The following is a 230,686-nucleotide window of genomic DNA, read 5'->3' on the forward strand; positions in this document are numbered from 1 at the left end:
AATTTCATGTCTCCAGGAAGCAGGTTGTTTGTTAACGCGCTGTAATTAATCGTATTAGCTTTAATTTCCGCGGCGTCCCTAAATACCCCTGCATACTCATAAATCAAATCCGTACCTGTTGGCATCCCTGTAGATTGCTGCCACGAAGGTGCACCTGGTGTTTCATCCCAGAAAATGATCTTGTTTTTAGAATATCCCCCATTTACACTTACGCCATAGTTCAATTCGCCAACATGGTCATTGTAACTCAATTTAAATTCAAAACCTTTGTTGTTTACCTTTCCCAGATTCACAGGAGGCAGTTTATCAGTAATCCCAGAACTCCCTGGAATAGAACTTCCCCTGCTAATCAGGATTTTAGTTCTTTTATTATAAAAATAATCGAATTCAAAACTCAGTTTGTTATTTAAAAACGAAGCATCCAGACCCAGATTCGCATTGTTGGCTACTTCCCAGCCGAAATCCAGATTAGGTACGCGGTTCTCTACTAAAGTCTGGCTGTATTGATTGTTAACGATGTAATTTCCAAAGCCCATGGTATTGAGATATTGATATTCAGCCAAAGCATCGCCGAAATAAGCCTCAGCACCCATCTGGCCATAAGAAGCCCTGATTTTCAGGTTATTGATAAACTTCACATGGTCTTTAAAGAAAGATTCTTCCGACACTCTCCATCCAGCTGAAACTCCCGGAAAAAATCCAAATCTCTTGTTTTCAGGGAAGATATAAGAGCCATCTACTCTCCATAAAAACTCTGCCAGATACTTTTCTTTATAATTATAACCGGCTCTTCCAAAATAACTTAAGCGTGCTCTGTTGAATAAATTATTTGGGGCATCTGTAGGATTGCCAACGGTTTGCTCTTTATCACTTCCAGCTACTAATTGCTGCAAGGCCGTAGACAGGAAATATCTGCGTGCTGCACTGAAACCATCATTGTTGACTTTCTCCCTGGTTACCCCTGCCATCAGGTTAAAAGTATGGTCTCCTATTTTCTTATCATAAGTAGCCATTCCCATTAAATTGATGGCAAGTTGTGCGCCTGCTGTCTCATTTAAGCTTGCATCGGTACGTTCCGAACGCACAGATCCTTTCAACAATGGTGTAACACCATCGGCCTCAAAAGATTTTTTATCCCAGTAATATAATGTCCAGGGCGTTTGCCATCTTTTTTGTCTGCCCGCAAACTTATCAATAGAAGCGGTACCAGTAATTTTCAGGCCTTCTACACCTGGTACTTTAATATCAATTTTACCGGTAGACTGAAAGTAATCACGCTGATCCCTGTTGTAACCTGTCTGATCTGTAGTAATCACATAAGGATTATAGCCGAATTCGATATCCGGTCCTGGTAATCCATTTGGCCAGACTTCCTGTTCAGTAGGTTTACCACGCATCAGCATCCTGAAAATATCACCAGCACCAACAGTTGGATAATTACGGGCCTCTTCCCTGCCTGTAATCCCTAAAGTTAAAGTCACATATTTGCTTACTGCAGCTTCCAGATTAATCCTTAAATCATATTGCTTATAACCAGTAGCTGATTTTTTGTAATAGCCATCCTGATCCAAATAACCTAATGATACCAGGTATTTGATATTTTCTGCACCACCTGTTAACTGCAAATTGTGTCTTTGCTGAGGTGACCAGTTCTTTAAAGTAGTTTTGAACCAGTCTGTATTCGGGTAACGCAAAGGATCAGAACCGTCACTTAATTTCTGCATTTCACCGGGCCGGTAAACAGCCGACAATATATTCCCATTATCAGTTCTTTTATAAGAACCTGTAGCTTTAAATGCTTGCGATGCCGCATTCCACTGGTCTACAGGTAAATCTGCACCAAAAATATTCAGCTCATTTAAAATCTCGGCGTATTGAGTTGAATTGGTCATTTTAGGTGTTCTGGTAGGTTGTTGCAAACCATAGCTAAAATCATAAGAAAGCTGTGGTTTACCAGATTTACCCTGTTTAGTGGTGATCAGAATTACACCGTTTGCCGCCCGTGACCCATAAATTGCTGCCGAAGCATCTTTCAGTACCGACACGCTTTCTACATCATTAGGATTGATCCTTTCTAAACCACCCGCGCGGTTTGGCACCCCGTCAATAACAATCAGGGCATCATTATTTCCTAATGAATTTACCCCCCGGATTCTGATGGTAGATCCATCAGCTCCCGGCTCTCCGCTTGATTGTAAAGCAGTTACTCCTGGTAAGCGCCCGGCTAAAGAGTTGGACAAGTTAACGTTTGGCGTTTTGGCCAGCTCTGTACCTTTTACAGAAGTTACAGCGCCAGAAACTACTGCCTTTTTCTGCGTGCCATAGCCAACAACTACGATTTCTGTTAATGCCTGGCTATTTTCCTGTAACCTGACATTAATTACAGGGCGGTTATTGACCGGAACTTCCTGTGTATTATAGCCCAGGTAAGAGAAAATCAGTACGCCATTGTCAGGAACTTTAATACTGTATTTACCAGAGCCATCAGTGGTTGCTGCTGCAGCGGTTTCTTTCAGTTTAATGCTGACTCCCGGAATACCACCACCCTTTTCATCAGTTACTATCCCTCTGACAATGATATCAGCAGCAGCGCCATTTTTAGGCCGGATCACGATCAGGTCATCTTCCATTGGCTGAAATTTCAAGCCAGTACCTTTCAAAAGAAAACTCAGTGCATCAAAGACAAGGATGTCCTTTTGCATCAGGGTAATATCTTTATTCAGCGGGAGATCTTCTTCGCTGTACAGCAAACGAAAGTTCCCTTTACGCTCCAGAATAACCAAAGCATCCTTTAGCTTTATTTGCTGAAGGTTTAAATCAATCTTTTTGTTTTGAGAATAGCTGCTGGCAGCTACCTGAAAACAAAAGAGAAAAGACAAAACAAAGATCCAGTTTAGCATTAATAATAATTTATTTTGGGAAAAGTAGACGCATAGAACTTTATTGCACAGTCCTTTTTTTTTCATAGATTTGTGAATTTCAAAGTTAAAAATCTGATAAACCGTTTGTTATACTACGGATTTGAAGGTTGAAAAGGGAGGGAATGTTGGCGCATTTACTCCCTTTTTTTAGTAGATGGTCACGTCATGTGCGGTAAGATTAAAGGTGAAGGATTTGATTAACTGCATGGCCGTCAGGGCCTCTTTAATATTTTCATTTTTAAAGACTCCGGTAAAGCGATAAGATTTTGCTCTTGATGAACCCAGGTGGATTCTGATGTTAAACCAGCGTTCCAGCCTTGGCTTTAAATCCTGAAATGACTCATTGTGAAATACCAGGGTATTATTTTTCCAGGAGACCTCCTCAATATATTCATTGCCCCCAATATGAATGGGTACAATGTGTTCAATCATTAAGGTAATATCATGATCATCCATTTTCAGTACCCCCTGCTGACCAGCTTGCAGCACAAATTTTTCTGAAGGATTTAAAATAATTTTTTGCTGAGGCCTTTCATTGACAGATAGTTCAATGGAACCACGTAATAGCGTAGCTACAGACTTCTGATCTACTGGATAGGCCTTCACATTAAATGCGGTTCCCAATACTTTAATTGCAATCTTATCTGTACGTACTATAAATGGTTGAGACTTATGATGGGCTACATCGAAAAAAGCTTCACCAGTTAAATGTACTATACGTACCTTTTTTTTATCAATAGCTGAATGGTAGGCTAATTTACTGTCTGAATTAAGCCAGACTAAAGTACCGTCCGGCAGTTTTACCTTTTTGCGTACTCCTTTTCCTGCAATGAGCAGTGTGTTGAAAGTATCCTGTTTATTGCTATGGATATAAAATAAGCCGGCAAAGAAAATCAGGCACAGGGAAAGGACGGTAATCGCTAAATTTTTATATTGAAGAAGGAGCGGTATCGGTTCTTCTGCTGCAGGCGTAGTCAATTCATCATAAAACCTTAGCCTGTGACATTGGTAAATACGGTCAACGTCAGGAATGTGCAGCTCCCCCTCTTCACTATTGAGCCAGATTTGTTTAAGTACTTCTTCATAATAAACAGAATCAGGATAGCTATCAATAAGCCTGTTCAGCTCCTCCAATTCATATGGGGTCGCCTCACCAGCCATTTTACGAGCTAATAATTCTATAATTCTGCTTCTTTTCATAAAGACCGCCGCAAGAGTTTGATATTGGTTAGTGTAGATAAGACAATATATATCAGGAAACTCCCTAGTCCGGAATGAAAAATAAATAAATAAATTTACATCAGGTTAAATTCGACTTTAAGAACGGCGGTAAGTTTCTTTACGGCAGTGACCAGGTGGGCATCCACAGTCTTGATAGAGATATTCAGGATCGCAGCTGTTTCTTTATAACTCATTCCATCTTCTTTGACCAGCTTAAAAACAAGTTTACATTTGTTTGGCAATGCTTCGGTTGCTTGTTCCAGTTTCTTCTTCAGCTCATCGTTGATCAGGATCTGTTCTGGATTCAAGCTATCCAATACGATTTGTATATCAATATCCTCCAAAAAGATCAGTTCTCTTTTGGCATGTTTATTTAAAATATTTAAGCAAAGATTACGCGCAATAACAAAGCTATAAACTTTAATATTTTGTATTTCAGGAAGTTTTTTTCTGTTTTTCCAAAGCGTGATCATCACGTCATTTGCCACCTCTTCTGCCAGTTCTCTTGATTTTAAAAGATAATAACAGAAGCGATACAATGCAGGAAAAAGACTTTTAAAAAGCTTTTCATAGGCATTTTCACTATCATATAAAGCTATATCACAGATCAGATGAGATAAGTCTGCAGCAGGTTTAAGCATCGGGATATATTTGGTTAACTCAAATTTAACAATTTAACCATACCATCCAAATCTCTTCTGCTCCACAAGAAAAAGTTTGTGTTTATACTTCGTTGAAATTAGTTGTAACAGGGCTCGTTAAATGTACTCAGGCTGGGATGTGAATTTTTTCGCAGCTGTATACTTTCAAAATAATAGAAAAACATAGCTTTAACATCTTGACTCATAGGCTGAAGACCTTCAATCCAGGAAGTCAGGCTTAACCTGTCCACGCCTGTATCACGGAGAATATCTTTCAGTGTGATCCCCATATTCAGCATTTTATCACTGATCCAAAGCGGTTCAACCTCATCTACTACAGCAGGTGTATAAGCTATAGGATGAACTGTTACTGGTATATTCTCTATAAACCTTTCAAAAAGATCCTGAGTAATGGAGATGAGTTTTGGGATTTCTACAGGATGGCCGGATTTGCATTTCCACTGCCGGGTTTTTACTTTTAATGCAGAAGATCTGGCATTGATAATTTCAAAACTGATATTAAATTGATTCAAATATTGTTTAGCGGCTTCTTCCAGTCTTAACAGATCTATATGCCTGACAATTCCTACTAATTTATAAATGTCTTTAATAATTTCCATTTTACTAATTCACAAAGGGATTCTCAATTCCTTATCCCACCATTAAAGTTATAGTTTAGGTTAAATTGCTTGAGCCTGGTTAATAAACCTATCTGCAATCTCTTTGCGCCAAACTACTCTAATTTTATGATTCTGGCAAACAAAAAAGCCTGATGTTAAGGTTAACAAACTACAAGCCTTTTTGTTATGAATTATTTTAAAACGTTTTACTTTACAGGTTGATTATTCCTGCAGATGGTGTTTTTCTCTGGCAAAAGATAGAGAAAAAAGCTAACCAATACCAAGAGGACTACATTGACGATAGTGGCCATTTGATAAGCGGACAGATAAGCCTGCAACGTTCCGGACTTTCCTGATACATAAAAGAAAATCCCTCCTACTATACCAATTCCCAAAGCAATTGCCGTTTGCTGAAAAGTAGAGAAAGTCCCTGAGGCAGCACCAGCAAATTTTGGTGGGATACTTTTCAGTGCCATAGTTAGTAAAGAAGGTAATACAGCGCCACAGCCTATGCCATAAATAAAAAATACGGGCAAAAAGATCATCCGGCTCACAGCTGCCGATTTAAAAAACAGGATATGCAGCACCAGGGCTGTTACCATGATCAGGACACCACACTGCAAGACCTTTTTTCCATAAACTGGGATCAACTTTATGGCGATAACCGAGGCAAGCACATATCCTATCCCTTGAAAAACAAAGAAAATACCTGTTTCTGAAGAACTGATCCCAAATCCGGTTTGTAAAAGGACCGCATTGATCAGGAAATAAGAATCCTGCGCCATGAAATAAAATAAGACTGCACAAAGGCCTATATTGAAATCCTTATAACCAAATAGCCTGACATTGATCAGCGGTTCTTTTCTTTGGAGAAGTTTTCTCTTTTGATCATACAAAAAGACAAACAACAGGACAATTGAGGCACCTATCAGGACTATACTCCACCAGGGCCAGCCTAGTTCCGCTCCACGGATTAAAGGATAGATCAAGCTAACCAGGGCTACAGTCAGTAGAATTACACCCGTATAATCAAATTTACCCGTTTTTGTTACCGTATTATCTTTCAATAGCTTTGCAGCCAGCAGGGCTGAAATAATGCCCAGTGGAAGGTTAATCAGGAAAATTAAGCGCCAGCCCGCAATAAAGAAATGAGTGTCCGGTAATACGCCGCCTAGAAACTGACCAATCACGGATGCGGCCCCCGCTATACTTCCATAGATCCCCAACGCTTTAATACGTTCTTCGGGAGAAGGAAAGATCAGCTGAATATAAGCAATACCCTGTGGTACCATAAAAGCAGCACTGATTCCCTGAAAGAAACGGGCTGTATTTAATTGAAAAGCTGTTTGAGAGATTCCGCAGAGCAGCGAAGCGAAAGTAAAAGATAGCATCGCAATGATAAATACTTTCTTTTTACCAAAGTAATCTCCTGCCCTGCCACCGGTAATTAAAAATGCAGCATAACCCAGCAGATATAAAGCAATAACGAGTTGTATATCACCATCTGTGCCATGAATTCCCCTTTTGATAGAGGGTATAGCCACATTGACGATAAAAATATCAATGACAGATAAAAAGACCGAAGAAGAAAGGATAAGAAGTACTATCCATTTAGAAGGTTGCTTGCTCATTGCTATTTTAATGTGTTTTTTATGGGTATGCGCGTTCGATTATGGTTAACTTTACCGCGCAAAGATGGAAGCTCAATTGAAGTTAAACAAGTAGTTTGCCGGACAATACTAAGTATGGAAAACAGTACTAATGATGACCCTCAGCCGGTTATAAAACAAGAAAATTACGGGCAGCCGGAAGATAACTGTTCGATGACAAACGCATGGAAAGTTATTGGCGGGAAATGGAAACTCCTTTTACTAAATGCAATCCGCCAGGAATGTCCTGCAAGGTTTGGAGCGCTCCGGAAAAAGATGCAGGATATTACACAAACTACCCTGACTGCACAATTACGTGAACTGGAACGTGATGGCATTATTTCCAGAAAAGCTTATGCAGAATCACCACCTAAAGTAGAATATCAGCTTACTGAACTGGGGCAAACACTGATCCCGGTGATGCAGGTCTTGTCAGATTGGGGCGATAATTATTGCCAGGTCATTAAATTTAATCCTTAGCGGCCCTCCGTGCTTTATTCAGGCATACACTAAACTTCAATCCTTCCTAAAACTTTAAACTTACTATGGATCATACCAACAAATCGTCTGCTACAAAATATTACGTGATTGCCTGGGTTTTCGGCCTTCTTTTTTATTTCCTGGATTATGTGATCAGGGCTGCTCCGGCAGTGATGATCCCTCAATTATCAGCAGTATTCAATGTTTCTACTCTGGGCCTGGTATCCATTATAGGCACTTATTATTATACGTATTCCACTTGCAGTTTGATTGCAGGGATCGCGCTCGACAGGTTTGGCGCAAAATATTCTTTGTTTGCTGGTGCAGTGATTCTGGGAATTGGCGCTTTACTCTTTGTTATTTCCAGCGAATTTGCCGGGAATACTGGTCGTTTATTGCAGGGAGCCGGTTGTGCATTTGCTTTTCCGGGCTGTGTTTACCTGGCTACCAAAGGATTTTCTGCCAAATCGTTAGCTACAGCTATTGGTTTTACGCAGTGTATAGGGATGCTGGGCGGCTCTGCCGGACAATTCGTAGTTGGCCCTTTAATAGAAAAAGGAGTTGATCAGAAAATATTCTGGATTGGTGCAGGTGTTTTTACGATTATCGTTGCTTTCGGATTATTACTGGTCATTCCAAAAGCTAAAGAAGAACAGAAATCGACTAAACAATTGCACTCAAAAGGATTTTTAAGTCCTTATAAAGTGGTATTCTCTAATGCTCAGTCCTGGCTTTGCGGAGTTATCTCAGGGCTTTTATTTGCACCAACTACTATTTTTGCGATGACCTGGGGTGTAGCTTTTTTCCAGCAAGACAGAGCTTTCAGTTTCCATGATGCCACAATTGCTTGTGCAATGGTGCCTATGGGCTGGGTATTTGGTTGTCCGCTTCTGGGTTACCTGACTGATAAAATTGGCCAGCGTAAACCTGTATTAATTGGTGGTGCAGCGCTGATGATTTTAAGCCTGTTACAGTTATTGTTTTTGCCAGACCTGGTACCAGCTTATGTGAGTACGTTTATGTTAGGTGTAGCTTCAGGAGCAGCAATGATCCCCTATTCGATTATCAAAGAATCTAATCCCGATCATGTGAAAGGAAGCGCTACCGGAGCAATCAATTTCATCACTTTTAGTGTAACGACATTAGTAAGCCCATTGTTTAGCCACTACTTTGGTAAAACATTAACTGGTGCAACAGCTAAAGCCAGTCATTTTCAGTCTGCCGGGTTATTCTGGGTTGCGGGAATTGCGATCGCCATTGTGGTGAGTTTGTTGCTGAAGGAAACCGGAACAAATAAAGCGGAGAAAGTATCAGTAATAGTATAGATTTTTTACTGGATTCCGGGTATTTGTGGCTGGGTACTGTAGGGGTTGTGTTGTAGGTTGAACTAGGGTTGAAGTAGCATTCAACTACCCTTGAAGTACCTCAGGCTACTTCAATCCTACTTCAACCCTAGTTCAATACTACTTCAATGTGTACCACAACCCCTACAGTACTAGGCCACAACCCCTGCAAAAATGGTTTTTCCAGCTCAATAAATCCAGAGGTGTCCGCGTACCCATAGTTGTGATTTCTTTATCAGTAATTTTTGTTTTCATATCAATTGATATATTTTTAATTAAATAACACTTAAATAATATAACTTTAATATTACATGAGTCTCTTTACCTAAATATTAATCAACCTATGAAATTCAGAAATCTACTTTTCGCCAGCTGCTTGTCACTGGCATTTGCATCGTGCTCGAAAAACACTACGCAAGACCTTAGTCCATCAAACCCATCTGGCCAAAGCGCTTCAAATCAAGCTACCGCTACTGTCATCACTGAAGACTTCGAATCAGGAAGCAAAAGTTCTTATGCTACCGGAGATGTGACGCTAACTACTGGTTCATGGAAGCTGAATGATGCACTGATCGGTTCAACAGCAGCCGATAACAAAGCAGGTACAAAATCTGTACGTATCCGTAACAATGGTATTCTGGGGATGAATTTTAAAGTGAGCAGTCCAGCTTCAGTATCCGTTAAACATGCTTTATATGGAACTGATAACTCTTCTACATGGCAATTATGGGTGTCAGGTGATAACGGCAGCACTTATTCACAAGTGGGCGCTACCATCACGACTTCGTCAAGCCAATTGGCCACTGCTACTTTTGCAATCACTAAAACTGGTAACCTGACTTTCGAAATCCGTAAAGTGTCGGGTGGTACTGCGCGTATTAACATCGATGATGTCAGTTTTAGTACAGGTGGCGGCACTCCTCCTACCGATCCGGGTACTGATCCGGGTACAGGTACACCGGGTAATGCTGCTGACAATAACAATTTATTGCTGGGAAACCCAACCAATGCACAACCAAGTATCAATTCAACAGCGAATTACCTGATGGACCAGACTTATTTCACGGAGTCTTATAACAGAGATAAAGGTACGCCTAACTGGGTATCATGGCATATTAGCAGTACTGATCTGGGCAGTACTTCCCGTTCTGATAACTTCAGAGCAGATATTAACCTGCCTTCTGGCTGGTATGGTGTAAGCAATACAAGCTATTCTGGTTCTGGTTTTGACCGCGGGCATAACTGTCCTTCAGGTGACCGGACTTCAAGCAGCGCTGCAAACTCAGCTACGTTTTTAATGACGAATATGATCCCGCAAGCGCCTAAAAACAATCAGCAAACCTGGGCAACTCTTGAAAATTACGTACGTTCTTTAGTGACTGCTGGCAATGAAGTTTATGTGGTTATGGGTTCTTATGGATCTGGTGGTACAGGTTCAAACGGCTTTCAGACTACGATTGATGGTGGAAAAGTAAATGTACCTTCCCGTGTTTGGAAAGTTATTGTTGTAATCCCGAATGGCAACAATGACCTTTCACGCATTACGACTGCAACACGCGTGATTGCTGTAGATACACCAAACGATCAAAATACAGTTAATCCAGACTGGAAGCAATACCTGACTACTGTGAAATCTATTGAAACAGCTGCAGGCGTTAACATTATGTCTAATGTAAGTCAAAGCATACAGACGGTTCTTGAAAACCGTACTGATTCGGGCACTTAACCAAAGCAGCGATTTAAAAAAGGGGAAGGAGACTGTATAAGTTTCATTCCCCTTTTTTAATTTATCACCAGATGTAATTACTAATATATTTAGTAAAATATTGGTTATAACGACTATTTTTAGCATACATTTGTGTAAAAATAAATCGTTTTATGGCAGAGAAACACATCATACATATGGATCAGGACTCTTTTTTCGTCTCTGTCGAAGTCCGGAAAGATTCAAAACTAGCTGGTCTGCCGGTTATTATCGGTGGTATTTCTGATCGTGGTGTGGTGGCCTCCTGTAGTTATGAAGCCCGCAAATTTGGCGTCCATTCTGCCATGTCTTCCCGTATGGCAAAAATGCTTTGCCCTCATGCTATTTTTATTAAGGGGAACATGGATGCTTATTCTGAAGCTTCACAAGAAATTACTGAAATCTTAAGGTCCCGTGTTCCGTTGATTGAAAAAGCAAGTATTGATGAACATTATATAGATATGACCGGAATGGACCGTTTCCATGGTACACTGCAGTATGCCCATGAATTGCGTCAAACGGTAATCAGGGAAACAGGTCTGCCTATCTCCTTCGGTTTATCCGTCAACAAGACCGTTTCCAAAATGGCAACCAATGAATGCAAACCGAATGGAGAGCTTGATGTCATGCAAAATGAAGTACAGCCATTTCTCAACCCATTATCGATTAGAAAGATCCCCGGACTAGGTGAAAAAACCTTTATGAAACTCAGTGATATGGGAATAAAAAAGATTCTCACCCTATCACAGATTCATCCGGATCAAATGGTCAGTCTGCTCGGTAAAAATGGACTTTCTTTGTTGCAAAAATCGAAAGGTATTGATCAGTCTGAAGTTATCCCCTACCAGGAGCAAAAAAGTATAGGTACACAATGTACTTTTAAGGCCGATACGATTGATGTGGAAACTATCAATAACCTGATTACCTCTATGGTGATGGACTTGGGGTTTGAATTGCGGCAGAAACAGAAAATTGCAGCTTGTATTACAGTAACCCTTCGCTATTCCAATTTTGAAGACGTGACTAAACAGGCAACGATTTCTTATACTTCAATGGACGCGGTGCTGATCTGTAAAGCCAAAGAGTTATTCAAACAATTGTATCAGAAACGTATGCTGATTCGCCTGGTTGGTGTACGCCTTTCTAACCTGGTGAATGGTTTTGAGCAGATTGATCTGTATGAGAATTCGCAGGAGCAATATAATTTATGCCAGGCTATGGATAAAATACGTCAGCGTTTTGGCGGAAAAGCGATAACCATGGCTTCTGTACTGGACTTGAAAATCTAAGCTGATGTACTTGAATGTCCACTCTCATTATAGCCTCCGTTATGGCACAATCGCGGTCCCTAAACTGATCGAAGCAGCCGCGGCTAAAGGGATTACTCAAATGGTACTGACCGATCTGAACAATTCTACCGGGGTAATGGAATTTTGGAGGGCTTGTAATGCAGCTGGAATTAAACCAATTGGCGGATTAGAATTCCGCAGGAATAAAAAATTGCTGTACATCGGTATTGCCAGAAATAAGGAAGGTATGAAGGAATTGAACGATTTCCTGACCTTTCATAACCTCAAGCAGCAAGAATTGCCGGATCAGCCTCCTGTATTTAAAAACTGTTTTATCATTTACCCTTATGTGTATGGGAAAATACTCAGAGAAAATGAGTTTATGGGGATTCGTTTTGATGAATTACACCAGCTTTATGAAAAAGAGATCAAGGATTTCGCGGCTAAACTTGTCATTTTACAACCGGTCGTTTTTCTGGATAAAATAGGATACCGTTTACATGAATATTTGCGGAGTGTTGACCTGAATACACTTTTAACTAAAACAAGCACGGCCGATAAATGCAGTCCTTCGGATACTTTCCTGCCGCCTGGAGAATTGGAAACCCGCTTTAGCAAGTATCCTTTTATCCTGGAAAATACCCGGCAGTTGCTGGATGGTTGTGTGATGGATTATGAGCAGGGTAAGCAGAAACTTAACCGGAAAACCTTTACCGGAAGTATGTCCAGAGACAAAGAATTGCTCGAAGAACTGGCTATGAAAGGTTTAGCAGAACGTTATGGAGAAGGCCATGAAAAAGCATTGGAGAAGGTGAAATATGAACTTAAAATCATTCATGACCTGAATTTTTGCGCTTATTTTCTCATCACCTGGGACATTATTCAGTACTCGGTAAGCCAGGGTTATTATCATGTGGGGCGTGGTTCAGGGGCAAATAGTACAGTAGCTTACTGTTTGAGAATCACTGATGTTGACCCTTTGGAGCTGGACCTTTACTTTGATCGGTTTCTCAATGCGCAGCGAACTTCTCCCCCCGATTTTGATATCGATTATTCGTGGGATGAAAGGGAAAATGTACAGCAGTATATTTTTGAGAAGTATGGTGCAGCACATACGGCTTTATTAGGTACGATGTCTACTTTCAAAGATCGTTCTGTGATCCGGGAAATTGGTAAGGTCATGGGTTTGCCCAAGGCAGAGATTGATAGCTTTACAGACCGTACTCAGGATCTGGCTAATCAGGGTAATCCTACCTTTAAAAAAATCATGGCTGTTGCAGAATTGATGAACAGTATGCCTAACCAGCGCAGTATTCATGCTGGTGGAGTCTTGATTTCTGAAGAACCCATCACTTATTATACAGCGCTGGACCTGCCTCCTAAAGGAATGGCTACCGTACAATGGGATATGTACGAAGCAGAACTGATTGGTTATGACAAATATGATATTTTAAGTCAGCGCGGTATTGGTCACATTAAAGAAGCCGTAAGACTGGTGGAGCAGAATCTGGGTTTGAAAATAGATGTGCACCAGGTTAAGAAGTTCATGAAAGACCCGGCGCTGAATGCCAGACTGCAATCCGGGAATACAATTGGTTGTTTTTATATTGAATCACCAGCAATGCGTCAGCTGCTGGCCAAACTCAAATGCGACAATTACCTTACACTGGTTGCTGCAAGTTCTATCATCCGGCCTGGTGTGGCACAATCGGGTATGATGAAGACTTACATTCAGAATCACCATCAACCAGAAACCGTGAACTACCTGCACCCGGTCATGAAAGAACAGATGCAGGAAACCTATGGGGTGATGGTGTATCAGGAAGACGTGATTAAAGTCTGTATCCACTATGCCGGGATGAATAGCAGTGATGCCGATATATTACGCAGAGGAATGAGCGGAAAATACCGTTCCCGTATGGAGTTTGATAAGTTAATTGATAAATTCTTTGCAGGTGCCAGTAAACTGGGACGTGAAGAAGTAACCACTAAAGAAGTGTGGCGACAAGTTTCTTCATTTGCAGGTTATAGCTTCTCTAAAGCACATTCTGCAAGTTTTGCAGTAGAAAGTTACCAGAGCCTGTTTCTGAAAACTTATTATCCGATAGAGTTTATGGTGGCTGTACTGAATAATTACGGCGGTTTTTATTCCCGCTGGTTATATGTACACGAACTGCGTAAGGCTGGTGCACGCGTACATCTGCCTTGCGTGAATAAGAGTACTCCGGTAGTCTCCTTAAGTGGAGCTGATGCCTACCTGGGCTTTATTGGGATACTGGGACTGACGTTAAAATTGATGGAACAGATTCCTGAAGAACGGCACAGAAATGGAGATTACCTTGATTTAACTGATTTTGTAAAACGTACAGCAATTAGCCTGGATCAGGCAATTATACTGATTCGTACCGGAGCTTTACGTTTCACCGGGCGCAGCAAAAAGGAATTGCTTTGGGATGTACATTCTTTACTTGGCTCTAAAGTGAAAGTGCAGAATCATGCACAGTTATTTGAAGCAGAACACAAACATTATCAGCTGCCCGAATTCGTGAATACAACATTGGAAGATGCGTACCACGAGCTTGAATTACTTGGTTTTCCACTTAGTCTTTCTTCTTTTGATTTGCTGCAAACTGATTACCGCGGACATCCGCAGACCAATGACCTGTTTAGTTATGTGGGGCAGATTGTTAAAATGGTTGGTCTTTATGTTTGTGAAAAGACGGTGCATACCAAGAACAATAAAAAGATGTGGTTTGGTACTTTCCTGGATGCAGAAGGCAATTTCTTTGATACCACTCATTTTTCAAGCAGTACTCCATCTTATCCGTTTCGTGGAGCAGGTTGTTACCTGATTTTAGGTAAAGTAGTGGAAGACTTTGGTTATCCGAGTGTAGAAGTGATCAAATTTGCCAAGTTACCGATTGTCGGTAATCCTGTATTGGAATAATACTATTCATTGATAATCAGCTGTGCATGATTTACATCAATTGTGATCTTTCTTCCGATCCAGCTAAGTGAAACGATACCATCATAAATCAGCCCTTCCACAAAAGAAGCTTTTTGGTTTTCCAGTTTTGCTGAAGGAAGGTCTTTAAGGGCTATGGATTGCAGGTTAGTTGTGTAAATTTTGGTTAATACAGCAGGGTTAAAATCACTTGGTTTAGTGGTCACTTTCACGTTTACAGTATCTGTACTGTCGATTCCCAGCACAGGCATATATTTAGAGTTGATGCGGTAAACGTTATTTCCTGAACCACTATCTATAGAAAATTGCAGGTTTAGTTTATCGTTGATATTAAAATAAGCAAACATATCCAATGATTTATCTCTGGATATTTCCAGTTGTAAGGCAACCGTTTTGCCGTTGGTCTTCAGCGCATCAAAGCTTTTTGGCGTTTCAAAAATCAGTTGTTTATTGGCATAATCCAGGGTCACTACTTGCTTTTTGAAGCTCATTAAAGAAATCAGTCCGTCTATCGGGCCAAAGTCCACATCGAAAATTGTCAGCACCGGATGTGTTTCAGTAAAACTTCCTATAGTCAAAGAAGTGGCATCATAAAGATCGGCATCCAGCTTTTCTCCGGTCGCTCTGAAGGCCGTGTAACCTCCATCCTGCTTGTTTAATCCTTTGATTTTAGCTGCGAATTTTTTGGTGACCAGCGTTAAGCCAGCACCGGTATCGAATACAAAATTGCCTTCAACACCATTAATTTTTGCTTTGACCATCACGTGTCCCTGGTTGGTTATGGTAATCGGAACAGTGGTCTGTGCTTGTAATGTCTCGCTGGTTAATGCGATAAAAATCAGGAATAATAAGGATTTTAGATAGTAGGACATTGATTCTGGCATGAAAAATGGAAAGTGGAAGATACAAAAAGAGGATTAAAAAAACTCTACCTTTAAAAAATATTATATAACGATCATTCTACCTTTTAAATGCAAAATAAAGCGCTCAGATACTTGATATTACTTTTAACGCTATGTTGTTTTTCTTCTTGTTTTCAAATCATTGAAGAGATTAATATGGCTAATGATGGCTCAGGAACAGTGAACCTAACGGTTAATCTAAGTGCGAGCAGAGCTAAAGTAGCCTCTATTATGCTTTTAGACAGTGTCAATGGGTATAAAGTACCGACCAAACAAACTATTCAGAAAGAAATGGACGAAATAGTTGCCTATTTGAAAAAATCCAAAGGGATTAGTAACGTTAAAAAGAAAGTAGATTTCGATAATTATATCGTGAGCTTAAGCTTCGCTTTTGAACAGGTTTCTAATATTAACAACATCAACCAGAGCGTTCTTAAAAAGTTAAAGATTAATGCTGTAAACAATTCTTCGTACAGTTATAATCTAGCATCGAGCACTTTTCAACGCAATTATACCCATACTAAAGAAGCAGTTATACAATATAACAAGCTGAAGCCAGCAGTGAAAAATGTGTTTAAAGAAGCGACTTATACCAGCATTTACAGGTTTGAAAAACCGGTGGTCAGTTCCACTAATCCGCTAGCTAAAGTCTCTAAATCTAAAAAAGCAATTTTGCTGAATACGGGCATTCTGGGCCTGATTAACGGTAAAACCAATATCTCTAATCAAATTATCCTGTCTAAATAATATTTTATAATATATCATTCTCATGAATCATTTTTCTAAATGTGCCGTTACTGCTATTTTTTCTATAGTTGCGCTGGGTGCAAATGCACAAAACCTGGTCCATAAAATCCCGGCAGATGCCAAAGCTGTGGTTACCCTTAAAGGGGACAACCTGATCGAACTGATGTCCGTAAAAGAGTTCAATACTACTTTTCTGGGCAAAAAAATGCTGGGAAAAATGCCTGAATCTGTGAAAGGCCAGACTAAAACTATCGAAGATTTTGGGATTAACCTGTCTTCGGTTTTTTATTATTATAACCAGAGTAATGATAGTGTAAGTTATAACTGTGTCCTTGCCCCTGTTAAAAATTCAGGACAGATAGACGATTTATTCAAACAGTCTGACAAGAAATTCACGGTAAATGCTCAATTGAGATCTTTTTATAACCATGATTCTACAGAAGTGGTGGTATGGAATGATGAAATGCTACTCTTTGTAAAGAGCAGCGGAAAAGAGTCTTATTTTTCCAGACCAGAAGTGAGCAAAAGATTAGGTTTACCAGATTATAGTTTAATAACAGATACTGCGGCTACTGCGACTGATTCTGTCTATGTCGGGAATGATTATACAACAACTGCAGATGCTGCGATGACAGCCGCAGAACCGTATCCGGAAGCGCCAGTGGTCAGGAAAAAGAAAACTGCTGTTCGCAAACATAAGAAAGCTGCTGTTCGTCAACATAAATCCGGGCACCATAGTCTTCCAAAGCATAAAACGTCAAAGAAATATCCGAAAAGAAAAAAGATAAAGAAAGCGATCAGTATTGATGAGCAACCTTTTAAGGATGAGAGTTATGCAATAGTTGACACCGCTAATTCGGATAGTATTATGGATGAAAATGTTCCGGTTTCTGCTTATGCACAGGATATCGAAATTGATACCGCTACAATAAATGCAAATAAACGGATCGCAGCCATTAAGAATAAAGAAGTAGCCAGCTGGACAAAAAAGATGGTATCTGGTTTCTTTTTGAAGGATAAACGTAATTCTATCTTAAGCAATAAAGATTTTGTTAAAAGTATAGATGAAAAAGCAGAAGTTACCGCATGGATTGCGAATACTGAAAAAGCGGTACTGGATTTTATGCCAACAGCAATTTTTAAAGGAATCAATGTGCTGAACGGTTATGGAAGCGCGAATGTGAAACTTTACCTGGAAAAGGATGCCATCAGAATTGGTTCATCGATTACTTTAAGTAACGAAATGGCAGAAGCCTTTATCAAAATCAATAACAGAAAGGTAAACAAGAAGTTTCTGAACTATGTGAACGAGGATAAACTTACCGGTTATATGGCTTATGCGTTGGATACTAAGGCTTATTTGCAGGAATATCCTAAGTTAATCAACAGAATGTACGGTTCAATCTATAAGGATGAAGCTGATATGGCGACCGATTTATTTTCACTGTTACTGGATGAGGAAGCGGTTAGTAAAGTAATTAAGGGTGATGCGCTGTTCATTTTCAATGGCTTAAAGCAAAATGAGGTTACTTATAAAACTTATGAGTACAATGAAGATAATTTTGAGAAAGACACGGTCACCAAAACTAAAAAAGAAACTTCTCCTGATTTCCTGCTCCTGGTTTCTACGGAGGATACCAGGTTATTAAATAAATTGATTGCTTATGGAGTTAAGAAAAATGTAGTTAAGGATCAGCATAGTTATTATGAGATCTCTACACTAAAAACACCCATGCCTCTTTATTTTGCAATTCATGATGGGATTATCTTTGTCGGAACAAACGTAGATGAGATGAAACAGATTGTTAATAATCAATACCAGGCTAAGGTTTCTGCTAAACATAGGGATGCAATTCTGAAAAGTAACTTCTCTGCTTATTTCAGTGCTAAAAGGCTGGCTGGAAAGATTCCTGCCAATGGAGTGACCAATCCTCAACAGTTGATCAAAACGAACACACTCCTAAACTCTTTAGGAGATATTTATCTGAAATCTAACCAGATGAAGGGAAATGTGTTTTCTGGTGAAATTAGCATGGATATCCCGGCAAAGCAGGAAAATGCGCTAAAATATTTATTCTCTATTGCTGAAGATGTAGAAAAATAAGGATGAAGAAGATATTTATAACAGCAACAGGTATAGTTTTACTGTTGCTGTTAGCTGTTTACGGCTTACTTCAATATAGACAGTACAGTTCTTATCAGAACAGGATTCATCAGCATGCTGCGCTGATTTTTAAAATCAATGTAGATCATCTGGTGAAAAAGAGAGGTTTGGGCAACTTAAAAAGTGACTCTCGTGGATTTGGTGTACCTGCTAATATCTTTGTTTATACAGTTAGCAATAAATCAGCATTGACATTTTTCTGTTCTCTCCCGGTAACCGATACCGTCGAATTAAAGGCTTATCTTAAAAAAGTATTTAAGATGAATCATTTTATAGTGGATGCGCAGGGATCAGTCTGGGGAAATAGCCAGGATCAAAGTATAAAAATAGCTTATGATGACAAGAACGTAGTGCTGTGTTATTCTTTATTAAAGGAAAATGTAAATGATATTATGGGAGAACTGCTGGCGGGGAAAAGCTTTTTAGCAGATACCGCTGATCAGGTTGTCAGGCTGAAAAAGGAGGACGCTCCTATTGTTTATGATTTCAAAAATTACTCCGGACAGGCAAGCTTTGCTGATCACCGTATTTTATTAAATGGGACATTTCCTGTGGAGGACTTTGGAGTAACAGGTACTTTGAACCGTCCAGTTGCTTTAGCTAAAGGATTAAGTATTAATGCGTGGGTAAATGGGGATTTAAGCAGGTTATTCACTAAGGATATCAGGTTCAGAGATTATGTACTGGAAAGGGATTCCCTGTTAAAGTACTACAAAGGATACGCGGCTATTGAAGTTGGAAATCCTGTAAACCAGTCTCAATCTGTAATCAGCTATACTTACAATGATGAATTTGAGAAGGTTGAACAGGTGGTTCAGAAAAAGGTTAAGGTTCCGGAAATTACTTTATCCTTAAAAGGAAATATAGCATCATTGGTTCATTACTTGCAAAAGAAAAAGGTTATTGCATCTGAAAATCAGCTGAATAAAGAATTGTTTCCTTTGTATGAAGTGTATGGTCAGTATGATAACCGGATGTTACAATTGAGTACGAATAAAGGCAGGCCAATGCGTTCTGCAGTTGTAACTACTCCTTATTTTCTCTTTGCGGAACTGGATTTTGATCAAATCAGAAAGCAGAACCAATTTCCTGTGTTTAATAGCTATATCAAAGATCTGAGTTCGTTGAAGGTGAAGGCGATCAAACAAAATCATCAGGTCGGAAAAGTTGAAATTGAACTGAAGTTTACGAAAGAGATCAGTTTTTAGCAACAGTAATTCTCCTTTCAAAAGCTTAAGGTGTGTCTTAATTATTTAAAGTTTCGCTGCATCTTATCCTTTAAATCCTGGCTGCATCTTATTGTTTAAACCTTGGTTGCATCTTATTCTTTAAAGCTGCGTTGCATCACTAAAAAGGAACCAGGCAATAATTAAGGTGATGAAAATGTTAAACAGTTGTGCTAATAAAAATGCGTACAATGGCTTCTTATTCTCATTCTTAAAAAGATCTTTAAAGTTAGTTTCCAGACCGATACTGGTGAAAGCAAGTGTAAACCATGCATTTTGAAGGTTTTTAAGGCTATCCTTTACCGGAGCTGCTGTAGTTGGCGATAAAAAGAAGGAGAAAACTACTGAAGCACCTATAAAAGCGAGTACAAATTTAGGAAACCGCTCCCAGATTACTTTTAAAGTAGGTTTTTCTACGACATCGCTGCCCTTCGCAGTTTTATGATAAGACCAGTAAATGCTGATGGCAAAAGCTGCAATTCCGAGCAGCACATTCTGTGAAAATTTAACAATGGTACTGATTTTTAACGCTTCCTCTCCTACTAAAGTCCCTGAAGCGACTACCGCTCCCGTCGTATCAATACTACCACCCAGCCATGCACCGGTTACTTGTTGCGGGAAAGAGAAATAAGCCGCGATATAAGGCATGAAAATCATCATAGGGATTGCAGTGATGAGCACCATAGAAATCACGTAAGAAAGTTTTTTAGGATCACCTTTAATGGCTCCTGAAGTAGCAATCGCAGCAGAAACGCCGCAAATAGAGACTGCACTGGAGATCATCATGGTCAATTCATCATCTACTTTCAGTTTTTTACAAAGCCAAAATGCAAAGTACCATACAGAGAGCACTACAATTAATGCCTGTATTAGTCCTAGTGAGCCTGCTTTAAGGATATCTGAGAAGATAACTGTGGTTCCTAGTAAAACAAGCCCGATTTTAACAAAAAGCTCTGTAGACAGCGTGTCTTTGAACCATTGGGGAAGTTTAAAAAGGTTACCGATAATCAGGCCGATGGCCAGACTAAAGATCACCGCTTCGAGGTTAATTGATTTGATAAATGAATTACCGGCTACAATGAGGGCAAAAATGGTGAGCAGGTATACTGCCGGAAAACTGATTAGAAAATTCCTGACTGGTTTGCCGGTGAACATTGCGCCAATTGCACCAACTATCAGTACAAAAATAAACTGAATGAAGATTGTCGTTAGGTTACCTGTATTAAAAATGGCCGTTCCAAGTTCAGCAGGACTACTCCATTTATAGACTGGTACTGGTATTATATAAAAAACAAGGGAAAAGAGAATAACAAGAGATCCCAGGATAACTACTGTCCAATCTTCATGGAGAGGTTTGATTTTATCAGTCATTGGTCACAATTAAGGTCAAGCTTACAGTTGGTTAAGCACTCTAATATATTAAAATTTAATACATAAGAAGTGTAAGACTACTTGATATTCAAACTCCAATCCGTTAGTGGATATTTATTTTGACTTTATTATTTATAATTTTTATTGCCCCCTAAGTGTGAGCTGGCAAACCTGCAAAGTAGCTATTGCTAATCCGATAAAGGCACTTAAATATGGCTGGAAGCAGGTTTAAATAATCAAACCGTAAAACTACTTCAATTAAAAATTGCGTATTTCTACGTTGTGAGTTCTATATTTTTCTACTCTATATTTGGATCATCAAACCCCAAATATTCGAAAGATGAAAGATCTACAAACGCTCAAATTTTATTGTTTAAGGTATGAAGTTAGTGCTATTGAAGAGTTAATTGACAGCTCTGATGGAATAGATAACTTTGTATTTTCTTACTATTATCCGGCAGCTGATCAGGCAGGTAAACCGCTGCAATTAGTAGCTTATGCGCACATGGTGAATTCTGCTTATCCTGATGGTATTTATAGTACTTATTATGATACCTTATCAATTGATGACAACAAAATCGAGGAAATCTGCGGTCCTGTAATACTGAGTAATAATATCCTCTCACTAGCTCAAATGCTGGAATTAATTGATTATCCTGAAAAACCTGATTATTTAATCCTTGTTCCGAATGTAAATTCAGACAGACATATATATTACAGCGTAGAAGCGCATTACAATAATGCTTCAGTTGCTGGCAATACTGCACAGAAAACGGCTTTATTTGGTCCCCCACCTAAAAATACGAATCCATCCCCTCCTGCTACTTAAAATCAGGAAAATGCTACATTATATATTACATATACTACAAGTTATCCTGGATTGGTCAGAAGTTTGGGCATTATTGATTCCAGCTGCCATTTCAGTCTATAGAAAACAACCGGTCATTCATCGACCGGTTGTTTTTTATATATGGATTGCACTGCTCATCAATAGCTGTATAGATATTGTCTGGAAGTTTAGAACCCTGCTTCCCCTGAGCTTCAGTTCAAACAATTGGCTGTATAATTTACACTCAGTGGTAACGTTCTTTTTATTCAGTTCATTTTTTATTGGCCTTGAACAACCATTTTTAGTAAGAATAAAAAAAATAGTTCTAATTGCCTTTATCGTTTTTCTAGTAATCAATTTTATGTTTTATGAAAACTTTTTTGATTACTGGAGATTGAGTAGCAGATTATTGTCAGTTGAGGCAATTTTATTGTTGTTTTACTCACTCAGCTATTTTTTATTTAAGGTTCACGAAAACGTTAATGTGAATATATTCACGAGTGACTTCTGGATCGCAACCGGACTTGGTTTGTATGTAGCTGTTAATTTTTTTATTTTTCTTTTATACAATGAACTAACTGTGCACATGATAAATTTTGCGATCAATTTATGGAATGTCCATAATATCTCTTACATCTTTTTTAACTTCTTTATTGCTAAAGGTTTTTATGACTCTGGTAGACATTGATATCAGACTTTTTCTTGCAGTGGGTATTGCAGCAATGCTATTGTTGTTTATTAGCTTTTTGTTGATTTTTATATTTACGCAACGCAAGAAATTACAGTATCAGAATTCTCTTCAGGCTTTAAGTGAGCAGCAGAGGAATCAACTGATAGAAGCGGCTATCAAAAGCGAAGAAGCCGAAAGGCATCGTATAGCCGAAGAATTGCATGATGAAGTAGGTGCAATTCTCGCCTCTTCAAAGTTACATTTCAATAGTATCAAATTAGGTGCAGGAGAATACAATCAGGAGATCTACAATAAAGCCAGAGAATTACTTGAAGATGGAATTAAAAAAGTAAGAAATATATCACATAGCCTTCATTCTGCAATTCTGCAGGAGTTCGGTTTAAATGAAGCCATTAGTCATTTTGCCTTAAAAATCACACATGAATCCCTGATTGTGGTTACCGTTGAGCTTGATCATGTCAATCATTACCCGATGAAAAATGATATCAGCGTTTACCGTATCATTCAGGAATTGCTCAATAATATTATTACCCATGCACATGCGACTAAAATCCATCTCATTTCTGAGTATACGAACCAGGAATTAAACATGAGAATTTTACACAATGGTATGGGCCTGACTCAACAGCGTTTTGAAGAACTAAGGTTTGAAAAAAATGGACTGGGTCTTAAGAACATACAAAACAGAGCCATTTTCCTCCGTGGAGAACTTATATTTTCTCAACAGGATATGGGTTATCAAATTGATATTCACATTCCAATTAACTAGATAATACATGAGCACAATAAAAATAGCAATCGCAGATGATTATGCCATATTCAGGGATGGTCTAAAAGTAGGTTTAAATCAGGATAAGGCTATGGAGGTAGTTCTGGAAGCCGGAAATGGTACTGAGCTGCTTGATGGGTTAGCGCAGCAGAAGGTAGATGTCATTTTGATGGATTTAAGGATGCCGGGGATGGATGGTATGGAAGCTACTAAACAAATCAAAAAACACTATGAGCATATCAGGATCATTGCGGTCACCTTACATGATGAGGATAGTTTTGTAATCCATCTGATGGAGATTGGTGCACATGCTTATTTATTAAAGGATGCTAATCCTGTCGAAATCAGGGAGGCAATTTATGCGGTACATTTAAATGGTTATTATTTTAATGACCTGGTGAACAAGGCATTGTTGAAAAAGATCATTACCAAGGGGAATTTCAAACCAACCTTTAAGCATAAGATTGAATTATCGGAGCGCGAACTGGAAGTCCTGCAATTAATTTGTGATGAGAAGACGGCTATCGAGATTGGTACGGAAATCTTTTTAAGTCCTCGGTCTGTAGAGGGGATCAAACAACGCCTGATTGATAAGATTGGTGTCCGCAATACTGCAGGCCTGGTTTTGTTTGCTGTAAAAAACGGGCTGATTTAACCCTCCGGCTAAGTAGAATTACTTGTTATTTTCTTTGCGTAGATCTACTATGGCTATTTTCCTGTGATCTTCCGTCCTTTATATTGTGCAATGAAGCTTCAAATTAACGCACCTAAAAAAAACTATTTTATTTAAAAAGATTAAATTATGGCAAAGTTAAAATTAACTCACGCAGAATTAGCTGCACTTGATGCCCTTATTGCAGAGATGCAAGGTGGCCACGAAGGGATCGAAGCGGAAATCGGAGATGTTAAAGCATTCATTACCGCAGTTGTAAAAGTAACCGCTAAGGCTACCAGAGTTGCAGTAAAAGCAACTCCTTATGTGACTGACATCGTAGAAGTAGCAACTGCTATTTTAGGTAAAGAAACTCATGATGAAGCAAGCAAATCATTAGAACAACATGCTAAAGCTGGTATCAATGTTCAGCAACTAATAGAACTTCGTAAAAAGTTTAATTAATTACTGTTTTAAGGGCGGGCGTGATTGCACCCGCCTTTAAAATCTAATCCTCTTCAATATGGCCACAGATATCAATATTATTTATGAAGCTATAGTCGCAAGTTTTCTTGCCATATGGTTTTTGCTCACCGTTTTATGCCAGTTCAGAAGTACTAAATTTTCTAATTATATCAGGCACACGATTGATATTTTCGGTTTGGTTCCCTTATGGACATTCTTTGCACCTAATCCTGGAAAAAGTGATTATCATTTATTATACAGAGATAAAATTGATGAAGAGAATAACAGTGAATGGGAAGAAATGGATATCACTGAAGAGCGTTCTTTGTGGTCCTGGTGCTGGAATCCAGATAAAAGGGATAAAAAAATATTATCAGATGTAATTCAAAGTTTGATTTCTAGTATTCCTCATTATAAAAGCGCTAATGGATATGATTTACTCATGTTTTCCATGCCATATTTAATTGTATTGCATGCGGTAAGTAATTGTGAATGTCAAAATGGGACTGCCCACAGACAGTTTATGCTTGCCGAAACCTCAGGATATTTGAAAGAGAACCCCCCTTCTGTTATCTTATTATCTGTATTTCACGAAATATAAATTTGAATTATGATATCACTTATAGAAACCAATCAGCTTGTTCTGCTCATTTTAAGTATTGGATTGTTTATTTCCACTATGGAGTATATTAAAAAAATTGAAATCTTCTCTTCTAAAGGTTTACTATCCTGGAATGTAATGCAGTTGCGTTGGGAGACGAAAGATCAACACTCGTTCTTTAGCCCGCTGTTCAAGTTGTTTAATGAGAAAGGGCTAATTGTTATTTTTGGGTTGAGATGCCTGATTATTTTTGCACTGCTATTTTTTCCTCTGGAAAGTATCTATGGATGGATTTTAGTTGGGTTACTAGGTGGCAGTCTGTTAGCAAGTTCCATGATCACGTTTTATGGAAGTGATGGTTCGGATCAGATGAATATGCTGATTATTATCACGCTTTTTCTTTGTCATTTCCCTTTGGGGACTGGTTCCCGTTTAGAAACAATAGGGCTTTGGTTTATAGCGTTACAAACTTGTCTTTCTTATACGGTAGCAGGTATTGCTAAGCTTGCTTCTGCAGAGTGGCGTGCTTCTACGGCGATTAAGGATGTCTTTTCTACTAAAACTTATGGTTCACAATGGGCTGCGCTATTGATGAAAAAATATCCGGGGCTCAATGTCTTTTTGTGCTGGAATGTGATGATTATGGAAACCTTATTTCCGCTATGCTTGATTTTACCTTTTAATTATGCACTGATTTTTATCATCTGGGGTTTCCTGTTTCATTTATTTACAGCGATCATTATGGGTTTAAATTCATTCTTCTGGGCTTTTATGGCTGCATATCCCGCATTGTTTTTTGTCAATCATCAGATTCAATCTTATTTGTATTAATCAGAAAATAGCAATGTTATCAGCTTTAAACGGAAAAAAAGACATTATACTATTTGATGGAATTTGTAATTTCTGTAATAGTTATATCAATTACGTCATTAGCCATGATCAGCATAACCGGTTCGTTTTTGCTTCTTTGCAAAGTGAGGTCGCAAAAGAGTTATCGGCCATCCACCATATCGACTTGCAGGATCTGAATAGTATAGTGGTCATTCACAATAAAAGGATCTTTACCCGTTCTGATGGGATTATTCACATTGCCAAACACTTAAAAAGCAGGTGGTCATGGTTGTTGTTGTGCGTTGAGTTTATTCCGCGTTCTATCCGGAATTATGGTTATACTTTATTCGCCAATCGCCGGTATTCATGGTTTGGGCAGATGAATAGCTGTGTAGTTCCGACCCAGGAAATGAGAGAGAAGTTCCTGACCTGAGCCTGAATGGTCGTGTTTTAATACTTACCAGCTCATGATATCCATCACTCTTTTAAATTCTTCTTGTACAGTGGCTTTCAAATGGATATCTTCTTTGGTGACTGGGTGTTTGAAGCTAAGTTCTGAGGCATGTAATAGCATTGTCGTCATTTCCCACTGTTCTTTAAAGAATCTGTTTTGTTTGTTACACCCATGTTTCCGGTCACCTATAATTGGGTAAAAGATATGTGCAAAGTGTTTACGGAGCTGGTGCATACGTCCGGTTGTAGGGGTTGCTTCTACTAAAGAGTATCTTGAAGTAGGGTGCTGACCCAAAGCAATATCGAGTTCTGCTCTTTTTAAGGTAATAAACGAAGTAAAAGCTTCTTGAATTGCACCATTTTCTTTTACTAATGGGTAATCTATATCCTGGCTGTCAGGAGCATAGCCTCTAACAATTGCAAGGTATTTCTTTTGTATTTCTCCATTTTGAAACTGCTGATGCAATGCAATTTCAACATCTTTCTCGAAAGCAAATAGTAATAAACCACCTGTTTTTCTGTCTAAACGATGTACAGGACTTACGCGTCTGTTCACTTGATCTCTTAAGAGCTGCAAGGCAAATTCTTTCGCATCGGTTGCAATGGAGGAACGATGTACAAGTAGTCCGTGTGGTTTATTGATCGCAATGATATGATCATCCTGGTATACGATTTCAAGCATTAATTTTTTTCGCGAATATAGCTTTTTATAAATTCTCCGGGAGATGAAAGTTCTGATTTGCTGTAATCATATCGAATACTTCTTTGCTCAGACGGTCTTTTTGGAAGCTATAGGCAGCAAATTTTTGGGGATAATTTAGTCCGGAAGAATAATAACTAACAAGTTCACCATTTTCAAAAGACATGATTGATTGATTTACCTCTCCTATTTCTGTATATATAAATTCCGAACGGTCGAAATATAAAAAATACGTAGCTATGTTTTTAAAACTCTCATTGAAGTTAATTCTGATATTGCTTCCTGATATATTCATGCCATTTTGTTGTACGATACGAAGAGTGACCCTTTTCATGGATTGTTCAAAGTTGTCCAGAAACAAAACAATTAAAGAAGTATGGTATCCAGAATTTCGGGCATGATCAACTAAATCCTTAAATGATCTGTCATTAAATACAGTTTCAATTACAATGTTCTTTCGCTGTGCAATTGCTGCTGTGGCGAGCTCTTTCGTCCTTTCTTTATAAACATCGGTCATTAAGATTTCAAACCCTTCTAATTCATTAAGACGGGTACGAATAAAAGTAGATTTTCCTGAGGCATTACATCCGGAAACAAAGATCAGTTCAGGTTGAATCATTAGCGATCAAGTTTTTTAATCATAGTATCTTTTATTTGTACCGGCATATCAAACTCATCAATTATGACTTCTACTTCTACAAGATACTTATCACCATTTGGCATCTCTTTGCGCCAGTATTCACCATCTTCTTTGAATCGGGCATAAAACGGATTTCCTAATTCAAAAGCACGCTGCTTACCCAATTCATGCATGTTACCCATGTTCTTTAATAGACGGTCAACTATTGAAACTTTTTTCATATGGATCCGAGGTAAAACTTAGCCAAATATACAAAAAAGCCAAAATATCTTTTAAACAGATTCTTATATTGCCCCATCATGAAATTAGATCAGGGCATCATCAAGAAAAGTAAGTGGATGTGGGAAAATTGTTTGCCTCATATCTCTGTAGACAGCGTAGTATTCGGGTTTCATGAAAACCAGCTTAAAGTATTATTACTCAAAATGAATGTTGCCAAGAAATGGTTATTACCAGGTGGTTATATTCTTAAAAATGAAAGCTTACAAGATGCAGCGAAACGTGTTTTGTTTGAACGTACAGGTGCGGAACGTGTCTATTTACAAGAATTTGGTGTATTTGGGGCAATAAACCGTTCTGAAGGATTCTTTGATGGCTACGAGGATGATTTGTGGTACAAACAACGTTTTATCTCTGCCGGGTTCTACGCACTGGTAGATTACACCGAAGTAAATGTGAGCGCAGATGAATATAGTGAGACTTGTGAGTGGAGAAGTATTGATGATTTGCCGGAATTGGCAATGGACCATCAGTTGATCTATACGAATGCTTTAACTCTATTAAGACAACAATTAAGTTATAAACCGATTGGACTGAATTTACTTCCGGAGAAGTTTACACTGCCAGAGTTGCAAAAGCTTTATGAAACTATATTGGGGAAACCATTAAACAGAGGTAATTTTTATCGCCGTATGATGCGTTTTGATATCCTGATCAAACAAGAAGACCTGCGTAAAGGTGGGGCACATAAGGCACCCTACCTTTACAGCTTTGATCCTCTGAAATATCATGAGTCCCTGCAAGGACTCGATTGGTAACCACTATTTCCAGCCACCACCCAATGCACGGTAAAGATTAACCACAGCTTGCATTTTTTGCAAATGATCACTTACACCGCTTAATTGCGCTGCTAATAAACTTTGTTCTGATGTTAATACATCAGTGTAGTTTGTAGCGGAGCTAAAGCGTAGTAAATCTTGTGTGTAATCAACGGCTTTAACCAGTGCTGCAACTTGTTTAATCCTTGAATCTTCTTTTTCTACCGCAGTCTGATAGGCATAAAGTGCGTTTGAAACTTCTTGTCCTGCTACCAGTAAACTTTGCTGGAAATTATTTAATGCTTGTATTTGCAGTGACTGCGCAGTCTTTAAACGTGCTTTATTTAATCCCTGGTTGAAAATTGGCTGGGTCAACCCTCCTACTAAATTGTAGAAGACAGAATGGTCAAAGAAGTCTTTCAGGGTCAGGTTTGAAAAACCAGCTGAAGCTGTTAAAGTCAAACTTGGATAGAAATAGGTTCTGGCCAGGTTTGTGTTTTCAAAAGCGCCTCTAAAAGCAAGCTCAGCCTGCTGAACATCAGGACGATTCTGCAATAACTGCGCAGGAACACCAGTCGCTAATGCTGATGGAACAGCTTGCGCTTCCATAGTGCTTCTGTCAATAGATCCTGGATTTTCAGCTAATAATATACTAATTGCGTTTTCTGTTTCACGGATACTTCTTTTCAAGTCTGGTATAGAAACTTCGGTAGCATAACGGCTCGCCTCACTTTGAACTACGGCTGCACCATTTACTACTGCCCCTTCTTTCAGGGCTTTCATCGTTTCTACATTCGCAATCCTGCTTTCCAGTGTTTTTTGCGTAATAGCCAATTGCTGATCTAAAGCCAGTAATCCATAATAGTTATTTGCAATATCAGCAATCAATTGGGTCTGTACAGCTTTCTTCGCAGCATCTGTTTCCAGGTATTTTGCTAAAGCTGCACGTTTACTGCTGCTTAATTTGCCCCAGATATCTGCTTCCCACGAAGTACTCATGGATAATTTATAAGTGTTGGTCAGCGTATTGATATTAATCCCGGGAGGAAAGTTTAAACCCGCACTAGACTGTTTACTTCTTGTGGCATTTGCATCTGCACTCAAAGTTGGCAGGAAAGCCAGTTTTGCCTGCTGCAAAGAAGCCTGAGCCTGTAAAATGTTTTGGATTGCATTTTTCAGGTTCACATTCTGATCAAGGCCTTTTTGGATCAGTACTTTTAGTTTTTCATCCGTAAACAGCGTCTGCCATGGCTGTGAGGCCATAGTTGCAGAGTCTGTTACATTTTGTCCGCGATACAATCCATCAGTTTTCACCTGGGGTGTATCGTAGGTTTTCGTTACCGAACACGCACTAAAAAAGGTAGCGGCGACCAGTAAAGCAAAAACCTGTTTGTTATATTTATGAGTCATCTTATGCTATTCTAAAATTTAAAATCAACTAAGCAGTTGGTGGTTCAAGAAGCTTGTGTTCTTCGGCACCTTCTATTCCTTTAGTCTCTTGTTCTTCTTCCTCTTCGTCATCGTCATAGCTTTTTCTCGCTGGCCCGCTGATTTTTTCTTGTAAACTCTGGAATATGATAAACAATACGGGGATCACAAATACGCCCAGAATAGTTCCGATAAGCATTCCTCCTACTGCACCTGTACCAATTGACTTGTTACCAACTGCACCTGCACCTGTAGAAAACATCAGGGGTACTAAACCAAAAATAAAGGCAAAGGAAGTCATCAGAATTGGTCTTAAACGTGCAACTGCACCTTCAACTGCTGCCTGAACAATCGGCATCCCGTTTCTTCTCCGGTCCAATGCAAATTCTACAATCAGAATACCATTCTTAGCAAGTAATCCGATCAGCATGATCAGGGAAATCTGGAGATAAATATTACTGTTCAGTTTGAAGATAATAGAAAACAGATAAGCACCTGCTAATCCAAAAGGAATGGATAACAATACAGCGAATGGAAGAATATAACTTTCATACTGTGCGCTTAACAGAAAGTATACAAAGATCAGACATAAAACAAAGATAAATACTGTTTCACTACCTGAAGCCAGCTCTTCTCTGGTCAAACCTGAAAAGTCAAATCCATATCCCGCAGGTAATGTTGAAGCTGCTACTTCCTGAATCGCTTTAATCGCATCACCTGAACTAAAGCCTGCGTTAGGTGCGCCTGTGATTGATATAGAGCTAAACAAGTTAAACCTTGAAATAGATTCCGGGCCATATACCCTGGTCATTTTCACAAATTCTGTGATTGGTGCCATATTACCAGCACTATTTCTCACAAAGATTTTGTTCAATCCTTCTGGATTTGCACGGAATTCGGCTGCTGCCTGGACCATCACTCTGTATTGCTTACCAAACTTGTTAAAGTTAGAGGCATATAATCCACCATAATAACCTTGCATCGTCTGTAAAACTGTATTTACAGTGACGCCGGCATCTTTACATTTCTCCAGATTTACATCCATCAGATATTGTGGGAAACCAGGGTTAAAAGGTGTCGTCGCATATTGAATCTCAGGACGCTTTGATAGCGCAGCAAGAAACGTATTGTTTACCTTAAAGAATTCATCAGTAGTATGTCCACCTTTATCTTGCAATTGGAACTCAAATCCACCACTCTGACCAAAGCCCTGGATGGTTGGAGGCGAAATAAAGAAGATACTTGCTTCTCTGATCCCGGATGTTTTGGCAAAAAGCTGACCGATTACCTGATCAACGCTCAGTTTACGATCATCCCAGGTTTTTAACTTCAAAATAACCATACTGTATGCACTACCAGCACCCGCGGTGAAATTCTGCCCTACAATACGTAAGGTGTTTTGAACTCCAGGAATCGTATGTGCAATACTATCAACCTGTTTAGCGATCGCTGTTGAGCGCTCCATAGAAGAAGACGGTGGTAAACTGATATTTGCAAATATTGTTCCCTGATCTTCTGCCGGTACAAACGCCGAAGGTGTAGTTTTCATCATGTAAAACAAAGCTGCACCTGCAATTGCAATACTTCCCAGGACAATCCATTTTTTAACAGAAAGAAATTGTACAGAACGCTTGTATTTATTGGTTAAATTATCAAATGCAACATTAAAAGCAGTATAGAACCTCTGTACAAAACTTTGATGCTTATGGTCATCTGCATGTGGTTTCAATAATAAAGCACAAAGCGCAGGGCTCAAAGTTAAAGCGTTAATCGCTGATAAGATAATCGCTACTGCCAGTGTAATACCAAATTGCTTGTAAAATACACCTGTAGATCCTGTGATAAAGGTTACCGGAATAAATACTGCCGCCATCACGAGCGTAATCGAAATAATCGCACCCGATATTTCACTCATTGCATCAATGGTAGCTTTCTTGGCTGATTTATAACCGTTGTCGAGTTTGGCGTGGACCGCTTCGACGACTACAATCGCATCATCGACCACAATCCCAATGGCCAGTACTAAAGCAAAAAGCGTTAATAAGTTGATCGTGAAGCCGAATAAGTTCAGGAAAAAGAAAGTACCAATAATTGCTACCGGTACTGCAATTGCAGGGACTAAAGTAGACCTTAAATCCTGAAGGAAAATAAATACAACGATAAATACCAGGATAAAGGCTTCAACCAGTGTGTGGATTACTTTGTCAATTGAAGCATCAAGATTCTCATTGACATCGACAAGCGTAGTATATTTGACCCCTTTTGGGAAAGTTTTAGCAGCTTCTTCAATGATCTTTTTTGAATTGTTGATGACGTCTCTTGCATTGGAGCCAGGGGTCTGACTAATTGCCACACCTACTGATTCTTTACCATTGGTTTCAATGGTAGCGGTATAACTTAATGCACCCAATTCAACTTTAGCAACGTCTTTTAAACGTAATAACTGACCGTTACCAGCAGATTTAATAATGATATTCTCAAATTCTGTGGGTGTTGTTAAACGGCCTTTATATTTAATTACGTATTGAAAAGCCTGGTTGCCATTTTCACCAAACTTACCTGGTGCGGCTTCAATATTCTGTTCTGCCAATGCAGCGGAAATATCGCTTGGTATCAAACTATATTGTTGCATCATATCTGGTTTTAACCAGATACGCATCGAATAATCCTTAGAACCGAATACAGTTGCGTCCCCTACTCCGGTAACACGCTGGATTTGTGGTACCAGATTGATCTTTGCATAGTTTTGCAGGAATGTCTGATCATAAGTTTTATCGTCACTATATAAAGCAAAAATTAACAAGTTACTACTTTGACTTTTCGTTACTGTTACCCCTGCCTGAGTTACCTCTGCTGGCAATAAACTGGTTGCTCTGGATACCCTGTTCTGTACGTTTACAGCTGCCAAATCGGGATCTGTTCCTACTTTAAAGTAAATTTTAATACTAGCTGCACCGTCATTGGTAGCTGTAGAAGTCATGTAAGTCATGTTCTCTACCCCATTGATCTGCTCTTCGAGCGGAATAACAATACTTTTTAACACCACATCAGCATTCGCGCCACTATAATTGGCAGAAACGTTGACTGTGGGTGGTGCAATATCTGGATACTGCGCAATCGGCAGTGAAGTGAGGCCAAGTATCCCCAGAATAACAATAATCACAGAGATTACTGTAGAGAGTACTGGTCTTTGTATGAATATTTTAAACATTTGCTCTTATTTTAAGTCTGCGTAGACAGTTTCCGGGTTTTCAGCATTCGCTTTGATCTGCGTGCCGTCTTTTAGGGTTGCTACTCCTTCTAATACAATTTGATCTCCTGCTTTTAAGCCGCTTTCGACCACGAAGAAATTACCTGCTGTATTTTCCATCACTGTTACTGCAACATTTTTGGTCTTGCCATCTTGTCCTACTACAACTACAAAGCGTTTATCCTGTAACTCGAAAGTTGCGCTTTGAGGAACCAGAATTGCATCTTTCACAGCATTGGGAATTCTTACTGTTGCACTGCTTCCGCTACGGATAATACCTTTGGGATTTGGAAAACGCGCTCTGATATTTGCTGAACCTGTAGCTGTATTGATTAATCCGTTGACTGTTTCTATGCGTCCTTCTTCTGTATAAGGTGATCCGTCAGAAAGTAATAAAGAAACTTTAGGTAGTTTGGCTAGTTTTTGTGCGAAAGAACCACTACCATCTTTAGTAAAGTCTAACAATAACTTTTCATTCAGCGCAAAATAAGCGTATACGTTTCCTATACTCGACACTGTAGTTAAAGGATCAGCAGTGGTGCTGCTTACCAGACTTCCCAGACGAAATGGAATAGAACCGACTACCCCATTGACAGGACTGGTTACTGTAGTGAAGCCTAAATTCGTTTTAGCGTTGACTAAACTAGCTTTCGCAGTCGCTACTGCTGCCTGCGCAGATTCATAAGTATATTGTGCTGATTCCAGCTCATATTTACTTACAATATCTTTTTCTACCAGCGGCTTTACTTTATTGATTGCCAACTTTGCAGCATTCAGTTGTGCCATTGCATTTGCGATACTGGCATTAGCTGTTCTTACTTCCTGCTCGTATTGTGGTGCGCTGATTTTGAATAATGGCTGACCAATCTTTACAACAGCACCTTCATCTACAAATATTTTGTCGATATATCCGTCCACTCTTGGCCTGATTTCGATATTCTGCTGTCCTTGTATACTTGCAGGATAATCTGTATTTAATGTGGCAGATCTGGGTTCCAGTTTCAGGACTTTGTATTCCTTAACCTGCCCAGCTGCGGCTGCGGCCTGTGCGGCCTTGTTTTTATCGTTGCCACATGAGGCTAGGGTTAATCCTGTAAGGAACAGGAGCCCAATCTGTATTGATGTTTTCATATTTACTTTTTCTTGCTGATTGGTTTCTATGGTGAATTAATATTGAATACGATTTATTTTGTGGGATAGATCATCTCAAAAATGAGCTGCTTTCTTTGGTTCATTAGTTTATGATATTCCAAATCACTTATTTTCAGGAAACTTTTATTCAGATTAGCTGATAGCAAAGGATAAGCCATTAAAGCAAACAAGTTCATTATATAATGACGGGGATCCATGGTCTGAATATTTCCTTTGTCCATTTCCTCTTTGATCTCTGCCAGAAACGGTTTAGTATGTGTATCGTGAACCCCGTCTGCGTGCGCTTGATTATACCGGTTAGTTTCAGTAATCAGAAACAATTCCCGGTAAGGATAAGCCATGGTCTGATCCATGAAAACATTGATCAGTTTCTTTAATTTTTCTTTAAAGGTCAGCTTTCCTGTAAACGCATCTGACATCATTTGACGCAGTTCATTCATGGCCTCTTCTGTAACCTGCTCAAATAATAGTTTTCTGGACCTGAAATAATAGTGGACAAGGGTTCTGTTTACGCCTGCTGCGTCAGCAATATCTTGTGTTGTGGCATGCAGTTTCCCGTCTGCAAAAAATATCTTCTTGGCGGTGTCTTTAATAAGTTGCTCTGTTCCTTTATCTTTTACTGACATCGTTACTTCTTTTTAATATTAATGTTTGACATTTTTGTTAAACAAAGATATTAGCGAATACCCAGCTTTTTATCACATGAATGCAATCAAAGCTGAGTTTTAAATACAGTTATTATTTTGTTAACAATCGACTATAAGGCCAAAATAGTCAAATAAGGAATGCTGGATAGCAGAAATTGACCAACAGCTGAAACATACCGACGAACAACTGGTTCTACAGGATAGAATGAATTATGAGTTTTGTTTAGTTTTTAGTCATTTACTGACCTGACTTTGGTCAATTAGTCCAAATTCTGCTACAATTTGCTTCAAACTGTAGTGTCCGCTTGTTATTCTTTTTTGGAAGGACCAGGTTAAATTATGCGGAAAGGTGAGCTTGCACAGCTGGCGTTTAAAGATAAAACGACATTAATCGATACTGACTATCGCTAAACAGGCAGATGATCCTTAATTTATCGGGCTAAGGATCATCTTTTTGTCTTTATTTTTTTAATAAATAGGGTATTAATAATTTATTCCAGATTGCATATCCGGTTGCGTTCATATGCAACATATCTTCTTTAAATAATTTAGGTTGCATCTTTCCTTTTTGATCAAACATTGGTTTATAGATATTAAGAAATACGGTGTTTTTCTCTCCTTTTAAAAACTGTTGTACCAATTGATTGGCTTTGATGCCTTTTGCTAAGTACTGAACTCTGGATGGGCTTGCTTTGATAGCGATATAAACAATGGGAACAACTGGTAATTTCGCTCTTATATTGGTATAAAGCTTTTTAAACGAAGCAAATACTTCATCTCCGGAAGTGGCATTAATTAAATCATTTTCACCTACATAGATGATTAATTGTTTAGGGTGATATGGAAAAACAATATCTTCAAGGTAACGATCTACGTCAGCAGTAACTGCACCGCCAATACCTCTGTTCAATACGGTATAATCTTTAAATGTTTTAGTAAAGTCAACCCATAACCGGATCGAAGAGCTTCCAATAAATAGTATTGGATTCTTAGGGGGGGCATAAATCCTATCATATTGTTTGATGGCTTGTATATCATCCCAGAACGCAGGCTTTGCTTGTGAAAAGGAATTGAAATTAAATAAGGTCAGGAATGCAGCGCTTAACGCGATAGCTTTAAAAATTTTCAACATTCCCAAAAATATCTATAATAAAAGGATCAAGCAAGCATTTCCAGTAAATAAGGTAATGCAGGGTTATCGTTGATTTTCTTCCATACTGCATACAATTCAGTTTGCTGTGGAATATTTTTTAACTCAATAAATTTAACACCAGGATTTTCTGAAGTAGCCAGTGAAGTAGGAATAATGGAAAGTCCCATCCCATTTTCTACGAGTTTGAAGATTGTAGGCGCATGGATAGAGCGGTGCGACAACTTGGGTGTAAAGCCCTGATCGGCACATAAATTAATGATTTGCTGGTAATAGAGCTGACTCTGGTCATTGGGGAAAAGGATAAAATATTCATCTTTTAACTCCCCTATGTGATTGAAAGCTGCCGCAGACATGGGGTGAGCTGCCGGCAGAACCAGCGTAAAAGTTTCTTTATACACACTTTTAATCATCATCTCCTGTCCCACTTGATTAGAACGCATAAATCCAAGATCAATATCGCCCTTCTCCAGTGCTAACAATTGCTCTTTATTGGTTAATTCTTCTAAATGGAACTCAATATTCGGACAATCACGGTTAAATTGTTTAAGCAAAACAGGCAAAATAGACTGCATGGCCGAAGCTACAAAGCTAATTCCAAGCTGTCCGGTATTCCCTTTTTGAAGGAGCTGTACATTATTAATTGCTATTTGCATTTTTTGAATCACTTGAACAGCATCTTTATAGAAGAGCTTTCCAGCCTCATTTAAAACCACTCGTTTATTATTTCTGTCGAATAAAGAATGCCCAAGGTATTGTTCCAATTGTTTAATCTGCTGGCTCAAAGCTGATTGTGATATAAATAGCTTTTCTGCTGCTTTCCGGTAATGCAGTTCTTCGGCCAGTAGCTTAAAATAATTTAAATGTCTTAGTTCTATTTGATTAGTAATGCTTATCATAGTTTAAGTAATCAGAATTATTACTAATGGTAAAACTAATGATATTTGAGATTGTAAACCAAAATAAACTTAACAATGATCAATAAAATTTTAAGCCTGGGCCTTGGCAAGGTAGGTACGCTGGTAGCAACATTGCTGAGTGACCAGTTCGAAGTTACTGGAATGGACAAACAAGCTCCGCACTATGATTATGAGCTTCCATTTAGTATCACCACGGGTGATGTAGCTGATTTGGTTTTAATGGAAAAGATGATAGGTCAGTTTGATGCGGTGGTTTCTGCCCTGCCGTTTTTCTTAAACAGTCCGATTGCAAGAATCGCACACAAATTAGGAAAACATTATTTTGATTTAACGGAGGACGTTCCTACAACCAATGAAATCAGAAAACTGAGTGAAACGGCTACGGCTGTAATGGCTCCGCAATGTGGTTTGGCACCAGGTTTAATCGGTATTATTGGTGCGCATTTGGGAAATGATTTTGAAAAACTAAGGTCAATTGATATGCGGGTTGGTGCTTTACCTAAGTATCCGAACGGTGCAATGGGCTATGCATTTAATTGGTCTGCAGCAGGTGTAGTTAATGAGTATATTAATGATGCTGAAGCTATTCATCATGGTCAGCGGAAATTGGTACCTTCTTTACAGGGCAAAGAAACTATCCAGATCAATGGCGCACAATATGAAGCTTTTTATACATCGGGTGGTTTAGGAACTATGTGTGAGACTTATGCAGGTAAACTGGACAGACTGGATTATAAGACCATTCGTTATCCAGGTCATTGTGATCTGATGAACTTCCTGATTAATGAATTACAGATGAAGGAAGATAAGCAACAATTGGAAGATATCCTTAAAAATGCCAAACCTCCTGTTGATGAAGATGTTGTTATTATCTATGCAGCTGCCGAAGGATGGAAAAATAATGAATTGAAACGTAACGAATTCTGTAAATCTTATGGCCCTATCGAACTGAATGGCAATTCATGGAGAGCAATTTCATGGACTACAGCAGCAAGTATTGTAGCTGTTGTAGAAATGGTTGCTAATGGATCATTGCCTTCCAAAGGCTTTATCAAACAGGAGGAAATCTCGTTTGAAGCGCTTTTAAATACAAAATGCGGAAGTCTCTTTAAATAAGTAAATATGAATTTTAACACGAATAGTCCACTGGATATTTTTCTGACTGAACTTTTTAACCGCTACCGCGAAGCTGTGCCAGAAGTTAATCAAATTACAGCTGCTTTATTGAAAAACGGTGTGATTGGTTCTCAGGATGAAATTGTAAATGACCATATCGCTTTCAGAACGCTTGGGGTCCCGAATCTTGGCATTAAATCATTTGAGAAGATCTTTCTGTTTCACGGTTATCAAAAGAGAGATCATTATTATTTTGAAGAGAAAAAGCTGGATGCGTATTGGTACGCCCCTCCTGCTCCGGAATATCCGCGTATCTTTTTAAGTGAGCTCAAAGTAGGGATGCTGAGTCAGAATGCGCAGAAGATTATCAAAAAATATACAGGTGATATCAAATCAGATCCGGTCGATGCACTGGACTTGAATGATGGGGATGCTATTGCCGCATTTCTGCACCATCCTTTATGGAAACTACCCGATTTAAAAGATTATACAGCACTACTGGAAGAAAGTGAATATGCTGCCTGGGTAATTTACAACCGGTATTACCTGAATCATTATACAATCAGTGTCCATGCGCTGCCTGAAGATTACCGTTTTCTCCCTGATTTTAATAAATTTGTGGAAGGTCTGGGCATTAAACTAAATGATGCCGGAGGAAAAATTAAAACCAGCGCTGATGGTTTATTAAGTCAGAGCAGTACCGTGGCTGGTTTGCATGAAGTTGAGTTTGCTGATGGCGCAAAAACACAAATTGCAGGGAGTTATGTAGAGTTTGCAGAACGTTCAGTTTTGCCGGCTTATAGTCACCTTAAACCTGAAGAAATTCAGTCGATACATAGAAGAGAAGGTTTTGAGACCAGCAATGCTGATAAAATCTTCGAAAGTACTTATACCGGACAAGTAAAGTCCTGAAATTATTAAAAGATATATTATTAAAGATATGGATATCAAAAAAGTATTAAATCAATTAGGAATTACTGAAAATAATAGTGGTACTTCTACCGGACAGCAATGGATGGAATCGGATGCTAAAGTGATTACTTCTTCATCTCCCGTAGATGGTAAAGAAATTGCCAAAGTAAGTACAACCAGCGCTGAAGATTATGAAAAAGTAATCAGCACGAGTGCCGGGGCATTTTTGTTCTGGCGTAATGTACCTGCACCAAAAAGAGGCGAAATAGTAAGACAACTAGGTGAAGCACTCCGGTTGAATAAAGAGAATCTGGGTATCCTGGTTTCTTATGAAATGGGGAAAAGTTTACAGGAAGGGCTTGGTGAGGTTCAGGAGATGATTGATATCTGCGATTTTGCAGTTGGATTATCCAGACAGCTGTATGGTTTGACTATGCATTCAGAAAGACCAGACCACAGAATGTATGAGCAATGGCATCCAATGGGTATTGTCGGCGTAATTTCTGCCTTCAATTTTCCGGTAGCTGTCTGGAGCTGGAACACTGCATTAGCACTGGTTTGCGGAAATGTTTGTGTTTGGAAACCTTCTTCTAAAACCCCACTTTGTGCAGTTGCCTGTCAGCACATTATTGCTTCAGTTTTAAAAGCGAATGATATGCCAGAAGGAATCAGCGCATTGATTACAGGAAATCCTGTTGGAGATCTGATCAACAATGATCCAAGAATTCCATTGGTTTCCTTTACCGGGTCAACAAGGGTTGGCCGTTTGGTTTCATCAGCTGTAGCAGGTCGTTTCGGAAGAACAATCCTTGAACTTGGCGGTAACAATGCTATTATTGTTTCTAAAGACGCAGATTTGGATATTGCTATCATTGGCGCTGCATTCGGTGCGGTAGGAACTGCAGGACAGCGCTGTACTTCGACCAGACGTTTAATTATTCAGGAAGATATCTATGAAGATTTTAAAAACAAACTGGTTAAGGCTTATGGACAGCTTCGTATTGGTGACCCTTTAGATCAGCATAATCATGTTGGGCCGCTAATTGACAAGGCTGCTGTAGCAGTTTATTTAGAGGCCATTGAAAAAGGCAAGGCTCAGGGAGCTAACTTTATTGTTGAAGGTGGTGTTCTTGAAGGTGGGGCTTATGGTTCTGGTTGTTATGTAAAACCTTGTATTGCTGAAGTGAAAAATCATTATCAAATTGTACAGGAGGAAACTTTTGCACCTATATTATATGTAATGAGTTATAAAACTCTGGAAGAAGCAATAGCACTTCAAAATGGTGTTCCCCAGGGTCTTTCTTCTGCAATTATGACTTTAAACCTTAGAGAGGCTGAACTTTTCTTATCTACAAATGGTTCTGACTGTGGTATCGCCAATGTGAACATCGGTACTTCTGGTGCTGAGATCGGCGGAGCTTTCGGTGGAGAAAAAGAAACTGGCGGTGGAAGAGAAAGTGGGTCTGATGCCTGGAAAGGATATATGCGAAGACAAACCAATACGATCAATTACGCTAATAAATTACCACTGGCACAGGGAATTAAATTCGATCTTTAGATTGATATGAGGATCAGCAATGAAAAAATGAAATCCCTGTCCGATTCACTGGACGGGGATTTTTTTACTGACAACCAGACCCGTATACTCTATGCTACAGACGCTTCCGCTTATCGGGAAATGCCATTGGCAGTGGCTATACCAAAGTCTGTTGCAGACCTTGAAAAACTGATCCTGTTTGCAGGAAAAGAAGGGATATCGCTGATTCCGCGAACTGCCGGTACCTCACTTGCAGGACAAGTTGTGGGCAAAGGTATTGTTGTTGATGTTTCTAAATATTTTAACAGGATATTGGAACTCAATATAGAAGAAAAGTGGGTCAAGGTACAGCCCGGAGTAGTTCGCGATGAGCTTAATCTGTACCTCAAGCCTTTTGGATTATATTTTGGGCCTGAAACTTCAACCGCTAACAGAGCGATGATCGGCGGCATGGTCGGAAATAATTCTTGTGGTTCAAACAGCCTGATTTATGGAAGTACCCGGGAACATACCCTGGAGGTCAAAGCCTTATTATCCGACGGTTCTACGGCTGATTTTAAGGCGCTTGAATTTAAAGAATTCATCAAAAAATGTGAAGGCGATTCTTTAGAAAATGAGTTGTACAGAAATATCAGGGCTTTATTAAGCAACTATGAAAATCAATGCAGCATCCGTGAGCAATTTCCTGCTAAAAGCATCCACAGAAGAAATACGGGTTATGCAATTGATATTTTACTGGACTCCTCTCCTTTTACTGCAGCAACTGCCGACTTTAATTTCTGTAAGCTCATTGCTGGTTCTGAGGGCACACTTGCATTCATTACAGAGATAAAACTTAATCTTGAGCCCATTTTAAGAGAAGAAACTGCGTTACTGTGCATCCATTTTAATAGTATTGATGAGGCATTGATGGCCAATCTGATCGCCTTAAAATATGAACCAAGAGTAAGCGAACTGATAGATCATCTTATTCTCGAATGTACGAAAGAAAATATGGAGCAGTCAAAAAACCGCTTTTTTGTTTCGGGTGATCCTGCTGCTATTCTTGTTGTAGAGTATTCGGGTAAGGATAAACAGGAAATTACAGCAAAGGCAGCTAATGTTGAGGCCGAGATGAGGACCAATGGACTGGGATATCATTTTCCTCTAGTATTTGGTCCAGATATGTCCAGGATATGGTCTTTAAGAAAAGCTGGTTTAGGCCTGTTAAGTAATCTTCCCGGAGATGAAAAAGCTGTAGCGGTAATTGAAGATACGGCTGTTGATGTGAAGGATTTACCTGCTTACATCCGTGATTTCAATGAAATCCTTAAGAAGCATGGATTATTCTCTGTCCACTATGCGCATGCCGGTTCAGGAGAAATACATTTGCGGCCTATATTAAATCTGAAAACTGTAGAAGGTAACCGCTTATTCAGGGTAATCGCAGAAGAAATAGCCAAACTGGTCAAACAATATAATGGTTCGCTAAGTGGTGAACATGGTGATGGCAGACTGCGTGGTGAGTTTATTGAACAGATGATTGGTCCACGCAATTATAAAATGCTCCGGGAAATTAAATTAACCTGGGATCCGAAAAATATCTTTAATCCTGGAAAGATTACCGATACACCTGCTATGGATACCATGCTCAGATATGAGCCTGGTCAGCAGACTCCTGAAATCAAGACTGTATTCCGGTATCAGAATCAGAATATTTTACAGCATGCTGAACAATGTAATGGTTCGGGCGACTGCCGGAAATCTCATTTAGCAGGTGGTACGATGTGCCCTTCGTTCATGGCTACCCGGAATGAGAAAGATACGACAAGAGCCAGGGCCAATATGCTGCGCGAAATGCTGACTCACTCGACTAAGATCAATCGTTTTGATCATCAGGAGCTTAAAGATGTAATGGATTTATGTCTGAGCTGTAAAGGTTGTAAGTCAGAATGTCCTTCGAATGTAGATATGGCTAAGCTTAAAGCTGAATTTTTACAGGGTTATTATGATGCGAATGGCGTTCCATTCCAGGTAAGAATTGTAGCTGGTTTTAATCAGATTAATCGGCTTGCCTCTTTATCTCCAGGTCTGTACAATTGGAGTATTGGTCATCAAACTACAAATGCCATTATAAAAAAGATTAGTGGTTTCGCTCAGGCACGTTCCCTCCCGCTCCTGTATAAAACAACTTTAAAAAAATGGTTTGCTGCGCATCAAAAAGTTGCTGCATCATTGGCTACGACAGCTACCACAGTAAAACAGAAGACCGTTTACTTTTTCTGTGATGAATTCACAAATTATCTGGATACAGAAATTGGTATTAAAGCTGTTCTTTTATTGGAAAAACTAGGTTATCAGGTAATAATCCCAAAACATCTGGAGAGTGGAAGAACGTGGATTTCCAAAGGTTTGCTCCGCAAAGCTAAAAAGATTGCACAGCATAATGTATTCCATCTGAGTAAAATTATTACAGACCAAACACCTCTGATTGGTATTGAACCTTCTGCAATATTGACTTTCAGAGATGAGTACGTTGACCTTGTAGATTTGCCTCAGTTGGAAATGGCTCAGGAATTAGCTAAAAACAGTTTGTTAATAGATGAATTTATCGCCAGAGAGATTGCAAATGGAAACATTTCCCAGTCCAGTTTCAGTAAGGAAAATAAATTGATCCAATTACATGGTCATTGCCAGCAAAAGGCATGGGCTGCTATGGGCGCTTCTAAACAAATCCTCTCTTTTCCTGAAAACTATAAAGTAGAAGTTATTCCCAGTGGTTGTTGTGGTATGGCTGGATCATTTGGTTATGAAAAAAAACATTATGAATTATCTATGCAAATTGGAGAACTCGTCCTTTTCCCTGCAGTCAGAAAGCAACCGGAGCACGTGATCATCGCTGCAACTGGAACGAGTTGCCGGCATCAGATTAAAGATGGCACGAGCAAAAAGGCCTTACATCCAATAGAAGTACTTTACGAGGCTTTGGTTTAAAATTATATTTAAGCCTGTATTCGTTGATAGTCAATTTATAATAATGTTACACAAGCTTGTGACCATTCCGGAAAAACCAAGTCTATGCTCTTTAAAAGGCCTGTTTTTTAGATACTGGTGTTTAAACAAACGCATCATTGTTTTGTCATTTTAATGTAACCCAACTTGTGAATAATGGCTGATGTATTACATTTGACCAAAATGCAGCCATAGTCAGCATAAAACCAAAACAATTTTGCGCTTTTAATGCTTACCTATAAATAGAAAGAATAAAACCCTGATTTAAATTATATTTGGCTGCACAAACCTAAAGAATGGATCCTAACACAGAAAATCCGAACATCAAGCCTCGCAAATATGTCATTTCTAAAAAACTTGACAGCATGTTTTTCGGTATATATCACGCTTATCAGTTTGTACTTCGCTTTTTTAGAGAAGTCTTTGTACCGCCTTACGAGTTTAAAGAAATCATACATCAATGTTATGAAGTGGGTTATAAATCCCTGCCTCTGATCTCACTTACTGGTTTTATTACCGGGGTTGTATTTACCAATCAGTCGAGGCCCTCATTGGCTAATTTTGGGGCGACTTCCTGGTTACCTTCATTAATCTCTATTGCAATCATCCGCGCATTAGCTCCTTTAGTTACTGCATTAATTGCCGCTGGTAAAGTTGGTTCTAATATGGGTGCTGAGCTTGGATCAATGAAAGTTACAGAACAGATTGATGCGATGGAAGTATCAGCAACAAATCCTTTTAAATATCTGGTAGTTAGTAGAATACTGGCCACTACCTTTATGATCCCTATACTGGTCATGTATACCGCTTGTGTAGCTTTAATGGGTGCTTTTCTAAGTGTTCACAGCAATGAACAAACCAGTTTTTCGATGTTCTTTTCACAAGTATTTGATACGATCAGCTTTTTAGATATATTTTCAACTACCTTTAAATCAACTGTGTTTGGTTTTACAATTGGTGTGGTTGGTTGTTATCATGGTTACAATTCATCAAAAGGTACTGAAGGAGTTGGAAAAGCAGCAAATTCTGCAGTAGTTGCTGCGATGTTCCTGATCTTTGTAGAAGAGATCATTATTGTTCAAATTGTAAATGCTTTCCGTTAATATGGTAAGAGAGCAGAAAGCAATCGACAGAAATAATGCAGTTATTTCTATCAAAGGTTTAAAGAAAGCTTTTGGTGACCTTGAAGTATTGAGGGGTGTTGACCTGGAGGTTTATCAGGGAGAAAATCTGGTTGTACTGGGCCGTTCGGGTACTGGTAAATCGGTATTGATCAAAGTAATTTCTGGTTTACTCCTTCCCGATGCAGGAGATGTAGATGTACTGGGGCAAAGCGTAGAACATTTAAGTACCAGAGAATTGATGGCGTTAAGGCTTAAAGTAGGCTTTTCATTTCAGAACAGCGCTTTATATGATAGTATGACCGTGCGTCAGAATCTCGAATTCCCTTTAGTGAGAAATTCAAGAAATCTGAGACGTAAAGAAATCAATCGTGAAGTGGAAGATGTACTGGATGCGGTTGGTCTGTCACAAACGATCGAACAAATGCCTTCAGAGCTTTCCGGTGGGCAGCGTAAAAGGATTGGTATTGCCCGTACATTAATCCTGAGGCCAGAAATTATGCTTTATGATGAACCAACAGCCGGCCTTGACCCTATTACTTGTATAGAAATTAATAACCTGATCAACGAAGTTCAGGAAAAATATAAAACAACCTCTATTATTATTACACACGATTTAACCTGTGCCAAAGAAACTGGCGACAGAATTGCTATGCTTTTGGATGGTCAGTTTGCTATACAGGGAACATTTGATGAAGTCTTTGCAAGTAAAGACGAACGTGTTCAATCTTTTTACAATTATAATTTTACACAATAAATGAGCGCTACAGAAAACAAAAGATCAATAGTTGTAGGAATTTTCATCTTTATCGGACTTGCTATTTTCATCGCCGCTGTACTTACTTTAGGTGGGAAGCAAAAACGATTTGTAAGTAGTATTACTTTAAAAGCAGTTTTCAATAACGTAAACGGTATACAGGCTGGTAATAATATCTTCTTTTCGGGCGTAAAAATCGGAACAGTAAGCAAAATCAACTTTTACGGGAATGCACAAGTAGAAGTTACGATGCACATCGAAGAAGCTGCACAAAAATATATACACAAGAATTCTGTTGCCAAACAAGGTTCTGAAGGCTTTATCGGAAATAAAATGATTGAGATCCTGCCTGGTCAGGGTGATGCCCCACAAGTAGAAGACGGAGACAGAATTAATGTAGCTACTGCTTTAGGCCCGGAAGATATCATGAAGACTTTACAGGCGAACAACAAAAATATCCTGGTTATTACGGAAGACTTTAAAAAGGTAACGACCGATATGCTGCAAGGAAAAGGAACATTAGGAACTTTATTAGCAGATACTGTTATGGCAGGCCGCTTACGTCAAATGACGATTAACCTGGAAAATGCGTCGGCAAGTACTGCAAGAGTAACTTCGGCAGTTGCACAGTATACTTCTAAACTAAATACTAAAGGTACTTTGACTAATGAATTGCTAACAGATACAACGGTGTTTGCCAGCTTAAAAACAGCAGTTAAAAGTTTGCAGAATACAGCAGCATCAGCTTCTGAAATGACGAATAACCTGAAGGTAACCAGCAATAAGCTTAATTCGGATAAAAATGCTGTAGGTGTTTTACTGAATGATGAACAAACTGCTGCTAAATTGAAAAATACAGTTTCTAATCTGGAGTCAAGTACTAAAAAACTAGATGAAAATATGGAAGCTTTACAACATAACTTCCTGTTAAGAGGATTCTTTAAAAAGAAAGCTAAAGCTGAAGCAGCTGCGAAAGAAAAATCAACACAAGATCCTAAATAATATAGCTTATCAGCTTAATCAAACCGGCCTTATTTAATTATAAGACCGGTTTTTTGTTTTTTTTCCTGATCAAATTGTGATTTTACGAAGAATGTCTACCGCACGTTGCATTTCACTTTCCTTTAAGGAAGCAAAACCGAAACGCATCCCGTTATGTTTTTGAGCTGCTCCTTCATAATAGGTAGCCCCAGTAAATAACAGACCGGATGTACGCGCTTTTGCGATAACTTCTCCAAGTGGGTATGTTGCTTTAAATTTCAGCCACAGCGCTAAGCCTCCTTGTGGTTTTGTGAAATCTACGGCATGAGCGAGCCGATCAGCTATCATCAGTGAGGCCTGGTCACAACGCTCATTGTATACTTTTTTGGATTTTTTGATATGCCTGTCTAACTCTCCACTATCTATAATGACTGACAGCGCTTCTTCCATCATCGTATCCCCTCTCAGGTCAATTAATCTTTTCAGGTTAGTAGCCTGAGTAATAAAATTAGCAGGGCCTATCAGGTAACCAATTCTACACGAAGGTGCTAAAAGCTTTGTAAAAGAACCTATGTAGAGTACGTTACTGTCATGAGCTGAACTTGCCAGCGGAAGAACGGGACTATTGCTATAATGAAAATCATAGTCGTAATCATCTTCTATGACAGGTAATTGATAGGATCTTATCAATTCAAGTAACAGGATTCTACGCTGTTGACTCATCGTTACCGTTGTAGGATGATGGTGATGAGGAATAATATAAAGTAAACTGATCTTTGTGCTTTTTAAAGCATTCTCCACCTCTTCAATATCCATACCATGCTCATCAACCGGTATACGGATAAGATTGGCTCCCATCTGTCTGAAAACTTCATCAGCAATATAATAGCTCGGATCACTAACCAATACATGATCACCAGGTTTAAGAATCATACCAGCGGCAAGATAGATAGCCATTTGTGCACCTCTTGTAATCAAAAGATTTTCAGTTGATATGTTTAAACCACGGGAATCATTCAGAAAATTAACCGTAGAATTTTTCAATGCTTTTGTACCTCCAAAGTCTTTAAGAGACATTAATACTTTAAGACTGGAACCCTGCATTAGTTTCCTGTATTCTCTGAGCATGCTATCGAACGGAGCAAGATCTGCATCAGGAAAACCATCATTCACAATTATTGATGTACGTTTTAACTGGAAATTCTGCTCTTCAGGACCAGGAATATGTTTAAAATTGAATTTTGCAGGGCTGGAATAGGTTTGATTTTTTCCACCTTCCTGAAAAGATCTGGGTTTGATTAATGGTAAATGTATGGAAACCCTGATCCCTACTCTGGGTAGCGTCTCGATCCAGTCTTGGGTAATCAGGTCTTCGTAAGCAGCAACGATTGTATTGCGATGTTTATCAAGCAGGGCAGCCATCTCCCTGGTACTCGGTAAAAATGTTCCAGGTTGTATAACTCCGTCTGTAATCAAAACAATAAGACAATCAGCAATTTGCCTGTATACAGCTATAGTACTGCTTTCGTCAATTGTGATCAGGGTTTTAAAAGGAAGCATTTATTTTAAGCTGTAAATTTATTATAAGAACCTGCTGATAAGCATGAATTTAACATGACTTATCCGATTCAACATGGCTCAGCCGATTTTAAAGATACAAATTTCTTTATCCCAGTAAAGCAGTATGATGAATCGCCCTATTATTCTGGACTATTCAATCAGGCAGAACTGGTACATGAATCTCTTAAGATTGCAGGCTAATTTTAAAGGATCAAATCAATAGCAAATGAAAAACGAATTTTCAATTCCACAATTATTATTACGCCTGGCGCTAGGTCTGGGTTTTATACTTCCTGTTTTAGATCGTCTGGGAATTCTTGGGCCTGCGGGTACAACTAATGTAGCTTGGGGGAACTGGGGAAATTTTGTCGGCTACACCAATACACTTATGCCATTCTTAGGCAGATCTGCTGCTGGATTTATGGGAATGATTGCGACCCTGGCAGAAGTAGTTTTTGCAGTATTATTAATCACAGGCTATAAAACCAGATCAGCGGCGCAAGGTAGCTTTTTACTTACCCTAAGCTTTGGACTTTGTATGGCCATTTTTTTGGGGATAAGGGCACCATTTAATTATTCAGTATTTGCAGACAGCGCAGCAAGTCTTTTACTGGCCAGTATCCCTGTATACAAATGGAGTTTGGACAATTATTTTTCCAAAGAAACATTGTAAACTACGAAAAACAACTTAAAACATGGAAATATTAAGATTAAAACCAACAGATGAGCTTTCCAGATTCTGGAATGTGCTGAGTACTTTCCGGACCAATCTGACTGAAGATACTTATCAACAGGAATTATCAGAAATGATTAAAGATGGTTTTCATTTAATCTACATTATAGCTAATGAGGAAATTGCAGGTTTTGCCGGATACCGGTACATCCAGAAGCTTTTTACAGGAAAAACCATCTATATCGATGATCTGTTTACCCTGCCTCAATACCGTGGCAAAGGTTACGCCGCTTCTTTACTAGCATATATTCATGAAGAAGCAGAAGCAGCAGGTATGAATAAAGTAGAACTGGATAGCGGCCCTACCAGAAATGATGCACACCGGTTATATTTAAATCATTAATATATCATTACCAGCATGCATTTTTCGCGTCCGTTTTCTTCCTGAGGAGTTAACCTTTATTATTATTTACCTAAACCATCAGGTACAAAGTCAAGAGATACAGAGTTCATACAGAAACGTTTATGTGTTGGTGCTGGCCCGTCATCAAAGATATGTCCAAGGTGAGAACCACAGCGTGCGCAAAGCACTTCGGTCCTTTCCATACCTAAAGAGTTATCTGCTTTGTAGATTGTGCTTTTAGTTCTTATTGGTTCAAAAAAGCTCGGCCATCCGCAGGTACTGGCAAACTTTGCATCAGATTTAAATAATGCGTTTCCACAAACAGCGCAATAATACATTCCTCTGCGTTCAGAATTCCAAAGACTTCCTGTAAAAGCTTGTTGGGTTGCACCTGTTCTTGCTACTGCGTAAAGCTCAGCAGGAAGTATTTTTTTCCATACTGTGTTATTCACTTTTAATACGGTAGTGTCCGTTCTTGAATAATAAGGGTTTTTTGTGGTTTTACTTTGGCCATAGCCAGTGTAAAAGAACAATAACAGCATTGCGGAACTTAATAGAGGTTTCATAATCTTCTTTTTATCATTTAGTCTGTTAAATACAGAAAACCTTAAAAGTAATAATCAGAAAAGCCTCTTAATTGTTTAGAGGCTTTTCTGCTATAAATGTAACTAAATCTATTTTGGCATTAATACACTATTTACAACATGTATTACACCATTTTTCTGGTAAACATCTGCAATAGTCACTGTACTCATTCCACCTTTTTCATCTTTCATTACCAACTTTTTACCCTCCATCCAGGCCCAAAGTTTTCCACCTTCAACAGTAGTTAGTTCAGCTTTTCCTTTTCCTTTTTTGATTGCAGCTGCAATGGCTTTACTATCCATTTTACCAGCAATAACATGATAGGTAAGGATTTTAGTTAATGCTGCTTTATTTTCAGGTTTAACTAAAGTAGCTACGGTACCTTTTGGTAACTTATTAAAAGCCTCATTAGTTGGCGCAAATACAGTAAACGGACCGGCTCCTTTTAAAGTTTCCACTAAACCTGCAGCTTTAACAGCGGCAACCAATGTTGTGTGATCCTTAGAGTTCACTGCATTATCAATAATATCTTTTGTAGGGTACATTGCTGCGCCACCAACCATTTTAGTACCACCAGACATACTCATTTTTGATTGTGCCTGAACTTGTGTTTGTGAAGCAAATGCGATAGCTACTAAAGCAAATGCTGATATAAATGTTTTTTTCATCTGAGTTTTGATATTTAACCACATCTACGACAGATGATATACTATTGGTTTTCAAAAGATCAAAACATTACCACAACTAGTAGATTAATAACTATTTAAAAATAAAAAATATAATATTTATTGCTCCTGAAATACAGATTCGTGCTTGAATATCCGTTCCAGTACAGGAAGGTAACCAATATCGTATTGGTAATGTTAATTTATAGAATTTAGTTAGTATTTTACTTTTCTTATTTTATTTGTATCATAAAATAAGAAACATGTCGTTTAAAAACATACACACTTAAATAAAATTAAACTTATGCAAGAAATAGATTACAATAAAATACAAGAAGAATTGCTGGCTTTCACAAAAACTGAAGTGAGCAATTTTTTAACGGAACACCCAAATGAAGTTTTTTATGCATTTGCATTTGATTGTAATGCAGAATATGCGGAAGTAAACTTATGTTTTAATACAGAAAGTGCTTTTTCATCACTCCTGGATGAATCTCAGAGTGGAAAGTATAAAGCTTCTTATCAAAGCGAAGAACAAATTAATGAATTGAAATACAATACTGGCGATTGGGAATATCAATCTTTTTCAACTCATTATGCGCTTTCTGAGGATGAATTATTTGGTGATGAAGATGATCATGATGAAGATGGAGATGATGAAAATGAAGATGGAGAACTAAACAATATAATAACGGAGAATCTTTTGTTGCATTTTTCTAAAACATTAGTAGAATTTACCAGGTCAGAAGAATTTCAAAAAATACCTAAGACTCCGGATTTTAAAGTATTCTGCATAGATCATGATGAAGATTTGGATGAAGCAGAATTAAGACTCAGTAGTTTAACCTGATTCTGGATATTATTAAAGGAAAAGCCCTTTTGCAATTGAAATCAATCAATAGCAAAAGGGCTCTTTTATAGTTACAATCTTTGCCCTGATCTTACAATAAATGAAAAATCTGCCACTAATTGAACCAAAAGCGATGCTTTACCATTCTATATAGAACATGCAAATATCAAATAACTTCTGCAGATTCTCTTAAATACGCTATTGTGAGTGGTTCTTTAGTGAATGCTGATAACAGTAAACACATTTAAGCATTACTTTCAGGACATAAAAAAACCGGTTATCGTGATGATAACCGGTTTTTTTATGTCTTTAATTCAGACTATGCTTCGCTGTCATAAACAATGCCACCAACATGTTTGTCGATCTGCCATCTGCCGGTTCCTTCTTCTCCGATAACGTCGAATAATTCAAGGGCACGTCTTGCTTTGTATTCTTCTTCACGTTGTTCTTTGAAGAACCAGTTTAAGAATTCAACAGTGATGTAATCTTGTTCTTTATGGCAGTTAGCTGCAATATTTTTCAAAGATTGAGTTACACTGATTTCCTGATCTAAAGCTTCTTCGAAAACTTCTCTGAAAGAGTTATACTCAATTTTGATATTTGATACTTCAGGAGAAATAGCAGTACCGCCCATATCTAAAACATATTTATAGATTTTAAGCTGGTGTTGTCTTTCTTCATCCGACTGTTTGAAAAAATAGTCAGAAGAGAAATCGTAGCCATGCTGATTACACCAGGATGCCATTGCTAAATATGCGGATGAAGATTGAGCTTCTTTTTTTATCTGTTGATTTAAGAGTCTTTCTACTTCTGTAGAAAGCAAACACTTAACGCGGATGATATCTTTCATATGATTGATTTTAATTACTACCTATATCGTATACAAAAGTAGTGCTATAAATCAATTTCATAGCATTTAAAAGAAATATGGAAAGATTCTAAGTCTAAAGAAGCTTAAGCTATTAGACTATATACCCTATCGTGAAGGATACGATTAAGTTCTAACATTACAAATGTACCTTCGATTAATTCTTTGAAGGCGATAATTTCTAATAAAGTTAATACATAGCAGTGATCACAAGCACAGATAAAAACAATTTCCACATCAGGAGCTTTATCAGAACTTAGTAGTAAAGCTTCGATATCGATACCATAAATGGCTTTTCTAAGCTTCATGATCGAACGGTAGTCGAAACGATTATGATGACCTGCGAAATTTACGTACCAGCATTTTTGAGAATCCGACTGAGATACAGATCCATTCCTGGTTTGGAATACTTCTAATAATTCAACTGAAGGTGCTACGGCTACGTTTTGCATTAACATTTATGATTATAACACAAAGATTCACATTATTTAGACTTGATACAAATAAATTGATAAAATAATTTGTAATATTTTTAAATATTCCTGTTTTGTAGACGATAATTGCAAATATTCCTATATTGTTACCACCTAAAACTCAAGCTATATTTATTGGGATTTACCCCATTAAACAATTTGAAAAACACGAATTAAATCCTTATCCCTATGTACCGTAGTATTGAAGATTTCGAAAATGATTGGAAAAATGAAGAACATAGTACGCTTCAAATATTCCGCAACATTACGGATGAAACTAAATCCATCAAAATCCACGAGAATGTAAGAGCATTAGACAGATTAGCCTGGCACATTACCCAGACTATTCCTGAAATGGGACTACATGCTGGCTTGATGACAGAAAATTTGCTGGATGGACGACCAGTACCAGAAAGCTTTGAAGAAATTATTAAAGTTTACCAGGAATACAATGCCCTGTTGCTCAAAAGAGTGAAGTCAAAATGGACAGATTCTACTTTAGGAGATAAGGTAGAGATGTACGGCGAGGTTTGGACTAAAGGACAGATACTCTCTGTATTTGTTGCACATCAGACGCATCACCGTGCTCAAATGACGGTCGTGATGCGTATGGTAGGTTTGCCAGTTCCAGGTGTATACGGCCCTGCTAAAGAGGAATGGGCACAAATGGGTGTACCTGCTATGGATTAAGCCATTATTTAATTGATTTAAAAAGCCTGAACATTTAATATATTCAGGCTTTTTGCCTTTTTTCTATTTTAGAATTGTTAAAATCAAACATTTCTAAAATGCCCCGGAGTAAAGGCAGTTTGTTTTTTAAAGAAATTATTAAAATGTGCTGCTTCTTCAAAACCAAGGCAGTAGCCAATTTCAGAGATATTCCAATCCGTGTGTTTTAATAAAGACTTTGCTTCTGTTAACACACGTTCAGAAATCAGGTCTGTAGTTGTTTTACCAGTAGTCACCTTAATAGACCTGTTTAAATGATTTACATGGACTGCCAGCTTCTCAGCGAAATCTTTGGCCGAGCGAAGAGCAAATCTCTGAGAAGGCGTTTCAATTGGAAACTGACGCTCTAATAACTCTGTAAATACAGCAGTGATCCTGGACTGCGCATTTGGATGTTGGTACAGACTCTCAGAAGGCTCAGATTTTAATGCGTAATGCGTTAGTTCTGTCACGTAATTACGCAGCAGATCATATTTAAATACATAATCTGAATTTATTTCTTCCAGCATTTTCTCAAAGATGCCAGCAACGAATTGTTCTTGCGTATCATTTAAAAAATAAGCAGGTTTCCCTCCTATACTAAACATTGGCAATTCATTCAGGCTCCCGCGGATTTTCTCCGTAAAGAAAGATTCTGTAAAGATGCAGAAGTAACCGGTAGTACTTTCAGAAAGTGCTTGTACAGTATAAGGGACATTAGGATTGAAAAACATTAAGGTCGTACCTTTTACCACTAAACTTTTATCTGCATAGTGATACAAGTACTCTCCACGTACCAGGCTGACTTTATAGAAATCCCTGCGGCTATAGGTAACAGGCGTAGCATTTGGGCCGTTACAATCTTCAATACGGAAAACATTAAAATGCCCTACACCGTTCTGTAAAGTCTGAGGAACACTATTAAACTTTTGCTGATAAAAGTGTTCTAACGTTTGTGTCTTGTCCATCCTATGAATTTAAGCAATTTTCTGTACAAATATAGCTGTACCTGGCTTTAAGGAAATTGCGCTATTCAAACTGTTAATTGCAAAATTCAAACAATTCAATGGCAGATTAAATTGTAAAGATTAAATTCAGAAGCCTTTAAATTCATCAAAATTAGCTTTTTAAAGCGCTAATTGCATTTTTTATAATTCATAATGAGGTTGTTAAACGATTAACCTAAGCCGTTGTTTGCAGAAATGAACATTATTTGTACTTTTGTCGCGGAGAGTTGGCAGAGTGGTCGATTGCGGCAGTCTTGAAAACTGTTGACTTGTCAAAGGGTCCGCGGGTTCGAATCCCCCACTCTCCGCCAAACAAAAATGCTGCCCGCAGGGTGGCATTTTTTGTTTTAAAGCAAGTTCTGCGCGTCTTCGCGCAAGGCTTGATTAAAAACAAAAATTGCCATTGAGCGCAGCGAAAAGCATTTTTGATTGAAGCCTCCCCCAAAAGGGATCAGCGAGAGTAACGAGCTAATCCATGTTGGAGGATAGACCTTTGGAAACCTCCCATCCTGCAAATCTTAAATTAGAGTTCTTTTGTTTAATTCAAATCATAATTACTCAGGAATAAAGCATAAATTTTGACACGCTCAACAGAAAGTCTTTGCTGTCACGTATGCTCTTATGCCACTGGAAGTTGCGCTGAAAGCTTTCAATTTGCATGGGAATGACTCAACCGAAACAAGGCCGGGCTGTTCGTAAATAAATTCAAAATAGCTAAATAATAAATCTATATCGTCCGGGTACTGCCTGAGTACTGGTCGGGTACTCGTTAGGGTAAGAGCAGTGCTAAAGTAACGCGAGAGCATGGCAAGTCCAAGTCAAAACAACTAGTTGAAATGACTTAGACTTGCCATAGTTAAAGCCCGTTTACAACCTGGTGTCACCCCGACCACCACTCAGGCACAATCAAACGATAACTAGTTGAAGATTAATGAAATTATAATTTTCCCTTGGGCTAACCCATGGACAACTGCAGACAACTGCGGACAATTACGGACAATTTTTACGCATCAGGATAATCTTTAACGCGAATAGCTTACATTGGTGGAAAAGCAATTATTTATTATGGGAAGTTTAACGGGTAAATTTTCAAGGGGAATCCTGGACGATTTCATTTTTAAAGCAGCAGTTTGGCGTACAAGTTGTTTCAAAAGTTCTGTACTGGGCAAAAGGAAACAAACAATGGAAACTCAAAGGCATCAGAGAACTTTCGTCAAAGTAGCAAGCCTGGAAAAATCAGGATCTTTCCTCCCCTAAGAATTCCGCTGGAGCGTTAACCGATCTCTTATCAAAGTAATCAGGAGCGTTTAATACTGATCAATTGAACTAGAAAATCAGGAAGTAATTAGCTTATTGAAGAATCGTAACCATCTGCTTTGAACTCAAAAAATATCAAACCCAAAACTTGAAATTTAATCCCTGATCCACAAGTTTATGACTTGATCCGTATAAGGGGGTCGATTGAAGCCCCCAAGGTCAGCGAGCGTAACTAGCTAATCCACATTGGAGGATAGCCCATAGTAATACCTATTTTGCAATGTATTAAAGTCGTCGCAATGAATATATTAAACTCGCCGCAATGTAAGCCTGCATGAACAGCTTTCTATAAAAAAAAGCAAACTTGAGATATATACTTTTTTAATTCTCACTCCTGGACACTATATTCTCTAGTGCTTTTTTTGGAATTAACGGAAGTCTGAAATGGAAAGTTGATCCTTTTCCAAGCTCACTCTCTATTCCGACTTCACCATTATGTCGTTTTAAGATTTCAGAAGAAATAAATAAACCAAGGCCTAAACCTTCAAACCGCATAGCTGTACTATCTACCCGGAAATAACGATCAAATAGTTTATTGATATTTGAAGGAGCTATACCAATACCAAAATCTTTGATAGAAACTAAAACATGGTCATGCGCTAAACTACTATTAACCAGTACAAATTTTCCATCAGGAGAATATTTCACTGCATTGGTCAGAAAATTATTGATTACCTGTTCCAGCCTGAACTGATCCCCTGTAAATTCAAAATCACAACAATTTTCCAGTATAATCTGATGAGAAGGAAATATATGCTGAGCACTCTCTATAGTATCAGTTAATAGTTTTTTAAAACTAAACGGAGCCATATTATACTCAATCTTTCCCGCGTTTAATTTAGTTACATCAAGCAAATCAGCAATCAGTTTCTCAAGTCTGACAATATTATCGGAACACTTAATCACAAACGCATTTAACTTATTCTGATCTTTAGTCTTAACAATCAACTGATTGAAAGCCTTTATACTCGTTAATGGAGTTTTTAACTCATGGCTGGCAATTGAGATAAATTCGTCTTTCAACTGCTCATTAGTTTTTTGAAGATGAATATCTGTATTTGTGCCAATCCATAAAGTTATGCTGCCATTCTCTATCAAAGGAAGTGCTCTTGCCAGATGCCACCTATAAGTTCCATCATTAAATAACAAACGGAATTCGACTAAATACTCTTTACCATTTTTTAATGCATCTGCCCAATTAGTCAAAGCCGCCGGCAAATCATCAGCATGAATGAATTTTTGCCATCCATGACCAATTATCTCGTCATTTTCATAACCAAAATCACTGCACACTCTTTCATTCAAATAATTAAGGGCACCATCATGTGTAGCTGTCCAGACTTGCTGTGGGATAGAATTCAATAGAAATTTAAAGCGGTTTTCACTCGCTCTGATCTTTAAAACCATCTTTTCCAACTCATCCTGCGTAGTTAACAATTCTTCATTAGTACTCAGTACTTCTTCATGTGAAGCTGCTATTTCTTCGCTGGTTGCGGCTAATTCTTCCATTGATGCCTGAAGTTCCTCATTTGTTGCAGCTAGCTCTTCTGATGAGGCCTGAAGCTCTTCATTTGTTGCGGCAAGTTCCTCTAATGAAGTCTGAAGTTTAACTTCACTCCTTTCCAGCAATTGCCTTGCCGTCACTGTGGCAGTAATATCAATAACTGTAGCTAAAATTGATTCCACCTGACCATCCTTATTCTTCAGCGGGTCGTAAGAAAAGTTAACATAAATTTCCTTAACAGATTCATCTGAAAGTACAATTTTTACAGGCACCTCAGGCATAGCCACTCGAATCCCTGAATCAAATACATTCATCAACAATTGAGGAAACTGCTGCCCTTCCAATTCCGGAAATACTTCAATCAGGCTTTTACCTAATACCTCTTCTTTTTGACGGTGCCAGGTATCGGTGACCATAGCATGATTTGCCTGTTCAATAATTAAATCTTTACCATTTAATAGCGCCATAGCGACAGGTGTGATCATGATCATTTCATGAAGCCTATGTTTGCTTTCTTCAATAACAATTCTGGACTTCACCTTCTCAGTAACGTCTTTTGCAATGATGATTATCTTTTCAATTTCACCAGATTCGGCTACTAAAGGCTTAAAATTAAAGTTTGTATAAATCTCTTCTGTTTTGTCGCCATACTTTTTTAATCCTTTAACTTCATCACCCACATAAGGATTACCAACTGATAAATTTTCAGCAAGTGATGATGAAAAAGATAAACCATAAAGCTCATTGATAATGTCGTAAAGCGTTTCTCCTATAATTTCATTTGACTTTCCCCAGGTATTGAGTAAGTATTCATTAGCAGACTCGATGATAAAGCTGGTCCCATTTAATACTCCGATAGCTACAGGAGCATCATTGATCAGATAACGAAGATTGTGCTCACTTTTAGCCAGACTTTTTGTCCTTTCAATCACACGGTCTTCTAAAACAGAATTCAGCTTATACAGCTCCTGCTGGCTATTATTTAATTCTTCATTAATGGTATGTAACTCTTCATACGCTGCAGATACCTTTTCATTTGCAGCAGTCAATTCTTCATTTAAAACCTGTTCATTTTCTAAATTAACAATCAGCTGCTTCTCATTCTCCATGGCCTTTAATCCTAAAATACGCTCTGTTACATCAGTTGCATGGTGTAAGATACAATAGCTTTCCCCCCTGTCATTTTTTACAGCCTTATATTCGTAATCATAATAAGTTGTTTTCAAAACACCATCCGATTCCAATACTGCGGGTACACCTTTTCCAATATTGGTTACACCTGTTTTTAAGACGGTTCTTAGCAGATCAATAAAAGGTTGTCCTTGTAATTCCGGAACTGCCTGAGCTAATGGCATACCGATAATGGATCTGTCTTTTCCCCAAAAACGAATCATAGCATCAGTTGCTGCTTCGATAATTAAATTGTCGGTGGTGTATATTGCAGTGGCAATATGCGATGTAGAAAATATATCAAGAAGTTGACCACAGCTCAACAAGGTTGTTTTATTCATCACAATTAAAAAGAAGCGCTAAAATAGATTTATTTTTAGAAACATGTAAATTTAGTTACTTCACCTATTAAAACATAGCAGTAAAGATTTATTTCAGAAATACACAAGCATTATTCACTCCATTTGAATCAAGGTTATTACAGCAAACGTTTTGAGAAATAATTTTTCATAATCTTTAAACCAAAGTACTTTCACTTTGTTCTGTACTACAAAATAAGATATATGAAAAACGAACTGAGCACTCAAATCATCGACAAATTATCAGCTTTTGGCCTTCAGCCGACAGGAAAAGAAAACATCGACCGGGGCGAAAGAATCGTTTCGCTGATCGCCGGAACATGGCTGGTCTATAAAAGCATAAAGAAAATCGGAAAATACCCAATTATGGGAATTCAGGGTGCAGCAGCAGGCGGACTGATGCTTTATCGCGGAGCTACTGGATTTTGCCCTGTTTATAAGAAACTTGATAAAGATACTACTGATCCACAGGCAATTAGTATTACTGAAAATCTTACCGTCAACGCACCAAAAGATAAAGTATATGCCTTTTGGCGTGAACTTTCAAATCTGCCAAAATTTATGAAACACCTCAAAAATGTGGAAGAAATAAGTGATGATGTATCCTTGTGGGAGGCCAATACGCCAGGTGGGCTGCTGGATCTCACCTGGAACGCAGAAATCACCCGTGAAGAAGAAGGCCTATATCTGGGCTGGCAATCTCTCGAAGGATCTACGATTGACAACGCAGGTAAAATAGAATTTAAAGACTCTTTAAACGGTACAGGTACTGAGATGCAAATTGAGATCGATTACTTCCCTCCTGCGGGTAGTGTAGGCAGAAGCATTACTTCTTTGTTTAATGGAATATTCGAACGTATGATCCGTCAGGACATTCAAAGCTTCAAAGCCTATGCAGAGGCTGCCGACTTCAGAGCGTATGCAGGGATTTCGGAACATAACGGCTAAATAACAAACATAATTTAAAGTAAAAGGTCTCCCCATAACGGAGACCTTTTACTTTAAAACAAGAAACCTTAAAAGATCACATTTAATAACCTCAGAGAAATAACGCCCCATGAGAACAACTCTCTAGAAACGGAACTTAAGGTCTTGCTTCATACAAAATCAACTGCTTTTATCGTCCTGTTATCAAACAATCCAAAACAGAAATGATAAAATTAGACCTCAATAAACTAATCAATCAGGCAAAAATTCACAGAGCAGATTATCATAAAAATTTTACAACAATAATTCAATCCTCAAAAAGCCATGGCTGATTAAATTATACTGTGGGTATAACGGTTTTCAAACCCTAATAATTGAATGTGTTATAATTTTTTAATTAGCTGCAAAATAACTATTTTACATTAACTATGAACATTATAGGCAACTAGCCAATAATCTAAAAACGGGTGTATGAATATAAACAGTAAAACTAGAAAACTATGGCATTAGATTACACTCCCCCCGGTGTATACATAGAGGAGAAAAATGCCTTTCCCGGATCCGCAGTTGCTGTAGAAACCGCAATACCAGTTTTTATAGGTTACACAGCAAAAGCAGAGCGAAATGGAAAATCGCTGGTTTATAAACCTGCACGTGTTACGTCTCTTGCAGTATTCGCAGAATATTTTGGTAAGGGCTTCAATTCTCAATTTACCATTGCAGATGCACCTACTCCGGCTGTCGCGAGAGAAGAAACCCTTAAAGTTAATGGTGCTGATAAAGTGATACAAATTAATCCAAATCATGTGTTCTTACTTTATAACGCGATCAGGCTATTTTATTACAATGGCGGAAGTGTATGCTATATCCTTTCTGTGGGCACTTACGGAGATAAACCTGACGGTTTTGAAATTGACAGTAAAAACTTTACAAACGGTCCGGAGAATCAGGATGTTTTCACTATTCTAGAAAAGGAATATGAGCCTACACTGGTTGTATTGCCAGATGTAATAGCAAAAGATGAAAAGACCGCTTATAACCTTTATACTTTAGTTTTACAGCATTGCGTCAAAATACAAAGCCGATTTGGAATATTTGATGTTTATAATAAACCTGGAAACACAATTGAAGGAGATAGTGAGGCATTTCGCGATGGTATAGGTACAGAGTCTCTGAACTATGGTGCAGCCTACTACCCCTATCTTAAAACTTCTGTAGTACAGCCTGGCGAGGTTGATTACCGGAACCTTGATCCTGCAGTAAAACTGGAAGTTTTGTTACCTGAAGATAAGGTTAAAGACATTGTTGCTGCATTTGAATTATTAACAGGTGACAAATTAACACCTGCAGCAAAAACAAATTATCATCAATCACTGAAAGCTGCAAGCCCTACTTATGTTGCCATCATCGAAGAGATCAGATCTAAGCAGAACCTGCTTCCTCCAAGTTCTGCTATTGCAGGTATTTATACTTTTGTAGATACTGCAAGGGGTGTTTGGAAATCACCAGCGAACGTCTCTTTAACGATGGTCAACGAACCAGCTATTGACGTTTCTCATGAGGAACAGCAAAAGCTTAATGTAGATATTGTGGCGGGAAAATCTATCAACGTAATCCGCCAATTTCCAGGCATCGGTACCTTGGTTTGGGGCGGACGTACTTTAGACGGCAATAGCCAGGACTGGAGATATATTAACGTTAGGCGCACATTGATTATGATAGAGCAGTCTTTAAAACTGGCCACCAGATCTTATGTTTTTGAAGCTAATGACGCAAACACCTGGATTACAATCAGTAGTATGATTAATAATTTCCTCTATAATTTATGGAAACAAGGCGCCCTTGCAGGTGCAGCTCCAGAACAAGCTTATAACGTTCAAATTGGACTAGGCTCTACTATGACACCCAATGACATACTTGATGGAATTATTCGTATTACGGTCATGTTAGCTATTGTAAGTCCTTCTGAATTTATCATACTGACATTCCAGCAACAACAACAATCTTAGTTTACTTACTAACCACATATAAAAACATTTTTCATGTCAGATAATGCAGCCTCTCGGGCAGCCAAAACGTAGCCGTTAGATAACTTTACGGCCTGAAAGCATTATTGAGAAAACGATAGCGGAACATAGGCAATTAACCAACTATAGCAGCAAGCAGAACAAACTGACATTATACTTGGATCTGAGCATGCCAGATACAAATGGAATTGCATTCATTAAACTAGTCAAGGAAAGATTCCCTGATTATTGATTAAAAAACAACATTTTACTGGACAGGAAGTGTAATAGTAAAAAGATACCCTTTACCAATCTGGCTGTAAATTAGTATTTTGCCATGATGTCTGCTGATAATATAATGTGCTAAGAAAACTAAAAATATTATCAATTGATAAACCTGATTTATTTTACCTTTGCAGCGTGAAAAGCGAAAATAGCAGTCAAATGACGAATCATCAAACAGCAGTCCGGGCAACATATTTCAGTATTGTAAGTAATGCTGTCCTTGCGATTCTAAAGGGGATAGCAGGTGTTTTCGGAAATTCTTATGCTTTAATAGCTGATGCGATAGAATCGACTGCTGATATCTTCTCTTCACTACTTGTACTTTTTGGGCTTAAATATGCCAGCAGGCCAGCAGATGAAAATCACCCTTACGGTCATGGAAGAGCAGAACCATTAGTGACCTTCCTGGTTGTTGGTTTTTTGATTACCTCTGCTACCATTATAGCTTATGAAAGCATTCAGAATATCGGAACACCACACGCTTTACCAAAACCATGGACGTTAATTTTATTGGCTGCTCTTATTGTATGGAAAGAAATCTCTTTCCGAAAGGTGATGAAAAAAGCAATACAAACAAACAGTTCTTCTTTAAAAGCAGATGCCTGGCACCACCGCAGCGATGCAATTACATCAGTTGCTGCATTTATAGGAATATCAGTTGCATTAATATTAGGTAAAGGTTACGAATCAGCAGATGATATTGCAGCCCTTTTCGCTGCTGCTTTTATCCTCTATAACAGCTATAAAATTTTCAGGCCAGCTTTAGGGGAAATTATGGATGAACACCTATATGATGACCTTGTGGTCAACATCAGACAGGTATCCTTAACTGTTAAAGGTGTTATCGATACCGAGAAATGTTACGTGCGTAAAGCAGGCATGCAGTACCATATTGACTTGCATGCCATTGTAGATGGAAATATTTCAGTAAGAGAAGGACACGACATCTCACATCGTCTGCAAGATACACTTCGCGCTAAACTTCCGGAATTAGCAAATGTCCTGATCCATATTGAGCCTAACTGATAAATTATAACCTTTTCAGAAACGGCAGGAAAGAAACCGAGAAAGTAAGGTATGGGGCAGAACCAGTCTTTGCTTTAAAAAAGTAATCCTCCGGTTTATTGTTGCGGTCAAACATTCTGGCTGCTGTGGCACTATACAGTCCGCCATTTACACCCAGGATCAACCTCTTTGTCACCAGATACTCAAACGTTAATCCCGTACGGACTTCCGCATTGGTATAAATATTATTTTGCGGTAATAATGGTTTATCCAGGTTAAAAAACAATAAACTCCCTCCCAGTTCAGATCCGGCAGTTGCCCAGCTCCTTTTAGAGAACTGTTTTCTCAAAACAATTCTTGAAGGAAAATCAACAAATAATTCAACATTAGAAGCCTTGTATTTATGCCAGTAACTCACGATCGGGATCGCTGGAACAATAGCAGACGGATCTAGAATCACAACCAGACCTATGGTTAAAGAAGAATTCTGATCCCTTTTAACCGGCATTGATATAGAACCGATATAATTGAGTCTTTTGATAGAAGAAAGTTCATCGGTAACGCCAGAAATACCCAGTCCATAAAATATGAGCTTGTTAAAAACCGAATCCGAGCGGCCAAAAGTAGCCGATAAACTGATAGTAGATTTTGTTGTACTAAGGTCTGCATTGGAAAAACGAGGATCATAACTTGTAATTTCAGTTGTTTTCAATTGCTGCTGCTGATACCCTATTGAACCGGTAACCACATTTTTGCCCCAATTTGAAATAGGAACATTGAAATTAGACCTGATCCTGGTGATATTCATTTTACCCTCATACAGATCTTTTCCGTTTAACTCACCTTTAACGTTTGCTTTGCCAATGATATCAGTTGCGAAAAAGACCTGTCTCAATTGTGGATATCGCATAGCATAAGCCGACAATCCCTCCATGGTCAAAGAGTCTGTCATCCTTTTGATTGCTGCGGCTTTCCGCGCTGTTTGCGCATTTACTGTAGAACAGGCTGCGATTAAAATATGGAAATAGAAAAGAGTTTTGTACTTCATGTGCTATTAATTATGAGTTTCCAGTAATAACTGGTCTTCTGTGGTTTTCTTCTTTTTAAATTTCAACATCAGATTTTCAATGATGAGGTACATGGACGGCACTACAAACAGCGTCAGGATCATCGAGCTGGTCAATCCGCCAATAATTACCCAGGCCATCCCATTTTTGATTTCTGCACCAGCACCACTGGCCAATGCAATAGGCAGCATCCCAAACACCATGGCTAATGTGGTCATCAGGATTGGCCTTAATCTTTCCTTACCCGCTTCTATTAAAGCCTTTTCCACAGTATATCCTTCAGCCTTCAGCTGATTCGTAAAATCCACAATCAGAATTGCATTTTTAGAGACCAGGCCAAGCAGCATGATCATTCCAATCAGAGAGAAGATATTTAGTGTTTCCATGGTCAGTGCCAGAGCCAGCAAGGCACCAACCAGTGCTACAGGAATAGAGAACAGCACAACAAAAGGATAAATTGCATTTTCGTATAAAGCGACCATGATCAGGTAAACCAGGACAATAGCAACCCCTAAAGCAAAAAATAAGCTGCCAAAGGCATCACCCTGGCTTTTGGCATCACCCAGAAATTCGACTGATACTCCTTCAGGTAATTTCACCTGGCTTATTTTCTTTTTGATATCCGTATTAACTGACCCCACAGGTCTGCCCGCTACATTTGAATTTACACTAATAGATCCTAACCGGTCGCTTCTTGACAATACACTTTCGCCCAAACCTTCTCTCACCTCAGCAAACTGGCTCATTACAAAAGACTGACCATCACTATTTGTAAAAGACAGATTTCTAACATTATCAATATTAGAACGATCATACCTATCCAAACTAACCAGGATATCATATTCGTTCCCGCCCTGCTTAAATTTACTCTTCTTATTACCGCTGAATGAATTTTGCAAAGCTGCACCGACCTGGCTTGCATCAATCCCCAGCAACGTCATCTTTTCACGGTTCAGCTTAACCTCTACTTGCTGTTTCTGATTTTTAACAGAAAGTTCAACAAATTTGGTACCCGGCACAGTGGCGATAAGCTTTTTATATTCCTCTGCAACTTTGCGGATCGCTTTAAGATCAAGACCCTTAATCCCAATTTGAATAGGTGCCTGATTAGCGCCCCCGCCCACAGACGTAGGCACTGAGGTAATTTTTGCTCCAGGAATCACTGCACTTAATTTCTGCTGAAGCTGAATACCGAAATCTTCAGCGGATATGTTCCTGTCATTCTTATCCACCATAGAAACCGTAATTTCTGCCAGATTACTGTTATTTGTAGTTCCTGCAACACTGCCACTCGTAAAACCAATACTAGAAAAGACATTGGTTACGACCTTTTCCTGCATAATCAATTTTTCTGCCTGTTGCGTAACCATGTTTGTTTGATACAGCGTGGTAGATGGTGCCAACTCAAGATTAATCAGCAACTCCCCCTGATCTGCAGACGGAATGAACGCGGCGCCTATAAAACCAAATGGGACTAAAGAAATACTTCCGATGATCAATAAAATAACTCCTGATAACAACCATCTTTTTTTATGGATCACAATGGTCAGCAACTTTCCATAATCCTCTTTAAGCCCATCTAGCAATTGCTCAAAGCCCAGGTTCAGTTTCCCCCACAAAGTATTCTCATTTAATTTTTCAATCTTACCAAACCTGCTGGCCAGCATTGGGGTGACCGTAAAGGAAACGAATAAACTCATTAACGTAGAGAAAACAACTACTAATGAAAATTCCTGAAGTAATGCCCCGATGATACCACCTGCAAAAGCAATAGGCAGAAATACAACTACATCCACCGCGGTAATCGCCAATGCAGTAAAACCAATCTCGCTTCTCCCCTCCAGAGCAGCTGTCCTTTTATCCGAGCCCATTTCCAGGTGACGGTATATATTTTCCAATACCACGATAGAATCATCCACCAGAATTCCTACCACTAAAGACATCGCCATCAACGTCATCAGGTTGAGTGAAAAACCAAAAAAGTACATCGCAATAAACGTTGGAATAATAGAAGACGGAAGCGCTACAAGCACAAACATAGCGCTGCGGAAACTATGTAAAAAGGCGAGCATAATTGCACCTACGATAACAACTGCAAGCCCAAGATCTTCCATAACCCCATCAGCAGAACGCAGGGTATAAATACTCTGATCAGAAGATATACTAAACTTTAAAGCCTGGTCTTTATAAGCAGCCTGTATTTCTTCAAATTTCTTTTTAACCTGTTTACTTACATCAACCGCGTTAGCATCACTCTGTTTAATAATCTGTACACCAATAGACGGAATACCGTTAATGTGATTGATCGCTGTTGTTTTAGCAGTCGCATCTACTACTTCTGCCACATCCTTTAAATAGATACTGCCCGCGCCCGGCCTTTGCTGAACAACCAATCCTCTGATTTGCGCAAGGGAAACAACACTGGCGTCAAAATGTATGGACAACTGCTGGTCACGTGTTTCTATACTTCCGGCAGGGAAAGACTGGTTCGCTTTACTCAGCACATCAGAGATCTGACCAATTCCCAAACCATAAGACTTCAGCTTGTTCTGATCTATATTAACCTGTATCTGACGTTCATCACCACCAACTATCGTTACCCGTCCCACACCTTTTACATTCTGCAAAATGGGAAGCAACTGTTTATCGACGAAATCATATAGTTCACGAGGAGATTTTGTAGACGTTACCCCCGCCTTAATAACAGGTACCTCTTCTAAATTGATCTTATTCACCACAGGTTTATCTGCATTATCAGGCAAATCATTCTGAACCTGATCAGCTTTCCGCTGGATATTCCGCTCCGCCTGATCAATATCAGTTCCGCTTTTCAGCTGTATGACAACACTCGACACCCCTTCCTGCGAAGTGGATATAATTTTATCGAGGCCTTCCACAGCAGAAAAAGCATCTTCCAGCTTTTTGGTTACTGAAGTTTCTACTTCAGCCGCTGCAGCTCCGGGATAAACGGTACTTACAGAAACTGTAGGTATTTCAATCTTTGGAAGCAGGTTATAATTTAAACTAAAATAGGACCTTGCACCAAAAATAAACAGCACGGTAAACACTACAATAATTAATAAGGGCCGCTTAACGGCAATTTCGGTTATTGACATGATGATGTTTTATTTTGAGACATTAACTGGTGAACCATCTTTTAAATTGATTTGTCCTGAAGTAACCACAACCTCACCAGCATTCAGGCCACTGGTCACCTGGATCAGGTTATTCATTTCTATACCGGTTTTGATTGGCTTTTGGTGAACAACATCGTTCCGGACAACATAAACAAAGGCATCTTTGATACTTTCTGTCAATGCCTCCCTTGGGATGAGCAAGATATTTTGCTTCGTTTTGCGGGAGAAGTCAGCATAAACAAAAGTACCAGAGCGCAGCAAAGACCCCTCTTTATTATCAGCGATGATCTCAACCAGGTAATTATGTGTTTCATCTGCCTGGGGGCTGATAAAAGTGATTTTACCATTAAAAACCTGCCCTTGATAAACATCTGTTGTGATCTTGATCAGCTGACCCACCTTTGCTTGGTAAACCTCATTCTCGGTGAGTTTTAGCTGAACTTTAACCTGCGAAAGATTGACGATCGTTCCAAGCTCTGCTCCCGCATTGGCAAACACACCCTGCTCTAGCATTTTTGCTGAAACTGTACCACTTGTAGGCGCTTTGACAGCCGCATCAGCTATCTGTTTTTTAAGCTGACTGACCTGATTTTCAGCATCTGTATAGTTTTGACGTATTTCATTTACCTTCTCCCGGGTCGCTGCCTGTCCTTCCAGTAATTCTGTGTACGTCTGTAGATCGTGGCGTAGTTTGGTTGCATTAGACTGTGCTTTTTGCAGATCAAGCTGTATCAACTTGGTATCCATAACTGCAAGGATCTGTCCTTCATTTACATAATCACCCAGATTGAACCTAAGCTGTATCATTGTTCCGCCAACAGTTGAAAGCACTTTAGCCTCCTTAAATGGTGCAAGACTTCCTGTTTTTATCAAGTTGATTTCCTGTAGTTGTTCCTTAACCGTAGCAACTTTTACAGGTATCTTTACTACAGCATTATCCTCCTTTGGATTTTCCTTTGCATTGAGCTTGCTTTTATTTGCAGCGAGCTTAAAAATAATAAGTCCGATACTGACCACGACGATCAGAATTATGATATGTTTACGTTTCATCTAGTTATCTATTGTTTTTTTTTTGTAAGATGGAGCCTTTGGTGGTTAAAAGAATTATTGGCCCTGCGTGCTTAAAGTGAGGTGTAAAATGTTTTAAGACTACCTGCCGCTTTTTCCAGGTCTAATCTGGCCTGCAGGAAACTATAAAGAGAATTGAGGTAATTATTTTGCGCTTCTTTAATTGAGTTTTGTGTATTTAGCCACTCCGTTAAATTTTCAACACCTTTTTTATATTGCAAATCAGTTATCTTGAATACAGATTGTACCAGATCAATATTCCTCCGGTCACTTTCCAGACTGCTCTTAGCCTTAAACATTTTAGTCTTGGCATTCTGATATTCCATTTCATATTTACCTTCGTCTAATTTCATATTTTCTACAGCATTCAGGCTTTTATACTTCGCCTGATTGTACTGCGCATTGCGCTTAAAGAAATCGAACAACGGAATGCTTAGTTTAATCCCGATAACAGCATATGGACTTAAATCTTTAAAGGCCGGGCCGATCGTATTACCAAATCCAACTGCACCATACCTGGCATATCCACTAAGTTTAGGAAGCGCTCCTGCCTTGATCCTCTTTTGGTCTATCTCCAAAAGTTTAGCATTCACCTGGGAAAGCTGATAATCTGTCCTTTTGTCCGCTAAAAAGCCTTTACTGTCCAAATCCGGACGTACTACAGCACTCAGGCCTTCTACGGAAGGGTTTTCCACCTGTAACTGATCCGTCATCGGATAGCCCATTTCGTACTTAAGCTGATTTTCGGCAAGGGTCAGGTTACTTTCTGCCACGCGGATCTGAGAAACTGCGTTATTATAATCAACGGTAACCTTATCCAGATCTTTTTTAAGGGTCACCCCCTTTTTTACCTGTAATGCAGAAATATCGATCTGCTTTTGGTAAGTCTCTAAATTTTCACGCAGCAACCGCAATTGCTCCCTGTATACAATGATTTGATAATAGGCATTACCAATATTATAAATGATAGTTTCCTGGCTCCTGACGATATTCAGACCCGCTTGTTCTTTCGCATACTGATTAGCTTTTAAGCCATTTAACAGCGACTGATCATAAATTGTCTGATCGAGCTGGGCCAGACCATTGCTATTGAATTTCTGACTAAAAGCTACACGAATATCCGTTGGGCCGAATACACCGGCTGGAATAACAGATTCCTGAACCTTTAGATTGTCTTCTAAAGTTGCTGAGACGCTAATTTTAGGTAAATAATCGGAAAGCGCCTCTTTGGCTTTCGCATCAGCAGCTTTCTTTTCGTTCTCATAAACAGCAGTATTGCGGTTATGCTCCAGCCCATAATCGATGCATTCTTTCAGGTCCCATTTCTGTTGTGCAAATACATGGAGATGCAGCAAGCACATCACTGCCAATATTATTTTTTTTTTCATATCCTGCTTAAAAGCGCTTTTACCTAACCTAAAAGGGCTTGGCGGACGCTATTTTTATGCAAAGCTATACGGATTTAGTGTCCGTATTTTGATCTTTGACCATGAAACGGACAAAATGAACAGTGAAATGAACAAAATGGAAAACAGGGCAAACCATACAACTTTGTTATATAGATATCATAACTCATGGAAATCCTTTAGATAACGGATACTTCAGCAAGAACTACAACATAAAGCTTTCACCTGGTTATTTAAGTAACCTGTTAAAAGTGGAAAGCGGAGAAACCGCATTAGAACACATTCATATTACCTGGTTTCCGAAGCAAAAAACCTGTTGATTAGTAAAAATGAAAACATATCTGAAATTGCTTATGCCCTGGGTTTTGAAAATTTATCTTATTTTTCAAGATTATTTAAAAAAGAAGCTGGCGTTAGTCCAAATAGCTTTAAAAAACAAATGACCAATTAGATGACAGGAACAGATTTCGCCAACAGATTACTGAATAATATACAAACATCTTTAGCCTTAAGATCCCGCATACCTTATCTTGATATGTTAAGAGAACTAAAACAAGGTGGGATGTCCATATCTGCTGATACTTTAAATACATCCTCAAACTTTGGAAGTTTTGACCGCGCCTTAAAAGAAGTCCTGACTCTACTCCATAGCAGTCACAGTGATTTAATAGCACCACCTGATGTTTTACCCTTACCCCTGACACAAATCCATCAGAACCTGGCTGATCACCTCAACCTGTTAAGTGAAATACTTCAGAACTTTATAGCGGATAAAGAATCAGATTCCTGGCTTCTTTTTGATAAATTAGAAACGATTAACCTCGCGTCAGTTTAACAACCACGGACAATCATACCACAAAAAGACATGATTTAAAGCAAAGCTGCTTTGGAATAGCTACCATTAACCAGCATTCCAAAGCAGTTCCATTCATTCCATATTACGAACGGCCATACAGCTGAACTAAATCACGTAAATAAACACCTATAGCATCATTTAACTCTTTTGATTTAACACGCCATACCCAATTTCGCTTAATCGATGCAGGAACATTCATCCTTGCTTTTGCCCCTTTGTTCAAAATATCCTGCAGGGGAACAATTACTACCTTAGCTGTTGATGCATAAGCTAACCTGATCAATACCTGTGCGATGTTTCTTTTAGAAACCTTTATACCTGTATAACTGTCAATTCTTGACCTGTCACCGTGACTAATATCTTTCGCATACCAGTTTCTGGTGGTATTGTTATCATGAGTTCCCGTATAAACCAGGCAATTTACCGAAGTAAAATTATGAGGTGCATGAACGGACGCCGGACTATCTTCTCCAAAAGCAAACTGTAAGACCTTCATACCAGGCAGCTGATAGTGATCACGAAGCGCTGTTACTTCAGCATCAATTTCTCCCAAATCCTCTGCAATAAATGGGATAGTTCCGAAATGGGCTTCTAAAACATCGAAAACCTGGCTTCCCGGCCCCTGTTTCCAGTTGCCAAACTTTGCAGAACTACTGTCTGCAGGAACTTCCCAATAAGATGAAAAAGCGCGGAAATGATCCAAACGGATTAAATCATATAACTCAATATTTCTTTTTATTCGTTGAACCCACCATTCATAATTGGATTTTTTCATCGCTTTCCAATTGTAAACCGGCATTCCCCAAAGCTGTCCATCAGCATTAAAATAATCTGGCGGAACTCCTGCAATTGCCTTCATCTCTCCTGAAGGACTGATTTCAAATAGCTCCTGGTTTGCCCATACATCACAAGAATCCAGTGCAGCATAAAACGGCAGGTCGCCAATCAACTTTATATTCAGGTTAACCGCTTGCGCCTTCAACTCATTCCACTGCTTGAAAAATATAAATTGATACCATTTAACCTCATTTATTGCATCTTCATGCTGTTCTCTAACTTTCGATAAGGCCGTCAATTCCCTGTCCTTCAGTTCTTTTTGCCATTCATACCACGGCTTGTTATCATTTAAAGTCTTTAAGACTTCATACAATGCATAATCTTCCAGCCAGTAAGCCTCATTGGAAGAAAAGTCTGAAAATGCCTGATCCTTCCCATTGGATTTTTGTTTGAACCGTTGATAAGCCAAGCTTAACATAAGCTTTTTTTCCTGAACAGCCGAAGTAAAATTGACTTTTCTTTTCACCTTTCGATGTTTGGCTTTTATAACGTCAGGCTCCAGAAACCCATCTTTGATCAAAAGTTCAGGACTAATTAAAACAGGGTTCGCAGCCATGACCGAACCGGATGCATATGGAGAATAAGCTTGTGTATCCAAAAGAGGGTTTAAAGGTAATATCTGCCAGTATTTTTGACCCGAGGAAGCCAGAAAATCCATAAAATTAAAAGCTTCAGGCCCCATGTCACCTATCCCAAATGCAGAAGGAAGAGATGTAATATGCATCAAAATCCCAGCTCCCCTTTCCTGATGTTCAACTTTTTGATGCAGCACTCCAAACGGTACCGATTTAAAAATATCCTGTAATACAAGTACACTATTCTCCGCTTTACAAGACTGATTTTCAATTAAATCCAGGTAAACTGAAGGAGCCCCTGCAGGTAAAACAACCTGAGTATCCCCTAACTCGAAATGTAAATTATTCTGCGCATTCAAAAGCGCTGCAACATTTACAGGTACCACAAATATTGCCCAATCTGTTTTATACCTGCGGGCAAAAGCTATAAAATCAGCTGCATGCAGGCCAGTAACTTTTAGCGGGATATATAATCCAATCCTGAATAATTCAGCATATGCTGCCCTGAACTTTAACAGTTTCTGCAAAATCAGCAATTTAATTTCTCCTGCCGAGCTTTCCTGCCACAATAATTTGATATGGAATGATTTCTTCAAAAAGTCATCCATATACTGCACACGTAATGCATAATCTACAGGCCTTCGGTTATCAGGATCTACCATACTAAAATCCCAAAGCTCAGTTCCCTGATAAGTATCAGGAATCCCTGGAACCCCATGTTTAAGAATTAAAGAGGACAGCGATTTTACCATACCCAGATGTGCCAGCCTTCGGAAAAAATCGCTGAAGACAGTCCAGAATTCACGTTTAGTATCCAATATCCTTTTCACAAAAGCGCTGGTTGCAGCTTCATAATCCATGTCCGGATTTTCCCACCCGGACTTCTCTTTAGCCTCCCGCAATGCTTTTTCAATATAGTCAAGGAATCTCTTTTGATAAACCTCACTATCTTCGCGCTCATCATAAGTCGACACTAAGGTCTGATAAATAAAATAAGTATCATTTTCATCAGGAGAAGCTCCATCCGTGGCATTTAATACGTTCCACTCTTTCACCTGTTGTAACCATTCTCCTTTGAGATCAGTCAGGATACTCAGCCTGGCCCTCGCATCTTCGCCACGTTTGGTATCATGTGTAGCCGTCGAATTCATAGTTAACGGCCAATTTTCACCCCTGTTCAAAATAGCCTCATGGAAATCAGAGGCCTTTAGTCCGAAAACTGCCGGAGAATCTCCAACTTCATTATTTCCGATATGCCTGTTATAAGTATACATTAAAGTATCTTCCACACCTTTTGCCATTAACGGCCCGGAGAACTGCATCAACCTTTGATAAAAAGATATATGCTCATAAAGCAATGCTTTTTTTATGAATTGGACCGGCTTTACTAGTTCTTTATCTTTTTCTAATGCTGCAAACAACTTTTCCATAGCCTCCATTTCTTGTGGAGGCAGCGGATAAGCATTTCCATAAAACCGGTAAACCGGGCATAGAATTAAAAGCTCGGAGATAATGTGCTTAAATACCCCAAAATCGCCAATGGCCATCCGTTCTGGTCCTTCAGGTATAATATTCAGCAAAAGCTGGTAGAGATTTTCAAGCTCCCCCTGCATAGCAGTACTTAGAATTTTACGTTTTTTTTCCAGGATCTGTTCTTCAACAGACTGATGGTCATCGGTCAGGTTTTCATAAAAATTGTTAAACTTCTTTTCCGACTGCTCATTGGTATACAGCTGATTGGCTAACCCGAGATAATCGTATCCTGTAGTTCCTTGTATTGGCCATTCCGCAGGTAAAATCTCTCCAGGTTCTAAAATTTTCTCCGCAACGATATAAACATCCTTCCCACAAAGCGCTCTTAAATTTTCCAGGTATTGCTTGGGATCAAAAAGCCCGTCAATGTGGTCAATTCTCAATCCCTGAAATATTTTCTGGTCTACAAGTTCCTTAATCAGCACATGGAAATCGTCAAAAGTAATCTTCGACTGCATATTCAGACAAATCAAACTATTTACCGTAAAAAAGCGGCGATAGTTCATTCGTTCATTACTTTCCTGATAAGAACACAACCGGTAAAACTGCTGCCCGGTTATCTCCAGGATCGAACCTTTCAGGTCGGTCCCCTTTCTCAATGGCCAGTAACTCTCGTGATATTTTAAAAACCATTCCCCTTTTTGCGCTACGAGTGAAAGATTTTTATTGGCAATCTCTTCCTCCAGTGCAGCGCCCAGGAAAGGAGCCATTAATGGTTCTTTTGCTAAATCCTGTGAGATGATATCAAAATGATTTCTATATTTTGATTTCTCCCCTTTCTTTAACACATCCATTAGCCACGGATTCCGAAAATCATAAGCCATATGATTGGGTACAATATCTTGTATCCAGCCCATTTTTACAGCAGCCAGCTCTTTAGCGATCAATTTAAGTTCAGCTAAGGAACCAATCTCCGGGTTAATCTGTATTGGATTTAAACCATCATAACCATGCATGCTACCAGGAACAGCAGTAAAAATTGGCGAAGCATAAATTGTCTTTACACCTAATTGATGTACATAAGGGATCAATTTACGAAAATCATTAAAAGTAAAATCCGCATGAAATTGAATGCGGTAAGTCGAGATCGGATTAAACATATTTAGCGGAATAAGCTATAAAAGATTCTGATTGTACACTAATTTGCCCGGTAAGACCAGTTGTGGAAGGTTCGCCTGGACCATGCCATATTGAGGATGCAGAGTTGACCAGCTCTGTTGAAATACTGAGATGAGCTGGAATATCCAGCACTAGCTGTTCAGTTGAAAAATTAAGCACACACCAAATGAGCTGTGTTGGATCAGCGCATTTTCTTTCCAGCAACAAAGAATTTTGTGCCTCCAGAATACTGACCCCAGGAGCTTCATGCGAAGTAAAGCTGAAGTATTTTTTACGCAGCGCAATCAACTGCTGATAATAGCGGAAAATACAGGCATGCTGATGCTCGCCAATCAATTCCCAGTTTAACCGGGATTGATTAAAAGTTGCCTCATCTTGTGGATCAGGTGTTTTTCCCTGATCAAACATCGCTGCAAACTCCTTTGCTCTGCCATTCCTGACCTGCATGATCAGCGCTGGATCTGAATGGTCAACGAAATAAAGAAATGGATTAGTCTCTCCCCATTCCTCCCCCATGAATAATAAAGGTAAAAACGGAGAAAACAGTACAGCACCGGCCATTAGTTTACACATTTCAAAGCTAAACAGCTTACTGGTACGTTCCCCCAGCATCCTGTTACCAATCTGATCATGGTTCTGAGAAAAGACCACAAACTGATCATTAGTCTTCCCAAATGCCTTACGTCCAAATGTTTTTTCACGCACCACGGAGTACATACCAGTATAAACATAAGCGTCTTTATAAGACTTGGCAAGCTGTTGTATACCAGAAAAGTCTTCGTAATATCCCCTGGCAGGTTCACCAGCAGTTACCCGTAAAGCATGATGAAATTCATCCACCCACTGTGCATCCATTCCCAATCCATTCTCACCAATCGCAGTAATATACCGGGGATCATTCAAATCACATTCAGCGATCAGGTAATGTTTGCGCCCGGTCTTCTCCAGCAATAAACTTGTATGGCATCTGATTTCTTCCAGAATATGCAGCGCACCAAAATCTTTAATGGCATGAACGGCATCAAGCCTGACAGCATCAATGTGAAAATCACGAAACCACATCAGTACATTTTCTATAAAGTAATTCCTGACACCATCACTCCCCTGGTCATCAAAATTGATGGCATTGCCCCAGGGTGTTTTATATTTATCCGTAAAATACGGCCCGAAAGCACTTAGATAATTTCCTTCAGGGCCTATATGGTTATAAACCACATCTAAAACAACTGCAAGCCCTTTCTGATGACATATATTGACCAATTCCTGCAAACCGGCTGCACCTCCATAAGACTCCTGCACTGAAAAAGGGAAAACACCATCATATCCCCAATTCCGCTTTCCCGGAAATGAAGCGACAGGCATCAGCTCAATCGCTGTAATTCCCAGTGCTATTAAGTGATCCAGACGGTTTATTATTCCTTTGAAAGTACCCTCATGACTAAAAGCAGCAGTATGTATTTCATAAAAAATATAGTCGTGTAAAGGGATGTTTTCCCAGGAAGAGTCTGACCAGTTATAAGCCGTATTTATGGCCTGAGAACCACCATGTACGCCATCAGGCTGGGCTAAAGATGCAGGATCAGCCAAACGTTGTTCTTTATCTATTATAAACCAGTATACATCGCCAGGCTGGATCAATGCTGTACAAAGTGACCAGTATCCAGCCAGGTCAGGTTTAAGCTCCAGCACCAATGTTCCGGTAGCTATGGAAACCTGAGTTGCATCAGGTGCCCAAACATTAACTACTGCCTCATTATGCGCATTGAAATTTACACCGATGCCTCTTTTTAATATATCCATAAACAGTTAATTTCCCTATTTTAATTAATTTAAGAACACCATGTCCTAAAAAGAGTTTTAAGATTTTAATGCAGATTTTGCTAATAGGTTTAATTGATGGAGCCCGTATCTGCCCGGCTCCCGGACGATTTCGCCAGCGTGCCAGTTTTCCCCTTTCATAAACCTGGCGTTTAGGTAGATTTAGGTAGTAATAAAAAATTAAACCATGAATAAACCCCTTTATAAACGAAAAACAGTACGTGTATCAGCTGTTCTGCTCCTCTGTTTTGGTATCCTGCAACTTTACAGGCCTGAATTAAAAAAACAACCTGTAACCGCAGATTTTAACGGGCCCGAAAATGTAAAGGCGATCTTAAAAGCAGCTTGTTATGACTGTCATTCCAATGAACCTGATTTGAAATGGTTTGATCATCTTCAACCGGCTTATAGTATTGCGCTTGCGGATAGCGAAGAGGGTAAAGCGGGTCTTAACTTTTCCGAATGGGGCAACATGGCACCAGGTGACCAGAAAGCCAAGCTATTTGAAATTCTTAACCAGATCACTACCGGAAGCATGCCATTGAAAAGCTACCAGGTGTTGCATCGTTCAGCCAACCTGAATCCAGCTGAGATAGCCATCGTCAAAAACTATGTTGCAGGTATGATTAAAGACCATCCCGCAGACACCGCCCTGGTCAATGCAGCCACTAAACAATTCAACAATTGGAATGCGCAAAACCTTAAAGCAGATAAATTACCAGAAACCTTAACAGGTGTTCCCTATCTGCCCGACTATAAAAACTGGCAGGTGGTAAGTACAACAGACCGGATGGACAATAACACTATCCGGGTGGTCTTTGGAAACCCTATTGCAATCAAAGCAATAGCTGAGCATCATATTAACCCATGGCCAGAAGGAACTATTTTTGCTAAAGTTGCGTGGGATAAACTACTGAATGCCGATGGAAATGTTAAAACCGGAGCATTCAAGCAAGTGGAGTATATGATTAAAGACAGCGAGAAATATAAGCGTACAAAAGGCTGGGGCTGGGCAAGATTCAAAACCATGAAACTGCTGCCTTATGGTAAAAACATAGGCTATGCAACAGAATGCGTCAACTGCCACCGTCCTTTATCTAATAATGATTTTGTATTCACCCTTCCAGTTAAACATTAAACTATGCGATTTAAACTAAAATATTCAGCCTTTATAGTGCTATTGCTAATCGCAATGGGCTGTCAGCAACAAAACAATCATGCAGGTGAATTAAATAAAGGCGCAAGCCTGCCGGAGCATTTACATTTCAATCAATTGGGACTGAAAGTAATTACTTCTATGATCAGTAAAAAAGAAGCAACCATGTCTACGTTATATGGGAATGAGCTGGCCTTGAAATATACAAAATCCAAAGGTGATAGTACCTTTGCAGGTATGGTATTTGCTTTGGTTACCTGGAAACAACAAGACGATGAAAGATGGTTTGGTGCAAAAATCCCGGGCCAATTTCAAAGTGTAGAGATGGTGACTACAAAAGCCAATGGAAATGCTGTCCAGACTACCTATAAAATAGATAAAGGAGAAAAATTAAACATCGGTTCTTTGGCCGAAAAAGAACGGATAAAATATATCTTAGCTCAAAAAGCTTCAGTAATGCCTTAATTCAGTTCATGCTATTCCACAAAATCAACCATTCCGCCCATAGATCAGTTTTCTTTGTCTCGCCAAAAATCATTTGGTTCAGCTCCTTATTTATGGGCATACTTGCCTCTATACCAAAAATCCTGCAACTTCATGTAACCCTTGTAGAATTGGCTGTAGATGCTTCTATTGCTTTTTTATTCTCTCTTTCTACCTGGTATTTCAACATTTACGGATTACCTAAATTTTCCAGTATTCAGGTAACTAACAGGTTTTTTAACCTGAGGCTATTTTACAGTATCTCCTTTGGACTCGTGTTGATGTTGATATTGGTTGGTGTTCATCAGCTGTTATTCCCAAGGTATCATTTTCAAGCTATGATTTTAATGTATCAGTTCCGGGGCATACTAATTAACCTGACTATATACATGTTCTTATATTTCTTATATCAAACTTATAGAAATCATCAAATCGAACTTGAACTCGAACGTGTTAAAGCCGATCATCTGAACGCACAATATGAGTCTTTAAAACAGCAGGTTAACCCTCATTTTCTCTTTAACAGTTTGAATACGCTGAAATCAATGGTGGAAATTGAAGACAAACATAGTGCTGAATTTATTCTGAACCTCTCAGATTTTTACAGATTTACCCTCGAGAAAAGAAAGCAAGATGTGATCCCCTTAGCAGAAGAATTAAGCATTTTACATTCGTATATGTTCTTATTAAGCGCCCGGTTTGAAGAAGGGATTAATTTCGAAGATCAGATACCAGACAGCTATTCCACGTCCTTAATACCACCATTTACCTTACAGCTATTGGTGGAAAATTGCATCAAACATAATGTAGTTTCACTCGAACAGCCATTAACTATCTCCTTGTCTGTCAAAAATGATATGCTTTGCATCCAGAACAATTTGCAGTTAAAAATAAATCCGGACCCTTCTTTAAAAATGGGACTGGAAAATATAAACAAGCGTTACCAGCATTTGACGAATAAAGCTATAGCCATAGCGGAAAATTCCGGATCATTTACTGTTAAACTTCCATTGATATGAATATCGTAATCATAGAAGATGAGATCAAAACGGCTAAAGCATTAGCAAAAATGATCCTCTCCCTCCAACCCACTGCTCAAATTACAGCGACTATCCAAAGTGTTAAAACAGCAGTAGCCTATTTTTCAGCGCACGCCAGCCCTGACCTTATCTTTATGGATGTTCAATTAGCCGATGGTAACTGTTTTGAGATTTTTAAGCAAACAGAAGTGCGTGCTCCGGTCATCTTTTGTACAGCTTTCGATGCGTATGCGCTGGATGCTTTTAAGGCAAATGGGATTGATTACATTTTAAAGCCTTTCTCCGCAAACAGTCTCCAAAGCGCATTTGAAAAAGTGATTTTGCTTCAGAACTTTTTTCAGGTCAATGAACAAGCTTCAATTCAAATTAATAAATTGCTGGATCCTGCAGGTAAAACAGGTTTTCTGGTCTTTAAGAACAATAAATACAGCACGATACAAACCCACGATATTGCCTGCTTTTATATTCGTGATGAAATTACAATCCTGGTCACGGCTACCAGTGAAGAATATGGAATTTCCCAATCACTGGAAGAACTTTACAAAGTGCTCAATCCAAAGCAATTCTTTCGGATCAATCGTCAGTATTTAATTAGTTATAGCGCTGTCAAAGAAGTAGAACACTACTTTGCCCGTAAATTAATTGTGAAACTGAATATTTCCACTTTCGGGCAGTTGATCGTAGGTAAAGATAAAGCCACCTTATTCTTAAACTGGCTGGATGACCGGTAACAAGGCTTTTAAATAGCAAAGGTCTCTCACAATCAAAAACGCGAGACCTTGATGCCTGCATTTCCGACAGCTATCACTAAATACTTTTGTAAATATTTGTTCAATTTGTATTATTTTTTTTTGTGCTATATGTATTATATTTTATTCGATCCGTATTTGTTGATATATTGCGTGAATTATTTATTCCTTAAAGAAATAGCAGACATTTTATGGACATCGTTAAAATACCGAAGAAATTAAGGGACGTATTGGACACGTTAAGAAGCGGGCAAATAGAATCCGGATTAGCGCAGCTTGCAGAAATTGCAGCGTTTGAACCGCAAAAAGCTATTGTTTTAGCAGAATTTAATTACTTCAGCAGCAATGACGAGTTGGCGATGGCAAACGATGAAAAGGCTTTACCATTTGATGAACAATGGTATGCAGGAAACATTTTATCTGAACATTTCTTTGCTTACACCCATGCGGCTATCAGCAATAATCATCAAAAAAGAGCAGAAAATTTCTATAAAACATATCTTGCTAAAAAGAAAGAATCAGATTTGGAAGACCATCGATTTAATACCTATAAACACCAGGTGAGCCAGCATTTGGCAAAACTTAAGGGAAAAAAGAACTTGACAATTGATCCGGCTCCACTTCAGATTATTACGAATGGGAAAGAAATGCCTGATTTTATTGCACAATTAAAAAAGTACAGGCCCAAATTAACCCATGACAGTCTTAAAGGAGCAGAATATTTGCTTGGTTTTATGTTTGAAGAGGGAAATACGGACGAAAGTTTAGCATATTATGAAAAATATGCAGAAGAACTGACTAATGAAGATAGCCACCTGCATGCTGCAAGGCTTTTCCTGTTAGCAGGCGAGCATGAAAAATCAAAAACGGCCATCAGGAGTTATGTAAAAATATGGTATCCGGTTGAGTACATCCAAATTACACCCATGCGGCTCTGGGAATTTGAAGACTTATATCCAATTTTGACTAAAGAATTCAAAGAAGAAATATTGCGGATACCAAAAGCGAAACCATAAATGAAATACAGCAACCGGATTATAAGTATTCGGGTCCTTTTTAAAGCTGCTTTTCATTCAATTTGGAAAAGAAATCTATAATATCATCTGCCAGTAATCCGGGTTGTTCTGAAGCAGCAAAGTGTCCGCCTGCGGGCATCGGGGCCCAGTGGCGGATATTAAAGCTTTTTTCCACGTAAGCGCGTGGCGGAGTTGGCAATTCTTTTGGAAACTTAATAAAGCCAACTGGTACTTTTATAAAATCATCCTTTCCGAAAACTAATGGTTTTTTACTGTTCTCGTTATAAATTCTCATGGAGGAATGGATCGTTTGTGTAATCCAGTATAAGGTGACGTTAGCGAGCAGTTCATCCTTTGTAAAAGCATTTTCAATATGACCATTGTTATCACTCCAGCCATTAAACTTTTCAATAATCCAGGCACACAACCCCGCTGGAGAATCGTTTAGCCCATAAGCCGCAGTCAGAGGTTTGGTAATCTGCATGTGAATATATGCACCTTCTTTGGCAGACCAATCCGCTCCTGTTTGCTGAAAAGCTACAACCTCGTCAGTAAGCTGTTCTCCATCTTTTAAGTAAGCCTTATAAGAACCAGAAATATAGTTCAGGTGTAAACCAATAATATTTGATGGATACTTTAAAGACAACCAGGAGCTGATTCCTGCCCCTATATCACCACCTTGTGCCCCATAATTTTTATAGCCTAAAGTTGTCATCAATTGATGCCAGAGATCTGCTATAAATTCACTGTTGCAACCCGGATGAACAGCTTTGCCTGAAAAACCAAAACCTGGAATGGATGGAATAACCAGGTCAAAAGAATAGTTGGGGTTTGTTGTCAACAAGGGAATCAGCTTCATCATTTCCAGAAACGACCCTGGCCATCCGTGTGTAATAATCAACGGTACTGAATGCTTACCCTTGCCTTTGATATGCATAAAATGTACCTGATGGCCATCAATATCAGCTATAAAGTTTGGATAGGCATTGATTTCATTTTCAACTTTACGCCAGTCAAATGTATCCTGCCAATAGGAAACCAATTCTTTCATATAAGAAAGATCAGTTCCATAGTTCCAATTCGATCCCAGGATTTCGTCAGGCCACCGGGTCAAACTCAGTCTTAGTTTCAAATCATCAAGAACTTGTTGGGGGACATTTGCTGAAAAAGGTTTTATCATCATGAAAGGTAATAAAAAGACTGCCAATTACAGTTTGGGCAACCCTGATCAGGATTGCCCGGAATACTTAGGGTTGCCCACTACCACCTGCAGCGCCATAAATCTGGCCTGTGGAATAGCTTGCGTCATTTGCCGCTAGTTGCACATAAATAGAAGCTAACTCGGCTGGCTGACCTGGTCTGCCTAAAGGGGTTTCTTTACCAAATTGTTTTACCTTTTCTTGCGTTGAACCTCCTGTAACTTGCAGTACGGTCCAGATCGGTCCAGGTGAAACACCATTGACACGGATACCTTTTGGACCAAGTTGTTTTGCCATTGACCTCACAAAACTTGTATTTGCAGCTTTGGTTTGTGCATAATCAAAGAGATCTGGTGATGGGTCTGTAGCTTGAACTGAAGTCGTTACTATAATTGAAGATCCGGGCTTAAGATGAGGTAAGGCCGCTTTTGTAATCCAGAAAGGTGCATAAATATTCGTCTTCATCGTCCAGTCAAACTGCTCGGTACTCAACTCCAAAATAGACTGATGGCTTTGCTGTCTGCCAGCATTGTTAACTAAAATATCTAATCCTCCAAGTCCTTTTACAGCTTCTTTAACAAGCTTTTCACAAAATTCTTCTGCTCTGATATCACCAGGAATAGCGATGGCTTTACGCCCTTCTTTTTTTATAAGCTCAATAACCTCTTTAGCATCCGGTTCCTCTTCTGGTAAGTAATTTATAGCCACATCAGCGCCTTCTCTGGCATAAGCAATGGCAGCGGCTCTTCCTATGCCAGAGTCACCACCAGTGATCAATACTTTACGTCCGGTAAGCCTGCCAGAACCAACATAACTTTTTTCACCATGGTCAGGTACAGGCGACATCTTTGAGGCTAATCCTGGCCAGGGTTGTGTTTGTTCTTTAAACGGAGGTTTAAAATATTTCTTTGTCGGGTCTTCAAGCGGAGATCCGTTGGTTGCAGTATTGGTAACAATTTTACTTTCTTCTTTCATAAGATAAGGTTTATAATGTTTACTTAGGCGTCAACACTGTAATTTAACAAAAGTTTTAAGAAAAAAATGTTTACCTTAATACCTCCGTGAATCCACGAAAAACTAAGTTAAAGCATTCGAAAATTACTAATTAACATGAAATCACACGACCTGGAAAGATTTATAACAGCTCAAAAAGGAGTTTTCCAAACTGCGCTTGGCGAAGTTCAGCATGGTAAAAAAATCACACACTGGATGTGGTATATTTTTCCGCAGATCCAGGGTTTGGGTTTTACCGAAAAATCAAAATATTATGGGATAAAGGATCTGCAGGAGGCTGCTGATTTTCTGCATCACCGGGTGCTTGGTCCAAGGCTGATTTTGATGTGTCATACGCTGCTTGCTTTAGAAACTAATGATGCACATCAGATACTGGATAGCCCGGATGATCTGAAACTGAAATCATGCATGACTTTATTTTCAGAAATTCCTGACAGTGACCCTGTTTTTGAAAAAGTATTAAAGAAATTTTTTAACGGCTTGAAAGATCATATTACTTTAAAAATCCTCAACCTCCACCGTTGATTTTAACCGAACAAAATCAGCTGATTATGTTAAACTTTCTGTTCAGGGCCAGGGCCCTGGAATTGCGCAGGACAACTACTACATAGGTTAGCTAAGGGTCTGTAAATAAAAGTAAAATACGGAACCTGCTTTTTCTTCACTTTCAACTACAATTTCACTATCATGGTAACGCAGGATCTCTGAAACAAGATATAAGCCTATACCAAATCCGGGTACAGTTTTTATGCCGTTATTATTGACTCTGTAAAAACGTTCAAATAATCTTTTCTGATCACCGGGGCTTATACCTATCCCCTGATCACTGACATAAATTTTCACTTTCCCGTTCTGTTTTTCGCAACCCAGTGTAATCAAGCCTCCTTCGGGCGAATATTTAATGGCATTGCTGACCAGGTTCATTAACACTTGTCCGATTTTATCTCTATCGGCATTGATTATAATTCCCTCACAGTCTATTAGTTTTATCGTATGTTGTGAAGTTAAGAATTTAGCATCTTCTGCAATTTCAATCATTAAAGGATGTAATTCTACTTCCCTTCTTTCTATCTGAAGTTTTCCTTCTTCCATTCTTGCCAAACTCAAAAAGTCATGAATCATCGATACCATTTTTTTAGTCTGGGCTTCTGCTCTGATTAATGATTTAACACTGAACTCGTCCCCTTCTTTTTTGGAACGCATCAGTAATAACTGGAGATAACCAGTAAGCGCAGTTAAAGGGGTTTTCAATTCGTGGCTCACCATAGCCACAAAGTCATTTTTCCGCTGCTCTTCTTGTTTCCGCTCTGTGATATCTCTGGCAATCTTTGATAACCCAATAATTTTACCGTCCATATCTTTAACAGGTGATATAGTCAGGGACACATCGATCGTTTTTCCGGATTTAGTGATCCTTTTGGTTTCAAAATGATCTACCCTTTCGCCTTTATTTAATCGGGAAAGAATCTGAACTTCTTCTTCCTGACGGTCAGGCGGTATTAATTTAAGTATCGGCTCACCTATTACTTCTGCAGCACTATAGCCAAAAGTCCGCTCTGCGGAGTCGTTCCAGCTGGTAATGATTCCATTTAAAGTTTTACTGATTACAGCGTCATTGCTTGAATTGACAATAGCAGCTAATTTTTCACTTTTCTCTTCTGCATATTTAACGTCTGTGATATCCAGTGTAGTTCCGATTAATAAGCTAGCGTAACGATCTGTTTTAAAGCTACTTCTCCACTGCACTTTAATCCAGCGCATTTCGTTGTTATCCAGACGGTAAATCCTGTAAGTCAGGTTATGTGTTTTGCCATTACCGGGTTCAATAGATTCATGCATCGCCAGAAGCACAGTGGATCGATCTCCAGGATGAATCATCTCACTGAATGCATCAAAAGTTATTTGTTCAGCAGCAGGATAGCCAAAGAAATTTCTGCATTCTTCTGACCAGTATAAAATATTTGTTATTGGATCCCATTCCCATGTACCAAGGTTAGTAGATTCTATGGCTATTTTTAACTTGGTTTCGTTCTGCTCCAGTTCATTGATCAGCTCTGCCTTTCTTTCCTGTTCCTGGATCAGGGGCGTAATATCCCTGGTAAAACAACGGGTATGAACAAATTTATCTTCTTTCCAGAGTACACTTGAATTAATGAGCACATGTTTGATGTCACCATTTTTACAGCGCAGCCTGGCTGGATAATTTAGCAGGGTCTGGTTATTGGTCAGCCGGTAAAGAATGTCCTGTATAACTTCCTGATCTTCATGAAAATTACTGATAGGAAATCCAATATATTCTTCTCTTGTATAACCTAATGAAACAAATTCAGCTTGATTAGCCCAGGTAATTATTCCTTCAGCATTAACCCAATGTAGTGGCAATGAGGCGTTCTCCACAAAGTCATTCAATTCCTCTAAGCGAAATTTCAATTCTTTGTTTTCTTTCTCATATTGAGCAATTTTTGCCTGAAGTACTTCGAAATCTTCCATATATAGTTAATCGAACAAAACTAATCATTGTTAAGCTATTTCGCTAAGAAAGATAAACAAAATAATCAGTTATAATTCAAGATAAATGAAGATAAGAATCAATTGTCATCCACCTCATTTTGTGGTTGTCATTTATTCAGTATCATTATGATGATCCTCAGGAATCCCATTTTAACGACCCCAAAATCTCCCGGACAGAGAAATTAGCTCCGCATACAAATTCATCGGCGGCGCCGTAATAAATAGTCAGCTGATCTCCATGAACTACATGCCCATTTGTAAAAACAACAAAACCAAAAAAGCCACTGAGCTCATATCTTTCCAAGGGTACCATAATGGGGTCAATACTTCTGGCAAGAACAATTGACGGGTCTTCCATATCCATTAAAAATGCACCCAAACAATACCGATGTTCCGCTGTAGCACCGTGATAGATTTCCAGCCAGCCCTGTTCAGTTTTAATTGGTGATGCGCCACCGCCAACCCTTGCGCTGTCCCACATTCCAGGACGGGTTTTCAAAATACATCGATGATTTCCCCAATGCAGTCCATCGGGAGATTCTGCCAGCCAGATATAATTACCACCAATATCTTTACTGCTTGGCCTGTGTAATGCGTAAAACTTACCGCCAATTTTTTCCTCAAAAATAGCAACGTCTTTATTGTGCGGAGGTAAGATCATCCCCTTACGTTCAAAGTGCTGCCAGTCTGTGGTGGTTTGCAGCCCAACTCCGACCCCATTTTCCGAAACTGCGGTATAGGTAAGATGATAAAGTCCTGCTACCAGCGAAACTCTGCAGTCTTCGATACCATAGCGTTCAAGTTTGCCTTTACCAAACAGGCCGGGATAGTTTACTTCTTCGGAAAAATTTATTCCATCCACGCTGCTCAGCAAGCGCAAGTGTGATACCGTAGTCAGATAGTCCAAGCCCTTGTAATTAAATATCCTGGCATCTGTTGCAATTAGGTCCGGGTCATTTAAAGGCACTTCCATAATTTCTAAATTCCCTGCATCGTTGAGTACAGGGATGAAAGCCCAGCCTTCAACTTGTTTTATACTTTCTGCCACCCTGACCAGCAGCCAGGTTTTACCATCAAAAATAAATACGCCGGGATTAAGTAAGCAGATCACCTGAAGCCCCTGGGCACTTGGTGTGATATCTTTGGGCATCAGCAGTGGATTTTCAGGAAAACGTTTGGCAAGATCCTTCATTGTAATTAATTGTTTTTTAGTGAACTCAGGACTGATTTGCTCCTGTAAAAACTATAGTGAAATCTGTAACATGAGGTATCGTAGGATTGTTTAAATAATTTGAAAACATCAATTTAAAACAAAGCTTTAGCATGGGTGTTAAATGTTCATCAAAATTAAACATAGCTTATTATGAACGGATTATCTCCCTGGGCATTAAGTGCAAGTTCTGAATTAGCAGAAATTAAAACAGCACTTTATACTAAAACTGCAGGTAGTTTTGAATTTGAAGTTTATCAGCATAAAGATTCCATCTGGATTGCAACTAAAATGCCGAATGGTGGTCGCGTTGCTTTCCGGGCAGCATTTAGCCCCGAAGGATTTTTTGCAGTAAAAAAAGTGACAGAAAATAGCCAGGGTATCCGGTTTAAGCTCGATAGTCATAGTGGGACACAGCAAGTAACCATCATGATAGATGAGCAGTCATCAGTACCTGTATTACGCTATACGACAACGCTGACACCGGCAAAGGACCTTTTTATTCCATTCTGGCCAAGAGATATATTGCTCACTGGTAAAAATGGCAATCCTGAAAATACAGCGGGAAAGATACATGTAAGTCAGGAAGGGACCCGGACAGGATTAATTTACATGACCCAAACCAGACCAAGTTCAGCAGCTATCCTTTATTTACAAAATTTAACTGCACTGGCTGATTATTGCCAGCAAACTCAAACCTCTTGTGCAGATGTAGTTGGTGGTAGCTGGCCGGAAATGGGTTTTGCATTACCTGCAGCAACAGCGCAGCCTTTAAAGGCAGGGAAAGAGGTGACTATCTCAGCTGCATTTATAGCTTTCGATGAACAGGTTGCTGTTGAAGAATTTCACCTGGCCAAACAATTTCTCCAGCTGCTGGCAAGAATTTATTTGCTGCTTCCAAGACCAGAAACCAATTATCAGCATTGGCCCGAAATTCTGGACAAGGGTTTAAAAGATTTGATAGAAAGTCCGGGATGCTGGAGCCAGGTAGCGGGACATCAATACTTCAATGCTTATGTAAGTGATTACAATACTCCACCAGAAATCATGGTACAGCTAGCGGTATTGCTCCCATTAGTGGATTATGCAGAATGGAGTAAAAAGGAGCTTAAAGTCATGAAAACTATTAAAGATGGTTTACCTGCGTTTTATAACAAGAAGATAGGCTCGATTATGCGTTGGTTACCTGCTGCTGAAGAAAAACTAAAAGGGGAAGAAGAACAGAAGCAACCAGGTGTTATGGATTCATGGTATTTGCACCACCCTTTACTCAATTTGTCCAGACTTGCTTTGAAAGGCGACAGGATTGCGGAGAAACTTTTTCTGGATTCGCTGGAATTTGCAATTAAGGTAGCCCGCCATTTCAAATATCAATGGCCTGTTTTTTACAAGATGGATACTCTTGAGGTACTTAAAGCAGAAACTGCCGAAGGTAAAGGAGGAGAAAAAGATGTGGCGGGAATTTATGCCCATGTGATGCTTCAAGCCTGGGAGTTAACCAAAGAGCAACGCTTTTTAGATGAAGCGGAAAAGGCAGCAAAAACATTGCAGCTTTATGGGTTAGAAGTATTTTATCAGGCCAATAATACCACATTTGCTGCTGGTGCATTATTGCGTCTTTATAAAATCACTCAAAAGGAGCTTTACCTGAATCTTAGTTATCTTTGCTTGGCAGGGATCTTCCGCAATACCCAAATTTGGGATTGCAATTATGGTTATGGCAGAAATTTCCCGAAATTCTTTGCGTTGTTTCCGCTTAATGATGCGCCATATACTGCCGCTTATGAGGAACAGGAAGTATTCTGTGCGTTACATGATTATTTGAAAAATGCTGAGGGTGTTGAAATCCTTCCGTCGGTAAAGTTATTAACTGCAGAATATATCCGCTATCTCGTTGACCGGGCTGTATATTATTATCCTGGTATGTTGCCTGAAGAGATGCTGGAGGAAAAGCCGAAGACCGGGGAAGTGGATCCTAAGCTTTGGATTGCGCTGGAAGACTTGCAAGATGGCTGGCAAAAGTCTGGTACGGTTGGTCAGGAAGTTTATGGCGCAGGAAATGCATTTGGTATTTTACCAAGACATTATCTTCGGGTACCGGATGAATCTTTTATGATCTATGTAGATTATCCGACAACTGGTTTCAAAGCTATTCAGGGGAAAAACATACATTTTTCTACCTTGGGTGATAAGCAGTTGCCTTGCAGAATGATGATCATTAAGGATGATGCTTCCAGATTACCGGATTTCACAGTGACTATTGGTGGGGAAACAAAACCTTTAAAAGGAAAGCTAACTCCCAAGGGGCATCTTGAATACCCCCTATCTGGAAATCAGCAAATCAATGTTGTTTGGAAACATGGGAATAACTAGTCCTTACTAGTTAATTCTTCCTCAAACAATTCAAAAAACAGGTTTTGTAGTTTATGAACGTGTTGTAGTGTTTTAAAATCTCCTGTTTCATCGTTTGCGGGTACTTGTTTATAACAGTCAAAATATTCATCTTCTACAACATTGTATAAAAAGAAATTGAATTCTGGATGTTGGTAATAGCCCTGGCCATTGTCTTTAAAACCAAAATCATTAACCAGCCATTCTTCAGTGATCAAGACAGGAGAAATTGCTTCAGTGCCAATCGTGCTGTTAATGCCTTTGGTAGAAATAGATTCTACTTTTACCGGATCATTTCCTGATAAAGTTTTAACGTAATTCCCGATCCTTAGTTCGCTTGTTTGCATGGGGCAAAGCTAAGGTTTTTGATTACTGGTTTTTTGTTTATAAATTAAAGTCTTTCCTGAGGCTTTAAATGATATCCTTAAAGACAACAAATCCTTAATTAAAGGAAGTTACGATACCAAACCTTGAAACACATGGGTATCGTGCAGATTTCATACACAATACCCCATATTTCAAAACAAAACACACATTTAAACAGCTGCAAAACTATTTGAAAAATAGCGCCGTGTTTTATGGTTTCCCGTAAAAAAGAAATACTGGTGTTTATATTTTTGAAGAATCAATCAACCTGTAATTCTGAAAAAATGGCCTGGAATTTCCGAAAACGTATAAAAATCATCCCTGGAGTGCATTTAAACTTAAGCAAAACTGGTATATCGACTTCAATTGGTACTAAAGGAGCAAATATAATCCCTCCCTCCTATGAAACCCCTGCTGCCTCCACCAGTAATGTTTTTAGTGCAGATATCCATAAAATAACGAGTCAGAATATGCAGGGAGTGAAAGAGGCAATTACCCTGGCTCACCAACAAAGGAAAGAATTAGAGAATGATCTTTTAAGTATTCAGACAAGTTTAGGAACTTCAAAGTTGAAGCTTATACTCAGCTATATATTTCTTTACGGACTGCTTATCAAGCGTATCCCTGAGAACCTGGAGATAGATATTGAGTTGCAAAAAGAAGCTATTCATCAGACAAAGGCAGCAATTGAAGATTGTTACGTCAAACTCGATATTGATTTTGACTCAGAAATGAAAGAAAAGTATGACAAGCTGGTTAATGCATTTAAGAAATTAGCAACCAGTCATAAAATCTGGGATATTACAAGTGCACATTTTCAAGACCGTGTAGTTGCGCGTTCTTCAGCAAGTACTATAGTCAATAAACAGGAGGTTAAATTTTCGTTCAGGTCAATTCCTAACCTGAGATCAAATTTTGAAGCACTTTATTTTCAAAATGCAAATGGAGCAGATTTGTATTGCTATCCCGGTTTTATAATTATACAGTATAACCAGGCAGATTTTGCAATTATCGGCATTGACGAAATTAATTTACAACAGCGTGCTGTACGCTTCACAGAGACAGGTGCTGTTCCTGCCGACACAAAAATAATTGACAAGACATGGGCCAAGGTTAATAAAAATGGTACACCTGATAAAAGATTTAATGACAACTATCAAATTCCAATAGTCAGGTATGGTGAAATTACGTTGTCAACTCACAAGGGCTTAAATGAGGAATATGAATTTAGCAACTATGAGTTTACTGATGAATTCAGCAATGTCTTTAAGGAATATCAAATAGCAATTAAACGGTCTATATCAGGTATAACTGTATAAGTTAAATTATCCGTTTTCTTGGATAAATCTATTATTTTCAGGCTGAATATCTACATCCAGCGGGCTTCCTAATACCAATTCCTTTACTGGCTTTTTGGCTTTAAAATGAAGCTTTACAAACTTATTCCCCTTTATCCAACAACTGATATTCCGATTAATTGTTTGTGTGCTACCATCCTTGTAAATAATTGTCAGGTGGATGGGAACGGCAAGGGTTCCAGGACTGGCGATTGTTATAGTATAATCCAGTTTCTGGTGGATAACTTTACTGATTGCTAAATCCGGAACATTCGCTTCAAAGAACCAGTTTTTCCAGAACCAGTTCAAATTTATCCCGCTACCAGTATTCATACTGTAAAAGAAGTCATAGGGTATTGGATGTTTTCCTTTCCAGTTATCCATATAGTAATGCATAGCTTGCAAGAATAACTCGTCTCCCAGCATTTCCTTAAGATATGCCATTGCTAGTGCTGGTTTAAGGTCTTTCTCCGTGTATCTCGCGTCCCGCCCATAGAGTTGTGGGGTCAGTGTCATCACTGGAACCTCCTCTGCTGTACCTGCACTATTGTTAAAGCTGCTCAAATCATAGCGCATCACAGCAGCAGAATCAAGCTTAGGGTATAAATAAAACTCTGCCATTGTTGCCCACCCCTCGTCCATAAAGGAATATTTAGTTTCATTAGTGCCTACATAAAATGGAAACAAGCTATGAAAAATCTCATGTGAAGTTAGTTGAATGGTTTCTATTTGAGTTGCAAATGGAAGATTATTAACCATCATCGGATACTCCATAGCATCCAGGCCATCGAAGATAGTCTCGTGTGAATATGGAAACGGTACTTTCGGAAAATAATGACTCATGAGTGCTACAGTTTTTCTGGCATATCCGATCACAGGAAAATAAGTTTCATGATCAGTATTAAACACGGCATCTACCCTGGTTCGTCTTTTAGTCACCGAATCCACCAGTACACTGGTAGATTTCCATAAATAATGGTTACTCATAGCGAAGGCAAAATCAATCACATGATCGGCTTCAAATTTCCAGGTATGGGTTACCTTATTAAGAGTTACCTCGCCTTTTTTAAGGTCTTTAGTGGTAATCACATCTATTATCGCATCATTCTTTTCTGCCTGGTCAATTCGCTGCAAAATTTCAGGATTGTAAACTTCTTTTGCATTCTTCAAATCTCCGGTTGCCCATAGCTGATAATTGCAAGGTACAGTTATTTCTGCACGGAAATCCCCGTAATCGTTGTAAAATTCTTCTTTACCAGCATAAGGATATTTATTCCAGCCATCTATATCATCATAAACTGCTATTCTTGGAAAGAAATAAGCAATAAAAAAAGCACCACTGTCAACCTCTCCTGTCCGGACAAACGATGTTTTATTAAGAATATAATTGTAGTTGACCGTAATATGGACCTTTTGACCTGGCAAAATAGGTTTTACGGTAACCTTCATATTCGTTTGCTGGATCAGCAGTTGCGTACTGTCTAATTTGTGATCATCTATAGTGAACGAATTGATCTGAACGCCTGTAGTCATATCCGCTACTTCGATATATTGATTACGGACTGCATCTGTTTTATATAAATTGGGATAGAGCTTAAATAATAAGTTTTTTAAAGTATCGGGGCTGTTATTCGTATAATTAATATCTACGTTGCCGTTTAAACGACGCGAGGTGGGATTAAAATTGACCTTAATGTTGTAATTAGCTGTGTTTTGCCAATATAGTCTGCCAGGCGTGCCTTTAGTACTCCGGGTACCATTTTTATAAGCTTTTTCGACACTTCTGATAACAGGCAACTCTTGGGCATTACAAAAATGGTTAAAGGAATAAGACAACAGGATGATCAATAAAATCTTCATGACACAAAAAAATAGATTATTTATAGTTCTTTTATTTTTATTAGATCATTGTAGCCTTATTAACCCTGAAAAGCAAATTCTGAAGGCCATTTGTAGCTTTAACTGCAAATATAGGTATCGACGGTATAGGTTTTGAACTTAATTAAGGAGTCAATACTATTTTTCCATAAGTTGTTCTTGATTCTGCCAGTTCCATTGCTTCCCTGATGTTTGCTAATGGGAACTGTGCTGCAATCTGAGGTTTTAGAACACCGCTCTGCAATAGTTTAATTAATTGAGAAAAATCTTCTTTCATTGCTGTCTTAAATTCAGCCTCCCCTTTACCAGACCAGATATCGTAAAAGCCTGCTTTACGGCCATTGGGTAAACTATTCAGCAAAAATAATTTTGCAAGTAAGATAAGAAATGATAGTAAAACAGATTTATTCAGATCCAGCGCAAAGGCAATGGCGTAACTGATCAGTGTGCCACCGGATTTTAACAGGCCGAAAGACCTGGAAATACTTTCACCGCCGATATTGTCAAAAACAGCATCTACACCATCAGGCGCAATCTTGCGTACGTTTTCAGAAAATTTAACGTCATTATAAGTTATAGGGATAATGCCTTGCGCTTTTAAAGTTGCATGGTGCCTTGGTGAAGCTGCTCCTATAACCTTGACGCCTGCGTGGATTGCCAATTGCGACAAGATAGTACCAACACCCCCATTCGCACCTAAAACTAAAATAGTCTGTCCACGTTTAATTTTAGCTTTTCGATGCAACATCTGCCAGGCTGTAATCCCATTCACAACTATTGCTTCAACAGCTACAGGATCAACATCGTCCGGAATATATAAAAGATCAGCAGCACAAACCAGTGAATGAGAACTCCATCCGCCTGTTTTGGTTAATGCAGCAAATCTTTTACCGATCAGTGAAGGATCAACTTCGGGACCTGTAGCAACTACCATCCCTACCATATCATAACCAGGAACAAAAGGAAATTCAGGCATTCCGGGATATTTGTCCCTCATCATAGCCCGCTCTGCAAAGGAAACTCCGCTTGCTTCCACTTTCAGGATCACCTCTCCATTTTTGGGTTTGCTTAAGAATCTTTCTTCGATTAACAAGTCTTTAGGTTCAGCAACACCGGGTAATATAACTTCTGTAATTCTAAAATCAGAGGTATCAAATATTCTACTGTCCATATGTTTTATTTTTAAACAAACTTATGGACCGCGGTTAATTTAAAACGTTAACAATAGCTAAGAAATTAAGCTCTTCCCATGGAACGATTCCTGATTCGCGAAAGAGAGACCGCAGTAATTCCAAGATAGTTTGCCAGGTAATGTTGTGGTATTTTTTGAAAAATCTCTCCTCCTGAATTCAATAAGGACAAATATCTTTCTTCAGGACTTTTTAACAAAAATGTGCCAATTCTTTCTTCATAACAAAGTATATAATGTTCTGCAATTCTCCTTCTCATTTGTTCTGCTTTTAAAGCAATGGCAGGGATTTCACTAAAAGCTTCCAAGCTTTTTTTAGTGATCAGCAGCAACTGTGTTTTTTCAATTGCTGCTAATCCAACAACGCCCGGCTTCCCTGAAATGAAACTGCTGTAAGCGCTTGCAAATTCCCCTTTAAAACTAAAATAATTCGTCAGCAGGGCACCATCTTTATCTATAAAGTAACGTACTGCTCCATCAAAAATAAACGCCATAGATTGATAGACTTCACCTATATTAAAAAGTAACTCCTTCTTTTTTAAGGTATGCGGAATAACTGCTGAACTAAATATGTCCCACTCCTGGTCGGTAAAAGTCTGAAATTGAGCCAGGCATTCCCGAAAATATACCAATTGATTTTCTACAGCTATCTTGTGTTTCATTTATATAATCTTAGTGCTTCCTAAACAATAGGATAAGAATTTAATGATTTTTATTGGATAAGATTTTAAATGATATATTTATTTTTTCCCATTGCATACTTACAGTTCCTCCTTTTCCTTCATCTTTTCTGATCCGGTAAGTAAGTCTTTGTACAGTACCGGGCAATTGCACAGGTATAACTTCTAAACGTAATGCATCCTCTTTTTGCTGATAATCATCGGCAAGGTGTTGATTGACCCTTTTATTAAAGATAAGTGTCCAATGTTTTTTACCTGGTATCGTAAAGAAGGCGTATTCTCCAGCTTTTAACTTCTGGCCATTGATGAGCACATCTTTGTTAAAACTTATTTTTGTGGCATGGTGTGCACCGGTTACCCATAACTGGTCAAATGGTACCAGACCACCCCAAATGACCCGGCCTTTTACGCCAGGGGAACTGTAAACGATATGTATGTGGATTCCATCTATTGATGCCATCTCCATACGTTCAGGGCTTCCTTTTAAGGTGTCACTATTGCTGTTTTTTTCATATTATTGTTCGGATAAATCTGTTCTTGTAATAAAGTGTTTATCATCCAGTGTTTTTAAAAAGGTCTTCAGGCTTAGGCGCTCTGCAGCTGTCATCTGGATTCCCAGCTGACCCTTATTTTTTAATAAAGGATCAAGGGTATGGCTATCCTGCACTCCTTTTGTATAGTGATCTAATACCTGATCTATGCTGGTAAACCTGCCATCATGCATATAAGGCACAGTGTAACTTAGGTTTCTTAGCGAAGGGACTTTAAATTTAAAGCTATCCTGAGGATCAAGTGTTATGGTCTGTCTGCCTTTATCCGGGTTGAATTGATTATTTAAACCATTATTCCTGAACGATCCATCCGTGAAAAGGGGCGCTTGATGACAACGATTACAATGCTGAAGAAATATATGGTAGCCTTTTTCTTCAGCGACTGTAAAACGGACATCAGTTTTACGCATTACACTGTCATATTTAGAATCACTACTGATACATAGGAGCATAAATTGGGAAAGTGCCTTAAAAATTTGCGTCCCTGTAATTTCATCTGAGCCATAAACGGCTTTAAATTTTTCCCTGTATTCTTGTTTTGAGCGGAGTTTTATCAGCACGTTCTCCATCTTTTCATCCATCTCTACAGGATTAGTGATAGGTGAAACCGGAAACATATCCAGATGAAAAACACCACCATCCCAAAAAAAAGATTTATTCCAGGCAAGGTTCATAATTGGCGGGGAATTCCGGCTTCCCAAACGATCTTCTATTCCATGACTTACATCGTGCCCATGCTGCGTAAATGCAGCTGACTGGATATGACAGGAACCGCAGGAAATTTTATTGTCTCTTGACAAAGCTCCTTCATAAAATAGCATCCTGCCTAGTTCAAAGCCTTCTTTAGTGACTGGATTTTTTGCGAGATCATAAACTGGCCAGGGAAAATTAGCTGGTTTAACAAAACCCTCAAATCCAAATTCCTTAAATGACAGAATCACTATGGAAAACAGGAATAACACTATCAAATGCTTCTTTTTCACCGCGCCTGATTTTCGGTAGATACTTCATAAAAATATAACCGCTGTTCCATGTCCAGTACATTCCATCCAGCATACCTCCTGAAATATCAAGTGCGCCGGTACGTCTGCTGATATCCATGGTACTTCTCAGGCTATCCACTCCAATCGTAAATGTAATGGCTGAGTATTTCCCTTCAGGAACGTAAACATTGATTTTTTTGCTGGCTGAATCATTTTCTTTAATTAGAAAATAACTACTATCCTGTGGGATTATATAAGTTTTTCCACCTTTTTCATGAAGTTTAATATTACTGATAAAATAGTTGAAAGTGGTGATATTGAACTTTTCTCCAGCCTCGTTAGTATAGGATTCATCGTGTAACTTCAGCGGCTTTTCCCCTACTACATTATTGAATTCCAGGGTCAGCTTCGAAAGACCTTCAGGGGCAGGGGTTGATTGGGCGTCTGAGTTTAAATGGATTACAAATAATCCTGACAATAAGAGGATCGTTTTAATAATTTGATTTTTCATTCCTTTAAAGAGCGCACCTGTTAAATTTGGTACACTGATGCAAAGAAACAAACAGCCTATTAGGAAGAAGCTACACTTTTGCCGTATTTAATTACACTTATAAGCGTTCTTATAAAAAGCGGCTGTTTAGCCGCTTTTTACCCTATTAAGTATTTATTCAGGTTAAATGGATTGCATTTTGAAATTTTTTGGGAGTTGAACCAGCATACTTTTTAAAAAACCGGTTAAAATAGCCATCTGTTTCAAATCCCAGTTCCCAGGCGACTTCCCTTACAGTAATATCTGACCAGTAGAGCAGTCTTTTTGCTTCTGTAAATAAACGTTCATCTATCAGTTGCTTGGGCGTTTTATGGCTTGCATTTTTAACAAGCTGATTCAGAACTTCAGTAGTGATATTTAATTCGTTAGCATAGAATTTGACCTGATGGTTGTGTTTGTAATGCTTTTTCAACACCTCTTTAAAATGAGTAAATAGGTCCTGCTTGTGACTAACACCTTTGCTGGTTTCTTCGCTAAGTCTGGCACATTGAATCAAAATTATATTAAGCAGACATTTAATGATTTCAAAATCCTGTTGATTACCCTTACTATTTTCTAACTGGATTAATTGTACATACTTGTCCAGCTCGGTTAATGCTGAATCAGACAGTTTAATGTGAGATTGTGAAAAAACAGTTTCCAGATAATTTCCCAGTTTTTTGTTCTGACTGTGCACAAAGTCGGCAGAGAACGCCATTGAGGTTATTTTGCAATCCTTAAGCTCATTATGAATATGAACCTGATCAATATTCAATAATAACAAGGCCGGAGCCTGTATTTCCTGCGCTTGTAAATCAACAAAGTGTGTTACTTTTCCTTCGTATAAAAGGTTAAGACAATAGTAATTATGGCTGTGCGGATCTTTAAAGGGTTCAATGGAATTATCCTCACGTTCTCTTGAACGTAAAAGGAAATGGGCTTGTCCTTTCTTTTTGAAGTCTATATTATACTTCGGTATTTTTTCCTCCATGATAGGTCATTATTTATGGCATCAGTATGCTACATCCAGGGATTCCTGGACGCATTCTTTCTTCTTCCAGCCTAAGCTGATTATTCTAAAGGACAGAAGATTACTGAGGAGGATGGAAAATACCATTTGCATATTGACTCAAATACAAAAAGCAACCGGCATAAAATTTACGTTTCAGCTCACTGGTTTCCACAACAGGTGAAAAAATTACGCGCAATGGCCTTACTATAAAATTAAGTTCCAAAGCTTTAAGTAAACGCTGCTGATCTTGTTTTTTCTCGTTTTGTTCTGCTTGCTTAATTTTTTTCATCAAGTAGCATTTACCGTTACAATGCATTTGTGGACGCATCCGGTTTTCACAAAGATTTTCGACGATGTACTTTTTATTGATTTTAAAACCCAAATAGGTACAATAGCGAGACATACTGGTACCTATCAGCGCTATAAAAATGAATAATGAAATTGTTATTTTCAGCACCGTGCAAGATAATCAATGTAAGATCATAATAAATTTATTTTGCAAATTTCTTTGAACCTGCAATACAAAGAATTACACCTGCTGTGACAGCTAAGATCTCTATGTTTACCTTGCTTAAGCTATACAGGATAATATCATCAAACATTTCTAGTGATGACCATATTGAAGATTTAATGGTATAGATCCCGCATTTTTAGTAGGTATGGTGCTTGGCGTGAGATAAGTAAGTTTCAATTTATAACCATCATTTTTATGGAAGGATTCTAAGCGAATGGGATAAAACCCTTTTTTTAATGGTACTATATAGGTGCACAGCTGATTATTGGAAGTAGTCATTCTCATTAATAAACGTTTGCCAAGAAAGAAGTTTGCTTCTTCACCGTTTTCCAGTATGAATATATAATAACCATCTTCCTTTGCTTCAAGTTGTCCATCAATCACTACAGCAATATTGTCTTTTTTCTGGATTTTATCCAGCTTAAAATCGCCATTTGTTATTCCTGTCTTCACTGGATTTTTTAAATCTTTAAAGTCAGGCCATTTCTCCCATTTACCTTCGTAATAAGCATAATTAAAACCACCTGCTTTTACATTTTTCTTTTTTGAAATAGGATTTAGTGTTTTTCCGGCTATAAAATCTCCGGATACAACCTGATTATATCGGGCTCTGGCAGTAAAATTTTCAGTAGTAACCTTTGCCGCAGCAGTTAAAGTTATTTCATGTTTCATTTTATTTGACAAAATAGTGGGCATTGTCCCATCGAGCGTGTAATTAACAGTTGTAGTGTCATTAAAATACCACAATTTTATAGGTTTATCCTTCAATATTATGCCATTCCTTGGGTGAAATTCTGCCTTATTATCAAAACCTGCATAAGAGAATTTCAAGCCGTCATAAGTACTTTTCAGCCTTATAGAATTGTGTGATTCGTTCGGGTAAGCTATACTTTTCCAGGTTAATCCTGCAGGTGCGTAATTTTTAAGGATAGTATTCATGGTATCAATTTTCATTACTTTACCCTGCTCACCTTCTCTTCCACTCATGAAAAATGTAATAGCTAAACCTCCTAGTCCAGGTAATTTACTGGATGCAATTTTTTGGATATAACATTTGTCCCACCAAAGACTTGGATCGACTGCAATATATGATTTAAAAGTTTTTGGTTCATTCAATAGTGCATAAGCGACGAACATGCCACCTAATGAATGTCCCCATAATGCATTTTCTCCATTTGAGGGATATTTTTGATCGATATAAGGAATAAGTTCATTTTTAAGAAAACCCAAAAAATTAGCTGCTCCACCTGAAGTTGACCAACCTTCAAGATGTGTTGGAGTCAGGTCTTTATTCCGATCGATACCCAAAACGCTGACAATTATTGTTGGGGGCATAAAGGATATTTCTTCTAAAAAATGTTGGGTTTCTTTGATTAATCCAGTATTCCAATTGCCACCATCCAGTACATAGAGTACATCATACTTGCGATCACTGCCAGGCTTATAATCCTGGGGAAGAAATATCTCTACTTGCCTTTGTTCTTTTAGAAATTTCGAGTTTAAAGAATCAAGCTTTCCATTATCAATTTTTCTAATGACGGTATCTTGTGCCTTAGCCGGATTCAACAAACCACTAATCACTAAAATCAGTACACAAAAGAAGCGAGATATGTTTTTTATTTCCATAGTATTTAATAGACTGGATATCCGGAGAAATGTTACGCTATTCTTATTTATATTGAGATTTTGTAGCGTAATAATGAGTCTTAGCGTTTAGCGATATTAAACAGACATTATATTATTAATCAATTCACCGCTATGAAGTATTTACTTGCACTATCAGCAGCAGCGCTAATCTGCTTTTCTTCCGCTAATTCATTTGCACAAAAGAAGACAACCGCTCAAAAGCAAAAAATCAACCCTACTAAACAAGCTAATTTTTATTGGGCAGGCGTGCTGCAAAAACAAGGAATTACTTCTTATCAGTACGGAACGCATATATTGAATGGTATGGCTTTATCCGGGAAGCCTGATCAGCCGGAAACTACATTTGCACTAAGGGCAGGCAAAAAGATAAATTTAGATAAGTATGCTGGCAAAAAAGTCATTATCATTGGCAAGAAGGTTGAGGGTTATCCGTTAGAACTTGGCCCTGAGCTTATTGAGGTATCAGCAATCGAACTGGATAAGGTTGTGAAGATCAATATGAACTAATTTAGTCCCGGTCAGTACCCTGTTTTATTTTCCGCAATCGTTACCGGCATCGATTGCGGATTTTTATTTCCCTGTTTAATTTCTTTTCATTTTTTCAATGATTAGATTAATAATTAACCAATTATAAATCTAATATGAAAAACATGAAAACAAGAGCAAACTACTTGACCTCTTCAGCTATGGCTTTATGCATAGCCTTTATTTCTTTTGGCTGCCAGAAAAGTAATGATCCGGGCGCAAGCACCGAAAACTCAGGTACAACTCAGGCGAAAACAGCAACCGAGGCTACTTGTGTTGTGCAAGGATGGGCCTCCCAAAATGGAGGGACTACGGGTGGTGGGACAGCAACGCCAACGGTTGTAACCAATTATGCAGCTTTAAAAGCTGCCATACAAAATGTTAATGTGAAAGTGGTACAAGTTAATGGAACGATTACAATACCAGCTGCCGGAAGGATCTCTTTCCAGGACCAGACAGGAAAAACCATCTTTGGTTCTGCCGGAGCAAAGCTAGTCTCCAATGATCAAAGCAAAGCTAATTCTGGTATTATTAATGTTAAAAGATGTACTAACATTATTATCAGGAACCTGATCTTCGAAGGCCCTGGCGCTTATGATACTGACGGCTGGGATAACGCAATAATAGACGCGAGTACAAATGTATGGGTTGATCATTGTGAGTTCAGAGATGGTGTTGATGGCAACTTTGATATCAAAAATATCTCTGATTATATCACAGTTTCTAATTGCAAATTTGCCTATGTAAAACCTCCGAAAGCAGGTGGTTCGGGTGGTTCAGATGATCATCGTTTTTCAGGACTGATCGGTTCAAGTGATGGCGCTACGGCAGATAGAAACCGTTTACGTGTTACATTTGTACGTTGCTGGTGGGCAGAGGGTTGTGTAGCCAGAATGCCTAGGGTAAGGTTTGGCAAAGTGCATCTTGTCAACAATTATTTTAACAGTACAGTAAGTAAAAGCTGTATACAGGCAGGCTTTGAAGCAAATATTCTGGCAGAAGCGAACGTATTCGAAAACGTTAAGAATCCTGTTGACTTAATGGATAATACCTCTACTGCTGTTCAGCTTAAAAACAATACATTTACCAATGTAACCGGAAGTATATCGGGCAATGGTAATACAGCATTTACGCCTTCTTACAATATTTCAACACTGAATTCATCCAGTGTCAAAGCTGCAGTCACTTCATCAAATGGTGCAGGTGCTACAGTTGGTGGTAATAATTGTTCCTGATCTTAATATAGGAAGGAAGTGTAGCCTTTACCAGGCTACACTTCCTTTTTACATTTAAAGACTTTCTATTTCTTCCCTGGAGAGCGCAGTAAATCCGGCAATTTTATCAATATCAAAATTCTCTTCCTTCATTTTTCCTGCGATAGCCAGCGCAGTTTCATGTTTACCTTGCTCAAGGCCTTGCTCTATCCCTTCTTCCTTCCCTTTTTCTATTCCTTCTCTTATTCCTCTGCGTTCTGCAGATTTAAGCCGGCTATAATCGTCCTCTTCCCGCTGTAAAATCGAGTCGTATACAAATTGTTGTTCTGGTGATAATTTCTTCATTTCGGCGATATTAAATATTTTTTCAAAAACACGTTTGTCCAGGTATTTAGGAATCTGATCCAGGCTGTGCATGTGCTTAAGCAGATAAACCCATTTGTCCAGCTCATTTTCCAGTTCATTTTCTTTCTTTCCAAATTTAGGCAGTTCCAAAAACTTAAATCCCAGTCCATTGTGGAATATTTTACCTGTACCGGTATTGACCAGTGAAATGCTTTGCAAATAATGGTCACTCAGGCAATTCTTCCTATTAAAATCCAGGATCGCAATCAGGAAAACCTCTTTCATCTTAACTTCCCAATGCCGGTTACTCTTTAACTTTTGCTGATGGATCAGCCGGCTCAGGTAAAAAATGCAGCGGTCTTCAAAATTATCATGATCTGCCCGCTGCATTTCTACAATGAACTGTTCTCCGGTGTCCCCGGTACACAGCAAATCGAAACTTACCTTTTTATGTTCCCTCTCATCCCCGGCAAGTTCAGTTGGGTTGTAGACAAGATCGGTAATGTGTTTTTCTCCTTCAAACAAGGCGTTTAAAAAAGCAATCATGATCTCTTTATTGGGTTCGCCACCGAAAAGATGTTTGAATCCAAAATCTGTTAATGGATCAATGTATTTATTTGTACTAGCTGACATAATTCTTATTGATTTAGGTCAAGCTACTCCAATTTTATATTTAAAAGGTAATTAATATCTCTATTGTGAATAATTAAATCAATAAAGAAATTGTCAGCTACTAATATTCATTATTGATATCCAGGATTCTGCGTGAATTCACTTTCATTGGTTACTGCATCAACTTGTGTTCTTGGAATAGGTCTGACTAGATTAAAATCAGTTATACTTTTCGCATCAGGGTTAAATGCTTTGACCCGTTCCTGTAGTTTGCCAGTCCTTTTCAGATCAAACCATCGTATTTGTTCACCAGCAAATTCTCTTGCCCGTTCATCCAATATAAAATCCAGGGTAACCTGAGCTGGTGTAATTTGCATAGCTGCGACTTTACCCGGTTTTGCTGCTCTGGTACGTATTACGTTTAAATAAGTTGCTGCAGCTCCCGGATTGCCCAGGTTAAATTCAGCCTCAGCTGCAATCAGATATAATTCTGCAAAACGGATGACAAAGACATCTCTAGCACTTTGAGCTTCATTAATGCTTGTTCTGGTAGGGTCCGCAAACTTACTCAAAGAAACGTAATGTAATTGATCTTTAACAGATCCGTTAGCATTGTAAACAGCATTGCGATCAAATACTTTATACAATTTACCTGCAGATGGAAAAACTTTTTTAGTGGCCAGAATAGCGGTATCTCCTATTTTCATCCCTGCTGGCCTGGTCGTACCATTTGCATACCATACCGTTTGAAATGAGCCTTCATACCTGGAATCATTCTCGTCATATAAATCCAATAAAAAGCGGGTAGGCATATAACGGTCAAATGGCCTTCCATTAGCGAGGTCACGCAACATACCAGGTTGATCATCGTATTTCATGGCGTATAACATATGTCCGCTATTGCTACCCCTGCTATGCCCTAATGGATTGAGAATCGGATCTATAAGATCATTCAATGATAGATTTGTTGAATAATTAACGGTATAAACGACTTCCTTGTTTTTGAGATTCGACATTTTCCAGAGGTCGGCATAGGCAGGTAATAAGGTAAAGCCATAACCGCCATTAATTACCGCCATTGCCATATCTTTTGCTTCCGTATTTTTCTTTTGTGTAAGATACATTCTTGACAGAAAAGCCTGAGCAGCTGGTTTGGTCACTCTTCCATAATCTGCAGTGGTTGAAGGTAAATTAGCAACAGCAAATAACAAATCATCAATGATTTGCTTATTAAAAGTTTCGACTGGTGTTTTATTCGCCGTTGTGATTACGCCCTGGGTTTCATTTAATGAAAAATGGACTCCTCCCCAGGTTTCAACAATATGCCAATAATAAAATGCACGCAGAAACTTTAGTTCAGCTTCTCTTATAGGTCTGGCAGTGGAGGACAAGCCTGCTCCTGCAATCTTGTTTATTCCTGCGTTGCACAAATTAACAGCAGCATATAATTGTTGCCATTCTGTAGTAATAGCGGCGTTAGTTCCCTGGAGATTTATATATTGGGTTAAATCAGTGTTGATATCGCCAGCTCCGCTCATCCAGAGATCTGTTCCCATTTCAGAAATACTATGACCTTCTTCTTTTCCATACCACCAACGCTGGTAGGAATAAGCAGCATTCACCAGCGTTTCAAATCCTGCTGGCGTAGTATAGACACTTTCAGCAGTAATTCCTGAAGGGTTATTTTCTACAAGTGATTTTTTACAGGAGATCATTACAGATAATCCCGCAAAGACGATCAGGCCTTTATATATATAATGTTTCATTTCGATGAGTTTGAGTTTAAAAAGTAACATTTAAGCCAACGGTATAAAGCTTAGTCATAGGTGCACCTTCCGATCCACCCCGTTCAGGATCATATTCTTTGAGTAAAGATGATTTGGTATAGGTAAAAGGGTTTCTGGCAGTTGCGTAAACGCGGACACTTTTGATAAAACTCTTTTCCAGTGTGCTTTTGGGTACTGTATAACCTAGCGTAATATTTCTTAACCTGATAAAAGATCCATCAGTATAGCCTAAAGAGGTAGAGTATAGCGTAGAATTAAACGAGATGTTCTTATTTGGACGGGGAAAATCGTTGGAAGCATTTTCTGGTTTCCAGTAGTTAATAATAGTAGAGCTGTTATTAATTCCCTGAGGGTCGTATCTGCGTAAGAATTCAGCATATACCGTCTGGCCCATCCTGGCGAAAAGATAAATGTTCAGATCCCAGGATTTATAGGTAAATGTATTTTCCAGGCCACCACTCCAGTCCGGGCGGTTAGTACCTATAATTTTACGGTCATTGGTTGCATCAATTTTCCCATCGTTATTGAGATCGCTAACCCGGATATCCCCTGCTTTCTGTCCGTATTTTGCTGCCTCAGCAGCATCGGCTGTTTGCCAGATCCCTATTTTCTCATAGTCATAGAAAGATTGTATCGGTGAGCCCACAAACCAGGAGTTCAGCACGTCTGATTGGGCCCCTCCTGCAAGTTCAACGATCTTCTCTCTGTTTCTGCTGAAGCTGACATTTGTAGTCCACTGAAAATCCTTATTGACGATGTTTTTTGAAGAAATATAAACCTCAATCCCTTTATTACGGGTTTTAGCAATATTCTGAATTACACTAATTACGCCATCTGTTGGTGGCAGACTTCTGTTGAGCAATAAATCATAAGTTTTAGAATCATAATAATCAACGGTCGCAGTTATCCTGTTTTTAAAGAGTGCGATTTCTAACCCAAAGTCACTTGTTTTCGTTTTTTCCCAGGTCAGGGCCAGGTTACCAACTCTTGGAGAATAACCATAAGCGAGGGATGGTGCATCATCATAAGCAAATCCAATTCTTGATAAACTGCTCTGAGTTGAATAAGAATTGATATTATCACTGCCGGCAATACCGTAACTGTACTTCAACTTCAGATCACTGATGATTTTATTGTCTTTTAGAAATTGCTCATCACTTACTCTCCAGGCTACAGCTGCAGAGGGGAAAAAGGCCCATTTATTACCTTCTGCCAATTTTGAGGAACCGTCTGTACGACCAGTTGCCGTTAACAGGTATTTACCTTTGTAAGCATAATTTAACCTTCCAGCAAAGGAAATTAGATTATTCATGGTATAAGCTGTGTTTACGGCTTGGTTTTGTGTGTTTCCAAGTCCATAAAATAACTGTGATTTTAGCAATTGGTTTTCACCTGATGCTGCAATATTATCCGATCTGTTATAGAGTAAACTGTTAATACCAGTGACTGTAAAAGCATGATCTTTGATTTCTTTGCTATAGGTAATATAGTTTTCTATGTTAATTAAATGTCCATTGGAGGCTGAATAAGTTGCTTTTGGAACAGATCCGTTACGGTCAAGGGAAAAACGGTCTGCATATGTCCCGGTTCTGTCACTGTTTAAGTTGACCCCAAGATTGGAGCGGGCAACTAATCCTTTGAATGGTTTAAATTCCATATAAGCTGACAGCAGTGTACGGTTGATGATAGTCTGGTTTGAATATACATTTGGCTGTTCGTCGGCAAGTGGGCTTACAAAAGTACCTGCAAGTGGATAAGCGATGAATTTACCCTCATTGTCATAAAGTGTCCCTAAAGGAGAGATTTTGTTCACCTGATTTAATGGGTCACGGCGGTTATCTTGTTCATAGTGTGTAAACTGTCCCTGCATTCCGGTTGTGAAGTATTTCCCGATAGACTGATCCAGGTTTAAACGTGCGGTATAACGACTGGATTTATCCATTTTCAATACACCTTTTTCGTCCAGGTAATCGAGAGAAAAATATACTTTGGTTTTTTCTGTTCCAGCCCTTACACCTAACTGGTAATCTTGTTGGCTTCCATCATGAAAGATCAGGTCCTGATAATTTAGAAATTCTTTATTTTGTATGGCGCTATATTCTGCGGAATTAAATATTTTGACGTCGTCTGCCGGACTTGACCAGTTACCAGTTGTACGGTTGGCCTGTCTGCGTTGTTCGATATATTGTTCTGCATTCATTACTGAAGGATATCTGGATACTTTTGATACGCCATAATAAGTATTTAAGGAAACTGTTGCCAGTCCTGAAATTCCTTTTTTCGTGGTAATCAGAATTACACCGTTAGCACCTCTGGATCCATATATGGCTGTGGAAGAAGCATCTTTTAAAATCTCCATAGAAGCAATATCATTTGGATTTAAGTCTTGCAGACTTGAATATTGCACCCCATCAACAATGATCAGCGGGCCATTGCCTGCCGAAATTGATCTTGTACCTCTGATGTTGATGTTTACCCCTGATGATGCAGCTCCACTGCTTCGGGTAATATCAACACCTGGTACTTTACCTTGAATTGATTCTAATGGGTTTGAGGATGGAACTTTAGCAATGTCTTCGCCTTTAACGGAAACTACTGAGCCGGTAAGGTCTCTTTTCTTTACGGTTCCATAGCCAATTACGACAACCTCACTCAAGGCTGTTTCATTAGGTGTCAATTTAATTTGTAGTTGTGTTTGATTGCCTGCGTTAACTTCTTCTTTCAGATAGCCAACATAGTTGACCACGAGTACTGGCTCGCTGCCAGAAATGTTCAGACTGAATTTTCCGTTGGTATCGGTACTAGTTCCCTGACTGGTCCCTTTAACCAGTATACTCACGCCGATTAGTGTTTCTCCGCTTTTTGCATCGGTCACCTGCCCCGAGATTTTACGGGTTTGTGCGGATAGGAAACTGCAGAAAAAGCAGAACCCTACAGTTAAAAGATAAAATTTGCTCATAAATATTTGGTTAGGATAATCGCTTAAGGGTATAATTCTTTATTCCCGGGAGAAATCAAAAAATTAAATCAATTAAGTTTTATAACAAGTCTACATAGTTTTCCAGCGAAATGAATTTAAATCCGGGAAAATAACTACGCAATCGTTGCCGAAATATGAAATCAATTAAGACACATAAAAAAAGGGAGTCCTGAAATAAAAATTCAGGACTCCCTTTTTTTATGTGTCTTATCAATTCTTTTAAAACAGATATTTTGTACTTAAGAAATTAGAATCGTTACCGTCAATTATTTCATTGATTAAAAGCTTATTAGCATCATTCAGTTTGGTAGCTACCAGAGATCGGATAGAGAAAGACCGCAGTGCATCTACAACTGACAATGTTCCTTCAGCACTATCTTTTCTACCTGTAAACGGGAACGCATCAGGCCCGCGCTGGCATTGGCAATTGATGTTTACACGACTTACCTGGTTGATTAAAGGGTCAATTAATGCTGCTACTTCTACGTGATCATTACTGAAAATACTCACTTGCTGACCATGGGTAGATTCAATCAGGTATTCGATCGTTTCTTCCAGATCATCAAATGGAACGATAGGAATAACCGGGCCGAACTGTTCTTCCGTATAAAGTTTCATGTTTTTGTTTACCGGATAAACAATTGCAGGATAGACGAAAGATTCGTTAGTAGCGCCGCCATGTTTATTGATAACTGAAGCACCATGCGCTATAGCATCTTCAATACATTCTTTAAGATAAGCAGGTTTATGTGGTTCAGGCAAAGGAGTTAAGGATACCCCTTCTACCCATGGCATACCAAATTTTAGTTTAGCTACAGCCGCTGACAATAATTTCAGGAATTCATCAGCCAGGGAACGGTGGATGAAAATAATCTTTAAAGCGGTACATCTCTGTCCGTTAAAAGACAAAGATCCCAAGACTGTTTCCTGAACTGCCAATTCCAAGTCTGCGTGTGCAGTGATTATCGCTGCGTTTTTCGCATCTAATCCTAAGATAGCCCGCAGTCTGTTAACTTTTGGATGCAGCTTCTTTAATTCATTTGCGACTTTACTCGAGCCGATTAAAGTTAAAACATTAATCTTTCCAGATTTCATTAGTCCGGGAATGATTACATTTCCTCTGCCATAAATGGTATTGACTACGCCTTTTGGGAAAGAATCTCTGAAAGCTTCCAATAATGGATAGTGTAAAAGTGTACCGTGTTTAGGTGGTTTAAATAACAAAGTATTCCCCATGATAAGTGCAGGGATTAAAGTAGTAAAAGTCTCATTTAAAGGATAGTTAAATGGGCCCATACAAAGTACTACACCAAGTGGGGAACGCCTCACTTGTGCAACGATCCCCTGTTCTATGGTAAATCTTGAAGATTGACGATCGAGGTCTTTCAGCGCATCAATGGTGGCGTGGATGTACTCTACTGTTCTGTCAAATTCTTTAACAGAATCAGCGTAGGATTTACCAATTTCCCACATCAGCAGCTTAACTACTTCTTGTTTCTTCTCAATAATCCTGCCTGTAAACTTCTCTACATGGGTAATTCTGTCGGCTACACTCATTGTTGGCCATTCGCCACGGCCATTGTCATAGGCTGCTACAGCTGCGTCCAGTGCCTCCATAGCTTCTTTTTCACTACACAAAGGATAGGTACCGATCACTTTACGCTGTAGCCCCTCAGGTGTTTTGATACAAACAGGGGAAACTACAGTGTGGACTTCTCCATCCCAGGGATGCATGGCTCCATTACTTAAATACGCACGCTGATGCAGTTCCTGCTGCAATCTGAATACTTCGGGTATTTCATGCTCTTCCACAAAAATGGAATTGAGCTGGTCTTGAAAATTCATCCGTTAAAATTTATGTTTATTAAAAGTTATCAGGTACAAAATAGGAAATAGTTTATACTTAAACGTTTAATCTATATATTCATATGAATCATTTTAGAAATTAAAGTAATCTTTTGCGTTAGTATAGCAGATATTTTTCACGATTTGCCCTACCCAGTCTATATTATCGGGCAATTCTCCGTTTTCTATGTCCTCACCAAGCAAATTGCAGAGTAATCTTCTGAAATATTCATGACGGGGATAAGAAAGAAAACTTCTTGAATCGGTAAGCATCCCTATAAAGCGGCTTAACAAGCCCATATTTGAAAGCGCGTTAAGTTGCCGGGTCATCCCGTCTTTTTGATCAAGAAACCACCATCCCGAACCAAATTGAATTTTTCCAGCAATAGTACCATCGTTAAAATTACCAATCATAGTTGCCATGAGTTCATTATCTGAAGGATTCAGGTTATAAAGAATGGTCTTGGCAAGTTGATCAGTGGCATCCAGTCTGTTTAAAAATTTTGATAACTGTGGTCCTTGCTGGAAATCACCTATCGAATCCCACCCGGTATCTGGCCCAAGACGCGCTAATAAACGCGAATTATTGTTTCTTAATGCACCCAGATGATATTGTTGTACCCATCCTTTTTCATGGTCCCATATTGCAAAATGATAAAGCATGGCAGATTTAAACTGTAAAACTTCCTGCGCACTTAATTCTTGCTGATTCATTAGCTTATCAAATATTGAAGCGACTTCCTGATCTGTATAAACAGCAGCATACAGTTGTTCCAAGCCATGATCAGAAACTGTGCAGCCATTTGCAGCAAAGTAGTCATGTCTGTCTTTTAATGCCTTTAAATAACTATCAAAATCTATTATTTGATGGGATGAAATGTCTTGCAGTTTCTTAATATAGGCAATAAGCGAAGGCAAGTCATCTGCGTTCATGGCTTTGTCCGGCCTGAATGCTGGCAGCACTTTTATTTCAAAACCATCTGCTTTAATCTTTTGATGATGTACGAGGTCATCAGTTGGATCATCTGTAGTAGCCAGTACACTGACTTTCATTTTCCGCAGCAGGTTCCTTACCGAGTAAGCTGGCTTTTGAAGTTTGGCTGTACATTCATCGTATATTTCCCTGGCTGTTGCCGGAGATAAGATAGTATAGCAATCAAAATAGCGCTGCAGTTCTAAATGTGTCCAGTGATATAAGGGGTTACGCAGGGTATAAGGTACGGTTTCTGCCCACTTTTCAAATTTCTCCCAATCACTTTTATTTCCGGTAATGTAGTTTTCCGGAACTCCGTTAGCACGCATTGCACGCCATTTATAATGATCTCCATATAGCCACACCTGTGTCAGGTTCTCAAAATTCTTGTCTTCAGCAATTTGATCAGGTGGTAAATGACAGTGATAATCTATCACAGCCATGTCTTTTGCATATTGATGATAGAGCAATACGGCGGTTTCATTATTTAGTAAGAAATTTTCATCAATAAACTTTTTCACAGCAATGGATTAGTATAAGAAATTGGTTAGGTATAGGTTGAATGCGTTTTATTTATTTTAAGCAGCTTGTTTTTATTTAGCACGCTGTTTGAGTTAAAGATTTTTTGGAGCAATTTCCATTTCTGAGGCAGCCAATAAAAATGCGCCGACACCCTTAGGATCATTCGTTATTACCTTTTCACTGATATAGTAAGCATAACTGCCATCGCGATATGGTTTTCCACCTAATCCGGAGACACTCACTGTACCTTTTAAATTTATTTGTCCGGGTTTCGCCCCATCTTCAATGAATTCTTTTTGTATCCCCTGAAAACCATGTTTGGCAATTTTGAAGTATTTACGTTCTAAATATCCTTTGCGGACACCCTTACTGATGGTATAGACAAACATGCAGGATGCTGAAGCTTCTTTATAGTTACCTGCCCGTTCTGGTTGGTCAAGAATATCATACCACAGACCAGAATTTGTATCCTGATATTTACCAATAGCAATTGATAAACGGTCCAGAATGTTGAGCAGGGCTTCTCTTTTTGGATGATGTTCAGGAAAATATTCAAGTACATCTACCAGGGCCATACCATACCATCCCATTGCCCGGGCCCAGAAATTGGGAGAAACCCCTGTAGTTTTATTAGCCCAGCGTTCTTGTTTTGATTCGTCCCAGCCGTGATAGAGTAAGCCTGTTTTAGTATCACGCGCATTTTTCTCCATGTAAATAAATTGGTTAGCGATGTCGTCATAAGCTTTCCCGTCTTTGATTAAAGCTGCATATTCCGCGTAAAAAGGTTCTCCCATGTACAGCCCATCCAGCCACATTTGATGGGGATATATCTTTTTATGCCAGAATCCACCTTCTTGTGTACGAGGTTGTTTTTGAAGCTGGTCCCAGAGTAGCGTTGCTGCTTTAAAATATTTCTTCTGCCCGGTTGTTTTATATAAAGAAAGCAGTGTCCTGCCGTTTTTCACATTATCAATATTATAATCAGTCTGTTTGTAGCGGCTGATTCCTCCTTCTGTACTAACGAAAAAATCCATAGATTTCTGCATGTATTTAAAGTAGGCATCAGATTTGGTCCTTTTCCAGATAGCCTCAATCCCTTCCAGAATAACTCCCTGGTCATAAGCCCATTTTACGGGTTTAGGGTTTTCAGGGTCAAGGGTTAAAGAATCCTGCCAAATATCCATTACTGTAGCGGCCATGGCCTCGCTCAGGGCTTTAGTCTGTGCGCTTGCACTTACGCCATAATTTATAACGAACAGGCAAGCCAAACCCGTTTTCAGGAAAAATGATTTTTTCATTTGTGCTTATTTTATAAGAAGTGATCTGGTAGCAGGATCAAGATTTTTATAAGAGACGTTGTTTCCGTTTTGTATCCTGATGGGTGGTTTTGATTGTTCAACAATCAAATTTATATGGTTCAGCTGTATGTTTTTAGCTTCCTGTAAATCAATTCCTTCTTTAGATTTGATCGTTAAGTGGTTAAAGTAAATATCACTGATGCTTAACTCTGGTAAACCACGGATAAATATAGCTTTAGAAGCCCCGTCACAAACGATATTACTGATATGAAAATCTCTGAATATTGGTGTTTCTTCTGTAACAGGTACAACCTTAATTTGAGGGGCTACTCTTTTTTCTCCCGATAAAACTATGGGATCAACTGCGGCATAATACATATCAAAGAGGATAGCTTCTCCAACAATATCTTTCATATTGATATTCCTGGCATAAATACCTTCTACAATCCCACCTCTCCCTCTCGTGGTTTTAAATCTCAAACCGATATCAGTACCAATAAAGGTGCAATCTGTAATATAGATATTTTTGGCTCCGCCAGACATTTCACTGCCGATTACAAAGCCTCCATGGGCATGATAAACAGTACTGTTGCGGATAATTACATTTTCTGTTGGAATCCCACGCTTGCGGCCTGCTGCATCTCTTCCCGATTTGATACAAATCCCATCGTCCCCAACATCAAATGTACTTCCTTCGATCAGTACATTTTTACAGGATTCTATATCTATACCATCACCATTCTGTGCATACCGTGGATTTTTCACATATACATTCCGAACAGTCAGGTCGCTGCACAGGAGTGGATGTAAGTTCCAGGCTGGGGAATTTTGAAAAATCACACCTTCGAGCAAAATCCGTTTACAATTATTAAGCACCAGCAAATTTGGACGGAGAAAGTCTTTAATGGAGTCGTAAAATGCAGCAGATTTATTTGGAGTAATCAGCCCGGGATCTTTCATAGCAGCCCCTTTAAATGTTTTTTCTGAAGGATACCAGATTTTTTTTTCTTCATTCACCAAACCACCAGAAGCTATACGTGCTTTCCATTGGCTCTCTGTCAATTTATCTTTCTTAACCATCCGCCATACATCGCCTGCCCCGTCAATAATCCCATAACCAGTTATCGCAATGTTTTCTTCGTCATTAGCCCAGATAGGAGATTGATTACGCATTTGGGCAACTCCTTCCCAATTTCCTTCTACCAATTTATACTGATTGAGGTCTTTGGTAAATTGAAGTAAAGCATTTTTTTGCAGATGCAGGTTTACATTACTTTTAAGTTCAATAGGCCCTGTTAACCACATTCCTTCAGGAATGAGCACCACACCACCGCCATTTTTACTGCTGGCCGCTATAGCTTGATTAATTGGTATGGTATTGAGTGTTACGCCATCATTTACTGCTCCATATTTAAGGATACTCAGTGTGTCATTTTTAAATACAGGTTCTTTGACTACCGGCAGATGATTAAAGGGATCTGTTTCTTTAGGCTGTGCATTTACAGTAATGGCCAGACTGATGATCAAGCTTGCAAAGATTAGACGGAAATTATTCATGAAAATCTGGTTAGCTGTTTTAACTTCAATAGCTGACAAGTCTACATAGTTTTAGGGTAGCATAAAACATTTATACTTAAAATAAATACGCAATCGTTGCCGTACGTACTTTCTATCATTTTACAATCAGAATTTATATGTAAACTTGTGATCAGTTAATTCTAACCAATAGAAAAACGCGTTATGTTTGTACCCTCTACATTAAAAGATATAGCCAGTGCACTAGGCTATTCAACTTCTACAATTTCCAGGGCTTTACGTGATACTTATGAGATCAGTCCTGAAACTAAAAAGATTATCCGGGAGTATGCACAAAAGATAAACTACCGTCCTAATCCTATTGCACAGAGTTTAAAGGAACGCAGGAGCAAATCAATAGGTGTTATAGTCGCTGAGGTTGCCAATCATTACTTTTCTCAGGCAATTAACGGGATTGAATCTATTGCTTATGATCGCGGTTATCATGTAATTATTACGCAGACCCATGAGTCTTATGAGCGGGAAAAAATCAATATTCAACATTTAGCTTCCAGATCTGTTGATGGATTACTGATCTCTTTATCTGCTGAAACAAGTGATACCTCACATCTTCAGGACTTGCATCAGAAAGGACTGCCAATGGTGTTTTTTGACCGGGTTACAGAAGATATAATCACCCACAAAGTTATCGCTGATAATGAAAAAGGAGCTTTTGAGGCCACAGCACATTTGATTCAGAAAGGGTATAAAAGAATTGCGCATTTAACGAGTTCTGCGCATTTATCAATTAGCATAGAGCGTCTGGATGGGTACAAAAAAGCGTTGGCCAAACATCATATCCCTTTTGAGGAAGCTTATGTTAAATATTGTCCGCATGGAGGAATGTTTTATCAGGAAACTGAAAATGCAATCAAAGAATTAATGAACCTGAGGGAAAAACCTGACGCCATTTTTGTAGCTGGTGACAGGTTAAGTATTGATTGTCTGATGGTATTTAAGAATTTAAATATCAAAATTCCAGAAGACATTGCAATTACAGGTTTTAGCAATTCGGATGTATTGGATCTGATGAATCCTTCGCTTACTTCGATCCGCCAGCCAGCCTTTGAGATGGGACAGATTGCGACACAGATGCTGCTTAAGGTTATAGAAAGTAAGTATCCAGTATATGATTTCGAGAAAAAGATACTGGATACGAGCCTGTTTGTACGTTAAAACTAAGCTGTCTTATAAAGAGATCCCTCTTTTCCAGGGGATAAAGTCATCCTGATTTAATAAAACAGATTTAGGGGTCACTTCTCCACTGGCAGCACGAATGCAATAGTTTAAAATATCCTCGCCCATTTGTTCAATAGTTTTTTCACCAGCAATGATTGATCCTGCATTAATATCAATGATATCGTTCATTTTAGCTGTTAATGCATTGTTAGTGGATATTTTGATAACGGGACAAACGGGGTTTCCTGTTGGTGTGCCTAAACCTGTAGTAAATAGAATCAGTGTCGCTCCGCTTGCTGCTTTACCTGTAGTTGCTTCCACATCATTACCTGGTGTACAAACTAAATTCAGACCAGCTTTCAGGGCAGGCTCTGTATAGTCCAATACGTCCTCTATAGGTGATGTCCCTCCTTTTTTTGCAGCACCATTACTCTTGATAGCGTCAGTAATCAGCCCATCTTTAATATTACCTGGTGATGGGTTCATATGAAAACCAGAACCTGCATGCTCGGCTGCCTGACTATAAGCAGACATCAGCTTCATGAATTTCCTGGCTGCAGCTTCATCTTTCGTCCTGTCTATGATATCCTGCTCTGCACCACAGAGTTCAGGAAACTCTGCCAATAAGACTTTAGCACCAAGTGCAACCAATAAATCAGCGCAATAACCAACGGCTGGATTTGCTGAAATGCCACTAAAACCATCACTTCCACCACATTTCACCCCAATACATAATTTACTTAAAGGGGCTGGCTGGCGTTCTATTTGATTTGCTTCGATTAAGCCTTCAAAGGTTTGACGGATTGCTGTGGTAATCAACTGCGCTTCACTTTGAGATTGCTGTTGTTCAAAAATATAGAGCTTTTTATCAAAAGAAGGATTACGTTCTTTTAAATCATCTAAAAAATCCTGAACCTGCAAGTTTTGACAGCCCAGACTCAATAAGGTAACACCTGCAACATTGGGATGATCTGCATAAGCAGCCAATAGCTTGCTTAATATAGCGGCATCCTGACGGATACCTCCACACCCTCCCTGATGATTTAAAAACTTAATTCCGTCAATATTTTTAAACAGTCTTTTGGTTTTTAGGACCTCAGGTTCCAGTGCAATTGGAATAGCCGCCATTGTTGCCGTATCTGCCCCGTTTTGATAGGCTTCAACGAGTTGGTGTGTGTAAGATTTATATTTTTCTGTGACGGCATACCCCAGTTCATTGTGTAATGCTTCTTTGATTACATCCAGATTCCTGTTTTCACAAAATACAGTTGGTATAAACAGCCAATAGTTTGCTGTACCCACGTTTCCGTCTTTGCGGTGATAACCATTAAATGTAAGACCTTCGAATTTACTGATATCCGGAGCTTGCCATTGATAATGATAGGGTTTGAAATGGTATGGAGCGGCTGCATGTTTCAGGTTATCCGTAGTCATTAACCATCCGGCCTTCACAGGAAATTGTATTTTTCCTACTAAGGTTCCATACATGATTACTTTGTCACCGGTCTGCATATCAGTAGTATAAAACTTATGTTTAGCTGGAATGTCTGCGGTAAGCAAATAATAATTATCCTGATACTGAACAGTCTCTCCTGCTCTAAGCGCTGTTAATGCGACAATCACATTGTCATCGGGATGAACTTTTAAAATTTTAGTGCTCATAATTGATGTATTTCCCGGTTTCTGCCAGGGTTGTTTTCGGATTCCACCCTTTAAAAATTAAAGCTGTGGTATAGTTTTTAACCTCATCATCACTTAGCTGATGTGACCATGCAACACGCTTTTCCGGGTTAAAACCTTCACCTGTGTTTTTATATTCTGCGTAGTATGCAGTTTTTTCGTTGCTTGCTTTACGCCAATTGTCCCAGCCTTCTGATTTGATCAGTTTTGGCAGCGTACAGTTAATATAAACAGTTTTACTGTATGGACGCCATGGCCGGCCAAGATAAACAGTACGCTCCAAAGCATCACCGGTGATCCTGCAATTTAAAAACACATAGCCATATGTGATTGTATCCGGAGCAGAAGATGCGGTGATATAATGGGCACCTTGTTTACAAAAAATTGTACAGTCTTCAAATAAAGCAGTAGCAGCACCAAAAATAAAATCTACTGTTCCTTCAATGTAACAGTTTTTGAAATATTGCCTGTTTCCTGCGCCAAAGGTATAAAGTGTATCTTGAAAACCCTTTATCCTGCAATTGAAAAAGGTGGTCTGATCTCCCGATATCCAAAGGGCAACGGCTTGACCGACCGGGCCGGAGGTGTTTTGAAAGGTAATATTATAGGCAGTAAATCCATCTCCGCAAATGTAAAAACTGGAAGATCCTGAAGTTCCCATTTCTTCTCCGAAGCGATTCTTCTTTGCTGCATAATCGTTGTAGGTAAGAATCGTTTTTGAAACATCCTCTCCTACTAATTTTACGAGTTTTTTTGATGGAGAGAGGTTTAATTTCTCTTGATATATTCCATTCCTGATCAAGATTGTGGTTGGGACTTTCCTGAAATCGGGGACTGCATTGATTGCTTCCTGTACGGTCAGATAGTCACCGGTTCCATCTTTGGCAACAGTTATTGGTTTATCCTGAGCTTTTGTGAAAAATGGCAGAGATAAACAAACGAGGATGAGCAGTGCGAATTTTCCTTTCATAGACAATGCTAATTGTAATTTTTCAGGAATTAATTCTGCGACAGATTTAAATCTGCGCAAACGATGCCGGGAACGTTATCCTCTCCTGTTTTCTGATGCTTATAGATACCTGCACAAATTTTGTTTAATTTAGAGAAGCAGACCAAAAGTATAAGGTTTGATTAATGATTAAATTTATGGCAACAGTACCACTCCGAAGTATCCAGGGTAAATGGGTTATGGCTTGTACTATTATGGCTTCAGCAATGGCATTTATCGATGCTACGGCACTTAACGTAATCTTGCCTTCTTTACAACAGCATTTAAAGGCTTCAGGGCCGGATCTTTTTTGGGTATTAAATGCTTATTTGCTGATGTTGGCTTCTTTGATTTTGATCGGCGGTACATTGGGAGATAAACTGGGCCGGAAAAAAGTCTTTGGGATTGGGATTTTTATTTTCATTCTGGGTTCTACAGCTTGTGGGTTTTCTTCTAGTGCCACGATGCTCATCATTTTCAGAGTGATACAAGGTATTGGTGGTGCGCTAATGATACCGGGAAGTTTATCACTGATTTCTTCATCTATTGACGAAAAAGAAAGGGGAAAAGCTATCGGGACCTGGTCTGCCGCTACCACATTAGTGACTATGGGTGGGCCTGCTCTTGGTGGGGCACTGGCTGATGCGGGTTTATGGCGTTATATCTTTTTTATTAATGTGCCAATTGGAATCATAGTGCTTTTCTTTTTAGGGACAAAAGTAAAAGAGATTAAAGATGAACAGGATAATAATAAGGTGGATTTTTATGGTGCAATTGCGATAGCTTTTGGACTGGCATTGCTCACCTTTGGCTTTCTGCGCCTGCCGGCTGTAGGTTTTAACCATATTCAAGGATATGGTTCTATTGGTGCAGGTATTTTATTGCTGTTTGCCTTTGTCTTCATAGAGCGTAAAAGCAGCCACCCAATGATGCCACTGGGTTTGTTCACCAATTCGATTTTCACCGGAACAAATCTGCTTACTTTTTTCCTTTATGCCGGGCTTGGTGCTGGAATGTTATTTATTTCGTTGAATATGGTACAGGTTCAGGGCTACACGCAGCTTGAATCGGGTCTTACCTTTCTGCCGTTTACGATTTTCATGGTCATTAACGCCCGTTTTGCCGGCAGTCTGGCCGATAAATATGGGCCGCGGCTATTTCTGATTACAGGCCCTTTTCTAGCTGGTGCTGGTTTACTTATATTGTCTTTTATCAAACAGACAAATGGCCCTTCAGATTACTGGACTACCTTTTTACCCGGCATTCTTGTTTTCGGTTTTGGCATGTCTTTGACTGTTGCTCCACTTACCGCAGCGGTAATGAGTTCAGTTAGTGATCATTTTACAGGTACAGCTTCTGGTATTAATAATGCGGTATCAAGAATTGCAGGGGTTTTCACAAATGCAGTTCTGGGCTCAATGGCAGTGCTTTTATTTTCCGGAGCTTTACAGCAGGAAATTAAAGCATTACCATTTAATGCACAGCAAAAGCAAGCCATAATTGCCCAAACTGCAAATCTTGGAAATGCGAAGGTTCCAGCAGGATTAACAGCTATTCAGCAAAAGACAGTAACCATGGCTTACCATGCTGGTTTCATTACTGCTTATAGCAAAATAATGAAGATTTCTGCCGGTCTTGGTTTTCTAGCCGCGTTAATGGCATTGATCTTTGTTCAGACACCTAAGAAAAAAGCACTTTTATAGTTTTTAAATTAGCTGCATCCTGACCATTGATTTATACCATTGGATAGCTTTCCGCTCTTTATTTTTCAAGAACGGATCCTTTCCTTCCTTTTCATCATCACCGTCTTTCCATTCTTCTTCACTCAACTTTTCTTTTAGCTGCGCTGATATTCAGCTTTGAGCTCAGGATTGGTCCGGAGATAATCACGGAAAGCGATGTGGCAGCTGTAGGATTTAAGAAAATGATACACCGGTAAGCTGTTCACAAATTGCAATCAGTTTTTCCTGAATACTCATATCATCAGCCGCTGCTAAATACTTTGTTTCCTTTTGATGATGAAAATAACGACCGCTTACTTTAGCTTCTTTATCGTCGCTGACAGCAAGCCACACCTGGGTTTGAAAACCTTCTTCCAGCTTATCGGTTGCTGCTGCTCCTCCCATTTTTGTTGGAACCCAACCGGGATCAACAGCATTAGAAAGTACTTCAGGCCATTTGCGCGCCACAGCTTTGGAAAGCATTAAGACCTGCATTTTAGAGTCTGAATAACTTGTGCGGTCAATAGCATAGGCTAAATCAATAAGGTCAGGATTCCCCTCCATATGCATTTCAGAGCTGAGGTAAATCATACGTTTTGGCTGATGTATTAAAACAGTCAGTATGTAAGGCGCTAATGTATTTACAGCAAAAGTCAAATTGGCTGCTACCTGATAAACGCCGGCATTATGAATAATAACATCGAACTGGCCTATTGCATTGACTTCAGCAGCGAGCTTTTTCGTTTCTTCGATACTGGATAAATCTGCAATAAGTACTTGCTCAGCGCCAGGTACATTATCCAGTGCCGATTTCGCCCGCGCTGTATTGCGTGCGTGCAAAACAACCTGGTGGCCTTGTGCCACCAAGCTGTTTGCTGCAAGTTGTCCAAGCCCATCTGCTGAGCCGGTAATAAATATTCTGGCCATTTATAAAGAATTAACTTAATTTCCAATCCGGTCTTTCAAAGTGACAAGTATAGCCATATGGTTGTTTTTGTAAATAATCCTGATGTTCCTCCTCGGCATTCCAGAAATCAGTTGCCGGAACAACCTCGGTTATGACTTCTCCAGGCCAGATCCCGGAAGCATCCATCTCTGCGATTAACGCATTCGCCGTTTCACGTTGCGCGTCATCTGTATAAAAAATGGCAGAACGATAAGACGTTCCGATATCGTTACCTTGTCTGTTGCGTGTTGTTGGATCGTGAATCTGGAAAAAATACTCAAGTAATCCGCGATATGATAATTTTGATGGATCAAATACGATCTCTATGCCTTCGGCGTGTGTTCCATGGTTACGGTAAGTTGCATTCGGTACATCCCCTCCAGTATAGCCTACAACTGTTGAAATAACACCTGGGTAATGACGGATAAGTTCTTCCACTCCCCAAAAACAACCGCCGGCAAGAATGGCTTTTTCAGTATTCATATGATTTTCCTTTTAATTGAATAAAGGTACAGTACAGATGTGTAAAAGGCAAGTGTAATCAATTAATCGTTTTTGCTTCTTCTTTAAAGATGTCACCATATTTAATTACTATAGCTGCAGCCTGATCCGGAGAAAGTATGATATAATTATCACCATACAAGTCCTGACGAAAGAACTTGCTATCCTCGGGTAAAGGATATACCGCATAGGGTAGTTTAGCCTCTGTAAAGGCTGTATTGATCTTAATAATCAACAGGTTATCCTCCCAAAGCATATCTTCACTTGCTACATTCATCTGATATTTCTTAGGATTGAAATTAAAGCTTATCTTGCTGCGATCACGAGCTGGTTCCTCCTCGTAAATGTTGGAATAGTCAGTAAAATAGTTTGTATTGCGATTTTGAAGTTGCTGAATTCTAGTATCTAAGGAATTCAGAAATCCACCAATGTTTGAATTACCACCCGATGTAAAGGCATTAGGCAATTCCAAAAGTATATTAGAAATAGATTTTGGATTTTGTTCCCTTCTTATTGCAATCAATCTTTCTCTGTTTTGATCAACTGTAGTTTTTAAAAGCTGCTGTGTAATCAGAAAGTCAACGGCATCTGTTAGCTGTGCACGTGTGAGCCGCTGAGTTGTATCGTAATATTCCCAGGCTGCATAATTATAATCGCCAGGACTACCATTGTAACAAGCATTTAATGTGCTGGCGAGATATACATTTTTCACAAATTTTACTTCGTTCTCTTTCAATAAAGTAAGGAACAATGTTTTTTTCTCTTGTGGCTCATAACCAGTGAATATATCATATTTCGTAAAATACAAACGGCGCTGATCATTCTGATCTTCCAAATAGTGATTAAGAAATTGAAAATTCTGTGGATTGATCCAACTTTCCAGTTCCCTTTCTTTAATTTCTTCTTTATACAAAATACCGTTAAGCTTTACATAGATATAAAACTGTCTGTTACCGTGATCCATGATCAGCTGGTCTTGCGTTTTAAAAGCATGGACCTCAAGAGCTGAGTAGGTAAAGTTCAAAAGAAGCGCGGCCTTTTTCAACACTAATTCATAGAATGCTTTTATTTTGTCTACCGGGATCTCACCATAATAGTCTCTGGTCAGAAAGTCAAAAGGTTTGATTTCTGTTTCTGCATCAAAAGACATATAGTTTTTTGTATAGGGAACGATATCATCAATATTCAGCAGCGTATCTCTTTGTTAGGAAAATTAGCTGCTAAATAGCGTTCTTCTTTAATTGCACATTCCTGCTCAAAATCGGGATTTTTATTTAAAAGAGAGTCAAAATAGGTTATCGGAAAAATCCCCTGACCTGGAAGAATGTCCTGATAGGATTTGAGAAAATATACTGGACAATGAATGGCAGTTAAAAAATCTTTATTGAAACCTTCATATACTTGCAATGGCTTTTTCTTTGAAAATCTTTGCAACTCTGCTCTGCCCTTTGCTGTGAGCAGCTGTTGATCTACTAAGGATTGTCCAATCTGATTAAGCTGGCTGGCAGACAGGCTTTGCGCAATTACAGTTTGGTTTAAAAGAAAAAATAAAATTAGTATCAGCCCTGTACTGGCCGGTATTTTAGCAGACATTGATTATAAATTTGCCTAATTTATCAAAAATCCGTTACCTGGCTATGGTCAGGTAACGGATTACATCCATATATTTTGACAATGAAGCGATTACCTTTTCTGCAACCGTTTTTGCTGAGGCAGGATTCGGCCTGTGATCATCATACGAAACGCTTAGCCGCCTTACAATTCAACATTTCCGTTGTGTAATGGTAAGTTAAAATAAAAGGTAGCACCTTCACCAAGCTCACTTTCTACCCAAATTGTACCGTTATGGCGGGCAATAATCTCAGCGCTGAGGTACAATCCTATCCCAAAACCAGAAACCTGATTATCACTTTCTACCCGGTAGTAACGGTCAAATAGCTTATTAATATCTTTAGTGCCAATCCCTATGCCGTGATCTCTCACACTTACCTGAACCCTTTGATTGATGATAGTACAGGTTACCTCTATATTTTTAGCAGTTGGTGCATATTTAATTGCATTACTCAACAGATTAACGATCACATTTCCGATCTTATCATAATCAGCATATACTGGGGTACGCTCACAACTTTGAAAATCAATATTATGGCTTTTCTCCATCAATCTGCTCTCCGATATGACTACGCCAATCAAATCTGTTAAAGAAAAATGGCTCAGGTTAAGCACAATCTTTCCTGATTCTAACCTGGATACATTTAGAAATCCATTGATCATGCCAGTCATTTTTTTAACCTGTTTAGCGGCCATTTCCAGTGAACTATTTACAAAATTATCCTGAAATACAATTGCCTTACGCTGGAGTAACTGGATGTATCCATTGAGGGAAGTAAGTGGTGTTTTTAATTCATGACTAACCATCGCTATAAAATCATTTTTACGCTGCTCATCCTTTTTGATCAGTGAGATATCCATGACAACTCCAGTAAAAGAAGAAAATTCTCCGGATTTATCAGCCTTCAGATTACCTACTGCTCTAAGCCAGCGGATTTTTTTATCCTTAAATCCAATCACAGGATAAGAAACATCATAGTCCCCATTACCATGAAGTGCATTTTCCAATTTTTCCGCAACGTATGCCCGATATTCTTCTGTAATTTGTCCAAGTGCTTCTTCAATAGTAATTTCATGAGCCGCGTCATATCCAAATAATTCCCTCAAGCGTGCTGAAGTTATAAATTCTCTGCTTTCAGAGTGTATATGCCAAGTTCCAAAATTCGCAGCCTCAATAGCTAATCTTAAAGCGATTTCTTTATCTTCCAGTTCATCAAATGTATTTTTTAAGTGTTCGTGAGTTAAAACAAGTTCCTCGTTAGAAGCGGCCATTTCTTCATTGATCGCTGCAAGTTCATCTGAAATTTCACGGTACTTATTTTCACTTGCAGTGAGCTCTTTTACCCTGGCTTCCACCCTTCTTTCCAGAGTTTCATTTAGAGCTAACAGCTCCTCCTGACTTTGAGAGAGTTCCTCATTTACCGCATTGAGTTCTTCGTTAGATGAAGCGAGCTCTTCGTTGAGCGCCTGTTCCCGTTCAAGTGCCACCTCTTTGCTATAATATTCCTCCATTAACTGGCGATTGATAACCCGGTCTGTCACGTCAGTCGCAGTATGGAGAATGCAAATAGTCTGGTTGAATTCATTTTTTATCGCCCGGTATTCAAAGTCAAAATAAAAAGTCTTGATTTCTCCATCTACTTTAAGATTAGCGGCTGTTTCTGTTCCTGAGATGGTTATTCCTTCCAACCATACTTTTTTGAACAGCTGAGGGAAAGGCTGTCCTTTGAGTTCAGGAAGTGCATCTTCCAGGGCCTTTCCTATAATAGATTGATCTTTATCCCAAATCATTAACATAGCCTGGTTTGCCATTTGGATCAGCGCATCTTCTCCAATATGAATAGCAGTAGCGGTTTTGGTCTGACTCAAAACCTCAATTAATTGATTTTTATCTAATAGTTGGACGTCGCTCATATACAGAAAGGGAATTTAATTTTCATATAACCCAGTTTCCTATTTTTTGTTTAGCTCCAGATAAAATTAAATAAGAATTCTTCTGTTCATGATAGTTCTTATGCACAATAGCAATAAATAGCTATTGTGCATAGTCTGCTTCAGAAATACCTTTAGTGTTCACTAAAAATTTTAAAATGCCACTTCAACAATTTAACACACCGGGATTTGCTGATGATCTTCCAGCGGATCTCAAAGATAAGTGGGGAAAGCTTATTTCCTCATGGATAGAGAAGGAAGGTTATGCTAAACAATCTCCGGATAGTTACAGGGAGCCAGCACCAACCAGTGAAACTGAAAAGAGTGATTTTTTAAAGAATGGGTCATTTCTTGTTTTTAGAAGGTTGAAACAGGATGTTGCTACTTTTAATGCGTATACTAAAACAATGTTTCAGCAATTGACTGATACGCCAGATTTCCAGGGAGAGGATTATGAAACTTTTCTGGCTAAGATAGTAGGCCGGTTTAAAGATGGAAAGCCCGTCCTATTTGGAGATCAGGTTGTACCGCCGGAGAATTATAATAATTTCAATTTCAATGCGGATACACCTGCATTCCGGTTACACAATGGAAAACAAGTTGCCAGTGTAAAAGCGGATCAGCCGGGAATAAAGTGCCCGGCATTTGCACATATCCGTAAGGTTAATCCAAGAGATTTACCAACGGATCTTGGAAAAGAAACTGATAGTGCAACATTCAGAATTATACGCAGAGGTATTCCTTTTGGGAAACCTTATGATTTTGACAATCTGGATAACCCTGTAAATGAGACGGAAAGAGGCCTTTTGTTCTTGTCTTATCAAACGTCAATTGAGAGGCAGTTTGAGAGATTGACACAAAAATGGATGAATGAACCAAGCAGGCCTGTAGCTATGGGATATGATATGCTGGTTGGTCAAAATGGCGAGGAAGATGAAAATGGGATTAAGTGGTGTAAATTTATGAATGATAACAGGAAAACTAAGGAGGTGAAATCTGAAAAAACTTTTGTTATTCCAACCGGAGGAGGTTATTTCCTTTGTCCTTCGGTTTCAGCGCTCAGGGAGTTGATAGGCTGATTAAATATCAATCCGGAAAACGCTGTTTCCCGGATTGATAAACAATTGATAAACAATTGATTACGCTTTGTCCAATAGCTCTTCTGCTTGTTCAGCATTTGCTTCCATGATGTTCTTTTTTGGATAATTAAACATAACTGAAGTAATTACAGGAATAATAAATACAGCTACGGTGAAAATCGAAACAAATAAATCTGTCTTTTCCCCTTCTATTAATTGAGAGATAGGTAATTCCGGATAAAAATGAGTAAATAAAGAAGAGGTCAGTTTAATTCCCAGCACACCAATTACAATAAATGCAACCGTTTCCAGAAAACTAAATTTCTCCATCAGCTTCACAAATGCTTGTGCTACAAATCGCATGGCAAGAATCCCAATGAAAACACCAATGTAAATAAGCCATATATGGTCAGTAAATGCAACAGCAGCAAAAACATTATCTATTGAAAACGCCAGATCCATTACCTCTACTAGTGCAACAGTTGCCCAAAAAGTCCCGAATAAACCAACGGTAGATTTATATATCCAGCTTTTGCTTTTATCTATTTCGTCGTCACCATCTTCTTGTTTAGCATTCTTTTTTCTGAAGTAATCGAACGCGAGGTATAATAGATAAAGCCCACCCAGGGGCTTTAACCACCAAATCGTAACAAGCCATGCAGCCAGCAGTAAACAAATACCACGAAATACATATGCACCAATAATCCCATACTTTAATGCTTTATCTCTTTGGTTTTTTGGAAGATCCATGACCATAGTTGCCAATACTGCTGCATTGTCTACTGACAGTAAACTTTCTATAACAATCAAATTCAAGATAATGAGTAGTCCGGCTTGAATGTCGTCGCCCAAAATAGTGTGTAAAAAATCCATTATATATTATTTTATTAATAAGTATTAAATTTGATTATATTATACTTTTCCAAGGATTGCCCCTAAAGCCTTCTCTTTGCCACGATCTGGGATTAATTTACGGAAGCGTAATTTCAACTCTTCTATTCTTTTTTCTGCCAATATTACTATCATTTGATGCAATTGGGTTTTCAATTCCTTTCCCTGTGGCAACTATCCTGTTTTCAGCAATGTTATTTGAGACCAGGAGCTTTTTGAATGCATCTGCTCTTGCCTGAGAGATGGTTTGATTAACGGCTAAAGCACCTTCACTACTTGCGTATCCGTTTATTTGTATCGATGTAGTGGGATTTTCTGACAAATAAGAAATAATTTTCTTAACTAATGTCTGGTTTATCCTTGTAAATTTGGAAGAGCCCTGACCAAAGGATACAGGGATTTTATGATTCAAATTAACCGTATTCTTATCTCCAACCCCATTTTCAACAGTTGACTTAATTTGATTGGTTGTGGAAGTAGCAACGGCAGTATCCGAAGCGACAACATCAGCTTGTATTTTTGGTTGAGTTTCAGTTTTAACTGTCGCAACCAAATCTGATTGAACAGCTTGAGTTGATGCGTTGTGTATTGTTTTTTCTATTTTTGTCTTTGAGGAATAGTACCAGGTCCCACTGCCGATTATCAGAATCCCAATCAATCCAATTATCCATGTTTTAGATTTTGAAGAATCTACTGTTACAACAGTTTCTGCTGTCTCTTTTTTTGAAAGGTCAAATTTAGATGAGCCTTTAGCTTTCTGAGCTGGATCCTTAGCAGCAGTACCCTCATTTTTATTTAAATCAAATGCCATAATTTCTATTTTAATTAGGTGTACATGTCTACTAATGTTTGTAAGCTGCCTGTATGCGCTCTGCCCATGGCTTCAAATTCCCAGGTATCACCAACACGGAACAACCTGCCAAATTCCAGCGCGTCTTCATTGATGTACTGATCTTTTAAATCATAACGAAGAATCTCACTGCCACTACTTTCATCAACGATACGGATATAGCATTCATTGACTTGCCCAAAGTTTAGCGCCAATGTTCTGTGGTCTTTTTTGTTGTCGTGAGGGTATTTACAAATCGTACAACATATAATAATTTGCTCAATCTTGTGACTGACTTTCGTTAAATCAATGAACATATCTTCATCATCATCTCCATTGCTTCTGGTTCCATCCGGATCATCAATTGCCCCTATAATGGCTCCATCTTCAGTTAAAGGTCTGAATAGGCCTTTTTCTATTTTATCTTCAATTTTATTACCCATACGGAGTTGACCATAAAAGGTAAAATAAGAATCAGAAGGGATCTTAAAATCACTCCCAATTGAAAATGCAGATACATCGAGGTCAAATTCTGGCCCTCCCTGTTCTTCATTAGGATTCCATCCCATTCCGATTTTTACGATTGATAGTCCAGGCGCTGCCTTGGAAAGGGAAAATCGATCTCCCTTACTTAAATTAAAACTGCTCATAGTATATTTTTATTGATATAAATCTATTAGTGTGTTTAAGCCTCCGGAAAATGCTTGTCCAAGAGCTTCTACATTCCATGTCCCGCCATTTCTGGAAATAGTCGCAATGATCAGGGAGTCTTCATTTGTGAAATTATCCTTTAATAGGTACTGACATAAAATTGAATTGTCAGCAGCATTTCTGATATTGATATAAGAGTTTTGAACATGCCCGAAATTATGTCCTCTTATTTCACTTTGATCAATGGTGACCGCAAAGTATAAAAACTCAACTTTTGGATTTATTTTAAACAAATCAATTTGGATCACCTCATCATCTCCGTCACCTTCACCACCCCTGCTATCGCCTGGATAGTTGACAGCACCATCAGGGCTTGTCGCATTGTTATAAAAGATGAAATACTCATCTGTTACGAGTTTGCCATTTTCACCTAACATAAATAAGGACAAGTCCAGGTCTACGCTATGCCCGTTTACAGTAGCAGGATCCCAGCCTAAACCGGCTATAATATGAGTTAGCCCTGGTTTTTCTTTGATAATCGATATTGGTTTTTTCTTTTCTAATTGTATAGCCATTTTTATAATTTATTTATTGTTTAGTTTCCCCTCACTTATCCTTTTTAGGAGGAAGCGGAGGAAGTTTTACTGGATTATTTTTCAATGGAGTACCAGGTTTTATTTCAGGTAACCTGGGAATGTTTAGCTTTGGTTGTGCTATATTGTTCGCTTTTTTGGGTGGTAACGGGGGTGGCAAATTGGGTACTGATATTGCTATTGGAGCCTGTGCCGGTATTCTTGGCCTGGCCTGGACAGGTGGTGGTGCCTTTGATTTAACTGTATAATTTGAATCAGATACTTCTGCAAAAATAGATTTCATAGTCTCTTTAATATCAGCAGACTTAACCTCTCTTACGTAATGATATTTCTTAAGCAGCTTATCGGAAAAATAAGAAGTACTAAGCTCTTCTGTACCTAATAGAATTACAACATCTTGTAAGTTTAAACTACTTGATTTCAAAAGGTCATCTATCGCTGTATAGATCAAGCTATCGTTAGAATAATATAGAAGTCTATCGGTAAGATTTCTCTCATTGACCCTAAACCAATATTTATTTCCATCTGATAATTCAGCGTCACCTTTAATAATAGCACCTGAATTTTCGAGCAGTTTCACACAAAAAGGAAGCAAAACAGCAATCTCGGTATCCTTATCAATTGACAAATAAGAGTTTTGAATAGTTATGTATTCAACAATCATATCTGCGAGAATCCTTACCCTGGGATCTGCTCCTTGTCCCGCTAGCTTAAAGGAGCCTATTTCTTCGGCAGTTGCATTTTTAAAAAGCTTCAAATACAAAATATCATCAATTGCAGTGAGTAAAAGAATTGCTTTTTCCTTAGCTAAAATTCCTTTTTGAACTAATACACCGAATAATGACCTGTTGAAATGAACATGGTCTAAATTAAAGTAACCTGCCTCTTGAAATAAGTTTTCTATCAATGACTTCTCGTTATCTTCTATATCGGTATCAAATAAGAAGCGAAGTGGAAAATGCTGCCTGTAAGATTCAATAGAGTCAGTTTTATATAAAACTGTATTCAGAAAATGTGACAGGTATTGTTCAACTCCATAATAAAATAGCTGTTTAACAGGTTTTTTATTTCCATAAATAATGAAATGCTTACTTGGATCTTTGATAATTTCAAAGTAGTTCCCATAAGCATTGGGATCGTGCCTGTTAAACCTTTCTCTTGCTGTACTCCCAAAAATAAAATCATTACCAGAAACATAAAAATATAACGGAATTTCATTTGAATCCTTTAGATTCAATGGTGCATAGGCATTTTTGTCCGATTGATACCAGAAAGAAACCGAGCGTTTGGATATTTTTGCTAATACACAGAATTTCATTAGTCCTATTGTTTTTGAATGCCTTTAAGCAGGTGTTTTTCAAAGAATTTCATTCCTTCCAGAATGATAATCGGGGCTACATAGTCAAATTCTTTATGATCTTCATGCTTTCGCTTCTGTGCTTTAATAAAACCGGGTTCTCCTTTAATATAATTTTCAATATTCATGTCCTGGAAGCCCGCCATAAAATCTGCGGAATTCATTTTTAAACCAAACATGGTAGAAGAAACTTTATAAAATAAATCTGCGAAGTCCATAAATCTTGGACATGGTAATTTCCCTTCCTGAGGTAGACATATAAAGTGATTTCCTATATGTTCTAACATGTCAGGGGTGATTGAATTAGTAGATTCGAGATATTTGAATTCGCCAGCAGGCGTAACTACACAGAAATTATCTTCTCCCAATATCTCAATAGCTTCTTTATTTGTTGGCACCAGAATACTAGTGATATTAGTGGGAATAGCCAAGCCTTTTGAAACTTCATATTTAACATCGGAATTGTTTGTTCCACGTTGCGAATTAATATCAATTATCTTTAGCGGATTGGTACTGATTGGTGTAATTGTTTGCCTGGCCACGGTTTCTCCACCCATACCCCTGATGAACATCTGTGTATAATAATCATCTGCAGCTGCTGGATTTACTGCGGTAAACCAGTCAAAAATCCTTGATCCTTTTCCTGCAAAAGCAATCTTGATTTTAGGTGGAATAGCCTTGACCGCTGGCGGGGCATCCTCTGATTTAATAATTTCATTTCTTAATTTATAAGCCAGCTGACCAGCATAAAACATAATTAAACCAGTAACATACAGGTTGATACTCATCATCTCTTTACACTCTGCAGCTATCAGAAGATAAAAAGTTTCAAAATCTGATGCATCCAGCCGATCGACTACTTGTTCAAAATAATAAGGAGCAGTATTTTCAGAAAATTTATTAACACCATTATTTAACCCCTGGATAGAAATGTTTTTCCTTTCGCACATCCTTAACAGGACATTTTTGAAGTTTGGGGAAAATTTAGTTGCTTGTGCAATTCTTTCTGCCGCAAAACGAATAGAGTTTTGCTTAATCATTGCCTTTCCACCGTCCATCTGGCACAATGCTGTAATATCAGTGGTACTACCACCAATGTCAAAACAAATTACCAGCTCTCCTGGATTAATGGAATAACCCCCATTTGGTCTGACTAGATAATTCGCTACAGCACAGGCTTCAGAAAGTGATTCTTCATTGCTCAATTTCCGAAAATCAAATCTTACGGGTTTTGTTTCGGTTGCTATATTGACTGAATTGACCTTAGCAGAGGAGTCAATTCCCCAACCTCCTGCTGTTGCTGGAGCTTTAGCCTCATTTCCCCAACTACTGGTGCCTGCACTTGCATTGTCCCATCCTGAACTTAATATAGAAGGCTCAGCCTCTTTACTACCCCAGCCTGAATCAGCATTGCTACCCCACATACTATTGCCTCTAGTCTCACCAATATCTGAGAGGTCTGAAGGAGGATATGTTTTTAATTTAACGTGACCAACAATTGGCGAAATCTCTTTAAGCGAATCCCAGATTCCTCTGTATTCACTCAACAATTCTTTACCCATTGATGATGGATAGGACCATTTTAAAGTATGAGGCTCATGACCTTCAATGAACAATTGTGCATAAACATGTAATAACAACGAACTCAGATAAGCCGTTTTATAACTCTTATCTATTGGCTGAGTAGACCATTTCATATTGTAAACCAACTCTGCTCTGCCTACTCTGTTATAACTTAAGATATATCGGTTATCTTCTGCGTTCTCAATAGGCAGATTTTTTTCAAAGCAAGGAAAACCACCTTTAACAGCTTGTGCCATTAATGAATCATTCAGCATATTACTATCATTTATAATTCTTCTGGAATCATGAATGGTTAGCACTGACTTGATAGAGTTTGTGAGAATTTCGTCGTTTTGGAAAAAGAATATTTCATCTTCCAGAGCGTGACGTTTATCATTATTTTTAGCATCAGTCGCCAGCAGTGAAACCCTTTTGTTAGTCAATCTTAAACTTTCACAGACTTCATTTCTCTGGTCAGAGAAATAAGCAATGGAGGAATTTGTACTCCCAAAGTCAACGCCTAAAAATGCAGGGGATAACGTTTTGGGAGAATTAAGCATATTTACTGGTAACGATTGTGTATTTCCTGATCCATCATAACGTATAATCCCAAAACCGCAATCTATACCTGCATGTGCAAATTTCACACCCTTGAAAGGCTTATTACTTTCATAAATTTCATATTTGTATTTGTTATCTGCTACCGCATTATTTGAAGTTACATGCAGTTGAGCCTTAATAGCTCCATACTTTTCTGGAATTACAGCTGCTCTGCCATTATTAGCCAGGTAAAGAGGAATACCTTTTTCATCCAATACTATTCTGAAAAAGTCATCATCTACATTACCAATAAATGGCGTAGCCTGAAATTGAACATCATTATGTGGGATTTCTGAATAAAGGAAATATCGGTTCCATTGCTTTGAAATAAAGTTAGGCCACATTAAAATATCCTTCCCTCTGATAGATTCTGCCGTTATTTTATAGATTACCTCTTTAATGATTTCGTTGCCGGTTTCAGTATATAGTTTCAGATTGACGGTCAAACGTTCTCCATTTTTATCATTTGGATCATAAATAGCAGTGATCCTTGACTTTACATTTGAGGCGTCTGCTATACCTACCAATGCATCAAGTGTTGCTCCAAATACATTTAAGGCCAATGGGGTTAATGGTAAAGTGAAATAGGCGAAGTTGTTTGGCTGTCCTTTAGTTTCAGCAGCCAATAAGAGTATGGGTTTAGATTTCAGATAGTGCTTAGTCTCTATCCCTTCTTTGCCAAAATCTATCTGAGCAATCTCTGTGGTATCGGGCAGTAACAAGTCTTTAGGATCAAAAATTATTCTTCCTTCTCCAGATTCATTGTATATAATACCTTCAGAGCCAAATAATTCTGTAGAATAGTTAAATAGAATACTGAAAGGATAATTAAATAGAGACCCAACTTCTGGTGGTGCCTGATGGGCTAATTTTGGATATGCTTTCTTTTGCTGGTAAACGACCATTTCATCGATCCATGCTTGAAGGCAGGTGGACATATTACCATATTCCGGTCTGATCAATTCTTCTAAACCAGTATAATTAGACCTGAAGCTTTCCATATGATTAAGAATGTGTTTAGCATAACCATAAAGTGTATAGAGTTCCTGTGGACTTAATTCTGATTTTAAGGGGTCAATAAACTTACCATTTTGTACGTTTACAAAAGGCAGTTTATCTTTGAGATTATAAGCCACCGAAGTGAATAAAAAACTATCGGGTGAAGTCCCTCCAACTACATTTCCTTTAAAAGAGATCACATCAATAAATGGTGTTTTATCTGCGTTGTTAGCTAGAGATTGGTCACACCATAAGGGTTGCCGCTCAAATAGCATATTTCCAAATGCACCTGTAGGCTCATAAATATTTACGGTATTCATTAGCTGCTCTCCATCAGAATATGCCAAATGAATTCTATTGACCTCGATATCTTTATAATTTAATGCGATACAGCTAATAAATCCCTTCCATTCACTAAGTAAAGATTTATAAAACAGCATTAATCCGGAGGCTTCTGCATCTTTATCCTGAATATTATCAAGTGCACTTTTAAATAAGTTGGCTCTTGCAAATACTGAAGGTATACCAGAAACAATAGTTCCTATATTGACAGATGAGTTGCCATCTTTATCGACAGCTATTTCTGGTATCAGAATGTTTTTAGTAAAAACCTCTAGTTCAGGGATTTTATCCCAGGCAAATTCAACCCCATTTGGTTCAGTTTTAGCATGAACTTTAATCGCCAGTGCTTTTATTCTTTTGTCTGACATGTTAATTAATTTATATCGAAGTTTTGTGAAATAGTAAGTGCATTGAAAATATGAGCGAGGAATTTCTCTTTTGTAGTGTTCACTTTTTGCTCATCTTTTGGATTAGTGTTGATTAGTTTTTCAACAAAAGTGTCGTACCTGTTTCCGAAAATCCCTCCTTTTGACCAATGGTGCTTTTCGTCAAGAAATATAGCTCCAACATCTAATCTTTTCAGTTCATTCAGATTATCAGGAAATGCCTTGCTATCAAATAAGAACTTTCCTGGAGCTACAGAGTTTCTGATTTGATAAAGCCAGCCAGATATAAATCTTGCATCTTTAAAAGTATAGGCGAATAGCTTAAAGTATTCATTGATATCTTTACATTCCGCATCAGTAATCGTACTGTATTGATTTAATTTCTGATTTTCACATTGTTTAATAAATCCTTTAATACCGGAATCATTAAAAGCAGCTCCATTTTTACTTAGGGATATATGTGCTAAAGAAAAGAATGCACCTAATTTATTGACAAAGATTTCGCCTGCTTTATTTTCTTTACCGACAAAATCATCAAAGGAGAAATTAAATGAGTTGTCTTTAAACTCTACGGCTTTATATAAATAATCTGCCTTTGCGCTATCAAAACCACTTGTACGGGTAAAAAAGTTATAAGCTGCGCATGCACATAATAATTCGGTTATATGACATGGATTTCTTTGCTCACTTCCTCCAGTTGTAATCTGATTTGGGGTATTGTTCCCATCTATTTTTTTGCTTTCAATTGGCCAGCCAATGTGGTATAATAATTTGTAGCATTTCTGTACAGTAGGATCACTTTGATAAAACTGTAATGCAGCCTGGCTATTTAATGGAAAGAAAGATGAATCTGCGATAACGCTATTTGCTTTGTCTGATTTCTGTTTCTCGTCCGGTTTATTGAATGTAAAATATTCTGTAAGTAAGGTAGAACCAAACTTTGCTTTAGAAAAATCTATACTTGAGCTTCCATTGGAACGAATCTTCACGAAGTCCTGAAGGGCTTTAGGGATCACGGGGATAGAAGACGCCCCTGTTCCACCAAATACAGATCCGAAAATAAATACTCTGGCCGAAGCGCCTGCATTTCCAAGCTTCCCCATAAAAGTATCAAGTTCCCGTTCCTGAGATTGTACGGTGGATCCTTTTGAAATATTCCTTGCTGCTTCTACGATTCCGTGATACATCAGCATAGATCCTAAATGGGTCTGCGCGCGATAGCCATGAGCCAAATTAAATTCTTGTACAGAACTTGTGTCAAGAAATAAATCAGAAATCAGTTTATTAGCTTTCTGCTGTTCAGCTGTTCCTGTTGAAATCTTGGTAATATTTTTATAATTCTCTCTTCCTGGACTCGAATAATTTGTCCAGAATCTGTGCAGATTAAGTTTCGCAGAAAAGAAAGTATTCGCATTTGGTGTCCCACCTTGATTTGTATCCGACGTTTTAATCCGGTTGTATAGATTAATGAGTTCCTCTACACGATCCTTATTACCGTTATTTTGATCTGTATCTAGAGTTAATACTTCTATTTCCTGGTTGTCAAACATTCCAATACCACATAAGTGGGTGAAAGATTCTAAGCAGCGCATTCCAGTACCGCCTATGGCAATTACAAATAATTTATCCATTAAAATATTTTTTGGGAATTAAAACCAATGACCAATTTTGCCGTTAGCAAATACTTTGCTTAGCAGGAAGCCTAAAAGGATATACAAAATAAATCCAATAGCTGTCCCTATATTCAAAGCGTTTAAATAATTGTTGATGACCATCATGTTTGCATCTGGTTTGAATAGGAAGTAACCAAGCAGATAGCCAAATGCAGGATTTAAAATTGCCAGTATCCAGAACCACTTTTTTCGGATTTGTGGATCTTTAGGGTTGCTTCCACCCTCAAATTTTATAGCATTTGCAATGATAGCTGCCAACAATAAAAAGATTAGAGCTGTAGTGAGTGAGACTATGTACGCTGAGATAGATTCCATTTGATGATTAAGTTTGTTGTTAATTATTGTTGAGTTTTGATATAATAAGAATAGATGACTTTATTTGTTGGTTTAACCTCTTGCAGCGTGTTTTTTATAGATTCATACAAGGCTATATTAGGTACATGTTTTGCATTGACCCACTGAAATTTTGATAGTTTTACATTTGAAAGGTTAGGAATAGCAGTATTTAGGACGATATCAACTTTAACTATTCCATTTGGATCCTGAATATTTTTCAGATTGAACTTCGGGTCGAAAGAGACTCCAAATTCCACATTTTTGTGGTCCTGATTTTTAGTGTTTTTGAACAGCGGTTTATTGAGTATAAAAACCTCATCGAGAGGTATTACTGGTTCTGGCTTGTAAATCCATTGTTCTTTTAGCTTTCCGTCGGTATGGTAACCTGCTAATACAAAAACATCATTCTCCTGGTCAGCAAATTTATCCTGACCATCACTTCCTTTAACTAATTTTGGTTTATGCTTCTTAACCTCGGCAGTTTTAGCGTAACGCTCAAAATCAGCGGTGATATCTGAAGTTTTTACGTCAAAATCTCCAAAGGTATAGCTGTCTTCATTGCTTAGATCAATGTATAATTTTCTGAAAAAGTCATTAAATTGGTTTTGACCAGCGTATGTGGTATGAAGCTGAGCTATTGTATTCCAGTCTACACCTAAAGGATAAAATTCAAAGTGATTTCCATTTTTAAGCCCATTGATATAGTTATCCTTTAAATCCAGTACATTTTTAGCATGATCGGATTTACCACTAGGATCGTAAAACAATCCACCAGCTTTCTCGCCAGGATAAGCAGTACGCAGTTTATAAGATTTATTAGATAAATCAAATCTTGTGGTTAAAGGTCCCAGTTTAGATTCAAGTTTGGAAATCATACTGGATTCATTTGGGTTACCGCAATTAAAAATCGTAAAGTAAAGATGTTTAGCAACGGTACCTTCTTTATAGTCGGCAATAAAAAAATGGATTGTATTTCCTTTTCCAATCCATTTAGAGAAGGGTATTTTTAAGAAAGCAGTATTCGTAACTTCACTATTTTTTTGCCATTCTTCAAAATCAGTAATCAGCAATGCATCATTGTTTCCATCAACTATTTTTTCAACGGCAGACTGGATTGGAGCCCAAATATCTGCATATTGGGCCGGGTCACTTACTTGCTGACCCAATTCTGTTGTATTGGTAATATTTAAAGGGGTTATTTTATTGGCCCCCAACTTGTAAACATCAAACTTTTGAGCTAGAACTGTATTGAAACAGTTAGTCATCATGTCTTTAATCCCAGCATCTGCGAATGCCTTATTAATACCAGAAGAAAAATCTATGTATAAGGCCGGGTTGCCACTTTTCGAATTGGCATTGTTTGGAGCAACACTACTATGATATGCTTCAACGCGTTTACCTAATTCCTGATCATATGGATTAAATTTTCCATCCACAAATGGATCGGTTGGTACTACGGACTTTGAATTATTACAGGCAGTTGCTATTATTAATAGCCAGGATACTCCTGTAATCTTGACAAAACCTAAGGTCTTACCTATTTTCATAATTTGTAATTTTAAAAGCTGTGATTTAATTAGATGAATGATTCAACTCTTCAAAAGTATAGAGACGGAGCGTTTCTTTCTTACGGGAAACCGTAATCAGATAAATTACATTAACAGAACCAATACCCTGAATTACAGTCAATTATTTTTTATGAAAAATAGGGTAAAGGATCACCATGTGAATGATTCAAAAACAAGAAGATATTATTGAAAAATTGTGGAGGGAGGTGTAGTTTAAATTTCTGGCAGTGAAACAGGTAATAGGTATAGTCTTTGGAAGAAAATACTGAAAGATAAACTATCTATTAAGGTTGTAAGTTATTAATGCTGGCATTTATAATTATGTAATGCTAAATTGAGAAATAGAAATCGTCTCAATTTAGCATTACAGCTGGCTATGGTTTTAAAACTACTTTAACACAGTCATCCTGTTTTTCATCAAAGATTTTATAGCCATGAGCTACTTCACTAAGCGGTAATGTGTGTGTAATAATATCATCCAGTACAACCTTCTCTTCTTTTACCAGCGCTATTAGTTTATCAATATAATTCAGAACAGGTGCTTGTCCTTGCTTGATGGTAAGACCTTTATCAAAAATACGGAATAGCGGAAAATTATCATAAGGGCTTCCATATACACCAAGAATTGAAACTGTTCCACTCCTGCGCACGGCTTCAAAACACATTTCAAGGACTTTAATACTCCCCTTTTCAAAATTTATCGTTGCTTTTACCTTATCCATAAAGGTGCGTTCAGGTTCAAAACCTACAGCATCTATACAGACATCGGCGCCCCTTCCCTGAGTCATTTCACGAATAGCAGCTACCACATCAACCTGATGTGGGTTGAGCGTATCCACATTATTCACCGCCTTTGCTTTATCAAGCCGATAGTCTAAAGGATCAATGGCAATTACCCGGCTGGCGCCATGTAACCAGGCAGCTTTCTGCGCCATCAATCCCACCGGGCCAGACCCAAAAATAGCCACAACTTCTCCGCCTTTAAGCTGTGCCCAATCTACACCTGACCAGCCAGTTGGAAAAATATCAGTCAGAAAAAGTGCTTGTTCATCAGTTATATTATCAGGGATAACCCTTGGACTAACATCTCCGTAAGGAACACGAACATATTCGGCCTGCCCACCGGAATATCCACCATATAAGTCTGTATAGCCAAATAAAGCAGCTCCTTTTTGATCCATCATATCACCATTGGGGCCATAATGTTTATAATTTGAATTTTCGCAACTTGGAGAGGCGCCATGATTACAGAAAAAACAATGTCCGCAGGCAATTGGAAAAGGAACAATTACGCGGTCACCCTTCTTCAGGTTTTTTACTTCTGCGCCCACTTCCTCAACAATCCCCATAAATTCATGCCCCATCACCATATCAGTAGTTTGAGGAACGGCTCCACTCAAAATGTGAAGGTCAGAACCACAGATTGCGGTCGAGGTAACTTTGAGTATAATGTCTGTGGCAAGTTCAATTCGCGGATCGGCTACGGTTGTATAACTAATGTCGCCTGGTTTGTGAAATACTGCTGCTTTCATAAGAATAATTTTAGTTTTTGAATACCATGGCAACACACCGAATCAATGATTGTTTAGAGATTTTGAATTTTGATAAACCATAAGCAGATCTCTTTGTTATAGAAAAAACAAAAAACCAATATCATGAAAAAAATAATTTATTCTCTTTCGATAGCTGCGGCTGCATTGGCATTTCAGAGTTGTAATAGTGGTACTAAAGACACTAAAGAAACCGCTGACAGCGTCAATAAAACAAAAGATACAACCTCAAATGTTATGGCTACAGGTGGTATAGCCGTAGAACCATCAGATGCCGAATTTGCTACAAAAGCAGCTGTTGGCGGAATGGCAGAAGTTGAACTAGGCAAAATGGCCTTAACAAAAGCGACAAATACCCAGCTTAAAGATTTTGCCAAGATGATGGTAAGCGATCACGGTAAGGCAAATGAAGAACTGATGTTAATCGCTAAAAATAAAAACATCACATTACCTGCTGCTGTGGATGAAGATCACCAGAAAAAAATGAATGACCTTAGTAAAAAATCTGGTAAAGACTTTGACAAAGCTTATGCTGAAGCCATGGTTGATGGACATAAAAGCACGCTCAAATTAATGCAGGACGAATCAAAAGATGGTAAAGATGCAGATCTTAAGGCATTTGCTTCTAAAACCACTCCAGTTGTTCAGGCACATTTAGATATGATCAATAAGATTCATGACAGCATGAAATAATCAAAAAGAGCGGTATTATGAATACAATACCGCTCTTCTCTCGTTACAATTTGGCTAAAAACCGGTTGATCCTGAATAGGTGATGTTCATCATCATATTTTATTAAATCGGAATCAGTTTGGAAATTAGCATCTATGATATCAAAAGCAGGCTGGTCTTTGAAAGTTCTTTTAAGGTTAGCTAAAGAAAGTAAATGAATTTCACCAGCTACTCCATTGCTAAAATAATATTGAACTAATGGTTTAAAGCCAGTTTGTTTATTACCTGCTTGCTCGGTTTTGTAAATAACTACGCTACCATTTTCCAGTATTTTATATTTAGTACTATAGCTTTTATAAAATCTGTAATCACTCCCATCTTTATCTCTATAGCCATAAATACTGTCTTTTGAGAATTCATGATTTTCCCCATTATGACTTATTCTTAGTGTTTTACCACCAAAAAAGTCATTTAAACGAAGTTTATTATTTGTAGACTGATCGCCGGCAAGATGCAATTGTTTGTTTTTATAATCAGCTGCGGTAAGATAAATCCCACTTTTTGGATCAGTCGTTACCGGATTTAAGTGTGCTGCCTGTGCAATTATATTTGATAAAAATAGAGCAGGCAGAATCATTGAAAACTTTAAATATTTCATTTTTTATGTCTTTATATGAATTAAAAAATCAGAGTTGATGATTATTACAGCGTAATAATCCAGGTTTAAACAAATAGAAATTTGTTTAAATACAATTTGGGGTTTGCTCAGATTCGGTAGGTACAGTTAAAAATATAAATAGGAATTTCACCATGTAATGGAGATGAGGATGCGGAATAAGCAATAAAAACAAGTTTAATAATAGTAAAACCAGAATTAGGATAGTAGCTATCAAAAGTGGCTGGAAACTGTTTGGAAAAACACTTTACGGCACTACTTAGCTGTCCGGAAAGAAGATGAGTATCTTCTATTTTTAAATTATTAAATTGATTTTCACAGCACCTTTCCTTTTCATATTTTTCATGATCAGCTTGTTTAAAAGTAAAGGACACAGATTTAAGCTGTCCACAACAATTAGACTGTTTCATGCCAAAACCGAAGCTGGTTGTAGCATACAAAAGTAACAGTAATATGGACAGTGCTTTTTTCATTTCAGGTATAAAATTATCGAAATTTCATTAAACACATGCTATAACAGCTTGATTTATGCTTTTTGATGACAAAGAAGCGAGCTAAGCATGCCGGTTAGTTAAAGCAACTTTAATACCAAGAATAACCAGTGTGATGCCACAAAATTTATTGATATATCCGGAAATCTTATTATTGTCTTTAAGTCTGATGAAAAATGCAGAAGCAAAAACTGCCAATATCAGACACCAAATCGTACCCATAGTAATAAATGTGAAGCCAAGGGTCATAAATGGCCATACGGTATTTTTCAAAGCTGGATCAATAAATTGAGGCAAAAAGGCGATAAAAAACAAAGCCACTTTAGGATTTAAGACATTGGTAATAATGCCATCTCTATAAACCTTTAAATAATTGGAAGTTTTTTTAGACGTATTGATAACTGTACTTAACTGAGATTTGCCAAAAAGCATTTTCAGCCCAATATAAATGATATAGGCAGCTCCCGCATATTTAATGATATTAAATAGTATTATAGACTCAGCAATAATAATAGAAAGTCCGAATGCCGCTAAAAGAGTATGTATTAAGGTTCCTGTTCCAATTCCCAGTGCAGATATAATTCCAGCCTTTCTGCCTTGCGCAATACTCCGCGACAGAATAAATATAGTGTCGTTTCCTGGAGTGATATTCAGCAATAGTGCAGTTAGTAAAAAGGTTTCAAAATTTATGATTCCGGTCATCATACAATTTATATTGAATTAATTTTTAAATAGGCGCCATCCCTGGCCACTAATCCATTGTCGACACCCGAATCGATTATAATTAATAATTCCTTTCTGATATCCTCAGTAACTCTGTTAAATCCAAATAACCTGGCAATCAAAGGAACGGCCACATCAGCTTGTATAGCAATAGAATCTTCCACAACTTTTTTAATGGCAAGATCCATTTCTTCTGGTGAGATCAGTGCAATTTTTCTAGATCCAGGAGAAAGTTTACTTCTGTCACGTATGACCGGCGTTACCCTATCAACAGCCCATAAAAAATCTCCTTTTCTTGAAATAATACCAGAAGTAATTGCATAATTTACAGCAGCATTGATTGTATATCTGATACGGGACCCGATTTTGCTTGCACCAGCAGCATCTGCAAGCCTTCTTGCTACTTCTTCAAAATGCACTGGTCCTTCTACATTGACTACCTCATTAATCCAGCTTGCGAGCCTGCCAAAAGGAACCAGATGCAACTCTTCAAACATTATCTCTCCCGGCAACACAGCCAGAGTATAGAAAGGGATTTCGACTGTTATTTCCACTTTGGCCTCACGAACCAGTGCTTTAACTTCCTGCTCCAGCTCTTCATCCACAAGATCATCTAAAGAAATTTGCTTTTTAGCGCTTTCAATTGCAGCGACCAAACGCTCTAATTCTCTCTCAGGATTTCTATACCACTCCGGACTCCATATCTTAAAAATCTTCCAGCCAATATTTTCCAGAACTTGTTTACGAAGTCTATCGCGATCTCTGGCAGATTTAGCCTGACTATAGGATTCCCCATCACATTCTATACCCATTAAATAACGACCTGGATTAGCTGTGTCTACTACAGCAAGGTCTATATAAAAACCTTCAGACCCGACTTTTTTACGGACAGTATACCCTGACTTTACCAGGTGTTCATAAATATGATCTTCGAAAGGACGGATAACAGGTACAGGCAAATCTTGTTGTGTATCAAAAGTACCATGCTGAGCGAAATATAAGAAGCTCTTCAGCGCTCTGATACCAAACCTGGTCGTTGCAGTTGGATTGATATCCTCAGCTGTAATATTTGTAAATATCTCACACCTGTACTTTGCACGGGTGATTAATACATTTAATCTTCTTTCTCCACCTTCATTATTGAGTGGGCCAAAGCTCATCGGAACTTTTCCGTCCTCAATCCGTCCATATCCAATACTGATAAAGATTACATCCCGTTCATCTCCCTGAACATTTTCAAGATTTTTAACAAAAAACGGTTCATGACTATGGCTCCTGAAAAAGCTTTCAGTTTCCGGATTTTGACGTCTTTTAATCTCTATTGCATTCTGAATAGATTGCATTTGAGCTGTACTGAAAGCTACAACTCCAAGGCTTTGTTTTGGGTTTTTCAAAGCATGCTCCATTACTGCATGCGCTACAGCTTCAGATTCTACTGGATTAGTACGGGTTTTACCCCGGTCGTACACAGCATCAGGCAAATGATGGAACACCAATCCCATTCTATGTTTAGATCCAGGACTTGGAAAGATCACTAGTTTGTTTTCATAAAACTCATGATTAGACAGGCTAATCAATGATTCATGCCTGCTTCTGTAATGCCAGCGCAGCATCCGTTGCGGAGCCCCCTGTCCGTCACACATTCCCAGAATACTTTGTATATCGGCAGTAACATTTTCTTCATCCTCTACTTCTGCGTTCATTTTATCGAAGAAACTGGTTGGTGGCAGCTGTTTGGTATCACCAACAACCACCAGTTGCTTCCCTCTGAGTAAAGCACCCAGCGCTTCAACAGGTCTGACCTGGCTCGCCTCATCAAAAATTACCAGATCAAAATCAATACTGCCTGGAGATAAGAAATTAGCGATAGACATTGGACTCATCATAAAAACAGGCTTAATAGTCTGAATAGCCAGTCCGGCCTCCAGCATAAGTTTTCTGATTGGCATATGACGTGCACGTTTATTAAATTCACTACGCAATACATTCCATTGACCCCCGCCCTCTTGTTTAGGGACAGATTCAAAATGCTTCAAAGCCACTCTTGCCCGGTTATACTGAAGATTCAGCAAATCAGTCTTATTGAACTTATTGATGATTTCTTCATGAGAAGTACGTTCAAATCCTCGTAATGCTGATTTTTCGGTCATTACTGTTTTGATCAGATATTCGTACCAGGTCTTCTGCAAAGCAATTTTTAAATAATTGGCAGCTCCTTCCCAATTTAATGAAGCCTTGATCAGGTTATCAAATCCATCTTTTTGTACCGACTGGGAAAGGTTGTTCCATTGAACAGCTTGTTGAATTTCGCCAATTCTCAACTTCCATTCTTTTAATTTTAAGAGCTGCTCATTAAAAGGCAATTCTCTGAAATACTGATTTGAATCCATCAATTTTTCATCTAAATCAAGTTTCTTAAATACAGCAACAATACTTGCCTGGTAATTTACCAAAAGATCTTTCAATTTAGACAGGTGTTCCTTAACCAGCACTGGATTTTCGTTTCTGCTTAGAAAAGCTAATACCAATATTGGATAATTGTCAGCAGAAATATGACGATGTAGTTCAGTCAGGAATGCTGCTACTCCTTTTAAGGATTCCCAGTTCGTCTTCAACTTCCTCCATCTGCTTCCAAATAAACGAACGGCAAGCGCTGAATTCTCATCGAGTATGTTACTTAATCGCTTAGCAGCAATGATATCATCAATATATTTTATTTTATCATTCAGGTTCTCAGGCAAAGTGATCCTTGTAAAGGAAGCTAACTGTTTAACACTTCTTTTATAATCCCCTAAAAGAAATTTATACCATTTATGACCATGCGTAATCAGATTTTGACGCAGTTCCAGTACTTGCTGATCCCAGGCTTCCGGATAGAATATGTTTTCATACTGTGCATGTAACGCTGAAAGACCGGCACCTGTTTGAAAGAGCTCTTCAATATCTTCATGATTCAATGTCCATGCCTGATCTTTTACTGCAATGCCCCTCAAATCCGGACTTTCACTTAAAAAGCTCATCAGTGCGATTAGTTTCTCTGTATAGGTTAAAGATAATGAAGCTTCAGTACCGATAAAAGATGAAGCACCCTCAATCTCTGCCTGTAAGTTTTCAGTTATAGTTAATGCCTGATCAATAATTTCAGTTGCCACCTCATTTTCATGTGGCAGGAAAAGTGTTAATCTTGTTCCATAGAAAAGTAATCCGGATGGTTCTCCAATATCTTTTAATCTTGCTTCTATCAAATCTGCACTCACAGAAGCCCGGCGCATTGTATCTGCATTCCAGGATTCGATGTTCTCTATAGGTATGGCAGGAAGTTTGAGTGCACCAAGCTGGGCTGATATTTCTAATAAGTACCCTATTACTTTATGCGCAGAAAGCCCACTTTGCTCAATCAAATCATTCACTGAATTGCAATACTTGTTCAAGATATCTTTATAAGAATCCAATTGCAAAATTTCGTCCCGTAAATGGGTTAATGTTGGCTTACCTAAATCTAATACCCGCTTTAATTCCTCATGTAAATCTCTTTTGTTGGCTTTATGACTATGAAGCTCCAAACAAGCTTCACCAAGATTAATGGAATCTAATCTTCGTTTCACGACTTCAAGAGCGGCCATCTTCTCGGCAACAAATAGAACCTTTTTGCCCTGACCTACTGCATTTGCGATAATATTGGTAATCGTTTGAGATTTACCGGTACCAGGAGGCCCTTGTATGACCATATTTCGTCCTTCATGTACGGCTAACATTGCTAAGACCTGTGAACTATCTGCGTCTACCACATGAAATAACTCATGTGCTTTTGTTTCTTGGTCTAAATTATGTTCTTCAGTAGCCGTTGGTTTGGGTTCATTAAATCCTCCGCCAAATAGAGACATCAAGATTGGATGATCAAATGGTTTATTGCCCTCCGGCCATTTACTACTATCCAGATCATGATAAATCATGAATTTTCCAAAAGAGAAAAAGCCAAGTTCAATTGCATTGGCATCCATCTTCCAAGGCGCCTGATGACTTATTCTTTTTTGAATATCTTCAAAATAATTATTGATATCAAAATCGTCTGAATCTGGTAAATCTGGAATTGTTATATTAAAATCAGCCATCATTTTGGCCTGCAGTGAAAGATTGGCGCCAACCTCACCGCCTGTAAAGCGTAGTCTGAATCTTTCATTGGCACTAGACCGTTCTAAAGATACAGGAATTAATACTAAGGGGGCCAATCTAACGTCATCTGTATTGCCCTTGTCATACCAATTTAGCATACCTAAAGCCAAGTACAAGATATTTACGCCCTGTTCCTCGATGCTGGTCTTCGCAAAATAATAAGTATTGAGAATTTTTGTTTGCAGCTTTTGTTCATTTTCATTAGTCTGCAAGCGGGTATCATGCTGCGCACCCTGTAATTCTTCTTCGCTAAGCACTGGAAGTTCTGGCAATTCATCTTCCTGTTCTTCTTCTTTCCCTGCGCTGCCCAAAAAGGTCATCGCTTTGTTCTGCTTTACAAGAATATCATATATAGATGTTGAATTTTCCTGAATAATACGAAGTCCTCTTGCTTTTGGCGTTTTATAATTCAAAAGCGTATTCCGCATACCAAGATCAAGTAATTCTTTTCTTGAGGCTTCTAGCTTGGGTAATATATTTTCCTGCATCATTTGATTAACCGCCAATTTCATCCTGCTTATTTTTAGGCAGGTTATTAAATATCAATTCATATGAATGATCTATAATCTCATGCAATTGTTTGAAATTGAGACGGCCATTCATATAAACGGTGTTCCAGTGCTTTTTATTCATATGATAGCCTGGTACTATTTCTTCATATTGTTCGCGTAGTATAATTGCACGTTCAGGGTCACATTTAGCGTTAAAACGATTTCCTTCGGTAAGACCAACAAGCAAAAAAATCTTTTCACCGACTTTAAATACCAGGGTCTCCTCTCCAAACGGAAGACCTTCTGTTGCTCCTGGCTTTGATAAACAATAATCTCTTAATTCTTCTATATTCATATACTATATCCAAAGATGCTAATTCTATGTAACTATTTTGCTTTTGTCAACATGATTTTAGCTGCTAGTGAAACCAAAACGCTGGCTATAACCCAATGCTGTATCCTGACCCAAACTGGATTAGCACTAAACCATAGCAGCTTTTGCAGCTACAAAAATCACGCTAAGATTTACTAGTGCGCTCCAGCACTTCCTATCCGGCCGGGATGTAATGAATATGGCACTAGCTACAATAAGGAAAATTAAAAATCCTTTTTATGCGATCATTGGAATCAAGTCAGCTTTTTGTTAAAATTGAAATACAACTGTTAATCTACATTATTAACAATATTAAAGCAATTTAATTTTTAAAACGCCCATTTAATCTATTCCGAAAAATTAGCGTCGTTATGGCCCGTGAAATTCAATAACAGGAAATAAATTATTAGCAGTATGAAAAACCTGTTGGCATATTTAATTCTTAGAAATTATACTGGACTAAACCCTTTTTATAGCGTGCATATCAATTGATAAACCGCTGCAGTGTTATTTGTATTAAATCCAGATAAAAGTATATTTGCCGGAAATCAACATCCATGAAATTTAAACCTTTAACCCTATTCGCTATCCTTTTTATCTTTTTGCTCCCATTTATAACAAAGGCTCAAAGCGGTCAGGGTATATTGATTGGAAACATAACTGACAGTCTTTATCAAAAGATAAGTTACGCCACAATACAGATCAAAAAACTCAATATAAAAAACTCTTCAGATAAAACAGGCAGGTTTCAGCTTAAGGGTATTCCTGAGGGTACTTATACTGTACGTATCTCAATGACAGGATTTCAAACCAATGAAACCCAGGTACGTATTCGGGCAAATGATACGCTAAAAGTAACCTATATACTGGAAGATAAAAATTCAGATTTAAACGAAGTTATTGTCTCCGCAAGCAGGAAGGCAGAATCACTTGCTCAAACTCCTTCTTCTGTAACCATATTAACGGCCAAAGATATCAATACTCAATCTGTGATCAGTCCGAATCTGGCCAATATATTGGCTTATAGTGTACCAGGACTCGGCGCGTCTACCAATCAAACCGGGAACTCAGGTCAGACATTACGTGGTAGAGGTGTATTGGTCTTAATTGATGGTGTACCTCAATCAACTCCTTTGCGCGCAGGTGGCCGCGATATCCGCAGCATAGACCCATCAGTAATTGAGAGAGTTGAGGTTATTAAAGGTGCAACTGCTATCTATGGGAATGGTGCCGAAGGTGGGTTAATCAATTACATTACTAAAAAACCCGCTTCTGGCAAAGTATTAGGTGGCTATTCGCAAATTGGATTAACAGGTAATACTAAAGGAGATAGTACGCTGGGCTATCGGTTAGTTCAGCAGTTTTATGGTAAAAGTGGTAAACTCGATTATATAGTAAGTGGTACTTATGAAAAAACTGGCGTATTCAGGGATGCCAAAAATCAGGTAGTTTCTCCGGATTATGGCTTAGGAGAAACTAAGACCTACAATGGATTTGTTAAAGTTGGTTATGATTTTTCTCCTAAACAGAGGTTAGAATTGATGTATAACTATTTCAGTTCAAGACAGCACTCTGACTACATTTTAAAAAATGGAATATACGGACAAGAGCCGGCAATTGGAGTTCATGGTACGCGTAAAGGAGAAGATGAAGGTACACGCTATAACCATAATGCAAATCTTCAATATAGCAACAAGCAAGTGTTTGGCCAGACAGATTTACAGGCCAATGTATATTTACAAGATTTTTATACGATCTATTCCAATGTGGCTTCTTTTTACGAGGGAGGCCAGTCAGCTATTAAATCTGCAAAAAAAGGCACAAGGGTAAATTTGAATACTCCCCTTCCAGTCTCAGAAAATTTATTGATGCAACTTAATTATGGGGTCGATCTGATGAATGATAAAACTTCACAAAGCTTAACTGATGGCCGGGTTTGGGTACCAGACATGAATATGGTCAATATTGCCCCTTACTTGCAAACTACCGCTAATATTTTTAAAGATCTAACTATTAAAGGTGGATTGAGAGTAGAAAATATCAATATCAAAGTAGACGATTTCAATACACTTGCTACTGGTGCCAACAACGCCGGAAGTATCGCAGTTAAAGGTGGGACACTTAATTATAATGCTTTAGTATTTAATGTAGGTGCCAGATATTCAGCAAGCAGATTATTCAATCCTTTTATAAGTTATGCACAATCTTTCTCTGTTTTTGAATTAGGCAGGGTGCTGCGTGCGGCACAAAGCAACACTCTTTCTCAATTACAGACCAAACCTATCATTGTAAATAATTACGAAGCTGGTTTTAGCAGTTCTCTGGGGCCTGTAAATATGAGTGCAGCTTATTATATCAGTACTTCTAAATTAGGCGCAAACTTGTTAGAGGTTAACGGGGTTTATATTTCTCAAAGAATTCCTGAACGCGTTTGGGGTTATGAGTTCCAGGCAGATTATGCGTTTACAGAAAAACTTTCAGTTGGTGGAAATTACGCTTATGTAGAAGGAAAAGGTGATGTTGATGACGATGGAAAATTTGATGGTACGCAAGATGTTTATTTAAATACAACCCGTATCCCACCTTCTAAATCTACACTTTATTTGAAATACGCTGGCATTAAAAACCTGTCAATTGATGTGAACTGGATAAGAGTTGGAAACAGAGACCGTTTTAAACCTAATGCAACTACAGGTAAATATCTGATTGGAGAAGGCCCTGTAAAAGCCTATAACCTATTTAATCTGGCTACAGTTTATCAGGCTTCAAAAGCTTTAAAGCTTAGTTTGGGACTGGAAAACCTTTTTAATAAAGCTTATTACCCAAGCATATCTCAGTTTTATGGAAACAATTCAGTTTATACCCGCGGAAATGGACGTCGTTTTAACCTTGCAGCTGGTTATTCTTTCTAATGAAAATTATAAAAAAAATTAAAAAAGCAATTGGGCTAGTCCATTTATGGTTAGGGCTTTTTACCGGAATTATCATAGTAATTATCGGTATAACGGGCTGTATATATGTTTTCGAGCAAGAAATCAGAGATTACCTGCAAAAGGATTATGCTTTTGTTCCGGCTCGCCAACTGCCACAGGCCAGCTTAGCTAAACTAATGCAGGAATTTGAAAAGATTGCGCCCGCTCAAAAGGTTACTGGAATTGAGATCAACAATACTGCGCCCAATGCGACTATTAGTTTTACAACCAGCAAACATCATGTTTATTACCTGAATCCTTACAATGGAAGCCTGGTTAAGGAAACAAAGCAAGATTTCTTAGTTACTGTGGAAGAGCTTCATACCTCTTTACTTTTAGGAGATACAGGGAAATTTATTATCCGATGGTCTGTTGTGATTTTTGTATTCATGCTGATTTCTGGCCTTATCTTATGGTTTCCAGGGCAGGTACGGTTGATTAAACAAGCTATTACTATCAAATGGAGCGCATCTTTTAAAAGGGTTAATTATGACCTGCACAATGTATTGGGTTTCTATGCTTCAGGAATATTAATGGTCAGCGCATTATCCGGACTTTACTTTGGTTTCAGGGAAGTAAAGACAGCTGTCAGTTTTTTAAGTGGATCAAAATTTACTGAAGGAGTAAAAGCAGCACCAGCCTTACAACCTATCGTCAAGGAAACTATTCCGGAGCATTATGAACGTATTTACAGGAAAGCAATCGTACAATATCCAGGTGCTATACTGACCAATTTATCAATTCGTAAAGATGGTAATCTCAGACTAAGGTTAAATTATCCATCGGATTGGGCACGAAAGCGGAATACTTTTTTTTATAGCCCGGAGAATGGGCAGTTGATCCGCTCTAAACTCTATAAAGATTTTAACAAGGCCGATTGGATTGAAGCTGGAAATTATAATCTGCACACCGGACGAATGTTCGGTATCTTTGGTAAGATTGTAGCTACTGTAGTTAGCCTGATAGCCGCAAGTTTACCAATTACCGGCTTTATCATCTGGTTGAAGAAAGGAAAGAAGAAGAAAATCAAAAAGCAGAGCTCTTAAGGTCTCTCTTTTATTTTTAATCCCTGCATAAAAGCCAATTTAATAGCGAATGCATCAACAAACTCAGCATGCATTAAATCTACGGTCTTCCCTGCTTCCAATTCTTTATAGAGGTTCAGTAATTGCTTTTTACCCGGTGCATTCATCAAATAGTTATCAAAAAACTGCTGCGCCTGCTCTTTTGAAGCCATACAAAGCATAAAAGCTAAAGGAGTTAACGATGGAGCTGTGTAGCGGTTAAATTTCGTTCCGTTAGTCATCAAAAATTGTATGGCCTCGTTTATATCTTCAAAGAGATTGAATATGGGGATTGCATAAGCTTTTAGCGTATTGACTACTTCTGCGATCGTTTTTTCCTGACTAATCCCAAAAACATTCCATGACTTCCATTCCTGGGAAGGAGAAATATACCCTAATTGATTCGCATATATCATATCATTGCTATAGACGTCATTTGTTTGCACTTTCAGCCACTTCTTCAAGCGTTTAGAAGTAATTTGAATATGTGCCAGCAGTTTAACATAACCATTACTGTTTAAGGTACTGGACTGGAAACTAATTTCAAAAGTAAGGTCTTTATCGGCACTGATCTTTTTCAGACAAGCTCCTTTCTGACTGGCTTTAAATCCGAATTCTGCCAATCCATCATTAATCTGGTTACATGCGGCTAAGAAGATATCTCTGGAACTCATATATTATTTAAGACTCGTTTTAAGGTGCGTAAGTTAAGATTATTATTTGCGATGCATCTTAACCGCCTGGTTGAATTGACTAAAAACAATCAGTTGTAAGTTTTAAAATCAATATTATAATTGTAACTTTGTTGCATCCCATGCAGATAAGACAGAAATTCAATGCTTCGTTACTTTCCAGAATTGGAGCAATATTTCTATTGCTGATTTTTCTAGGTACACCAATGATTGAATCTCTTCATCATCATGGGAAATCAGGGTTTGAAGCAGGTATTGATAAAAAATCTGGTCAAAAGAGCTTTTCTTCTTTCGAAAAAAAATGCAAAGTCTGTGAGTTGATTAAACATCAGTTCCCTCATTTTTATATCCCCGGGCAGGCATTCTCTATTCTTATTCTGCTGCCTGATCAAAAACTGATGTGGCATTTTTTATTACAGTCCAGTTCATCTTTTATCTTAAAATGCGCTAATAAAGGTCCTCCTTTTTTAAGCTGATCTGATTATTTCTCAGTAAAAAAACTGAGCAGTCCCTCCTATTCATAGAATTCTATAATCCGTTTCTTCAGGAATGCATATTCCTGTACACTAATTTTTATTATGCTTCAAGCCATATCATTATCAAAAAATTACCAGGGCAACATTGCATTGGACAACCTTAACCTTCAAGTGAAACCCGGAGAAGTATTTTGTCTTTTAGGACAAAATGGTGCAGGTAAAACCACTACAATTAATTTGTTTCTTGGGTTTATAGCGCCAACCTCCGGAAAAGTTCTGATCAATAATTCAGAGGTAAGACCTGGCGCAGCTGATACACGGAAATATCTGGCGTATATTCCCGAAGTTGTCATGTTATATGGTAACCTTTCAGCTATAGATAATTTAGATTATTTCAGCAGACTGGCGGGATTTATTTATGATAAAAACCATTTGTCCGGTTTCTTGTCGCAATGTGGATTGCAAATGGATGCACACCAAAAACATCTTGCTGGATTTAGTAAAGGTATGCGTCAAAAGGTAGGCATTGCAATCGCATTAGCTAAAAATGCAGATGTGATTCTGATGGACGAACCTACAAGTGGTTTAGATCCTAAAGCAACCGATGAATTTACGGAACTTGTAAAAAAACTAGGCAGTCAGGGCAAATCTATTCTAATGGCTACACACGATATTTTCAATGCAGTTAATGTAGGTACACATATCGGCATCATGCGCAAAGGGCAACTGATCCATACTTTAAATGCCAGCGATATCAATGCAAATGATCTTCAGAAATTATACTTACAAACGATTTAATATCAATGAACTTATTCACTATTGCTATAGTTAAAACTTCCTTCATTTTCAGTTTCGCATTGCTGTTCAGTTTGCAGACAATTGCACAAATTAAAGTGAGTGGAAGTGTGATCTCAGGACAGCATGAACCTTTAATACGTGCTAACATTAAGTTTAAAAATGGAAAAGATATATCAAATACTTCCAGTGATTCTATCGGAAGGTTTCAGCTGGTTTTACCTAAATCAGGTAATTATACAATGACTATCAGTGCAATTGGTTATTTGACCTATCAAAAAGAATATTTGATTGCAGGATCAGCGGAATTAGTATTAAATGATATCATCCTTATCAATTCACAGCAAGAATTACAAACAGTAGAAATTGTGGGGAATACAGCTAAAAAATATTTTAGTGATTATTCATTTTCGGCGACTAAAACGGCGACACTAAATAAAGATATACCGCAATCAATTTCTACCGTGTCTAAAGAACTGATTACCGACAGACAGGCATCAACGCTTGCTGATGCAGTTAAAAATGTAGCTGGAGTATCTCAGAGTAGTTTTTACAATCAATTTGCCATCCGAGGAATCAATCAAAATCAAGAAGGTGCAATTATCAATGGCATGCGCACGCATCAATATTTTTTCAATCAGCCACTGACTGCCAACCTCGAACGTATAGAAGTCATTAAAGGGCCCGCAAGTGCAACTTTTTCCAGTGTTGACCCTGGTGGAAGTATTAATATGGTTACTAAAAAACCATTGGCAGAAGATAGAAAACAGCTCAGTATCTCTGCCGGCAGCTTCAGTACGATGAAAACTGCATTGGATTTTACTGGTCCGCTAAATAAGGAAAAAACTTTATTATACAGACTTAACGCTGCTTATGAAGACAGCAAAAGTTTCAGAGATCTGCAATATAAAAAGGCTTACCTGATCTCACCTTCATTTTCTTATATCCCTGATGATAAAACCAGTATCAATGTAGAACTGGTTATGAATAACAGTAAATCGAGACTAGATCGCGGACAGGCAATATTTGGTGCAATAGCGGGTAAAACTGATTTGAACAGTACCCCTATTACTTTTAATATGGGCGGTAGCAACGATTATTTCAATAGCCAGGATTTAATGCTGATGAGTAATCTTTCGCATGCTATTACTCCTGATGTCGTTTTTAATGTAGCCTATATGAAACAGGCCTGGACTGAAGACCTGCTGGAACACCGTACAACAAATGCATTTGGTGTAGATGAAAACAACAATGCCATACCTACACTTGCTGGTATGCGGGCGGTTCAGCGTCAGCAAAAATGGGACACGAATAACCTGAGTACTTATTTTAGCATAAATGCAAATACCGGAGTATTAAAACATAAGATCGTAATTGGTTATGATGTGATGAGTACTCAAAAAAACAGAGGTGGTGGTGAAAACGCTGCACAAGGATACCGATTAAAAGATGGTACAATCGCTTCTAAATATGATCCTGCCAAGAAAGATCTTTATATTTTTAAAACAGTGAATGGGATCAATGCACCAATACCAAATGTAGCGCATTTTAATCTGGCAAATCCAGTCTATACCATTCGTAATCTGAATGATTATATTTTCACCAAAACTGAAATACCACCAGCCTATTCCGTGGTAAACGGAATTTATGTACAAGATCAGGTAAGTTACCGGAAACTGATTCTTACCCTGGGTTTAAGACAGGAATGGTATGAAGATTATAATAATTATAAGCTAAACACGGAGCAAAAAATCTCTCGAAAAAAGTTACTGCCCAGATTGGGAGTTACCTATGCAATAACGAATAACATCAATGTTTATGGTACTTATCTGGAAGGTTATCAGCCCCAGGGAAATACTTCTACCCTGGTTATCGTTCCTCCTCCTGCCGGAACCAATTATAAACCTTTGGAAAGCAATTTAAAAGAGATTGGTTTGAAATCTGAATGGTTAAACCGCAAATTAATGTTTACTATAGCACTGTTCGAAATTAATCAGAAAAATCTGCTTTTAAATGCAAATGACCCTGTAGATGTCAACCTGCTTATTGAACGCGGGGCACAAAGAAGCAGAGGTCTGGAAATAGAAGCAGCTGGTTTTATCCTGCCACGCTGGCAATTTAATCTGGGATATAGTTATACCGATGCAATTATTAAACAAGATAATGACGTGACCTTGATTGGTCAACGGGTTCAGAATACACCTAAACATAGTGGCAGCATATGGACAAGATACGATCTGAAAGACAACAAATTTTTTAATGGAATTGGCTTTGGTACAGGTGTGCAATATAGTGGTGATAAACTACCATTATACATCAGAAACTTCACCTTACCTGCTTATACGATTGTGGACGCAGCCATCTATTATACTCCATCTAAAACAAAAGTGCAGCTGGCTATGAATGTAAACAATGTTTTCAATAGCACTTACTGGGTTGGTGCTCAAAATTATCTCCGCTTATTTCCTGGAACCCCCAGGAACGTAATGTTTAATGTAACCTACAGATTCTGATCCTCATGAAAACAATATTTATAATTTCCGGCCGGACATGGAAAACCGCCTTTGAAAACAAAGCAACTATCGCCCTCACACTAATTTTGGGGCTGACCTTAGGGCTGGCAACTTTAATTGGCTGGCAAAATTTCAATACACAGAACAGTCAGCGTTTAAAATATAAAGAAATAGTCAGGCAAAAGTGGTTATCAAAGCCCGATAAACACCCGCATAGAATGGCACATTATGGCTATCTGGTATTCAGGGATAAACATGAACTGAGTTTTTTTGATTTTGGCATTGAAAGTTTTGCTGGTGTATCTATTTTTCTGGAAGCTCACAAACAAAATACAGTTAATTTTTCTGAAGCCGGCTTTTCAAATGGGATGCTCCGTTTTGGTGAACTCAGCGTTGCGATGGTGTTACAATTACTTGTCCCCCTGCTGATCTTCTTTTTAGGTTATAACAGCATCTCTGCAGAGCGGGAAGCAGGTACACTCAAAATATTACTATGTCAGGGTGTAAAATGGCATGAACTGCTATTTGGCAAGGTCCTGGGAATTATTTTTATAAGTTTCACGTTATTTATTCCGGTTATTTTAATGACCATTATTTTATGGGCAGCATTGAGCAACTGGCAGGTATCGGCAGACTCCAGTCTTCGTTTATTTCTGTTGATAGCAGCATATTGCCTTTATTTTATGATCTGTGCAGGAGTTGCTGTGCTGGTATCAGCCTTTCACCAAACATCCAAAGCAGCTTTAACCAGTTTACTGGTTTTGTGGGTATTCTTCACCTTGGTGATGCCAAGGATTACACAGGCTGTTGGTGTTAAGATCTATCCTTCACCGGCCAAAATTGAATTTATGGCAGCTATAGAGGCCGATTTGCAAAAAGAAGGTGACAGCCACAATCCCGATGATCCGCATTATGCAAAATTCAAGGCCGACGTACTGAAGAAATATAAGGTGGATGAGGTAGTAAAACTTCCATTTAATTATGGCGGTTATGTGATGGCTGAAGGAGAAAGAATTTCGGCTGAAATTTACAGCAGGCACCAGAAAGAATTGAACAAGACCTTTGAAAATCAAAACAGCTTTGCGGTTGCAGCGAGTTATTTGAATCCTTTCCTCGCGATAAAAAATCTATCTATGGCACTTACAGCTTCAGATTTCAAAACCTATGTTGATTTTCAGGATCAGGCGGAAGCTTATCGTTATCAGCTTGCCCAGCATATGAATAAGCTTCAAATGGAGAACATCAGCAATGAAAAGCTTGGAGAAAAAGAAAAAGCAGCAAGTATCAGCCATACGCATTGGGCGGAGCAACCGGATTTTCAATATCGCTTTAAAACTGTAAACTGGGTAATTACAAATCAGCTGGGTACCATTCTTTCTATTTTATTATGGTTTACAGCTGTATTAATAATGCTGGCAATTTCATCAAAATGGATCAAAACCTTATAACATGATTAACTATATATATCAATTAGAATTTAAGCTGTTTTTCAGCAGTAAGGCGGCAAGAGTAGGTTTGTTAATCCTCTTAATAAGTGGTTTCAGCAGTATTTATCTGGGGAAAAGTTTCATCGTAAAACAAAGGTCAGTTATTGAAAAAGCAGGAAAGATGCAACAGGAACATCTGGATGAAAATGTTAAATACTTTAGTAAAGACCTTGGGCTGTTATTATTTTACAACAAATTTGCAATAGCTAATGTACCTGACAACTGGGCGGCTTTTGCGAATGGACAGCGCGATATAAACCCTTATCTGCTTTCGGTTACCCTATTAGGACTGGAAGGTCAGATGTATGATACTGATCTCAACAATCCTTCTACTTTGCTATTGGGTAATATGGATCTTGCTTTTGTCTTTATTTTCTTATTCCCACTGGTGATCATTGCCTTTACCTATAGTGTACTTTCTGCCGAACAGGAATCTGGTGTATGGGGACTGATAAGATCGCAGTCCAAATTGCCGTTACGCACCATCTGGCGCAAATTAGTGGTGAGGGTGCTGGTGGTTTTTGCAGTTTTTATGCTATTGATGTTTTGTGCTGTGATCTACCTTGATCTTAAGCCAGATTTGCGTTTTCTAGTGGTTTTAACGCTAATCAGCTTATATCTGATTTGCTGGTTTTGTATCTCATTCTGGATAATCTCGTATGGTAAGTCTTCTAGTTTTAACGCAGTCTGCCTTATTGCAATCTGGGTGGCCATGAATATAATTTCTCCTGCCATTTTGAATGTATGGCTAACTAAAAAATATCCTGTCCCGGAAGCATTGGAAAATGTAGTGAAACAGCGGGAAGGCTATCATGAAAAATGGGATCTGGATAAAAGTGCAACAATGGATAAGTTCTACCAGCACTATCCTCAGTTCAGACAATATCCTTTTCCCTCCTCACTTACTTTTAGCTGGTATTGGTATTATGCGATGCAGCAAATGGGAGATGATGATGCTGCTTTGAGTTCCGCCAGGATTACTGAGAAATTAAAACAAAGACAGCATTTCACCAATATCGCTTCTTTGTTTTTACCTGGAATACAAACGCAAGCGGGTTTAAATGAACTTGCTGGTTCTGATCTGCAAAACCATACTGACTTTTTACTAACATTAAGAGCTTACCACGAAAAAATGCGGTTGTTTTTTTATCCATCAGTTTTTAAGGGTAGTAAAGTTGAAAATATAAATTGGAAACAATTTAAAATTAAACAATACAGTAGCCATACGGATGGATTAGCCTGGCAAAAGCTACTTTCGTTAATTGTGTTTTCAATTGTGCCTGCGTTATCGGGAGTTTATAACTTCAGTAAGAGAGATAGTTTATTATAAATTAAAATGAGGCAGCTAAAATTAAACTGCCTCATTTCAATGTGGATTCACATTAGTCAAAACATTATTTTTCGTACTGTGTTAAAATTATAGTATTTCTTATATAAAGCAATAATCATTAGCACATGACCAATCAATACCCAAAAGATCTTTATAAAATCATCACCTCTGTTATCTTATATACATTTGGTTTAGTTGTGCTATTATGGTTTCTCTACCAGATCATGAGCATATTCATCCTGTTTATATTTGCAATTGTTCTTGGACTGATCATTAATCAGCCTGTGAGCAAACTGGAAAAGAAAGGCATGAAACGGTGGTTAGCCTCACTCATTGTATTAGGAATTATTTTTATTGTCTCTACTCTGCTGGGATTTCTGGTTGTCCCACATATCAGCGAGCAGATAGATACATTGGTAGGAGATCTGCCTGGCTATTTTAATAGCATATCAGCTCATGTTACGCATATGCTGAGAAAATATCCCGAGCTGAATAAGGAACTTCAGGGAGATGGCCTGTCAATTTCTGAAGCTGTACCTTCCCTGGGAAAAACAGTTATCGGGCTCAGCAGTATTTCTTTTAGTGTGCTTGGTGGGATATTTATGTTTATTGTGTTTTTATCAATGATTATCTTTTTTGTAGGAAATCCGAGGCCGATCATTAATATGTACTTATCAGTTTTTGAACCTGAAAAACGCGGAAAAGCAGAAAGAGCATTACAGCATACCTCAATAATGTTGGGTGGATGGATGAAATCAAATCTTATAGGTGGCATTGTTCAAGCCATATTAGTCTATATATTCCTTACGATTATGAACGTTCCGGGAGCTTTAGTCTGGGCTGCTTTAGCCTTTTTCTCAGAATTGATTCCAAAAATCGGCTTTTACATTATGGCCATTCCTCCTACCCTTGTTGCATTATCTATAAGCCCTGCTACTGCATTTTGGTGCCTTGTGTTTTTCTTATTATTAAATGAGTTGATTTCTGACTTTGTCATGCCTAAACTAAGGTCATCAACCATGAATATTCACCCAGTATCACTGCTCTTTCTATTGTTGGCGATGACTACAGCTTTTGGTTTAATGGGAGCACTTCTTGCGGCACCTATGGCTGCGATTATCAAAGCATATTATGAAGAGTTTTATTTGCGGAGATTTCCTGATGATCCGGATATGGACCAGAGAATTGATAATATCCTTTATAAGCAGTAAAATAGAACGCATATAAGGTAATTAACAATTTAATATAGAGAAGAATTAAGTTGGAAACTATTGAAAAAACTGCAGGAAACCGTCCCGGCTCCCTGCAGTTAAAGCATTGGATTGGGCTAACTAAGCCTTAGGCCAATCATTGGTATGCTCAGCATTACCAATCTTAAGTTTACGCGCAGATACTACAAAGCTCAAAGTCATTGGAGTATTGTCGTTTACAGCAATCCCTTCATTGTACTGGATGATGTAACCATCTTCAAAATGCAATTCTTTCATTTTTGCATCTTCTTCACCCTTTTTAAATACAATTGTTCCTGCTTGTGGTTTATACTGGTTATTCACCATAGATTCAATCACTGAAGTATCTTCAGTTGATTCAATTTCTAAATGAATAGTACCACCATAAACTCCTGATGACGGACGTCCCTTTGCGTCTACATCTCTGTTTAATGAATAGCTGCATTGCAGCACATCGAATTCTTTAGACCCTAGAGTCAATCTGGTTTTAAATGCCATGATAATTTTTTTTTAAATGTTAAACTTCCTGAATTTGAATTACGCTTTTGGCCAATCATTAACATGTTCGGCATTCCCTGCTTTTAGTTTGCGCGCAGAGATCTGGAATTTCAAGGTCATTGGATTATCTCCAGTGATGTTGATTCCTTCGGTATATTTCACAATATACCCGTCTTCAAAATGAACTTCCTTCATCTTGGCATCTTCTTCTGATTTTTTGATCAGCAGCGTGCCGGCTAAAGGTTTGTACTGGTTGTTTACCATTGCTTCGATGACAGAGGTATCTTCGGTAGATTCGAGTTCAATATCGATTGTTCCACCATACACTCCGGAAGAGGGTCTTCCTTTTGCATCTACATCACGGTTTAGAGAATAGGCACAGTGAAGCACATCGTACTCCTTGCCCGAAAAGTTTAATCTTGCTTTGAAAGCCATAACTTTTTGTTTTAGGGTTGTAAAATATTAACTATCCGGATGGCATCAAAAATTCTGCCACTAACAACTAATAATCAAGTGCATACAAGATACCGGATCAGAAAACTGCATTTTTAAGATAGCCAGGGCTTAAACTTAAAAGCAAAAACATTATAAATATTTTCAACCTTAATCTCTCAGGCTGTAAAATTATTATAATGTCACCGCAAACGTCTGTTTTAGTGTACGTTCCATTTTATAGACAAGCTGTTTAAATTCAGGTACGGAGCAATAACTGTTCGAATACTATTATTTCTTTTTAACGTAACTAAATTCTTACAAAGAAAACATAACCCATAAAAACGTGTATTCAATACACTAGATGCCTTATACGCCTTTAAATATCAAGAAGTTGCCACAAACTGATAATTTCACTCTTACCTATCATTATACTATATTAGTTTAGCTAAACCGACAAAGCTAAATCAACCTACTAACCAGATATGAACAAAAAACATTTATTAACCTTAGCAGGCTTATTATTGGTCAGCCTTCCCGCAACCTTACACGCACAAAATCAGAAATGGCAGAACCTCTTTAACGGAAAAGACCTGACAGGTTGGAAACAACTTAACGGACAGGCCAAATACGAAGTAACTAATGGCGAAATTGTAGGCACAACTGTCTCTAACACCCCGAACTCCTTCCTTGCAACCGCAAAGAATTATAGTGACTTTATTCTCGAACTGGAACTGAAAGTAGATAACTCCATGAATTCTGGTGTTCAAGTCAGAAGTGAAAGCAATGCCGAATATCAAAATGGAAGAGTGCACGGTTATCAGGTTGAAGTTGATCCTTCTGACCGTAAATTTTCCGGAGGTATTTACGATGAGGCAAGAAGAGGCTGGTTATATCCGCTGGACATTAATCCCAAAGGCCAACAAGCATTTAAAAATGAGCAGTGGAATAAATACCGTATCGAATGTATAGGAAATTCTATACGTACCTGGATTAACGGCGTTCCTACTGCTAATGTGATAGACGCACTCACTCCTACTGGCTTTATCGCGCTGCAAGTACATGCAATTGGTAAAGATGACCAGCCTGGCAAACAAATCCACTGGCGTAATATCCGCATACAGACTGAACAACTCAAGCCGTCAAAAGCTGATGATATTTACGTTGTGAACCTGGTTCCGAATACAGTATCTCCCCAGGAAAAAGCAGAAGGCTATAGCTTGCTGTGGGATGGAAAAACGAATACAGGATGGAAAGGTGCTTACAAAGCAACCTTCCCTGAAAGTGGCTGGGTCATTAAAGATGGAGAATTAAGCGTTCAGAAATCTAATGGTGCAGAAGCTACCAATGGCGGTGATATTGTAACTGAAAAACAATATGGCGCTTTTGAGCTGAAGTTCGATTTCAAGTTAACCGAAGGTGCAAATAGCGGTGTTAAATATTTCGTAACGCTTACCGAAGGAAATAAAGGCTCTGCAATTGGCCCTGAATATCAGATATTAGATGACGAAAGGCATCCTGATGCGAAACTGGGAAAGAATGGTAACAGGACATTAGGTTCTTTATATGACTTGATTACCAGTAAAAAGATTCCCAATGCACAACGAAAAATCGGAGAATGGAACAGCGGTTTGATCAGGGTCTATCCCAATAATAAAATAGAATATTGGTTAAATGGCTATAAAATTCTGGAATATGTAAGAGGATCTGCAGATTTCCTTGCTTTGGTAGCGGATAGTAAATACAAGGACTGGAAAAACTTTGGGATGGCACCAAAAGGTCATATCCTTTTACAGGATCACGGTGACCAGGTGTTTTTTAGAAGTATCAAATTAAAACAACTTTAAATCCCTCCAGCTATGTTATCATCAAGAAGAAAATTCATTAAGCAAACTGCAATTGCTGCCGCGGGAACCTATATGGGAACGATGGGCTTATCTGCTAAAAGTTATGGAAACATCATTGGCGCGAATGATCGTGTCAGAGTTGGTGTAGTTGGTTTCTCAGACCGCTTTGCCACTTCACTCTTCCCCAGCTTTCTCAACCATTACAAAGAGTTGAATTTTGATATTGTTGCGGTATCAGATCTATGGAACTATCGCAGAGGATTAGGTGAAAACTTTTTAAAAGCCAAATTAGGACATGACATTACGGCTTGTCGCAATAACGATGAATTATATCAGCTGAAAGATCTCGACGCCGTGATTGTAAGCACGGCCGATTTCCAGCATGCTGTTCATGCAATAGAAGCTATCAATGCCAAATGTGATGTTTATTGTGAAAAGCCTTTTGCAGAAACTATGTCTGATGCCCGTGCAACTCTAAAAGCGGTGAAAGCTTCTCAGCAGATTCTTCAGATTGGTTCCCAAAGAAGAAGCGGTGCTAATTATATAGCAGCTGAACAGTTTATCAAATCCGGCAAGTTCGGTGATATTACTATGGTTGAATTGAGCTGGAATGTTAATCAGCCAGGACGTTGGCGCAGACCAGATCTGGTAGCTAAATTAAAACAAGAAGATACAGATTGGAAACGCTTTTTAATCAACCGTCCATTTGAAGAATGGGATCCGCGTATATACCTGGAATATCGTTTATTCTGGCCGTATTCATCAGGGATGCCCGGACAATGGATGTCTCACCAGATTGATACGGTACACTGGTTTACAGGGTTGAAACATCCACGTAGTGTCGTGGCTAATGGCGGAATCTACCAATGGAAAGATGGACGACGGAACTGGGATACCACTACAGCGGTATTTGATTATGGCCAGGAAAATAATCCTGAGAATGGTTTTCAGGTTGTCTTCACCTCCCGCATGCATAACGGCGATGAAAACCCAGCGGAAATTTATTATTCAAATGGTGGTGAATTGAACCTGAATACAAACCTGGTTTCTTCTAAAGGAGGTCTTAAAGCTGATGCTGCGAATGCGATGCATATGCAGCCAAATCTGTTACCAGAATTGAAACTGACTAATGTGACGGAGAAAGTAGCTGCTTCTGCAAATACCGGAGGCGACAAATTAACTTCTGCCCACATGCGAAACTGGATGGAATGTATCAGATCCCGCAAAGAACCTCATGCGCCTGTAGAAGTAGGTTATTATCACTCTATTGCCAACATTATGACTAACGCAGCTGTCAGAACCGGTAAGAAAGCTGTCTTTGATGAAGCCACTCAGGAGGTTATGGTGGATGGTAAAGTTTTCAAATATTAATTCCTGCTTACGCTACTTTAACTAAGTTCTTTATCAAACCATCATTAAACTTTAACTAATCGCTCTTAATAATACTCGAGTCTGGTCTGTTTCCGTATTAATTGCAGACCAGATTTCATCAGATAAATCTTCATCAATAACCGGTTTTCTTCGTCCATTATCCTCAGCGAATATTGCACAAACAAAACCCAGATTACCAGGACATGCCGGAGCTGTACTTCCAATCAAAGTATAGCTATCTGGATTAAAAGGATTTGCCCGAGAAGCTTTTATATACCAATCTGCCATAATACATTATACTTCTTTTATGAATCAAAAAACAACAAAAACTTTATTCCCAGCCTACTCTAAAAGTTTTCAGCTTCTCCCCTTACGCATTACTTTAGCAATCCATCAAAACAGCTTTTATCAGAGTCAAAAGCAACATTAAAATTTCCATAGCAATTACTATTATATAGCAACCAAGTTCCGAAGAAATCAGACAGCAAAACAGGGCCAAAAGCCCCAAAGAGCAATCCTGCAAAAACGAAAAACTGTCTTTCACCAATATAATCCGTACTACTAAAAGACAGCTCTGAAAGAAATTCCCAAACCTACAAACGAGAAATATTCATCAGTAAATATACCCTCCGAAAAAATCAGCTATTTACAATAGCGATTTCAGCGCCCCTTAAAATCAATATTCACCTTGGTATAAATATCAGCAGGATGCCAGGTAAAGTAATAAGTCAACAATCCAGATACAGAGCCAATCAATGCACCAGCCATGACATCAGGTAAAAAATGGTGTGCAAGATAGATCCTGGAATAACCCGCAAATAAAGCGAGGAACAAACACAAAATACTAACCCGTTTATCTTTGAAATATAAGGCAATCACTATGCACATAGCAAAAGCTGAAGCAGAATGGCCGGAAGGAAAAGATGCAGACTGCATTTTCTGTATTCCTATTACAAAATATGAATACTTGAATCCTATCTGATCAAAATAAAGGGATGGCCTTGGCTCATGGAGCAATTTCTTTAGAATCTGAACGATAAGCCCTGAACCCAAAAAAGCCAGTAATAAAGCCAGGGACAACTTCTTTCTCTTTAGAAAAAGTAGAACAATAATGGTGAGGAGACACATGAGCCCATCTCCTATAAAAGTATAATAAGAAAAAAACACATCCAGAAATGGGCGATGATAGAAATTTAGAAAGTTGAAACTAGTAAGTTTAGATGTTAAAGCACAAGAAATCAGCCCAATCATCAATATAGAAACCAGAACGGCAAAAAATAAAGGGCAGTGTTTTACAGCTTTCCATATCATATAAGCTATACGCATCCATAATACCAAACCCCTATCAACTCGCTTAACATTAAATTTATTTTAGCACTTTTAGCTATAAACCATCATTTATTCAACCAAAACCAGATGAAAGTTCATTATGTTTGTCTAGATTTAACAAAATAAATTTAGACAAACATAATGAACTACTCTATTTCTGATCTTGAACAATTATCGGGCGTACAAGTCCACACGATCAGAATCTGGGAACGAAGATATAATGCACTGGAACCCATGCGTTCAGCAGGAAATACACGCATGTACAATGAGGATCATCTGAAAAGATTACTGAATATTGTCAGCATTAGTCAAACCGGGCTGAAAATATCTCAAGTCTGCGCCCTCTCTGAAAAGGAAATGAATGATTTCCTTAAAAAAGAAATAGAGCAGACAATCTCAAACGATGCACATTTTGAATACTATACTTCTCAGCTTTTAAAATGCGGATTGATTTATAACGAGTCCGAATTTGATCACCTCATTAATAAATGTATTCTCGAAAATGGAATGATCATCACTTACCAGCAGGTAATTTATCCCCTGTTAGTGAGATTAGGGCTCATGTGGAGGAAAGATGATATCTGTCCTGCACAAGAACATTTTTTATCCAATATGATCAGGCAAAAGCTTTATGCAGCTATTAATGAGCTTCCAGCTGTTACCCAAGTAAAATCATCATGGTTACTTTTTTTGCCAGAAGCCGAAGGCCACGATATCGGACTCTTGTTTGCTAATTATATACTCAAACAAGCAGGACAAAAAGTAATTTATCTCGGCGGCAGAGTTCCATTGGACTCCGTAAAAAACGCGATGCAAAACAAGCAAATCAAACATATGTTATTGTTTATGGTACGCATTCAACCATTAGAGTTAGCAAATAGCTATCTTAATGAATTAAGTACAACTTATCCTGAAACCAGAATTCATCTTGCTGGTAATGGAAAACTAATTAATGAACTGAAAATGGGTAAAAACATAAATTGGTTTCAGTCAATAAATGAATTTCAACAAACGATCAAAAGCGTCTCAAATGCGAACTAAAACAGCTCAGCAAACACCAAGAATAGCAGTTATAGGTGCCGGATTTGCAGGTATCAGTGCTGCAGCTTATCTTGCCAAGAACGGTTATAAGGTTGATGTATATGAAAAAAACAGTTCCGTTGGTGGCAGAGCGCGGCAATTAGAGACTGAAAACGGATACGTTTTTGATATGGGGCCAAGCTGGTATTGGATGCCAGATGTCTTTGAGAAATTCTTTAATGATTTTGGTCATCAAGCCAAAGACTTTTATGAACTGGAACTTTTAGACCCTGGTTTCTCCGTTGTTTATGGTCAAAATGATGTTCTCGATATTCCAGCAGATTTTAACGCACTCTGTGAAACTTTTGAAGCTATTGAACCTGGAAGTGCCATAAAACTTCAGCAATTTTTAGAAGAAGCCGCTTATAAATATAAAACCGGAATTGAAAAGCTAGTTTATAAACCAGGCCTCTCTTTGATGGAATTCGCAGATATGGATCTCATTAAAGGTGTCTTTAAACTACAAGTATTTACCTCTTTCAGCAGCCACGTAAAAAAATATTTTAAGCATCCGAAACTCATCGCACTGATGGAATTTCCGGTTTTATTTTTGGGTGCAACCCCTGAAGATACTCCTGCATTATATAGTTTAATGAATTATGCAGGCCTGAAATTGGGTACATGGTACCCTAAAGGTGGATTTGGAAAAGTAATTGAGGCGATGAAAACCGTCGCAGAAAAGAATGGTGTAAAATTCCATTTAAACGAACCTGTTTCTGCCTTAGAAATCGAAGGGAAAGAAATCAAAGCACTGAGCTCTTCCAAACAAACAAAGGCGTATGACGGATACATTGCTGCCGCTGATTATCATCATGTAGAAGAAAAACTACTTGGCGAAAATTATAGAAATTACCAGGAGAAATATTGGGATAAACGTGTTCTTGCTCCTTCTTGCCTTATTTTTTATTTAGGCGTAACCAGAAAAACAGAACGCTTAGGTCATCATACGTTATTTTTTGATGAAGATCTGAAACAGCATGCTATTGAAATTTATAAAGAACCACAATGGCCGTCTAAACCTTTATTTTATGTTTGCTGCCCATCCAGAACCGATACCACTGTAGCGCCGGATGGACATGAAAACTTATTCGTATTGATGCCATTGGCGACCAATATGGAAGATACCGAGGCACAAAGGGAGAAATATTTCGAGCTTATTATGAATCGCCTGGAAACTTATACCGGCGTTGAAATCCGCAAACATCTGAATTACAAAAACAGTTACTGTGTAGCAGACTTTAAGCTGGATTACAACTCTTATAAGGGCAATGCCTATGGTTTAGCCAATACATTAATGCAAACCGCCAACCTGAAGCCTTCTTTAAAAAACAAAAAGGTCAAAAATCTGTTCTATGCAGGCCAGCTTACTGTTCCTGGCCCAGGCGTTCCTCCATCTATTATTTCAGGCCATGTAGCTGCCAGTCAACTGATAAAATACTTTAATAAAAACTATGAAAGAGATATTTGATCGGTTATCTGCAGAGTGCAGTAAGATCACAACCAAGCGTTACAGTACGAGTTTCTCCCTGGGTATCTATTTTTTAGGGAAGAAATTACGTAATCCAATTTATTCGATTTACGGATTCGTACGCCTTGCAGACGAAATTGTAGATAGTTTCCATGACTTTGATAAGCACTTTCTGCTTGCAAAATTCAGACAGGACTGCTATGAAGCTATTGAACATAAAATCAGTCTGAACCCGATATTAAATTCTTTTCAGCAAGTGGTTAATGAGTATGCAATTGATAAAGAGCTGATTGAGCTGTTTTTAAAGAGCATGGCCATGGATCTTGATAAAAAGCAATATTCCCCTGAAATGTATAATCAGTACATTTTAGGGTCAGCAGAGGTAGTTGGATTGATGTGCCTTAATGTTTTTACAGAAGGGGATAAAGTACAATATGAAAGACTAAAAGATTCAGCGATGAAATTAGGATCAGCATTTCAGAAAGTTAACTTTCTCAGGGATATCAATGCAGATTATTTCAACCTGAGCCGCACTTATTTTCCAAATATTGATCTTACTATATTCTCAAATCATGAAAAACAAATTATTGAAAAGGAAATAGAAGAAGAATTTAAGCAAGCGCTCGCTGGGATTAAACAATTACCTGCTTCCTCTAAAAATGGTGTTTATCTTGCCTATATCTATTATAAAGAACTATTTAATAAGATAAAAGGTACAACAGCAGAAAAAGTAATGTCCAAAAGAATCCGGATTTCCAACAGCCATAAATTTGGCCTGATGTGTGATTCAATCATTCGTTACAAAATGAATGCGATATGAAAACGCTGACCCTTTTTATACTTTTTATGTATGGGAGTCATTCCTATCCGGAAATTACAGAATTGCGCACTTTATATTATGAATCAGCAAATGATAAAGCAGCAGCAGGTAAACTTCTTGATTTACTTTCCAATGTGGATGATCAATCCAGTCAACTTTTGATTTGCTATAAAGGAGTTGCCGAAATGATGCAGGCTAAATATACGATGAGCCCTATTTCAAAATTCAGGAGATTTAAGAAAGGCAAAGAATACATTGAAAGTGCAGTTGCTATTGACCCGGAAAACTTGGAAATCAGGTTTTTAAGATTTACAATTCAGACAAACCTTCCCTCTTTTCTTGGCTACAACGACCATATCATAGCAGATAAAACGATATTAATAAAAAATTTGGATCAGATACATGACAAGCCATTCAAACAATTGGTAATTAACTATTTGTTTGCCTCTAAAAACATGACTGAAAAAGAACGTAATAGCATAAAAAAATGAAAGATCACGTAATACTTGTGGATCAGATTGATCAGGAGACAGGATTGATGGAGAAAATGGAAGCACACCAGCGAGGGAAACTTCATCGTGCATTTTCGGTATTTATTTTCAATCAGAAGGGTGAATTCCTATTGCAACAAAGAGCACTAGAGAAATACCATTCAGGCGGTCAATGGAGCAATACTTGCTGTAGCCACCCCTATCCTGGCGAGGATACAGCGACTGGAGCTAAAAGAAGGTTGCAAGAGGAAATGGGTATGGACTGTGAGTTGGAATTTGGATTTAGTTTTATCTATTACGCTGAGCTGAAGGATGGTCTTTCAGAAAATGAGTTTGATCATGTTTATTTTGGCATCAGCAACACAATTCCTGTACCCAATCCAGATGAAGTAGCCGCTTTCAAATACGTAACTTTAGAAACGCTGGAAACGCAGTTAAAAACAAACCCGGAGCATTATACAATATGGTTAAAGATTTGCTTTGACCGCGTCAAAAGTCATTATAATCAACTGTTCAACTTATGAGTAACTGGATAATTAACACCTTAATTGTAGCGGCAACTTTCATTGGTATGGAAGGAGTCGCATGGTTCACGCACAAATATGTGATGCACGGCTTATTCTGGAACTTACACCGTGACCATCACCATAAAGATCATGAAGGCTTTTTAGAAAGAAATGACTTTTTCTTTCTTATTTTCGCTATTCCAGGGATTATTTGCCTGGGCCTAGGATCTTTTTACGGGAATACAATTGCGCTTTATATAGGCATAGGAATTACTTTATATGGTGCTGCATACTTTTTTATCCATGATATTTTTATCCATCAGCGGTTTAAAATATTCAGGAAATCAGACCACTGGTATTTTAAAGCAATCAGAAGGGCCCACAAGATGCACCATAAACATATCAATAAAGAACATGGAGAATGTTTCGGAATGTTATGGGTACCATTTAAATACTTCTTTGAAAACAATAAAAAAACTGAAGCATGAAATACGCGTATCTCCTGATTGATTTTTTCACGATCAGTGTCCCTTTCATTTATTCTTTCCATCCAAAATTAAATTTCTACAAGACCTGGAAAGCCTTTTTTCCTGCAGTATTTTTAACCGGAATGATGTTCTTAATCTGGGATGTATATTTTACCAGCCTGGGTGTGTGGGGGTTTAATCCTGATTATCTGATTGGTTTAAAAGTAGGCAACATGCCTATAGAAGAAATTCTATTCTTCTTTTGCATTCCCTATGCCTGTGTATTTACTTTTCATTGCCTGGATCTTTTCATTAAAAAACCGATCCCGCTACGCATTGAAAAAATCCTGACACCCTTACTCATCCTGATTTGTGTCCTGATGTCAATTTTATACCGCAATCATATTTATCCTGCAGCTACATTTTTATTATTAGCCGCTGTGCTTACATTGAGCAGGTATATTTTAAAAATTGGCTGGCTGCCAAAGTTTTACATCATTTATACGGTATTGCTATTTCCCTTTTTAATCGTCAACGGTTTACTGACAGGAACCGGATTGGATGCACCAATAGTTTGGTATGATAATAACCAGATTATTGGCTTCAGAATATTAAGCATCCCCATAGAAGATGTGTTTTATGGGATGGCACTCATATTAGTCAACTTGTTAATTTATAAGCACCTGCTTAGTCGCCGTTCTGCCGCTCAATAGCTTACTTGATTCTTATCAAAAAACAGGTAAACTGCCTATATACTAGCTGGGTTGTGGCTAGGTACTGGTATACATTGAAGTAGCATTGAAGTAGGGTTGAACTAGCATTGAAGTAGCCTGGGCTACTTGCACGGTTCTTCAATGCTAGTTCAACCCTACTTCAATGTGTACCACAACCCCTACAGTACCTGGCCAAATCCCCTCGCATTCTTATACTGAAATTACTTGATGTCATGTTTTAACTAAGCTGGCAAAAACCGAAAAATTACTGAAACAATTTATTGTTTTGTGAGTCTTATCCTAAACCCAGAACATGAGCACTTTCAAAAAATCTGCAATCAATTTATTCGCGATTACCATCCTGCTCGTATCGACGCAGAAAACCAATGCACAAACCACTAAATCTGCTCAACTGGATTCCCTGGTTCATCAGGCAAACCATCTCGGCCTGTTTAATGGTAATATCCTGATTGCAGAAAATAATAAAGTGATTTACAAAAACGCTGTTGGCTTTGCAGATGCAGCAGGAAAAATCAAGTTAACTGAACAGTACCGGTTTCATATCGGCTCTATCGCCAAAGAATTTAATGCAGTTGGAATCATGATCCTAAAAGAACAGGGAAATTTAAGCCTGGAAGATCCTGTTTCGAAATACCTGCCTGAACTGCCAGCATGGGCTTCAAAAATTCATATCATCAATTTATTGCAATACACAAGCGGCATCCCGGATGTAAAATGGAAGTCCGTTAAAAGTAACGCAGATAATATGGAAGACCTGAAGAAAACAACACGGCTTGACTTTGAACCTGGTACCCAGTATGCGTATAACAACAACAATGTTTTTCTGCAAAGAAGGATCATTGAAAAAATTACCGGTTTATCATTTACAGCCTTTACCGAAAAATACATATTAAAACCTTGCAGGATGAAGACAGCGATTGTAGATCCGGTAGCTACTGATAAATTTATTGCCAGAGCCTACAACAACGATCATGCAGAAGATGAGCTCACCTATCCAATTAATGGTTGGGTCGCAGTTACGCTAGTAAGATTTTTATAAATGGGCCAATGCAATTACAAATTTTAAACTGATCAGTCCAGCTTCCACCAAACAAATTCTGGAACCTGCCGGTCCTAATCAGCAAGCTGGTTTAGGTGGTGGTATGCTGGAAGCTAACCGGGTCATCACCCACAAACACGACGGTACTGCAAGAAATTACCAGGCCCTGCTGGTAAGCACTGTTTCAAAAGGCAGAACCGTGATTCTGATGACAAACAATCAGCAGAACAATTTATACACCTTCAACGTCTCTATTCAGGCAATTCTGGACGAAAAACCCTATACTCAAATTAAAAAATCAGTATTGGGCACCTTTGGTAAACAAATAGATCAGCTGAATGGTACAGAGGTTATTACGTTCTATGAAAAGATGAAGAAAGAACATAATGATGAATATAGTTTTGATGCAGAAGCGACACTGAATGAAATCGGCTATAATTTTTTACGCCAAAAAAAATTCACGGATGCCATTTTGATCTTTGAACACAATACAAAGCTTTTCCCTGAGTCAGGTAATGTATTTGATAGTTTAGGAGAAGCTTACTATAAACAAGGGGATAAAAGCAAAGCCTTATTGAATTATAAAAAATCAATTGTATTAAATCCTGAAAATGGAGATGCAAAAAAGATTATTGCAGAACTCAGCTCCAAATTTTAACTTGAGTTAAAATTCATCCTTCTTTTCGCACTATTACATCATATCACTTCTTACTTAGGCATTTAAACTCTTTCGCTGAATAGAATCAGAAAGATAATAATGCTTAAGTAAAATTGCAAAATCCTTTTAAACTACAAATTATTTGATTTCGATGTAACTTATTGCCCTTCATGGTATCTTATTTACAAATAATAACAACCATGAAACCACTTTTACTAACCACTCTCCTATTCTTATTTTATTTTATTCCCAATACCTTACACGCACAGCAAACTGTTAAAATTAACGGTACTGTAATAGATGGTAAACAAACATTACCTGCTGCAACAGTTTTACTGTATACAGCTAAAGATTCTGCCCTGGTAACTACTGCCATGACTGACCAGGATGGAAAATTCAATTTCACAGCAGCTCCAAGCAAATATTATATCGTATCCTCATCCATAGGTTATAACAAAGTTAAGACTGCCCCTTTCCAATTGACCGGCCCCGCAGCTTTGCAGATCCCTGCAATTACATTAAAAGAGAATTCAAAAAACCTGAACGAAGTTAGCATTACAGCAGCTAAACCGGTTTTAGAACGCAAAGCAGACAAATTGATCTTTAATGTAGACGCGACACCATCAGCAGCCGGCTTAACAGCGCTCGAAGTTTTAAAAAAAGCGCCGGGAGTAAATGTAGATTATAATGAGAACATTTCTCTTTCTGGAAAAAGCAATGTTTTGGTTACGATCGATGGTAAACAAACCTACCTGAGTTCGACGGAAGTCGTTAACCTGCTGAAATCAATGCAGAGCAATCAGATAGAAAGCATTGAAATTATCAATAATCCAGGTTCCAGATACGATGCCAACAGTACCGGAGGAATTATCAATATCAAAACCAAGAAAAGCAATACAGAAGGCTTCAACGGAAGTGTGGCATTAGGTGCCGGATTCAACAAATACCTGCTTCCTAATGGCTCTATAAACCTGAATTATCGTAAAAAAGACTTCAATGTTTTCGGTTCTTATGGCTATAACAGAAATAAGTCTCTTCAAACGCTCAAAATTGATCGTATAACACCTGGTACAAATCCATTGTCTTTTAGTCAGCGGAACAAAGACACCTCTGTTTATTCATCCCAAAACTTTAAAATCGGGACTGACTTCTTTTTATCCCCGAAACACACGATTGGATTTTTGGTTAAGGGAAATATTAGTGATTATAATCAGCAAAGTTTAAGTATGGTGAATATCGGCAAATCATTTGCGGCAACAGATTCAGTTTTAAAAACGCCTAGTTATAATTCATCCAACCGCAAAAATTTCTCTTATAATATCAACTATAAAGGAGTATTGGATACTGCAGGACAGGAAATAACTGTAGATGCAGATTATTCAACTTTTGATGGAACTAACAATGCGAACTACACTAACCGCTTTTATCTGCCAAATGGAACTTTCTTTAAAGATGGTCAGATTTATAGAAATTTTGCACCTTCTAACATTGACATCAAAGCTATAAAAGCAGATTATACTTTACCCATCAATAAAATGTTCAAGTTGGAAGCTGGTACTAAAATTGCCAGTGTAAAGAGTGACAACAATTATATTTATGAGAATGACATTAAAGGAAACTGGGTTTTTGATAATACCAAAAGTAACAGGTTCTTATATGACGAGAAGGTAAGTGCCGCTTATGCGACTTTATATGTTACACTTGGAAAAACATCTTTATCTGGAGGATTACGTGCTGAAAACACCAATTCTACAGGGAATTCTATCACTACAAACCAGTTAACAAATAGAAAATACACAGACCTGTTCCCCTCTTTGTCTTTAAGTCAGAATATTGATGCAGATAACACTTTAAATTTCTCTTACTCCAGAAAAATAAACAGACCAAATTATCAGAATTTAAATCCCTTTGTGTTTTTCCTGGATCAATATACTTATAACCAAGGTAATCCTAATTTAAAACCAGAATATTCGAATAACCTGGAAGCCAGTTACCTGTTCAAACAAAAATATAGCCTTGCTTTGAATTACAGTCGTACTACAGATGTAATTACGCAGGTATTATTGCAAAATGAAGTTAGAAAATCAATGTATCAGACCATCTTGAATCTTGCTTCAGAAAGCGTAGTTTCATTGACATTCAATTTCCCGGTAACAGTTACTAAATGGTGGAATATGAACAATAATGTACTGGGGTATTTCAAACAGATTAAAGCACCTGACTTAAACGGTGCTGATCTGAATTCGAAACAATTCAGCGGTAATTTCTATGCACAAAATAATTTCACATTGAGCAAATTGTTTAGTGCTGATGCTGGATTAATGTTTAGCACACCACAAATTGAAGGTGCCTTTAAAGTGAAGAGTATGTACAATGCTGATGCTGGATTACGCTATAACTTTCCCAATAAAACAGGGAATCTGAAATTAGGGGTAAATGATATTTTCCATTCACAAAAGGCCAGGATATTCAGTACCCTGCCAGGCAATGTTTATAACCTGGAGCAATATGGCAATACCACAAGTGTAAGATTAACCTTTACTTACCGATTCGGGAAAATGACCGTAAAATCTGCAAGAAACAGATCAACTGGTCTTGATGACGAACAAAAAAGACTTGGTGGAAAATAAGCAGAATTTTCAGGAATATAGAAATCTTCTGTTATGGAATCGCCTCACGCTAATTCCATAACAGAAGATTGAAATTATCAGGTAGTGGATTTCACAGCATCTAAAACTGTTCCGATATTTTTGTGTGAACTTGCAGGAAATTCCGAAATCAATTTATTACTCTTGAAATTTCTAAAGTTGTATTTCTTTTCTTCCGCGTTAAATGCAGCATCATGATGATCCAGCGCAGCTGCATCTTCTGCACTAAATCCCTTTTTAACTTCTTTATGCCCCTTTACGACTAAAGTATCTCCTTCAATTCTAACTACTTTCATTAAAGTAACCTGCGGTTCTGTCATCTCTGGTGAAGGCATTAAAAATACTCTAAGTACATCACCCGGGGCTACAGCGACAAGTGAGGCAGCTCTGGCTTCACTGGCAACAGCAGCTTTTTCAGCTCTGTTCTTATTCAGGATTGGTCCAATCACTGCCAGCCCGATAAAAACCCCTGCAATAATAAAGATATTCTGGAAAAGTCCCCAGGCAAATGGAGTTTCTGCTTTTAAATTCTGAGCTTCTGCTTTTAATTCTTCTGACCATTCCTTTTTCGGAATTTCAACATTTTGATTAAGATCAATTGCTCTGACCTGCTGTCCTCCTAATGGGCCAAGCGGGCCGAAAATTGACATGTATTGCTGGTATACATCCAGCTGAACATCGCTTTTACTCCTTGTTAACGAATCAGTTTCTATTAAAACTGTCCTGGAATTGAGCGTTTTTTCCTTAATATCGTAGATTATAAACATATCTTGCGCTTAAACAAATATAGTGCCACTTAATTTTTTAAATAATTACGATGATCACGTTTGTAAAGGGTCAGCATGCAGGAAGCAGTAGGTTAATATATTATTCCTGCGGTACTGTAATTGTATATCTTATCATTTCTCTCTTGTTAAAAATACTGCTGGAAATCAGTGCTGAAACAACCTGACCATCAACCAGAATTTCCATCTTCACAGATCCGGCATATTCAGCGATAATACCTAAGGATAAAACTGCTGATCTTTTGATAGTTGTTTTGAATTTCCTGGAGAATGGTAAGGTTTTTTTATCAGCAACAGTGACCACTCCAGCTTCATCAGTATAAATAATATGCCCACCTGTAATGACATTCTGATAAGGGCTGATCTTATATTCAATTGTTACTTCTTTCTGCGCATAAACCGGCTGTCTTCCAGTTTCTTTCTTACAGGAAAACAGCAAAACAAGCAATGCAAAGATGAAAGTTATTTTACGGCTATGTTGACCAGTTGTGTATTTAGTAAAAATGAAATAGTTCATGAATCAGATACGTGTGTTTAATAGTGTATTATTTAAACGCAATATTGATCAATACCCCCACGCTAACCATTATCAATGGTTTATGAAGTTACTTCATTAAACTTTTTATTCCGGTAATTGCAATCTGTAATCCTACGCAAAAGATTAGAAATGCAGAAATACGGTTAAAGATTGCCTCTGCATTGGAGCCCAGGTAATGAATAATGTTTTTTGTATTCAAATAGAAAATATAAATCAGGATACACATCACAATAATAGCAGATAAAATAGCTGCTGTATTCATCAAATCATCAGAGCGGTTTGATGAAATGCTATGGGCACTTAAGGTGAACAGGACAGAAATAGTACCTGCTCCAGTAGTGACCGGAAAAGTGATCGGATAAAAAAGTTGATTTTCGATGTGACTATATCCGGATAAATTAGTTTCCGCATCCATTGTTGAAGTTGTTTGTTTTTTATCAGAAGAAAGATTCTCCCACCCCATTTTACAAATCATAATCCCTCCCGCTAACTGCACAACCGGAATTGAAATACCGAATAATTCAAGGATCCACTGCCCTGCAAATAAAGATACCGTACAGATTGAAAAAGCATAGAAAGTAATTTTTCCAACTGCCTTTCTTTTTTCAGCAGAACTGAGCCCGGTAAAAAAAGGGCTGATAATGAAAGAAGATCCGATCGGGTTTACAACTGGAAACAAGGCGATAATACCAATAAAAAGCAAGTGGAAAAATGAATGGTATAAAAGAGGCATTATAAAATTAGGTTAGTTATCAATTTATAATATGGAATATCAGCATTTTCCCTGAAGATTTCAGTACCCTGCTCCTGCAATATTTATTATATAAGCTGTTTATCAAGGTAATTTTGGTCTTGGCTTAGGATAAGCGATAGAAGTTGCTGTGTTCATGAAAACAAAAACATTATGCATATTTCTTTTATCACCACTGGATATCAACAAGATAACTCATAAGTTCAAATAATTTTTGATTACTGATTATATTTTATAGATTTGGTGAACCAATAATTGGTAAACCAAATATATCCTTATGAAATCATTTATAGAAACGATCAAGTCTATTGAACTTGAAACTCCTGTAGATAAAATAATCGGACAGCTTAAACAGCTAATTACCTCTGGACAACTACAGCCTGGTGACCGTTTACCTGCTGAAAGAATACTTGCTGAAAAATTTGGCGTAGGCCGTAGTTATGTACGTGAAGCTATTTTGAAACTGGAATTCTATGGACTGTTAAAGACCAATCCACAAAGCGGAACTTATGTAGCTGGCTTGAGCATCAAAGTGCTGGACAGCATCATCACCGATATCATCAAATTCAATAAAGAAGATTTTAATGCATTGCTTGAAGCCAGGTATTACCTGGAACTGGATGCGGTCAAATTGGCTGCAGAAAGAAGAACAGAGAAAGATCTGGAAAGCTTAAAAGAAGCATTAATGGATTATGAAGCGAAAGTTAATGCGAATCAGAACGCAGTAGAGGAAGATATGATTTTCCATATCCGGATTGCAAAGGCTTCTAAAAACTCCGTCATTGAATCTATGATCCTGATCTTAATCCCCGATCTGATTAAAAGTATTGTAGAGAATAAAATCTGCGGAGATAACAGAGGTAAACTGGCGATTGAAGAACACAGAAAAATCTTAAAAGCGATTGTAGATCAGGATATCGATGCCGCAGAAAATGCAGTGGCAGCGCATTTAAATGATATGTTCCAATTAAGTAAGGCTGGGTTTGCTGCACAAAAAATCATACAGGACAAAGTTTAAAACTACGCTCAGAAAAATGGCATAAGCCTTAAAATTTATTATTCATAATGATATGATGAACTACTTGAAAAAGTTGGTAATGGGATTAATTTGCCTGATTTTTGGACTCTCTGCTTATGCGCAACAGCATCCTTCTATCATGCTGACCAAAGATAATATAGGGGCGCTGAGGAAAGGGATTTCAACTTATCCCCTGCTCGGTAAATCTTATAAGAAGATCAAATCAGAGGCCGACAAAGCCATTAAAGAGCCGGTTAACGTACCTGTTCCTAAAGATGCAGGAGGTGGTGCAACTCATGAGCAACATAAAAAGAATTACCTCAACATCTTGAATTGCGGAATTGCTTATCAAATGTCCGGGGACAAAAAATATGCAGCCTATGTAGAAGCATTACTTTTAAAATATGCTTCCGAGTATCAAAAATGGCCGCTTCACCCTAAAAGGAAAGAAGGTCATCAGGGTGGCAGGATCTTCTGGCAGAGTTTGAATGATTTTGTCTGGCAAGTTTATACCATACAAGGGTATGATCTGGTTTATGAGGCAATTGCACCAGCTCAACGTCAGCAAATAGAAAAGGGCTTATTTGTACCAGCAGTTAAATTCTTCACGGAAGATTGTGCGGAAACATTTAATAAAATCCATAACCATGCCACCTGGGCAGTTGCAGCTGTAGGAATGACCGGTTATGTGATCAACAAGCCTGAATATGTAGAAATGGCGCTAAAAGGAACAGCTAAGGATGGTAAGGCGGGATACCTTGCTCAGATTGACCAATTGTTTTCACCAGACGGGTATTACACAGAAGGACCTTATTATCAGCGTTATGCGCTTCTGCCTTTTTTGATATTTGCAAAAACGATTAACAATTATCAGCCCGCACTTAAAATCTTTCAATACCGTAAGCAATTATTAGCTAAAGCCATTGAAACTTCCCTTCAGCTCACCTATACAGATGGTACATTCTTTCCATTTAACGACGCGGTAAAAGGAAAAACCTATGAATCTGCCGAACTGGTTTACGGCGTTGATATTGCTTATGCGGATATTAAATCACAACCAGAATTACTGGATATAGTCCAGAAACAAGGCCAGGTTATTATTTCTGATGCCGGGTTAAAAATTGCTGCTGATGTGGCTGCAGGAAAAACCAAACCGTTTGTTTATAAGACCCTATTAATTACTGACGGTGCAACTGGTAAAGATGGTGGTATTGGAATTTTACGGGCAGGAACAAATGAGGACCAGCAAGCTGTTTTAATTAAAGCCACTTCTCAGGGTATGGGCCATGGGCATTTTGACAGGCTTAACTTATTGTACGATGATAATAATGTGGAAGTATTCCCGGATTATGGTTCTGCACGTTTCATTAACATAGAATCTAAAAAAGGTGGTGACTACCTGCCAGAAAATAAGTCATGGGCTAAGCAAACTATTGCACACAATACGCTGACAGTAGATGAAACTTCAAATTTTAAAGGGAATGCGGATCGTGCACAGCAAACTGCTGCTGAAATTCTTTACTTCAAAGACGATCAGGACCTGAAGGTAATCAGCGCGGCAGAAAACAATGCTTATCCGGGGGTAAAAATGACAAGAACTACAGCTTTGCTCAAAGTAGAAGAGCTCCAAAAGTCTTTAATGATCGATGTTTTCAGAGTTGATGCAGATAAAGCCCATCAATATGACCTTCCTTTTTGGTATAAAGGGCACTTGACAGATTCTTCTCTACAGCTCAAATCTTTTGCGGATCAGCTTAAAACTTTGGGCACGCAATACGGTTACCAGCATATCTGGTTAAATGCCGAGCAGGCCGTTCCTGAGCAGACAGGTTACCTGACATTGCTAAATAATAAACGTTTTTATACGGTTAATTTCGCGGCACAGTCACCTGTAAACCTGAAATTGCTAACGCTTGGTGCTCATGATCCAGATCAGAATTTATTGGAGAGCAAGGCTTTTATGCTTTCTTCAACAGGCAGTAAAACGCAAACGTTTTTTACAGTGACTGAGACACATGGCAGTACAAACACAGTAGACGAAACCACTTCTGGATCTTCAAGTAGTGTAAGTGATTTAAAAATCATCACCGCAGGGCCGGAACAGATTTCAGTTTCCTTTAAAGTGAAAGGAAAACTATATCACTACCAGATCAACTTCAAAAACAAAGAAAACTTTATAAAAGTAAACTAATCAATATGTTACAGAGCAATTTATTTCAAATAGAAGAAGAAACACCTTGGCAGGATCTCGGAAATGGAGTTAAAAGACAGGTTTTTGGTTACAATGATCAGATTATGCTTGTTAAAGCAAAATTTGAGGCAGAAGCAATTGGTCAATTACATCAGCATCACCATGCACAGGTCACTTATGTAGACAGCGGGGTCTTTGAAATGAGTATTGGTGAAGAGAAAAAGATTCTTAAAAAGGGTGACGGTTTTTATGCGCCTCCACACGAAATGCACGGTTGCGTTTGTCTGGAAGAAGGTGTATTGATAGATGTATTCTCTCCACACCGCGAAGATTTTTTATAAGCTTAAAAGGTTTAGGATGAAAAGAATTATACTGATTGCCGGTCTGCTATGGACAACCCATCTTGCAGTGGCACAAGATACAACTCAAGTTAAAAAAGTGAGTTATCCTGCTGGATTCAGTGAACAGCTCAATGTAGTTTATACGCAGGTGGGCGACTGGGATGGTAAACTGGACTTATACCTCCCGCCAGTTCAGGGTTCACCTACCCCACTGGTCATCAACATTCATGGTGGTGGCTGGAATAAAGGAACGAAAGAATCTCAAAGTGGTTTTAGCGCTTTCTTTAAAAAGGGATATGCCGTGGCTAATATTGAATATCGCCTTACTGCTAAAGCCACTGCTCCTGCTGCAGTAGAAGATACCAGGTGTGCATTGATTTATTTAATCAACCATGCACAGCAGCTACATATTGATGTGAATAAAATCGTCATTATGGGCGCTTCAGCTGGTGGTCATCTTGCACTGATGGGCGGACTGCTGGAAAATGACAACTCTTTTGATGGGAAATGTAAAGGCACTGAAAAAATCAAGGTAGCAGCGATTATTGATAAATATGGGATTACCGATGTCTGGGACTGGGGTTACGGAAAATTAAAGACCAGTAAATCTGCGACTAGCTGGTTAGGAGCTAAAGCATTGGATCAGGAATTTGCTAAAACTGTTTCCCCCGTGTTCCAGGTCAAAAAGACGAGCCCGCCGGTCTTTATAGTGCACGGCGATGCCGACCCGATTGTACCCTATGAACAGTCTGTGGCTTTAAAAGCCAGGCTGGATGAACTGGGGGTTAGAAATGAATTTGTCACTGTAAAAGGTGGCTTACATGGTAAGTTTCAGCCAGCAGATAATTCGATGGTCAATGCAAAGATCATGGAATTTCTGAAAGGTTTGGGCTTATAACAGTACCTGCTTTCAGGCAAATTAATCAACAAAAACCAAATATAACCTCATGAAGATAAAAGGACTAAGGTGGTACATTATCGCATTGATTTCGCTGGCAACAGTGATCAATTACATAGACAGAAGTGCCATCAATATTATGTGGCCTTATATTTACAAAGAATTCGGCATTACCACAGCAGACAATAAAAATGCGCTTGCCCTGATTACGACATTCTTCATGATTGCCTATGCGTTGGGACAAACTTTTACGGGAAAGCTAATGGATGCAGTGGGTACAAGATTGGGAATGACTATTTCCATTATTGGCTGGAGCGTTTCTATAGCTTTACATTCGTTCGCTAAATCCTTATTGTCCTTTAATATCTTTCGCTTTATGCTGGGGTTTTCAGAAGCTGGAAACTGGCCTGGTGCTACAAAAAGTAATGCAGAATGGTTTCCGGTCAAAGAAAGAGCTATTGCACAGGGGATCTTTGGCGCAGGTGCCTCTTTAGGCTCAGTTATATCAGCTCCGGCCATTGCTTTTTTGTACATCGTATTTGGCTGGAAAATGACTTTTGTATTTATCGCAGGGCTGGGACTGATCTGGGTAATTCCATGGCTGATTATCAATAAGGCAACCCCTGATAAACATCCATGGCTCACTGAGAAGGAAAGAAACTACATTCTGGACGTAAATACCGAAGCGCAAACCCAGGTGGATGAAGCTCCTGTTCTCAGCTGGAAGGAATTGTTAAAATTCAGAAATACATGGGGTATCATTATGGCGAGGTTCTTTATTGATCCGGTATGGTGGCTATTTGTAACCTGGCTGCCAACCTTTTTAAAAGAACAGTTCCTTTTTGACATCAAACAAATTGGTGCTTTTACCTGGCTCCCCTATTTATTTGCAGCAATCGGTAGTTTGCTTGGCGGCTATCATTCTTCCTGGCAGGTTAAAAAAGGGGTGAATGCGGTAAAAGCAAGAAAGAATTCAGTAGCCATAGGCTGTGTATTCATGCTGCTGTCTTTACTTGCTATTGTCTATAAGCTGGATGACCTGAAAGCAGAACCGGGTTTGGCGATGGTACTGATAGGTCTGACCCTATTCGGTTTCCAGTTTCTGATCGGAAACCTGCAAACTTTACCCAGTGATTATTTCAACGGTAAAAACGTAGGGACTGTAGCGGGAATGGGTGGTACAGCGGCTGTAGTGGGGACACTTTTAACCACCTGGTTAGTTCCTGTAATGACTAAAACAAGTTATGTATCCTTTTTCGTGCTGGCAGCAGTGCTGGTACCAATTACCTGGATCTGCATTAAATATATTACTTCAAAAAGAACCATTCATTCATAAACAAATCAGATGAGATTAAAAAACAAAGTAGCCGTAGTTACCGGTGGATCAAGAGATATTGGCAGAGCAGTTTCCTGCCAGCTTGCCCGTGAAGGTGCGAAGGTAGTGATCAATTATTTCGATAACCTGGCTAATGCTGAGGAAACCTTAAAACTAATTCAATCAGAAGGTGGAGAAGGAATCATTGTCAAAGGTGATGTTACTAAATCTGCAGAGGTTTCTGCATTAATTGAGCAGACCAGAAAAGCTTTTGGAGAAGAAATTCATATCCTGGTCAATGTAGCTGGCGGAATGGTGGCCAGAAAACCAACACCAGAACTGGAAGAAGATTTTTGGGATGCAGTGATGGACTTGAATCTAAAAAGTGTATACCTGGTTAGTAAAGCAACAATTCCATTTATGGGCTCTGGTGCCTCAATTATAAACCTTTCTTCTTTAGCAGGCAGAGATGGCGGTGGTCCCGGCGCAAGTGCTTATGCTACAGCTAAAGGCGGCGTCATGACTTATACACGTGCTTTAGCTAAAGAACTAGGCCCGAAAAATATCCGCGTGAATGCTGTTTTACCAGGAATGATTGCGACTGCTTTTCATGATACTTTCACTAAACCCGAAGTGCGGACTAATGTAGCCAATTCAACTTTATTGAAAAGAGAGGGAAAAGCAACCGAAGTAGCTGATCTGGTCGTTTATTTAGCTTCTGATCAAGCCAGTTATATAACGGGTACCAATATTGACATTAACGGTGGCTTGAATTTCTCCTGATTCACCACTACTGCAGAAGACTCCGGTCTCCTGCAGTAAAAAAACTAGCAGCTGACCTGAGCAAAACAAGCTGTTTCCTGCGGTAAAGGAGATTTTACGAAGCAGGTACAACCTATAACCAAATATAAATTATTATGAATTCAAAAGTTTACTTTAAAGGTTTACTAGTCATGATATTGTCGTGTTTTTTATATTTAAAACCGGCCTATTCTCAGACAAAAGTATCCATTCAGGGTACTGTGAAGGATCAGAAAGGGGAAGCTCTGCCAGGCGCCTCGATTATCCTCAAAGACACTAAACAGGGCGTAGTCACCGACAACAAGGGAGAGTTTAAAATTAAAGCCGAACCGGGAAAACTACTGTTGATTAACTACATGGGCTATGAACCACAAGCTTTTGCAGTGAAACAGGCAGAAACAATTACCATCACTTTAAAAGAAATCCCCAATACAATGAATGAGGTGGTTGTGATCGGTTATGGTACGCAAAAGAAATCTTCTGTTACAGGTGCAGTAAGCAAGTTGAAAAACGAGAACCTGGATGAGATTCCTACTGCACGTTTAGACAATGCCCTGATTGGTAAAATTGCGGGGGTAACGATACAAAATGTCAGTTCTGAAGCTGGTGCTGCCCCCACTGTCCGTGTCCGTGGGTTTAGTTCAATTAGTGCAGGTTCCCAGCCTCTGGTAGTGGTGGATGGCTATCCTGTACCTGATGGATTATCTTTTGTGGATCCTCAGGATGTAGAAAGTATTGAAGTCCTTAAAGATGCGGCCTCTGGTGCTATTTATGGTTCCAGAGCAGCTAATGGAGTTATCCTGATCACAACCAAGAGCGGAGGTTCTGATAAGCCAAGATATACTTTGAAAAGTTATTATGGTTTTAAAAAGCCTTATAAACTGAATCCGATCATCAGTATTACTGATTATACCAAATTGCTTTATGCGGAAGCTGCATTGCGTGCGGATGATCCTACAGTTCCGGCAAACATGAAGAACTTGATTACTGATCCGGAAAGAGCAGCTTATGTAATTGAAAACGAAATTAGCGGAGGCCCTACAGATTGGCAGCAGGAAGCCCTGCAAAACGCAGCTATTTCCAATATCCAACTCAGTATTTCTGGTGGTAAAAAAGACCTGAGATATTATGTATCGGCAAGTGGCCAGAAAGATGAAGCGGTATTAAAATATAGTGACAACAGTAAGTTTAACCTGAAGACCAAACTGGATGGTACACTGAGTAAGAAAGTCAGTTTTAGTATTAACTTCAATCCCTCTTATGTAAAGACACAAAGACCTGCTGTAAATTTCACAGATTATTTCCGCTTTGGCTCTTTTCTTCCGGTTAACCACAGTGACTTTACCGCAGCTTATGTCGGTCAGAATGCAGCCTGGGCAAGTATTATTCCTGGTGAATTTGTACAAGCCAGACATTTCAATGGGTTGCAATATTCCGGAACAATGCCTGATGGCAGTAACTGGATCAGTGCTGGCCCTGTAGAACCGTTTGCCACAAGTAACAATACTCCGCTATCCATTGCGGCAAGAGAAACACGCGATCAGCAGACTTACCGGATGTTAGGTGGTGGTGATATCAGCATTAAATTCCTGCCAAACCTGATCTTCAAAAGTTCTGTTGGTGGTTATTATTCGCAGCAAGAAAATACAACGCTGACCAGATCAAATGCAAGAAAAGATGGTGATGTGAATGAAGCTACGCTTTACACAAGAAGCTATATGGATCTTTTGCTGGAAAATACCCTGAATTATAATGTGACCAGGGGTAACCATAGTTTTACAGGTTTATTAGGCTTTACAACACAACAAACCAAGATAAAAGAAAGCAATATGGTGGGAAGGAATTTCCCTACAGAGACTTTTGAAACTTTGAACCAGGCTGGTCAGATTGATCAGGCTTTGACCAATACACTCAAAGACCAGATTGGTCTGGTATCTTACCTCGGACGTTTAACTTATGATTATAAGAACAAGTACTTACTGGCCGCCAGTTTCAGGATGGATGGTAGTTCTTATTTTGCAGAAGGAAAAAAACAGGGTACTTTTCCTGCAATTTCAGCGGGCTGGGGCATCGGAAAAGAAGATTTCATGAAGGATGTTTCCTGGATCAGCAACATGAAACTCCGGGCAAGTTATGGCGCAACCGGAAATAACAAGATCCAGAGTTTCGCGTTTCAAAACCTTTTATATCCAGGCAATTATTCTTTTGGAGGTGGTACAGGTTCTGTAAACCTTGGTTTATCACCGAACTCAGATGTACTGGCAAATCCAAACATTACCTGGGAACGTACTTTTGAATTCAACACAGGTTTAGACCTTGGCTTTATGAAAGACCGCTTTGGGCTGACCATTGAGTATTACAATTCCAATACGGATAAATTGCTTTACAAAAGATCTACTCAATCTTTCAGTGGCTCTTTTGAGTATTTTGATAACTCAGGCAAAGTTAAAAACCAGGGTATTGAAGTTGAATTCAATTCTGTAAATATCAAAACTGATCATTTTCAATGGTCTACTTCGCTTAACTTTTCAGCTAACAGAAATCGTTTACTGGAGCTTGGCGGAGAACCTTTTCAATATAATTACGGAGAGCGGAATGAAATCTATGCGGCTATTGTCGGGCAACCGGCTATTCAGTTTTTTGGTTATAAAACTGATGGCATATGGACCTCACAGGCACAAATTGATGCAGCCAAAGCCGCAGGACAGACCTCTACCCTTTCTAAATATTATGCACCGGGAGGTCTGAAGTTTGTAGATGTAAATGGGGATGGTAAAATTGATGTGAACGACCGGACGACCATTGGAAGTCCTTTTCCAGATTTTACCTGGGGAATCAACAATTCATTTAAATATAAAGGCTTTGATTTGAATATTATGATTCAGGGTGTACAGGGTGGCCAGCTTATCAATGGAGATGCCAACTACAACGAATCCAGGAGATATAATGAGAAATTCAACCAGAACAGATGGGTTAGTGCTGCACATCCAGGTGATGGAAAAACACCTTATTATACGAATGGCGAAAACTGGCTGCTCACGGATTACGTGATTGAAAGTGGCTCTTATGCGGCTTTAAGAAACATAATTCTGGGTTATACGATTCCTGGTAAGCTGATTAAAAAACTCGGTGTAAGCAGTGTCAGGGTTTACAGCTCTGCTGATAATTTATTCTACCTGACCGGAAGCTCATACCGGGGTATAAACCCAGAGGCCAGGACAACGTCATCACAATATTCTTCCCCTTTGGTAGACGGGTATCAGCGTGGTGCTTTTCCAATTTCACGCACTTTCACTTTTGGTATAGATGTTAATTTTTAATTTAAAAAGACATAAGATGAGAAATCTCCACTGTATAACTGCAGGTTTAGTACTGTGTTTAAGCATAGTATCCTGCAAAAAAGTCATCGATATCGATCCTATCTCTAATGTTGGGGTAGATAGTTTTTACAAAACATACGACCAGACTAAAACAGCTTTAACGGGAAGTTATAATGGGATGCAGAAACCATTGGAATTTGAATGGATGCTGACTGATTTACGTACCGATAATTCTAAACAAGGCGTAGCGAACAGCTCGGCTGCTATTAATTTTGAGTTCAATGACCTGGATATGTTCACTTTAAATTCTTCTCATGATAAGGTTTATCAATATTGGCTGGTAACTTATAAAAACATCAGGTCTATTAACTACGTATTGAAAAGTCTCGGGGTTGTTTATGCGGCCGGAAAAACTACCGTAGGAGAAGGAATAGCAAAAATGACTCCTGAGCAAAGAAATCAGCTGGCAGGTGAAGCTTTGTTTTTACGTGCTTATCACTATTTCAATCTGGTCAGGTTATATGGAGGCGTATTTTTAGTGACTGATCCAGTAGATCCTGAGCAGTCCAAGCAAATCAACAGAGTTCCGCTCGCCGAATGTTATCAAATGATTGAAGCTGATCTTTTAGCAGCAAAAAGCCTGTTGCCACAAACGGCCTTCATTCCTTCTACCAGTGCTGATGTGGGCAGAGCTAATACCTGGGCTGCCAGAGCCTTATTGGCAAAAGTATATTTGACATTACACCGCGGAGCTGAGGCTTTGCCTTTGCTCGAAGAAGTAATCAATAACAGCGGCTATGGTTTGCTGCCTTCTTTTTCAGATGTATTCTCTATTAACAATGAGATGAACAAGGAAATTTTGTTTGCAGTCAGATTTAAAGCAGGCGGTTTGGGGCTGGGTAACCTAATGGCTAATAATTTCGCACCGACTTCAAGTGGTAGTACAGTCGTGAACGGAGATGGAAGCGGTTATAATTTCCCAACAAATGACCTGGATTTAACTTATAAAACTCCTGCTTCGGGGGCGGTTGACAGCCGTAAGGCGGTGACTATGGCTAAATATTCAGCCAAGCTTTATGTAAAGAAATTCATCTCGCCTGTTTTGGTGAAGTTTGATGCGGAAAACGATTTCCCTGTACTAAGGTATACAGATGTGTTATTAATGAAAGCTGAAGCGCTGGGTTTTGGAAACACAAGCCTTGAATTAATTAATCAGGTTAGGTCAAGAGCTGGCGCAACTGATTATACTTCAGGAGATTTTAAAACTGGTTTTTATAAATACCCTGCAGATCCGTCAAATCCAAATGCAATTACCAATCAAACTCAATTCTTAACTGCTTTATTAAATGAAAGAAGGTTGGAATTTGCCTTTGAGAACCAGCGTTTCTTTGATTTGGTGAGGACTGAACAGGCCATCACTGTGATTAAAAATCACTTTGCTGTGGAGTTTGATTCGCACTATAAAAATTACAGACCAGCCTTTACGCTACCTGAATTACAAGCTAACCTGACGCCTGAAAAATTACTGTTGCCTATCCCGCAGCGTGAGCTAGATGCAAATGATCAGCTCAAAATCACTCAAAACCCTGGTTATTAATATATATTAAGGATGAAGAACCTTTATTCAATAGTCATAATGGTGATAAGTTTTATCTTACTGAACAGTTGCAAAAAGGATAAAAATGCTGCAACTGATAAGCCAGATGTACTCACCGCAAAAGAGTTTACTTTCAATACAGCAATTGGTCAGACCGGCCCTGATACAGTATTAAACGGAGAATTGAATTCCACAATCGGGATCAGACTGATCTATTTTTATCTGATGCGGAGCGATAAAACAGATTCTTTGATTTACCGGGATACCCCAACACAGGAAAGCAGGAACCTTTATCATTTCTCCATTCCTACCAAAAGTTTCTCTGCTGCGAAACTGACGAAGGTTACAGGTATCAGGGTAATGGTTAAACATATTGACAATTCTTCTTTTGAAGGATTGATAAAAATGACTGCTTTCTCCCCTCCTTTGCCCACATTGACTGGTATCCCGGTAAGTGCACTCCCTGATGAAATGGGTAAAGTTTTGATTCAAGGGAAAGCGAATTCAGAGAATGGATTAAAGCTGATTGAGTTCTACGATGATTACAAAGGTACTTTTGAAAAGGCAGACCAGCTCATCCTGACTAAAAATGAAAAAACATATGCGCTAAGTTATCCATATACTTACCGCAAGAACGCCAGTAAAATCAAAATAGTAATTACTGATAGTTTCGGGTTAAAGGCCGAGGCTTTGATTCATATTCCTGTTAAATCATATGTCTTGTATAAAGACCAGGCAATGATGGCACATGGAACAGCATCAGCACCGTCGGCAAGCAGTTTTTTTAACGGTAAAACAGGTACTTTACTGGGTAGCTGCAATGTAGGTGGCCAAGAGCAAAGAGTCGATTTTGTAACTTACTGTACTACTGCAGCTGTATTTAGTTTATATAGTCCGGCAAGTGCAACAACGATTACCAAAAATTACAAGTGTAATACGCAAGTTTGGGAACCTGATCCTAGAAGTCTTAAAGCAACTAAGTTTCGTGTATTAATTCCGGGATCTCCAGATACCGAAAGAATTTATGCGGCTTACAGTGCGAATACGATTACTGCACTGGATGATCAATTCTTTGAAGGAATTCCAGTACCAGGAAGCAGTACCGCCAAATTCGATGCAGCAACTACAAACCAGGCAGCGAATATTTTTAATACAACTGCTGCTTATTTGATTTGGATTCGTGTGCCGAAAGCTGATGGAACTTTTACCAATCAATTGTTAAGTGCAAAAAGTGTAGTTATCGGGAGTCCAGTTGCTGTTTCAACAATTAAGTTTGACATACTCGTATCTAAATAGCTTATGAAAAATCTAATCTTATCCTTATTCATCATTTGCAGTTTAAAAGGTTATACAAAATCTATATTATTTGACAAGTCCAAGGTAATTAACAGCTCTTTCTACAAGGATCCTTTCTCTTTCCACCTTGTATTTGATAACAAGCCTATGGTGATTAACAGCGCTATGATGGCTGGCAACACTAACAGAGCTGAAAATTCTATAACCGTTAACAATCCTCAGGAATTAAAGGCAGCTGTTTCAAAAGCCAGACCAGGTGATGTTATATTATTAAAAGATAAAGAATGGCCGAATGCTGCGCTACAGCTCCATGGAAAAGGTACAGCAGCGCAGCCTATCATGATCATGCCCGAAACGCCTGGAGGAGCTGTTTTTACCGGACAGTCTTATTTACAATTGAGTGGTGAATACCTGGTCATCAAAGATTTACATTTCAAAAATGGATATACGCCCAAAAGAGAAATTATCTCTTTTAAAACCAGTGAAGCACTATTAGCCAACCATTGCAGAGTTACAGGCGTTGTGATTGAAAATTATAGTCAGCCAGAAAAGTTCAGGTCTGATACCTGGGTTACATTTTATGGAAAAAACAACCGGATAGATCATTCTACTTTTGTTGACAAGTTAAACCTTGGCCCTGTGATCATTGCGGAACTTAATGATGAACGCAGTCAGAAAAATGAGCATTTGATAGATAGTAATTACTTCAAAGGCAGATCCCGGCTGGGTGCAAATGGAGGTGAAACTATCAGGATTGGTGTATCACGTTATTCCTTAACAGCCTCCAGAACAACAATTGCGCATAATTTATTTGAGCGTTGTAATGGAGAAGTAGAAATCGTATCCATTAAATCTGGTGAGAACCGGGTATGCTTTAATACTTTTTTTGAGTGTGAAGGCGGGCTGGTATTGAGACATGGGTCAGATAATCTAGTAGAAGGGAATTTCTTTCTGGGGAATAACAAACCATTTACTGGTGGAGTGAGAGTGATTAATCCGCGTCAGAAGGTCTTTAATAATGTCTTTTATCAATTACAGGGCACGAATTTCAGAGCTCCCCTTTCTGTACTGAATGGCGTTCCGAATTCTTTAATCAATCGATACTATCAGGTGAAGGATGCGTGGATTGAACGAAATACTTTTGTGGATTGTTCAAATATTCTGTTTGGTGCTGGCAAAGATGCCGAAAGAACATTAGCACCAGAAAATGTTCAGTTCAGGAAGAATCTGATCGCTACTTCAAGAGAAGAGATTTATACAGATGCAAATAATGATCAGGGAATTGTCTTTTCTGAGAATGGATTGATTGACACTTACCAGGGAAAAGTACCCAATGGCTTCGTTAAGACAAAAACAAATCCGTACAAGATCGAGGATATTGAACTGCCATATAGCAAATTATACGGCGCTGAGCTCAAAAAACTAAACGTTATTGGTCCGAAAAAAACGGGCGCTTCCTGGTATCATCCTGAAATCAGGAAAGCATGGAGAAAACCAAAAAGTACTTTCTTAAAAGCTACTCAGAGTTCATCACTGGCCGCAACACTTAAAGAAGCGTTGGCAGGTGATACAATTGTATTAACTGATACTGGTTTCTATCCATTAAAAGAAGAACTGATCATTGATAAAACATTGATTCTGATGGCTGCAAAAGGTTTAAAAAACAGGCCTGTTTTTGTAAATGCATCCTTCAAATCACTGCCTGCATTTATTACTTTAGAAAATGGTAGTGAGCTGACTGTCAAAGGTATCGCATTCAAAGGTAATTATGAAAGTTACGCCAATGCGGAGGCAGGGATCAGGTCTACCGATAAACCAATGAATCAACCGTATAAACTGACGATAGATAATTGTGAATTTTATGACTATAATGAGAGCTCAAACAATGGTTTTTCGGGTTCAAAGAGTACACTTGCGGATAGTCTGATTGTCAAAAACTCTGTCTTTCATCATATTTCGGGTAGTGGCATTAACCTTTCGGCAGAAAAAGAAGATAAAGGAATTTATAATGCAGAATATACATTAATCACTAACTGTGTCTTTACCAATCTGATGGGTACCGCAATTAATATTTACCGTGGCGGAAATGATGAAAGTACGTTGGGCCCATTCGTAAAAATTGATCATTGTACTTTTAATGAAGTAGAAAACAGAGAACAGGGATCGGCAGTTAAATTAGTTGGCGCACAACAGGTTTCCATCCTCAATAGTAATTTTTCTTATTCTGGTCAGGGAGGCAGAGCGATCTTCTTCCAGGAATACAGATGGGACAATATTAGTGTTGACCATTGCAATTTCTACGAATCCGGAAAAGTGGAATCATTTTATCAGCGGGTTTTAGGGAGTCATATCTACCAGGTGAAACCTGAATACACCGATCTGGGAAAGCTTAATCTTTCCTGGGCGGGCCCTGCTCCTGCTTCTGCAGATCAATTTAAGATTGGTGTTTATTCAAAATAGAAGTGCATCTATCAATTAATACCCGATCAATAGCTGCCATAGAATTTCAAGATGTGTAACGAGATTTCAACACCTATCCTGTAATTTCAACACCTGTCATACGATTCAACTCTTATCCTATAATTTCAATATCAAGTACAAATATAAATACTAACAAAAACAGCTAACCATGTTAAAAAAAGTCCTGTGTTTTGGAGAATTACTATTAAGAATCTGCCCCGACCCTGCAGGCAAGTGGCTCAATTCAAATCTGATCCCTGCTTATATAGGAGGTGCAGAACTTAATGTAGCCACTGCGCTTGCTTTATGGGATATTCCTTCAGCCTATTTAACGGCACTCCCTGATAATGAAATGAGCAAACAAATCAAGACTTATCTGGAGGAAAAACGAATAGATACGACTCGTTTTCTTGATGAGGGTGACCGGATCGGACTTTATTATCTTGCGATGGGTACCGATATGAAAAATGCGGAAGTCATTTATGACCGTCAACATTCCTCTTTTTCCGGGCTTAAAAAACATGCGATAGACTGGGAACAGATTTTTGAAGGAATTGGCTGGTTTCATTTCTCGGCAATCTGTCCAGCCATTAATAAAGAAATCGCGGAAGTCTGTAAAGAAGCACTGCTCGTGGCAGAAAAAATGGGTATCAGTGTTTCCCTTGACTTGAATTACCGCCAAAAACTTTGGAAATACGGGAAAGCTCCTGTAGAGATTATGAAAAATCTTGCTGTTTATTGCCGCTTGATTATGGGCAATATCTGGGCAGCTGAATTAATGCTGGGCATACCAAAAGCTGATGATTTTATGCTGAAACATAAAGATTTCTGTATACAACAGGCAGAGAAAACTTCACTGGCTATACAACAAGATTTCCCCGCATGTGAAGCTGTTGCCAATACTTTCAGGTTTGACCATGGTGAAGGAATTCAGTACTATACCACGCTATATACCAAAAATCAGCTGTACAGTTCAAAGGAATATAATGCCGAAAAAGTCATCAATAAGGTCGGTAGTGGAGACTGCTACATGGCAGGCCTGATTTATGGCTTTTATCAAAACCACCCCGCGCAGGAAATTGTAGAATTTGCAACTGCCGCTGCCTATTATAAATTATTTACACCCGGTGATTCTACTGCTATGAATGTGGCACAAATCACAGCACATTTAAATCAATCCCTATGAAACAACATATTATCGACACCCTTTTAGCGGGTAAATTACTTCCTTTATTTTATGAAAACAGTGCGGAAACAAGCATTGATATTTTGAGAACCCTATATAGAGCTGGTGTTAGAATTGTAGAATACACAAACCGTGGAGATCAGGCACTCTACAATTTCAAACAACTAAAAGCCTTACAGGTTACAGAAATGCCTGGCTTATATTTAGGAATAGGCACTATCAAATCAGCCAAAGAGGCAGCCGATTTCATTACTATTGGAGCAGACTTCATTGTCTCTCCGATTGTCAACCCGGCAGTTGCAGCGGTATGCGATCAGCACAATATACTTTGGATACCGGGTTGTATGACCCCAACAGAAATCTATACCGCCCAACAGTTTAACGCGCCTGTAATTAAGTTATTTCCTGCAAATATTCTGGGCCCGGCATTTATATCCTCGATCCGGGAATTATTCAGAGGTCAGCTTTTTATCCCCACGGGGGGCGTAGAAATAGCAGAAGAAAACCTGGCAGAATGGTTCCAGGCCGGTGTATGTGCACTAGGTATGGGCTCTAAACTGATTACAAAAGAAATCGTATTGAACAGAAATTACCATGAATTGTATCTGCAAACCAAAAGGGCATTGCGTATGATAGAAACTGTATATCTACAACCTTTGAAAATCTAAATCCCGAAAGTCATAACTAAAATCAATGCTTGGAGAAATCCCTCTCATTTTGATGCTTTGTGCTTTCCCTTCTTCATCAAGACTGAAGATTGCGAAAGCATCTGCATTCAGATCCGGATAAGCCCATTTAATGGCAAAAGAATTAGCGTTATAAAAAGACATCGGGCCAGATAACTTCGGAGAACGATAAGATTTAAACCATAACTGTTTGCCTTTTAGGGAAATTTCTACTTTACCAAACCATTTATCTGTATAAATCCCTATATAACCTGCCGGATCTATCTTTTTCTTACTGGAAGCAGCAACTTGCGCCCAAACATCTTTGGTCACTCCATCTTCGTGCATCTTATCATTTTCTATCTGATCATAAACTATATCTATCCAGTGGTTATCGTCCAATCCCATATAGCTATCCTCTATCGTTTTACTCACCGCTGAGAATAAATTACTTCCCCCGTCTGAATTCGTTAATACAACTATACCCAAATTAAGATCCGGAAATAAACTGACCGATGAAAGCATTCCTGGTAATCCCCCGGTATGAGAAACATGGAAGTTCCCCTTCATATCATCTAAGAACCACCCTAGGCCATAACCCCCAAAATGAGTATGATAACGCGGATCTTCATTGAAACCCGTCACGTTGTGGATAGTCCACATTTGCTTTTGACTGGTCTTTGAGAAAAGTTGCTGCTCCAGTTGAGCTCCATACTTTCCCTTATTCAGCTGCATCAACATCCATTTACACAAATCAGCTGAAGTCGAATAAATACCACCCGGAGCTCCATTAATCTGATCCCCAAAATTCTCTATTTGCTTGAGCTTGCCAAAAGTATCCGCATGCGGCATTGCCAGCTTACTCTTATCCCTCATCAATGCTAAAGAAGCATAACTATGCTCCATACCCAACGGTTTAATAATGCGGCTTTGAACAAAATCTTCCCAACTCATCCCGCTAAGTTTTGCAATAACCTCTCCTGCTACATAATATAAGAGATTATCGTAATCAAACCTCGTTCTGAAATCAGAAACAGGTTTGAAATATTGAAAACCTGACAATACATCCTTTATGGTAAAGTCAGATCCGCTTGGAAAGAACATCAAATCTCCGGCGCCAAGACCTAAACCGCTACGGTGCGTCAGTAAATCCTGAATAGTGAAATTTTCTGTTACATAATCATTGTACATTTTAAATTCTGGCAGTATGTCTTTAACTTTAGTTTCCCAATACAATTTTCTCTCCTCTACTAAAATTGAAAGCGCCGCTGTGGTAAAAGCTTTCGTATTAGAGGCAATAGCAAACTGGGTATTTTCATCTACTTTTTCTTTGGTTAGCATGGATTTAACACCGTAACCTTTTGTATATACAATCTGACCATCCTTTACAATTCCAATCGATACACCCGTTACATTAAACTTCTTCATGGAATTTTCCACAAGAGAATCTATTTTTCCGGCAGAAATCTGTGCTTTGGTTACCTGACTATATACTATAGCTGAAAATAAAAGGAGTGCTATTTTAAAACTGGGTCTGTTCATCTGTTAAACTAATTTTTAGGCTATTACTATAAAAGTGGCGATGAATGTGAATACATTCATCGCCACTTTTAAATATACGATATAAATTCTCTTATTATTTAGCTGCTGCTTTCATTTTTTGCAGTTTCTCTTCAGTATGTGGAGAATATTTGATATCCGAATCTTGCGTGAATTCTTTTTCAAGTATCCCTTTATAATGTGAAAAGGCCCTAAAACCCGCTTCTCCATGATAATTGCCTAAACCACTCGAGCCTACACCCCCGAAAGGAAGATTTCCATTCGAGATGTGCATGATAGCATCGTTGATACATCCTCCACCAAAAGAGATTTCTCCCATAACCTTTTTCTGAATATTTTCATCTTTCGTAAATACGTATAATGCCAAAGGTTTCGGTCTGTCTTTAATTTCTTTGATCACGGTATCCAAATCATCAAAGGTCAAAACAGCCATGATTGGACCGAAAATTTCGTCTTTCATCACCTTATCTTCCCAGTTCACCCCATGCAAAACGGTAGGTTCAATAAAACGCTCTGCCACATTAAAATTACCACCAACATAAACCTTATCCGGGTTAATTAATCCTGATACACGTTCCGCATTACGCTCATTAATGATTTTCACGAAGTTGCCATTCTCCAATTTATAATCAGATTTTTCTATCTCTTTCGCAACTTTTTCTAAGAACTCTTGCTCAATACTTTGGTGTACATATACATAATCAGGTGCGATACAAGTCTGTCCTGAGTTCAAATATTTTGCCCACACCAATCTTTTAACGGTAACCTCAAGATCGCTGTCCGGCATGATAATCACGGGGCTTTTACCACCGAGTTCAAGGACAACCGGAGTCAGGTTCTTTGCCGCTGCCTGGTAAACAATCTTCCCAACAGGAACACTTCCGGTGAAAAATATAATGTCGAATTTCTGATCAAGTAAAGCAGTTGTTTCAGCAATACCACCTTCTACCACATGGAAATATTGTTCTTCAAAATTCTCGTTAATGATTTTAGCCATAACCGCACTGCAATTTGCAGTCAACTCACTTGGCTTCAATATAACCGTACACCCCGCAGCAATTGCAGCCACAGCAGGTGCTAAAGAAAGTTGGTAAGGATAATTCCATGGGCCAATGACCAGGCTCACGCCCAAAGGCTCTGGAATCTGGTAACTTTTAGCAGGTGCATTCCTGGCATCAGTAGCTACCGGTTTGATTGCTGACCATTGTTCAAGATCTCTGATTGCAATTTTGATTTCTTCGTAAACTGTGGCAAATTCGGTTTGAAAAGTTTCAAAAGTTGACTTACCGTAGTCTTTATATATAGCCTCTTCTAATAAGGCCTCATTGCTAACCAGCAATTGATAGAGTTTGTTTAATTGTTCGATTCTAAAGCTAACAGCTTTTGTGGTATTGGTATTAAAGTAGGCTAATTGTGTCTTTACTAATTTTTCCATTGGGTATATCAATTTTATAGAAAAACGTATTTTCAGATCATAAGTTCTGGAATTAGCTAAAATTTACAATAATTGTATAAAAAAGCGCCGTATCATCATTTGATCATACGGCGCTTCTGAAAAAGATATGCTTAATTTTGAACGGTAGTCGTATTTCCACCTCTTCCTTTAGCATTAAAAGCTCTGAGTTTAACCACCCCTTTTTCCTTTATTGGACTAGTGTATAATTTATCTTTAACAGCAGGTTCTTTCCCATTTGTTGTGTAGTAAATGTTAAAACCAGGGAATTCTGTATTACCAGCTATCTCTCCGTTAGTGACCTTTACGCCTACTGGCGGAATACGGTAATTCCAGCCACCTTGATCCAATTTCGGGAATTCAATTAAACCAACTCTGGTTTTGAAGTCTGTATAACTATCCTCATAAGCAGCCTCAGATTTAACAGAATCCTTTTCTAAAGCCCATGCCGGATCTGCTGCCCATGCTCTTTCTGCAAAACCAACCAATCTTGGTAACAGCATAAATTCAAGCAATTCTGTATTGCTAATCTTTTCTGTCCATAAGGCAGCTTTTAAACCCAGAATATTTGACTTACCAAAATCAGTTAAACGATCTTTTCCAACAAATACAGATCTGGAAACCGGTTCACCTTTATTATTTTCTTTTGCATTTTTGTAATAGTCATAAGGTATAAAAGAAAAGAGCTTTTCCATGTTCACAAAACCAGCCCAGTAATGACCCGGCTCAGTTAATGACCGGTTATAAGCCATATCCAAATAGAAATTGCTGGAACAGGTAAGTACAACTTTATAGCTACCATTTGCCAGGCGATAAGGCAAATCTTCTGTACCGCCACCAATCACGTTATTCCACACATCAAGCTGTACAGGATCATTGGCAAATAAAGGATTTGGAACCATCAGTTTGTGCCCATCTAAATAAGTCTTCATCATCCCAAACTCTTCCCAGCCAGAAAGCACAATTCCTTTTGGTTTAAGCATACTTTGTAATTTTGAAACATAGTAGCTCCATAAGTCATCTGTAGATTTCATTTTCGCCTGTTTCACCAATTCAAGACATAATGGTGATTTTTCCCAGACACCCTGAGGAACTTCATCTCCACCAAAATGGATTGTTTTTAGAGGAACATGTGCCTGGCGATATATATCCTGTAGCGATTCAGTAACTTTATTCAAGAAAGTATAAACTGAAGGTAACGCAACACAGACAATATTGTCATTCCAATACTGGGCGGAGCTGTACACAGACTTATCATTGATATCACGTAAAAGATATTGTTCAGCTTCAGCGCGCATTCCTTTAGCCATGAATCTGCTGTAGCGTGTATCCATTGATTTGATCGCAGCCCTGGCATGACCAGGAGATTCTATTTCAGGAATCACTTCTATGTGTCTTTGTGCAGCATATTTTAAGATCTCAACGAAATCAGCTTTAGTGTAAAATGCTTTATTCAATACTTCTGTAGTATCCGGGCCAGAGCTGTAAGCTGGCTGAAGAGCATTTTCGTTTGTGAGTGAATGTCCTCTTTTCGCTCCTATTGCTGTTAATTCCGGAAGCCCGGGAATTTCAATTCTCCACGCTTCATCGTCAGTGATGTGAAAATGAAATACATCCAATTTATACAGCGCCATTAAATCAAGGATACGCAATACTTCTTCCTTTGGATGAAAGTTACGTGCCACATCAAGCATCAAGCCTCTGTATTTGAAACGGGGTGCATCTTTAATAGATACATTGCTTACCAGCACAGTTTTTGCACCTTTAACCGGGCTGTTAGCTAAAAGCAAAGATTTTAATGATTGTAAACCGTAAAAGATACCAGTTGCATTACTTGCTGATAGGGTGATCGACTGCGCCGTAATTTCCAGCTGATATTCATCTTCAGGTAAATTGTTTTTAACCAGTTGAATGCTTTTCTCTTTTGACGCGCCAGTACTAACTACAAGTTTAATCTTAAACAAGTTAAACAACTCATTTGACAGGTATTCAGCTTCGTTTCGAAATGCTGGATCGCTGTTGATTGAGGTTACTGCATTTACAGAAAAGTTCCCCGGACGCGCCTCATAAAATACCGGTGTTGGAAGAAGCTTGATTAGAGTTTTTTTATCTTTTGGTATAAATTTGCTGTTCCTGTTATAAGTGTCTAACGGAGAAACGACATTCTTGAGATACTTTTCAACGGGTTCTACGTCATAATGCTCAATCTTTAAGCCTTTATCCGGTTGATTATCCCATACCAGGTATAAACCGCCTGGTGCATCAGCAAAATTGACAATTTCATCAAGGGCCACCATATCAAGAATTACAGAGTCACCTTTATTAATGGCTTTAAAGGATTTACCTGGCCGGATACGGAAAAGATCACCATTAACTTGTTCAATAATCAGCTGATCAGAAGTTTTTACCTCTATTTCTTTCATAGAATTAAAATAAAGGCTCCAGTTGGCCGCTGGAAAAGGCTGTGCTGCTTTGTTGATAAAGGTCAGCAAGGAAAGTGATTGTTTGTTCCTATTCTGATGTTCTTTAAAGGTCCACTTGACGTGAAGATCTTTGACAGGGTAAGTAGTGGCCCCTTTTTGTGCCACAGCTACGAAAGGAAGGAGGAATGCAATTAGTAAACATTTTTTTAATCTCATTTGATAATTTAATTTGGGGAACTAAAAACGGACAAGAACACGCAAAATTTCTGTGCTGTGTTATTGCCATCTTCGAAAGAGGTTATTTGTGAAACATTACTTGTTTCTTCATAAATTTATTATTTTATTGCTAATAATCTAATACACTGCTCAGGTTTATATTATTATCAGCTAAAAAATTAATAGCTTATAAGATCGGATTGCATTCCTCCCTAAATATTTTATAAATTGCATCGATTAATAAAGCAAGAACGATGAAACCATTATGTGCAGCAGAATACGAATAGATTGAACAAAATCGGGTAGCATAGGATAGCTTCATTACCATTAAAAAACAAAACTATAAAACAATGAAAACATATATTTTGACTCTTGGTCTGGTTATGGGAATGATTTTTTGTGCTAAAGCGCAGAAAGCACCACCTACTCCATCCGAAATGACCACTAAAAGTATAGAGGCCATGGATAAAAAAATTAAAATGAACCCAACTCAAAAAAATATAATTTACAATTATATGCTTGATTTGTTCAAAGCGCAGGCTAACCTGACTAAAAAACAACAAACGGGAATGTACAATGAAGATGATATTTCTAAGTTTTACAGGATGCAGAATGAGACTACCAAAAATGTAAGAAACATTTTAAAAGGTGAACAGCAGACTCAGTATGATCAATATTTAGAAGAAGTGCTGCGTGGTGGCCATAAGAAAAAGAAAAAAGGAAAACATGAAGAAGAGGAAGTTGTAACCGGCATAGATGGTTTAAAATTACCCGCTGGCACTGCTACTGCTGCTGGTACTCCTTAAGTATAAAGGTTTCAATTGATTAAAGAGCTGCTTGTTGAATGACAAGTAGCTCTTTTTATATATAGCCAGTTATTTTGACTGAAGAGGAATAAACTCAATTGGTTTGGAGTTTTTCTGCGAGTTCTTTAAGGGAATTCGTTGGTTTAATAAAATTGTAATCTCCCCAATAGTCATCTTTATAAGTAGTAACATAATTTTTAAAAACATAATTTCCGGGCATGATCTTGTCATAATTGCCCTGAGCCGGTATGTTGATCTTTGAAATAAATAGTTCGGCATTTACAGCCAGCGTACCTTCCAGATGTTTGTACTTAGCCTTCAAATGGTGTACAGCAGAAATTTTATAGAAGTAAGGATACCATTTATCATTAATTTTGACATACCGCTCACTGAATTCTTCATTAAGTTTTCGGAAATTATAGCCCAGTAAACTATAGACAGGCCGCGTAATAAATGAAATATCCGGTTTTGCATAGGTAATACCTTTAGGACTTAAAGCAAAATCGGTAGATACTATAGCATAACTGCTTTTCAAGATGACCATCTTGCCTTTATATAAAGCTTCTTTAAGTTTATCCTGTTGATCAAACGTAATCAAATAGGCTTCTTCTCCATTATTCATTACTGAACCAGCTATTTCAAATTTATATTTCTTAAAATAATTCTTGCCTAAAATACGTACCGGATTCTTAGCCATATCATTGGCTATAATCGAATAAGGTGCGCCATCTATTGTCATGTTTAATGGATTATTAACTTCCCTCTCCCCCAATTTTTTAAGATTACGTTCTTTATTGATCACAATCTTATCTTTTCCACTATTTTCTTTATAGCCCTGGCTCAAAATATTCAAAGAAGCCTCTGCAAAAGAAAGATAGCTGGTATCAACTTTCCCTATCTCTCTGTAAAATCCTTTCATTTCAAATGGCCGGGTATCGTAATTTTCAGGAATGTTTTTTATAGCCTGGCGGATAATAGATTCAGCACTAACTGGCCTGATCGTTATTTCTTTTAAATTTACAACTGATGGGATTAATTGTATTTTCATGTCTTTATGCAATTCTGATAAAGAGAATTTTAGGTTTTTATAACCTATATAAGAGATGATCAATGAATCCTTGTGCTTTGCATCTGAATACTTTAATAAAAATTCACCATCAGCGTTGGTCATTGCGGCTATCTGTTTACCGATCTTCAGGCTAACATAAGGCAAGGTTTTCTGATGCTCATCGACCACAATACCTCCGGCTTCTTGTAAGTTTTGCGCATAAATTGTTTTTACACTTAAAGAAACAACAGCTATAATTATAATTAATTTATTCATTCAGGATCAAATTACACTTAAAATTCAAATATGATGTTTCATCCTGTTAAATTCTGTTAACTTTTGTTAAACAGTGTTAAATAAATTTTCTTTCAAGCGAAATCGCATAGTTTAGAAATGTAAAAGCTATTTTAAATTGATTAACGCGCATCATGAAGAAAATAATTACGCTGTTGCTCCTTTGTTTTTTAAGAATCCTTTCGGTTGAGGCGCAAGCAACTGGCCAGATAAATGGTCAGGTAATAGACGAAAAGCACGTAGCTGTAATCTATGGTGCAGTAAGTTTAATCATGGCAATCGATTCCGTTCAAGTTAGATCAGCGATCACAACAGCAAAAGGAGATTAAATCCATTTACATATTTTACTGATTTGTATACCTATTCCAAAGGTAATCCTCATCTTAAGCCTGAACATGCAATTCATTTGAGCTTTCTTATGGGTATAAAAAAACAACAAATATCACTTTCGAATTGTTAACAGCCCTGCTTAGTTTAAAGGATAGCGATTAGAGTTGTTGATTCTGTTTAGCGTTTTCGTATTTTTCCAATTGCGATTTCAGCTTGATTATTTCTTGTTTGAGCTGACGGTTTTCCAGATAAAAGTAAATTGCGAAACCAAGGAATATTTTCCCAAGAATAAAAACCCCAATGAATAGCCATCTCCATATTTTGTGCACCCGCATATGGCTTGAAGAAGCATCTACTTCAATAAATTGTCTACTTTTACGGTGGTCCCCTCCTTTGCGGTTTGGTGGTCTTCTGACTGGAGTAGTGTCAAAATCAGGTACCTCCGCCAATTCATTAAGATGACTCTCAATTTTTAACCAGAGATCCGGAGGAGGAGGAATAGACATTTTCTGAGCCACGCGTTCCATATCCATTTCCAGATACTGCAAGGCTTCCTGAATTTGCGGATACTTTGCTTTCAGGAATAGCAATTCCCGGGTTTCCGCTTCTGAAGTGGAACCTAATACATACGCTTCAAGTATTCCGCTTTCGATGTATTCGTTAATTTTCACAACTTTTCCTCATTATAGCGAAAGCCTCTTTTAAAGTCTTCCTGATTGATTCCTCTTCTTTATTTAATTCTTTTGAAATCGTTTCAACCGATTTTCCGTAATAATAAACACTATAAAAAATATGATGTTGTTCTTCAGTAAAATAATCAGGAAATCTGGTGTGAGATTCATGACTTCCCGAAACCTGTAACCCCATATCTTTAAGATCACTGGCCATTCTACCGGAATCTGTTAACTGGTTTAACTTATTCTGGGCAAACCTTTTTAGCTGACACCAATTATTAGTTTCATCCCAGTCTATTTCATTAAAGTGTTGGGCAATATCACAAAATACTTTCACCAGATATTCCTCAGCCAGTTTTTGGTTCTTTACAATTTCAAAAATATAGCCTAATAACATACTTGCGTGCTTATCATACAGGCTACGTATACTTGCTTGTTTATTTGCTACTAGTGTTAATGATTCAGTTTCTCGCATGATTATATTTTTGAGGTAAGGCATTTGTCCTTATGACTTACCCAAAATCTAATGGTCTTTTGTCTTGTATAAATCTAATTTAAGCAAAAACTATTTGAATCAAGAAATTTATGTCTTTAAAATAGAATTTAATTAAAAATATATTTTAAAGAGTTTGAAATATCGATTTAAAACACATTAAAAGCCTGTTTTAAAATTTTTTTGAGAAAATTTATTTCCTATCAAATGAAAAATCGATTTTTCACTGAGATTTCGCCTGATTAAATTATTTCAGAAAACAAGAGTTAACAGGCGGTTATAGCCATGTTACCACCTTTTCCACTGATAGCGTGGAATGTTAAATTAGAGTTTACAAGTATATAGTAAATTATGCATCATGTGTTAATGAAATCTGATTTCAATCTTCTTAACTTAAAATTTTCAATGAAAATATAGTTTGATTATCAAAACTTACAGGAATAAAAAAAGATAGAAATAACTGTTTTGTACAATTCAATCAAAAATTAAATCTGCTCCTCCTCATTTATTTGCAGATCCGCTTATCGATATTTTTCAAACCATCTTATTCTAAGAAATATTTTTAATAAAAAAATTACATTAATTGATAATATATAACAGTGATTTAAGAAGATAAAAGTCAAAAGCTCCTATTTTCTCCTAATCTAAACCAAGATTAAACTCCAGATTTCATAGCCAGCCGGAATATTTTTATAGCTCACAGGAATACTTATCGCTTTTTATAAAAAAAAACACGTCTACCAAGTTACCACCTGAAAAATTTAAATGCTTTTAGCAAAAAAGAAATGCAATTATTCTCCAAATTATTTCACATAATTAGGTGAAGTATTTAACTTTGATTCATACACTTACAACTAAACCAAGCTAAATTAATGCTACTAAAACATGTCACTTACAACTCTTGGAATGATGCTCAATTAGTCGCATCAATGACTGCAGGGGATAAGGCTGCTTTCGATGAGATTTATGAAAGATACTGGAATAAACTCTATAATGAGAGCTACAAAAGATTAAGAAGTATAGAGCAGGTCGAAGAACTTGTTCAATCCGTTTTTGTAGACCTGTGGTCCAAGAAAGAAAGAAAAAACATTGTAAATATCTATGCCTATTTGATTACGGCTGTTCGCTACCAGGTTTTCATATTGTATAAAAAAGGCCAGACCCTGCCTCAGTTTGAAGAACCTTTAGATGACATGGTACACTCCTGTTCAGAAGCTGATTCTTTACTCAACGAAAAAGAAATCAGAAATTATATAGCCGTTTGGCTAGCGATGCAACCTGAAAAACGTGGAGAAATATTCAGAATGAAATTCATGGAAGAAATGACAACCAGGGAGATTAGCGAAAAGTTAGGACTCAGTCAGAAAACCGTCCAAAATCAAATTTTAACAAGTCATGCCAGCCTAAAACAGTTCTTAGAAAGATTAATGGTAATGATGTCTGTAATGTAATCATCCTTAAAAATAATTCATTTTCGTGTGCACTTATTGGTCATGGAGAGCTGAAAATCACTCAGTTCTAAATCCTGTCTTCTAAGGATTTCACCTGACACATTAGGTGTAATAATTGGTTGTAATTACTGTATTTATTTTACCCATAAAATATTGTTACTTTCGGCATTTATCAACAGGAAAAACAGATCAATACAAAATGATAAATGACTTTTTAAAAAGCTTCGGTATACTAACAAATGCTGACATCCATGATTTCCAGCACCTTGGCATAATAAAACATCTTCAGAAAGGAGATTTCTTTATCAGTGAAGGAAAGTCATGTAAAGAAGTCGCCTTCATTAAAAGTGGAATATTACGCTCTTTTTTCACTCCGGAATCAGGAGAAGAAATTACTTACTGTATTACCTTCCCTAATACACTAATGACCGCATATTCTTCATTCATCACTTCACTCCCTACTTTGGAAAATATACAAGCCATGGCCCCCTGTGAATTATTAGTGATACAAAAGACAGACATTGATCAGTTAGCTAAGTCCAGCATAAACTGGATCACATTCTTTAAAATAATTGCAGAACAACAATATATAGAACTGGAAAAACGCTTATTTCTTTTTCAAAAAGAGAAAGCTAAGAAGAGATATATGGATCTTCTTGAAAATCAGCCAACCTATGTTCAGCAAATTCCATTACAATACCTCGCTTCCTACCTTGGGATTACCCCAAGACACCTGAGCCGTTTAAGAAAGGAAATCGTTTTTTAGACAAATGTCCAGTAGTTAGCATAAACCGCCTGATACCTTTGTCCTGATTTTAAAAACACAGGACAAAATGAATAAGAATATTCTGATCATCAACGGGCATCCGAATAAAGAAAGTCTCAATTACGCATTGACAAATGCTTATCAACAAGGCGCAATCCAATCTGGTGCACAGGTAGAGGTGATTCATATCGGTGAATTGAATTTTAACCCTAACCTGCAATATGGTTATACAAAAAGGATAGTATTAGAACCTGATCTGCTCGCCAGTCTGGAAAAGATTAAAAAAGCGGATCACCTGGTTTGGATCCACCCTGTTTGGTGGGGAGGTCTGCCAGCAATGATGAAAGGTTTTATTGACCGTTTATTTCTGCCAGGTATTGCTTACAAATACCGGGAGAACTCCGTTTGGTGGGATAAATTATTAACTGGCAAAACTGCCAGGATTATTACAACCTTAGATCAGCCAGCCTGGTATTACTGGATATTTTACGGAAATCCCAGCGTAAATCAGTTAAAGAAAAGCACTTTAGAATTTTGCGGGATTAAACCTGTTTCGGTAACCTATATCGGAATTGTAAAGACCGCAGCAGAAAAACAAAGAGCAAACTGGATAGCGAAAGTTTATCAATTAGGTGAAAAACAAAAATAATCTACCATCCTTTTCGAATTACAGAACACTTATTTTAATTGAATTATGCCTAGAATTAAAGTTAAGCGCAGCGCTTTAACAGTCGACATGACTGCTATGACCGATGTCTCCTTTTTACTACTTACCTTTTTCATTTTAACTGCAGTTGCTAAACAGCCAGATCCCCTGGATGTAAAAATCCCTTCCTCTACTTATAAATTAAAAGTTCCGGAAATTGATATTGCTATTCTGACCATTGGTAAAGGAAAAGTATTCTTTGAGGCTGCAGGACAAGAGGTAAGAATTTCCATGTTAGAAAAAATGGGCGCACAATATCGGATTGACTTTAGTCCGGAAGAGAAAAAGAGATTTAGTGTGATCAGTTCTTTTGGCGTCCCTGTTCAAAGCTTAAAAAAGTTTATCAGCATGGACGCTGCCAAAAGAAAGGCATCGGGATTGGAAACGGGAATTCCTGCTGATTCAGCAAACAATCAATTGGCAGACTGGGTACTCCATTCCAGAAAAGCAGTCGCAGAATTGCATGCCACCTCCATGCGGGTCAGCATCAAAGGAGATGCCGCGGAAGAGTATCCGGCTATCAAGAAAATTGTAGACATCCTTCAAAAGCAAAAGATCAATAAATTTAGTTTATTAACCAATCAGGAATAAAATTAGTTGAATATTTTAGTATAAATATGAATATTCCCGTTTGATTTTTATAAATTACGTAATGAAGTCAATTGAGAGTGTTCAGGAATTTTATACACGTGTACCCTTGGCAAATCCATTGGGGTTAACTTTGGACAATGCAGGATCTGGTCACTTTAACGTGTTTTCCAGGGCAAATTGTTCGCCAGTTACTCCTTACAGCAGAAGGGATTTTTATAAAGTATCTTTAATTATTGGTACAGGTAAAATACATTATGCTGATAAATGGATTTATATAGACAGGCCAGCCCTGTTATTCTCCAATCCTATAATTCCTTATTCATGGGAAGCAGAATCAGCCTTACAAGAAGGTTGGTTCTGCCTCTTTACGGAAGCCTTTATACAAACCGGAGAATATAAAGAGTCTTTACAAGATTCTCCTTTGTTTAGTATTGGCAGTAATCCTGTGTTTTTCATTGATGAAATTCAGCAAAAAGAAATATCAGAGTTGTTTATAAAGATGACAAAGGAAATTACTTCAGATTATTTGCATAGGTATGGTTTATTGCGAAATTATCTGCATCTGATCATTCATGAAGCCATGAAAATGAATCCAACAGAGAATTTCGAGAAACACGTGAATGCATCTTCAAGAATTACTTCGCTGTTTCTGGAACTTCTGGAAAGGCAGTTTCCTATAGATACGCATCATTTATGCCTAAAATTAAAGACTGCAAATGATTATGCCAGAAGCCTTTCAATTCATGTGAACCATTTGAACCGCTCTGTAAAAGAACATACAGGAAAAACAACAACCGATCATATTGCTGCAAGAATAACCAGAGAAGCCAGAGCTTTGCTCCAGCATACAGACTGGAATATTTCGGAAATTGCCTATGGCCTTGGATTCGAATATCCAGCTTACTTTACTAATTTTTTCAAAAAAAACGCTGGCGTTTCTCCAATTGAGGTCAGGCATACAACAGTCTGATCAAAATAAAACCATAATCTGATTAAAATAAGAACATGGTTTGATCAAAATAAGAACACAGTTTGATTATTATAATCATCTATTTGAATAGTATAACTCATCCCCCTATGTGTGTGCTAACTTTGGACTATCAAATCTGATCATTATGAAATATAGAAATCTAGGAACAACTAAAGAAAAGCTATCGGCTGTAGGACTTGGCTGTATGGGAATGAGTTTTGCATACGGACCTGTTGATGATACTGAAAGCATTGCAACTTTACATAAAGCTCTTGATCTTGGGGTAAATTTCTGGGATACTGCGGATGTTTATGGTAATGGAATAAATGAAGAGCTGATCTCCAAAGTATTAACAACTAACAGAGAAAAGATATTTATTGCAACCAAATTTGGATTCCGCTTTCAGGACGATGTTAGTAGCCCGGGCAATACAAACGGAACTTATTTTGATGGCTCACCAGCATGGATGAAAATTGCAGTAGAAAAAAGTCTGAAAAGATTAAAAATCGATACTATAGACTTATATTATGTACATCGTGTTGACCCCAATATCCCTATCGAGGAAACTGTAGGTGCAATGGCCGAACTGGTAAAAGAAGGGAAAGTACGCTACCTCGGGTTAAGTGAGGCTTCTCCGGCCTCTATCCGAAAAGCACATGCAGTACACCCTATTGCTGCTTTACAAAGTGAATATTCTTTGCTAACCAGGGATGTTGAAGCTGAGATATTAGGTACAGTACGGGAACTTGGCATTTCTCTGATCCCTTATTCGCCATTAGCACGGGGCCTGGTGACCAATACATTGGACATAAATTCATTGGCAGACAATGATTTCCGAAAATCATTACCACGTTATCAGCAGGGAAACCTGGATAATAACGCAAAATTGATTAGTGGATTTGCTGCAATAGCGCAGGATAAAAACTGCACACCGGCACAGCTTGCACTCGCATGGGTATTGGCACAGGGCGAAGATATTATACCGATCCCTGGCACTAAGAAAAGGAAATATTTAGAAGAAAATGCAGCTTCTGTTGATGTTGATTTATTAGCAGCCGATTTAAAAGCTATTGATGAACTTATTACACGTTTTCCGGTGAGTGGCGAGCGCTATAGTGAAGGGGCTATGAAATTAGTGAATAATTAAATTCACGCTAATCGTATTATATGTGATATTTTCTTCCGATAATGGCCTAAATTCATTTTACCGTTATCCTATGACTAAACCACAGACAATAATTTACGGATTAAGTGTATGTTTATTTGCTGCAATCCCGTTTGCAGCAAATTCACAAACCAAAGCACCCCATACTGACAAAACATGGATACTTCAATCTAATAAATATACAGAAGAACTCGTCAATCTTGACAAAAAATACACTCCTGAATATGGCTCTTCCCAAGGTTTGTCAGCATATGATACACTGATCGTTGTGCCCACTCTTGCCAATGAACTGGCAGAAAGAAAAGAAGGAGAACTACTGGCCTCAAAATACAAAGCTGCTTTACAAACAGAAAATAACATTGCTGTTAAACAAGATCTGAACATCCTGATTTCACACTTAACCATGGGATTTAAGAATCAGGATTTTGAAACTAAAAGAAAAATACCCTTTCTAAACGCAGCCAGTACTATTTATGAAGGCTTGCAAATTTTACTGGATGACCAGACTCCTGAACCAAGACGCGCTGCTGCTGTGATCCGTTTACAGAAATACGCGGGCCTTACAGCTGGTTATCAACCTTTAACCTCCATTCTGAAAGCACGTGTTTTACACCAGATGGAAGGTGAGCATATGATTTATCCTTCCCGCCAGCAAATGGAAGTTACTTTATCACGTAACGCCAGTATTATTGATGGTATCGCAGACTTGTTTAAGAAACACAAACTTACAGGATGGGAAAAACCATATGCTGTACTTAAAAAACAAGTGGAGGAATACGACTTGTGGACAAGGAAAAACGTAATGCCTAAAGCCCGGAAAGATTTCAAGCTGACTAATCAGGAATATGCTTTACAGTTAGAAGAGTATGGAGTTGATATAGCACCAGATCAATTGGCGAAAATGGCTCATCAGGCATTTTTAGAAATTCAGCAGGAAATGAAACCCATTGCAGAACAGATTGCCAAACAAAGAAACTGGCCTTCTTCAGATTATCGTGATGTAATCCGTCAACTGAAAAAGGAACAAATATTAGGAGATTCTATCATTCCTGTTTATGAAAGACACCTGAAAGATATAGAAGTTATCATCCGTGAAAAGCAATTGATAACTTTGCCTTCACGTCCTGCTATCATCCGTCTGGCGAGTGCTGCTGAGACAGCGCGTTCTCCCGCTCCGCACATGATTCCACCTCCATTCCTGAATAATACAGGTCAGCGTGGTGTATTTGTATTGCCATTAAATATGCCACCAGCTCCTGGAGAAAAAGTGACTGATAAATATGATGATTTTACTTTTGAAGCTGCTTCCTGGACATTAATTGCACATGAAGCCCGTCCGGGTCATGAATTACAATTTGACAAAATGGTAGAAGAAGGAGTTTCTCAAGCACGTAGTTTATATGCTTTTAATTCAACCAATGCTGAAGGATGGGGATTATATGCAGAGTATATGATCAGACCTTACATGCCACTTGAAGGTCAGTTAGTTTCTTTGGATTACAGATTATTAAGAGCTGCCCGTGCTTTCCTTGATCCTGAAGTACAAACTGGGAAAATCACACCAGAAGAGGTAAAAAAAGTACTGATGGAAGAGGTTGTACAATCATCCGCAATGGCGCAACAAGAAGTAGAGCGTTATACCATTAAAGCACCCGGACAAGCAAATAGTTATTTTTATGGCTTTACGAAAATGATTGCTTTAAGAAAAGATACAGAAGATGCTTTAGGTGCAAAATTCAATGCCCTTCGTTTTCATGATTTCATCTTGTCACAAGGCTTACTTCCGCCTGCATTGATCAGGGAGGCTGTATTAACGGATTTCATACCAGCAGAAAGAAAATTGTAAAAACACATTGGGATGTGAAGGCATTTGTTGACAGCGTTTATATTAAAATGCTGACAGCATTTATATTAAGATAGAATTCCCGGAAAAGAATTTGCCCGAACCTTTTTCCGGGACGCAGCATACTGGTTATAGAAAGCACACACATGAATCTTTTAAGTTTCAATGTATCAAATCTTATGAGCTGGAGTACGGTGATCTAAACTAGTATTTTATATGCATGTCTTTTGGAAAGTGCTGATAAAATCTGTTTTATACGCGGGTTATGAAATGATAAAGGTCAGAATTTTTATTTAATTAGTTTTTCTATTAATTTAGCGTGATTTCAAACGCTCCGCAGCCCAGGTCAAACTAAGCTGCAAGAAAAATACATGATGATGAAAGGACCCGATAAAGACGAGAAATACCCGATAAGCCATTATAATAGACTCTGTTTTTTGAAGAATATCATCACCAGTCCCAATATAATTGTAGGGGATTATACCTATTACGATGATTTTAAGGATGTTTATAATTTCGAAAGGAATGTAAAGTATCATTTTGATTTTATCGGGGATAAATTGATTATCGGTAAATTCTGCATGATTGCTTCGGGCGTAACTTTTATTATGAATGGGGCTAACCACAAAATGGACGGGATCACAGCATATCCGTTTAATATTTTTGGCAATGGCTGGGAAAAAGTCACCCCTAAAATGGAAGAACTACCTTTTAAAGGTGATACCATTGTTGGCAATGATGTTTGGATTGGTTCAAATGCGACGATTATGCCCGGAGTTCATATTGGAGATGGTGCCATCATCGCGACAAATACGACAGTAACCAAAGATGTAGCCCCTTACACTGTTGTGGGAGGCAATCCGGGTAAAGAAATCAGAAAGCGTTTTTCTGAAGAAAAAATAGAAGAACTTTTAGAGTTGAAGTGGTGGGACTGGAAAATTGAAAGAATCACGGAGAATCTTCACGAACTAACGGGCCCTAAATCGCGGTTTCTGTAAAACAACTCATTTCCAAAAAACTGAATAAATGGTAATTCTCATTAGAATATGCTCTTTTCTGTTTAATTTGCGTTTAAAACTGGATATAAATAATGATTGATAACGTAAAGATAATAAACTCGGAAATCCTCTCTGATAACTGGTATACACTTAAAAAGATAACCTACCAATATTCATTAAAAGATGGCACAATACAAACACAGGACAGAGAAGCATATGACCGTGGAAATGGCGCAGTAATTTTATTGTATAACAAAGAACAACAGACTGTTATCCTCACCAGACAATTCAGATTACCTACTTATATTAATGGAAATGAATCGGGATTACTGATTGAAGCCTGTGCCGGCCTTTTAGATAAAGACAATGCCGAGGACTGTATCAAAAGAGAAACAGAAGAGGAAACCGGCTATAAAATTACTGAGGTACGCAAAATATTTGAGGCTTATATGTCCCCAGGCTCCGTGACAGAAATTCTACATTTCTTCATTGCAGCTTATACCAAAGAAATGAAAATACATGAAGGAGGCGGATTAGCACATGAACAGGAAAACATCGAAGTGCTCGAGATTTCTGTTGATCAGGCAATGGCCATGGTGGAAAATGGAGAGATTAAAGACGCAAAAACAATTATGTTACTGCAATATGTAAAACTTCACCAGATTGTGTAGCTCCTGCTTATGAAGAAATTCGATGCTATAATTTATGATTTGGATGACACTATTTTTCCGACAGGAACGATTACGAAAGAAGTTGTAAAACCAGTTTTAGATGCCATCGTTGACTATAACGATGGTACGCTTACAGCTGACATTCTACAAAAGGCATTAGCAGACTGTTACAAGCATTCCCTAAGGGATGTGGCAATGTTATACGGTTTCAATAGAAAAATGCATGAAGAGGCCGTAAAAGCCTTCTCTGCTTTAAAAATAGATTACCAGTTACAAACCTATCCGGATTATCCGTGCCTCAAACAAATTCCGGGTCTCAGATTTTTGGTAACTTCTGGTTATACTGGGTTTCAGCAACTCAAGATCAGAAATCTGGGTATTGACAAAGATTTCCAGGAAATATTGATTCATGACAATGAGAAGAGCAGCTTTCTCGGAAAGGTGGAACTCTTTTTGCAAATTCAGGAGAAATACAAACTTAAAGCTGGAAATGTTATGGTAATTGGTGACAACCCCGTTTCTGAAATCGCTGCTGGTAACCAACTTGGAATGGTAACCGTCCAGGTGTTAAGATTGGGAGTAATTAAAGACGAAACTGCAAAATACCACGTAGCGGATTTCAATAAACTTTTACTTAATCATTTCACAAATAGCTAATTAATTACTATTTAACTGCGTTGATCAGGATAATTTCCCGCTCCACTTCCATACCCGCAGAATTGCTCCTGACCATTTCTTTGTGAAGGTGTACCTCTAAGATCTCAAAACCACTGCCGATTAATAATTCTTCTGCCTCTTCTCTGCTGTATAAATGAAAGCCATATTGGGTAAAGGGAAGTTTCTCCATGAATTCACGCGGAGCGAAGGTCAGGATGAATATACCACCTGGTTTAAGTACTCTTCGTATTTCAGTAGCATAAGCTTTTGGATCTTTCCAGAAATACAGCGTGTTTACAGTAAATATTTTAGTAAAAAAGCCATCAGCAAAGTTTAGCTGCATTCCATCTGACAACGAGAAATCAGCTCTACCGCAAGCAACAGCTGTTGTGTTAAGCTTGATAGCTTCACTGATCATCAATGCTGATATATCAACTCCATAATAGAGTAAATGTTTCGTATTTGCTAACAGGGAAATAACATGTGAACCATTGCCCGGCCCTATTTCCAGGATCACATCATTAGACTTCGGAGACAGCCCTGCAATAGTAAGCCCAATCATGTTTCCATTATTGACAGCCATCGCTTCAGCGGTCTTTATACCTTTATCCCCGCTAGGGCAACCTAACTGACCAGCTATTTCTTTAAAATCGGGCTTATTAGAGTGATCGGACATCAATGCAGGATTAACTTTTCGTGATTTGTACGTGTATTACCCGTACTCTTTTGTACGGGTAACCAGGATTTAATAAATATTACTGAACAGTATGAATTTGCTGCTTTGGTACGACAAAGGTAAGCTATTTAGAATGATTCTACACCAGTAAATCCTTTCTTACACTCTAATGACAATTCGCTAGGGTTTAATCAGGCTAATTATCTGATTTAAATACTTTTCATCTACTTCGTCAAATTTAGCTAATTTAGCACTATCTACGTCCAATACACCAAATACAACGCCATCGTTAAAAAGTGGCAATACAATTTCAGACCTTGAAGCTGAACTGCAGGCAATATGTCCAGGGAATTTATCTACATCCTTTACGATGAATGTTTTAGCTTCCTTCCATGAGCTTCCACATACCCCTTTACCAGACTTTATCCTTGTGCAAGCGACCGGGCCTTGAAAAGGGCCTAAAACCAGTTCTTCCCCTTTCACCAGGTAAAATCCAATCCACAGCCAGCCAAACTGTTCTTTTAATGCTGCGCTGATGTTCGCAAGATTAGCGATCAGATCATCCTCTCCGCTTATTAAAGCTTGAATTTGCGGAATCAGTGATTGATATTGTTCTTCTTTACTTTCTGTCTTTATAATCAGGAGATCTTCTGCCATTATTCTGGTTTCTTTATAATTTCTTTTATTGTTTTAATGCTGCTTAATCAGCGTCTAAAATTAAACAATCACCTAGATATCGATGTAAAGGATTGGTAATATTATAAGCGCCGCTTTAAAATTTAAGAGAATTATTTGTTTGTACTCCTTTTTAGCTGCAACTTCGTCAAATTTTAACAGCAAATTTAATTCTTCTTATGAGAGTAATCGCCGAACTGCCACACCCTGAATGTAAGATCACTTTGTTCAATATGAACCAAAAATATATTGTAAAATTTGAGCAGGGAACTTTTGAACAGAGTTACAAATTGTCTGAACTTGACCTGACCGGAGGAGGAGCAAATGAAATATTCCAAATGCTTGATGATACATTTATTGCCACAGTAGTAGCACGTTTCAAAACGATGCGTTCGGATTTTTCAGCTGCTTACAAAAGACAAGAGTATTAGTTGATACCAATATCATAACTAATTGTAATACAAAACAATAAAAATCAATACGGAATAATATTCTGCATTTTAACAGATTTAGATTCCAATCTCATCACTGATTATTCTTATAAATATATCAATACTTTAATACATAATATATAACATAAAGAATAACAGCAACTTAAAAATGTGAACAATATTATATTTTGCCACCAAAAACCACAAAATATAATATTGTTTTCATCTAAACAAAGGTTTTCATTGCTTAATCCAAGCTATGAAAAAATTGCCTGTAGAAAAATAAATCAGCAGAAATTATCTGTTTACAGCGGTAATAATATCAGCTTTAAATTTGGGTAAATTGAAACGAAGTACCACACGGCCCTCCTCTTTACTTGCCTTTAGCAAGCCATTATTCTTCTCCACAAAATCACGGCACAACTGTAATCCCAATCCGACTCCCTGTTCGTTAGAGGTTCCATAGGAAGGCTCCGAACCTGAATCTTCGGCCAGCTGATTTATATCCAGAATACCAACCACAGGATTACACACATCTATATAGATGAAGTGCTCATTACCCCATATTTTTAAGTGGATATGGCCGCCTAATGGTGTAAATTTAATCGCATTGTCAATGAGATTACGCATCACCAGGTTAATCTGATTTAAATCCGCATAAACATCTTCTTCATCAGTGATGATGAGTTCAGTAGTCATATTCTTCCGCTTAATAAGTGGTTGATAAACCAGCATCAGGTCATTTGTTAAAACCAGCATATTGAAACGTGAAGGCATAGTATTGATACCTTTCAACTGGCTTTGCGCCCAATACAAAAGATTATTTAATGTATTATGGATATGATCAAAACTTTTACGACTATCGTTCAGTAGCATTTTCACTTCTTCAAGTGATAACAAATCCAGATCATTCAGAGAATACAAACTTATCAGACTATTAAAAGGACTGCGTAAGTCGTGAGCTATAATAGAAAAAAGCCTGCTTTTATCTGCATTCGCATCTTCGAGAGACTTCACCATCTTCCGCAGCGACTTTGTTCTGGACTCCACTATTTTTTCCAGCCGTTCATTCTGAGTACTGATCAAATAGAGGTTCTCTTCTTGAATCCTCAGCTTTTCAGACTGAATAACTAGTTGTTCGGTAGTTAGTTTTTTCAACCTGTCTCCCATAGCCAGAGATAATAAAAGCAGCTCAAAGATAAAACCTAATGGAGCAAACCTAAAAGATATTTCACTGTAAATAAATACATTAGACAAACTCAACACAACCCATACTGAAGTTAAACATACAAATGCCCAGGCAATGATATAATACAGAGCCGGCTTGTATCCCTTATAATAAACAACAACACCTAACAGCCAGATCGTCAAAGACGATGTTCCGGTTAAAACCTGAACGAGTATGGAACAATAAGACTTATAACCAAGCAAACATAAGATTATTGTAAAAATCCAGCAACCAATCAGCAATCGAATGAACTGTTTTGACTGTGGCAACAGAACCTTTAAATTTAAAAAACTGCGGGAGAATGCAATACCAGCAATACTTCCGATTCCAAGAAACAGATAGGGATAGGTATTAACAAATATCCTGAAATCATATCCTAAATAATAGCTATACCCTCTAAAATAGCAAACCATATAGATGAATAAGGAAAGAATATAAATACTATAATAAAAATAGGCCTTATCTTTTGAGCGGATAAACACAAAGATATTGAAGAATAACAGTGCCACCAGGATCCCTATATAAATAGACTCCACCCGCTCTGTTGAATTAAGCCCCTCTATCAGTCGTTCTGAAACTGCCATTTTTAATGGAACAAGAAGGATATTATCAGTACGTAATCTAAGATAAATATCCTGTGGCACAGCATCATAATTATACTCAGGTAAAGTAAAAATATAATTATTAGCAGCTATTAATCCAGGATTTTCAGGAGCAAGACTGCCGGTATGAATTTTATTAAATGAACCAGAAGCACTACGACTATAAAAGTCAATAGATTCTATACTTGATACATCAAGTATCAGATAGGCTTTTTGCCGGTTTTGGTTTCTATAAGAAACTTTTATCCAGAAAGTGGAGGAAGAATTTCCAAAATTAAGTATATCAGTATTGGATTTTAAGAATTCACCACTTTTCCTTTTCTCTACAACCTGATCTATGTTTAACCGACCACTAGTATCAATTAAATAACTTATAGACTTACCAAGGCTTAAATAAGGCAAATCCTGGTTTACAGTAATTACCTGGCTATAAGCAGCGGCTGATATAAAAAAAGGAAGTAAAAAGAGTAAGGAGCGCATTAGTAATTCTATCCAGCAAATATAGGGTAATTAGATTTAAAGAGGAATAGAACTTTAGCACTATTTAAGCAATAATATGGGATATTTTAATTAAAATCATTCTCAATATAAATAACACAATATGCTATAAAACAATCATATATATTATCAAAAAAAAATCAAATCAAAATAAAAGCCCAACACTGAAACAAGCGGCCAACTATCGTGTATAGAAAAAGTTGGGATTGAAACAGCGTTGGACTTATCTTATTTTTTAGAAAACAGGATCTGTATCCATATGGAAGTCTTCATCTCTTAAATAAAGTATTTCCGTGCTTTTTTCGTAGTTAGTAGATTTCTTAGAAAAGAAGTCATGTTGTGTAGTCTCACCATTTAATCCATTTAAAACAATAGAGTTAACAGCTTTTATCTCAAACAACTCTTCAAATCCAAGATTCATCATTGCTTTATTTGCATTGTAACGAACGTATTCTTTGACATCAGCAGTCAAGCCAACTTCAGTGTATAATTCATCAGTATATTTCAACTCATTCTCATACAATTCCATCAAAAGTTCAACTAATTCTGTTTTACTCTTTTCAGGATTCGGTAACTTTTTGTATACATCCTGAGCAAGCAGACCAACAAACACACCATGGATAGATTCATCAGCAACAATCTTCTTGATGATATCCGCACTTGCTACCATCTGTCCTTGTCCGGCAAGCCATAACGGCATAAAAAATCCACTGTAAAATAGAAATGATTCCAGCAATACTGATGCTGCAAGCCCCATAAATAACACTTCGTTACTTACTATAGCCGCATCCAGGTTCCTGTAATATTTATCGATTGTTGATGCTTTAAATTGAAGGAGCTTATTATTTTCTACCCAATCAAATAACTCGTTAATCTCTGCTGTACTGTTAACAGTTGTAAAAATAGTAGAATATGATTTCGCATGAATAGCTTCCATCATACACATAAATGATAAGACTGCTTTATTCTGCAGGCCATCAATATGATCCAGTAATTTCGGCATACCTGTATGGCTCTGAATAGTGTCCAATAGGGTTAAACCACCTAGTGCCTTTTTATAAGCTTCCTGAAGCTCAGGACTTAAAGATTTCCAGCTGTCTATATCTTTGGAAGGGATATATTCTGTATCGATCCAGAACTGACGCAGGTTCTGCTCCCAGAACATGCCGGCGTAGTCATTTTCCGGTGTATTCCAGTTTACTGCTTTATATTGACTCATTGTGGTCTGATTTAAATCTTATAAATTAATTAAAAAACTGATTATACCGAACAAGAAACACATTCATCAATTGAAGCTTTACGGGTACGGGTATAATACAAGGACTTCAAGCCCATTTTATGTGCATAGATATAATACTTTGCAATATCACGTGTACTATCTTTTGTATTGGTATGCAGAATTGTTGAAATCCCCTGATCCACATGCTTTTGAATAACCGAGATTAAACGAAGTACATTCTTCTGATCCATATCGTAAGCCGATTTATAAAAGAAATAGTTATCATTGTCGAGATAAGGCATCGGATAATAAGTCGTGCTATCTCCATACTCTCTAACCTCAATTACATCCACCACAGGCATTACTGACGCTGTAGCGTTCATAATGTAGGATGTAGATTGATTTGGCGCTATAGCGAGCCTGTAAGCGTGGTATAATCCATGTTGCTTCACCTGATTCATTAAATCAGTCCAGTCCGCTGCAGAAGGAATAGTCATCCCTTCGAATAAAGTTGCAATTTTAGCATTTAAAGGAACAATGTCCTGAGCAACATAAGAAGCAAAATAATTTCCATTTGCATATTCTGAAGCTTCAAACCCTACAAAAGTTTCATTTTTCTCTTTTGCAATCTCCATTGAGCTCTGAATAGAGTAGAAATTAACCATCATAAAGAAGACATTACAGAAATCGAGCGCTTCTTTACTTTCATACATAATGAAATTTTTAGCCAGGAAACCATGTAAGTTCATCGCACCCAAACCAACACTATGTAATTCTTTATTCGCTTTTTGCACAGAAGGCACCATAGCGATATTGGTCAGATCTGAAACCACTGTAAGTGATCTCATAGCAGTTTTAACTGCCTCTTTGATCCTTTTATTGTCCATCACCGTTGCAATATTCAAAGAACCCAGGTTGCAGGAAATGCCATAACGTATTTTATCTTCTTTACCGTAAATCTCAATATCCGAAACTTCAGAGATCTGCATAATTTCGGTACAAAGATTGGAGAATTTAACGTTTCCAAGATCTTTCAGGGCATGTCCCCTGTTTGCATTCCCTTTAAAGAACAAGTAAGGATAACCGCTTTCTTTTTGGGTTTGCGCAATTTTCACCATCAGGTGACGCGCATTGATCTTTTTCTTTTTGACAAGAGGATTGGTCACCAGCTCTTCATACATTTCATCCATATCCATTTCATCCAGATATTTACCATATTGTTTCAATACAGTATGGGGATGGAATAAATAACAAGCTTCATCTTTTTCGGCCAGTTCCATGAATTTATCCGGAACAACTACCCCGATTGAAAGTGATTTAATTCTTACTTTCTCATCCACGTTGATCTTTTTGCAATCCAGGAATTCTTCAATATCTGTATGGAAAACATTCAGGTATACTGCTCCTGCTCCCGGACGCTGCCCTAATTGATTGGCGTAAGAGAAAGTATCTTCCAATATTTTCATAATCGGTAAAACACCGCCTGCACGGCCTTCCACGTCTTTAATAGCCTCTCCTCTGGCACGGATCTTCGATAAATTAAAAGATACACCACCACCAATTGAAGATAATTTCATCGCAGAATCTATTGCATAGCCAATACCATTCAGGTTATCTCCGATTTCATCCAGAAAGCAGGAAACCAGCTCACCGGAGCGTTTCTTGCCTGAGTTTAAAAATGTTGGTGTTGCTGGCTGGTACTCCTGATTGATCAGCATTTCTGCATAAGATTTTGCCTCAGCAACATCTCCTCTCGCTAAAAACAAAGATACCGCGACAACACGGTCTTCATAACGTTCCAGGAATTTCTCCCCGCTATCATCTCTCAGGGCATAACTCTGAAAGAATTTGAATGCACTCATGAAAGACTGGAATCTGAATTTCTTTGCATAGACAAGGTCATAAACCTCTTCCATTTGTTCAAAAGTATACCATTGATAAAAATCAACATAATATTCCTGTTCTATCAGGTAATCTATCTTTTCTTTTAAAGTATAAAAAAAGACAGTATTCTTGTTTACATAATCCAAAAAATAGGAACGAACAGCCTCTTTATCTTTATGAAGGCTGAACTCGTCGTCATTTTTAATCATGATCTCATTATTTAATAAGATCCACTTTTTCGTTACCATATCATTAGCCCTCTATTTTTTCTATAAATTTTTGGATATCTGCCATTGTTCCTGAAAGCTCAAACTGCATCAGGATGGGTAATTTAAACTGATTTGAAATCCTGATAGCCGCCATCGCGTAATTAGGTCCCCAGTTTTTGTTTCCACTGGAAGAGATAGATTTTATCATACTGCTGTTTTCGTCCAGAAAACGTAAAGTAGAAACCGGAACTTCTCCGAATCCTGTAGTATACGTAATCAGGTGTCCTTCATGTAGTGGCTCCAAAGCCTCATCTATCTTTTGAATTGTCCAGTCACGGTGTAACTTCAAACGGTTTACAAATCGCTCCACATTACCGGTTTTACTATCATAATAAATCCAGGTCATCAGCTCTGCTTAATGAATGAATTTATACTGCTACCAGCACAGACAGTTCATCCGGCTTAAAACCTATAACGCGGGATAGCTCCTGCTCTTGTTCTAATAAAATTACTGTAGGTACCGAACGTACCCGGAACTGCATTGCCAGCTCTGGCTCATTGAAAGGATTGATAGTCTCATAGACAATACCTTTTCTATCAAGATATTCTGAAACCATATTGCATGGACTGCAATCGTCTTTTTCGAATTTGATTATTCTTTTTGTACTCATTTGGAAGGTTTTTATGTAAATCAGCCCTCTTGCCGACCTATTTTAGCGGAGCCCAAAAATGCAAAATTCTACTTAGACAGATTCTAAATGTTATCAACACTGGTGGAAAAGAGAGTAATAATTATGACTGATTATTTACTGAAAAACCAATTAAATTAGCTAAACTTTGTAAACGTTTTTTCGCAATTCACTAGCAGGAAGAGTATTGCGATTTATTTGATCAAAATCAATTCATCTTTGTGAATTAAAAGCGAGTGTTGAAAGTTATCAATTCCATGATCCATTTCTGGAAATACGTGTTAATTTTCTGCGTAAATCCAATTTGACATGAAGCTGTTCCTGGCTAATCAAAATACCCGTCCGGGGTAAATCAATATCTTCGGCATTGATCTCTTTGTACTGGATATTTTTTGCCTCTATGTGAGTCCCTTTACTTTCAATTGCGAGCACCGCCCCTTCAGTCCATAATACTGGATTTGGAGAAAAATCAAAGCCTAACTCATTGGTATACCACAGGGTAAGCTCTTCAGTAGTTTCTTTTTCTACGCCCATAACTTTATGCTTGACTGTAGTTTTGGCAATTACCTGATGACAAGTAAATCCTAATATTTGTTTGACTTCATCCGATTGAATATATTCAATTACAGGAACAATCTGGCCAGTCCCGAATCTCATTTCAGGTAGCAATCCCATTTTATCCTCCATCAAAAAGAGTGTATCATTCAAATCAAAAGCCTGAATCATCCGGTGCTCTTGGAAATCGTAATAATAATCCCTGCTAAAACCTCCTCCAAAAACGCCAAGACCATTATAACGGCCTCTTTGTGTACTGCTATTTCGAGTAATCTGTTGTTTATAACTGGCATGCAGCTGATCAAACTTCAATTCAAAATTAGTCACAGAACTTTTTGGCATCCGCGCAGTAGCCTCACTACTAAGCTTAATGCCATTTGCGGCAGTCAGTACTGCCGGATCAAAAGTACTTTCGAATAGTATAGTTCCTGATTTACCGGGCTGTGCCTCTACCCGGATTGAGAATACAATCAGGATGAAAATCACAATAAATAATTGTTTCATAACTAAACCTTGTCCTGCAAAAACAGTGCTAATTATAGTTTTGAAATGTTAAAAAAAGTTAAAGCTGGAAAGACAAACCAAACACAATAACTCTTTAATTTTCAGCAGCTTCAGTATGAATTTTAAGCGAAACGAGTCAATCTTATTTCCGGTATGTTTTTTTACCAGGAATAAAATCTGATGAAATTACAGCTAAAAAGAAGCATAAACTAATATTCAAGCCATCCGTTCGCCAGAACGTCTGCAAGATGCATGGTTTTGATAGCAAGTTTGTTTTTATCGATATATCCCTGCAAATGCATCAGACAAGATAAATCTGTCGAAATAATATAATCTGCATCCTGATCAAGGGCATGGTTTACTTTCTGCTCTGCCATGGCAGAAGAAATGGCATCAAACTTAACCGCAAAGGTACCACCAAAACCGCAGCACATGTCAGTATCTTTCATTTCCATCATTTCCAGTCCATGAACTTTTTCCAGCAGTAAACGAGGTTCTTCTTTAATCTTACACTCTCTTAAACCGCTGCATGAATCATGGTAAACAGCCTTACCCTCCAATTCTGCACCGAAATAATCCTTTTTAAGTACGTTGATCAAGAAATCAGAAAGTTCAAAAATATTCCCTTGCAGTGTCCTGCATTTATTATGGACATTAGAATTGGTAAAAAGATCATTAAACCCATTTTTCACCATTCCAACACAAGAAGCAGAAGGAGCTACAATATAATTAGCACCCGAAAAGTCGTTCAAAAACTTTGTACCAGTCTCTTTTGCTTCTTCCCAATAACCAGCATTGTAAGCTGGCTGCCCACAGCAAGTTTGTCCGGGATTGTAACTCACCTCGCAACCTGCTTTTTCTAAAAGTTTAACAGTACTAAAAGCTGTTTCAGGATATAACTGATCGACAAAACAGGGGATAAATAATTCTACTTTCATTAATAAATATTAGGATCGTACGGTGTACTAGTTTACTTTTTCCAGTTTAGCGACGCCAGATTTATTTTCATCTACTTTTTTAGGATTCCCTTTATAATAGATCGTCGTAGCGCCTGAAGTTTTCGCCTTAAGCTCATTCAGTACATTGATATTCAGCTTACCTACTCCTTCAACATCAAGGTTGTAAATACCTGTAATAAAATCAAATGCGTTCATCTGTATTACTCCTTTACTCTTTACCTGGTGTACACCTGCCTGTCCGATCAGGTTAATATGCGCTTCACCATCTGTAGTGGTAGTCAGCTTACCAGCATTCAACTCCAGGTTGAGCGTTGTTGCACCTGATGATTTAATATCCAGATCATTTACATTGATCCGGGATGAAGTATAAATATGGCTTGCCCCTTTTGCTTCAAGCGTTTTAAGCTCTCCGATCCCGGCACTCACAATAATAGAGTCCTTTCCGCAATATTTCTTCGGATCAAGTTCAATAACCAGTCCATTTTTATTCACTTCAGCTTTAATCAGTCCGATCACATTAGAATCTGCCTGTATATTCACTTTAAAACTGCTATCCTGGCGCATCAGTAATTTAATAGGCCCGTTTACTACAATTTCATTGTAAGGCTTCACTGTAAATTCTTTACTGGAGTGCAGACCTGAATCTTCTACACATTTAGTTTTACATGCTGTAAAAAGTAACGGCAGCGCTAAGCTAAATAGGAATAATTTCTTCATCATAATTTTTCAAGGTTTGTCAAAGGTAATAGTTTTTGCCGTCTGTTTTAATTTTACCTGCATCCAATAGCTCGCGAATGCGGTTTAGCTTGTCCTGATCGGTACCCGTTCTGATCTGATTAATCAGCGCATCAAGTGTTTGGGGCTCCGTTTGAACCAGCGTTGCAATTTCAAAATCTATCTTATCCTCCAGTTCTGCAAGGTCTTCATTCCTTTTCTGCGCTAAACAAACATCGCATACCCCGCACTGATCAGCATTCGGCTCATCAAAATAAGATAATAACTGGATACTTCTGCAAACAAATGTATCCGCATAAGCCAATACAGCACGGATCTGTTCAGACTGGATCTTTTTTCTCAATTCTATATATTTCACATCCGTATCCAAGTGCAGCAAATCTACTCTCGCGACTACAAACTGCATTTGAGGCTGATCTGTTTGCGGAAGATAAGAAATCAAGCCCTGCTCCTGCAAATTACTGAGCTGCCGCACCACACTGTTAAAAGAAATCTTCAATTTTGCTGCTATATCGCTTTCACTAATATTAGCATAATGGTCAAACATTCCGCCATAAGATCTTAATATCGTTTTAATCAGTGGATCGTAGCCCGAATTCTCAATTTGAAAACGATAAACATCTTCATTGCCCGCAGTAAATAATACACGGGAAGGCAGGAATATGTTTTCCGAAAGGGTAATATAACCATCATGTTCCAAAAACTTTAAAGCACCCATAGTTTTGATTACACCCAGCTTAAAACGCTTACAGAAATCAGCCAGATCAAAACTAAAGTTAATGCCCGCTCCTGCTCCATAAGCAAGTTGAAAATAGGTTCCTAAATAATGATAGGTCTTCTTGATTTCTTCTACAGATGGAAAACTATCCGTGTATTTCGCTTTCAATGCCAATTGATCAGCTGCATTAGCCAACAAAACAGCATAAGCCCTTTTCCCATCTCTGCCCCCACGTCCAGCTTCCTGATAATAAGCCTCCAGACTTTCAGGGAGATCCAGATGAACTACAAAACGAACATCAGGTTTATCTATCCCCATCCCAAAAGCATTGGTCGCGACCATAACCCTGATCTTATTCTGCTTCCACGCCTCCTGTTTTTTGGAACGTTCATCTTTTTCTATTCCTGCATGATAAAAATCAGCAGCAATCTGATTTCTATTTAAAAAAAGAGCAATTTCTGAAGTTTCACGTCTGTTACGGACATAAACAAGCCCACTACCTTTTACGTTTGTCACAATATCAATCAGTTTTTTGTGCTTATCTTCCAGGCCAAAAACCACATAACTCAGGTTTTTACGGGCAAAGCTCTGCACAAAAATATGCGGATCTCTCAGGGCCAGCTTATCTACGATATCTTCCCTTACAAAAGCTGTAGCAGTTGCCGTTAATGCGATAAAAGGGACTTCCGGATGGATTTCTCTCAATGCGGTGATTTGCATATAAGATGGCCTGAAATCATAACCCCATTGCGAAATACAATGCGCTTCATCTATCGCAATCAGGTTAACATTCATATAAGAAATCCTGGTTCTCACCAAATCGGACAATAAACGTTCCGGTGACAAGTAAAGAAATTTAACAGGGCCGTAAATACAGTTATCAAGCAAAATATCTATTTCTCTTTTACCCATTCCAGCGTAAATAGCTACGGCATTGATCCCTTTTGCTTTTAAATTCTCTACTTGATCTTTCATCAAAGCGATAAGCGGAGAAACCACGATACAAATTCCCTCTTTGACCAGTGCAGGAACCTGGAAGCATAAAGATTTCCCACCTCCCGTTGGTAAAAGTGCCATCACATCCTTCCCCTCCAATACGGCCTGGATGATATCCTGCTGTAAGGGTCTGAATGAATTAAATCCCCAATATTGTTTTAATACTTCTGTTTCGTTCATAAAAAATGCGCTATATCCCCTGTGCAATCACAAAGCCGCAAGCCCATGCCCATTGAAAATTATATCCACCAAGCCAGCCGGTAACATCTACACATTCCCCGCCAAAATACAAACCTGGCATTTTTTTACACTCAAGGGTTTTAGAAGATAACTCGTTGGTATCAATTCCGCCGCGCATAACCTCGGCCTTATCATAGCCTTTATCACCCGCTGGCTTCACTTTAAACAAATGAATGGTTTGATGGATTAATTCTAATTCAGTTTTCGTCAAAGAAGCCACCTGCTTGTCAACAGGCAGGTATTTATGCAGCGCATCGGTGAACTTCTTTGCATAATATCTGTTCAGTAAGGTAGACAATAATGTCTTTCCATTATATTTTCTTTCTTCTTCAAGCAATGCAGTAATATCTTCATGTGGCAACAGGTTGATATTGATAATTTCACCAGGCTGCCAATAAGAAGATATCTGCAACACAGCTGGCCCACTTAATCCCCAGTGGGTAAATAAGATATTCTCCTCAAATGAGATTTTATCATTACTGACTTCACAAAAAACTGAATTTCCAGAAAGTTGTGCATACCAGTCTTCCTCTTTTCCGGTAATCGTCAACGGAACTAACGCTGGCGCAGTATCTATAATCTTTAAGCCGTTTTTACGTGCAAAACGCAGTGCAAAATCTGTTGCACCCATTTTTGGGATCGGTAACCCACCAGTAGCAATGACCAGTTTCGGCGTATTCAAAGTATATGTTTTACCAGATTGCTGATAACTGACGCTATAAGAACCGTCGTTTTGTATAATATCAGTTACATCAGCATTGCATTTGATCTCTTGCCCAAAGTCTGAACATAACGTTGTAAATACGTCTACAATATCCTTTGCATTCTTATCCTCCGGAAATAATTGTCCCAATGTTTTTTCCTTACCATTGATTCCATAAGTTTCAAAAAAGCTGATTGTATCTGCGACTGTCCACTGTGTAAAGGCAGATTTACTAAAATGCTTATTTCCCGAAATGAATTGTTCGTCAGTAGCGAACCTATTGGTATAGTTGCATCTACCGCCTCCGGAGATTAATATTTTGGCTCCCGCCTTACTCCCTTTTTCCAATATAATCACCTTCTTACCAAGGTATCCAGCTTGTACTGCGCACATCAATCCGCATGCACCCGCCCCAATTATTATAGCATCAGCCTCCATCAAATCCGTTTATATTGTTATTTTTGTGCAAAATAAAGCCTGTTTAAATTTATAAGATAAAATTGTTTACAGCTTATTTTTGAGTGAAACAAAGTTAAATTCAATTTCGGTAGCTTTCCTACACAATTTGAATTTGACGAAGTTGCAGCTAAAAAGAAGCATAAACAAATTATCAGGTAAATTAGACAGGCGTAAAAGCATATATTTTCATATTGACATGGCAAAACAAATAAGTGAGTTAAAATTAGGGATTCTTGGTGGTGGACAATTAGGGCGAATGTTAATTCAGGAAGCTATTAATTATAACCTGACTACGCTGGTTTTGGATCCTGATCATGAAGCTCCCTGCAAAAATCTTGCAAACTACTTTGAGTGCGGATCTATCACTGATTTCGATACAGTTTATAAATTCGGTAAAAAAGCAGATGTGATTACTATCGAAATTGAAAAGGTAAATATCGAAGCTTTAGAGCAATTGGAAAAAGAAGGTAAAATGGTATTTCCACAAGCCAGGGTTATTCGTTTAATCCAGGATAAAGGTATACAGAAACAATTTTTCAAAGAAAATGATATCCCTACAGCTCCTTTTCAGCTAGCCAATACCAAAGAAGACTTGTTGAATTCCAGCTTCCCATTCCCATATATGCTTAAACAACGCAAAGACGGTTATGATGGTAAAGGCGTAATGCGGATTAACACCATAGCAGACCTGGATAATGCATTTGACAGCCCTTGTTTGATTGAAGAACTTGTTGACTTTGAAAAAGAAATCGCAGTAATTGTATCCAGAAACTCAAATGGAGAGGTGAAGACCTTCCCGATGGTAGAAATGGAATTCAATGCAGAAGCAAATCTTGTAGAGTTTTTGATCTCTCCTTCTACTTACCCTGAGCATGTTCAGGAAAGAGCAGAAACAATTGCTAAAAACATTGCTGCAGCTTTAAACATAACAGGTTTGCTGGCAGTAGAAATGTTTATTACCAAAGATGGACAAATATTAGTCAATGAATTAGCACCAAGACCTCACAATAGTGGTCATCATACCATAGAGGGGAATTATGTCTCACAATTTGATCAGCATCTACGCGCTGTGTTCAATTTGCCTTTGGGCGATACACGTGCCATCAATAACGCAGTTATGCTGAATGTATTAGGCGAAAAAGGACATGATGGTGTTGCAAAATACCAGGGTCTGGAGAAGATAATGGCTATAGATGGTGTTTATGTACACCTTTATGGTAAAAAATATACAAAGCCTTTCCGCAAAATGGGCCACATCACTATTGTGGATCAAAACAGGGAGGCTGCTATTGAAAAGGCAAATTTAATCAAAGAAACCCTAAAAGTAATATCTTAATGAGCGCACAAGTAGGCATAATTATGGGCAGCAAGTCTGATTTAAATATCATGAACGATGCTGCTGATATTTTAAAAGAATTTGGAGTAGAGTTTGAAATGACGGTTGTTTCTGCACACCGTACACCAGATAGAATGTTCAGCTATGCGAAAGAAGCTGCTTCAAGAGGAATTAAAGTTATTATTGCTGGTGCTGGTGGTGCCGCGCATTTACCGGGCATGGTAGCGTCTATTACTGTTCTGCCTGTTATTGGAGTTCCTGTAAAAAGTTCTAATAGTATTGATGGATGGGATTCGATTTTATCTATTTTACAAATGCCAAATGGGATTCCTGTAGCTACTGTAGCATTGAATGCAGCTAAAAACGCAGGTTTGCTCGCCGTTCAGATTTTATCTACTGCTGATAGCGCACTGGCTGTCAAAATGCAGGAATATAAGGATGAATTGAGAAAAAAGGTAGAAGAGTCTGCTGCAGAGTTAGAGTCTTAAGCGTTACAAAAAACGTCCTGTTAATTATAGCAGGGCGTTTTTTTATGCCTTTAACTTGAATAAATTTTAGTTCAGGTTAGGATTTTTAGGAAAATTACTGATATGTGCATATTTAGGCCCCAAATGAATGATCACTTCTTTCCAAAGCTGCTCTTCGTCAGCAGAAAATATCATATCAGCGTCGTACTGATCAGAAACAATCCAGGTATTTTCTTCCATCTCCGCTTTAAGCTGAAGCCCTTCCCAACCAGAATAGCCGACAAAAACTTTCACCTCATCTCTAGTTAGTTCTCCTTTACCCATTAACGCGCTGAAGCTCTCAAAGTTCCCCCCCCAGAAGATTCCTTTAGCAATTTCCTCGCCGCCTGAAATTTTTTCAGGACAACGGTGGATAAAGTGAATCGTATCTGTCGCTACCGGGCCACCATAGCACACCACAAAGGCAGGCCCGCCAATGTCCTCAATCAGATCTCCTAATAATAAGAGACTTGGCTGGTTAATTACAAAACCAAGCGTTCCCAGTTCGCTGTGTTCGGTCAGAAAAACTACCGACCGGGCAAAATTAGGATCATTTAAAAATGGTTCGGAAACAAGCAGTTTACCGGCTGAGGGAGTTAATCGACTTATCATTTCGGAAAATTACTTATAATTTTAAAAAAACTAAAGACTATTTTTGTCAAATGGAGTTGACCAAAGAAAATATTCAAAACCTAAGACAAGATTACCGCGCTGCTGAACTTTCAGAGGCGGATATCAACAAAAATCCGATTGCACAATTCGCAAAATGGTTCAAAGACGCGTTAGAGGCTAAATTGTATGAGCCTAATGTAATGACTTTGGCTACAGCCGACTTAACAGGCAAACCATCTTCCAGAATTCTCTTATTAAAGGGATTTGATGAAGAAGGTTTCGTTTTTTTTACCAATTACAACAGTAAAAAAGGTAAAGACCTTCAGGAAAATCCACAAGCTGCAATGCAATTTTTCTGGCCGGAACTGGAAAGGCAAGTCAGAATTGAGGGTATTGTAACCAAAACGACAGCAGAAGCTTCTACAGCTTATTTTCACTCCCGTCCAAAAGGCAGCCAGATTGGTGCCAGCGCCTCCCCTCAAAGTACGCTTATTCCGGGCCGCGAAATTTTAGAAGAACGTGTAAAAGAATTGACTGCAGCTTATCAGGAAACAGAAGTCCCGCGTCCTGAGCATTGGGGAGGTTATGTATTGAAGCCGGAACATATAGAATTCTGGCAAGGCCGCCCAAGCCGTTTACATGACAGGATTACTTACACCAGCGTTAACGGCGTATGGACAATTAACAGACTCGCACCTTAAACATAAAAAATGACTAAAATAGCAGTAATAGGATCTGGTACCATGGGAAATGGTATCGCGCATACTTTTGCACAATTTGGCTACCAGGTGAACCTGGTTGACATCAATCAGGAAGCATTAAATAAAGGAATAGATACAGTTAGTAAAAACCTTGACAGACAAGTTACTAAAGGGACAATAACTGAAGAAGATAAAGCAACAACATTAAAAAATATAATCACTTTTACTGACTTAAAATCAGGTGTTAAAGAGGCAGATCTTATCGTTGAGGCCGCTACCGAAAACCTTGAGCTTAAGCTGAAGATATTCAGAGATCTGGATGCTTATGCAAAACCATCAGCAATATTGGCAAGTAACACTTCCTCAATCTCAATTACCCATATTGCATCGGTCACTACCAGGGGAGAAAAGGTTATTGGAATGCACTTCATGAATCCAGTACCCGTGATGAAACTGGTAGAGGTAATTCGCGGCTATGCTACTTCTGACGAAACTACTTCGCTGGTAATGAACTTATCAGAAAAGCTGGGTAAAGTTCCTGTTGAGGTAAATGACTATCCTGGATTCGTAGCAAACCGTATTTTAATGCCCATGATCAATGAAGCCATTTACACGCTATTTGAAGGTGTTGCCGGTGTTTCAGAGATCGATACCGTAATGAAACTGGGTATGGCACATCCAATGGGCCCACTGCAACTTGCAGACTTTATTGGACTCGATGTCTGCCTGGCTATTATGAACGTATTGCATAAAGGATTCGGTAATGCTAAATATGCACCATGTCCGCTTTTAGCAAATATGGTAATGGCAGGCAAAAAAGGAGTAAAGTCCGGAGAAGGATTTTATGATTACAGTGCAGGCGTCAAAGAGGCGAAACCAGCAGCTAAGTTTTTATCTTAACTTTACCACATGAACGAAAACCTTGACCC

199 protein-coding genes and 1 tRNA gene (2 of these 200 running past the window's edge) are annotated in these 230,686 nt (G+C 38.3%); 100 read left to right on the forward strand and 100 right to left on the reverse strand.

What is annotated here, in order from left to right; translation table 11 throughout:
• The 5 genes from AY601_RS07395 to AY601_RS07415 form a co-directional block, all read right to left on the reverse strand.
• Positions 1–2,900: the 5' portion of a TonB-dependent receptor gene (locus AY601_RS07395; RefSeq protein WP_232324714.1), read on the reverse strand. It extends 547 nt beyond the left edge of the window; only the first 2,900 of its 3,447 coding nucleotides appear in the window; the start codon lies at positions 2,898–2,900; its stop codon lies beyond the left edge, outside the window.
• 168 nt (positions 2,901–3,068) lie between these two features.
• Positions 3,069–4,121 carry a FecR family protein gene (locus AY601_RS07400; protein ID WP_068398644.1) on the reverse strand — a complete coding sequence of 351 codons (1,053 nt, stop codon included), beginning with the start codon at positions 4,119–4,121 and terminating at the stop codon, positions 3,069–3,071.
• Between the two features lie 95 nt (positions 4,122–4,216).
• Positions 4,217–4,783: an RNA polymerase sigma factor gene (locus tag AY601_RS07405; protein WP_084359149.1), complete on the reverse strand. Its 567-nt coding sequence runs from the start codon at positions 4,781–4,783 to the stop codon at positions 4,217–4,219.
• A 98-nt stretch (positions 4,784–4,881) separates the two neighbouring features.
• A complete protein-coding gene (locus AY601_RS07410; RefSeq protein ID WP_068398647.1) occupies positions 4,882–5,403 on the reverse strand; it encodes a hypothetical protein in 522 nt (173 codons plus the stop codon).
• Positions 5,404–5,609: 206 nt separating this feature from the next.
• Entirely contained in the window at positions 5,610–7,034 is a 1,425-nt protein-coding gene (locus AY601_RS07415) for an MFS transporter (protein ID WP_068398650.1), read from the reverse strand.
• Between the two features lie 21 nt (positions 7,035–7,055).
• Between AY601_RS07415 and AY601_RS07420 the strand changes: the two genes are divergently transcribed.
• From AY601_RS07420 to AY601_RS07440, 5 genes are all read left to right on the forward strand, one after another.
• On the forward strand, positions 7,056–7,532 hold the full coding sequence (locus tag AY601_RS07420; protein WP_232324715.1) for a winged helix-turn-helix transcriptional regulator: 477 nt from the start codon (positions 7,056–7,058) through the stop codon (positions 7,530–7,532).
• Between the two features lie 65 nt (positions 7,533–7,597).
• The gene (locus tag AY601_RS07425) at positions 7,598–8,857 is read left to right on the forward strand and encodes an MFS transporter (RefSeq protein WP_068398655.1); all 1,260 of its coding nucleotides are present in this window, start codon (positions 7,598–7,600) and stop codon (positions 8,855–8,857) included.
• Positions 8,858–9,218: 361 nt separating this feature from the next.
• Entirely contained in the window at positions 9,219–10,601 is a 1,383-nt protein-coding gene (locus tag AY601_RS07430) for a DNA/RNA non-specific endonuclease (protein ID WP_068398658.1), read from the forward strand.
• A gap of 152 nt (positions 10,602–10,753) precedes the next feature.
• Positions 10,754–11,908: a DNA polymerase IV gene (dinB, locus tag AY601_RS07435; protein WP_068398661.1), complete on the forward strand. Its 1,155-nt coding sequence runs from the start codon at positions 10,754–10,756 to the stop codon at positions 11,906–11,908.
• A gap of 4 nt (positions 11,909–11,912) precedes the next feature.
• Complete coding sequence (locus AY601_RS07440; RefSeq protein WP_068398664.1) at positions 11,913–14,855, forward strand: DNA polymerase III subunit alpha; 2,943 nt, start codon at positions 11,913–11,915, stop codon at positions 14,853–14,855.
• Positions 14,856–14,857: 2 nt separating this feature from the next.
• On the opposite strand, the gene AY601_RS07445 is transcribed toward AY601_RS07440, so the two are convergent.
• Positions 14,858–15,745, reverse strand: coding sequence for a retropepsin-like aspartic protease (locus tag AY601_RS07445; protein ID WP_068398666.1), 888 nt, complete (start codon positions 15,743–15,745; stop codon positions 14,858–14,860).
• A gap of 123 nt (positions 15,746–15,868) precedes the next feature.
• Here AY601_RS07445 and AY601_RS07450 point away from each other — a divergent pair, with 123 nt between their 5' ends.
• The 3 genes from AY601_RS07450 to AY601_RS07460 are packed head-to-tail and all read left to right on the forward strand — an operon-like array spanning position 15,869 to position 19,894.
• On the forward strand, positions 15,869–16,522 hold the full coding sequence (locus AY601_RS07450) for a hypothetical protein (protein ID WP_232324716.1): 654 nt from the start codon (positions 15,869–15,871) through the stop codon (positions 16,520–16,522).
• Positions 16,523–16,544: 22 nt separating this feature from the next.
• Positions 16,545–18,626 carry a hypothetical protein gene (locus AY601_RS07455; protein ID WP_068398671.1) on the forward strand — a complete coding sequence of 694 codons (2,082 nt, stop codon included), beginning with the start codon at positions 16,545–16,547 and terminating at the stop codon, positions 18,624–18,626.
• Between the two features lie 2 nt (positions 18,627–18,628).
• Positions 18,629–19,894: a hypothetical protein gene (locus AY601_RS07460; protein ID WP_068398673.1), complete on the forward strand. Its 1,266-nt coding sequence runs from the start codon at positions 18,629–18,631 to the stop codon at positions 19,892–19,894.
• 120 nt (positions 19,895–20,014) lie between these two features.
• On the opposite strand, the gene AY601_RS07465 is transcribed toward AY601_RS07460, so the two are convergent.
• A complete protein-coding gene (locus AY601_RS07465) occupies positions 20,015–21,283 on the reverse strand; it encodes a YeiH family protein (protein ID WP_068398676.1) in 1,269 nt (422 codons plus the stop codon).
• Positions 21,284–21,623: 340 nt separating this feature from the next.
• Here AY601_RS07465 and AY601_RS07470 point away from each other — a divergent pair, with 340 nt between their 5' ends.
• The 7 genes from AY601_RS07470 (at position 21,624) to AY601_RS07505 (ending at position 26,554) form a co-directional block, all read left to right on the forward strand.
• The gene (locus tag AY601_RS07470; RefSeq protein ID WP_068398679.1) at positions 21,624–22,112 is read left to right on the forward strand and encodes a hypothetical protein; all 489 of its coding nucleotides are present in this window, start codon (positions 21,624–21,626) and stop codon (positions 22,110–22,112) included.
• Positions 22,113–22,780: 668 nt separating this feature from the next.
• The gene (locus AY601_RS07480) at positions 22,781–23,572 is read left to right on the forward strand and encodes a sensor histidine kinase (protein ID WP_068398685.1); all 792 of its coding nucleotides are present in this window, start codon (positions 22,781–22,783) and stop codon (positions 23,570–23,572) included.
• A 7-nt stretch (positions 23,573–23,579) separates the two neighbouring features.
• Entirely contained in the window at positions 23,580–24,227 is a 648-nt protein-coding gene (locus AY601_RS07485; RefSeq protein ID WP_068398688.1) for a response regulator transcription factor, read from the forward strand.
• 147 nt (positions 24,228–24,374) lie between these two features.
• Positions 24,375–24,689 (forward strand): hypothetical protein, encoded by a 315-nt coding sequence (locus AY601_RS07490; RefSeq protein ID WP_068398691.1) that lies wholly within the window; start codon positions 24,375–24,377, stop codon positions 24,687–24,689.
• Between the two features lie 58 nt (positions 24,690–24,747).
• The gene (locus AY601_RS07495) at positions 24,748–25,290 is read left to right on the forward strand and encodes a hypothetical protein (protein WP_068398693.1); all 543 of its coding nucleotides are present in this window, start codon (positions 24,748–24,750) and stop codon (positions 25,288–25,290) included.
• A 9-nt stretch (positions 25,291–25,299) separates the two neighbouring features.
• Positions 25,300–26,121, forward strand: a complete 822-nt coding sequence (locus AY601_RS07500; RefSeq protein ID WP_068398696.1) for a hypothetical protein — start codon at positions 25,300–25,302, stop codon at positions 26,119–26,121.
• A gap of 13 nt (positions 26,122–26,134) precedes the next feature.
• Positions 26,135–26,554 carry a thiol-disulfide oxidoreductase DCC family protein gene (locus AY601_RS07505; RefSeq protein ID WP_068398699.1) on the forward strand — a complete coding sequence of 140 codons (420 nt, stop codon included), beginning with the start codon at positions 26,135–26,137 and terminating at the stop codon, positions 26,552–26,554.
• Positions 26,555–26,578: 24 nt separating this feature from the next.
• Here the strand turns inward: AY601_RS07505 and AY601_RS07510 are convergent, their stop codons facing one another.
• From AY601_RS07510 to AY601_RS07520, 3 genes are read right to left on the reverse strand one after another with little or no spacing between them, the layout of a single operon-like run.
• Positions 26,579–27,256 (reverse strand): pseudouridine synthase, encoded by a 678-nt coding sequence (locus AY601_RS07510; protein ID WP_068398703.1) that lies wholly within the window; start codon positions 27,254–27,256, stop codon positions 26,579–26,581.
• Between the two features lie 25 nt (positions 27,257–27,281).
• Complete coding sequence (locus AY601_RS07515; RefSeq protein WP_068398706.1) at positions 27,282–27,893, reverse strand: zeta toxin family protein; 612 nt, start codon at positions 27,891–27,893, stop codon at positions 27,282–27,284.
• The gene (locus AY601_RS07520) at positions 27,893–28,135 is read right to left on the reverse strand and encodes a hypothetical protein (protein WP_068398709.1); all 243 of its coding nucleotides are present in this window, start codon (positions 28,133–28,135) and stop codon (positions 27,893–27,895) included. Before AY601_RS07520 ends, AY601_RS07515 begins: the two co-directional genes overlap by 1 nt.
• A 78-nt stretch (positions 28,136–28,213) precedes the next feature.
• On the opposite strand from AY601_RS07520, the gene AY601_RS07525 reads away from it, so the two are divergent.
• Positions 28,214–28,951, forward strand: a complete 738-nt coding sequence (locus tag AY601_RS07525; protein WP_068398711.1) for an NUDIX hydrolase — start codon at positions 28,214–28,216, stop codon at positions 28,949–28,951.
• 3 nt (positions 28,952–28,954) lie between these two features.
• Here AY601_RS07525 and AY601_RS07530 read toward each other — a convergent pair whose 3' ends face one another.
• The 6 genes from AY601_RS07530 to AY601_RS07555 all read right to left on the reverse strand — a co-directional run bounded on the left by AY601_RS07530 (position 28,955) and on the right by AY601_RS07555 (position 37,477).
• A complete protein-coding gene (locus tag AY601_RS07530) occupies positions 28,955–30,361 on the reverse strand; it encodes an efflux transporter outer membrane subunit (RefSeq protein WP_068398714.1) in 1,407 nt (468 codons plus the stop codon).
• A gap of 28 nt (positions 30,362–30,389) precedes the next feature.
• A complete protein-coding gene (locus tag AY601_RS07535; RefSeq protein WP_068398717.1) occupies positions 30,390–33,590 on the reverse strand; it encodes an efflux RND transporter permease subunit in 3,201 nt (1,066 codons plus the stop codon).
• 6 nt (positions 33,591–33,596) lie between these two features.
• Positions 33,597–34,760 (reverse strand): efflux RND transporter periplasmic adaptor subunit, encoded by a 1,164-nt coding sequence (locus AY601_RS07540; protein WP_068398720.1) that lies wholly within the window; start codon positions 34,758–34,760, stop codon positions 33,597–33,599.
• Between the two features lie 53 nt (positions 34,761–34,813).
• Positions 34,814–35,407 carry a TetR/AcrR family transcriptional regulator gene (locus AY601_RS07545; protein ID WP_068398722.1) on the reverse strand — a complete coding sequence of 198 codons (594 nt, stop codon included), beginning with the start codon at positions 35,405–35,407 and terminating at the stop codon, positions 34,814–34,816.
• Between the two features lie 481 nt (positions 35,408–35,888).
• On the reverse strand, positions 35,889–36,560 hold the full coding sequence (locus AY601_RS07550) for a GDSL-type esterase/lipase family protein (protein ID WP_084359155.1): 672 nt from the start codon (positions 36,558–36,560) through the stop codon (positions 35,889–35,891).
• A gap of 26 nt (positions 36,561–36,586) precedes the next feature.
• Positions 36,587–37,477, reverse strand: coding sequence for a LysR family transcriptional regulator (locus AY601_RS07555; protein ID WP_068398725.1), 891 nt, complete (start codon positions 37,475–37,477; stop codon positions 36,587–36,589).
• A 75-nt stretch (positions 37,478–37,552) separates the two neighbouring features.
• Here AY601_RS07555 and AY601_RS07560 point away from each other — a divergent pair, with 75 nt between their 5' ends.
• The 7 genes from AY601_RS07560 to AY601_RS07590 all read left to right on the forward strand — a co-directional run bounded on the left by AY601_RS07560 (position 37,553) and on the right by AY601_RS07590 (position 46,934).
• On the forward strand, positions 37,553–38,614 hold the full coding sequence (locus AY601_RS07560; RefSeq protein ID WP_068398728.1) for a saccharopine dehydrogenase family protein: 1,062 nt from the start codon (positions 37,553–37,555) through the stop codon (positions 38,612–38,614).
• A 6-nt stretch (positions 38,615–38,620) separates the two neighbouring features.
• Entirely contained in the window at positions 38,621–39,526 is a 906-nt protein-coding gene (locus AY601_RS07565) for a DUF1338 domain-containing protein (RefSeq protein ID WP_068398731.1), read from the forward strand.
• 28 nt (positions 39,527–39,554) lie between these two features.
• Positions 39,555–41,084 (forward strand): aldehyde dehydrogenase family protein, encoded by a 1,530-nt coding sequence (locus AY601_RS07570; RefSeq protein WP_068398734.1) that lies wholly within the window; start codon positions 39,555–39,557, stop codon positions 41,082–41,084.
• A 27-nt stretch (positions 41,085–41,111) separates the two neighbouring features.
• Positions 41,112–44,036: an FAD-binding and (Fe-S)-binding domain-containing protein gene (locus tag AY601_RS07575; protein ID WP_232324717.1), complete on the forward strand. Its 2,925-nt coding sequence runs from the start codon at positions 41,112–41,114 to the stop codon at positions 44,034–44,036.
• Positions 44,037–44,350: 314 nt separating this feature from the next.
• A complete protein-coding gene (locus tag AY601_RS07580) occupies positions 44,351–45,157 on the forward strand; it encodes an MlaE family ABC transporter permease (protein ID WP_068398740.1) in 807 nt (268 codons plus the stop codon).
• Between the two features lies 1 nt (position 45,158).
• Positions 45,159–45,932, forward strand: coding sequence for an ABC transporter ATP-binding protein (locus AY601_RS07585; RefSeq protein ID WP_068407297.1), 774 nt, complete (start codon positions 45,159–45,161; stop codon positions 45,930–45,932).
• A complete protein-coding gene (locus tag AY601_RS07590) occupies positions 45,933–46,934 on the forward strand; it encodes an MlaD family protein (RefSeq protein WP_068398743.1) in 1,002 nt (333 codons plus the stop codon).
• Positions 46,935–47,003: 69 nt separating this feature from the next.
• Here AY601_RS07590 and AY601_RS07595 read toward each other — a convergent pair whose 3' ends face one another.
• Positions 47,004–48,473: a PLP-dependent aminotransferase family protein gene (locus tag AY601_RS07595; RefSeq protein WP_068398746.1), complete on the reverse strand. Its 1,470-nt coding sequence runs from the start codon at positions 48,471–48,473 to the stop codon at positions 47,004–47,006.
• 54 nt (positions 48,474–48,527) lie between these two features.
• Between AY601_RS07595 and AY601_RS25600 the strand changes: the two genes are divergently transcribed.
• Genes AY601_RS25600 through AY601_RS07605 form a run of 3 tightly spaced genes read left to right on the forward strand, consistent with a single transcriptional unit; the run spans position 48,528 to position 49,549 of the window.
• A complete protein-coding gene (locus AY601_RS25600; RefSeq protein ID WP_157287771.1) occupies positions 48,528–48,674 on the forward strand; it encodes a hypothetical protein in 147 nt (48 codons plus the stop codon).
• 25 nt (positions 48,675–48,699) lie between these two features.
• A complete protein-coding gene (locus AY601_RS07600; protein ID WP_068398749.1) occupies positions 48,700–49,146 on the forward strand; it encodes a DoxX family membrane protein in 447 nt (148 codons plus the stop codon).
• Positions 49,147–49,168: 22 nt separating this feature from the next.
• Positions 49,169–49,549: a GNAT family N-acetyltransferase gene (locus AY601_RS07605; RefSeq protein ID WP_068398751.1), complete on the forward strand. Its 381-nt coding sequence runs from the start codon at positions 49,169–49,171 to the stop codon at positions 49,547–49,549.
• 62 nt (positions 49,550–49,611) lie between these two features.
• Here AY601_RS07605 and msrB read toward each other — a convergent pair whose 3' ends face one another.
• Together msrB and AY601_RS07615 are read right to left on the reverse strand one after the other, a co-directional pair.
• Entirely contained in the window at positions 49,612–50,115 is a 504-nt protein-coding gene (msrB, locus tag AY601_RS07610; RefSeq protein WP_068398754.1) for a peptide-methionine (R)-S-oxide reductase MsrB, read from the reverse strand.
• A gap of 108 nt (positions 50,116–50,223) precedes the next feature.
• A complete protein-coding gene (locus tag AY601_RS07615) occupies positions 50,224–50,802 on the reverse strand; it encodes a fasciclin domain-containing protein (protein ID WP_068407300.1) in 579 nt (192 codons plus the stop codon).
• 301 nt (positions 50,803–51,103) lie between these two features.
• Between AY601_RS07615 and AY601_RS07620 the strand changes: the two genes are divergently transcribed.
• Complete coding sequence (locus AY601_RS07620; RefSeq protein ID WP_068398757.1) at positions 51,104–51,649, forward strand: DUF4303 domain-containing protein; 546 nt, start codon at positions 51,104–51,106, stop codon at positions 51,647–51,649.
• A gap of 319 nt (positions 51,650–51,968) precedes the next feature.
• Here AY601_RS07620 and AY601_RS07625 read toward each other — a convergent pair whose 3' ends face one another.
• Positions 51,969–52,499 (reverse strand): ferritin, encoded by a 531-nt coding sequence (locus tag AY601_RS07625; RefSeq protein ID WP_068398760.1) that lies wholly within the window; start codon positions 52,497–52,499, stop codon positions 51,969–51,971.
• Between the two features lie 104 nt (positions 52,500–52,603).
• On the reverse strand, positions 52,604–52,969 hold the full coding sequence (locus tag AY601_RS07630) for a hypothetical protein (protein ID WP_068398763.1): 366 nt from the start codon (positions 52,967–52,969) through the stop codon (positions 52,604–52,606).
• A gap of 210 nt (positions 52,970–53,179) precedes the next feature.
• Here AY601_RS07630 and AY601_RS07635 point away from each other — a divergent pair, with 210 nt between their 5' ends.
• Entirely contained in the window at positions 53,180–53,680 is a 501-nt protein-coding gene (locus tag AY601_RS07635; RefSeq protein WP_068398766.1) for a DinB family protein, read from the forward strand.
• Positions 53,681–53,763: 83 nt separating this feature from the next.
• Here AY601_RS07635 and AY601_RS07640 read toward each other — a convergent pair whose 3' ends face one another.
• A complete protein-coding gene (locus AY601_RS07640; RefSeq protein ID WP_068398768.1) occupies positions 53,764–54,666 on the reverse strand; it encodes a helix-turn-helix domain-containing protein in 903 nt (300 codons plus the stop codon).
• 260 nt (positions 54,667–54,926) lie between these two features.
• On the opposite strand from AY601_RS07640, the gene AY601_RS07645 reads away from it, so the two are divergent.
• Positions 54,927–55,016, forward strand: a tRNA-Ser gene (locus tag AY601_RS07645).
• A gap of 733 nt (positions 55,017–55,749) precedes the next feature.
• Complete coding sequence (locus AY601_RS07650) at positions 55,750–55,962, forward strand: hypothetical protein (protein ID WP_157287773.1); 213 nt, start codon at positions 55,750–55,752, stop codon at positions 55,960–55,962.
• A gap of 381 nt (positions 55,963–56,343) precedes the next feature.
• Here the strand turns inward: AY601_RS07650 and AY601_RS07655 are convergent, their stop codons facing one another.
• Positions 56,344–59,037: a PAS domain S-box protein gene (locus AY601_RS07655; protein ID WP_068398773.1), complete on the reverse strand. Its 2,694-nt coding sequence runs from the start codon at positions 59,035–59,037 to the stop codon at positions 56,344–56,346.
• 222 nt (positions 59,038–59,259) lie between these two features.
• On the opposite strand from AY601_RS07655, the gene AY601_RS07660 reads away from it, so the two are divergent.
• The 3 genes from AY601_RS07660 to AY601_RS07670 all read left to right on the forward strand — a co-directional run bounded on the left by AY601_RS07660 (position 59,260) and on the right by AY601_RS07670 (position 63,299).
• Positions 59,260–60,003 (forward strand): SRPBCC family protein, encoded by a 744-nt coding sequence (locus tag AY601_RS07660; protein ID WP_068398776.1) that lies wholly within the window; start codon positions 59,260–59,262, stop codon positions 60,001–60,003.
• 479 nt (positions 60,004–60,482) lie between these two features.
• Positions 60,483–61,991 (forward strand): phage tail sheath family protein, encoded by a 1,509-nt coding sequence (locus tag AY601_RS07665; RefSeq protein WP_068398779.1) that lies wholly within the window; start codon positions 60,483–60,485, stop codon positions 61,989–61,991.
• 441 nt (positions 61,992–62,432) lie between these two features.
• Complete coding sequence (locus tag AY601_RS07670; RefSeq protein ID WP_068398781.1) at positions 62,433–63,299, forward strand: cation diffusion facilitator family transporter; 867 nt, start codon at positions 62,433–62,435, stop codon at positions 63,297–63,299.
• A gap of 4 nt (positions 63,300–63,303) precedes the next feature.
• Here the strand turns inward: AY601_RS07670 and AY601_RS07675 are convergent, their stop codons facing one another.
• From AY601_RS07675 to AY601_RS07690, 4 genes are all read right to left on the reverse strand, one after another.
• Positions 63,304–64,326 (reverse strand): DUF6268 family outer membrane beta-barrel protein, encoded by a 1,023-nt coding sequence (locus tag AY601_RS07675; RefSeq protein WP_068398783.1) that lies wholly within the window; start codon positions 64,324–64,326, stop codon positions 63,304–63,306.
• A gap of 6 nt (positions 64,327–64,332) precedes the next feature.
• Positions 64,333–67,461, reverse strand: a complete 3,129-nt coding sequence (locus AY601_RS07680) for an efflux RND transporter permease subunit (RefSeq protein ID WP_068398787.1) — start codon at positions 67,459–67,461, stop codon at positions 64,333–64,335.
• A gap of 9 nt (positions 67,462–67,470) precedes the next feature.
• Positions 67,471–68,532: an efflux RND transporter periplasmic adaptor subunit gene (locus AY601_RS07685; RefSeq protein ID WP_068398789.1), complete on the reverse strand. Its 1,062-nt coding sequence runs from the start codon at positions 68,530–68,532 to the stop codon at positions 67,471–67,473.
• A gap of 71 nt (positions 68,533–68,603) precedes the next feature.
• Entirely contained in the window at positions 68,604–69,938 is a 1,335-nt protein-coding gene (locus AY601_RS07690) for a TolC family protein (protein WP_068398791.1), read from the reverse strand.
• Between the two features lie 334 nt (positions 69,939–70,272).
• On the opposite strand from AY601_RS07690, the gene AY601_RS26025 reads away from it, so the two are divergent.
• Together AY601_RS26025 and AY601_RS07695 are read left to right on the forward strand one after the other, a co-directional pair.
• Positions 70,273–70,407 (forward strand): helix-turn-helix domain-containing protein, encoded by a 135-nt coding sequence (locus AY601_RS26025; RefSeq protein WP_232324718.1) that lies wholly within the window; start codon positions 70,273–70,275, stop codon positions 70,405–70,407.
• Positions 70,408–70,791, forward strand: coding sequence for a hypothetical protein (locus AY601_RS07695; protein WP_068398793.1), 384 nt, complete (start codon positions 70,408–70,410; stop codon positions 70,789–70,791). It begins immediately after the preceding gene.
• A gap of 103 nt (positions 70,792–70,894) precedes the next feature.
• Here AY601_RS07695 and treY read toward each other — a convergent pair whose 3' ends face one another.
• Both treY and treZ read right to left on the reverse strand, forming a co-directional pair.
• Positions 70,895–74,857, reverse strand: coding sequence for a malto-oligosyltrehalose synthase (gene treY / locus AY601_RS07700; RefSeq protein WP_068398795.1), 3,963 nt, complete (start codon positions 74,855–74,857; stop codon positions 70,895–70,897).
• Positions 74,850–76,676, reverse strand: coding sequence for a malto-oligosyltrehalose trehalohydrolase (gene treZ, locus AY601_RS07705; RefSeq protein WP_068398799.1), 1,827 nt, complete (start codon positions 76,674–76,676; stop codon positions 74,850–74,852). The genes treY and treZ overlap by 8 nt, the downstream gene beginning before the upstream one ends.
• 205 nt (positions 76,677–76,881) lie before the next feature.
• Between treZ and AY601_RS07710 the strand changes: the two genes are divergently transcribed.
• The 5 genes from AY601_RS07710 to AY601_RS07730 all read left to right on the forward strand — a co-directional run bounded on the left by AY601_RS07710 (position 76,882) and on the right by AY601_RS07730 (position 81,138).
• Positions 76,882–77,832 (forward strand): cytochrome P460 family protein, encoded by a 951-nt coding sequence (locus tag AY601_RS07710; protein ID WP_068398801.1) that lies wholly within the window; start codon positions 76,882–76,884, stop codon positions 77,830–77,832.
• Positions 77,833–77,835: 3 nt separating this feature from the next.
• Positions 77,836–78,315 carry a hypothetical protein gene (locus AY601_RS07715; protein ID WP_157287775.1) on the forward strand — a complete coding sequence of 160 codons (480 nt, stop codon included), beginning with the start codon at positions 77,836–77,838 and terminating at the stop codon, positions 78,313–78,315.
• A gap of 92 nt (positions 78,316–78,407) precedes the next feature.
• Entirely contained in the window at positions 78,408–79,352 is a 945-nt protein-coding gene (locus AY601_RS07720; protein WP_198163639.1) for a sensor histidine kinase, read from the forward strand.
• The gene (locus AY601_RS07725; protein WP_068398805.1) at positions 79,349–80,104 is read left to right on the forward strand and encodes a LytR/AlgR family response regulator transcription factor; all 756 of its coding nucleotides are present in this window, start codon (positions 79,349–79,351) and stop codon (positions 80,102–80,104) included. Before AY601_RS07720 ends, AY601_RS07725 begins: the two co-directional genes overlap by 4 nt.
• Before the next feature lie 209 nt (positions 80,105–80,313).
• Positions 80,314–81,138, forward strand: coding sequence for a hypothetical protein (locus tag AY601_RS07730; RefSeq protein ID WP_068398808.1), 825 nt, complete (start codon positions 80,314–80,316; stop codon positions 81,136–81,138).
• Positions 81,139–81,178: 40 nt separating this feature from the next.
• Here AY601_RS07730 and AY601_RS07735 read toward each other — a convergent pair whose 3' ends face one another.
• Together AY601_RS07735 and AY601_RS07740 are read right to left on the reverse strand one after the other, a co-directional pair.
• Positions 81,179–82,321 carry an epoxide hydrolase family protein gene (locus AY601_RS07735; protein ID WP_068398810.1) on the reverse strand — a complete coding sequence of 381 codons (1,143 nt, stop codon included), beginning with the start codon at positions 82,319–82,321 and terminating at the stop codon, positions 81,179–81,181.
• A 64-nt stretch (positions 82,322–82,385) separates the two neighbouring features.
• Positions 82,386–83,312 carry an SDR family oxidoreductase gene (locus AY601_RS07740; RefSeq protein WP_084359157.1) on the reverse strand — a complete coding sequence of 309 codons (927 nt, stop codon included), beginning with the start codon at positions 83,310–83,312 and terminating at the stop codon, positions 82,386–82,388.
• A gap of 135 nt (positions 83,313–83,447) precedes the next feature.
• On the opposite strand from AY601_RS07740, the gene AY601_RS07745 reads away from it, so the two are divergent.
• The gene (locus tag AY601_RS07745; RefSeq protein ID WP_068398812.1) at positions 83,448–83,876 is read left to right on the forward strand and encodes a DUF1810 domain-containing protein; all 429 of its coding nucleotides are present in this window, start codon (positions 83,448–83,450) and stop codon (positions 83,874–83,876) included.
• A gap of 87 nt (positions 83,877–83,963) precedes the next feature.
• Here AY601_RS07745 and AY601_RS07750 read toward each other — a convergent pair whose 3' ends face one another.
• Together AY601_RS07750 and AY601_RS07755 are read right to left on the reverse strand one after the other, a co-directional pair.
• Positions 83,964–85,841 carry a PAS domain S-box protein gene (locus AY601_RS07750; protein WP_068398815.1) on the reverse strand — a complete coding sequence of 626 codons (1,878 nt, stop codon included), beginning with the start codon at positions 85,839–85,841 and terminating at the stop codon, positions 83,964–83,966.
• 157 nt (positions 85,842–85,998) lie between these two features.
• Positions 85,999–87,054, reverse strand: a complete 1,056-nt coding sequence (locus tag AY601_RS07755; protein WP_068398817.1) for a glycoside hydrolase family 130 protein — start codon at positions 87,052–87,054, stop codon at positions 85,999–86,001.
• A gap of 171 nt (positions 87,055–87,225) precedes the next feature.
• On the opposite strand from AY601_RS07755, the gene AY601_RS07760 reads away from it, so the two are divergent.
• Positions 87,226–89,445: a hypothetical protein gene (locus AY601_RS07760; protein WP_068398819.1), complete on the forward strand. Its 2,220-nt coding sequence runs from the start codon at positions 87,226–87,228 to the stop codon at positions 89,443–89,445.
• Here the strand turns inward: AY601_RS07760 and AY601_RS07765 are convergent.
• Positions 89,442–89,810, reverse strand: coding sequence for a hypothetical protein (locus tag AY601_RS07765; RefSeq protein ID WP_068398820.1), 369 nt, complete (start codon positions 89,808–89,810; stop codon positions 89,442–89,444). The genes AY601_RS07760 and AY601_RS07765 overlap by 4 nt on opposite strands.
• A gap of 303 nt (positions 89,811–90,113) precedes the next feature.
• On the opposite strand from AY601_RS07765, the gene AY601_RS07770 reads away from it, so the two are divergent.
• Positions 90,114–91,148, forward strand: coding sequence for a DUF4236 domain-containing protein (locus AY601_RS07770; RefSeq protein ID WP_068407303.1), 1,035 nt, complete (start codon positions 90,114–90,116; stop codon positions 91,146–91,148).
• A gap of 6 nt (positions 91,149–91,154) precedes the next feature.
• Here AY601_RS07770 and AY601_RS07775 read toward each other — a convergent pair whose 3' ends face one another.
• The 9 genes from AY601_RS07775 to AY601_RS07815 form a co-directional block, all read right to left on the reverse strand.
• Positions 91,155–93,026, reverse strand: coding sequence for a M1 family metallopeptidase (locus tag AY601_RS07775; protein WP_068398823.1), 1,872 nt, complete (start codon positions 93,024–93,026; stop codon positions 91,155–91,157).
• 142 nt (positions 93,027–93,168) lie between these two features.
• The gene (locus tag AY601_RS07780) at positions 93,169–94,215 is read right to left on the reverse strand and encodes a medium chain dehydrogenase/reductase family protein (RefSeq protein ID WP_068398825.1); all 1,047 of its coding nucleotides are present in this window, start codon (positions 94,213–94,215) and stop codon (positions 93,169–93,171) included.
• A 65-nt stretch (positions 94,216–94,280) separates the two neighbouring features.
• Positions 94,281–94,895: a Crp/Fnr family transcriptional regulator gene (locus AY601_RS07785; protein ID WP_068398827.1), complete on the reverse strand. Its 615-nt coding sequence runs from the start codon at positions 94,893–94,895 to the stop codon at positions 94,281–94,283.
• A gap of 40 nt (positions 94,896–94,935) precedes the next feature.
• Positions 94,936–95,379 (reverse strand): DUF2911 domain-containing protein, encoded by a 444-nt coding sequence (locus AY601_RS07790; RefSeq protein WP_084359159.1) that lies wholly within the window; start codon positions 95,377–95,379, stop codon positions 94,936–94,938.
• Positions 95,380–95,427: 48 nt separating this feature from the next.
• Entirely contained in the window at positions 95,428–96,447 is a 1,020-nt protein-coding gene (locus tag AY601_RS07795; protein ID WP_068398830.1) for a cytochrome-c peroxidase, read from the reverse strand.
• Entirely contained in the window at positions 96,389–96,958 is a 570-nt protein-coding gene (locus AY601_RS07800) for an MbnP family protein (protein WP_068398832.1), read from the reverse strand. Before AY601_RS07800 ends, AY601_RS07795 begins: the two co-directional genes overlap by 59 nt.
• 157 nt (positions 96,959–97,115) lie before the next feature.
• The gene (locus tag AY601_RS07805) at positions 97,116–97,967 is read right to left on the reverse strand and encodes a helix-turn-helix transcriptional regulator (RefSeq protein ID WP_068398835.1); all 852 of its coding nucleotides are present in this window, start codon (positions 97,965–97,967) and stop codon (positions 97,116–97,118) included.
• Positions 97,968–98,067: 100 nt separating this feature from the next.
• The gene (locus AY601_RS07810) at positions 98,068–98,277 is read right to left on the reverse strand and encodes a hypothetical protein (RefSeq protein ID WP_068398837.1); all 210 of its coding nucleotides are present in this window, start codon (positions 98,275–98,277) and stop codon (positions 98,068–98,070) included.
• A 315-nt stretch (positions 98,278–98,592) separates the two neighbouring features.
• The gene (locus tag AY601_RS07815; protein WP_068398838.1) at positions 98,593–100,128 is read right to left on the reverse strand and encodes an alpha/beta hydrolase-fold protein; all 1,536 of its coding nucleotides are present in this window, start codon (positions 100,126–100,128) and stop codon (positions 98,593–98,595) included.
• 132 nt (positions 100,129–100,260) lie between these two features.
• On the opposite strand from AY601_RS07815, the gene AY601_RS07820 reads away from it, so the two are divergent.
• Both AY601_RS07820 and AY601_RS07825 read left to right on the forward strand, forming a co-directional pair.
• Positions 100,261–100,656 (forward strand): hypothetical protein, encoded by a 396-nt coding sequence (locus tag AY601_RS07820; RefSeq protein ID WP_068398840.1) that lies wholly within the window; start codon positions 100,261–100,263, stop codon positions 100,654–100,656.
• A 143-nt stretch (positions 100,657–100,799) separates the two neighbouring features.
• Positions 100,800–101,909: a pectate lyase family protein gene (locus AY601_RS07825; RefSeq protein WP_198163640.1), complete on the forward strand. Its 1,110-nt coding sequence runs from the start codon at positions 100,800–100,802 to the stop codon at positions 101,907–101,909.
• Positions 101,910–101,963: 54 nt separating this feature from the next.
• Here AY601_RS07825 and AY601_RS07830 read toward each other — a convergent pair whose 3' ends face one another.
• From AY601_RS07830 to AY601_RS07860, 7 genes are all read right to left on the reverse strand, one after another.
• The gene (locus AY601_RS07830) at positions 101,964–102,866 is read right to left on the reverse strand and encodes an Rpn family recombination-promoting nuclease/putative transposase (protein ID WP_068398845.1); all 903 of its coding nucleotides are present in this window, start codon (positions 102,864–102,866) and stop codon (positions 101,964–101,966) included.
• 110 nt (positions 102,867–102,976) lie between these two features.
• The gene (locus AY601_RS07835; protein ID WP_068407309.1) at positions 102,977–104,611 is read right to left on the reverse strand and encodes a RagB/SusD family nutrient uptake outer membrane protein; all 1,635 of its coding nucleotides are present in this window, start codon (positions 104,609–104,611) and stop codon (positions 102,977–102,979) included.
• Positions 104,612–104,627: 16 nt separating this feature from the next.
• A complete protein-coding gene (locus AY601_RS07840) occupies positions 104,628–107,591 on the reverse strand; it encodes a SusC/RagA family TonB-linked outer membrane protein (protein WP_068398848.1) in 2,964 nt (987 codons plus the stop codon).
• Between the two features lie 240 nt (positions 107,592–107,831).
• A complete protein-coding gene (locus tag AY601_RS07845; protein WP_068398851.1) occupies positions 107,832–109,457 on the reverse strand; it encodes an NADP-dependent glyceraldehyde-3-phosphate dehydrogenase in 1,626 nt (541 codons plus the stop codon).
• 93 nt (positions 109,458–109,550) lie between these two features.
• A complete protein-coding gene (gene uxaC, locus AY601_RS07850; RefSeq protein WP_068398855.1) occupies positions 109,551–110,951 on the reverse strand; it encodes a glucuronate isomerase in 1,401 nt (466 codons plus the stop codon).
• 93 nt (positions 110,952–111,044) lie between these two features.
• Positions 111,045–112,250: a glycoside hydrolase family 88/105 protein gene (locus AY601_RS07855; RefSeq protein ID WP_068398857.1), complete on the reverse strand. Its 1,206-nt coding sequence runs from the start codon at positions 112,248–112,250 to the stop codon at positions 111,045–111,047.
• A 6-nt stretch (positions 112,251–112,256) separates the two neighbouring features.
• A complete protein-coding gene (locus tag AY601_RS07860; RefSeq protein WP_084359524.1) occupies positions 112,257–113,807 on the reverse strand; it encodes a glycoside hydrolase family 28 protein in 1,551 nt (516 codons plus the stop codon).
• 183 nt (positions 113,808–113,990) lie between these two features.
• On the opposite strand from AY601_RS07860, the gene AY601_RS07865 reads away from it, so the two are divergent.
• Entirely contained in the window at positions 113,991–115,001 is a 1,011-nt protein-coding gene (locus AY601_RS07865) for a LacI family DNA-binding transcriptional regulator (protein WP_068398860.1), read from the forward strand.
• A gap of 12 nt (positions 115,002–115,013) precedes the next feature.
• Here the strand turns inward: AY601_RS07865 and AY601_RS07870 are convergent, their stop codons facing one another.
• Both AY601_RS07870 and AY601_RS07875 read right to left on the reverse strand, forming a co-directional pair.
• The gene (locus AY601_RS07870; protein ID WP_068398862.1) at positions 115,014–116,666 is read right to left on the reverse strand and encodes a UxaA family hydrolase; all 1,653 of its coding nucleotides are present in this window, start codon (positions 116,664–116,666) and stop codon (positions 115,014–115,016) included.
• A complete protein-coding gene (locus AY601_RS07875; protein ID WP_068398868.1) occupies positions 116,656–117,654 on the reverse strand; it encodes a pectinesterase family protein in 999 nt (332 codons plus the stop codon). The genes AY601_RS07870 and AY601_RS07875 overlap by 11 nt, the downstream gene beginning before the upstream one ends.
• A gap of 176 nt (positions 117,655–117,830) precedes the next feature.
• On the opposite strand from AY601_RS07875, the gene AY601_RS07880 reads away from it, so the two are divergent.
• A complete protein-coding gene (locus AY601_RS07880; RefSeq protein ID WP_068407312.1) occupies positions 117,831–119,375 on the forward strand; it encodes an MFS transporter in 1,545 nt (514 codons plus the stop codon).
• Positions 119,376–119,378: 3 nt separating this feature from the next.
• Here the strand turns inward: AY601_RS07880 and AY601_RS26195 are convergent, their stop codons facing one another.
• The 6 genes from AY601_RS26195 to AY601_RS07905 form a co-directional block, all read right to left on the reverse strand.
• The gene (locus AY601_RS26195; protein ID WP_257722237.1) at positions 119,379–119,501 is read right to left on the reverse strand and encodes a hypothetical protein; all 123 of its coding nucleotides are present in this window, start codon (positions 119,499–119,501) and stop codon (positions 119,379–119,381) included.
• An 87-nt stretch (positions 119,502–119,588) separates the two neighbouring features.
• The gene (locus AY601_RS07885; RefSeq protein ID WP_068398874.1) at positions 119,589–120,320 is read right to left on the reverse strand and encodes an SDR family NAD(P)-dependent oxidoreductase; all 732 of its coding nucleotides are present in this window, start codon (positions 120,318–120,320) and stop codon (positions 119,589–119,591) included.
• A 10-nt stretch (positions 120,321–120,330) separates the two neighbouring features.
• Complete coding sequence (msrA, locus tag AY601_RS07890; RefSeq protein WP_068398875.1) at positions 120,331–120,822, reverse strand: peptide-methionine (S)-S-oxide reductase MsrA; 492 nt, start codon at positions 120,820–120,822, stop codon at positions 120,331–120,333.
• A 58-nt stretch (positions 120,823–120,880) separates the two neighbouring features.
• Positions 120,881–121,990, reverse strand: coding sequence for a hypothetical protein (locus tag AY601_RS07895; protein ID WP_068398883.1), 1,110 nt, complete (start codon positions 121,988–121,990; stop codon positions 120,881–120,883).
• A gap of 35 nt (positions 121,991–122,025) precedes the next feature.
• Positions 122,026–122,433: a hypothetical protein gene (locus AY601_RS07900; RefSeq protein ID WP_068398885.1), complete on the reverse strand. Its 408-nt coding sequence runs from the start codon at positions 122,431–122,433 to the stop codon at positions 122,026–122,028.
• Between the two features lie 162 nt (positions 122,434–122,595).
• Positions 122,596–124,365: an ATP-binding protein gene (locus AY601_RS07905; RefSeq protein WP_068398888.1), complete on the reverse strand. Its 1,770-nt coding sequence runs from the start codon at positions 124,363–124,365 to the stop codon at positions 122,596–122,598.
• A 176-nt stretch (positions 124,366–124,541) separates the two neighbouring features.
• Between AY601_RS07905 and AY601_RS07910 the strand changes: the two genes are divergently transcribed.
• Entirely contained in the window at positions 124,542–125,462 is a 921-nt protein-coding gene (locus tag AY601_RS07910) for a Dyp-type peroxidase (protein WP_068398891.1), read from the forward strand.
• Positions 125,463–125,522: 60 nt separating this feature from the next.
• On the opposite strand, the gene AY601_RS07915 is transcribed toward AY601_RS07910, so the two are convergent.
• From AY601_RS07915 to AY601_RS07960, 10 genes are all read right to left on the reverse strand, one after another.
• Positions 125,523–126,335, reverse strand: coding sequence for a TerC family protein (locus AY601_RS07915; RefSeq protein WP_068398893.1), 813 nt, complete (start codon positions 126,333–126,335; stop codon positions 125,523–125,525).
• A 97-nt stretch (positions 126,336–126,432) separates the two neighbouring features.
• Positions 126,433–127,164 (reverse strand): OmpA family protein, encoded by a 732-nt coding sequence (locus AY601_RS07920; protein ID WP_068398895.1) that lies wholly within the window; start codon positions 127,162–127,164, stop codon positions 126,433–126,435.
• A 14-nt stretch (positions 127,165–127,178) separates the two neighbouring features.
• A complete protein-coding gene (locus AY601_RS07925) occupies positions 127,179–127,832 on the reverse strand; it encodes a TerD family protein (RefSeq protein ID WP_068398901.1) in 654 nt (217 codons plus the stop codon).
• A 9-nt stretch (positions 127,833–127,841) separates the two neighbouring features.
• Positions 127,842–128,408: a TerD family protein gene (locus tag AY601_RS07930; RefSeq protein ID WP_068398903.1), complete on the reverse strand. Its 567-nt coding sequence runs from the start codon at positions 128,406–128,408 to the stop codon at positions 127,842–127,844.
• A 31-nt stretch (positions 128,409–128,439) separates the two neighbouring features.
• Positions 128,440–129,744, reverse strand: coding sequence for a hypothetical protein (locus tag AY601_RS07935; protein ID WP_068398907.1), 1,305 nt, complete (start codon positions 129,742–129,744; stop codon positions 128,440–128,442).
• Between the two features lie 5 nt (positions 129,745–129,749).
• Positions 129,750–133,655: a hypothetical protein gene (locus AY601_RS07940; RefSeq protein ID WP_068398909.1), complete on the reverse strand. Its 3,906-nt coding sequence runs from the start codon at positions 133,653–133,655 to the stop codon at positions 129,750–129,752.
• A gap of 5 nt (positions 133,656–133,660) precedes the next feature.
• Positions 133,661–135,304 carry a hypothetical protein gene (locus tag AY601_RS07945; protein ID WP_068398910.1) on the reverse strand — a complete coding sequence of 548 codons (1,644 nt, stop codon included), beginning with the start codon at positions 135,302–135,304 and terminating at the stop codon, positions 133,661–133,663.
• 18 nt (positions 135,305–135,322) lie between these two features.
• Positions 135,323–135,661, reverse strand: a complete 339-nt coding sequence (locus tag AY601_RS07950) for a hypothetical protein (RefSeq protein WP_157287781.1) — start codon at positions 135,659–135,661, stop codon at positions 135,323–135,325.
• Between the two features lie 23 nt (positions 135,662–135,684).
• Positions 135,685–137,229: a hypothetical protein gene (locus AY601_RS07955; RefSeq protein ID WP_068398915.1), complete on the reverse strand. Its 1,545-nt coding sequence runs from the start codon at positions 137,227–137,229 to the stop codon at positions 135,685–135,687.
• A 395-nt stretch (positions 137,230–137,624) separates the two neighbouring features.
• The gene (locus tag AY601_RS07960) at positions 137,625–138,782 is read right to left on the reverse strand and encodes a zinc-dependent alcohol dehydrogenase (RefSeq protein ID WP_068398920.1); all 1,158 of its coding nucleotides are present in this window, start codon (positions 138,780–138,782) and stop codon (positions 137,625–137,627) included.
• A gap of 123 nt (positions 138,783–138,905) precedes the next feature.
• Between AY601_RS07960 and AY601_RS07965 the strand changes: the two genes are divergently transcribed.
• On the forward strand, positions 138,906–139,493 hold the full coding sequence (locus AY601_RS07965) for a DUF4142 domain-containing protein (protein ID WP_068398922.1): 588 nt from the start codon (positions 138,906–138,908) through the stop codon (positions 139,491–139,493).
• 43 nt (positions 139,494–139,536) lie between these two features.
• Here the strand turns inward: AY601_RS07965 and AY601_RS07970 are convergent, their stop codons facing one another.
• The 5 genes from AY601_RS07970 to AY601_RS07990 all read right to left on the reverse strand — a co-directional run bounded on the left by AY601_RS07970 (position 139,537) and on the right by AY601_RS07990 (position 146,381).
• Positions 139,537–140,130 (reverse strand): hypothetical protein, encoded by a 594-nt coding sequence (locus AY601_RS07970; RefSeq protein WP_068398925.1) that lies wholly within the window; start codon positions 140,128–140,130, stop codon positions 139,537–139,539.
• A 107-nt stretch (positions 140,131–140,237) separates the two neighbouring features.
• Positions 140,238–140,621 (reverse strand): hypothetical protein, encoded by a 384-nt coding sequence (locus tag AY601_RS07975; protein WP_068398927.1) that lies wholly within the window; start codon positions 140,619–140,621, stop codon positions 140,238–140,240.
• A gap of 81 nt (positions 140,622–140,702) precedes the next feature.
• A complete protein-coding gene (locus AY601_RS07980) occupies positions 140,703–141,344 on the reverse strand; it encodes a LysE family translocator (RefSeq protein ID WP_198163642.1) in 642 nt (213 codons plus the stop codon).
• 5 nt (positions 141,345–141,349) lie between these two features.
• Positions 141,350–146,047, reverse strand: a complete 4,698-nt coding sequence (locus AY601_RS07985; RefSeq protein WP_232324719.1) for a DUF3320 domain-containing protein — start codon at positions 146,045–146,047, stop codon at positions 141,350–141,352.
• Positions 146,031–146,381: an MmcQ/YjbR family DNA-binding protein gene (locus AY601_RS07990; RefSeq protein ID WP_068398932.1), complete on the reverse strand. Its 351-nt coding sequence runs from the start codon at positions 146,379–146,381 to the stop codon at positions 146,031–146,033. The genes AY601_RS07985 and AY601_RS07990 overlap by 17 nt, the downstream gene beginning before the upstream one ends.
• A gap of 575 nt (positions 146,382–146,956) precedes the next feature.
• Here AY601_RS07990 and AY601_RS07995 point away from each other — a divergent pair.
• A complete protein-coding gene (locus AY601_RS07995) occupies positions 146,957–149,311 on the forward strand; it encodes a TonB-dependent receptor (RefSeq protein ID WP_068398935.1) in 2,355 nt (784 codons plus the stop codon).
• Positions 149,311–150,417: a PepSY-associated TM helix domain-containing protein gene (locus tag AY601_RS08000; RefSeq protein WP_068398937.1), complete on the forward strand. Its 1,107-nt coding sequence runs from the start codon at positions 149,311–149,313 to the stop codon at positions 150,415–150,417. The genes AY601_RS07995 and AY601_RS08000 overlap by 1 nt, the downstream gene beginning before the upstream one ends.
• On the opposite strand, the gene AY601_RS08005 is transcribed toward AY601_RS08000, so the two are convergent.
• Positions 150,414–151,109, reverse strand: a complete 696-nt coding sequence (locus AY601_RS08005) for a hypothetical protein (protein ID WP_068398941.1) — start codon at positions 151,107–151,109, stop codon at positions 150,414–150,416. The genes AY601_RS08000 and AY601_RS08005 overlap by 4 nt on opposite strands.
• 140 nt (positions 151,110–151,249) lie before the next feature.
• On the opposite strand from AY601_RS08005, the gene AY601_RS08010 reads away from it, so the two are divergent.
• The 6 genes from AY601_RS08010 to AY601_RS08035 all read left to right on the forward strand — a co-directional run bounded on the left by AY601_RS08010 (position 151,250) and on the right by AY601_RS08035 (position 158,939).
• On the forward strand, positions 151,250–151,603 hold the full coding sequence (locus AY601_RS08010) for a hypothetical protein (RefSeq protein WP_068398943.1): 354 nt from the start codon (positions 151,250–151,252) through the stop codon (positions 151,601–151,603).
• A 102-nt stretch (positions 151,604–151,705) separates the two neighbouring features.
• On the forward strand, positions 151,706–152,401 hold the full coding sequence (locus AY601_RS08015) for an ABC transporter ATP-binding protein (protein WP_068398946.1): 696 nt from the start codon (positions 151,706–151,708) through the stop codon (positions 152,399–152,401).
• 5 nt (positions 152,402–152,406) lie between these two features.
• Positions 152,407–154,911 (forward strand): TonB-dependent siderophore receptor, encoded by a 2,505-nt coding sequence (locus AY601_RS08020; RefSeq protein ID WP_068398948.1) that lies wholly within the window; start codon positions 152,407–152,409, stop codon positions 154,909–154,911.
• Positions 154,912–154,916: 5 nt separating this feature from the next.
• Positions 154,917–156,359 (forward strand): ABC transporter permease, encoded by a 1,443-nt coding sequence (locus AY601_RS08025; RefSeq protein WP_068398950.1) that lies wholly within the window; start codon positions 154,917–154,919, stop codon positions 156,357–156,359.
• 1 nt (position 156,360) lies between these two features.
• Positions 156,361–157,728 (forward strand): DUF3526 domain-containing protein, encoded by a 1,368-nt coding sequence (locus tag AY601_RS08030; protein WP_084359161.1) that lies wholly within the window; start codon positions 156,361–156,363, stop codon positions 157,726–157,728.
• A gap of 125 nt (positions 157,729–157,853) precedes the next feature.
• Positions 157,854–158,939, forward strand: a complete 1,086-nt coding sequence (locus AY601_RS08035; RefSeq protein ID WP_068398953.1) for an AI-2E family transporter — start codon at positions 157,854–157,856, stop codon at positions 158,937–158,939.
• Between the two features lie 120 nt (positions 158,940–159,059).
• Here AY601_RS08035 and tssD (AY601_RS08040) read toward each other — a convergent pair whose 3' ends face one another.
• The gene (gene tssD, locus AY601_RS08040; RefSeq protein ID WP_041878824.1) at positions 159,060–159,455 is read right to left on the reverse strand and encodes a type VI secretion system tube protein TssD; all 396 of its coding nucleotides are present in this window, start codon (positions 159,453–159,455) and stop codon (positions 159,060–159,062) included.
• Between the two features lie 39 nt (positions 159,456–159,494).
• Complete coding sequence (tssD, locus tag AY601_RS08045; RefSeq protein ID WP_068398956.1) at positions 159,495–159,890, reverse strand: type VI secretion system tube protein TssD; 396 nt, start codon at positions 159,888–159,890, stop codon at positions 159,495–159,497.
• 482 nt (positions 159,891–160,372) lie between these two features.
• Here tssD (AY601_RS08045) and AY601_RS08050 point away from each other — a divergent pair, with 482 nt between their 5' ends.
• Together AY601_RS08050 and AY601_RS08055 are read left to right on the forward strand one after the other, a co-directional pair.
• Positions 160,373–161,734 (forward strand): 3-keto-disaccharide hydrolase, encoded by a 1,362-nt coding sequence (locus AY601_RS08050; RefSeq protein ID WP_068398960.1) that lies wholly within the window; start codon positions 160,373–160,375, stop codon positions 161,732–161,734.
• A 12-nt stretch (positions 161,735–161,746) separates the two neighbouring features.
• Positions 161,747–163,105: a Gfo/Idh/MocA family protein gene (locus tag AY601_RS08055; RefSeq protein WP_068398963.1), complete on the forward strand. Its 1,359-nt coding sequence runs from the start codon at positions 161,747–161,749 to the stop codon at positions 163,103–163,105.
• Between the two features lie 51 nt (positions 163,106–163,156).
• On the opposite strand, the gene AY601_RS08060 is transcribed toward AY601_RS08055, so the two are convergent.
• Together AY601_RS08060 and AY601_RS08065 are read right to left on the reverse strand one after the other, a co-directional pair.
• Positions 163,157–163,393, reverse strand: coding sequence for a hypothetical protein (locus AY601_RS08060; protein WP_068398965.1), 237 nt, complete (start codon positions 163,391–163,393; stop codon positions 163,157–163,159).
• 372 nt (positions 163,394–163,765) lie between these two features.
• Positions 163,766–164,416 carry a phosphatase PAP2 family protein gene (locus tag AY601_RS08065; protein ID WP_198163643.1) on the reverse strand — a complete coding sequence of 217 codons (651 nt, stop codon included), beginning with the start codon at positions 164,414–164,416 and terminating at the stop codon, positions 163,766–163,768.
• 159 nt (positions 164,417–164,575) lie between these two features.
• Between AY601_RS08065 and AY601_RS08070 the strand changes: the two genes are divergently transcribed.
• The 10 genes from AY601_RS08070 (at position 164,576) to AY601_RS08110 (ending at position 174,327) form a co-directional block, all read left to right on the forward strand.
• Entirely contained in the window at positions 164,576–165,475 is a 900-nt protein-coding gene (locus AY601_RS08070; protein ID WP_068398971.1) for a MerR family transcriptional regulator, read from the forward strand.
• Positions 165,465–166,982 (forward strand): phytoene desaturase family protein, encoded by a 1,518-nt coding sequence (locus tag AY601_RS08075; protein ID WP_068398974.1) that lies wholly within the window; start codon positions 165,465–165,467, stop codon positions 166,980–166,982. Before AY601_RS08070 ends, AY601_RS08075 begins: the two co-directional genes overlap by 11 nt.
• Positions 166,966–167,802 carry a phytoene/squalene synthase family protein gene (locus AY601_RS08080; RefSeq protein WP_068398976.1) on the forward strand — a complete coding sequence of 279 codons (837 nt, stop codon included), beginning with the start codon at positions 166,966–166,968 and terminating at the stop codon, positions 167,800–167,802. The genes AY601_RS08075 and AY601_RS08080 overlap by 17 nt, the downstream gene beginning before the upstream one ends.
• Positions 167,799–168,293 carry a hypothetical protein gene (locus AY601_RS08085; protein ID WP_157287783.1) on the forward strand — a complete coding sequence of 165 codons (495 nt, stop codon included), beginning with the start codon at positions 167,799–167,801 and terminating at the stop codon, positions 168,291–168,293. Before AY601_RS08080 ends, AY601_RS08085 begins: the two co-directional genes overlap by 4 nt.
• Positions 168,290–168,817, forward strand: coding sequence for an isopentenyl-diphosphate Delta-isomerase (gene idi, locus AY601_RS08090; protein WP_068398979.1), 528 nt, complete (start codon positions 168,290–168,292; stop codon positions 168,815–168,817). Before AY601_RS08085 ends, idi begins: the two co-directional genes overlap by 4 nt.
• Positions 168,814–169,287, forward strand: coding sequence for a sterol desaturase family protein (locus tag AY601_RS08095; RefSeq protein ID WP_068398986.1), 474 nt, complete (start codon positions 168,814–168,816; stop codon positions 169,285–169,287). The genes idi and AY601_RS08095 overlap by 4 nt, the downstream gene beginning before the upstream one ends.
• Positions 169,284–169,979 carry a lycopene cyclase domain-containing protein gene (locus tag AY601_RS08100; protein ID WP_068398988.1) on the forward strand — a complete coding sequence of 232 codons (696 nt, stop codon included), beginning with the start codon at positions 169,284–169,286 and terminating at the stop codon, positions 169,977–169,979. Before AY601_RS08095 ends, AY601_RS08100 begins: the two co-directional genes overlap by 4 nt.
• Positions 169,980–170,292: 313 nt before the next feature.
• The gene (locus tag AY601_RS25905; RefSeq protein WP_198163644.1) at positions 170,293–171,039 is read left to right on the forward strand and encodes a serine hydrolase domain-containing protein; all 747 of its coding nucleotides are present in this window, start codon (positions 170,293–170,295) and stop codon (positions 171,037–171,039) included.
• 103 nt (positions 171,040–171,142) lie between these two features.
• On the forward strand, positions 171,143–171,697 hold the full coding sequence (locus AY601_RS25910) for a tetratricopeptide repeat protein (protein WP_198163645.1): 555 nt from the start codon (positions 171,143–171,145) through the stop codon (positions 171,695–171,697).
• A 200-nt stretch (positions 171,698–171,897) separates the two neighbouring features.
• Entirely contained in the window at positions 171,898–174,327 is a 2,430-nt protein-coding gene (locus AY601_RS08110) for a TonB-dependent receptor domain-containing protein (RefSeq protein WP_198163646.1), read from the forward strand.
• Between the two features lie 77 nt (positions 174,328–174,404).
• On the opposite strand, the gene AY601_RS08115 is transcribed toward AY601_RS08110, so the two are convergent.
• The 3 genes from AY601_RS08115 to AY601_RS08125 form a co-directional block, all read right to left on the reverse strand.
• Positions 174,405–175,112: a hypothetical protein gene (locus tag AY601_RS08115; RefSeq protein ID WP_068398999.1), complete on the reverse strand. Its 708-nt coding sequence runs from the start codon at positions 175,110–175,112 to the stop codon at positions 174,405–174,407.
• A gap of 100 nt (positions 175,113–175,212) precedes the next feature.
• Positions 175,213–175,647: a hypothetical protein gene (locus AY601_RS08120; protein WP_068399001.1), complete on the reverse strand. Its 435-nt coding sequence runs from the start codon at positions 175,645–175,647 to the stop codon at positions 175,213–175,215.
• A gap of 88 nt (positions 175,648–175,735) precedes the next feature.
• The gene (locus tag AY601_RS08125) at positions 175,736–176,401 is read right to left on the reverse strand and encodes a MarC family protein (RefSeq protein ID WP_068399003.1); all 666 of its coding nucleotides are present in this window, start codon (positions 176,399–176,401) and stop codon (positions 175,736–175,738) included.
• Between the two features lie 295 nt (positions 176,402–176,696).
• On the opposite strand from AY601_RS08125, the gene AY601_RS08130 reads away from it, so the two are divergent.
• From AY601_RS08130 to AY601_RS08185, 12 genes are all read left to right on the forward strand, one after another.
• Entirely contained in the window at positions 176,697–177,437 is a 741-nt protein-coding gene (locus AY601_RS08130; RefSeq protein ID WP_068399006.1) for a FadR/GntR family transcriptional regulator, read from the forward strand.
• Positions 177,438–177,489: 52 nt separating this feature from the next.
• Complete coding sequence (locus tag AY601_RS08135) at positions 177,490–179,628, forward strand: heparinase II/III domain-containing protein (protein WP_232324720.1); 2,139 nt, start codon at positions 177,490–177,492, stop codon at positions 179,626–179,628.
• A 5-nt stretch (positions 179,629–179,633) separates the two neighbouring features.
• Positions 179,634–179,969 (forward strand): cupin domain-containing protein, encoded by a 336-nt coding sequence (locus AY601_RS08140; protein ID WP_068399014.1) that lies wholly within the window; start codon positions 179,634–179,636, stop codon positions 179,967–179,969.
• A gap of 16 nt (positions 179,970–179,985) precedes the next feature.
• Positions 179,986–180,867, forward strand: coding sequence for an alpha/beta hydrolase (locus AY601_RS08145; RefSeq protein WP_068399017.1), 882 nt, complete (start codon positions 179,986–179,988; stop codon positions 180,865–180,867).
• A gap of 49 nt (positions 180,868–180,916) precedes the next feature.
• Positions 180,917–182,203, forward strand: a complete 1,287-nt coding sequence (locus tag AY601_RS08150) for an MFS transporter (protein WP_068399020.1) — start codon at positions 180,917–180,919, stop codon at positions 182,201–182,203.
• A 9-nt stretch (positions 182,204–182,212) separates the two neighbouring features.
• Positions 182,213–182,965, forward strand: coding sequence for an SDR family NAD(P)-dependent oxidoreductase (locus AY601_RS08155; protein ID WP_068399024.1), 753 nt, complete (start codon positions 182,213–182,215; stop codon positions 182,963–182,965).
• A gap of 134 nt (positions 182,966–183,099) precedes the next feature.
• A complete protein-coding gene (locus tag AY601_RS08160; protein ID WP_068399026.1) occupies positions 183,100–186,303 on the forward strand; it encodes a SusC/RagA family TonB-linked outer membrane protein in 3,204 nt (1,067 codons plus the stop codon).
• Between the two features lie 16 nt (positions 186,304–186,319).
• Positions 186,320–187,900: a RagB/SusD family nutrient uptake outer membrane protein gene (locus AY601_RS08165; protein WP_068407321.1), complete on the forward strand. Its 1,581-nt coding sequence runs from the start codon at positions 186,320–186,322 to the stop codon at positions 187,898–187,900.
• Between the two features lie 12 nt (positions 187,901–187,912).
• A complete protein-coding gene (locus tag AY601_RS08170) occupies positions 187,913–189,196 on the forward strand; it encodes a hypothetical protein (protein WP_157287787.1) in 1,284 nt (427 codons plus the stop codon).
• Between the two features lie 3 nt (positions 189,197–189,199).
• Complete coding sequence (locus AY601_RS08175) at positions 189,200–191,656, forward strand: chondroitinase-B domain-containing protein (RefSeq protein ID WP_068399032.1); 2,457 nt, start codon at positions 189,200–189,202, stop codon at positions 191,654–191,656.
• 169 nt (positions 191,657–191,825) lie between these two features.
• Positions 191,826–192,842 (forward strand): sugar kinase, encoded by a 1,017-nt coding sequence (locus AY601_RS08180; protein WP_068399036.1) that lies wholly within the window; start codon positions 191,826–191,828, stop codon positions 192,840–192,842.
• Positions 192,839–193,510: a ketohydroxyglutarate aldolase gene (locus tag AY601_RS08185; RefSeq protein WP_068399038.1), complete on the forward strand. Its 672-nt coding sequence runs from the start codon at positions 192,839–192,841 to the stop codon at positions 193,508–193,510. The genes AY601_RS08180 and AY601_RS08185 overlap by 4 nt, the downstream gene beginning before the upstream one ends.
• On the opposite strand, the gene AY601_RS08190 is transcribed toward AY601_RS08185, so the two are convergent.
• The 3 genes from AY601_RS08190 to AY601_RS08200 all read right to left on the reverse strand — a co-directional run bounded on the left by AY601_RS08190 (position 193,490) and on the right by AY601_RS08200 (position 199,159).
• Entirely contained in the window at positions 193,490–195,049 is a 1,560-nt protein-coding gene (locus AY601_RS08190) for a serine hydrolase (protein ID WP_068399040.1), read from the reverse strand. The genes AY601_RS08185 and AY601_RS08190 overlap by 21 nt on opposite strands.
• Before the next feature lie 94 nt (positions 195,050–195,143).
• Entirely contained in the window at positions 195,144–196,502 is a 1,359-nt protein-coding gene (locus AY601_RS08195; RefSeq protein WP_068399042.1) for an aldehyde dehydrogenase family protein, read from the reverse strand.
• A 131-nt stretch (positions 196,503–196,633) separates the two neighbouring features.
• Entirely contained in the window at positions 196,634–199,159 is a 2,526-nt protein-coding gene (locus tag AY601_RS08200; protein WP_068399045.1) for a family 20 glycosylhydrolase, read from the reverse strand.
• 350 nt (positions 199,160–199,509) lie between these two features.
• On the opposite strand from AY601_RS08200, the gene AY601_RS08205 reads away from it, so the two are divergent.
• Positions 199,510–199,965: a hypothetical protein gene (locus AY601_RS08205; protein ID WP_068399048.1), complete on the forward strand. Its 456-nt coding sequence runs from the start codon at positions 199,510–199,512 to the stop codon at positions 199,963–199,965.
• A 94-nt stretch (positions 199,966–200,059) separates the two neighbouring features.
• On the opposite strand, the gene AY601_RS08210 is transcribed toward AY601_RS08205, so the two are convergent.
• Entirely contained in the window at positions 200,060–201,289 is a 1,230-nt protein-coding gene (locus AY601_RS08210) for a carboxypeptidase-like regulatory domain-containing protein (protein WP_068399050.1), read from the reverse strand.
• Between the two features lie 152 nt (positions 201,290–201,441).
• On the opposite strand from AY601_RS08210, the gene AY601_RS08215 reads away from it, so the two are divergent.
• Together AY601_RS08215 and AY601_RS26325 are read left to right on the forward strand one after the other, a co-directional pair.
• The gene (locus tag AY601_RS08215) at positions 201,442–201,636 is read left to right on the forward strand and encodes a hypothetical protein (protein WP_068399052.1); all 195 of its coding nucleotides are present in this window, start codon (positions 201,442–201,444) and stop codon (positions 201,634–201,636) included.
• A gap of 23 nt (positions 201,637–201,659) precedes the next feature.
• Positions 201,660–201,767, forward strand: coding sequence for a hypothetical protein (locus tag AY601_RS26325; RefSeq protein WP_198163647.1), 108 nt, complete (start codon positions 201,660–201,662; stop codon positions 201,765–201,767).
• 28 nt (positions 201,768–201,795) lie between these two features.
• Here the strand turns inward: AY601_RS26325 and AY601_RS08220 are convergent, their stop codons facing one another.
• Positions 201,796–202,308, reverse strand: coding sequence for a hypothetical protein (locus tag AY601_RS08220; protein WP_068399056.1), 513 nt, complete (start codon positions 202,306–202,308; stop codon positions 201,796–201,798).
• The gene (locus AY601_RS08225) at positions 202,298–202,810 is read right to left on the reverse strand and encodes an RNA polymerase sigma factor (protein ID WP_068399059.1); all 513 of its coding nucleotides are present in this window, start codon (positions 202,808–202,810) and stop codon (positions 202,298–202,300) included. Before AY601_RS08225 ends, AY601_RS08220 begins: the two co-directional genes overlap by 11 nt.
• Positions 202,811–203,676: 866 nt before the next feature.
• On the opposite strand from AY601_RS08225, the gene AY601_RS08230 reads away from it, so the two are divergent.
• The 10 genes from AY601_RS08230 (at position 203,677) to AY601_RS08275 (ending at position 212,622) form a co-directional block, all read left to right on the forward strand.
• Positions 203,677–204,255, forward strand: coding sequence for an RNA polymerase sigma factor (locus AY601_RS08230; RefSeq protein ID WP_084359163.1), 579 nt, complete (start codon positions 203,677–203,679; stop codon positions 204,253–204,255).
• A gap of 199 nt (positions 204,256–204,454) precedes the next feature.
• Positions 204,455–205,021, forward strand: coding sequence for a Crp/Fnr family transcriptional regulator (locus AY601_RS08235; RefSeq protein WP_068399069.1), 567 nt, complete (start codon positions 204,455–204,457; stop codon positions 205,019–205,021).
• Positions 205,022–205,088: 67 nt separating this feature from the next.
• Complete coding sequence (locus AY601_RS08240) at positions 205,089–205,670, forward strand: NAD(P)H-dependent oxidoreductase (protein WP_068399073.1); 582 nt, start codon at positions 205,089–205,091, stop codon at positions 205,668–205,670.
• Positions 205,671–205,715: 45 nt separating this feature from the next.
• Positions 205,716–206,318 (forward strand): ExbD/TolR family protein, encoded by a 603-nt coding sequence (locus AY601_RS08245; RefSeq protein ID WP_068399076.1) that lies wholly within the window; start codon positions 205,716–205,718, stop codon positions 206,316–206,318.
• A gap of 61 nt (positions 206,319–206,379) precedes the next feature.
• A complete protein-coding gene (locus AY601_RS08250) occupies positions 206,380–207,288 on the forward strand; it encodes a helix-turn-helix domain-containing protein (protein ID WP_068399078.1) in 909 nt (302 codons plus the stop codon).
• A gap of 145 nt (positions 207,289–207,433) precedes the next feature.
• Positions 207,434–208,435: an aldo/keto reductase gene (locus AY601_RS08255; protein ID WP_068399085.1), complete on the forward strand. Its 1,002-nt coding sequence runs from the start codon at positions 207,434–207,436 to the stop codon at positions 208,433–208,435.
• 70 nt (positions 208,436–208,505) lie between these two features.
• Positions 208,506–210,299, forward strand: a complete 1,794-nt coding sequence (locus tag AY601_RS08260; RefSeq protein ID WP_068399088.1) for a DUF885 domain-containing protein — start codon at positions 208,506–208,508, stop codon at positions 210,297–210,299.
• A gap of 371 nt (positions 210,300–210,670) precedes the next feature.
• Positions 210,671–211,294, forward strand: a complete 624-nt coding sequence (locus tag AY601_RS08265; protein ID WP_420480561.1) for a Vat family streptogramin A O-acetyltransferase — start codon at positions 210,671–210,673, stop codon at positions 211,292–211,294.
• A 92-nt stretch (positions 211,295–211,386) separates the two neighbouring features.
• Complete coding sequence (gene nudK, locus AY601_RS08270; RefSeq protein WP_068399090.1) at positions 211,387–211,965, forward strand: GDP-mannose pyrophosphatase NudK; 579 nt, start codon at positions 211,387–211,389, stop codon at positions 211,963–211,965.
• A 9-nt stretch (positions 211,966–211,974) separates the two neighbouring features.
• A complete protein-coding gene (locus AY601_RS08275; protein WP_068399093.1) occupies positions 211,975–212,622 on the forward strand; it encodes an HAD family hydrolase in 648 nt (215 codons plus the stop codon).
• Positions 212,623–212,629: 7 nt separating this feature from the next.
• On the opposite strand, the gene AY601_RS08280 is transcribed toward AY601_RS08275, so the two are convergent.
• Together AY601_RS08280 and AY601_RS08285 are read right to left on the reverse strand one after the other, a co-directional pair.
• A complete protein-coding gene (locus AY601_RS08280) occupies positions 212,630–213,298 on the reverse strand; it encodes a class I SAM-dependent methyltransferase (RefSeq protein WP_068399097.1) in 669 nt (222 codons plus the stop codon).
• Positions 213,299–213,478: 180 nt separating this feature from the next.
• Positions 213,479–213,955 carry a GAF domain-containing protein gene (locus AY601_RS08285; RefSeq protein ID WP_068399101.1) on the reverse strand — a complete coding sequence of 159 codons (477 nt, stop codon included), beginning with the start codon at positions 213,953–213,955 and terminating at the stop codon, positions 213,479–213,481.
• A 197-nt stretch (positions 213,956–214,152) separates the two neighbouring features.
• Here AY601_RS08285 and AY601_RS08290 point away from each other — a divergent pair, with 197 nt between their 5' ends.
• Positions 214,153–214,404, forward strand: coding sequence for a hypothetical protein (locus AY601_RS08290; protein ID WP_068399108.1), 252 nt, complete (start codon positions 214,153–214,155; stop codon positions 214,402–214,404).
• Between the two features lie 297 nt (positions 214,405–214,701).
• Here AY601_RS08290 and AY601_RS08295 read toward each other — a convergent pair whose 3' ends face one another.
• The 10 genes from AY601_RS08295 to AY601_RS08340 all read right to left on the reverse strand — a co-directional run bounded on the left by AY601_RS08295 (position 214,702) and on the right by AY601_RS08340 (position 226,581).
• Positions 214,702–216,714 carry a sensor histidine kinase gene (locus tag AY601_RS08295; protein WP_068399110.1) on the reverse strand — a complete coding sequence of 671 codons (2,013 nt, stop codon included), beginning with the start codon at positions 216,712–216,714 and terminating at the stop codon, positions 214,702–214,704.
• Positions 216,715–216,967: 253 nt separating this feature from the next.
• Complete coding sequence (nrdF, locus tag AY601_RS08300; protein WP_068399113.1) at positions 216,968–217,951, reverse strand: class 1b ribonucleoside-diphosphate reductase subunit beta; 984 nt, start codon at positions 217,949–217,951, stop codon at positions 216,968–216,970.
• 41 nt (positions 217,952–217,992) lie between these two features.
• The gene (gene nrdE, locus AY601_RS08305) at positions 217,993–220,083 is read right to left on the reverse strand and encodes a class 1b ribonucleoside-diphosphate reductase subunit alpha (protein ID WP_068399115.1); all 2,091 of its coding nucleotides are present in this window, start codon (positions 220,081–220,083) and stop codon (positions 217,993–217,995) included.
• Positions 220,084–220,087: 4 nt separating this feature from the next.
• A complete protein-coding gene (nrdI, locus tag AY601_RS08310; RefSeq protein ID WP_068399117.1) occupies positions 220,088–220,450 on the reverse strand; it encodes a class Ib ribonucleoside-diphosphate reductase assembly flavoprotein NrdI in 363 nt (120 codons plus the stop codon).
• A gap of 22 nt (positions 220,451–220,472) precedes the next feature.
• Positions 220,473–220,715, reverse strand: coding sequence for a thioredoxin family protein (locus AY601_RS08315; RefSeq protein ID WP_068399121.1), 243 nt, complete (start codon positions 220,713–220,715; stop codon positions 220,473–220,475).
• A 267-nt stretch (positions 220,716–220,982) separates the two neighbouring features.
• Positions 220,983–221,792, reverse strand: a complete 810-nt coding sequence (locus AY601_RS08320; protein WP_068399123.1) for a hypothetical protein — start codon at positions 221,790–221,792, stop codon at positions 220,983–220,985.
• Positions 221,793–222,001: 209 nt separating this feature from the next.
• Positions 222,002–222,730, reverse strand: a complete 729-nt coding sequence (locus AY601_RS08325; RefSeq protein WP_068399124.1) for a (Fe-S)-binding protein — start codon at positions 222,728–222,730, stop codon at positions 222,002–222,004.
• A gap of 27 nt (positions 222,731–222,757) precedes the next feature.
• Complete coding sequence (locus tag AY601_RS08330) at positions 222,758–223,471, reverse strand: head GIN domain-containing protein (protein WP_068399126.1); 714 nt, start codon at positions 223,469–223,471, stop codon at positions 222,758–222,760.
• A 16-nt stretch (positions 223,472–223,487) separates the two neighbouring features.
• Positions 223,488–225,380 carry a RecQ family ATP-dependent DNA helicase gene (locus AY601_RS08335; protein ID WP_068399128.1) on the reverse strand — a complete coding sequence of 631 codons (1,893 nt, stop codon included), beginning with the start codon at positions 225,378–225,380 and terminating at the stop codon, positions 223,488–223,490.
• A gap of 10 nt (positions 225,381–225,390) precedes the next feature.
• Complete coding sequence (locus tag AY601_RS08340; protein WP_068399130.1) at positions 225,391–226,581, reverse strand: NAD(P)/FAD-dependent oxidoreductase; 1,191 nt, start codon at positions 226,579–226,581, stop codon at positions 225,391–225,393.
• Between the two features lie 217 nt (positions 226,582–226,798).
• Between AY601_RS08340 and AY601_RS08345 the strand changes: the two genes are divergently transcribed.
• Both AY601_RS08345 and purE read left to right on the forward strand, forming a co-directional pair.
• Positions 226,799–227,938 carry a 5-(carboxyamino)imidazole ribonucleotide synthase gene (locus AY601_RS08345; protein WP_068407325.1) on the forward strand — a complete coding sequence of 380 codons (1,140 nt, stop codon included), beginning with the start codon at positions 226,799–226,801 and terminating at the stop codon, positions 227,936–227,938.
• Positions 227,938–228,426: a 5-(carboxyamino)imidazole ribonucleotide mutase gene (gene purE / locus AY601_RS08350; protein ID WP_068399133.1), complete on the forward strand. Its 489-nt coding sequence runs from the start codon at positions 227,938–227,940 to the stop codon at positions 228,424–228,426. The genes AY601_RS08345 and purE overlap by 1 nt, the downstream gene beginning before the upstream one ends.
• A gap of 66 nt (positions 228,427–228,492) precedes the next feature.
• Here purE and AY601_RS08355 read toward each other — a convergent pair whose 3' ends face one another.
• Positions 228,493–229,056, reverse strand: coding sequence for a YqgE/AlgH family protein (locus AY601_RS08355; protein WP_068399138.1), 564 nt, complete (start codon positions 229,054–229,056; stop codon positions 228,493–228,495).
• Between the two features lie 50 nt (positions 229,057–229,106).
• Here AY601_RS08355 and pdxH point away from each other — a divergent pair, with 50 nt between their 5' ends.
• The 3 genes in view from pdxH to ruvB are tightly spaced (at most 9 nt apart) and all read left to right on the forward strand, a layout consistent with a single transcriptional unit that may run on beyond the window.
• The gene (gene pdxH, locus AY601_RS08360) at positions 229,107–229,757 is read left to right on the forward strand and encodes a pyridoxamine 5'-phosphate oxidase (protein WP_068399145.1); all 651 of its coding nucleotides are present in this window, start codon (positions 229,107–229,109) and stop codon (positions 229,755–229,757) included.
• Positions 229,758–229,766: 9 nt separating this feature from the next.
• Complete coding sequence (locus AY601_RS08365) at positions 229,767–230,657, forward strand: 3-hydroxybutyryl-CoA dehydrogenase (RefSeq protein ID WP_068399146.1); 891 nt, start codon at positions 229,767–229,769, stop codon at positions 230,655–230,657.
• A gap of 9 nt (positions 230,658–230,666) precedes the next feature.
• Positions 230,667–230,686, forward strand: partial view of a Holliday junction branch migration DNA helicase RuvB gene (gene ruvB / locus AY601_RS08370; protein WP_068399147.1) — the 5' end (the start) only. Its footprint extends 1,003 nt past the window's final position; 20 of the gene's 1,023 nt are visible here — the first part of the coding sequence; the start codon lies at positions 230,667–230,669; its stop codon lies beyond the right edge, outside the window.

The sequence above is a fragment of the Pedobacter cryoconitis genome, assembly GCF_001590605.1.
GTDB lineage: Bacteria > Bacteroidota > Bacteroidia > Sphingobacteriales > Sphingobacteriaceae > Pedobacter > Pedobacter cryoconitis_A.

Excerpts from the sequence above, each read along its gene's own strand:
- AY601_RS07400 (WP_068398644.1), bottom strand. The coding sequence starts at position 4,121 with ATGAAAAGAAGCAGAATTATAGAATTATTAGCTCGTAAAATGGCTGGT.
- AY601_RS07405 (WP_084359149.1), bottom strand. The coding sequence starts at position 4,783 with ATGCTTAAACCTGCTGCAGACTTATCTCATCTGATCTGTGATATAGCT.
- AY601_RS07410 (WP_068398647.1), bottom strand. The coding sequence starts at position 5,403 with ATGGAAATTATTAAAGACATTTATAAATTAGTAGGAATTGTCAGGCAT.
- AY601_RS07415 (WP_068398650.1), bottom strand. The coding sequence starts at position 7,034 with ATGAGCAAGCAACCTTCTAAATGGATAGTACTTCTTATCCTTTCTTCT.
- AY601_RS07420 (WP_232324715.1), top strand. The coding sequence starts at position 7,056 with ATGGGTATGCGCGTTCGATTATGGTTAACTTTACCGCGCAAAGATGGA.
- AY601_RS07425 (WP_068398655.1), top strand. The coding sequence starts at position 7,598 with ATGGATCATACCAACAAATCGTCTGCTACAAAATATTACGTGATTGCC.
- AY601_RS07430 (WP_068398658.1), top strand. The coding sequence starts at position 9,219 with ATGAAATTCAGAAATCTACTTTTCGCCAGCTGCTTGTCACTGGCATTT.
- dinB (WP_068398661.1), top strand. The coding sequence starts at position 10,754 with ATGGCAGAGAAACACATCATACATATGGATCAGGACTCTTTTTTCGTC.
- AY601_RS07440 (WP_068398664.1), top strand. The coding sequence starts at position 11,913 with ATGTACTTGAATGTCCACTCTCATTATAGCCTCCGTTATGGCACAATC.
- AY601_RS07445 (WP_068398666.1), bottom strand. The coding sequence starts at position 15,745 with ATGTCCTACTATCTAAAATCCTTATTATTCCTGATTTTTATCGCATTA.
- AY601_RS07455 (WP_068398671.1), top strand. The coding sequence starts at position 16,545 with ATGAATCATTTTTCTAAATGTGCCGTTACTGCTATTTTTTCTATAGTT.
- AY601_RS07460 (WP_068398673.1), top strand. The coding sequence starts at position 18,629 with ATGAAGAAGATATTTATAACAGCAACAGGTATAGTTTTACTGTTGCTG.
- AY601_RS07465 (WP_068398676.1), bottom strand. The coding sequence starts at position 21,283 with ATGACTGATAAAATCAAACCTCTCCATGAAGATTGGACAGTAGTTATC.
- AY601_RS07470 (WP_068398679.1), top strand. The coding sequence starts at position 21,624 with ATGAAAGATCTACAAACGCTCAAATTTTATTGTTTAAGGTATGAAGTT.
- AY601_RS07480 (WP_068398685.1), top strand. The coding sequence starts at position 22,781 with ATGACTCTGGTAGACATTGATATCAGACTTTTTCTTGCAGTGGGTATT.
- AY601_RS07485 (WP_068398688.1), top strand. The coding sequence starts at position 23,580 with ATGAGCACAATAAAAATAGCAATCGCAGATGATTATGCCATATTCAGG.
- AY601_RS07490 (WP_068398691.1), top strand. The coding sequence starts at position 24,375 with ATGGCAAAGTTAAAATTAACTCACGCAGAATTAGCTGCACTTGATGCC.
- AY601_RS07495 (WP_068398693.1), top strand. The coding sequence starts at position 24,748 with ATGGCCACAGATATCAATATTATTTATGAAGCTATAGTCGCAAGTTTT.
- AY601_RS07500 (WP_068398696.1), top strand. The coding sequence starts at position 25,300 with ATGATATCACTTATAGAAACCAATCAGCTTGTTCTGCTCATTTTAAGT.
- AY601_RS07505 (WP_068398699.1), top strand. The coding sequence starts at position 26,135 with ATGTTATCAGCTTTAAACGGAAAAAAAGACATTATACTATTTGATGGA.
- AY601_RS07510 (WP_068398703.1), bottom strand. The coding sequence starts at position 27,256 with ATGCTTGAAATCGTATACCAGGATGATCATATCATTGCGATCAATAAA.
- AY601_RS07515 (WP_068398706.1), bottom strand. The coding sequence starts at position 27,893 with ATGATTCAACCTGAACTGATCTTTGTTTCCGGATGTAATGCCTCAGGA.
- AY601_RS07520 (WP_068398709.1), bottom strand. The coding sequence starts at position 28,135 with ATGAAAAAAGTTTCAATAGTTGACCGTCTATTAAAGAACATGGGTAAC.
- AY601_RS07525 (WP_068398711.1), top strand. The coding sequence starts at position 28,214 with ATGAAATTAGATCAGGGCATCATCAAGAAAAGTAAGTGGATGTGGGAA.
- AY601_RS07530 (WP_068398714.1), bottom strand. The coding sequence starts at position 30,361 with ATGACTCATAAATATAACAAACAGGTTTTTGCTTTACTGGTCGCCGCT.
- AY601_RS07535 (WP_068398717.1), bottom strand. The coding sequence starts at position 33,590 with ATGTTTAAAATATTCATACAAAGACCAGTACTCTCTACAGTAATCTCT.
- AY601_RS07540 (WP_068398720.1), bottom strand. The coding sequence starts at position 34,760 with ATGAAAACATCAATACAGATTGGGCTCCTGTTCCTTACAGGATTAACC.
- AY601_RS07545 (WP_068398722.1), bottom strand. The coding sequence starts at position 35,407 with ATGTCAGTAAAAGATAAAGGAACAGAGCAACTTATTAAAGACACCGCC.
- AY601_RS07550 (WP_084359155.1), bottom strand. The coding sequence starts at position 36,560 with ATGTTGAAAATTTTTAAAGCTATCGCGTTAAGCGCTGCATTCCTGACC.
- AY601_RS07555 (WP_068398725.1), bottom strand. The coding sequence starts at position 37,477 with ATGATAAGCATTACTAATCAAATAGAACTAAGACATTTAAATTATTTT.
- AY601_RS07560 (WP_068398728.1), top strand. The coding sequence starts at position 37,553 with ATGATCAATAAAATTTTAAGCCTGGGCCTTGGCAAGGTAGGTACGCTG.
- AY601_RS07565 (WP_068398731.1), top strand. The coding sequence starts at position 38,621 with ATGAATTTTAACACGAATAGTCCACTGGATATTTTTCTGACTGAACTT.
- AY601_RS07570 (WP_068398734.1), top strand. The coding sequence starts at position 39,555 with ATGGATATCAAAAAAGTATTAAATCAATTAGGAATTACTGAAAATAAT.
- AY601_RS07575 (WP_232324717.1), top strand. The coding sequence starts at position 41,112 with ATGAAATCCCTGTCCGATTCACTGGACGGGGATTTTTTTACTGACAAC.
- AY601_RS07580 (WP_068398740.1), top strand. The coding sequence starts at position 44,351 with ATGGATCCTAACACAGAAAATCCGAACATCAAGCCTCGCAAATATGTC.
- AY601_RS07585 (WP_068407297.1), top strand. The coding sequence starts at position 45,159 with ATGGTAAGAGAGCAGAAAGCAATCGACAGAAATAATGCAGTTATTTCT.
- AY601_RS07590 (WP_068398743.1), top strand. The coding sequence starts at position 45,933 with ATGAGCGCTACAGAAAACAAAAGATCAATAGTTGTAGGAATTTTCATC.
- AY601_RS07595 (WP_068398746.1), bottom strand. The coding sequence starts at position 48,473 with ATGCTTCCTTTTAAAACCCTGATCACAATTGACGAAAGCAGTACTATA.
- AY601_RS25600 (WP_157287771.1), top strand. The coding sequence starts at position 48,528 with ATGACTTATCCGATTCAACATGGCTCAGCCGATTTTAAAGATACAAAT.
- AY601_RS07600 (WP_068398749.1), top strand. The coding sequence starts at position 48,700 with ATGAAAAACGAATTTTCAATTCCACAATTATTATTACGCCTGGCGCTA.
- AY601_RS07605 (WP_068398751.1), top strand. The coding sequence starts at position 49,169 with ATGGAAATATTAAGATTAAAACCAACAGATGAGCTTTCCAGATTCTGG.
- msrB (WP_068398754.1), bottom strand. The coding sequence starts at position 50,115 with ATGAAACCTCTATTAAGTTCCGCAATGCTGTTATTGTTCTTTTACACT.
- AY601_RS07615 (WP_068407300.1), bottom strand. The coding sequence starts at position 50,802 with ATGAAAAAAACATTTATATCAGCATTTGCTTTAGTAGCTATCGCATTT.
- AY601_RS07620 (WP_068398757.1), top strand. The coding sequence starts at position 51,104 with ATGCAAGAAATAGATTACAATAAAATACAAGAAGAATTGCTGGCTTTC.
- AY601_RS07625 (WP_068398760.1), bottom strand. The coding sequence starts at position 52,499 with ATGAAAGATATCATCCGCGTTAAGTGTTTGCTTTCTACAGAAGTAGAA.
- AY601_RS07630 (WP_068398763.1), bottom strand. The coding sequence starts at position 52,969 with ATGCAAAACGTAGCCGTAGCACCTTCAGTTGAATTATTAGAAGTATTC.
- AY601_RS07635 (WP_068398766.1), top strand. The coding sequence starts at position 53,180 with ATGTACCGTAGTATTGAAGATTTCGAAAATGATTGGAAAAATGAAGAA.
- AY601_RS07640 (WP_068398768.1), bottom strand. The coding sequence starts at position 54,666 with ATGGACAAGACACAAACGTTAGAACACTTTTATCAGCAAAAGTTTAAT.
- AY601_RS07655 (WP_068398773.1), bottom strand. The coding sequence starts at position 59,037 with ATGAATAAAACAACCTTGTTGAGCTGTGGTCAACTTCTTGATATATTT.
- AY601_RS07660 (WP_068398776.1), top strand. The coding sequence starts at position 59,260 with ATGAAAAACGAACTGAGCACTCAAATCATCGACAAATTATCAGCTTTT.
- AY601_RS07665 (WP_068398779.1), top strand. The coding sequence starts at position 60,483 with ATGGCATTAGATTACACTCCCCCCGGTGTATACATAGAGGAGAAAAAT.
- AY601_RS07670 (WP_068398781.1), top strand. The coding sequence starts at position 62,433 with ATGACGAATCATCAAACAGCAGTCCGGGCAACATATTTCAGTATTGTA.
- AY601_RS07675 (WP_068398783.1), bottom strand. The coding sequence starts at position 64,326 with ATGAAGTACAAAACTCTTTTCTATTTCCATATTTTAATCGCAGCCTGT.
- AY601_RS07680 (WP_068398787.1), bottom strand. The coding sequence starts at position 67,461 with ATGTCAATAACCGAAATTGCCGTTAAGCGGCCCTTATTAATTATTGTA.
- AY601_RS07685 (WP_068398789.1), bottom strand. The coding sequence starts at position 68,532 with ATGAAACGTAAACATATCATAATTCTGATCGTCGTGGTCAGTATCGGA.
- AY601_RS07690 (WP_068398791.1), bottom strand. The coding sequence starts at position 69,938 with ATGAAAAAAAAAATAATATTGGCAGTGATGTGCTTGCTGCATCTCCAT.
- AY601_RS07695 (WP_068398793.1), top strand. The coding sequence starts at position 70,408 with ATGACAGGAACAGATTTCGCCAACAGATTACTGAATAATATACAAACA.
- treY (WP_068398795.1), bottom strand. The coding sequence starts at position 74,857 with ATGTTTAATCCGATCTCGACTTACCGCATTCAATTTCATGCGGATTTT.
- treZ (WP_068398799.1), bottom strand. The coding sequence starts at position 76,676 with ATGGATATATTAAAAAGAGGCATCGGTGTAAATTTCAATGCGCATAAT.
- AY601_RS07710 (WP_068398801.1), top strand. The coding sequence starts at position 76,882 with ATGAATAAACCCCTTTATAAACGAAAAACAGTACGTGTATCAGCTGTT.
- AY601_RS07715 (WP_157287775.1), top strand. The coding sequence starts at position 77,836 with ATGCGATTTAAACTAAAATATTCAGCCTTTATAGTGCTATTGCTAATC.
- AY601_RS07720 (WP_198163639.1), top strand. The coding sequence starts at position 78,408 with ATGGGCATACTTGCCTCTATACCAAAAATCCTGCAACTTCATGTAACC.
- AY601_RS07725 (WP_068398805.1), top strand. The coding sequence starts at position 79,349 with ATGAATATCGTAATCATAGAAGATGAGATCAAAACGGCTAAAGCATTA.
- AY601_RS07730 (WP_068398808.1), top strand. The coding sequence starts at position 80,314 with ATGGACATCGTTAAAATACCGAAGAAATTAAGGGACGTATTGGACACG.
- AY601_RS07735 (WP_068398810.1), bottom strand. The coding sequence starts at position 82,321 with ATGATGATAAAACCTTTTTCAGCAAATGTCCCCCAACAAGTTCTTGAT.
- AY601_RS07740 (WP_084359157.1), bottom strand. The coding sequence starts at position 83,312 with ATGAAAGAAGAAAGTAAAATTGTTACCAATACTGCAACCAACGGATCT.
- AY601_RS07745 (WP_068398812.1), top strand. The coding sequence starts at position 83,448 with ATGAAATCACACGACCTGGAAAGATTTATAACAGCTCAAAAAGGAGTT.
- AY601_RS07750 (WP_068398815.1), bottom strand. The coding sequence starts at position 85,841 with ATGGAAGATTTCGAAGTACTTCAGGCAAAAATTGCTCAATATGAGAAA.
- AY601_RS07755 (WP_068398817.1), bottom strand. The coding sequence starts at position 87,054 with ATGAAGGATCTTGCCAAACGTTTTCCTGAAAATCCACTGCTGATGCCC.
- AY601_RS07760 (WP_068398819.1), top strand. The coding sequence starts at position 87,226 with ATGAACGGATTATCTCCCTGGGCATTAAGTGCAAGTTCTGAATTAGCA.
- AY601_RS07765 (WP_068398820.1), bottom strand. The coding sequence starts at position 89,810 with ATGCAAACAAGCGAACTAAGGATCGGGAATTACGTTAAAACTTTATCA.
- AY601_RS07770 (WP_068407303.1), top strand. The coding sequence starts at position 90,114 with ATGGCCTGGAATTTCCGAAAACGTATAAAAATCATCCCTGGAGTGCAT.
- AY601_RS07775 (WP_068398823.1), bottom strand. The coding sequence starts at position 93,026 with ATGAAGATTTTATTGATCATCCTGTTGTCTTATTCCTTTAACCATTTT.
- AY601_RS07780 (WP_068398825.1), bottom strand. The coding sequence starts at position 94,215 with ATGGACAGTAGAATATTTGATACCTCTGATTTTAGAATTACAGAAGTT.
- AY601_RS07785 (WP_068398827.1), bottom strand. The coding sequence starts at position 94,895 with ATGAAACACAAGATAGCTGTAGAAAATCAATTGGTATATTTTCGGGAA.
- AY601_RS07790 (WP_084359159.1), bottom strand. The coding sequence starts at position 95,379 with ATGGAGATGGCATCAATAGATGGAATCCACATACATATCGTTTACAGT.
- AY601_RS07800 (WP_068398832.1), bottom strand. The coding sequence starts at position 96,958 with ATGAAAAATCAAATTATTAAAACGATCCTCTTATTGTCAGGATTATTT.
- AY601_RS07805 (WP_068398835.1), bottom strand. The coding sequence starts at position 97,967 with ATGGAGGAAAAAATACCGAAGTATAATATAGACTTCAAAAAGAAAGGA.
- AY601_RS07810 (WP_068398837.1), bottom strand. The coding sequence starts at position 98,277 with ATGAAAAAAATTAAGCAAGCAGAACAAAACGAGAAAAAACAAGATCAG.
- AY601_RS07815 (WP_068398838.1), bottom strand. The coding sequence starts at position 100,128 with ATGGAAATAAAAAACATATCTCGCTTCTTTTGTGTACTGATTTTAGTG.
- AY601_RS07820 (WP_068398840.1), top strand. The coding sequence starts at position 100,261 with ATGAAGTATTTACTTGCACTATCAGCAGCAGCGCTAATCTGCTTTTCT.
- AY601_RS07825 (WP_198163640.1), top strand. The coding sequence starts at position 100,800 with ATGAAAACAAGAGCAAACTACTTGACCTCTTCAGCTATGGCTTTATGC.
- AY601_RS07830 (WP_068398845.1), bottom strand. The coding sequence starts at position 102,866 with ATGTCAGCTAGTACAAATAAATACATTGATCCATTAACAGATTTTGGA.
- AY601_RS07835 (WP_068407309.1), bottom strand. The coding sequence starts at position 104,611 with ATGAAACATTATATATATAAAGGCCTGATCGTCTTTGCGGGATTATCT.
- AY601_RS07840 (WP_068398848.1), bottom strand. The coding sequence starts at position 107,591 with ATGAGCAAATTTTATCTTTTAACTGTAGGGTTCTGCTTTTTCTGCAGT.
- AY601_RS07845 (WP_068398851.1), bottom strand. The coding sequence starts at position 109,457 with ATGAATTTTCAAGACCAGCTCAATTCCATTTTTGTGGAAGAGCATGAA.
- AY601_RS07855 (WP_068398857.1), bottom strand. The coding sequence starts at position 112,250 with ATGAAAAAATCATTTTTCCTGAAAACGGGTTTGGCTTGCCTGTTCGTT.
- AY601_RS07860 (WP_084359524.1), bottom strand. The coding sequence starts at position 113,807 with ATGAATAATTTCCGTCTAATCTTTGCAAGCTTGATCATCAGTCTGGCC.
- AY601_RS07865 (WP_068398860.1), top strand. The coding sequence starts at position 113,991 with ATGTTTGTACCCTCTACATTAAAAGATATAGCCAGTGCACTAGGCTAT.
- AY601_RS07870 (WP_068398862.1), bottom strand. The coding sequence starts at position 116,666 with ATGAGCACTAAAATTTTAAAAGTTCATCCCGATGACAATGTGATTGTC.
- AY601_RS07875 (WP_068398868.1), bottom strand. The coding sequence starts at position 117,654 with ATGAAAGGAAAATTCGCACTGCTCATCCTCGTTTGTTTATCTCTGCCA.
- AY601_RS07880 (WP_068407312.1), top strand. The coding sequence starts at position 117,831 with ATGGCAACAGTACCACTCCGAAGTATCCAGGGTAAATGGGTTATGGCT.
- AY601_RS07885 (WP_068398874.1), bottom strand. The coding sequence starts at position 120,320 with ATGGCCAGAATATTTATTACCGGCTCAGCAGATGGGCTTGGACAACTT.
- msrA (WP_068398875.1), bottom strand. The coding sequence starts at position 120,822 with ATGAATACTGAAAAAGCCATTCTTGCCGGCGGTTGTTTTTGGGGAGTG.
- AY601_RS07895 (WP_068398883.1), bottom strand. The coding sequence starts at position 121,990 with ATGTCTTTTGATGCAGAAACAGAAATCAAACCTTTTGACTTTCTGACC.
- AY601_RS07900 (WP_068398885.1), bottom strand. The coding sequence starts at position 122,433 with ATGTCTGCTAAAATACCGGCCAGTACAGGGCTGATACTAATTTTATTT.
- AY601_RS07905 (WP_068398888.1), bottom strand. The coding sequence starts at position 124,365 with ATGAGCGACGTCCAACTATTAGATAAAAATCAATTAATTGAGGTTTTG.
- AY601_RS07910 (WP_068398891.1), top strand. The coding sequence starts at position 124,542 with ATGCCACTTCAACAATTTAACACACCGGGATTTGCTGATGATCTTCCA.
- AY601_RS07915 (WP_068398893.1), bottom strand. The coding sequence starts at position 126,335 with ATGGATTTTTTACACACTATTTTGGGCGACGACATTCAAGCCGGACTA.
- AY601_RS07920 (WP_068398895.1), bottom strand. The coding sequence starts at position 127,164 with ATGGCATTTGATTTAAATAAAAATGAGGGTACTGCTGCTAAGGATCCA.
- AY601_RS07925 (WP_068398901.1), bottom strand. The coding sequence starts at position 127,832 with ATGAGCAGTTTTAATTTAAGTAAGGGAGATCGATTTTCCCTTTCCAAG.
- AY601_RS07930 (WP_068398903.1), bottom strand. The coding sequence starts at position 128,408 with ATGGCTATACAATTAGAAAAGAAAAAACCAATATCGATTATCAAAGAA.
- AY601_RS07935 (WP_068398907.1), bottom strand. The coding sequence starts at position 129,744 with ATGAAATTCTGTGTATTAGCAAAAATATCCAAACGCTCGGTTTCTTTC.
- AY601_RS07940 (WP_068398909.1), bottom strand. The coding sequence starts at position 133,655 with ATGTCAGACAAAAGAATAAAAGCACTGGCGATTAAAGTTCATGCTAAA.
- AY601_RS07945 (WP_068398910.1), bottom strand. The coding sequence starts at position 135,304 with ATGGATAAATTATTTGTAATTGCCATAGGCGGTACTGGAATGCGCTGC.
- AY601_RS07950 (WP_157287781.1), bottom strand. The coding sequence starts at position 135,661 with ATGGAATCTATCTCAGCGTACATAGTCTCACTCACTACAGCTCTAATC.
- AY601_RS07955 (WP_068398915.1), bottom strand. The coding sequence starts at position 137,229 with ATGAAAATAGGTAAGACCTTAGGTTTTGTCAAGATTACAGGAGTATCC.
- AY601_RS07960 (WP_068398920.1), bottom strand. The coding sequence starts at position 138,782 with ATGAAAGCAGCAGTATTTCACAAACCAGGCGACATTAGTTATACAACC.
- AY601_RS07965 (WP_068398922.1), top strand. The coding sequence starts at position 138,906 with ATGAAAAAAATAATTTATTCTCTTTCGATAGCTGCGGCTGCATTGGCA.
- AY601_RS07970 (WP_068398925.1), bottom strand. The coding sequence starts at position 140,130 with ATGAAATATTTAAAGTTTTCAATGATTCTGCCTGCTCTATTTTTATCA.
- AY601_RS07975 (WP_068398927.1), bottom strand. The coding sequence starts at position 140,621 with ATGAAAAAAGCACTGTCCATATTACTGTTACTTTTGTATGCTACAACC.
- AY601_RS07980 (WP_198163642.1), bottom strand. The coding sequence starts at position 141,344 with ATGATGACCGGAATCATAAATTTTGAAACCTTTTTACTAACTGCACTA.
- AY601_RS07985 (WP_232324719.1), bottom strand. The coding sequence starts at position 146,047 with ATGAAATTGGCGGTTAATCAAATGATGCAGGAAAATATATTACCCAAG.
- AY601_RS07990 (WP_068398932.1), bottom strand. The coding sequence starts at position 146,381 with ATGAATATAGAAGAATTAAGAGATTATTGTTTATCAAAGCCAGGAGCA.
- AY601_RS07995 (WP_068398935.1), top strand. The coding sequence starts at position 146,957 with ATGAAATTTAAACCTTTAACCCTATTCGCTATCCTTTTTATCTTTTTG.
- AY601_RS08000 (WP_068398937.1), top strand. The coding sequence starts at position 149,311 with ATGAAAATTATAAAAAAAATTAAAAAAGCAATTGGGCTAGTCCATTTA.
- AY601_RS08005 (WP_068398941.1), bottom strand. The coding sequence starts at position 151,109 with ATGAGTTCCAGAGATATCTTCTTAGCCGCATGTAACCAGATTAATGAT.
- AY601_RS08010 (WP_068398943.1), top strand. The coding sequence starts at position 151,250 with ATGCAGATAAGACAGAAATTCAATGCTTCGTTACTTTCCAGAATTGGA.
- AY601_RS08015 (WP_068398946.1), top strand. The coding sequence starts at position 151,706 with ATGCTTCAAGCCATATCATTATCAAAAAATTACCAGGGCAACATTGCA.
- AY601_RS08020 (WP_068398948.1), top strand. The coding sequence starts at position 152,407 with ATGAACTTATTCACTATTGCTATAGTTAAAACTTCCTTCATTTTCAGT.
- AY601_RS08025 (WP_068398950.1), top strand. The coding sequence starts at position 154,917 with ATGAAAACAATATTTATAATTTCCGGCCGGACATGGAAAACCGCCTTT.
- AY601_RS08030 (WP_084359161.1), top strand. The coding sequence starts at position 156,361 with ATGATTAACTATATATATCAATTAGAATTTAAGCTGTTTTTCAGCAGT.
- AY601_RS08035 (WP_068398953.1), top strand. The coding sequence starts at position 157,854 with ATGACCAATCAATACCCAAAAGATCTTTATAAAATCATCACCTCTGTT.
- tssD (WP_041878824.1), bottom strand. The coding sequence starts at position 159,455 with ATGGCATTTAAAACCAGATTGACTCTAGGGTCTAAAGAATTCGATGTG.
- tssD (WP_068398956.1), bottom strand. The coding sequence starts at position 159,890 with ATGGCTTTCAAAGCAAGATTAAACTTTTCGGGCAAGGAGTACGATGTG.
- AY601_RS08050 (WP_068398960.1), top strand. The coding sequence starts at position 160,373 with ATGAACAAAAAACATTTATTAACCTTAGCAGGCTTATTATTGGTCAGC.
- AY601_RS08055 (WP_068398963.1), top strand. The coding sequence starts at position 161,747 with ATGTTATCATCAAGAAGAAAATTCATTAAGCAAACTGCAATTGCTGCC.
- AY601_RS08060 (WP_068398965.1), bottom strand. The coding sequence starts at position 163,393 with ATGGCAGATTGGTATATAAAAGCTTCTCGGGCAAATCCTTTTAATCCA.
- AY601_RS08065 (WP_198163643.1), bottom strand. The coding sequence starts at position 164,416 with ATGATATGGAAAGCTGTAAAACACTGCCCTTTATTTTTTGCCGTTCTG.
- AY601_RS08070 (WP_068398971.1), top strand. The coding sequence starts at position 164,576 with ATGAACTACTCTATTTCTGATCTTGAACAATTATCGGGCGTACAAGTC.
- AY601_RS08075 (WP_068398974.1), top strand. The coding sequence starts at position 165,465 with ATGCGAACTAAAACAGCTCAGCAAACACCAAGAATAGCAGTTATAGGT.
- AY601_RS08080 (WP_068398976.1), top strand. The coding sequence starts at position 166,966 with ATGAAAGAGATATTTGATCGGTTATCTGCAGAGTGCAGTAAGATCACA.
- AY601_RS08085 (WP_157287783.1), top strand. The coding sequence starts at position 167,799 with ATGAAAACGCTGACCCTTTTTATACTTTTTATGTATGGGAGTCATTCC.
- idi (WP_068398979.1), top strand. The coding sequence starts at position 168,290 with ATGAAAGATCACGTAATACTTGTGGATCAGATTGATCAGGAGACAGGA.
- AY601_RS08095 (WP_068398986.1), top strand. The coding sequence starts at position 168,814 with ATGAGTAACTGGATAATTAACACCTTAATTGTAGCGGCAACTTTCATT.
- AY601_RS08100 (WP_068398988.1), top strand. The coding sequence starts at position 169,284 with ATGAAATACGCGTATCTCCTGATTGATTTTTTCACGATCAGTGTCCCT.
- AY601_RS25905 (WP_198163644.1), top strand. The coding sequence starts at position 170,293 with ATGAGCACTTTCAAAAAATCTGCAATCAATTTATTCGCGATTACCATC.
- AY601_RS25910 (WP_198163645.1), top strand. The coding sequence starts at position 171,143 with ATGCTGGAAGCTAACCGGGTCATCACCCACAAACACGACGGTACTGCA.
- AY601_RS08110 (WP_198163646.1), top strand. The coding sequence starts at position 171,898 with ATGAAACCACTTTTACTAACCACTCTCCTATTCTTATTTTATTTTATT.
- AY601_RS08115 (WP_068398999.1), bottom strand. The coding sequence starts at position 175,112 with ATGTTTATAATCTACGATATTAAGGAAAAAACGCTCAATTCCAGGACA.
- AY601_RS08120 (WP_068399001.1), bottom strand. The coding sequence starts at position 175,647 with ATGAACTATTTCATTTTTACTAAATACACAACTGGTCAACATAGCCGT.
- AY601_RS08125 (WP_068399003.1), bottom strand. The coding sequence starts at position 176,401 with ATGCCTCTTTTATACCATTCATTTTTCCACTTGCTTTTTATTGGTATT.
- AY601_RS08130 (WP_068399006.1), top strand. The coding sequence starts at position 176,697 with ATGAAATCATTTATAGAAACGATCAAGTCTATTGAACTTGAAACTCCT.
- AY601_RS08135 (WP_232324720.1), top strand. The coding sequence starts at position 177,490 with ATGATGAACTACTTGAAAAAGTTGGTAATGGGATTAATTTGCCTGATT.
- AY601_RS08140 (WP_068399014.1), top strand. The coding sequence starts at position 179,634 with ATGTTACAGAGCAATTTATTTCAAATAGAAGAAGAAACACCTTGGCAG.
- AY601_RS08145 (WP_068399017.1), top strand. The coding sequence starts at position 179,986 with ATGAAAAGAATTATACTGATTGCCGGTCTGCTATGGACAACCCATCTT.
- AY601_RS08150 (WP_068399020.1), top strand. The coding sequence starts at position 180,917 with ATGAAGATAAAAGGACTAAGGTGGTACATTATCGCATTGATTTCGCTG.
- AY601_RS08155 (WP_068399024.1), top strand. The coding sequence starts at position 182,213 with ATGAGATTAAAAAACAAAGTAGCCGTAGTTACCGGTGGATCAAGAGAT.
- AY601_RS08160 (WP_068399026.1), top strand. The coding sequence starts at position 183,100 with ATGAATTCAAAAGTTTACTTTAAAGGTTTACTAGTCATGATATTGTCG.
- AY601_RS08165 (WP_068407321.1), top strand. The coding sequence starts at position 186,320 with ATGAGAAATCTCCACTGTATAACTGCAGGTTTAGTACTGTGTTTAAGC.
- AY601_RS08170 (WP_157287787.1), top strand. The coding sequence starts at position 187,913 with ATGAAGAACCTTTATTCAATAGTCATAATGGTGATAAGTTTTATCTTA.
- AY601_RS08175 (WP_068399032.1), top strand. The coding sequence starts at position 189,200 with ATGAAAAATCTAATCTTATCCTTATTCATCATTTGCAGTTTAAAAGGT.
- AY601_RS08180 (WP_068399036.1), top strand. The coding sequence starts at position 191,826 with ATGTTAAAAAAAGTCCTGTGTTTTGGAGAATTACTATTAAGAATCTGC.
- AY601_RS08185 (WP_068399038.1), top strand. The coding sequence starts at position 192,839 with ATGAAACAACATATTATCGACACCCTTTTAGCGGGTAAATTACTTCCT.
- AY601_RS08190 (WP_068399040.1), bottom strand. The coding sequence starts at position 195,049 with ATGAACAGACCCAGTTTTAAAATAGCACTCCTTTTATTTTCAGCTATA.
- AY601_RS08195 (WP_068399042.1), bottom strand. The coding sequence starts at position 196,502 with ATGGAAAAATTAGTAAAGACACAATTAGCCTACTTTAATACCAATACC.
- AY601_RS08200 (WP_068399045.1), bottom strand. The coding sequence starts at position 199,159 with ATGAGATTAAAAAAATGTTTACTAATTGCATTCCTCCTTCCTTTCGTA.
- AY601_RS08205 (WP_068399048.1), top strand. The coding sequence starts at position 199,510 with ATGAAAACATATATTTTGACTCTTGGTCTGGTTATGGGAATGATTTTT.
- AY601_RS08210 (WP_068399050.1), bottom strand. The coding sequence starts at position 201,289 with ATGAATAAATTAATTATAATTATAGCTGTTGTTTCTTTAAGTGTAAAA.
- AY601_RS08215 (WP_068399052.1), top strand. The coding sequence starts at position 201,442 with ATGAAGAAAATAATTACGCTGTTGCTCCTTTGTTTTTTAAGAATCCTT.
- AY601_RS08225 (WP_068399059.1), bottom strand. The coding sequence starts at position 202,810 with ATGCCTTACCTCAAAAATATAATCATGCGAGAAACTGAATCATTAACA.
- AY601_RS08230 (WP_084359163.1), top strand. The coding sequence starts at position 203,677 with ATGCTACTAAAACATGTCACTTACAACTCTTGGAATGATGCTCAATTA.
- AY601_RS08235 (WP_068399069.1), top strand. The coding sequence starts at position 204,455 with ATGATAAATGACTTTTTAAAAAGCTTCGGTATACTAACAAATGCTGAC.
- AY601_RS08240 (WP_068399073.1), top strand. The coding sequence starts at position 205,089 with ATGAATAAGAATATTCTGATCATCAACGGGCATCCGAATAAAGAAAGT.
- AY601_RS08245 (WP_068399076.1), top strand. The coding sequence starts at position 205,716 with ATGCCTAGAATTAAAGTTAAGCGCAGCGCTTTAACAGTCGACATGACT.
- AY601_RS08250 (WP_068399078.1), top strand. The coding sequence starts at position 206,380 with ATGAAGTCAATTGAGAGTGTTCAGGAATTTTATACACGTGTACCCTTG.
- AY601_RS08255 (WP_068399085.1), top strand. The coding sequence starts at position 207,434 with ATGAAATATAGAAATCTAGGAACAACTAAAGAAAAGCTATCGGCTGTA.
- AY601_RS08260 (WP_068399088.1), top strand. The coding sequence starts at position 208,506 with ATGACTAAACCACAGACAATAATTTACGGATTAAGTGTATGTTTATTT.
- AY601_RS08265 (WP_420480561.1), top strand. The coding sequence starts at position 210,671 with ATGATGAAAGGACCCGATAAAGACGAGAAATACCCGATAAGCCATTAT.
- nudK (WP_068399090.1), top strand. The coding sequence starts at position 211,387 with ATGATTGATAACGTAAAGATAATAAACTCGGAAATCCTCTCTGATAAC.
- AY601_RS08275 (WP_068399093.1), top strand. The coding sequence starts at position 211,975 with ATGAAGAAATTCGATGCTATAATTTATGATTTGGATGACACTATTTTT.
- AY601_RS08280 (WP_068399097.1), bottom strand. The coding sequence starts at position 213,298 with ATGTCCGATCACTCTAATAAGCCCGATTTTAAAGAAATAGCTGGTCAG.
- AY601_RS08285 (WP_068399101.1), bottom strand. The coding sequence starts at position 213,955 with ATGGCAGAAGATCTCCTGATTATAAAGACAGAAAGTAAAGAAGAACAA.
- AY601_RS08290 (WP_068399108.1), top strand. The coding sequence starts at position 214,153 with ATGAGAGTAATCGCCGAACTGCCACACCCTGAATGTAAGATCACTTTG.
- AY601_RS08295 (WP_068399110.1), bottom strand. The coding sequence starts at position 216,714 with ATGCGCTCCTTACTCTTTTTACTTCCTTTTTTTATATCAGCCGCTGCT.
- nrdF (WP_068399113.1), bottom strand. The coding sequence starts at position 217,951 with ATGAGTCAATATAAAGCAGTAAACTGGAATACACCGGAAAATGACTAC.
- nrdE (WP_068399115.1), bottom strand. The coding sequence starts at position 220,083 with ATGGTAACGAAAAAGTGGATCTTATTAAATAATGAGATCATGATTAAA.
- nrdI (WP_068399117.1), bottom strand. The coding sequence starts at position 220,450 with ATGACCTGGATTTATTATGATAGTAAAACCGGTAATGTGGAGCGATTT.
- AY601_RS08315 (WP_068399121.1), bottom strand. The coding sequence starts at position 220,715 with ATGAGTACAAAAAGAATAATCAAATTCGAAAAAGACGATTGCAGTCCA.
- AY601_RS08320 (WP_068399123.1), bottom strand. The coding sequence starts at position 221,792 with ATGAAACAATTATTTATTGTGATTTTCATCCTGATTGTATTCTCAATC.
- AY601_RS08325 (WP_068399124.1), bottom strand. The coding sequence starts at position 222,730 with ATGAAAGTAGAATTATTTATCCCCTGTTTTGTCGATCAGTTATATCCT.
- AY601_RS08330 (WP_068399126.1), bottom strand. The coding sequence starts at position 223,471 with ATGATGAAGAAATTATTCCTATTTAGCTTAGCGCTGCCGTTACTTTTT.
- AY601_RS08335 (WP_068399128.1), bottom strand. The coding sequence starts at position 225,380 with ATGAACGAAACAGAAGTATTAAAACAATATTGGGGATTTAATTCATTC.
- AY601_RS08340 (WP_068399130.1), bottom strand. The coding sequence starts at position 226,581 with ATGGAGGCTGATGCTATAATAATTGGGGCGGGTGCATGCGGATTGATG.
- AY601_RS08345 (WP_068407325.1), top strand. The coding sequence starts at position 226,799 with ATGGCAAAACAAATAAGTGAGTTAAAATTAGGGATTCTTGGTGGTGGA.
- purE (WP_068399133.1), top strand. The coding sequence starts at position 227,938 with ATGAGCGCACAAGTAGGCATAATTATGGGCAGCAAGTCTGATTTAAAT.
- AY601_RS08355 (WP_068399138.1), bottom strand. The coding sequence starts at position 229,056 with ATGATAAGTCGATTAACTCCCTCAGCCGGTAAACTGCTTGTTTCCGAA.
- pdxH (WP_068399145.1), top strand. The coding sequence starts at position 229,107 with ATGGAGTTGACCAAAGAAAATATTCAAAACCTAAGACAAGATTACCGC.
- AY601_RS08365 (WP_068399146.1), top strand. The coding sequence starts at position 229,767 with ATGACTAAAATAGCAGTAATAGGATCTGGTACCATGGGAAATGGTATC.